The organism is Micromonospora peucetia, from assembly GCF_900091625.1.
GTDB lineage: Bacteria > Actinomycetota > Actinomycetes > Mycobacteriales > Micromonosporaceae > Micromonospora > Micromonospora peucetia.
Genome location: NZ_FMIC01000002.1, coordinates 56,001 through 284,437 on the forward strand (window position 1 = coordinate 56,001; position 228,437 = coordinate 284,437).

General features: G+C 72.6%; 204 protein-coding genes, 6 tRNA genes and 6 pseudogenes (2 of these 216 cut by a window edge). 94 read left to right on the forward strand and 122 right to left on the reverse strand.

The genetic code is table 11. From position 1 onward, the window contains the following. On the forward strand, positions 1-85 hold the final stretch of the coding sequence (locus tag GA0070608_RS00750; protein WP_091619847.1) for an ArsR/SmtB family transcription factor. The gene continues 257 nt to the left of window position 1, outside the view; only the last 85 of its 342 coding nucleotides appear in the window; its start codon lies beyond the left edge, outside the window; the stop codon is at positions 83-85. A 272-nt stretch (positions 86-357) separates the two neighbouring features. Here the strand turns inward: GA0070608_RS00750 and GA0070608_RS00755 are convergent, their stop codons facing one another. Next, positions 358-1,095 carry an alpha/beta hydrolase gene (locus GA0070608_RS00755; RefSeq protein ID WP_091619852.1) on the reverse strand — a complete coding sequence of 246 codons (738 nt, stop codon included), beginning with the start codon at positions 1,093-1,095 and terminating at the stop codon, positions 358-360. Between the two features lie 437 nt (positions 1,096-1,532). Beyond that, positions 1,533-2,012: an Lrp/AsnC family transcriptional regulator gene (locus tag GA0070608_RS00765; protein ID WP_091619856.1), complete on the reverse strand. Its 480-nt coding sequence runs from the start codon at positions 2,010-2,012 to the stop codon at positions 1,533-1,535. A gap of 68 nt (positions 2,013-2,080) precedes the next feature. On the opposite strand from GA0070608_RS00765, the gene GA0070608_RS00770 reads away from it, so the two are divergent. After that, complete coding sequence (locus tag GA0070608_RS00770; protein ID WP_091619859.1) at positions 2,081-2,731, forward strand: LysE family transporter; 651 nt, start codon at positions 2,081-2,083, stop codon at positions 2,729-2,731. Positions 2,732-3,121: 390 nt separating this feature from the next. Further along, complete coding sequence (locus GA0070608_RS00775; RefSeq protein WP_091619862.1) at positions 3,122-3,781, forward strand: acVLRF1 family peptidyl-tRNA hydrolase; 660 nt, start codon at positions 3,122-3,124, stop codon at positions 3,779-3,781. A 355-nt stretch (positions 3,782-4,136) separates the two neighbouring features. On the opposite strand, the gene GA0070608_RS00780 is transcribed toward GA0070608_RS00775, so the two are convergent. The 4 genes from GA0070608_RS00780 to GA0070608_RS00795 all read right to left on the reverse strand — a co-directional run bounded on the left by GA0070608_RS00780 (position 4,137) and on the right by GA0070608_RS00795 (position 8,487). Further along, positions 4,137-4,685, reverse strand: coding sequence for a carboxymuconolactone decarboxylase family protein (locus GA0070608_RS00780; RefSeq protein ID WP_091619866.1), 549 nt, complete (start codon positions 4,683-4,685; stop codon positions 4,137-4,139). A 52-nt stretch (positions 4,686-4,737) separates the two neighbouring features. Continuing rightward, the gene (locus tag GA0070608_RS00785) at positions 4,738-5,292 is read right to left on the reverse strand and encodes a carboxymuconolactone decarboxylase family protein (RefSeq protein ID WP_091619870.1); all 555 of its coding nucleotides are present in this window, start codon (positions 5,290-5,292) and stop codon (positions 4,738-4,740) included. A 69-nt stretch (positions 5,293-5,361) separates the two neighbouring features. Beyond that, positions 5,362-5,910 carry a carboxymuconolactone decarboxylase family protein gene (locus GA0070608_RS00790; protein ID WP_091634017.1) on the reverse strand — a complete coding sequence of 183 codons (549 nt, stop codon included), beginning with the start codon at positions 5,908-5,910 and terminating at the stop codon, positions 5,362-5,364. Between the two features lie 231 nt (positions 5,911-6,141). Further along, positions 6,142-8,487, reverse strand: a complete 2,346-nt coding sequence (locus GA0070608_RS00795; RefSeq protein WP_091619874.1) for a glycosyl hydrolase family 18 protein — start codon at positions 8,485-8,487, stop codon at positions 6,142-6,144. A 148-nt stretch (positions 8,488-8,635) separates the two neighbouring features. Here GA0070608_RS00795 and GA0070608_RS00800 point away from each other — a divergent pair, with 148 nt between their 5' ends. Both GA0070608_RS00800 and GA0070608_RS00805 read left to right on the forward strand, forming a co-directional pair. Then, positions 8,636-9,580, forward strand: a complete 945-nt coding sequence (locus GA0070608_RS00800; RefSeq protein WP_091619878.1) for an acyltransferase domain-containing protein — start codon at positions 8,636-8,638, stop codon at positions 9,578-9,580. Between the two features lie 171 nt (positions 9,581-9,751). Then, complete coding sequence (locus GA0070608_RS00805) at positions 9,752-10,252, forward strand: MerR family transcriptional regulator (RefSeq protein ID WP_091619880.1); 501 nt, start codon at positions 9,752-9,754, stop codon at positions 10,250-10,252. Positions 10,253-10,502: 250 nt separating this feature from the next. On the opposite strand, the gene GA0070608_RS00810 is transcribed toward GA0070608_RS00805, so the two are convergent. The 4 genes from GA0070608_RS00810 to GA0070608_RS00825 are packed head-to-tail and all read right to left on the reverse strand — an operon-like array spanning position 10,503 to position 17,029. After that, positions 10,503-11,399 (reverse strand): NAD(P)-dependent oxidoreductase, encoded by an 897-nt coding sequence (locus GA0070608_RS00810; protein ID WP_091619884.1) that lies wholly within the window; start codon positions 11,397-11,399, stop codon positions 10,503-10,505. Between the two features lie 39 nt (positions 11,400-11,438). Next, positions 11,439-13,031, reverse strand: a complete 1,593-nt coding sequence (locus GA0070608_RS00815; protein WP_091619890.1) for an MFS transporter — start codon at positions 13,029-13,031, stop codon at positions 11,439-11,441. A 33-nt stretch (positions 13,032-13,064) separates the two neighbouring features. Continuing rightward, positions 13,065-13,706, reverse strand: coding sequence for an NAD(P)H:quinone oxidoreductase (gene wrbA, locus GA0070608_RS00820; RefSeq protein ID WP_091619893.1), 642 nt, complete (start codon positions 13,704-13,706; stop codon positions 13,065-13,067). 50 nt (positions 13,707-13,756) lie between these two features. Continuing rightward, a complete protein-coding gene (locus GA0070608_RS00825; protein ID WP_245715651.1) occupies positions 13,757-17,029 on the reverse strand; it encodes an AfsR/SARP family transcriptional regulator in 3,273 nt (1,090 codons plus the stop codon). 226 nt (positions 17,030-17,255) lie between these two features. Between GA0070608_RS00825 and GA0070608_RS00830 the strand changes: the two genes are divergently transcribed. Next, positions 17,256-18,419, forward strand: a complete 1,164-nt coding sequence (locus GA0070608_RS00830) for an MFS transporter (RefSeq protein ID WP_245715652.1) — start codon at positions 17,256-17,258, stop codon at positions 18,417-18,419. A 691-nt stretch (positions 18,420-19,110) separates the two neighbouring features. Here GA0070608_RS00830 and GA0070608_RS00835 read toward each other — a convergent pair. After that, on the reverse strand, positions 19,111-19,671 hold the full coding sequence (locus GA0070608_RS00835; RefSeq protein ID WP_141719387.1) for a hypothetical protein: 561 nt from the start codon (positions 19,669-19,671) through the stop codon (positions 19,111-19,113). Between the two features lie 16 nt (positions 19,672-19,687). On the opposite strand from GA0070608_RS00835, the gene GA0070608_RS00840 reads away from it, so the two are divergent. The 3 genes from GA0070608_RS00840 to GA0070608_RS00850 all read left to right on the forward strand — a co-directional run bounded on the left by GA0070608_RS00840 (position 19,688) and on the right by GA0070608_RS00850 (position 21,996). Further along, a complete protein-coding gene (locus GA0070608_RS00840; RefSeq protein WP_141719388.1) occupies positions 19,688-20,632 on the forward strand; it encodes a NucA/NucB deoxyribonuclease domain-containing protein in 945 nt (314 codons plus the stop codon). 52 nt (positions 20,633-20,684) lie between these two features. Next, a complete protein-coding gene (locus tag GA0070608_RS00845) occupies positions 20,685-21,260 on the forward strand; it encodes a hypothetical protein (protein ID WP_091619914.1) in 576 nt (191 codons plus the stop codon). 289 nt (positions 21,261-21,549) lie between these two features. Then, positions 21,550-21,996, forward strand: a complete 447-nt coding sequence (locus GA0070608_RS00850; RefSeq protein WP_091619917.1) for a hypothetical protein — start codon at positions 21,550-21,552, stop codon at positions 21,994-21,996. 46 nt (positions 21,997-22,042) lie between these two features. Here the strand turns inward: GA0070608_RS00850 and GA0070608_RS00855 are convergent, their stop codons facing one another. The 4 genes from GA0070608_RS00855 to GA0070608_RS00870 all read right to left on the reverse strand — a co-directional run bounded on the left by GA0070608_RS00855 (position 22,043) and on the right by GA0070608_RS00870 (position 24,563). Further along, positions 22,043-22,414, reverse strand: a complete 372-nt coding sequence (locus tag GA0070608_RS00855) for an ArsR/SmtB family transcription factor (RefSeq protein WP_091619920.1) — start codon at positions 22,412-22,414, stop codon at positions 22,043-22,045. Between the two features lie 118 nt (positions 22,415-22,532). Further along, positions 22,533-22,940 (reverse strand): arsenate reductase ArsC, encoded by a 408-nt coding sequence (locus tag GA0070608_RS00860; protein ID WP_091619922.1) that lies wholly within the window; start codon positions 22,938-22,940, stop codon positions 22,533-22,535. A 17-nt stretch (positions 22,941-22,957) separates the two neighbouring features. Then, entirely contained in the window at positions 22,958-24,061 is a 1,104-nt protein-coding gene (gene arsB / locus GA0070608_RS00865; protein ID WP_091619926.1) for an ACR3 family arsenite efflux transporter, read from the reverse strand. A 124-nt stretch (positions 24,062-24,185) separates the two neighbouring features. Further along, a complete protein-coding gene (locus GA0070608_RS00870) occupies positions 24,186-24,563 on the reverse strand; it encodes an ArsR/SmtB family transcription factor (RefSeq protein ID WP_091619929.1) in 378 nt (125 codons plus the stop codon). A gap of 515 nt (positions 24,564-25,078) precedes the next feature. On the opposite strand from GA0070608_RS00870, the gene GA0070608_RS00880 reads away from it, so the two are divergent. The 5 genes from GA0070608_RS00880 (at position 25,079) to GA0070608_RS00900 (ending at position 29,921) form a co-directional block, all read left to right on the forward strand. Next, the gene (locus tag GA0070608_RS00880) at positions 25,079-26,335 is read left to right on the forward strand and encodes a M28 family metallopeptidase (protein ID WP_218107477.1); all 1,257 of its coding nucleotides are present in this window, start codon (positions 25,079-25,081) and stop codon (positions 26,333-26,335) included. Between the two features lie 12 nt (positions 26,336-26,347). Beyond that, positions 26,348-26,674 (forward strand): ArsR/SmtB family transcription factor, encoded by a 327-nt coding sequence (locus GA0070608_RS00885; protein WP_091619942.1) that lies wholly within the window; start codon positions 26,348-26,350, stop codon positions 26,672-26,674. Beyond that, complete coding sequence (locus GA0070608_RS00890; protein WP_091619945.1) at positions 26,674-27,171, forward strand: GNAT family N-acetyltransferase; 498 nt, start codon at positions 26,674-26,676, stop codon at positions 27,169-27,171. The genes GA0070608_RS00885 and GA0070608_RS00890 overlap by 1 nt, the downstream gene beginning before the upstream one ends. Positions 27,172-27,243: 72 nt before the next feature. Further along, entirely contained in the window at positions 27,244-28,662 is a 1,419-nt protein-coding gene (locus GA0070608_RS00895; protein ID WP_091619948.1) for an FAD-dependent oxidoreductase, read from the forward strand. Beyond that, complete coding sequence (locus GA0070608_RS00900; protein WP_091619951.1) at positions 28,662-29,921, forward strand: MFS transporter; 1,260 nt, start codon at positions 28,662-28,664, stop codon at positions 29,919-29,921. Before GA0070608_RS00895 ends, GA0070608_RS00900 begins: the two co-directional genes overlap by 1 nt. A gap of 118 nt (positions 29,922-30,039) precedes the next feature. Here the strand turns inward: GA0070608_RS00900 and GA0070608_RS00905 are convergent, their stop codons facing one another. From GA0070608_RS00905 to GA0070608_RS00930, 6 genes and pseudogenes are all read right to left on the reverse strand, one after another. Beyond that, positions 30,040-31,593, reverse strand: a complete 1,554-nt coding sequence (locus tag GA0070608_RS00905) for an aminotransferase class I/II-fold pyridoxal phosphate-dependent enzyme (RefSeq protein WP_245715653.1) — start codon at positions 31,591-31,593, stop codon at positions 30,040-30,042. A 23-nt stretch (positions 31,594-31,616) separates the two neighbouring features. Next, positions 31,617-32,945: an NAD(P)/FAD-dependent oxidoreductase gene (locus GA0070608_RS00910; RefSeq protein WP_091634020.1), complete on the reverse strand. Its 1,329-nt coding sequence runs from the start codon at positions 32,943-32,945 to the stop codon at positions 31,617-31,619. Between the two features lie 464 nt (positions 32,946-33,409). Beyond that, positions 33,410-33,562 (reverse strand): annotated as a pseudogene (locus tag GA0070608_RS00915) (IS1380 family transposase); the annotation flags it as partial. A gap of 62 nt (positions 33,563-33,624) precedes the next feature. Then, the gene (locus GA0070608_RS00920; RefSeq protein ID WP_218107478.1) at positions 33,625-34,371 is read right to left on the reverse strand and encodes a class I SAM-dependent DNA methyltransferase; all 747 of its coding nucleotides are present in this window, start codon (positions 34,369-34,371) and stop codon (positions 33,625-33,627) included. 533 nt (positions 34,372-34,904) lie between these two features. Next, a tRNA-Val gene (locus GA0070608_RS00925) sits at positions 34,905-34,976 on the reverse strand. Positions 34,977-35,059: 83 nt separating this feature from the next. After that, positions 35,060-35,605, reverse strand: a complete 546-nt coding sequence (locus tag GA0070608_RS00930; RefSeq protein ID WP_091634027.1) for a TIGR02611 family protein — start codon at positions 35,603-35,605, stop codon at positions 35,060-35,062. Between the two features lie 303 nt (positions 35,606-35,908). On the opposite strand from GA0070608_RS00930, the gene GA0070608_RS00935 reads away from it, so the two are divergent. Beyond that, positions 35,909-36,340 (forward strand): SsgA family sporulation/cell division regulator, encoded by a 432-nt coding sequence (locus GA0070608_RS00935; RefSeq protein WP_067311359.1) that lies wholly within the window; start codon positions 35,909-35,911, stop codon positions 36,338-36,340. Positions 36,341-36,443: 103 nt separating this feature from the next. Here the strand turns inward: GA0070608_RS00935 and GA0070608_RS00940 are convergent, their stop codons facing one another. After that, positions 36,444-37,220: a glucose 1-dehydrogenase gene (locus GA0070608_RS00940; RefSeq protein ID WP_091619962.1), complete on the reverse strand. Its 777-nt coding sequence runs from the start codon at positions 37,218-37,220 to the stop codon at positions 36,444-36,446. Positions 37,221-37,482: 262 nt separating this feature from the next. Between GA0070608_RS00940 and GA0070608_RS00945 the strand changes: the two genes are divergently transcribed. The 4 genes from GA0070608_RS00945 (at position 37,483) to GA0070608_RS00960 (ending at position 39,746) form a co-directional block, all read left to right on the forward strand. Beyond that, positions 37,483-38,385, forward strand: a complete 903-nt coding sequence (locus GA0070608_RS00945) for a helix-turn-helix transcriptional regulator (RefSeq protein ID WP_091619966.1) — start codon at positions 37,483-37,485, stop codon at positions 38,383-38,385. A 7-nt stretch (positions 38,386-38,392) separates the two neighbouring features. Further along, positions 38,393-38,848, forward strand: coding sequence for an RrF2 family transcriptional regulator (locus GA0070608_RS00950; protein WP_091619970.1), 456 nt, complete (start codon positions 38,393-38,395; stop codon positions 38,846-38,848). Continuing rightward, positions 38,848-39,360 carry a GNAT family N-acetyltransferase gene (locus GA0070608_RS00955; protein WP_091619973.1) on the forward strand — a complete coding sequence of 171 codons (513 nt, stop codon included), beginning with the start codon at positions 38,848-38,850 and terminating at the stop codon, positions 39,358-39,360. The genes GA0070608_RS00950 and GA0070608_RS00955 overlap by 1 nt, the downstream gene beginning before the upstream one ends. Before the next feature lie 206 nt (positions 39,361-39,566). Then, complete coding sequence (locus GA0070608_RS00960) at positions 39,567-39,746, forward strand: DUF4236 domain-containing protein (RefSeq protein ID WP_007075522.1); 180 nt, start codon at positions 39,567-39,569, stop codon at positions 39,744-39,746. A gap of 93 nt (positions 39,747-39,839) precedes the next feature. Here the strand turns inward: GA0070608_RS00960 and GA0070608_RS00965 are convergent, their stop codons facing one another. Both GA0070608_RS00965 and GA0070608_RS00970 read right to left on the reverse strand, forming a co-directional pair. Then, positions 39,840-40,730: a hypothetical protein gene (locus GA0070608_RS00965; protein ID WP_091619976.1), complete on the reverse strand. Its 891-nt coding sequence runs from the start codon at positions 40,728-40,730 to the stop codon at positions 39,840-39,842. Positions 40,731-40,882: 152 nt separating this feature from the next. After that, entirely contained in the window at positions 40,883-41,404 is a 522-nt protein-coding gene (locus GA0070608_RS00970; protein WP_091619979.1) for a VOC family protein, read from the reverse strand. A gap of 49 nt (positions 41,405-41,453) precedes the next feature. Here GA0070608_RS00970 and GA0070608_RS00975 point away from each other — a divergent pair, with 49 nt between their 5' ends. Both GA0070608_RS00975 and GA0070608_RS00980 read left to right on the forward strand, forming a co-directional pair. Next, positions 41,454-41,915 carry a MarR family winged helix-turn-helix transcriptional regulator gene (locus tag GA0070608_RS00975; RefSeq protein WP_091634032.1) on the forward strand — a complete coding sequence of 154 codons (462 nt, stop codon included), beginning with the start codon at positions 41,454-41,456 and terminating at the stop codon, positions 41,913-41,915. Between the two features lie 57 nt (positions 41,916-41,972). Further along, complete coding sequence (locus tag GA0070608_RS00980; protein ID WP_091619982.1) at positions 41,973-43,523, forward strand: tetratricopeptide repeat protein; 1,551 nt, start codon at positions 41,973-41,975, stop codon at positions 43,521-43,523. 24 nt (positions 43,524-43,547) lie between these two features. Here the strand turns inward: GA0070608_RS00980 and GA0070608_RS00985 are convergent, their stop codons facing one another. Beyond that, complete coding sequence (locus GA0070608_RS00985) at positions 43,548-44,933, reverse strand: sensor histidine kinase (RefSeq protein WP_091619985.1); 1,386 nt, start codon at positions 44,931-44,933, stop codon at positions 43,548-43,550. 98 nt (positions 44,934-45,031) lie between these two features. Continuing rightward, positions 45,032-45,688, reverse strand: coding sequence for a response regulator transcription factor (locus GA0070608_RS00990; RefSeq protein ID WP_091619988.1), 657 nt, complete (start codon positions 45,686-45,688; stop codon positions 45,032-45,034). 95 nt (positions 45,689-45,783) lie between these two features. Between GA0070608_RS00990 and GA0070608_RS00995 the strand changes: the two genes are divergently transcribed. Together GA0070608_RS00995 and GA0070608_RS01000 are read left to right on the forward strand one after the other, a co-directional pair. Continuing rightward, positions 45,784-46,890, forward strand: a complete 1,107-nt coding sequence (locus GA0070608_RS00995; protein WP_091619991.1) for a LolA family protein — start codon at positions 45,784-45,786, stop codon at positions 46,888-46,890. 284 nt (positions 46,891-47,174) lie between these two features. Further along, the gene (locus tag GA0070608_RS01000; protein ID WP_091634035.1) at positions 47,175-49,394 is read left to right on the forward strand and encodes a HelD family protein; all 2,220 of its coding nucleotides are present in this window, start codon (positions 47,175-47,177) and stop codon (positions 49,392-49,394) included. Between the two features lie 191 nt (positions 49,395-49,585). On the opposite strand, the gene GA0070608_RS01005 is transcribed toward GA0070608_RS01000, so the two are convergent. After that, positions 49,586-49,993 carry a hypothetical protein gene (locus GA0070608_RS01005; protein ID WP_091634039.1) on the reverse strand — a complete coding sequence of 136 codons (408 nt, stop codon included), beginning with the start codon at positions 49,991-49,993 and terminating at the stop codon, positions 49,586-49,588. Positions 49,994-50,411: 418 nt separating this feature from the next. Between GA0070608_RS01005 and GA0070608_RS01015 the strand changes: the two genes are divergently transcribed. Then, on the forward strand, positions 50,412-50,699 hold the full coding sequence (locus GA0070608_RS01015; RefSeq protein ID WP_176733914.1) for a hypothetical protein: 288 nt from the start codon (positions 50,412-50,414) through the stop codon (positions 50,697-50,699). Positions 50,700-50,810: 111 nt separating this feature from the next. Here the strand turns inward: GA0070608_RS01015 and GA0070608_RS01020 are convergent, their stop codons facing one another. Both GA0070608_RS01020 and GA0070608_RS01030 read right to left on the reverse strand, forming a co-directional pair. Further along, complete coding sequence (locus GA0070608_RS01020; RefSeq protein ID WP_091619998.1) at positions 50,811-51,788, reverse strand: sporulation protein; 978 nt, start codon at positions 51,786-51,788, stop codon at positions 50,811-50,813. A gap of 667 nt (positions 51,789-52,455) precedes the next feature. Next, positions 52,456-53,055, reverse strand: coding sequence for a TetR/AcrR family transcriptional regulator (locus GA0070608_RS01030; RefSeq protein ID WP_091620006.1), 600 nt, complete (start codon positions 53,053-53,055; stop codon positions 52,456-52,458). 100 nt (positions 53,056-53,155) lie between these two features. Between GA0070608_RS01030 and GA0070608_RS01035 the strand changes: the two genes are divergently transcribed. Then, a complete protein-coding gene (locus GA0070608_RS01035; RefSeq protein WP_091620009.1) occupies positions 53,156-54,310 on the forward strand; it encodes an FAD-dependent oxidoreductase in 1,155 nt (384 codons plus the stop codon). Between the two features lie 54 nt (positions 54,311-54,364). Here GA0070608_RS01035 and GA0070608_RS01040 read toward each other — a convergent pair whose 3' ends face one another. Further along, entirely contained in the window at positions 54,365-55,291 is a 927-nt protein-coding gene (locus tag GA0070608_RS01040) for a phosphotransferase (protein ID WP_091620011.1), read from the reverse strand. Between the two features lie 585 nt (positions 55,292-55,876). Continuing rightward, the gene (locus GA0070608_RS01045) at positions 55,877-57,265 is read right to left on the reverse strand and encodes a cellulase family glycosylhydrolase (RefSeq protein WP_091620014.1); all 1,389 of its coding nucleotides are present in this window, start codon (positions 57,263-57,265) and stop codon (positions 55,877-55,879) included. A 225-nt stretch (positions 57,266-57,490) separates the two neighbouring features. Here GA0070608_RS01045 and GA0070608_RS01050 point away from each other — a divergent pair, with 225 nt between their 5' ends. Continuing rightward, positions 57,491-58,453 (forward strand): TIGR03557 family F420-dependent LLM class oxidoreductase, encoded by a 963-nt coding sequence (locus GA0070608_RS01050; RefSeq protein WP_091620017.1) that lies wholly within the window; start codon positions 57,491-57,493, stop codon positions 58,451-58,453. Between the two features lie 368 nt (positions 58,454-58,821). Here the strand turns inward: GA0070608_RS01050 and GA0070608_RS01055 are convergent, their stop codons facing one another. The 7 genes from GA0070608_RS01055 to GA0070608_RS01085 form a co-directional block, all read right to left on the reverse strand. Further along, entirely contained in the window at positions 58,822-59,562 is a 741-nt protein-coding gene (locus tag GA0070608_RS01055) for a hypothetical protein (RefSeq protein WP_091620021.1), read from the reverse strand. Positions 59,563-59,757: 195 nt separating this feature from the next. Next, entirely contained in the window at positions 59,758-60,576 is an 819-nt protein-coding gene (locus GA0070608_RS01060) for an endonuclease/exonuclease/phosphatase family protein (protein WP_091620025.1), read from the reverse strand. Between the two features lie 8 nt (positions 60,577-60,584). Further along, positions 60,585-62,075 (reverse strand): phosphatase PAP2 family protein, encoded by a 1,491-nt coding sequence (locus tag GA0070608_RS01065; protein ID WP_091620028.1) that lies wholly within the window; start codon positions 62,073-62,075, stop codon positions 60,585-60,587. Positions 62,076-62,153: 78 nt separating this feature from the next. After that, positions 62,154-63,155: a YihY/virulence factor BrkB family protein gene (locus tag GA0070608_RS01070; protein ID WP_091620032.1), complete on the reverse strand. Its 1,002-nt coding sequence runs from the start codon at positions 63,153-63,155 to the stop codon at positions 62,154-62,156. Next, the gene (locus GA0070608_RS01075; RefSeq protein ID WP_091634043.1) at positions 63,148-64,152 is read right to left on the reverse strand and encodes a diacylglycerol/lipid kinase family protein; all 1,005 of its coding nucleotides are present in this window, start codon (positions 64,150-64,152) and stop codon (positions 63,148-63,150) included. Before GA0070608_RS01075 ends, GA0070608_RS01070 begins: the two co-directional genes overlap by 8 nt. 234 nt (positions 64,153-64,386) lie before the next feature. Continuing rightward, positions 64,387-64,965 (reverse strand): Clp protease N-terminal domain-containing protein, encoded by a 579-nt coding sequence (locus tag GA0070608_RS01080; protein WP_091620036.1) that lies wholly within the window; start codon positions 64,963-64,965, stop codon positions 64,387-64,389. Further along, positions 64,965-65,201, reverse strand: a complete 237-nt coding sequence (locus GA0070608_RS01085) for an HTH domain-containing protein (protein WP_089001290.1) — start codon at positions 65,199-65,201, stop codon at positions 64,965-64,967. The genes GA0070608_RS01080 and GA0070608_RS01085 overlap by 1 nt, the downstream gene beginning before the upstream one ends. A gap of 261 nt (positions 65,202-65,462) precedes the next feature. Between GA0070608_RS01085 and GA0070608_RS33205 the strand changes: the two are divergent. Then, positions 65,463-65,564 (forward strand): annotated as a pseudogene (locus tag GA0070608_RS33205) (IS5/IS1182 family transposase); the annotation flags it as partial. A 188-nt stretch (positions 65,565-65,752) separates the two neighbouring features. Here the strand turns inward: GA0070608_RS33205 and GA0070608_RS01090 are convergent. Beyond that, positions 65,753-66,292, reverse strand: a pseudogene (locus GA0070608_RS01090) (DinB family protein); the annotation flags it as partial. Between GA0070608_RS01090 and GA0070608_RS01095 the strand changes: the two are divergent. Then, complete coding sequence (locus tag GA0070608_RS01095; RefSeq protein WP_091620039.1) at positions 66,273-66,770, forward strand: YcxB family protein; 498 nt, start codon at positions 66,273-66,275, stop codon at positions 66,768-66,770. The pseudogene GA0070608_RS01090 and the gene GA0070608_RS01095 sit on opposite strands and share 20 nt — an antisense overlap. Before the next feature lie 108 nt (positions 66,771-66,878). Here the strand turns inward: GA0070608_RS01095 and GA0070608_RS01100 are convergent, their stop codons facing one another. Then, positions 66,879-67,475: a hypothetical protein gene (locus GA0070608_RS01100; protein ID WP_091620044.1), complete on the reverse strand. Its 597-nt coding sequence runs from the start codon at positions 67,473-67,475 to the stop codon at positions 66,879-66,881. 602 nt (positions 67,476-68,077) lie between these two features. Here GA0070608_RS01100 and GA0070608_RS01105 point away from each other — a divergent pair. The 3 genes and pseudogenes from GA0070608_RS01105 to GA0070608_RS01115 all read left to right on the forward strand — a co-directional run. Continuing rightward, a pseudogene (locus tag GA0070608_RS01105) lies at positions 68,078-68,875 on the forward strand (universal stress protein); the annotation flags it as partial. Between the two features lie 154 nt (positions 68,876-69,029). Then, positions 69,030-71,438 carry a phosphoketolase family protein gene (locus GA0070608_RS01110; protein ID WP_091620052.1) on the forward strand — a complete coding sequence of 803 codons (2,409 nt, stop codon included), beginning with the start codon at positions 69,030-69,032 and terminating at the stop codon, positions 71,436-71,438. A 52-nt stretch (positions 71,439-71,490) separates the two neighbouring features. After that, a complete protein-coding gene (locus GA0070608_RS01115) occupies positions 71,491-72,363 on the forward strand; it encodes a universal stress protein (RefSeq protein WP_091620056.1) in 873 nt (290 codons plus the stop codon). A 98-nt stretch (positions 72,364-72,461) separates the two neighbouring features. Here GA0070608_RS01115 and GA0070608_RS01120 read toward each other — a convergent pair whose 3' ends face one another. Further along, positions 72,462-74,804 (reverse strand): heavy metal translocating P-type ATPase, encoded by a 2,343-nt coding sequence (locus tag GA0070608_RS01120; protein WP_091620060.1) that lies wholly within the window; start codon positions 74,802-74,804, stop codon positions 72,462-72,464. A 190-nt stretch (positions 74,805-74,994) separates the two neighbouring features. Between GA0070608_RS01120 and GA0070608_RS01125 the strand changes: the two genes are divergently transcribed. Together GA0070608_RS01125 and GA0070608_RS01130 are read left to right on the forward strand one after the other, a co-directional pair. Then, positions 74,995-76,005, forward strand: a complete 1,011-nt coding sequence (locus GA0070608_RS01125) for an Acg family FMN-binding oxidoreductase (RefSeq protein ID WP_091634047.1) — start codon at positions 74,995-74,997, stop codon at positions 76,003-76,005. A 143-nt stretch (positions 76,006-76,148) separates the two neighbouring features. Then, positions 76,149-77,780, forward strand: coding sequence for a sensor histidine kinase (locus GA0070608_RS01130; protein WP_245716055.1), 1,632 nt, complete (start codon positions 76,149-76,151; stop codon positions 77,778-77,780). Positions 77,781-78,016: 236 nt separating this feature from the next. On the opposite strand, the gene GA0070608_RS01135 is transcribed toward GA0070608_RS01130, so the two are convergent. After that, on the reverse strand, positions 78,017-78,655 hold the full coding sequence (locus GA0070608_RS01135; protein ID WP_091620063.1) for a response regulator: 639 nt from the start codon (positions 78,653-78,655) through the stop codon (positions 78,017-78,019). A 232-nt stretch (positions 78,656-78,887) separates the two neighbouring features. Here GA0070608_RS01135 and GA0070608_RS01140 point away from each other — a divergent pair, with 232 nt between their 5' ends. Next, entirely contained in the window at positions 78,888-79,862 is a 975-nt protein-coding gene (locus GA0070608_RS01140) for an Acg family FMN-binding oxidoreductase (protein WP_091620067.1), read from the forward strand. A 65-nt stretch (positions 79,863-79,927) separates the two neighbouring features. Here the strand turns inward: GA0070608_RS01140 and GA0070608_RS01145 are convergent, their stop codons facing one another. From GA0070608_RS01145 to GA0070608_RS01155, 3 genes are all read right to left on the reverse strand, one after another. Next, complete coding sequence (locus tag GA0070608_RS01145; RefSeq protein WP_091620072.1) at positions 79,928-80,938, reverse strand: NAD-dependent epimerase/dehydratase family protein; 1,011 nt, start codon at positions 80,936-80,938, stop codon at positions 79,928-79,930. Between the two features lie 296 nt (positions 80,939-81,234). Continuing rightward, positions 81,235-81,309, reverse strand: a tRNA-Val gene (locus GA0070608_RS01150). Positions 81,310-81,358: 49 nt separating this feature from the next. Further along, positions 81,359-81,431: transfer RNA gene (locus GA0070608_RS01155), tRNA-Gly, on the reverse strand. A gap of 165 nt (positions 81,432-81,596) precedes the next feature. Here GA0070608_RS01155 and GA0070608_RS01160 point away from each other — a divergent pair. Beyond that, positions 81,597-81,836 (forward strand): DUF6458 family protein, encoded by a 240-nt coding sequence (locus tag GA0070608_RS01160; RefSeq protein WP_091620076.1) that lies wholly within the window; start codon positions 81,597-81,599, stop codon positions 81,834-81,836. A gap of 92 nt (positions 81,837-81,928) precedes the next feature. Here the strand turns inward: GA0070608_RS01160 and GA0070608_RS01165 are convergent. The 3 genes from GA0070608_RS01165 to GA0070608_RS01175 form a co-directional block, all read right to left on the reverse strand. Next, positions 81,929-82,003 (reverse strand) — tRNA-Val (locus tag GA0070608_RS01165). Between the two features lie 13 nt (positions 82,004-82,016). Beyond that, a tRNA-Cys gene (locus tag GA0070608_RS01170) sits at positions 82,017-82,087 on the reverse strand. Positions 82,088-82,121: 34 nt separating this feature from the next. Then, a tRNA-Gly gene (locus GA0070608_RS01175) sits at positions 82,122-82,194 on the reverse strand. A gap of 385 nt (positions 82,195-82,579) precedes the next feature. On the opposite strand from GA0070608_RS01175, the gene GA0070608_RS01180 reads away from it, so the two are divergent. The 7 genes from GA0070608_RS01180 (at position 82,580) to GA0070608_RS01210 (ending at position 91,230) form a co-directional block, all read left to right on the forward strand. Continuing rightward, positions 82,580-83,182, forward strand: coding sequence for a TetR/AcrR family transcriptional regulator (locus GA0070608_RS01180; RefSeq protein WP_091634055.1), 603 nt, complete (start codon positions 82,580-82,582; stop codon positions 83,180-83,182). Between the two features lie 92 nt (positions 83,183-83,274). After that, positions 83,275-83,850, forward strand: a complete 576-nt coding sequence (locus GA0070608_RS01185) for a TIGR03086 family metal-binding protein (RefSeq protein WP_091620079.1) — start codon at positions 83,275-83,277, stop codon at positions 83,848-83,850. A gap of 170 nt (positions 83,851-84,020) precedes the next feature. Then, a complete protein-coding gene (locus GA0070608_RS01190) occupies positions 84,021-86,951 on the forward strand; it encodes a M36 family metallopeptidase (RefSeq protein ID WP_091620082.1) in 2,931 nt (976 codons plus the stop codon). 144 nt (positions 86,952-87,095) lie between these two features. Next, positions 87,096-87,764, forward strand: a complete 669-nt coding sequence (locus tag GA0070608_RS01195) for a class I SAM-dependent methyltransferase (protein ID WP_091620084.1) — start codon at positions 87,096-87,098, stop codon at positions 87,762-87,764. 9 nt (positions 87,765-87,773) lie between these two features. Continuing rightward, positions 87,774-88,937, forward strand: coding sequence for a cytochrome P450 (locus tag GA0070608_RS01200; RefSeq protein WP_091620086.1), 1,164 nt, complete (start codon positions 87,774-87,776; stop codon positions 88,935-88,937). Between the two features lie 611 nt (positions 88,938-89,548). Beyond that, positions 89,549-90,481: an ATP-binding cassette domain-containing protein gene (locus tag GA0070608_RS01205; RefSeq protein WP_091620089.1), complete on the forward strand. Its 933-nt coding sequence runs from the start codon at positions 89,549-89,551 to the stop codon at positions 90,479-90,481. Next, entirely contained in the window at positions 90,478-91,230 is a 753-nt protein-coding gene (locus GA0070608_RS01210; RefSeq protein ID WP_141719391.1) for an ABC transporter permease subunit, read from the forward strand. The genes GA0070608_RS01205 and GA0070608_RS01210 overlap by 4 nt, the downstream gene beginning before the upstream one ends. 102 nt (positions 91,231-91,332) lie before the next feature. Here the strand turns inward: GA0070608_RS01210 and GA0070608_RS01215 are convergent, their stop codons facing one another. From GA0070608_RS01215 to GA0070608_RS01230, 4 genes are all read right to left on the reverse strand, one after another. Then, a complete protein-coding gene (locus GA0070608_RS01215; RefSeq protein WP_091620092.1) occupies positions 91,333-92,010 on the reverse strand; it encodes a response regulator in 678 nt (225 codons plus the stop codon). Beyond that, positions 92,007-93,608, reverse strand: coding sequence for a sensor histidine kinase (locus GA0070608_RS01220; RefSeq protein WP_245715654.1), 1,602 nt, complete (start codon positions 93,606-93,608; stop codon positions 92,007-92,009). Before GA0070608_RS01220 ends, GA0070608_RS01215 begins: the two co-directional genes overlap by 4 nt. A 54-nt stretch (positions 93,609-93,662) precedes the next feature. After that, positions 93,663-94,367, reverse strand: a complete 705-nt coding sequence (bioD, locus tag GA0070608_RS01225) for a dethiobiotin synthase (RefSeq protein ID WP_091634058.1) — start codon at positions 94,365-94,367, stop codon at positions 93,663-93,665. Positions 94,368-94,564: 197 nt separating this feature from the next. After that, entirely contained in the window at positions 94,565-95,701 is a 1,137-nt protein-coding gene (locus GA0070608_RS01230; protein ID WP_091634063.1) for an 8-amino-7-oxononanoate synthase, read from the reverse strand. A gap of 156 nt (positions 95,702-95,857) precedes the next feature. On the opposite strand from GA0070608_RS01230, the gene bioB reads away from it, so the two are divergent. From bioB to GA0070608_RS01245, 3 genes are read left to right on the forward strand one after another with little or no spacing between them, the layout of a single operon-like run. Further along, positions 95,858-96,853 (forward strand): biotin synthase BioB, encoded by a 996-nt coding sequence (gene bioB / locus GA0070608_RS01235; protein WP_091620098.1) that lies wholly within the window; start codon positions 95,858-95,860, stop codon positions 96,851-96,853. Positions 96,854-96,861: 8 nt separating this feature from the next. Continuing rightward, positions 96,862-97,086, forward strand: a complete 225-nt coding sequence (bsaP, locus tag GA0070608_RS01240; RefSeq protein WP_091634070.1) for a biotin synthase auxiliary protein BsaP — start codon at positions 96,862-96,864, stop codon at positions 97,084-97,086. A gap of 5 nt (positions 97,087-97,091) precedes the next feature. Further along, a complete protein-coding gene (locus GA0070608_RS01245) occupies positions 97,092-97,598 on the forward strand; it encodes a GNAT family N-acetyltransferase (protein WP_091620101.1) in 507 nt (168 codons plus the stop codon). Between the two features lie 78 nt (positions 97,599-97,676). Here GA0070608_RS01245 and GA0070608_RS01250 read toward each other — a convergent pair whose 3' ends face one another. Then, on the reverse strand, positions 97,677-98,228 hold the full coding sequence (locus GA0070608_RS01250; RefSeq protein ID WP_091620105.1) for a DUF488 domain-containing protein: 552 nt from the start codon (positions 98,226-98,228) through the stop codon (positions 97,677-97,679). A 126-nt stretch (positions 98,229-98,354) separates the two neighbouring features. On the opposite strand from GA0070608_RS01250, the gene GA0070608_RS01255 reads away from it, so the two are divergent. Next, on the forward strand, positions 98,355-99,314 hold the full coding sequence (locus GA0070608_RS01255) for an endonuclease domain-containing protein (protein ID WP_245715655.1): 960 nt from the start codon (positions 98,355-98,357) through the stop codon (positions 99,312-99,314). 140 nt (positions 99,315-99,454) lie between these two features. Here GA0070608_RS01255 and GA0070608_RS01260 read toward each other — a convergent pair whose 3' ends face one another. Next, positions 99,455-102,415 (reverse strand): glycoside hydrolase family 9 protein, encoded by a 2,961-nt coding sequence (locus GA0070608_RS01260; RefSeq protein ID WP_091620110.1) that lies wholly within the window; start codon positions 102,413-102,415, stop codon positions 99,455-99,457. A 442-nt stretch (positions 102,416-102,857) separates the two neighbouring features. Here GA0070608_RS01260 and GA0070608_RS01265 point away from each other — a divergent pair, with 442 nt between their 5' ends. Continuing rightward, complete coding sequence (locus GA0070608_RS01265) at positions 102,858-104,423, forward strand: aldehyde dehydrogenase family protein (protein WP_091620113.1); 1,566 nt, start codon at positions 102,858-102,860, stop codon at positions 104,421-104,423. Positions 104,424-104,499: 76 nt separating this feature from the next. Here the strand turns inward: GA0070608_RS01265 and GA0070608_RS01270 are convergent, their stop codons facing one another. Beyond that, positions 104,500-105,549 (reverse strand): GNAT family N-acetyltransferase, encoded by a 1,050-nt coding sequence (locus tag GA0070608_RS01270; protein WP_091620116.1) that lies wholly within the window; start codon positions 105,547-105,549, stop codon positions 104,500-104,502. Positions 105,550-105,672: 123 nt separating this feature from the next. Further along, a complete protein-coding gene (locus GA0070608_RS01275) occupies positions 105,673-106,374 on the reverse strand; it encodes an ACT domain-containing protein (protein ID WP_091620119.1) in 702 nt (233 codons plus the stop codon). 151 nt (positions 106,375-106,525) lie between these two features. On the opposite strand from GA0070608_RS01275, the gene GA0070608_RS01280 reads away from it, so the two are divergent. After that, entirely contained in the window at positions 106,526-107,614 is a 1,089-nt protein-coding gene (locus GA0070608_RS01280) for a phosphotransferase family protein (protein ID WP_091620122.1), read from the forward strand. Next, the gene (locus GA0070608_RS01285) at positions 107,614-108,837 is read left to right on the forward strand and encodes an acyl-CoA dehydrogenase family protein (protein ID WP_091620126.1); all 1,224 of its coding nucleotides are present in this window, start codon (positions 107,614-107,616) and stop codon (positions 108,835-108,837) included. The genes GA0070608_RS01280 and GA0070608_RS01285 overlap by 1 nt, the downstream gene beginning before the upstream one ends. Positions 108,838-109,093: 256 nt before the next feature. On the opposite strand, the pseudogene GA0070608_RS01290 reads toward GA0070608_RS01285, so the two are convergent. The 6 genes and pseudogenes from GA0070608_RS01290 to GA0070608_RS01315 all read right to left on the reverse strand — a co-directional run bounded on the left by GA0070608_RS01290 (position 109,094) and on the right by GA0070608_RS01315 (position 115,816). Continuing rightward, positions 109,094-110,139 (reverse strand): annotated as a pseudogene (locus tag GA0070608_RS01290) (LacI family DNA-binding transcriptional regulator). 85 nt (positions 110,140-110,224) lie between these two features. After that, a complete protein-coding gene (locus GA0070608_RS01295) occupies positions 110,225-111,658 on the reverse strand; it encodes a GH1 family beta-glucosidase (protein WP_091620130.1) in 1,434 nt (477 codons plus the stop codon). After that, complete coding sequence (locus GA0070608_RS01300; RefSeq protein WP_091620135.1) at positions 111,655-112,497, reverse strand: carbohydrate ABC transporter permease; 843 nt, start codon at positions 112,495-112,497, stop codon at positions 111,655-111,657. Before GA0070608_RS01300 ends, GA0070608_RS01295 begins: the two co-directional genes overlap by 4 nt. An 11-nt stretch (positions 112,498-112,508) precedes the next feature. Next, on the reverse strand, positions 112,509-113,480 hold the full coding sequence (locus tag GA0070608_RS01305) for a carbohydrate ABC transporter permease (protein WP_091620138.1): 972 nt from the start codon (positions 113,478-113,480) through the stop codon (positions 112,509-112,511). 236 nt (positions 113,481-113,716) lie between these two features. Continuing rightward, entirely contained in the window at positions 113,717-115,009 is a 1,293-nt protein-coding gene (locus GA0070608_RS01310) for an ABC transporter substrate-binding protein (RefSeq protein ID WP_091620142.1), read from the reverse strand. Positions 115,010-115,270: 261 nt separating this feature from the next. Next, entirely contained in the window at positions 115,271-115,816 is a 546-nt protein-coding gene (locus tag GA0070608_RS01315; protein ID WP_091620145.1) for a plasmid pRiA4b ORF-3 family protein, read from the reverse strand. 150 nt (positions 115,817-115,966) lie between these two features. Here GA0070608_RS01315 and GA0070608_RS01320 point away from each other — a divergent pair, with 150 nt between their 5' ends. From GA0070608_RS01320 to GA0070608_RS01350, 7 genes are all read left to right on the forward strand, one after another. Then, positions 115,967-116,713 carry a pyrimidine reductase family protein gene (locus GA0070608_RS01320; RefSeq protein ID WP_091620150.1) on the forward strand — a complete coding sequence of 249 codons (747 nt, stop codon included), beginning with the start codon at positions 115,967-115,969 and terminating at the stop codon, positions 116,711-116,713. Positions 116,714-116,857: 144 nt separating this feature from the next. Then, positions 116,858-118,612, forward strand: a complete 1,755-nt coding sequence (locus GA0070608_RS01325; protein ID WP_091620155.1) for an ATP-binding protein — start codon at positions 116,858-116,860, stop codon at positions 118,610-118,612. 43 nt (positions 118,613-118,655) lie between these two features. Further along, entirely contained in the window at positions 118,656-119,804 is a 1,149-nt protein-coding gene (locus tag GA0070608_RS01330; RefSeq protein WP_091620158.1) for an exonuclease SbcCD subunit D, read from the forward strand. Further along, the gene (locus GA0070608_RS01335; RefSeq protein WP_091620161.1) at positions 119,804-122,278 is read left to right on the forward strand and encodes an AAA family ATPase; all 2,475 of its coding nucleotides are present in this window, start codon (positions 119,804-119,806) and stop codon (positions 122,276-122,278) included. The genes GA0070608_RS01330 and GA0070608_RS01335 overlap by 1 nt, the downstream gene beginning before the upstream one ends. A gap of 49 nt (positions 122,279-122,327) precedes the next feature. After that, positions 122,328-123,287, forward strand: coding sequence for a hypothetical protein (locus GA0070608_RS01340; protein WP_245715656.1), 960 nt, complete (start codon positions 122,328-122,330; stop codon positions 123,285-123,287). Next, the gene (locus GA0070608_RS01345; RefSeq protein ID WP_091620167.1) at positions 123,287-124,144 is read left to right on the forward strand and encodes a spermidine synthase; all 858 of its coding nucleotides are present in this window, start codon (positions 123,287-123,289) and stop codon (positions 124,142-124,144) included. Before GA0070608_RS01340 ends, GA0070608_RS01345 begins: the two co-directional genes overlap by 1 nt. Positions 124,145-124,236: 92 nt before the next feature. After that, positions 124,237-125,157, forward strand: coding sequence for a DNA-3-methyladenine glycosylase family protein (locus GA0070608_RS01350; RefSeq protein ID WP_091634077.1), 921 nt, complete (start codon positions 124,237-124,239; stop codon positions 125,155-125,157). Between the two features lie 75 nt (positions 125,158-125,232). On the opposite strand, the gene GA0070608_RS01355 is transcribed toward GA0070608_RS01350, so the two are convergent. The 3 genes from GA0070608_RS01355 to GA0070608_RS01365 form a co-directional block, all read right to left on the reverse strand. Further along, positions 125,233-125,736, reverse strand: coding sequence for a DUF1990 domain-containing protein (locus GA0070608_RS01355; RefSeq protein WP_091620170.1), 504 nt, complete (start codon positions 125,734-125,736; stop codon positions 125,233-125,235). Positions 125,737-125,819: 83 nt separating this feature from the next. Then, a complete protein-coding gene (locus GA0070608_RS01360) occupies positions 125,820-126,245 on the reverse strand; it encodes an SRPBCC family protein (protein ID WP_091620174.1) in 426 nt (141 codons plus the stop codon). Between the two features lie 163 nt (positions 126,246-126,408). Next, a complete protein-coding gene (locus GA0070608_RS01365) occupies positions 126,409-126,621 on the reverse strand; it encodes a hypothetical protein (RefSeq protein ID WP_091620178.1) in 213 nt (70 codons plus the stop codon). A gap of 136 nt (positions 126,622-126,757) precedes the next feature. Here GA0070608_RS01365 and GA0070608_RS01370 point away from each other — a divergent pair, with 136 nt between their 5' ends. The 3 genes from GA0070608_RS01370 to GA0070608_RS01380 all read left to right on the forward strand — a co-directional run bounded on the left by GA0070608_RS01370 (position 126,758) and on the right by GA0070608_RS01380 (position 130,043). After that, a complete protein-coding gene (locus GA0070608_RS01370) occupies positions 126,758-127,870 on the forward strand; it encodes an ATP-dependent DNA ligase (RefSeq protein ID WP_091620181.1) in 1,113 nt (370 codons plus the stop codon). Positions 127,871-127,924: 54 nt separating this feature from the next. Next, positions 127,925-129,487 carry an alpha/beta hydrolase gene (locus tag GA0070608_RS01375; protein WP_245716056.1) on the forward strand — a complete coding sequence of 521 codons (1,563 nt, stop codon included), beginning with the start codon at positions 127,925-127,927 and terminating at the stop codon, positions 129,485-129,487. A gap of 103 nt (positions 129,488-129,590) precedes the next feature. Then, positions 129,591-130,043: a GNAT family N-acetyltransferase gene (locus GA0070608_RS01380; protein ID WP_091620191.1), complete on the forward strand. Its 453-nt coding sequence runs from the start codon at positions 129,591-129,593 to the stop codon at positions 130,041-130,043. A 314-nt stretch (positions 130,044-130,357) separates the two neighbouring features. On the opposite strand, the gene GA0070608_RS01385 is transcribed toward GA0070608_RS01380, so the two are convergent. The 5 genes from GA0070608_RS01385 to GA0070608_RS01400 form a co-directional block, all read right to left on the reverse strand. Next, the gene (locus GA0070608_RS01385; protein WP_245715657.1) at positions 130,358-131,185 is read right to left on the reverse strand and encodes an ABC transporter ATP-binding protein; all 828 of its coding nucleotides are present in this window, start codon (positions 131,183-131,185) and stop codon (positions 130,358-130,360) included. A gap of 121 nt (positions 131,186-131,306) precedes the next feature. Beyond that, positions 131,307-132,305 (reverse strand): ABC transporter ATP-binding protein, encoded by a 999-nt coding sequence (locus GA0070608_RS01390; protein WP_091620195.1) that lies wholly within the window; start codon positions 132,303-132,305, stop codon positions 131,307-131,309. A gap of 1 nt (position 132,306) precedes the next feature. After that, positions 132,307-135,054: an ABC transporter permease gene (locus tag GA0070608_RS01395; RefSeq protein WP_245715658.1), complete on the reverse strand. Its 2,748-nt coding sequence runs from the start codon at positions 135,052-135,054 to the stop codon at positions 132,307-132,309. Positions 135,055-135,058: 4 nt separating this feature from the next. Further along, the gene (locus tag GA0070608_RS34115) at positions 135,059-135,814 is read right to left on the reverse strand and encodes an FtsX-like permease family protein (protein WP_342672649.1); all 756 of its coding nucleotides are present in this window, start codon (positions 135,812-135,814) and stop codon (positions 135,059-135,061) included. Between the two features lie 107 nt (positions 135,815-135,921). Beyond that, a complete protein-coding gene (locus tag GA0070608_RS01400; RefSeq protein ID WP_245715659.1) occupies positions 135,922-138,249 on the reverse strand; it encodes an FtsX-like permease family protein in 2,328 nt (775 codons plus the stop codon). A 160-nt stretch (positions 138,250-138,409) separates the two neighbouring features. Between GA0070608_RS01400 and GA0070608_RS01405 the strand changes: the two genes are divergently transcribed. After that, positions 138,410-138,703 carry a hypothetical protein gene (locus tag GA0070608_RS01405; protein WP_091620199.1) on the forward strand — a complete coding sequence of 98 codons (294 nt, stop codon included), beginning with the start codon at positions 138,410-138,412 and terminating at the stop codon, positions 138,701-138,703. A gap of 37 nt (positions 138,704-138,740) precedes the next feature. Here the strand turns inward: GA0070608_RS01405 and ligD are convergent, their stop codons facing one another. Then, positions 138,741-139,766: a non-homologous end-joining DNA ligase gene (gene ligD / locus GA0070608_RS01410; protein WP_091620202.1), complete on the reverse strand. Its 1,026-nt coding sequence runs from the start codon at positions 139,764-139,766 to the stop codon at positions 138,741-138,743. 47 nt (positions 139,767-139,813) lie between these two features. Here ligD and msrB point away from each other — a divergent pair, with 47 nt between their 5' ends. Further along, positions 139,814-140,227: a peptide-methionine (R)-S-oxide reductase MsrB gene (gene msrB / locus GA0070608_RS01415; RefSeq protein WP_091620205.1), complete on the forward strand. Its 414-nt coding sequence runs from the start codon at positions 139,814-139,816 to the stop codon at positions 140,225-140,227. A 52-nt stretch (positions 140,228-140,279) separates the two neighbouring features. Here msrB and GA0070608_RS01420 read toward each other — a convergent pair whose 3' ends face one another. Both GA0070608_RS01420 and GA0070608_RS01425 read right to left on the reverse strand, forming a co-directional pair. Then, positions 140,280-140,861, reverse strand: coding sequence for a DUF305 domain-containing protein (locus GA0070608_RS01420; protein ID WP_091620210.1), 582 nt, complete (start codon positions 140,859-140,861; stop codon positions 140,280-140,282). Positions 140,862-140,929: 68 nt separating this feature from the next. Further along, complete coding sequence (locus tag GA0070608_RS01425) at positions 140,930-141,676, reverse strand: lytic polysaccharide monooxygenase (protein WP_091620214.1); 747 nt, start codon at positions 141,674-141,676, stop codon at positions 140,930-140,932. 321 nt (positions 141,677-141,997) lie between these two features. Here GA0070608_RS01425 and GA0070608_RS01430 point away from each other — a divergent pair, with 321 nt between their 5' ends. The 3 genes from GA0070608_RS01430 (at position 141,998) to GA0070608_RS01440 (ending at position 143,946) form a co-directional block, all read left to right on the forward strand. Beyond that, on the forward strand, positions 141,998-142,258 hold the full coding sequence (locus GA0070608_RS01430; protein WP_091620217.1) for a Prokaryotic metallothionein: 261 nt from the start codon (positions 141,998-142,000) through the stop codon (positions 142,256-142,258). A gap of 30 nt (positions 142,259-142,288) precedes the next feature. Further along, positions 142,289-142,747: a GNAT family N-acetyltransferase gene (locus GA0070608_RS01435; RefSeq protein ID WP_091620221.1), complete on the forward strand. Its 459-nt coding sequence runs from the start codon at positions 142,289-142,291 to the stop codon at positions 142,745-142,747. A gap of 110 nt (positions 142,748-142,857) precedes the next feature. Continuing rightward, positions 142,858-143,946: a lytic polysaccharide monooxygenase auxiliary activity family 9 protein gene (locus GA0070608_RS01440; protein ID WP_091620225.1), complete on the forward strand. Its 1,089-nt coding sequence runs from the start codon at positions 142,858-142,860 to the stop codon at positions 143,944-143,946. A 74-nt stretch (positions 143,947-144,020) separates the two neighbouring features. Here GA0070608_RS01440 and hemQ read toward each other — a convergent pair whose 3' ends face one another. Genes hemQ through hemE form a run of 3 tightly spaced genes read right to left on the reverse strand, consistent with a single transcriptional unit; the run spans position 144,021 to position 147,231 of the window. After that, positions 144,021-144,722 (reverse strand): hydrogen peroxide-dependent heme synthase, encoded by a 702-nt coding sequence (hemQ, locus tag GA0070608_RS01445; RefSeq protein ID WP_091620228.1) that lies wholly within the window; start codon positions 144,720-144,722, stop codon positions 144,021-144,023. After that, positions 144,719-146,128, reverse strand: coding sequence for a protoporphyrinogen oxidase (hemG, locus tag GA0070608_RS01450; RefSeq protein ID WP_091620232.1), 1,410 nt, complete (start codon positions 146,126-146,128; stop codon positions 144,719-144,721). The genes hemQ and hemG overlap by 4 nt, the downstream gene beginning before the upstream one ends. A 5-nt stretch (positions 146,129-146,133) precedes the next feature. Next, a complete protein-coding gene (hemE, locus tag GA0070608_RS01455; RefSeq protein ID WP_091620235.1) occupies positions 146,134-147,231 on the reverse strand; it encodes a uroporphyrinogen decarboxylase in 1,098 nt (365 codons plus the stop codon). Positions 147,232-147,401: 170 nt separating this feature from the next. Here hemE and GA0070608_RS01460 point away from each other — a divergent pair, with 170 nt between their 5' ends. Further along, complete coding sequence (locus GA0070608_RS01460) at positions 147,402-147,974, forward strand: DUF3000 domain-containing protein (protein ID WP_091620239.1); 573 nt, start codon at positions 147,402-147,404, stop codon at positions 147,972-147,974. A gap of 17 nt (positions 147,975-147,991) precedes the next feature. Here GA0070608_RS01460 and GA0070608_RS01465 read toward each other — a convergent pair whose 3' ends face one another. Next, complete coding sequence (locus GA0070608_RS01465; protein WP_091620242.1) at positions 147,992-148,897, reverse strand: hypothetical protein; 906 nt, start codon at positions 148,895-148,897, stop codon at positions 147,992-147,994. Between the two features lie 76 nt (positions 148,898-148,973). Continuing rightward, positions 148,974-150,218 (reverse strand): S1C family serine protease, encoded by a 1,245-nt coding sequence (locus GA0070608_RS01470; RefSeq protein WP_091620245.1) that lies wholly within the window; start codon positions 150,216-150,218, stop codon positions 148,974-148,976. A gap of 207 nt (positions 150,219-150,425) precedes the next feature. Here GA0070608_RS01470 and GA0070608_RS01475 point away from each other — a divergent pair, with 207 nt between their 5' ends. From GA0070608_RS01475 to GA0070608_RS01490, 4 genes are all read left to right on the forward strand, one after another. Next, positions 150,426-151,754, forward strand: a complete 1,329-nt coding sequence (locus GA0070608_RS01475) for a ribonuclease D (protein WP_091620249.1) — start codon at positions 150,426-150,428, stop codon at positions 151,752-151,754. A gap of 220 nt (positions 151,755-151,974) precedes the next feature. Further along, complete coding sequence (locus tag GA0070608_RS01480) at positions 151,975-153,171, forward strand: thiolase family protein (protein ID WP_091620253.1); 1,197 nt, start codon at positions 151,975-151,977, stop codon at positions 153,169-153,171. Further along, on the forward strand, positions 153,168-155,237 hold the full coding sequence (locus GA0070608_RS01485; RefSeq protein WP_091620257.1) for a 3-hydroxyacyl-CoA dehydrogenase NAD-binding domain-containing protein: 2,070 nt from the start codon (positions 153,168-153,170) through the stop codon (positions 155,235-155,237). Before GA0070608_RS01480 ends, GA0070608_RS01485 begins: the two co-directional genes overlap by 4 nt. Positions 155,238-155,396: 159 nt before the next feature. Then, positions 155,397-156,515, forward strand: a complete 1,119-nt coding sequence (locus GA0070608_RS01490) for a hypothetical protein (RefSeq protein ID WP_091620262.1) — start codon at positions 155,397-155,399, stop codon at positions 156,513-156,515. Between the two features lie 52 nt (positions 156,516-156,567). Here the strand turns inward: GA0070608_RS01490 and GA0070608_RS01495 are convergent, their stop codons facing one another. The 4 genes from GA0070608_RS01495 to GA0070608_RS01510 form a co-directional block, all read right to left on the reverse strand. Further along, positions 156,568-156,954 carry a VOC family protein gene (locus tag GA0070608_RS01495; protein ID WP_091620265.1) on the reverse strand — a complete coding sequence of 129 codons (387 nt, stop codon included), beginning with the start codon at positions 156,952-156,954 and terminating at the stop codon, positions 156,568-156,570. After that, positions 156,951-157,358: a VOC family protein gene (locus GA0070608_RS01500; protein ID WP_091620270.1), complete on the reverse strand. Its 408-nt coding sequence runs from the start codon at positions 157,356-157,358 to the stop codon at positions 156,951-156,953. The genes GA0070608_RS01495 and GA0070608_RS01500 overlap by 4 nt, the downstream gene beginning before the upstream one ends. A 167-nt stretch (positions 157,359-157,525) precedes the next feature. Then, positions 157,526-158,713 carry a sensor histidine kinase gene (locus GA0070608_RS01505; RefSeq protein WP_091620273.1) on the reverse strand — a complete coding sequence of 396 codons (1,188 nt, stop codon included), beginning with the start codon at positions 158,711-158,713 and terminating at the stop codon, positions 157,526-157,528. Between the two features lie 115 nt (positions 158,714-158,828). Next, positions 158,829-159,497, reverse strand: coding sequence for a response regulator transcription factor (locus GA0070608_RS01510; protein WP_091620276.1), 669 nt, complete (start codon positions 159,495-159,497; stop codon positions 158,829-158,831). Positions 159,498-159,646: 149 nt separating this feature from the next. Between GA0070608_RS01510 and GA0070608_RS01515 the strand changes: the two genes are divergently transcribed. Continuing rightward, positions 159,647-160,843, forward strand: coding sequence for a C39 family peptidase (locus GA0070608_RS01515; RefSeq protein ID WP_091620280.1), 1,197 nt, complete (start codon positions 159,647-159,649; stop codon positions 160,841-160,843). Positions 160,844-160,895: 52 nt separating this feature from the next. On the opposite strand, the gene GA0070608_RS01520 is transcribed toward GA0070608_RS01515, so the two are convergent. Both GA0070608_RS01520 and GA0070608_RS01525 read right to left on the reverse strand, forming a co-directional pair. Further along, positions 160,896-162,185 carry an outer membrane protein assembly factor BamB family protein gene (locus tag GA0070608_RS01520; protein WP_091620285.1) on the reverse strand — a complete coding sequence of 430 codons (1,290 nt, stop codon included), beginning with the start codon at positions 162,183-162,185 and terminating at the stop codon, positions 160,896-160,898. Between the two features lie 45 nt (positions 162,186-162,230). Next, the gene (locus GA0070608_RS01525; protein WP_091620288.1) at positions 162,231-163,517 is read right to left on the reverse strand and encodes a PQQ-binding-like beta-propeller repeat protein; all 1,287 of its coding nucleotides are present in this window, start codon (positions 163,515-163,517) and stop codon (positions 162,231-162,233) included. 106 nt (positions 163,518-163,623) lie between these two features. Between GA0070608_RS01525 and GA0070608_RS01530 the strand changes: the two genes are divergently transcribed. Then, positions 163,624-165,477, forward strand: a complete 1,854-nt coding sequence (locus GA0070608_RS01530) for a DUF6311 domain-containing protein (protein ID WP_091620291.1) — start codon at positions 163,624-163,626, stop codon at positions 165,475-165,477. 4 nt (positions 165,478-165,481) lie between these two features. Here the strand turns inward: GA0070608_RS01530 and GA0070608_RS01535 are convergent, their stop codons facing one another. Both GA0070608_RS01535 and GA0070608_RS01540 read right to left on the reverse strand, forming a co-directional pair. After that, positions 165,482-167,272: a DUF6311 domain-containing protein gene (locus GA0070608_RS01535; protein ID WP_091620295.1), complete on the reverse strand. Its 1,791-nt coding sequence runs from the start codon at positions 167,270-167,272 to the stop codon at positions 165,482-165,484. Next, positions 167,272-169,101 carry a DUF6311 domain-containing protein gene (locus GA0070608_RS01540; protein WP_411970801.1) on the reverse strand — a complete coding sequence of 610 codons (1,830 nt, stop codon included), beginning with the start codon at positions 169,099-169,101 and terminating at the stop codon, positions 167,272-167,274. The genes GA0070608_RS01535 and GA0070608_RS01540 overlap by 1 nt, the downstream gene beginning before the upstream one ends. Positions 169,102-169,557: 456 nt before the next feature. Here GA0070608_RS01540 and GA0070608_RS01545 point away from each other — a divergent pair, with 456 nt between their 5' ends. Further along, on the forward strand, positions 169,558-170,751 hold the full coding sequence (locus GA0070608_RS01545) for a hypothetical protein (RefSeq protein WP_091620299.1): 1,194 nt from the start codon (positions 169,558-169,560) through the stop codon (positions 170,749-170,751). Between the two features lie 293 nt (positions 170,752-171,044). On the opposite strand, the gene dxs is transcribed toward GA0070608_RS01545, so the two are convergent. The 4 genes from dxs to GA0070608_RS01565 all read right to left on the reverse strand — a co-directional run bounded on the left by dxs (position 171,045) and on the right by GA0070608_RS01565 (position 177,731). After that, a complete protein-coding gene (gene dxs, locus GA0070608_RS01550; RefSeq protein WP_091620303.1) occupies positions 171,045-172,997 on the reverse strand; it encodes a 1-deoxy-D-xylulose-5-phosphate synthase in 1,953 nt (650 codons plus the stop codon). Positions 172,998-173,191: 194 nt separating this feature from the next. Then, positions 173,192-174,361 (reverse strand): anhydro-N-acetylmuramic acid kinase, encoded by a 1,170-nt coding sequence (locus GA0070608_RS01555; RefSeq protein ID WP_091620306.1) that lies wholly within the window; start codon positions 174,359-174,361, stop codon positions 173,192-173,194. Further along, positions 174,358-175,656 (reverse strand): class I SAM-dependent RNA methyltransferase, encoded by a 1,299-nt coding sequence (locus GA0070608_RS01560; RefSeq protein WP_091620309.1) that lies wholly within the window; start codon positions 175,654-175,656, stop codon positions 174,358-174,360. The genes GA0070608_RS01555 and GA0070608_RS01560 overlap by 4 nt, the downstream gene beginning before the upstream one ends. Next, complete coding sequence (locus GA0070608_RS01565) at positions 175,653-177,731, reverse strand: APC family permease (protein WP_091634089.1); 2,079 nt, start codon at positions 177,729-177,731, stop codon at positions 175,653-175,655. The genes GA0070608_RS01560 and GA0070608_RS01565 overlap by 4 nt, the downstream gene beginning before the upstream one ends. Positions 177,732-177,893: 162 nt before the next feature. Here GA0070608_RS01565 and GA0070608_RS01570 point away from each other — a divergent pair, with 162 nt between their 5' ends. Both GA0070608_RS01570 and GA0070608_RS01575 read left to right on the forward strand, forming a co-directional pair. Further along, entirely contained in the window at positions 177,894-178,559 is a 666-nt protein-coding gene (locus tag GA0070608_RS01570; protein ID WP_091620312.1) for a potassium channel family protein, read from the forward strand. Between the two features lie 2 nt (positions 178,560-178,561). Then, positions 178,562-179,251: a potassium channel family protein gene (locus tag GA0070608_RS01575; protein ID WP_091620315.1), complete on the forward strand. Its 690-nt coding sequence runs from the start codon at positions 178,562-178,564 to the stop codon at positions 179,249-179,251. Between the two features lie 10 nt (positions 179,252-179,261). On the opposite strand, the gene GA0070608_RS01580 is transcribed toward GA0070608_RS01575, so the two are convergent. From GA0070608_RS01580 to dut, 4 genes and pseudogenes are all read right to left on the reverse strand, one after another. Next, entirely contained in the window at positions 179,262-179,957 is a 696-nt protein-coding gene (locus GA0070608_RS01580) for a DUF3159 domain-containing protein (protein ID WP_091620319.1), read from the reverse strand. A gap of 31 nt (positions 179,958-179,988) precedes the next feature. Continuing rightward, positions 179,989-180,369 (reverse strand): OB-fold nucleic acid binding domain-containing protein, encoded by a 381-nt coding sequence (locus GA0070608_RS01585; protein ID WP_091620323.1) that lies wholly within the window; start codon positions 180,367-180,369, stop codon positions 179,989-179,991. Positions 180,370-180,495: 126 nt separating this feature from the next. After that, positions 180,496-181,164: a DUF3710 domain-containing protein gene (locus tag GA0070608_RS01590; RefSeq protein WP_091620327.1), complete on the reverse strand. Its 669-nt coding sequence runs from the start codon at positions 181,162-181,164 to the stop codon at positions 180,496-180,498. Positions 181,165-181,279: 115 nt separating this feature from the next. Beyond that, positions 181,280-181,828, reverse strand: a pseudogene (gene dut, locus GA0070608_RS01595) (dUTP diphosphatase); the annotation flags it as partial. 49 nt (positions 181,829-181,877) lie between these two features. Between dut and GA0070608_RS01600 the strand changes: the two are divergent. Continuing rightward, positions 181,878-182,378: a DUF3093 domain-containing protein gene (locus tag GA0070608_RS01600; protein WP_091634092.1), complete on the forward strand. Its 501-nt coding sequence runs from the start codon at positions 181,878-181,880 to the stop codon at positions 182,376-182,378. 165 nt (positions 182,379-182,543) lie between these two features. Here GA0070608_RS01600 and GA0070608_RS01605 read toward each other — a convergent pair whose 3' ends face one another. Both GA0070608_RS01605 and GA0070608_RS01610 read right to left on the reverse strand, forming a co-directional pair. Then, on the reverse strand, positions 182,544-183,410 hold the full coding sequence (locus GA0070608_RS01605; protein WP_245715661.1) for a hypothetical protein: 867 nt from the start codon (positions 183,408-183,410) through the stop codon (positions 182,544-182,546). Between the two features lie 139 nt (positions 183,411-183,549). After that, the gene (locus GA0070608_RS01610; protein ID WP_007075406.1) at positions 183,550-183,846 is read right to left on the reverse strand and encodes a DUF4193 domain-containing protein; all 297 of its coding nucleotides are present in this window, start codon (positions 183,844-183,846) and stop codon (positions 183,550-183,552) included. Positions 183,847-184,278: 432 nt separating this feature from the next. Between GA0070608_RS01610 and GA0070608_RS01615 the strand changes: the two genes are divergently transcribed. After that, complete coding sequence (locus GA0070608_RS01615; RefSeq protein ID WP_176733916.1) at positions 184,279-184,794, forward strand: LytR C-terminal domain-containing protein; 516 nt, start codon at positions 184,279-184,281, stop codon at positions 184,792-184,794. Between the two features lie 113 nt (positions 184,795-184,907). Here GA0070608_RS01615 and GA0070608_RS01620 read toward each other — a convergent pair whose 3' ends face one another. Continuing rightward, positions 184,908-185,723, reverse strand: coding sequence for an inositol monophosphatase family protein (locus GA0070608_RS01620; RefSeq protein WP_091620334.1), 816 nt, complete (start codon positions 185,721-185,723; stop codon positions 184,908-184,910). Positions 185,724-186,012: 289 nt separating this feature from the next. On the opposite strand from GA0070608_RS01620, the gene GA0070608_RS01625 reads away from it, so the two are divergent. Together GA0070608_RS01625 and GA0070608_RS01630 are read left to right on the forward strand one after the other, a co-directional pair. Next, positions 186,013-187,623 (forward strand): RNA polymerase sigma factor, encoded by a 1,611-nt coding sequence (locus GA0070608_RS01625; RefSeq protein WP_091620337.1) that lies wholly within the window; start codon positions 186,013-186,015, stop codon positions 187,621-187,623. Positions 187,624-187,869: 246 nt separating this feature from the next. Further along, positions 187,870-188,103 (forward strand): DUF7455 domain-containing protein, encoded by a 234-nt coding sequence (locus GA0070608_RS01630; protein WP_074474066.1) that lies wholly within the window; start codon positions 187,870-187,872, stop codon positions 188,101-188,103. 267 nt (positions 188,104-188,370) lie between these two features. Here the strand turns inward: GA0070608_RS01630 and GA0070608_RS01635 are convergent, their stop codons facing one another. The 3 genes from GA0070608_RS01635 to GA0070608_RS01645 all read right to left on the reverse strand — a co-directional run bounded on the left by GA0070608_RS01635 (position 188,371) and on the right by GA0070608_RS01645 (position 191,180). Beyond that, entirely contained in the window at positions 188,371-190,101 is a 1,731-nt protein-coding gene (locus GA0070608_RS01635) for a DEAD/DEAH box helicase (RefSeq protein ID WP_091620340.1), read from the reverse strand. 168 nt (positions 190,102-190,269) lie between these two features. Continuing rightward, positions 190,270-190,923 (reverse strand): trimeric intracellular cation channel family protein, encoded by a 654-nt coding sequence (locus GA0070608_RS01640; protein ID WP_091620345.1) that lies wholly within the window; start codon positions 190,921-190,923, stop codon positions 190,270-190,272. 38 nt (positions 190,924-190,961) lie between these two features. Next, the gene (locus GA0070608_RS01645; RefSeq protein ID WP_091620348.1) at positions 190,962-191,180 is read right to left on the reverse strand and encodes a DUF3039 domain-containing protein; all 219 of its coding nucleotides are present in this window, start codon (positions 191,178-191,180) and stop codon (positions 190,962-190,964) included. Between the two features lie 87 nt (positions 191,181-191,267). Between GA0070608_RS01645 and GA0070608_RS01650 the strand changes: the two genes are divergently transcribed. Beyond that, the gene (locus GA0070608_RS01650; protein ID WP_091620353.1) at positions 191,268-192,197 is read left to right on the forward strand and encodes a pseudouridine-5'-phosphate glycosidase; all 930 of its coding nucleotides are present in this window, start codon (positions 191,268-191,270) and stop codon (positions 192,195-192,197) included. Further along, positions 192,194-193,090, forward strand: a complete 897-nt coding sequence (locus GA0070608_RS01655; protein ID WP_091620356.1) for a carbohydrate kinase family protein — start codon at positions 192,194-192,196, stop codon at positions 193,088-193,090. The genes GA0070608_RS01650 and GA0070608_RS01655 overlap by 4 nt, the downstream gene beginning before the upstream one ends. A gap of 221 nt (positions 193,091-193,311) precedes the next feature. On the opposite strand, the gene GA0070608_RS01660 is transcribed toward GA0070608_RS01655, so the two are convergent. Continuing rightward, positions 193,312-193,668, reverse strand: a complete 357-nt coding sequence (locus GA0070608_RS01660; protein WP_091634098.1) for a DUF3099 domain-containing protein — start codon at positions 193,666-193,668, stop codon at positions 193,312-193,314. A gap of 106 nt (positions 193,669-193,774) precedes the next feature. On the opposite strand from GA0070608_RS01660, the gene GA0070608_RS01665 reads away from it, so the two are divergent. Together GA0070608_RS01665 and GA0070608_RS01670 are read left to right on the forward strand one after the other, a co-directional pair. Further along, a complete protein-coding gene (locus tag GA0070608_RS01665) occupies positions 193,775-194,062 on the forward strand; it encodes a hypothetical protein (RefSeq protein ID WP_245715662.1) in 288 nt (95 codons plus the stop codon). Positions 194,063-194,075: 13 nt separating this feature from the next. Beyond that, positions 194,076-194,387 carry a hypothetical protein gene (locus GA0070608_RS01670; RefSeq protein WP_091634101.1) on the forward strand — a complete coding sequence of 104 codons (312 nt, stop codon included), beginning with the start codon at positions 194,076-194,078 and terminating at the stop codon, positions 194,385-194,387. A 153-nt stretch (positions 194,388-194,540) separates the two neighbouring features. On the opposite strand, the gene GA0070608_RS01675 is transcribed toward GA0070608_RS01670, so the two are convergent. Beyond that, entirely contained in the window at positions 194,541-195,122 is a 582-nt protein-coding gene (locus GA0070608_RS01675; RefSeq protein WP_176733607.1) for an HhH-GPD-type base excision DNA repair protein, read from the reverse strand. A gap of 145 nt (positions 195,123-195,267) precedes the next feature. On the opposite strand from GA0070608_RS01675, the gene GA0070608_RS01680 reads away from it, so the two are divergent. Continuing rightward, the gene (locus GA0070608_RS01680; protein ID WP_245715663.1) at positions 195,268-196,755 is read left to right on the forward strand and encodes a DUF7782 domain-containing protein; all 1,488 of its coding nucleotides are present in this window, start codon (positions 195,268-195,270) and stop codon (positions 196,753-196,755) included. Continuing rightward, a complete protein-coding gene (gene dtd, locus GA0070608_RS01685; protein WP_091620364.1) occupies positions 196,755-197,177 on the forward strand; it encodes a D-aminoacyl-tRNA deacylase in 423 nt (140 codons plus the stop codon). Before GA0070608_RS01680 ends, dtd begins: the two co-directional genes overlap by 1 nt. A gap of 113 nt (positions 197,178-197,290) precedes the next feature. On the opposite strand, the gene GA0070608_RS01690 is transcribed toward dtd, so the two are convergent. After that, positions 197,291-198,079, reverse strand: a complete 789-nt coding sequence (locus GA0070608_RS01690) for a sporulation protein (RefSeq protein WP_091620367.1) — start codon at positions 198,077-198,079, stop codon at positions 197,291-197,293. Positions 198,080-198,340: 261 nt separating this feature from the next. Between GA0070608_RS01690 and sigB the strand changes: the two genes are divergently transcribed. From sigB to GA0070608_RS01710, 4 genes are all read left to right on the forward strand, one after another. Then, on the forward strand, positions 198,341-199,357 hold the full coding sequence (gene sigB, locus GA0070608_RS01695) for an RNA polymerase sigma factor SigB (protein ID WP_411970759.1): 1,017 nt from the start codon (positions 198,341-198,343) through the stop codon (positions 199,355-199,357). Positions 199,358-199,468: 111 nt separating this feature from the next. Continuing rightward, positions 199,469-199,891 (forward strand): ArsR/SmtB family transcription factor, encoded by a 423-nt coding sequence (locus tag GA0070608_RS01700; RefSeq protein WP_411970802.1) that lies wholly within the window; start codon positions 199,469-199,471, stop codon positions 199,889-199,891. Further along, positions 199,888-200,394, forward strand: a complete 507-nt coding sequence (locus GA0070608_RS01705) for an SRPBCC family protein (RefSeq protein WP_091620375.1) — start codon at positions 199,888-199,890, stop codon at positions 200,392-200,394. The genes GA0070608_RS01700 and GA0070608_RS01705 overlap by 4 nt, the downstream gene beginning before the upstream one ends. Next, on the forward strand, positions 200,391-200,798 hold the full coding sequence (locus GA0070608_RS01710; protein ID WP_091620378.1) for a VOC family protein: 408 nt from the start codon (positions 200,391-200,393) through the stop codon (positions 200,796-200,798). Before GA0070608_RS01705 ends, GA0070608_RS01710 begins: the two co-directional genes overlap by 4 nt. Positions 200,799-200,923: 125 nt before the next feature. On the opposite strand, the gene GA0070608_RS01715 is transcribed toward GA0070608_RS01710, so the two are convergent. The 3 genes from GA0070608_RS01715 to GA0070608_RS01725 form a co-directional block, all read right to left on the reverse strand. After that, on the reverse strand, positions 200,924-203,479 hold the full coding sequence (locus tag GA0070608_RS01715; protein WP_091620382.1) for a bifunctional acetate--CoA ligase family protein/GNAT family N-acetyltransferase: 2,556 nt from the start codon (positions 203,477-203,479) through the stop codon (positions 200,924-200,926). 24 nt (positions 203,480-203,503) lie between these two features. After that, complete coding sequence (locus tag GA0070608_RS01720) at positions 203,504-204,685, reverse strand: acetoin utilization protein AcuC (RefSeq protein WP_091620386.1); 1,182 nt, start codon at positions 204,683-204,685, stop codon at positions 203,504-203,506. 116 nt (positions 204,686-204,801) lie between these two features. Beyond that, positions 204,802-205,656 (reverse strand): sulfurtransferase, encoded by an 855-nt coding sequence (locus tag GA0070608_RS01725; protein WP_091620389.1) that lies wholly within the window; start codon positions 205,654-205,656, stop codon positions 204,802-204,804. Positions 205,657-205,753: 97 nt separating this feature from the next. On the opposite strand from GA0070608_RS01725, the gene GA0070608_RS01730 reads away from it, so the two are divergent. Next, the gene (locus tag GA0070608_RS01730; protein WP_091620392.1) at positions 205,754-206,440 is read left to right on the forward strand and encodes an iron-dependent transcriptional repressor DtxR; all 687 of its coding nucleotides are present in this window, start codon (positions 205,754-205,756) and stop codon (positions 206,438-206,440) included. A gap of 198 nt (positions 206,441-206,638) precedes the next feature. Here GA0070608_RS01730 and GA0070608_RS01735 read toward each other — a convergent pair whose 3' ends face one another. From GA0070608_RS01735 to GA0070608_RS01765, 7 genes are all read right to left on the reverse strand, one after another. Continuing rightward, complete coding sequence (locus GA0070608_RS01735; RefSeq protein WP_091620397.1) at positions 206,639-207,187, reverse strand: hypothetical protein; 549 nt, start codon at positions 207,185-207,187, stop codon at positions 206,639-206,641. Between the two features lie 202 nt (positions 207,188-207,389). Beyond that, positions 207,390-208,871: an ABC transporter substrate-binding protein gene (locus tag GA0070608_RS01740; protein ID WP_091620401.1), complete on the reverse strand. Its 1,482-nt coding sequence runs from the start codon at positions 208,869-208,871 to the stop codon at positions 207,390-207,392. Between the two features lie 32 nt (positions 208,872-208,903). Continuing rightward, positions 208,904-209,803, reverse strand: coding sequence for an ATP-binding cassette domain-containing protein (locus GA0070608_RS01745; protein WP_091620406.1), 900 nt, complete (start codon positions 209,801-209,803; stop codon positions 208,904-208,906). After that, entirely contained in the window at positions 209,800-211,503 is a 1,704-nt protein-coding gene (locus tag GA0070608_RS01750) for a dipeptide/oligopeptide/nickel ABC transporter permease/ATP-binding protein (RefSeq protein WP_176733608.1), read from the reverse strand. The genes GA0070608_RS01745 and GA0070608_RS01750 overlap by 4 nt, the downstream gene beginning before the upstream one ends. Before the next feature lie 40 nt (positions 211,504-211,543). Beyond that, positions 211,544-212,530: an ABC transporter permease gene (locus GA0070608_RS01755; RefSeq protein ID WP_091620413.1), complete on the reverse strand. Its 987-nt coding sequence runs from the start codon at positions 212,528-212,530 to the stop codon at positions 211,544-211,546. A 51-nt stretch (positions 212,531-212,581) separates the two neighbouring features. Further along, positions 212,582-214,066 (reverse strand): ABC transporter substrate-binding protein, encoded by a 1,485-nt coding sequence (locus GA0070608_RS01760; protein ID WP_091620417.1) that lies wholly within the window; start codon positions 214,064-214,066, stop codon positions 212,582-212,584. A 27-nt stretch (positions 214,067-214,093) separates the two neighbouring features. After that, positions 214,094-215,770 (reverse strand): ABC transporter family substrate-binding protein, encoded by a 1,677-nt coding sequence (locus GA0070608_RS01765; protein ID WP_218107479.1) that lies wholly within the window; start codon positions 215,768-215,770, stop codon positions 214,094-214,096. Positions 215,771-215,897: 127 nt separating this feature from the next. On the opposite strand from GA0070608_RS01765, the gene GA0070608_RS01770 reads away from it, so the two are divergent. Continuing rightward, positions 215,898-217,538 (forward strand): aminotransferase class I/II-fold pyridoxal phosphate-dependent enzyme, encoded by a 1,641-nt coding sequence (locus GA0070608_RS01770; protein WP_176733610.1) that lies wholly within the window; start codon positions 215,898-215,900, stop codon positions 217,536-217,538. 91 nt (positions 217,539-217,629) lie between these two features. Here the strand turns inward: GA0070608_RS01770 and GA0070608_RS01775 are convergent, their stop codons facing one another. Both GA0070608_RS01775 and GA0070608_RS01780 read right to left on the reverse strand, forming a co-directional pair. Then, complete coding sequence (locus GA0070608_RS01775) at positions 217,630-217,872, reverse strand: DUF5522 domain-containing protein (RefSeq protein ID WP_091620425.1); 243 nt, start codon at positions 217,870-217,872, stop codon at positions 217,630-217,632. Between the two features lie 119 nt (positions 217,873-217,991). Then, positions 217,992-218,981: an asparaginase gene (locus GA0070608_RS01780; RefSeq protein ID WP_091620429.1), complete on the reverse strand. Its 990-nt coding sequence runs from the start codon at positions 218,979-218,981 to the stop codon at positions 217,992-217,994. 239 nt (positions 218,982-219,220) lie between these two features. Between GA0070608_RS01780 and GA0070608_RS01785 the strand changes: the two genes are divergently transcribed. After that, positions 219,221-220,492 carry an MFS transporter gene (locus GA0070608_RS01785; protein WP_091620432.1) on the forward strand — a complete coding sequence of 424 codons (1,272 nt, stop codon included), beginning with the start codon at positions 219,221-219,223 and terminating at the stop codon, positions 220,490-220,492. Between the two features lie 380 nt (positions 220,493-220,872). After that, the gene (locus GA0070608_RS01790) at positions 220,873-221,193 is read left to right on the forward strand and encodes a TraR/DksA family transcriptional regulator (RefSeq protein ID WP_091620436.1); all 321 of its coding nucleotides are present in this window, start codon (positions 220,873-220,875) and stop codon (positions 221,191-221,193) included. A gap of 48 nt (positions 221,194-221,241) precedes the next feature. Here GA0070608_RS01790 and GA0070608_RS01795 read toward each other — a convergent pair whose 3' ends face one another. Genes GA0070608_RS01795 through GA0070608_RS01810 form a run of 4 tightly spaced genes read right to left on the reverse strand, consistent with a single transcriptional unit; the run spans position 221,242 to position 222,783 of the window. Beyond that, a complete protein-coding gene (locus GA0070608_RS01795) occupies positions 221,242-222,177 on the reverse strand; it encodes a DUF2332 domain-containing protein (protein WP_091620440.1) in 936 nt (311 codons plus the stop codon). Positions 222,178-222,201: 24 nt separating this feature from the next. Then, positions 222,202-222,384, reverse strand: a complete 183-nt coding sequence (locus GA0070608_RS01800) for a hypothetical protein (RefSeq protein ID WP_091620444.1) — start codon at positions 222,382-222,384, stop codon at positions 222,202-222,204. Continuing rightward, complete coding sequence (locus GA0070608_RS01805; RefSeq protein WP_091620448.1) at positions 222,381-222,599, reverse strand: hypothetical protein; 219 nt, start codon at positions 222,597-222,599, stop codon at positions 222,381-222,383. Before GA0070608_RS01805 ends, GA0070608_RS01800 begins: the two co-directional genes overlap by 4 nt. Positions 222,600-222,630: 31 nt before the next feature. Beyond that, complete coding sequence (locus tag GA0070608_RS01810; RefSeq protein ID WP_245715664.1) at positions 222,631-222,783, reverse strand: hypothetical protein; 153 nt, start codon at positions 222,781-222,783, stop codon at positions 222,631-222,633. Between GA0070608_RS01810 and GA0070608_RS01815 the strand changes: the two genes are divergently transcribed. After that, positions 222,777-222,962 carry a hypothetical protein gene (locus GA0070608_RS01815; RefSeq protein WP_091620452.1) on the forward strand — a complete coding sequence of 62 codons (186 nt, stop codon included), beginning with the start codon at positions 222,777-222,779 and terminating at the stop codon, positions 222,960-222,962. The two genes, GA0070608_RS01810 and GA0070608_RS01815, sit on opposite strands and share 7 nt — an antisense overlap. Before the next feature lie 97 nt (positions 222,963-223,059). Here GA0070608_RS01815 and GA0070608_RS01820 read toward each other — a convergent pair whose 3' ends face one another. Then, positions 223,060-225,942, reverse strand: a complete 2,883-nt coding sequence (locus tag GA0070608_RS01820; protein ID WP_091620457.1) for a vitamin B12-dependent ribonucleotide reductase — start codon at positions 225,940-225,942, stop codon at positions 223,060-223,062. A gap of 67 nt (positions 225,943-226,009) precedes the next feature. Then, positions 226,010-226,510 (reverse strand): transcriptional regulator NrdR, encoded by a 501-nt coding sequence (nrdR, locus tag GA0070608_RS01825; RefSeq protein ID WP_091096517.1) that lies wholly within the window; start codon positions 226,508-226,510, stop codon positions 226,010-226,012. Positions 226,511-227,092: 582 nt separating this feature from the next. Here nrdR and lexA point away from each other — a divergent pair. Next, positions 227,093-227,875, forward strand: a complete 783-nt coding sequence (lexA, locus tag GA0070608_RS01830) for a transcriptional repressor LexA (protein WP_091620460.1) — start codon at positions 227,093-227,095, stop codon at positions 227,873-227,875. 145 nt (positions 227,876-228,020) lie between these two features. Here the strand turns inward: lexA and GA0070608_RS01835 are convergent, their stop codons facing one another. Continuing rightward, positions 228,021-228,437, reverse strand: partial view of an SMP-30/gluconolactonase/LRE family protein gene (locus tag GA0070608_RS01835; protein ID WP_176733611.1) — the end only. Its footprint extends 1,452 nt past the window's final position; 417 of the gene's 1,869 nt are visible here — the last part of the coding sequence; its start codon lies beyond the right edge, outside the window; it ends in the stop codon at positions 228,021-228,023.

A 228,437-nucleotide genomic window follows, 5' to 3' on the forward strand; every position in this document is an offset into this window, starting at 1 on the left:
CTACCGCCTGGTGCCGTCCGCGATCGCGGCGATCGCCGAACTGTTGACGCCACCCCGCAAACGGGCGACGAAGAGAGCCCGCTGAGCGGCACTGCCGAAGGTGTCCGCCGACGCGCGTCGGCGCGTCGGCGGGCTCACCCACCGGTCACCCGCAGCATCACGGCCTTTCTCAAGCCGGTCACCAAGAGCAGAACTCCGCCCCGACCGGTCGGTACCGCCGATGGCTGGTACCGCCGCGGTCGGGGCGGTTGTGCATCTGCTGGCCACCGCTCATCGAGGAAAACCAGGGCCTGTCCTCGATGAGCGGCATCCTGGCCGACAGCTCCTATCGTCTGCTGCCGGCCTGACGACCTGGCTTCACTTCAGGTGCCGGGCGAAGAACCGGTTCCCGTCGTCCCCCTCGAACTGCGGGACGCCGGTGTGCCCGCCCATGTTGGCGTGCAGCGTCTTCTCCTTGGAGCCGAAGGCGTCGAACAGGTCCAGGGCCATCTGCCGGTCGTTTCCCTTGTCGTCCCACTGCAGCAGGACCTGCAGCGGAATGGTGACCTGCCGGGCCTCCTCGAACATGGCGCGGGGCACGAAACTCCCGGCGAACAGAAGGGCGGCCGAGATGCGCGGCTCGACCACCGCCAGCCGAAGGCCGATGGCGATCACCCCTCCGGCGTACCCGACCGGGCCGCCGATCTCGGGCAGCGAAAGGAGGGCGTCCAGGGTGGCCCGCCATTCCGGGACCGCCTTTTCGACCAGCGGGAGGACGAGTCGGTCGACGATCTCGTCGCCGACCGGCTCACCGGCCTCCAGCGCCCGGAGCAGGTCGGCGCGGGCCTCCTCGGCGGCGGCGAAACGGGGCCGGTCACCGCCCCCGGGGAGCTCGATGGTGGCCGCGGCGAAGCCCTCCGCCGCGGAGTGCCGGGCCCGGGCCACCAGTCGGGGGTACATCTTGTGCAGTCCGCCGGGGTGGCCGACCAGGATCAGCGGCGCCGGTGCGGATGCTGATGCGGATGCGGGCGTCCACAGGATGCCGGGGACCTCGCCGAGGGTGAATTCGCGTTCGAGGACGCCGTCGTCGAGGCGCTGTTCAGAAGTGAATTGCATGGTCGTGCCTTTCGGGAGTGCTCTTGAACGGCGCTCCCGGACGACCTATCGCCCGACCGTGGCCCCAGAGGGGAGCACCCATGTCGATACGTTCACGGGTACCACCTCCTCGGTCTCTCGCACGGCCTCCAGGAAAGTAGCAGTGGTCGCCGCGGTCCGCAAACGGGTTTTTGCGGAGGCTCCGTGGCCGGATGCCACGACAGATCGCCGGATATGTCGTAGGGCTCCCCGAGGTCGTATGGTCTCCCGACCATGGCTAGCGACGAGAACCGCGGGTCACTGGCCCCGCGGGGCCAGGTTCGTTCAACGCGCCTACCTGAGGGTGGCTTTCGCGGAGGATGACGTTTGGCCGGACTTCGATCCGGCACACGTAACGCGGCTGGTTGGGCTCAACCCCACTCGGCGGCCGATCGGGGGCATGGGAGCGGGGCGTTCGCCTAGCGTTGTTGTGGGCGGGGCGCGACGGGCGGGCCGAATGTGGCAGTTTCAGCGAGTGCTGCGGTTCGCAGAACGAGCCGTGTCTGGGTTGCCTCGACGCCGGTCTCACGCTTGAGGACGCGGATCAGCTCATCGATGCGGGCGGCGTTGGGCACCCGTACCCGAAGCTGATAGTCCCAGGCGCCGGTGACATGGACCGCTTCGGTGATCCAGGGCAGGCGGGCCAGGGCTGCTTCGAACGTCTCAGGGTCGGTGTCCGGGCGTAGCCGGGCGTCGACGATCAGGTCGAGTCGCGTGTCGGAGGTAGCGGTCTCGTCGGTCAGGGTGACGAAGCCTCGGATGACTCCGGTGGCGATCAGCCGGCGGACGCGGTCCGCGGTGGCGTTGGCCGACAGGCCGACCCGGGCACCGAGGCTGCGGTAGCTCATCCGCGCATCCGTACGTAGTGCGTCGAGAATGTCGCGGTCCACGGCGTCCATGGCTGCGATTATCGCAGCATCGTCCGGTCGCTGACCGCGCATAGCACTGACCCTCCCACAGTTACACCATGATTCTGGATATTTCGTTGGCGTCGGACGTCTCCGGCGCGCTCGCTGCGTTCAGCGTTGGTGCGGTTGCTGGGCTCGGTGTGGCGGTCCCGCTGGGAGCCGTGGGCGTGTTGCTGCTGCACGAAGGCATGGCGCGGGGGTGGCGTCCGGCGCTGGCGGGTGCCACCGGTGTGGCCGTCGTCGACCTTGTCTACGCGGCGGTCGCGGTGATCGCTGGTGGAGCTGTGACCGCCGTCTTGTCGGAACATCAGGGCGCTGTACGGGTGGGGGGCGCTGTCGTGCTCGGCGTGTTGGCGTTGCGTGGGCTTGTGCGGGCTGTGCGCTCACGCTCGGCTGCGCACGTGCCCACCCCGGGCGGCGCCCCCGGCGGCGCCTTCTACAAGTTCGTGGCGCTGACCGCCCTGAACCCGCTGACTGCCGTCTATTTCACCGTCCTGGCCGCTGGACTCGGCGATCGGTTGCGTGGCTTGTGGACCGCGGCGGCGTTCGCGCTCGGTGTCTTCGCCGGCTCCTGGGCCTGGCAGGCGATCTTGGCCGTCATCGGGTCCATAGCCGGCGCCCGTTTGCCTGCCGGCGCCCGCGCCGTAACCTCCATAGCCGGCTACGGCGTCGTGCTCGTCCTGGCGATCACTCTTGCGGTCAGCGCCTGACCACGTCGCCTTGTCCGGATCTTGGTGCCTGCGAGGCGTCAGCCGGCGCGCAGCGCCGCCAAAGACGCCAACGACTGAACGTCACCAGCTGTCATCGCCGCCCGGTACACGGACTCCATCGCAGTGTGGTCCTCCCGGATACCCGGCCAGTTGACCAGCTTCACGGCGGCCCGGTGGTCTCCGGCTTCTGCCGCCTTGTGGCTGGTCGCAGTATCCACGGTTCTGCATCGCAGGTAGATCTGGGCTACCCCAGATGCGTCCAGCGACTCGGGTCCTAGACGCACGCGTCTCGGCTAGAACCGGGCATCAGCTGGGCTGTTCGATGGCGTGGCCCGCTTCATGTGAGCATGGTGGGTGCAGGCCGGCCGTTCCCGATAGGTGGTTGTTGACGTGGTGAAGGCGCGACCCGCCGCGGGTGGCGGGCGGTGGGTGGAGATCTCACCGGAGCGGATTCGTGGTTGGCTCGACGGCTTCTACAGCCGTCACGACGGCGCCACCGAGCAGGGCCTCGTGTTGACCGGCTTAAGCAACGGTGATACCGCCACGCTGTATCCGCCGCCAGGGCTCGCCGACGCGAGGGATGTCGACACGCTGCTGGCCCGCGTCATCCGACCGCCCCGGATCGCCGTGCTGCTGGCCCGTAAGGGCGCGGTTGCCGTCGGTGTCGCGGACGGTGCGACCATCACCGTTTCCAAGGTCGAACGCTTCTACGTGCAGGGTCGCACCGCGGCCGGCGGTTCCTCACAGCAGCGCTACGCACGTCGCCGCGCCAACCAGGCCAACGCTGCTACGCAGCGGGCGGCGGACATCGCCGCGCGGATCATGCTGCCCCATGCGCCCGGTGTTGTCGCCGACCCTCACGATGCAGTCAGTGCCCTGGTCTGTGGCGGCGACCGGTCGATGATCGACGCGGTGCTGACAGACCGGCGTCTGTCGCCACTGGCGCCACTGCGTCATCCGCACCTGCTCGAATCCGCCGAGCCCCGGCTGGCCGTCCTGGAGGATGCGGCGGTTACGGCCAGACGGATCCGCGTCCATCTGATGCCGTGACCACGATCAGGTCCAGCAGGTCGACGACGACGCGACCAGGATGATGTGCGACAGCCCAACAGTGCCGGACCTGTACGTGATGTCCCGTATCCCGCCCGCTCTGCGGCTGGAGAGGATGTCCGGGGGTGCGGGAGTCGCAGTGAACTTCGCCGCGGCGATGAAGGCGTCCCGCCCAGTACGGGGGCATGCGGAACTTCGCCGAAAGCAGGGTTTCCAGGCCGTTGCGGTAAGCGGCGGTAAGCAGCACGGTTCCGGGCGGAAGGGTCACGTGAGCGATGGCTTCCACCTGAGCCGCACTGGCGACCTGCGGCCCGGACTGCACCGGGAGTAGCGGCGCACGGTTTGAAGATCAAATTCAGACCGTGTTGCGGTAGCCGACGCTGATAACCCGCCGGGCCGTCTCGTCGTAATATTCCGGATCACTCGGGGCGAACGTGCCGAGGCCGTCGACGTACCGGTTGACCATGCAGAAGGCCGCCGCGATCAGCACCGTGTCGTGGATCTCCTCGTCGGTGGCACCCTCAGCCCGGGCCGCCCCGACCAGTTCGGGGGTGACGCTGCGTCCGCTGTGCTGCACAGCCCCGGCGATGTGCAGCAGGGCACGCAGCTTGGCGCTGACCGGAGCGTTGTCCAGGTCGGCGCGTACCTGCTCGACCAGGGTCATGCCCTCGTCTAGCAGGGCGGCGGCGAACGCCGAGTGCGCCGAGCAGCAGTAGGTGCACTCGTTGCGGCCGGAGACGTACGCGGCGATCAGCTCGCGGTCGGCCGTCGGCAGGCTGAGTGGCCCGCGCAGTAGGGTCTCGGCCAGTTCCAGCATCGGCTTGCCGGTCACCGGCCGGTACTTCAACGGGCCCCGGACCCCGGGAAACTCTTTCTCGTCCACACCCAGGTCGATGTGTGCCATGACGTCACGCCCCCATTCGGCTAGCGGATGGAACTTCGGTGACCGGTACGGGTCAGCGATCCAGCACCGGCAGGTAGCCCTGGGTGGCGACCCGCGCGGCCGGTCCCAGATACCACTCCTGGTCGTCGGGGACGAGCGTGCCGAGGCCGTCGACGTACCGGTTGAACATGCAGTACGCCGCCGCGATCAGGACCGTGTCGTGGATCTCCAGGTCGGTGGCGCCCTCGGCACGGGCGGTTGCGACCAGTTCGGGGGTGACCTCGCGTCCACTGACCTGGACGGCGGCGGCGATGTGCAGCAGGGCGCGCAGTTTCGCGGAGATCGGAGCGTTGTCCAGGTCGGCGTGAACCTGGTCGACCAGGGGCATGCCCTCGTCGAGCTGTACGGCGGCGAACGCCGAGTGCGCACCCTGGCAGAACCGGCACTCGTTGCGGCCGGAGACGTACGCGGCGATCAGTTCCCGTTCGCCGGGGGTGAGCGGGTGCGGTCCACGTAGCAGCGCCTCGTTCAGCGCCAGCAGAGGGCGGCCGGTCTCCGGCCGGTAACGGATCAGGCCGTGGATGCCCAGGTAGACTTGCTCGTCCTGGCCGAGGTCGATATGTGCCATGACCTGACGCTCCGGGTTCTCCGCGTGGGGCGGGCAGGGTTCGGTCCAGTGGCGCCGTCCGGATCGTCGTCAGACGACCTGCCGGTAGCCGGTGTTGACGATGCGCTCGGACGCCTGCGCGTACCACCCGGGGTCGGCCGCCGGTTGGGTGCCGAGGCCGTCGACGTACCGGTTGAACATGCAGAAGGCCGCCGCGATGAGCACCGTGTCGTGGATCTCCAGGTCGGTGGCGCCCTCGGCACGGGCGGTTGCGACCAGTTCGGGGGTGACCTCGCGTCCACTGACCTGGACGGCGGCGGCGATGTGCAGCAGGGCGCGCAGTTTCGCGGAGATCGGAGCGTTGTCCAGGTCGGCGCGCACCTGGTCGACCAGGGGCATGCCCTCGTCGAGCTGCGCCGCCGCGTACGCCGAGTGCGCCGAGCAGCAGTAGGTGCACTCGTTGCGGCCGGAGACGTACGCGGCGATCAGTTCCCGTTCCCCGGCGGTGAGCGGGTGCGGTCCGCGCAGCAGCACCTCGACCAGCTCGAGCAGCGGTCGGCCGGTCTCCGGCCGGAAGCGCAACGGCCCGCGGATGCCTGGGAACCCGGTCTCGTCCACCCCTAGATCGATGTGTGCGATGGGGTCACTCTCCTGAAATCGAAGCCGGCCCTGATCGTGACTGAGCATCGAACCTAGTGAATTCACTGCGGCATTTCAAGGGTCTGCCGTTCGCTGTCCGGTGGCGTCCGACGGGGTGCCACCGACCGAATCACCGCGCTGATCGCCCTGGCCTGGTCCAGCGGCGTCGACCTCGACGACTGACCGCGAGGCCGGGGGCGGCGCGGTAGCCCCGCCGCCCCCGGGTCGGTGTCAGCGCGGTGACGGCAGGCCGGTGTCCACCGCGGACATCAGCGTGCCGGCGGTGGTGTCGCCGGACATCTCCCAGATCATGCCGCCGAGCAGGTTCTGCTGCTTGGCCCAGGTGGTCTTCTGGCCGATCGCCCACGGGTCGTCGAAGGTCCACCACTGCCCGCCGTTGCCGGTGAAGCAGTACGACGAGACCGACTGGGTGTCGTGCTGGACGGTGCAGCCGGGCACCATCGCGAGCAGGTTGGCGTACCCGCGGGTGCCCGCCTCCTCGGCGAACTGGCCGGGTGCCGCCCCGGTGGCGGTCTGCCACTCCCCGTTGGCCGAACCGCCGCCCGGCAGGGTCCCGGCGGCGACCCCCTGCCAGCCTCGGCCGTAGAAGGCGAAGCCGACGGTGAGCTGGCGCGGGTTGACCCCGGCGTCGGTGTACGTCCGCACGGCGCGTTCGACGCTGAACTCGAACGGGTACGGGTCCTGCGCGTCGCGGTACAGGTTGCCCTGGTGTCCGGTGCGGTTCGGTTCCCACGAGTTGTCGCTGCCGGCGCCGTGGAAGTCGTACCCCTGCACGTTGGCGAAGTCGAGGTAGTCGAAGACGCTCGGCGTGCCGTCGGTGCGGCTGATGTCCCACCCCGCGTCGATCTTCGCCGGATCGGCAGGGGTGAACGCGGTCAGCAGGTACCGCTTGCCGGTGGTCGCGCCGAGTTCGTCCATCTGCCGGCGGAACTCGGCGAGCAGCGCCGTGTTGTTGGCCTTGTCCTGCGGCCCCCAGTGGTTGCCGGGGTGCCCTTCGGCGCCGGGCCACTCCCAGTCGAGGTCGATGCCGTCGAAGATGCCGGCCGCGGTGCCCGGCCCGCCGGCGTTGCCGGCTACCGGCAGGTTGCCGCGCAGGTAGATGTCCAGGCACGAGCGGACCAGCTTCTCCCGGCTCGCGGGGGTCGCCGCGGCGTCGGAGAAGTACTTGGAGTACGTCCATCCGCCGAGCGAGATCAGGATCTTCAGGTGCGGATGCTTGGCCTTGAGCTTCTTGAGCTGGTTGAAGTTGCCGCGCAGCTTCTCCCAGCCGGTGTCGGCCACGCCGTCCACCGACTGCGCCGCGCTGAACGGTCGGCCGTAGTCGGCGTCGGCGTCACCCGCGCCGGTGCCCTGGTCCGGGTCTTGCGGGTTCGGGGTGGTGCCCCGGGTGACGCCTTGCAGGCAGGTCAGGTTCACCGGGTCGAGGTTGGCAAAGGCGTAGTTGATGTGGGTCAGCTTCGCTGCGGCGCCGGACGTGTCCAGGTTCTTCACGAAGTACTGCCGGCCGTAGATTCCCCATTGGACGAAGTAGCCGACCTTGGCGTACCGGCCGGCGCCCATCACGTCGTCGGTGGTGACGGTGACCGACGCGCTGGCGGGCGAGACGTTGTCGTAGGTGTCACGGGCGCGGACGGTGAACGTGTACGCGGTCAGTGGGGTGAGTCCGCCGACGGTGATGCTGGTGCCCGTGCCGTTGACCGTGGCGGCGAGCTGGGTGCCGCGATAGACGTCGTACCCGGCGATGCCGCTGGCGTCGTTGACGGCGTTCCACGCGAGCGTGACGCTGGCGGCGGTCACGGCGGTGCTGCGCAGGCCACCGGGTGCCGGCGGGGCGACGGTGTCGTCGGCCGGGTTGAGCGTGGTGGCCGACACGGCGGCGCTCGCCGGCGAGACGTTGCCACGGGTGTCCTTGGCCACGACGGCGAAGGTGTACGAGGTGTTCGGCGTCAGCCCGCCGACGGTCGCCGCAGTGCCGGTGACCGACGCGACGACGGTCCCGCCGCGCAGCACGTCGTACCCCGCGATCGGGAAGTCGGTGGCGGTGGCGGCGGCCCAGGTCAGCGACAGGGTCTTGGTGGTCCGCCCGCTGACCGTGAGGCCGGTCGGCGTGCCCGGTGCCCGATCGGGGCTGCCGTCGCACTTGTTCCCGTTGACCCGACAGTTCGTCGGCGCGGCGGCCGTCCCGGTCGCGATGAACCAGAAGCTGTACGGCTCGGTGCTGCCACCGGCCGCGACGGTGCCGTTGTAGTGCGCGTTGACGACCGTGACGCGGTTGCCGACCCGGGTGACGGTGCCGTGGTAGGCGTTGCCCATGGTCACCCCGGCCGGTAGGTCGAACTCGAGGGTCCACCCGGAGATCGCGGTCGTCGTCGGGTTGCTGATGACGTACTTGTCCATCCGCCACGAGCCGTTGTCAGATGAGGAGAAGGTGGCGGTGAGACCGGCGGCGGCATGGGCTGCGGTCGACGGCGCGACGATGGCGCCGACCACGGCCAGCAGGACCGTGACGGCCAGCGGCAGGCGGGTGGATCTTCGCAGACCGGTACGACCACCCATGGCGTCCTCCTTTTAGGAAAGTTTCCTAAAAAATAAATCGGCAGCGATCGATAAGTCAAGGTCCCCGCCTGCCGGGGCCGCCGTGGCGGGATCTGCCCGAGCGGTACGGGCCGTGGAAAGATGCCGACCGGCCGGTAGGGTCGTCCGCGTGGATCTGGACGACACCGCCGCCCGGCTCGGGGTACCCGTCGAGGACGTCGACCGCCTGCACCGGCTCGCCAGCGACCGGCCGTCGGCTCCGCTGCCCGCCAAGGCCGACGCGCCCGCGATCCTCGACCGGCTCGCCGTGCGGCCGGACGACGCCGCCGAGATCATGGCGGGCTGGCCCGATCCCGACTCCTCACTGTGGACTCCGGAGCTGCGCTGGCTGCTCGACCGCTCGATCGCCCTGGTCCGCGCCGATCTCGGGGGCCACGGCTGGCTGCCGCCCGGTCCGGCGCTCCCGCGCGAACGGGGCCCCGCCTGGCGGCATCTCTACGTGTACGCGTACCTGGCCCTGGTCGACGTCGTCACGGGATACCACCGCGACCACGGCATCGCCGATACCGTGTCGTGGGCGACCCTCGCGGACCTGGGCCGCAACCTCGCGATCGACCGGCGGATGCACCGCGAGGGCTGGCCGGTCATGCAGAACTGGCTGACGCTGCACGCGCGTGGCGGCATCTACGAGCTGGGCCGGCTGCAGCACCAGCGCGGCGGCACCGCCATCGCCCTGCACATCCCCGAGTCGGGGCCGATGACCCCGGAGGCGGTCGCGGCGTCGCTCGACGAGGCCCGTACGTTCTTCCCGCGCCATTTTCCCGACGAGCGCTACGCGGCGTTCTCCTGCGGCTCGTGGCTGCTCGACCCGCAGTTGCTGGAGTACCTGCCCGGGGACTCCAACATCGTCCGGTTCCAGCGGAGATTCGAACTGGAGCCCTACCAGGAGCCGGAAGGGCTGGACGCCGACGTCGAGGTGCTGCGGTTCGTGTTCCGCACCCTGACCACGCCGCTCGACCAGCTGCCGCGCCGCACCGCGCTCCAGCGCGCGATCGTCGACCACCTGAAGGCCGGCCGCCACTGGCACGTCCGCCGCGGCCACATCCCGATCTAGTGCCGCGGCCTTGAACGTTGACCGGGGTTGTCCGCCACGGTGTGCGGCGGCGGAGGATCCACAAGCGGGACAGCGCCATACGACCACCTCCCCCACGGACCGGCTCGGCGGGCCACGGCACATGCATGTCGATTTGACCCTGCCCATGGGGCTGGCCTCAGACTCGCGGCCATGTCCCGGTTGTTGACCACGGGTGAGTTCGCAACGCAGTCGCGACTGAGCCTCAAGGCGTTGCGGCTGTACAACGAACGCGGTCTGTTGGATCCGGCGCACGTCGACGCTCGAACCGGCTATCGCTACTACGGCACGGCCGAACTCGACCGTGCCCGGCGGATCGCCCTCCTACGCGGGATCGGGGTGCCGCTGGTCGACATCGCCGACGTGCTCGCGCTTCCCGGCCCGCAAGCCGCCAGAGCCGTCGATTCGTACTGGCGCCGAGTCGAAGCAGACCACGCAGCACGTCGTCCAGTCGATCGGGGTACGCATCGAGCAGGCACACCGCGAGGCATACATCCTGCTCAGAAAGGCGCAGGCGGCGTACCCATCGATCCTGCAGGCCTACGACGCCGTTGGAGCATGGCTCGACGACCGGGGCCGGACGCTCAGCGCGTCCGCACGGGAGGTCTACTACCCCCACTGGGCCACAGCCGACGACGAAGACGAATGTGTTGACGTCGCGTTTCCCTTCGACCCCGCGCCCCTGGGCTGGCCTGGTCAGACGCAGCACCAAGGCCAGTGAACAACGTTCAGTAAGTGCCGCGAGGCCTCCGGTTCAGGCTTGTTCTCGCCGAACAACCCCTTACCGGAGACCTCGCCACATCCGGGCGCCGGTGTGGCCCCACCCGGGCCTCAAAATGCACGCCCTACAGGGAATTTGCGACGCTGCGGCCTGTGGCGTCCCCCGAGCGCTGAGCAACCGCCATCATGACTTCGCCAACAGCTCGAACAAGCTCGAGAATCCCTGAGCGCCGAAGCCGCCAGCGATCCGGCGATCCATCAGGTCCTTGACCTCTCGCATCCGCACGGCTTCCACGCCGATGGATTCCCGATGGCTGATCAGGTCGTCCATCAGCGCGGCCTGGACGTTGAGCGAACCAAGATCTGGTGGGTACTCGCCGCTCTTGACCGCCTTGCCGATCGAGCTCAACAGCGGTGGCAGCGCGGCCACGGAACTGGCGACACGCTCGGCGAACTCCGCCACGTCAGCTCCTTCCGCCTGGACCAGCCTCAGCGTGTGCAGGAACCCGATGAGAATCTCGTAGCCCATCGCAACCTGCGCCATGAACTCCACGGCGGCCGAGCCAGCTTCTTCCCCGTGATAGACGACAGTGCCCAACTCCCGCAGCAGTGGCTCGTGAGCATCGAACGCGCTGCGGGAACCGCTGAACAGGAACATGACGTTTGGCGTGCCCACGTACGGCGGATCTCCCATGATCTTGCCATCGAGGTACTCGGCGCCGCGCTCACTCGCCCAGCGCTCATTCGCCCGCGCCTGGCTGGGAGAGCCACTCGTCAGGTTCACCAGCACCTTGCCGGTGACCGCAGCATCGACGGAACCCAGCACCTCGTCAACCGCTGTGCTGTCGAGTAGACAGACCACGACGAGCGGGCTCGCAGCCACCGCCTCCGCAGCCGTCGTAGCCGCCGTGGCACCGGCGTCGACCAACGGCGCACTCTTGCTAGCGGTCCGGTTCCAGACCGTCGTACGGTATCCGCGGCTGATGAGCGTCTTGGCGATCGCCGATCCCATGTCACCGAGACCGAGCACGGTGACCTGGCTGGCCCGGTCATTCAGGCCGTCGGTTTTCGTTGTCGTCATGATGTTCCTTTCGTCATTCACTCAGGTGGTCCAGGTGCGTCAGGTGGCGGAGAGCGAGCCCTCAGTCGCCGCCGACGCCTTCCCCGCTGGTGTCGAAGCCTCGCCTGGCACTACGGCATCGCGATTCCTGCGCAGAATGGTGAACGCGATGGTCGCGCTGATCGCGGCGATGACAGCGCAGGCGAGGCCAATCACGTTGAGTCCGTTGGTGTAGGCCGTCCCGGCGGCGGACAGCAACTCCGCAGCGGCGTTGGCCGGCAGGTCCTGGGCGACCGTGACAGCACTTTCCATGCTTTCCTCAGCGGCCCTCGCGGCGGCCGTCGGCGTGCCGTCGGGCACTTCGACCGACCCCCGGTAGACCGCGGCGCCGAGGCTGCCGAGCATGGCGACACCGAGCGCAGTGCCCAGGTCACCGCCGATCGACGAGAGGGCCGCCGCCGACCCGCCCCGCTCTGGTGGGGCGGATCCGACGACCAGGTTCGTGCCGAGTGCACCGACCGTGCCGACGCTGATGAAGACGATCACGAAGCCGGCTATCAGCATCGGCCGCCCGCCCGGAGTAACCAGGGCGAGCACCAGGTAGCCGATCGTACCGATGAGCAGGCTCACCCCGATGACGCTGCCGGGCCGGTACCGCCTGGCGAAGATCGGAGCCAGCTGCGAGGCGATGATCGATGCGATGGCCGCCGGGAGCATCCACAGACCCGCCTCCAACGGCGAGAGCCGCTCCACCATCTGGAGAAACCCGGTGATGAAGAGGTAGCCGCCACCGGTGCCGATCATCGAGACCAACAGGATCAACAACGCAGCGGTGAATGTGCCGACCCTGAAGAGATCCAGGTCCAGAAGCGGATCGGCGAGCTTACGCTGCCGCCACACGAACACCGCGCCGACGGCCACGCCCACGACGAGCGTGGCGGCTGGCGTCGGCTCAACGCCGTGGCGTGCAAGCTCCTTCAGCCCATGGATGATCAGCAGGATCGATGCCAGCGACAACACGACGCTTGGCAGGTCGAGCGGGCCGGCGTTGCGGTCCTTGTACTCCGGCAGTACGACCGGCGCGACGATCAGCAGGGCCACCATGACGGGCACGCCGAGCAGGAATGCCGAGCCCCACCAGAAGAACTCCAGCAGCGTGCCGCCGATCACCGGACCAAGCGCGGTGCCTCCCATGAAGCAGCCTGCCCACGCAGCGATGGCACGGCCGCGCTGGTAAGGGTCGTGGAAGATGTTGTTGATCAGAGCGAGGGTGGACGGCATCAGCGTCGCGGCGGCGATGCCGAGCAACGCTCGGCTGACGATGAGCTGCTCGGCGCTGCCAGAGTAGGCCGCCAGCACCGAGGTGACGCCGACGGCCGCGGCACCGATCATCAGGAGCTTGCGCCGGCCGACCCGGTCCCCCAGCCTGCCCATGGCGACAAGGAAGCCGGCGATCATGAAGCCGTAGATGTCGATGATCCACAACAGCTCGGTGCCGGTGGGGTTCAGCTCCTCAGCGAGGTGCGGCAGGGCCAGATACAGCACGCTCTGGTCAAGGGCGATCAGCAGGGTGGGCAGGGCGAGCACGGCGAGCCCGAGCCATTCCCTGGCCCCGGCCTTCCGGGTGTCGGTCTCGAGGGCGTCCGATGACACAGGTCTTTCTCCTTGGTCCACGGCAGCGGGCTCTTAACCGAGCTGGCTGTCGGCGCGGACGGCGGCGACAGCGGCTGCCATGCGGGTGAGGCGTGCGCCCTGGAAGCAGGCCATCTCGAGGACAGCTTTGGCGTACTCGGGATCCCGGCTGGCGCGGCTCTCCACCAGGCTGACGCCGTACGGGTTTCCGCCAGCGGCGTGAGCGGTGTCGTAGTTCAGGTAGCCCGTGGGCAGGATGATCGCCCCCCAGTGGTGGAAGGTCTGGTAGAGGCTGAGCAGGGTCGCCTCCTGGCCGCCGTGTTCCTCATAGGTGGCGGTGAAGCCGGTCGCCGGCTTGTCGGCCAGTTCCTCCGCCTGCCACGGGGCAGTCGTGGTGTCGAGAAACTGGCGCAGCTGGGAGCAGACGTTTCCGAAACGGGTCGGCGTGCCGAAGGCGTACCCGTTGGCCCACCGAAGGTCGTCCAGGGTGGCGAGCGGGATATCGGCAGTGGCGTCGAGATGGGCTCGCCACTGCGGCTTGGCATCGACGACCTGCTCCGGTGCCAACTCTGCCACCCGGCGCAGGCGGACCTCCGCGCCGGCGTCGGCGGCTCCGTCGACAAATGCCTGCGCGAGCCGGTGCACGGTGCCGGTGGCGGAGTAATAGATGACGGCGATCCTGGCATCGGTCTGCACGGTTGCCTCCTGAGGTCGGCTCGGTTCTCGGTCAACCGTGCCGAGCAGGCTTACCGTTCGCTGACCATCCCCTTACCGACGTCGCTGAGCGCCTGTTCGTCGAGGTCAAGCTGTGCGCCGCGGCTCATCTCGGCAGCGAGTTCCTGGCTGCCGAGCGCCTCCCGGAGGCGGAAGGTGATGCGCTGGACGTCATGCTGCTCGCCGGGGGGCAGCGGCGCTCCGGCGGCCTCGCGCAACGTCCGGGCCGCGGCGAGCAGCCGCACGGCGAGGCGATGGCCACCGCCGAGGCTGGTGGCCCCGGCCAGTCCCTCGAGGGCCAGGGCGACTGCTCGGTGATCTCCGGTGGCACGCGCCGCGTCGAGCGACCCACGGTGCCGGCGCTCGGCGAGGACAGCATCACCGCGGTGCTCCGCGATGAACCCCAACTCGGCCAGCGCGAGCGCGCAGCCTGGCAGGTAGCCGGCGCGGCGGTTCCAGTCGAGCAGGTCACGCTGCTGGGTCTCGGCGGCGTCGAGGTCGCCCCGCCGTCGGGCGATCATTGCCAGGCCCGTGCCGGCGAAGGCGGCGGCGGAGCGGCTCGACTGTTCCTGCGCCACCTGTAGCGCGCGGTCGTGATTGACGGTGGCCTCGTCGAGGTCGCCGCTCAATATGGCGAGCCGGCCGATGCTTGCCAACTGCCGGGACACCGACGTCCACAGCCGCAGGTGTTCGGCGATGCGCAGCGCCTCCCGGTAGCGCGTGGCGGCTTGGTCGTAGTCGCCGTGGATCTCGGCCAGGGTCCCCAACAGGCTCGTCGGATGCACCTGTCCCCAGCGGTCGCCCAGTTGCCCGAACAGCGACCGACTGGTCTCGCAGTCACGCTGCGCAGCGGGCAGGTCGCTGCGGAGTACGAGCGCGAGGTCCGCTCGGGTGGCGCAGGCGGCAGCGATGCCCCACCGGTCCCCGTTGGCGCGGAACGCCGCCAGCGCCGCGTTGACCAGGACGGCGGCCTCGTCCGGATCTCCGGAGCCGAGCATCATGAAGGCGAACAACCACTGCGCGAACGCCTTCTCCGGCCCGTCGGCGTCCTGGTAGCGCTCCAGGATCCGCTGCCGGGGAGCGGTCGGGTCACCGTCGCGGGTGGCGAGGGCGGTCAGCCACATGTCCGCATTTCGCCGCAGGGCGTCCGGTGCGACGTCGTCCTCGCTCCTCGGGACGATGTCCAACGCCGTTCGCAGTGACCGGCTCAGCTCTCCGAACCGACCCCGGAGCAGCCGGTACCAGGACAACGAGGTGGCGAGCGCCAAGCCCACGCCGGCCTGACCGTCGGTGGCGGCGACGTCGAGCGCCGCCCGGAGGTTTGCGTTCTCGGCGTCGAGTTCGCGTAGCGCGCGACTCTGATCATGACCACGTAGCCGCCCGGCGGCCTGCTCGGCGAGACCGGCGAAGCACGTGGCGTAACGGCGACGAGTTGCGGGCAGTTCGCCGGCGCTGTCGAGCTGTTCGAGACCGTAGGCACCCACCGTCTCCGACAGCCGATAGCGTCGCGGACTCTCGTCGTGCCGCACCATGACCAGCGATCGGTCGATCAGGCGTGCCAGCACATCGAGGACCTCGTCTGATGCCACCGGCCCGCCCGGGCACACCTGCTCGGCGGCTGCCAGGGTGGCGCCGTCGGCGAAGACCGCCAGCCGGCGCAGCACCGCGCGTTCGGGAGGTGACAGCAACTCCCAACTCCAGTCGAGCATGGCGCGAAGCCCCTGCTGACGCGGGGGCGCGGTACGCCGGCCGGAGGACAGCAGTCGGAAGCGATCGTCGAGCCGCGCCGCAAGCTCGCTCGGGTCGAGAACGGACAGCCGGGACGCGGCCAGTTCCAGCGCCAGCGGTACGCCGTCGAGACGCCGGCAGATGGTGGAGATCGTGTCCTTGTTCCGCTGGTCGACGGTGAACCCTGGCTCGGTGGCGCGGGCACGGGCTACGAAAAGCCGAACCGCCGGGGCCCCGGCGATCTGTTCCGCGGTAGCTCCGGGCTCCGGCAGGGCCAGCGGCGGCACCGGAAGGACGACCTCGCCGGGGATTCCGAGCGGCTCGCGGCTCGTCGCCAGGATGCGCAGGTTGGCCGCGGCGCCGAGAAGTCTCTCGGTCAGTTGAGCGATCGGCGCCACCACGTGTTCGCAGTTGTCGAGCAGCAACAGCATTCGCCGATCTCGCAGCGCGGCGACCAGCCGGTCCATCGGCTCACGTGGTCGATCACCGGGCAGGCCGGGCGGGCTGTCGTCCCGGATCTCAAGAGTCGCCGCCACCGTGTCGACTACCTCGGTGCAGGTCGCCTGGTCGCCGCAGTGCGGCTGGCCAGCCAGCTCGACGAGCCACACTCCAGCGGGGAACGTGTCGGCCAGCACACGAGCGGCCTCGAGTGCCAGCCGGCTCTTTCCTACCCCGCCCAGACCGGTCAGGGTGACCAGCCGCTCGTTCGTCAGCCGCTCCCGTACCGCCTCGACGGCCGTGTCGCGCCCGATCAGTCCGCCGTACGGACCGGGTGACAGAGGTGCCGGCAGGTTGGTTCGGGCCGGAGTCGACGGCGGTGCCGGCGGTTGCAGGGCGGGATCCTGGCGCAGGATCGCCCGATGCAGCTCGGCCAACTCCTGGCCGGGATCGATGCCAAGTTCGTCGCGCACCTGCCGACGGAACTGCTCGTAGGTGGACAGGGCCTCGTGCTGGCGTCCCGAGCCGTACAGGGCGCGCAGGTGCGCGGCCCGTAGTCGCTCACGCCACGGGTGGCGGGCGACCAGGTCAGCCAGCTCACCGGCGAGCAGGTGGTGCTCACCAAGGTCGAGCCGGGCCTCGGCCAGCTCCTCCAGCGCGGCCAGGCGCTGGTCGTTGAGCCGCTCGGCCGCCTGGCGCACGAATCGCTCGTCACCGAAGTCGGCGTACGGGGAACCGCGCCACAGCGACAGGGCCTCCGTCAGCGCTGCCGCCCGACCGGCTGGCTCCCGCTGCGCACCCGAACGTGCCAACAGGGCGGCGAAGCGACCGGCGTCGACCGATTCCGACGACGTCCGCAGCCGGTAGCCGGCGTCACCGGACTCGACCAGCGCACGGCCACCCGCCTCACCCGCCCCCAGCGCGCGGCGCAACTGCGACACCTTGGTCTGGAGTGCCCCGAGCGCGTTGCCCGGCGCCTCGTCACCCCAGAGATCCTCGATCAGCCGGTCGGCGGTCACCGGGCGTCCCTCATGAACCAGCAGGTCAGCCAGGAGACCACGAACCTTCAGGCCGGGCACGGCGACAGGTTTGCCGTCCGACGTCCACACCGCGATCTCGCCCAGCACTCCGAACCTCACGGCTTCACACTAGCCAGACAGCTGCCCCGCCCCGCGTACGTCCGTCGACCGTCGGCCTGCTCACCGGGACGCGGCGCCGACGTCACCGACGCGTACGTCAGCCGGCCGTCAGCCGGCGGTAAGGAACCCCGGTCAGGCTGAACCGAGCCGACACCGGAGGAATGAGATGGATCGTCTACAGCCGCGCCGAGCTGCTCACGGCCACAGGCATTTCACATCAGGGCGGGTGGCCACACCCTGGCTCGCCCTGCTGGCCGGTCCGCTGTCGTACGGGATTGCCGCACCGGCCCTGCTCCTCGACGACCTGGCGCGCGCAACGGGTACCGGGGAAGAGTCCGCGGCCGCCGGGGTAACCGCCTTCGGCTGGGGGATCGCGTTGGGGACGCCGCTGTTGGCGGCGCTGCTGGCCCGTCGCGGCGTACGAGCGGTCCTGACCGTCGCGGCCGCGCTGGTGGCCGCGGGGACGCTCCTCCTCGTGCTGGTGCCGAGCATGCCGGCGCTGGTGGTCGGTGCGGCGGTGCAGGCACTGGGGTCTGCCGGCCTCACTGTGACGGCGATGAAACTGGCCGACTCGGCCCGGCAGATGGGGGTGGTCGCCGCATCGCTGGCGGTCGTCGGGGCTACCGGTCCGCTGACCGGCGCACTGGTTGCCGACATCTCCTCGTGGCAGGTGGCGCTGGCGTTGCCGCTGCTGGCGGTGCTCGCCGTGCCCGCGGCTCGCCGCGGCTCCACCTCGCCGGACGCGGCGCCGGCGTCGTTCGATCCCCTCGGCATGGCTCTCCTGGCCATGCTGGTCACCGCAGCCGTCCTCATTCCGCACCGACCGCTGGTGACCGGCCCGGCCACCGTAGCGCTGCTGCTTCTGCTGGTGACCTGGATCAAGGTCCGTCCGGACGGCTTCCTGTCTGCCGCGGTGGCACGCAACGGCCGGTTCCTCGCGGCGTGTGTGCTGGCCTTCGCGCTGGGAGTGGTGAACTTCGCCCTGCTCTACTCCGCGCCGGACCTGCTGCGACAGCACGCGGGGTGGGAGAGCACCCGGAGCGGGATCGTGCTACTGGCGCCGTACCTGCTCGGCGGCTTCTGCTCCGCGTTCCTGGTCGCGGCGTCCGGGCGGGTGCCACGCCGCGTCACGGCCGCCGCGTTGCTCGCCACCGGCGCCGCCGCGACGCTGCTGGCGGCGGCTACCACCGCCGTACCGCTGCTGCTCGCGGCGATGGCGCTCGGCTCCCTGGCCGCCGCGACCGGCCAAGGCGTCCTCGCCCTGCATGCGACCGGCGTCGTATCCGCCTCCCACCGGGCCGAGGCCCTGGGTCTGTTCAACCTCGCCTACCTGCTCAGCGTCGCGTTCGGACCGGCGATTGCCGTGGCGCTCTCGCACCCGACCGCCTGATCACCTGAGGTGCGGTTCAGCGTCGGGCCGCCTCATCGGTGACCTCGACGATCACTCCGGCGGTCAACCGTGATCCGTCGCCGGTCCTGACCCGTGGCCCAGAGCGTCCATCTCGGCATTGCGCGGCAATGGCTCACCCCGGATCGCCCGAACGCTCGGCCGACTCCTGCCAGTTGGCGTCCGTGGAGGCCCTGTCCCCCCTCGACCCATGCCCACACCTCGGGAGAAGATCCGGCGCGAACAGCCAAAAAGCGCAGTGCAGCATATCGATACGTATTCACTATCGTCAATCGCATGGCGAGGTCGCCTATCTGACACCTCGCGGGGTCGCCGTCGCATCGTATGCTGCGTGAACGCGATGTCCTTGGTCTGACACATGCGTTGACTCGCGCCACGAATCGTCGTTGACATTGAGTCGTTCGTACTCCGATCCGAGTACTGCGACCTACCGACGGGGGCCTGGTTCGGTGGAGAGTTGCTCTCCGTGCACCCATGACGGCACGTCGCCAGTGAGCGGGCGCCGCCTGCGGAGACGCGTGTCACGTGATCCTTGTTCCGATTCCGTCGCGATCATTCTGTATCGATGTCGCGTGCAGGTAAACGGCCGGCCGAAAGCAACGATCAGGGAGGTAACGTGTTTCACCGCCATCTTCGCCACCCACGTACAGGGGTGGCTGCCATCGCGGTTGCATTACTGACCGCCGCGGCACCGCTGTCCGTACCCGCACACGCTGCCCCGGAGGCGCACCGGCAGGTCGCTGACGATGCCAGCCTCACGGTCAAGACAACCATCGGCATCCGAGGGGACGACCTCGATCGGCTGCGCGCCCAGGGGCAGCAGTTCGGTGCGCCGACGCCGGCCCGGCCGACCGATCCCCAGCCCGCAGAGCGCGCCGATCGGTACGACCAGCGGCAGCGGGTGCCGGCGCTGTCGCTGCTCGACGCGCAGCAGGAGGCCAACCGGCAGATTGCGGCGCACCCGGAGCCCGCCAGGCCCGCGTCCGAGGCGTCGTCGCCGCGCACCATGGTCGCCGCGCCGATCGGCGAACAGCCCGCCGCCAGCCACGTCAAGGAATGTTTCGACGCCGGCGGCGCCGACCGCGGCATCGGTCGTGTCCACAACCGGTTCACCTACTGTGCCAAAATCAAAATGACGGCCGAGTACTGGGAGATCGACAAACAAGGGCATTCCCATCGAAAAGGAAGGCACCACGACGGCGAATTTGGAGGTCTTCACCCAGAGCGACGACAAGGAGCGCAGAGTACGGGTGTTCTCCAGGCTCGAGAGAGACTCGGTCGACTACGACTGGGGACCGATCGACAACATCTTCGTCGCACCCTACGTGCCCTTGAGCCTGATCTCCCATTGCAGCGAGGAATTCGAGATCTGCCACGCCTCCCGGGGCCCGGCGACGATGGCCTGGATAACGTGGGACAACAACACCCGCTGGTACTACTGGGACGTTTACAACCACGAGGTGGTGACCGCCGGCCGGGACAAGCTGTCATTCAATCGCTGGTACGTGTCGGCCTTCACGGACTCCAGGGAGTACCGCACGATCCGGCCAGGCAACAGCGCACCGCGGCTCGTGCGCTGCGACTCGGCCACATACTTCCAGAGGTTCGGCACGCGCTACCCGAAGGCATGCATATTCGCGGAGACCATCCCGCACCTGACCTACGATCTGGTGTCGGACTACACCGACGTGTCGCTGCACATCTGGAGAGCTCAGAACGACCCGAACGACACCTATCCGATGCTGGCGCCGGACGGCGTTCCATGGCCGCGTGACAAGAGCATTCCGGGCAAGTTCTTCCCCGGCAACAACACCGCGCCGGCGCTGCACAGAATTACGCAGGAACTACACCCGACGCTGGTGCAGGCGAACAGCGACCATAAGAACGGCGCCTGCTACGGCTTGCCGCCGTACGGGCACATGTACCAGCTGACCGGGCTGCCCGTGCCGCCCAAGACCCCTGAGGAGCAGTGCGACGAGTACCCGTTCGCCTCGACCCTGGAGGGCGCGGGACATCCCGACCCGGAGAATCCCGATTTCAACTTCTCGGTCGAGGCGGTCAAGCAACACGACAACAGCGTCGCTGGCGGCAAGCTGATCGCCTACTACGTCGACGATAGGATCCTGGCCTGGGACGCTGGCCTTGACCAGCCGTTCGAGGTCAACGACAAGTTCTACGTCAATATCCGAGGCTGACGAGCCCGGTGGGGCCTCGCGGCCACGAGGCTCCACCGCCCGGAGGTCACCCATGCCGGAACCGCTCAACCTCAACCAGGCGCTCGGCGAAGGGTGGTGCATCACCGTCACTCCTCTCCGTGCCGAGGAGACACTCCAGCGCATGGGTGTGGCTCAGCCCCGCGACATTCCCGACGCGGTGCAGCTGGTCGCCGATCGGCTCTCCGCGCGGCGGGCGGATGATCGGTCGGTGCTGCTACTGGCGAAACAGCTGACCCCGCAGTGGACGATCGCCCTTGAACTGGAGGCGACGACCGGCTGGGTCGGCCTGGACCAGGCCGTGCTCTCCCAACTCTCCGCCGCAGGCGGCGCCGCCTGCTCCGTCATGTCCGACCCGAACCAGGTCAACGCGACGTTCGCCGTGGACGGGCACGTGAACGCGACGATCGACCTGATCACCGGCAGAGTCTGGGGAACGCCACCCGAGCCCGTCGTCGCCACGTTCGGTGTCGGCGGACCTCGTTCCCGCACCGACCTGACCTTTTCGCAACGCGCCGCCGCGGTGCTGGAGACGATGACCGGCGTACCGGTCGACGCCTCCCTCTTCTTCGAAGGCCTCTGGAAGGGCGGGCTGACCGGCGGCTCGTGACTTTCACAGCGAAGCGCAGTCCCACCTGATGCCCGGCATGATTCTCAAGCGGCGTCGCGGAGGCCCTCACGGCCCGCGACGGGCCGCATCGGAGTAGGCCGGAACGCCCTGGAGAACAGGAAGCTCTCCAAGCCGATGGTGTGTGCCGACGGCCGGAATCGACCGGCCGCTCAGCGGAAGTGCCGCTCGCCGGTCAGGTTTCGACAACCCGCCCGCGGGCAGGGCCGCTGTCGTGCCCCTGCGCTGAACCTCTACACCCACCGATCCGACGGGCGGGACCAGCGCATCCGTGGGGCGTTCGCTGACGATCCGCTGTTTTCCAACGACGACTAGCGATGAGATCAGCAGAGGCATCCCGTTCTGGGCCTCGATCAGCCTGGGCTTCACCGATGAGCACTACCATCTCAGCTGCCCACACTGCGCGACCCGTCTAGCGATCGTCATCGGCGAATACGGCCACTACTCGGCGATCCGCGACCACAACAACGGCGACATCAGCCGCCTTCCGCTCGACCCCATCACCGCACAGGACCTGACGGGGATCGGTCGGTGGATGTACGACACCGCAGCCGCTGGCGGCGACACGGCTCTCGCCCACGGCCTCACATACCTGTTCGGCCGGGCCAGATGCGGTATGTGCGGCAGCAGGTTCAAACTCGCCGACTGGTTCGAAGCCGAGAACAGCCCCGCCCAGCCCATCGACCCGATCCTGCCACCAACCGACCGCTCGACCTGACACCTGCCGGGTCAGTTGGCATGGCGCCGGTCTTCGACGGTGCCAGTCAGCGGGTCTTCTTCGTCGCCCGTTTGCGGGGTGGCGTCAACAGTTCGGCGATCGCCGCGATCGCGGACGGCACCAGGCGGTAGTACGCCCAGACACCGCGCTTCTCGCGCTCGAGCAGGCCGGCCTCGGTGAGGATCCGAAGGTGATGACTCACGGTCGGCTGGGAGAGCCCAAGCGGCGCGGTGAGGTCACTCACGGACGCCTCGCCCTCCGGAGCGGACTGGATCAGACTGAGCAGTCGCAGCCGGGCCGGGTCGGCGAAGGCCTTCAAAACTCCCGCGAGCCGTTCGGCATCGGCGCGCTTGATCGGCTCGCCAGCAAGCGGCGAGATGGCAGGCATCGCAGTTTCCGCAGTTCCCACGTCTTGCATCGTTGCAGCAACACCACCGGTAGGCCGTGAAACGAGGGCTGGATCACGGTGAGTTCGCCGGTAGGGAGCCTTCTGCACCCGTCCGGTCGGCTCGGCGTGACGATCTGCTGATGAGGGCTCAGGTGATGGGGCGTAGCTCGGCGAGGAGCGTCTCCACCCGGGTACGGATCTCGTCGCGGATCGGCCGGACGGCTGCGACGCCCTTGCCGGCGGGGTCGTCGAGCTTCCAGTCCTCGTAGCGCTTGCCGGGGAAGACCGGGCAGGCGTCGCCGCAGCCCATGGTGACGATGACGTCGGACGACTCGGCGGTGGCGTACTCCAACAGTTTGGGGGTCTGGTCGGTGATGTCGATGCCGACCTCGCGCATGGCTTCGACGGCGGCGGGGTTGACCGCCTCGGCGGGGGCGGAGCCGGCAGAGCGGACCTCGACGGTGTCGCCGGCGAGGTGGCGCAGCCAGCCGGCGGCCATCTGGGAGCGGCCGGCGTTGTGGACGCAGACGAACAGGACGCTGGGCTTGTCGCTCATGGTGGTTTCCCTACCGGTCAGGCGTGGGCTGCATCGGATGAGGTGGAGGTGAAGAAGCGGCGGCGCGCCCAGAGGGAGACGTAGACCAGTCCGACGAGGACGGGTACCTCGATCAGTGGGCCGACGACTCCGGCGAGGGCTTGGCCGGAGGTGACGCCGAAGGTGCCGATGGCGACGGCGATGGCGAGTTCGAAGTTGTTGCCGGCGGCGGTGAAGGCCAGGGTGGTGGTGCGTTCGTAGCCGAGGCCGATGGCGCGGCCGAGCGCGTAGGAGCCGGCCCACATGAGGGCGAAGTACACCAGCAGGGGCAGGGCGATGCGGACCACGTCGAGGGGGTGGCTGGTGATGGCGTCGCCCTGCAGGGCGAACAGGATCACGATGGTGAACAGCAATCCGTAGAGGGCGGTCGGGCCGATCCTGGGCAGGAAGCGGGCCTCGTACCAGTCGCGGCCCTTGGCGCGTTCGCCGAGGCGGCGGGTGAGGTAGCCGGCGAGCAGTGGGATGCCGAGGAAGATGAGCACGTTGCGGGCGATGTCCCAGGCCGAGATGGTCAAGTCGGCGCCGGAGAGCCCCAGCCAGTCGGGAAGTACGGAGAGGTAGAACCAGCCGAGCAGGCCGAAGGCGAGGACCTGGAAGACGGAGTTGAGCGCGACCAGGACGGCTGCGGCTTCGCGGTCGCCGCAGGCGAGGTCGTTCCAGATGATGACCATGGCGATGCAGCGGGCCAGGCCGACGATGATCAGGCCGGTGCGGTACTCGGGCTGGTCGGCCAGGAAGATCCAGGCCAGGGCGAACATCACGGCGGGGCCGACGAGCCAGTTGATGACCAGTGAGGAGATCAGCAGTCGGCGGTCGCCGGTGACGGTGTCGAGCCGGTCATAGCGGACCTTCGCCAGCACCGGGTACATCATGATCAGCAGGCCGATCGCGATCGGTAGGGAGATCCCAGCCACCTTCACCGAGTCCAGCGCGCTGTTCAGGCCGGGAATGAGCCGGCCGAGGAGCAGTCCGGCGATCATGGCCAGCCCGATCCAGATCGGCAGGAACTGGTCGAGTCGGGACAGGCGGCCGACGACGGCACTTTCGCCCGGGTCGGTCTGGGAGGTGGTGCTGGTACTCACAAGCGCTTCCGTCCATTTCAGCGGTCGTTCTCGTCGAACACCCTGCGCGGCATCGGCCGCGACGCCACCCACGTCGTCACCGGCTTGGCCGAGGGCCTGCACGGCGCGGGGCGTCAGCCACGGCTTACGCGGCGGCGGCCGGTTCGACGGTGAGCAGTGCGGCGAGTTGGCGCAGGATGGCGGGCCGGGCCCGGTAGTACACCCAGGTGCCCCGCCGCTCGGCATCGACGAGGCCTGCCTCGCGCAGCGTCTTGAGGTGATGCGAGATGGTCGGCCCGGTCAGGTCGAATGCGGGGGTCAGGTCACAGACGCACGCCTCCCCGCCCTCGGCGGAAGCGATCATCGACATCAACTGCAACCGCACCGGGTCACCGAGTGCCTTGAACGCTGGCGCGAGAACGGCGGCGGTCTCGGCCGGCACCCGGCGCTGCGCCAGCGGCGGGCAGCACGGCGTGTCTGCGGTGAGGTCGATGACGGGAAGCGACGCCGCTTGCTTTGACATTCCTCTAGGTTGACAGATGTCTAAGCAGCGTGCAAATCTTTGCTTCGACGGACGTCAAGACAGGCGTCGCGGGAAGGGGATCCTCATGTTCGGCAGGGCTCGGCGGTCAGCGGCAGCCCGGGCGGGAGTGCGGTTCTGCGATTCCTGCGCCGAGGTGTCCACCGCGGCGCAGCGGATGCAGCGTCGCTACGACCGCGCCCGGACCAGCGTCTACACCCTGATGAGCCTTCGTTAACCCCCTGGTCGAAAGGACGTTTGATGAGCGAGAACACCCAGACCACCCCCGCGTTGACGGGCGGGTTCGCCGGAGATCCGGCCGCCGCCCTGGCCGTGACGGGCTCCGGTTCCTGCTGCGGGAGCCCGGCTGCGGCAGTCGGCTCGATCCTTCCGCCCGCTGGCCAGGCGGCAGCCGCGGGACCGTGCTGCGGCACTCAGCAGGCCTCCGAAGCGGCGGGCTCCTGCTGCGGCACCGAGGCGAGGGCCGAGGCCGTGAACGCGGGTCAGGGGTGCTGCGGATGACCTCGGCATCGGGATCATCCGCCCACCTGGAGGCGATCCTCGCGAGAGTGTCACCCGGGCGGATGCTCGCCACCGTCACCACTCTCTCCTCGGATGACTTCACCGGCCGTCGGGTCGGCACGGCAGGCGGGGCCGCCGCCCGCGCCTGGCTCACCGAGTGCCTCGCCGGCCTCGGCGCGACGGTCGCGACGGACGATTTCCCGGTCCGTGCCGTGCCCGACGTGTACGCGGCGCCCACGGTCATGTGGGGCGAGGGCGAGACCTCGACAGTGTTGGCCTTCGGCCGCGAGGTCGCGGTCCACTCGGCCTCGGCCGACACCGTCGAGGCCAGGCGCGGCCCGTTGGGCGTGGCCGGCAGCAGTGACCCGACCGGCCGGTGGCTGGTGGCGCCCACGGGCATGAATCTGTTCGACGCCTACCGTGACGCCCAGGGCGCCGCGGGCCTGCTGGTGAGCCGGGCTGTCGACGCAGACGGCTGGCAGTACACGGCCCTCGCCGGCCCGAACCCGGGACCCCTGCCCATCCTGACCCTCGACGCGGGCACCCACCGCGCTGCTCTCGCCGCCGCTGCCACCGATGCGGGGTGGTTGAGCGGAAACACCCCGCTGCGCCGTCGCGACGTCACCGGCGCCAACATTCATGCCGCCTTACAGGCGGCGTCGCCGGGCGGGGTCGAGGTGTTGCTGACCGCCCACTACGACGGTGTCGGCGATCATCCGGGCCTGCGCCAGCCCGGCGCGGCGGACAACGCCAGCGGCGTCGCGGTGATCCTGGAAGCCGCCCGGATCCTGTCCACCGCGCGGCCCCCGGGGGTGGGGCTGTCCGTCGCGCTGCTCGACGCCGAGGAGGTCGGCGCGCTGGGCTCCGCCCACCACAGCCAGCGGCTACGTACCACCGACGCCCGTCCGCTGATCATCAACGTCGACGGCGCCGGCCTCCTCGACCAGGCCGCCGCGGTCGAGGCTGGCGGGCCGGCCCACGCGCTACTCGCCCTGCTCGACCAGGCCGGCCGGCACACCGGCGTTCCCCTCGTCGCCGGACCGGTCGCCTCCGACAACCGCCGCTACGCAGCCGCCGGCCTCGCGGCAGTCGGCATCGGCGCCGGGATGGGCGGCTACCACAGCCCCGCCGACACCCCGGACCGCGTCGACCCGCACACCCTGGCGGCCGTCGCCCGACTGGTTGTCGCGGCCGTGTCTCTCGCCGCTTCCGCACCCGCTACACTTCCATCGCCAATCGGCGATAAACGATAGAAGGGGGCGGGTGTGGACGAGCTGCTCGACCGGGCGACCGCTCAGCGGTATGCGTCGTGGTTCCGGGCCCTCGCGGACCCGACTCGGGTGCAGATCGTCGAGTACCTCGCCCGCCATGCCAGGCCGATGAGTGTCGGGGAGATCGTCGCCGCCGTCGGCCTGGCCCAGTCCACCGTCTCCCAGCACCTGAAGATCCTCACCGAGGTGCGGTTCGTCCTCGTCGACCCGGTCGGCACGGCCCGGCACTACCGCATCAACGACGCCTGCGTCGGCTGCTTCCCCTCCGCCGCCGACGTCGTCATGGGCCGACCCGCTCCCCACCCGAACGGAGCCTGCTGATGGCCGACATCACCGTCCGTCCCATGGCGGCCGACGACGCCGCGCGGGTCCTCGCCATTTACCAGGCGGGCCTCGATGGCGGGCACGCCAGCTTCGAGACCAGCGCACCCACCTGGGCGGCGTTCGACGCCGCAAAGCTGCCCGCGCACCGCTTCGTGGCCGTCGACGGCGACGACCTCGTCCTCGGCTGGATCGCCGTCTCGCCCACTTCGACGCGCGCCGTCTACGCCGGCGTGGTGGAGCACTCCGTCTACATCGATCCCGCCGCCCACGGCCGAGGCGCCGGCCGGCTACTCCTCGACGCGGTGATCGCCTCCACCGAAGCCGCCGGCATCTGGACCCTCCAGTCCGGCGTCTTCCCCGAGAACACCGCCAGCCTGACCCTGCACCAGCGCGCCGGCTTCCGGATCATCGGCACCCGCGAACGCGTCGGGTGCCACGACGGCCGATGGCGCGACGTCGTCCTCCTCGAACGACGCAGCCCCGCCATCACCTGACCAACCCCAGCCCAGGCAGAGCGCCCGTCCACCTACCTGATCTGACAGTTTTCAATACAAAGGAGTTGTCTGATGAGCACCCTGACCGAACTGCCCGTCGTGGTGATCGGCGCCGGCCCGGTCGGTCTGGCCGCCGCCGCGCACCTGTACGAACGCGGCATCACTTTCACCGTCCTCGAAGCCGGCGACACCCCCGGCGCCGCGGTCCGGCAGTGGGGGCACGTGCGGGTCTTCTCCCCGTGGCGATACAACATCGACCCCGCCGCCCGCCGGCTCCTGGACGAGGCCGGCTGGGTCGCCCCCGACCTGGAAGCCCTACCCGCCGGCGCGGAACTCGTCACCGACTACCTTCAGCCCCTCGCGGAACTGCCGCAGCTCAAGCCCCACCTGCGCTACGGCACCCGCGTCGAGGCGATCAGCCGGCTCGGCCTGGACCGCCTGCGAACCGCCGGGCGCGAGACCACCCCGTTCCTCATCCGCCTCGCCGACGGCGAGGAGATCCTGGCCCGGGCGGTCATCGACGCCTCCGGCACCTGGGGCACCCCGAACGTCCTCGGCGCCTCCGGTCTCCCCGCCCGCGGTGAGCGGGACGTAGCCAGGCACCTGGAGCACGCGCTGCCGGACGTCCTCGGCGCCGACCGGGACCGGTTCGCCGGCCGGCACACCCTCGTCGTCGGCGCCGGCCACTCCGCTGCCAACACACTGCTCTCCCTCGCCGAACTGGCCGCCGACCAGCCAGGCACCGAGGTGACCTGGGCGATCCGGACCTCCTCGCCGGCACGCACCTACGGCGGCGGCGACGCCGACGCCCTACCAGCGCGCGGCGCACTCGGCTCGCGGCTGCGCGACCACGTCGACGCCGGCCGGATCCGGCTGCTCACCGGCTTCTCCGTGCACGCCCTCACCCCGACCGACGGCCGGGTCACCGTGGTCGTCCGGCACGCCGACGGCAGCGAGGAGCCCATCACCGTGGACCGCATCGTCGCGGCCACCGGCTTCCGCCCCGACCACACCATCGCCGCCGAACTGCGCCTGGACCTCGACCCGATCATGGGCGCCACGCGCGCCCTCGCCCCACTGATCGACCCCAACGAGCACTCCTGCGGCACCGTCCCCCCGCACGGCGTCGACGAGCTCACCCACCCCGAGGTCGGCTACTACGCCGTCGGCATGAAGAGCTACGGCCGCGCCCCCACCTTCCTCATGGCCACCGGCTACGAGCAGGTCCGCTCCGTCGTCGCCGCCCTCGCCGGCGACTGGCAGGCAGCCCGCGACGTCCAGCTCGACCTGCCCGAAACCGGCGTGTGCAACAGCAACCCGGACGACTCGGCGACCAGCGACAGCTGCTGCGGGCCGGCGCCGGCCGCCGAGCCGGCGGGACGAGGGCTGGCCACCGGCATCTCCGGTGGGCTGCTGGCCGCGCCGTTACAGCTGGTCACTCTCAACGCCGTACCCGCTGGCGCTCAGGCTGGCGGCTGCTGCGGCAGCTGATGCCCACCACCACGACAGTGCCCGCCGACCCCACGGTCGGCGGGCACCACGCCCACGGCTGGCGGATCGTCGCCGCCCTCGCCGTCACCTCGACCATCGGCTACGGCACGCTCTACTACGCCTACGCGGTCCTGCTGAACCCGATGGCCGCCACCCTCGGCGTCTCCACCACCGCCGTCACCGGCGCGCTCACCGCCTCCGTCCTCGCTGGCGCACTCTCGGCCATCCCCGTTGGCCGGTGGCTCGACCACCACGGCGGACGTGCCCTCATGACCACTGGTTCGCTCGCCGCCACCGCCCTGCTCGTGGCCTGGTCACAGGTCCACACCATCGGCCAGCTCTACGCCGTCATGATCGGCATCGGGATCACCGGCGCGATGGTCCTCTACGAACCCGCCTTCGCCGTCATCGTCTCCTGGTTCACCCCTGACCGACGCACCACCGCCCTGCTGGCGGTCACGGTCGTGGCCGGGTTCGCCAGCACCATCTTCATGCCCCTGACCGGCCTGCTCGACGCATATCTCGGCTGGCGCGACACGCTGCTCGTCCTCGCCGCCATCCACGGACTGGTCACCGTGCCCCTACACGCGCTCACCATCCGCCGCCCCCAGCCGACAACGACGACTGCACCCGCCCACACCACACGACCCGAGCACACCCACCGGCGCGCGGTCGTCACGGCCGCGATGCGCGACGCCCGGTTCTGGATCCTCGCCGGCAGCCTCGTCGCCCACGGCGCGGCCACCAGCACCATGACCGTGCACCTCATCGGCTACCTCGTCAGCCGTGGGCACCCCGCCACCTTCGCCGCCACCGCCGCCGGCCTGCTCGGCGTCCTGTCCGTCACCGGCAGGCTCGTCCTCACCGCCGCCCGCCGACACCTGCAGGTCACCACCATCGTCGCCGCCGTCTTCGCCACCCAGGCCGCCGCCGTCCTCGCGATGCCCCTGCTCGCCGACACCCGCACCGGCGCGATCGCGACCATCGTCGGCTTCGGACTCGGCTTCGGCATCACCAGCCTCGCCACTCCCGCCCTGCTCGCCGACCGGTACAGCACCGCCGCCTACGCCACCATCGCCGGGCGACTCGCCGCCCCCGTCACCATCGCCAAAGCCGCCGCACCCCTCGCCGCCGCCACGCTCCTGCACACCGCCGCGGGGTACGTGCCGCTGCTCACCGCCGTCGCTGGATGTTGCGCCCTCGCCGCCACCTGCATGCTCACCCGCGCCACCACCACACCACCCAACCCCGCCGGCTGAGACGGAAACCACCCGGCACCTGCGGGCCCGCACGAGCCGAACAGGTAGCGCCCCCTCTACCGATCTCCAGGCGAGGATTGACAAACCGACCCACCGCCCTGGCTGAACGGCATTGCCCTTAGTGGGGAGCGCTGCCGAAGGCGCTGGAGAGGTACGCCCGGGAGTCGGCGATGGCGCCCTCGATGATCCGGGCAGCCTCGCGGGCCTCCTCGGGATGGTGCCCGGCCTGCACCTGAAGCCGGAACCGGGACGAGCCGGTCGGGGTCACCGGGAACTCGACCATGAATGCCAACACCCCTCGGTCGAAGAGCAGGCGGTTCGCCGTCCGCGCCAGCTTCTCGTTGCCGATCAGTAGCGGCACGATCGGTGACGGCTCACCCATGCAGGTCAGGCCCCGGCCGGTCAGTTCGTCGCGCAGGGCGTGGATCGCGGTGAAGAGCCGGGCCCGCAGCACGTCCCCCTCGGCCGACCGGATGATCCTGGTGGCCTCCCGTACCACCGCGGTCTGCACCGGTGACAGCGCGTTGGAGAAGAAGTGCGAGCCGCCGAACATCTTGATGTACTGCTTCAACGCTGGCGAGTTGGAAGCCACGAAGCCACCGTTGGAGCAGAACGTCTTGGAAAAGGCGCCCATCACGATGTCGACGCTGCCGAGCAGGTCCTGCATCCCCAGCACGCCCGTGCCGCCGGGCCCCATCGAGCCCAGGTCGTGCGCCACATCGACCAGCAGCGTGGCGTCGTGTTCCCGGCAGACGCGTTGCAGGGTGACGAGGTCCGGCCAGTCCGCGTCCACCGAGAAGAGCCCGTCGGTGACCACCAGAATGCCGTTGCGGGTGTCCGTGGCCCGGATCTCGGTCAGGTGCCGGCGTACCGCCTCGACGTTGAGGTGCTCGTAGCGGACCACGTTCCGGGTGGCCGCCCGTGCCCCCTGCTGGAGGCAGGAGTGGGCCAGCCGGTCGATCACGATATGGTCGGACTGCCGGACCAGACCGACGACCGCGCCGAAGCCGGCCGCCCATCCGGTCGGAAAGAGCGTCACGTGGTCGAGCCCGACCAGGTCGCCGAGGGCCGCCTCCAGATCGTCGGAGATGCGGGTGTTGCCGAGCACCATCGGCGAGCCGGCGCTGTGCGGCCCGTAGTCGTGCATCGCCTTGGCCGCCGCCTCCCGGATTGCCGGGTGGGTGTTGAACGACAGGTAGTCCTGGGAGTTGAAGTTGATCCCTCGGGCCCGCCGGCCCAGGTCGTTGGTGATCTGGGCGACGCTGTCCGGTGCCGCCTCCAGCACCCGGGAGTACTGCCACGTCTCCGTGCGGCGACGGGCCTGCACCCAGCCGTAGAAGTCCTCGGTGCGGGTCAGCAGGTTGCAGCCGGCGGGTCGGTAGAAGTCGTACGCGTTCTTGTCCAGGGCGTACTCCTCGTCGGGGTCGACGGGGTTGCGCAGGTGGGCCGGCTCCCACATCTCGGTGAGGTCGGCGACCACCTGGGCCAGCTCGTCGTCGGCACCTTCGAGCGACGCGAGGTCGTCCCATGGAATGTGAGTGGCCCAGTTGCGGGTCATCTCGGAGACCTCGGTCGCGGTACGCGCCATGGTCTCGAAGTCCCGGCAGTTTGCCGCCTTGAGGATGATCCCGATCAGTTCGCCGTCTTCACGCTGGTCGAGCTCGGTGGTCACGGTGTCGTCTCCCTGGTGGATCATCAGGCGAAGAGGTTCTGCTGGTAGCTGCGGGAGGTCTCCGCGAAGTCCTCGAAGACCGCGTGGTCGGCGGAGGACTCCTTCGCGGCGTCGTTGAGCAGGAAGAGGTTGGAGGCCTGGAAGAACTCCGACACGGGCGCGACGTCGGCGTGTGTGGCGATGAACCGGTCGGTCTCCTGCTGGTTGCCCCGCAACGCGACGAACAGTTGCAGCTCGTCGTGCCGATACGGGCGCATCTCGGCAAGGGTGCAGACGTAGTCGTGGTAGGCGGCAGCGTTCTGGCTTCGGCGGCGGTCCCCGTAGGCGGTCATCGCCTCGTCGATCGACGCGTCACCGCGGAGCCACCGGTCGAGTGCGGCGCTGACCAGCTCGGCGTCACGGAAGGCATGGGTAATGCCGATCGCGGTGCACTGGTCCTTGGCCGACTCGGCGTCACCGACGAGCACCCACCCGGGCCCGTGCAGTGGCCGGAGGAAAGCTGACTGGTCCAGGGTGCCGTAGATGCGTTCCTCCCTGGTCCCCTTGGTCCGCACCACGTCGCCCAGCTCCGGACTGACGAAGTCCAACGCCTTCTGGTAGTTGCCCGGCACGTCACCGCGAAACTCCCGCGACCACTCACTCGGCCCCCAGACCAGGACCATGTTCTGGTTGAAGTTGGTCGGCGCCACCGCGCAGGCCAGCCGGCCGCGCCGGTGCAGTTGTGCCGGACCGAGGTCGAAGCCGGACCAGTAGCTCCAGTAGGCGAACGTGCAGCGGGGCCGCTCGTCGTACTTCGGCAGCGCGAGGGTGCGGGCGACGAACGAATTCCGGCCGTCGGCACCAACCACGATCCGGGCCCGCTCTTCGACCAGCTGTCCGTCGACCGCACGCCCCCGGATACCGATGACCTGCCCGTTCTCGACGATCAGCTCACGAACGGTGAAGTTGGTGCGCACCTCGGCACCGGCCTTGGCGGCCGCGCCGACCAGGATCTCGTCGAGCACCCGGCGCCGCACGGACGCATAGCTCTGCACCACGCCCGAGTCGTCGCCGTGCAGGTCCCGGAAGTACTCGTGCAGTAGCTCGGTCGGCACCGAGCCGGTCAGCGAGATACCGTCGTTGACCACCTCGACCGTGGTGTGCGCCGGAGTGACCGCCAGGACCTCATCCAGCAGTCCCCACCGGTTCAGGTAGGACATCCCGTGCGGCCAGAGGAAGTGCGTCGAGATGACGTCGCTGGGGAACGAGGAGCGGTCCACCACCAGCACCCGGTGTCCACGCCGGGCGAGCAACAGGGCGGTGGACGCACCCGAACAGCGGGCGCCGATGACGATCGCGTCGTACAACTGAATCGATCCTTCGTTGATGTGGCGGTGGCGGTGGCGGCGCAGGCAGCGGCGGCGGGAAGTCCGCCCAAGAGCGGCCCCGGGGTCCGCGGATCGCCGCAGGTCACCCGGGTTGCGTTCGGCGTCGGCCACCGTTGCCGGTGGCTGCCTCCGCCGCACGCACCGGTCGAGTCGGCAGGCCCGGCGGAGAGCGTAGCCTACGTCCACAATGGATTGAAACCGCTCGGTGGCGCCCCAAGCAGCCGCTCTGAGCGGCTCCCGGAGTGACGGTCCTTCTCACCACTCAGCAGCTGGGCATGTTGCCGCCCGCTGGTGGATGTTCGCCGCGGATGCTGCCGCCGGGCCGTCGGGTGACCGGGGCAAGGCCGGCGTAGGCGGGCGCCCCAACAACTGCCTCCAGCCTGCGAGGAGACCACTGAACTTCACGTTTCGAGCGCGAGGCAACCGGTACGCCATCCGCCCGCCGCACCAAGCATCCGCTCGTTCAACTGCGACAACAGCCGCCACGCGGTCGGGTCGGAGGCGACCGGCCCGAACAGGGCGCACTGGTCACGCAGCACCGCCAGGTCGGCGATCGCCTCACCACCGTCGGCGAGCATCACCGCCAGATCCACGGCGATGCGATCAGAAGGCACTTCTTTGCTATCTGACCGCCCCTTGGACAGCCCTCAACGAAGGGCCGAGGCTAGTGCCGCAGCGCGCGGAAGGTCCAGTTGTCGCTACTGGGGCCGGGTGCGGCGTCGCCGTAGTCGGCGGTCACGGTGACATCGGTGAAGCCGGCATCGACCAGCAGCTGTCTGAACTCCGCGATACTCCAGAGCTGCAGCCGGAACAGCTGTAGTTCGCTGCCGACCAGGGCGCCGTCGTGCCACTTGTCATACCGCAGCCATTCGGTCCTCTGGTTGGTCGCCCGGTCGTACTCGACTCGCAGCGTCTGGAGCGTCCAGACGTAGTCATCCCTGCGCCAGTAGCGCATCGGCGCGGCGTCCGTGGCCATGTCGGGAGCCGGTACGTCGATCAGCAAGCAGCCGCCAGGCTCAAGGTTCTGATGAAAATTCGCCAGTGCGCGGGCGGTGGCCTCCCTTCCGTCCAGGAGCACGATGGAGCCCGCCGGAATGATCACAGCCGAATATGCTCCGGGGCGGAGGAAGTCGGCCATGTCGGCGTGATGCAGGACCGGGGCAAGATCCCGGCTCGCGCACTCGGCACGGCACAGAGCGAGCATGTCAGCGGAGGTATCACACCCTTCGACCCGTAGACCAGACTCCAGCAGCGGAACCAGCACCCGGCCGGTGCCGACCGCGGGCTCCAACACGGATCCCTCGATGCCGCCGAGCTGGCGTCGGTAGTACTCGACGTCGCCGAACGAGTGCCCGATCGGTTTGTCGAGGTTGTAGACCTCGGTGGACAGCGGGCCGTAGTTCCACCCCAACGCGTGCATCTCCTGACTGATCGTGACCGGAGTGCCGCCGCCCGCCGTACGGGCGGCGGCACTCCGACCGGCCGGTCGCATCCTAATTGCCCGCCCGACGGATCAGCCGCGTTGACCGTCGCCGAGATCCGCCGACTCCTCAACGCCTTCGTCCTCGCCCTGCCACCAACCACCAGCGCACACCCTGCGCTGGTCCACCTGGCGATGAACATCCGGGTTGGTGACAGGCCGGGCGGCGTCCGTTTCAGACCAGGTGGGGCGGTTGGGAGCGGGCCGCCCCGGTTCTGAACCTGCCCGGCGGGGCCGAGCCGGCTTCGGACGGCTCGGCCACGCTTTCGGTTTGTCAGGGGGTCACTCGGGTGGCAGGGCTGTCGCCCGGCAGGCCCGACATGTTGGCCTCGACCAACGGCAACGCGAGAAGCGCTCAAGCGCCTCGGTGACTCCCTCAGCCGCTGACGCCACTGCTGTACTTCACTGCTGCACGACAGCAGAAAGGCCACCTCCCAAGACTGGGAAGTGGCCTTTGACCTGCGTGGGCGATGCTGGTATCGAACCAGCGACCTCTTCGGTGTGAACGAAGCGCTCTCCCACTGAGCTAATCGCCCTCAGCGCCGCTGACTCTACCCGATCGAGGGACCGGACCGGAAATCCGGGGCCCGCGCGCCACGGAGCGGCCCAGACGCCGGGGTCAGTGCGTCGCCAGGTAGTGCAGCGCCTCAGCGACCACGTCGATGCCGAAGCTGTACTTCAGTGACAGCCAGACCACCGAGCCGACGAAGACCAGGCCGACGGAGCCGAGCAGGCAGCGTACGGCCAGTGAACGGTCCTTCACCCACTGCGTCCAGCTGTGCACGTGCCGGCGGGTGAAGCCGAGCAGCCGGCGGGCCCAGTGGAACTCGACGGCCCAGATGCCGAGGCCGGCGATCACGAGCAGCCAGCCCGGCCCGGGCAGCGGGATGAGGGCGATACCGATGGTGACGACGAGGGCGCCGGCGATGGCGACGAAAATCTTGAGGGTGACGCGTCCGGTCGGGTTGGCCCGGATCAGGGCGAGGGTGGTGCTGAGCCGCTGCCGCCAGCGCGGTCGCTGCCGCCGTTCGGCCAGCGCCGTACCGCCGGCGCCACCCCGCTCGGACGCCGGCCGACCAGGCCGGTCGTGCTGTTCCGTCGGCACCCCGTACCCCCGCCTTTCGGCCGTCCGGGCCGCGACATTCGGCGGGCCCGGCGCTGCCATCGGATCCACTGAGGATCGTTTCGTGGTCATTTCCTCCCCCAGTGTGGCTCTCGCCCGTCACTGGAATGGACGACTGGACGTTACCGGAGTAAGTCGACGACTGAACCACCCGATGCCGGGCGGGATCACGCACTGGGCAGAACCGGAAATCCTACATGAATCTTCACATTCACGCGGCTTTTCCGACCCCCTTCCCACCACTGGGTGAAGTCAGCGTATGGCGGAGCGTAGCCAGGAGTAGCACCTGAGTATGGGAAAAGCGGGACACGCGCGTTCCGCAGCGGTGCCGGGGGGAGATCGTCCATGAGTGTCATCCGACCGACGACCGTAGAGGTCGAGACGTCGCTAAGGCTCGTCGCACCTGACGCCACCGCCTTGCCGGTGCGTGCCAGTCTGCGTTACGACCCTGCTGATCCGTATGCGGTCCATGTCCTGTTCCACGCCGAATCCGCCGGCGGCGAGGCGGTCAGCTGGTCGTTCGCCCGGGAACTGCTGGTCACCGGCCTCGACGAGCCGGCCGGCATCGGCGACGTGCGGGTCTGGCCCTGGGCCACCCCGCGCGGGGACTTCGTCGCACTGGCGCTGTCGTCGCCCGACGGCAACGCCCTCTTCGAGGTGCCGCGCAGCGTACTGGTGCGCTTCCTGCGGCGCACCTACGTCGTCGTCCCACGAGGCCGCGAGGCCGAGCACCTGGACGTCGACACCGCGGTGAGCCGGCTGCTCGCCGGTCGCTGAACCACCGGCCACAACGGTCGCCCGAGGCCGCGCGGATCTGCCGAGTCCGCGCGGCTCCGGCCCACCAGGGGGTACGCGCACCGCCTCCCGCCCCACGCCGGGCTCAGCCATGGGTGGTGATGCCGCCGTCGACCGGGATCACCGCACCGGTGAGGTACGCCCCGGCGCGCGACGACAGGTAGATCGCGGTGCCGGCCATGTCCTCCGGCCGGCCGATCCGACCCAGCGGCACCTGCCCCTCGATGGCGGCCCGGGACGCGGGGTCGTCCAGCGCGAACGCCATCATCTTGCTCTCGAACGGCCCCGGCGCGATCGCGTTGACGGTGATCTGCTCGCCGGCGAGCTGGTGGGCCAGGCTGCGGGTGAGCATGTGCACGGCGGCCTTGGTCGCCGAGTACGCGTACACCTCCATCGTTGGCACCCGGATGCCGTCGATGGAGCCGATGTTGATCACGCGGGCCGGGTCGTCGGCGCTGGCGGACGCGCGCAGCGCGGGCAGCAGCGCGGTGGTGAGCCGGAAGACGGCCTTGACGTTGACCGCCCAGAGCTTGTCGAACGCGCTCTCCGGGTACGACTCCAGCGGTGCTCCCCAGGTCGCGCCCGCGTTGTTGACCAGCACGTCGAGGCGGTCGACGCGCTCCCGGACGGCGGCGGCCAGGCCCTCGGCGCCGGCGTCGTCCCCGAGGTCGGCGGGGATGGCCTCGCAACGCCCCTCGGCGGAGAGTTCCTTGGCCACGGCCTCGCAGACGTCCGCCTTGCGGGACGAGATGATCACGTTTGCGCCGGCCCGGACGAAGCCCTGGGCGATCATCAGGCCGATCCCCCGCGAGCCGCCGGTGACCAGGACCGTCTTGCCTTCGACCGAGAACAGATCCGTCATGTCCCATCCCATCGCGAGTCGGCCGGGGCTGCCGGGGCGCGGGCGACCCGACCGGCGCGGACCGGTGCCGGCCGACGCCGCGACCGGACGGCGCTACCGTTCGGTAACGTAGCCCGCCCCCAACGACCTCGACAACCCCTTCCGGGTCGGCCCGCCCAGGCCGCGCGGTGCCGCCCGAGGACCACCGCCAGCCCCCGGCTCGGGCGACCCCGCGCCGCGTCCGGGATGCGTTGATCGTCGCGCCGGGCTACCGTCGCAGGCAATGGTCTCTTCCGGTCAGCTCTCCCCCGCTCCGCTTGGCACCGCGGCGACCGCCCCCGCCGAGATCGACACGGTCGCCCTCGGTGACCTCGCCTCCGACCCGCGCTGGCGACGTCCGGTGCTGCTGGGCAAGGACCTGCTCGTGCTGACCACGGGCGGACACGGCACCGCCGAGCTGGACTTCCGCGCGCTGCCCTGCCGGCCCGGCACGCTGCTGCGGGTGCGTGCCGGCCAGGTGCTGCGCTGTGCCGGCCCGCAACTCGACGCGACGGTGGTGCGCTGGGAGGCGGCGGCGCTGCGCGGGGTCGACGTCGACCCGGACGCGATCCCGGCCCGGATCCAGCTCGCCGGCGAGGACGAGGACGCGGTCATCACCGAGGTGAGCCAACTGGTGGTGGACTGCCAGCGGCACCAGGGGGTGGCCGCCGCCCGCGGCCTGCTACGTCACCAGCTCGCCGTGCTGCTGCTGCGGCTGTCGCTGCTGCCCGGATGCGACCACCGGGCGACCCGGGCGGAGGCGGCCACCTTCCACCGGCTCTGCCGGGAGGTCGAACGCGGCTACCAGCACACCCGCCGCGTCGAGGACTACGCCGCCCGGCTGGACTGCTCGGTGCGTACGCTCACCCGGGCCTGCCTGGCGGTGACCGGGCGCAGCGCCAAGCAGGTGGTCGACGAGCGGGTGGCCCTCCAGGCGAGCCGGCTGCTGGCTGCCACCGACGAGCCGATCGCCCGGATCGGCCGGCGGTTGGGCTTCTCCGAGCCGACGAACTTCGGCCGGTTCTTCACCCGCGAGGTCGGGGTGAGCCCGGGCGTGTTCCGCGCGGCCCGTGAGCAGCCGGTACCCGGGCCGGTCGTCCGGCCCCGGCCGCCCGCCGACGCCACCGGCCGCCCACGCGGGGCATGATGGCGGGGTGCAGATCTCCGCGCGCGGCGACTACGCGGTACGGGCGACCCTGAGCCTCGCCACCGCGTACCCCCGCCTGATGTCCACCCAGGCCATCGCCGCGGAGCAGGACATGCCGCGCAAGTTCCTGGAGGCCGTCCTGGCCGACCTGCGACGGGCCGGCATCGTCCGGGCGCAGCGCGGCGCCGAGGGCGGCTACACGCTTGCCCGGCCGCCGCGCGAGGTGACCGTCGGCGCGGTGCTGCGCGCGGTGGAGGGTCCGCTGGCCGGGGTCCGCGGGCTGCGCCCGGAGGAGACCCGTTACGAGGGCGCGGCGGAGAACCTGCCCGGGCTCTGGGTCGCGGTACGGGCCGCCGTGCGGCGGGTGGTCGACGAGGTGAGCCTCGCGGAGATTGTCAGCGGCCGGCTGCCCGCCCACGTCCGCAGGTTGACGGCTCTGCCCGACGCCTGGGAGCCGCGCTGATGCCCACTCCCACCCTGCACACCGACCGCCTGCTGCTGGAGCCCTACCGGCCGGACGACGCCAAGGACTTCATAGCCCTGCTCACCGACCCGGAGGTGGGCCGGTTCATGGGCGACGGCCCGCTGACCGCCGACGAGGCCGGCGCCCTCTTCGGACGGGTGTTCACCAAGGTCTACGCGGACGACCTCTTCGACGTGTGGGCGGTGCGCCGGGATGGTCACTACGTCGGGCACGCCGAGCTCAAGCGCACGGACCAGGTCGACGGCCACGAGATCATCTACGCGCTGGCGAAGCCGGCCTGGGGCGCCGGTCTCGGCACCGAACTGGCCCGGGCCCTGGTCCGCCACGGCTTCGACACCCTCGGCCTGCCCCGGGTGTACGCGACGGTCGCCGAGGCCAACCACGCCTCGCTGGCGCTGCTGGGCAGGCTCGGCTTCGTCCACGAGCGCGACATCGCCGAGGCCGACGGCACGGTCACCCGCGTCTTGGTCGTCAACCGCGCCCCCGCCTGACGCCGCCCACTCCGGATCGGCGCCGGCCGACATCGAGGTGAACCCCTGTCCCGGCGGGCGGGGCCACGGGGCGCGGGCCGGGTTCTGCGGGGTTGCCCCGGTCCTTGGCACCGTCCATGCCGGACGGGACAGGGGTTTCGCGATTCGGCGATCCGGGCATGTTCGGGTTCGACAGGGCAGGGAAGGGACTCGAAGGGAGCACGACGATGGGTCTGATGTTTCGCAAGCGCAAGAAGTACGGCCCGATCATCCTGAACTTCACCGAGAACGGCTTCTCGTCCTGGAGCATCAAGATCGGTCGCTGGTCCTGGAACTCCCGAGCCAAGGCGCACCGGGTCGACCTGCCGGGTCCGCTGTCCTGGAAGCAGGACAAGTCCCGGGCGTGAGGTCCCGAGGTCTAGCGGGGTGCCGGTGCTTCACCGGCACCCCGCTCGGCGTCTGCGTCAGAAGCCGACTCTCCATCGTGAGGCGCGGATGCGTCAGGAGGCCGGCCCGGTGTCCCGTGCGGAGATGACCACGTCGCCGCCGAGCCGGCCGTGTTCCGGGTCGCGGGCCGCCTCCCCCGCGTCGAGCAGCCCGGTCAACGCCCGGACGGCGTCGGACGACCGGTAGACGGTCTCGGTGAGGGCGTGCCGGCGAAGCTCGGTGACCGTACGCGGGCCGGAGCGCGCCAGCTCGGCCAGCAACTCGCGGTGCAGCGGGCCGGGCTCGGGGCCCCCGACGACGTCGTGCAGCCGTCCGGCCGGGTCGCGGTAGCGCACGCCGGCGGCCCCGTCGACCGCCCAGAGCGCCTCCTTGAACGCCTCCAGGCTCTTGCCCGACCCGGTCGCGAAGGCGAACAGCCGCCCGGGGGCGCCGTCGGCGGGCACCACCTCCACCTCGGTCGTCAGCGGGAACCCGGCGTCGGCGAGGGCGACGCGCGCGGCCGTTCCGGGGGCGGTGGCGAGCAGCATGTCCGCCGGCTTACCGGCCGCCGCGGCGGTCAGCACCGCGGGGTCGGCGGCATCGTCGTCCACGACGGACAGCAGGGGCGCGCCGGCCGCACCGGCCGCCTTCACCGCCACCGGTAACCGGGCCGGGCCGCCGGGCACGAGGTGCACGGCGACGCCTGCCGGCAGTTCCGCCTCCACGGCGCCGAGCCGGGCCGGCAGTTCCTCGGTGCCGTCGGCGAGCACCAGCACGGTGAGCTGGCGACCCCGCAGCCGGTCGGCGTGTCCGGCGACCACCCGCAGCGCGGCCTCCGCGGAGCCGGCGTCGCCACCGGCGTACGCCAGGGCGAGGGTGGCCCGGCGGGCGCGGTGCAGCGCGCCCGGTAGCCAGGTATCCAGGTGTCGGACGAGCAGCTCGCGCAGGACGGCGTCGGTCGGCATGCTGCCGTTCTACCGCACGCCCGCCCCGGCCGGGTCAGCTCCCCCGCCCAGACGGGGCGTCGCGGTGCCCCGGTCGGGGCGTCGCGGCACCTGGTGGGGGCGTCGCGGTGCCCCGGGTCGGGTCCGGACGGGGCTGGCGGTGCCCGGTCGGGTCACGCCGGGACGGAGATGCCCACCCCGCCGCGGGTCTGGCCGCCGTAGCGCCGCCGCTCGGCGTCCAGGTCGAGCCGGCCGATCCGCTTGCGCGCGGCCAGGGCGGCGTCGTCGAGCCGGTCGGCGGGCACCAGCCAGACGATCTCGAACTCCAGCCCGTCCGGGTCCTGGCCGTAGAGGCTCTTGGTGGTGCCGTGGTCGGAGGCACCGACCAGGGCTCCGGCGGCGGTGAGCCGCTGCGCGGTGACCTCCAACTCGTCGAGGGTGTCGACCTCCCAGGCCAGGTGGTAGAGCCCGACGGTGCCGCGACCGGCGGTGGAGCGGCCGGTGCCCGCGCCCATCTCGAACAGGCCCAGGTCGTGGTCGTTGGTGGAGCCGGGCGCCTGGAGGAAGGCGGCGCCCCGGAAGCCGTCCGGAGTCATCGGGATCGGCCGGAAGCCCAGCACGTCGCGGTAGAAGGCGACGCTGCGGGCGAGCTCACTGACGTAGAGCACGGCGTGGTTGAGGCGGTGGATTCCCATGCCCCGACGCTAGCGTGATTTCGTTGAGCATTCAACTATATGACGTATGATGGACGTCATGACCCGCTGGCTGGATCCCGACGAGCAACGCACCTGGCGCGCCTACCTGACCTCCTCCCGCGCCCTGATGGAGACGCTGGACCGGGAGCTGCAACGCGAAGCCGGGATGCCGCACGCCTACTACGAGATCCTGGTCCGGCTCTCCGAGGCGCCGCAGCGGCGGTTGCGGATGAGCGACCTGGCCGAGGCGAGCGGCTCCTCGCGCAGCCGGCTCTCGCACGCCGTGGCCCGGCTGGAGGCGGCCGGCTGGGTCCGCCGCGAGGAGTGCCCCACCGACCGGCGCGGGCAGATCGCGGTCCTGACCGACGACGGATTCGCCACCCTCGCCGCCGCCGCGCCCGGCCACGTCGAGGGGGTACGCCGGCATCTGTTCGACGCGTTGAGCCCGGCCCAGGTGGACCAGTTGCGCCGGATCAGCGAGACGCTCGCCGCACACCTGACCGGTTCCTGACCAATCCACCCCTGTCCGGGTCTTGTACTTACCGTCGTCGGATGAGCACGATGGGGCGTGCCTTCCGGCTTCGGTGAACTGACTGACCAGGCGCACCACCTGGTTTCCGCCGGCGACCTCGCCGGCGCCCAACGGCTGCTCGCCGACGCGCTGACCGACGCCGACCCGCGTCCGGCCAACGCCACGCCCGAGCTGGCCGAGGCCGCCAGCCTCCAGGCCCGCGTGCTGGTCGCCCTCGGCGAGCCGCACTCCGCGCGGGGCTGGGCCGCGTTCGCGTACGCGGCCACAACCCGGTTGTACGGGCGCTGCGACCAGCGCACCGTGGCCGCCGCGGCCACCCTCGCGGCAGTGCTGCACCGGGTCGGCAGCTGGTCCCGCGCCGCCCGGCTCTACCAGGAAGTGATCATCGAGCTGACCGCGCTGGACGGTCCCGAGTCACTGCGGGTGCTCGCCGCCCACGCAGACCTGGCCACCGTGGAGTACGCGCGCGGCCAGTGCCCGGTGGCCCGCGACCGGTTGCAGGACGCCTGGGAGCTGCACCGCGAGGTCTACGGTGACGGGCACCCCAGCGGGATCAAGATGCTGGCCCGGCTCGGGGCGATGCAGCGCGACTGCGGGCAGTTCGTCGAGGCGCACGACAACCTGGCGCTCGCCAGGGAGCTGTGCCGGCAGCACCTGCCGGCCGACGATCCGCTGGCGGCGCAGGTGGCGGTGCTGGCCCGGGCGGCGGCCAACCCGGACCACGTCTGCGCCGACACCGCCCCCGTCGGCCGGGACGACCCGATCGTGCCGTCCGCGCGTACCCCGCCCCCGGGCGACGGGCCGTCGACGGCGTACCACCCCTCGCAGCCGGGTTACCGCCCGACGGAGCCGGACCCGTACGCCGGGCCGCCGTACGTGGTGCCGACACCCCGACAACCGGCGGAGGACCCGCCACCCGGCTGGTGGCCCCCCGAGGCCGCCGCCGAGGACGCGCCGGCCGACAGCGCCGTGCCGCCGGCTGTCGTCCCCCTGGCCGGCGGCGCCAACGAGGAGGCCGACGGGGTACACCGGGTCCGCCAGCACGGCGCACCCGAGGAGCCCTACCAGCCGTCGCGGCTGCTGCCGGTGCCGGTGCACCGCGCCCCGCCCCGGCGCGGCAACCGGCTGCTGCCGCTCGTCGTCGGTGGCGTCGCGGTGGTGCTGCTGGGCACGGCGGCGGTGATCGCCGGAGTGGCCGGGGTGGACGGTGACTCCGACCCGGCGCCCCCGGTGGCGACCGGCGGACCGGCCTCCGCAGCGGCCGGCACGGTCACCCCGCCCGCCGCCGGCCCGACAACCGGTGCCGTGGCCTCCCCCGGCAGCCCGCCGAGCTCGGTGACGCTGCGCGACAACCGTGACAACGTGGCGCTGCGCTGGGCTTACCCGGCCGGCGGGGAGGGCCCGGTGGTCATCTCGGGCGGCCGGGTCGGCCAGGCGCAGACGGCCTTCGCCAACCTGCCCGCCGGCACCACCGCCTTCGTCGTCTACGGCCTGAACCGCAGCACCGACTACTGCTTCACGGTCGCGGTCGTCTGGTCGACCGACACGATCGCCCGGGCACCGGAGGTCTGCACCCGCCGCAGCTGACGAGCCGGCGTCGGCCCCTTCCAGTCAGGGGCGCTCCGGGTCGGGCAGGGCCGGCAGCAGCAGCCGCACCCGCAGCCCCGGACCGCCGGCCCGGCCGGGATGCGCGTCGGCCAGGTCGATGCCGCCGCCGGCCCGGCGGACCAGCTCGCGCACGATGGCCAGGCCGAGGCCGGCACCGCCGTCGTCCCGGGCCCGGGCGTCGTCCAGCCGGGTGAACCGGCCGAAGACCCGCTCCCGGTCCGCAACCGGGACACCCGGCCCGTCGTCGGTCACCGTCACCAGGTGGTACGCCGTCGCGCCGACACCACTGCCGTCGCTCTTTCCCCGGCCGGTGGGCGGCCCGACGGCCAGCACCACCTCGCCGTGGGCGTGCCGGACCGCGTTGTCGACCAGGTTGGTCAGGATCCGTCGCAGCTCGTCGGAGTCGCCTTCGGTCCACAACGGCACCGTTGGCGCGTCGAGGCGCACCGGCGGCGACGGGTACCGGGCCGCCACCGCCGCCAGCAGGGCACCCAGCTCGACCGGCCCGGTGGCCCGCGCCGGTGGCCCCTCGTCGAGCCGGGCCAGCAGCAGCAGGTCGTCGACGAGCCGGCCGAGCCGCTCGGTGTCGGCGAGCAGGTTCGCCGACACCGCCGTCCAGTCCGTCCGGTCGGCCAGCCGCCGGGCCACCTCCAGCTCGGTACGGATGTTCGTCAGCGGGCTGCGCAGCTCGTGCGCCGCGTCGGCGACGAACGCCCGTTGCCGGTCCCGGGCGGACTCCAGCCGGCCCAGCATCCCGTTGAGCGTGACCGCCAGCCGGTGGATCTCGTCCTGTGAAGCCGGTACGGGCAGCCGCCCGCCGCCGTCCCGCCCGGTGATCTCCTCGGCGCCCCGGCGCAACCCCTCCACCGGGCGCAGGGTCGCCCCCACCACCCGCCAGGCCACGGCGGCGAGCACCGCCACCAGCAGCGGGAAGCTCACCAGCAGGATGGTCCGGACGACATGCGCGCTGTGCCGTACGTCCGCCAGTGACCGGGCCACCAGGACGGTGCGCGGATCGGCGGCGGTGCCCGCCGGTACGGCCACCACCCGGACCGGCCCGGCCAGGCCGACCCGCTCCCCCGACACCGTCAGCCGCTGCCGGGCGCCGGCGTCGATCCGTTTCGGCGACACCATCGGCACCAACCGGTCGGCGTCGATCGAGGCGGCCCGCACCCTCCCCGCGGCGTCGATCACCTGCACCCGGACCTGTCCCCCGGCCACCGGCAGCGGGTCGGGCAGGACCTCCTCGGCGGCGAGCAGCGCGACCGCGTCGGCGGTCCGGAACGCCTCGGTGTCCACGGCGCGTTGCAGGGCCCAGCCCAGCACCGCGAGCAGGACGAGCCCGCCGACGGCCAGTCCCCCCGAGACGCCGAGCACCCCGACCGCCATCAGGCGCCCGCGCAACCCGAGCGCGCCCCGCAGCCGCCGCGACAGGAAGGGCCTCTTCCTGTCGCCTGGGCGACCGGAAGGGGCCCTTCCCTCGCCTGTCACGGGGCGAGCCGGTAGCCGGCGCCCCGGACCGTCTCCAGGCGCTCCCGGCCGATCTTGCGCCGCAGGTATCCGACATAGACCTCGACCGCGTTGGGCGCCGTCTCGACGCTGGCGTCCCAGACGTGGTCCAGCAGCTCGGTCTTGGAGACCACCTCGCCGCAACGCCGCATCAGGTAGTCCAGCAGCGCGAACTCACGGCTGGTCAACGCGACCTCGACGTCGGCCCGGGTCACCCGCCGCCGGGCCGGGTCGAGCCGCAGGTCGCCGACCGCGAGCACCGTGGGGCGCTCGGGGGCACCACGGCGCAGCAGGGCCCGCAGCCGGGCCAGCAGCACGACGTACGAGAAGGGCTTGGTCAGGTAGTCGTCGGCTCCGCAGTCCAGTCCGTCGGCCTGGTCGTACTCGCCGTCCTTGGCCGAGAGCATGAGCACCGGGAGCCAGTGCTCCTCGGCGCGCAGCCGGCGAACCAGTTCGTAGCCGGAGAGGCCGGGCAGCATCACGTCGAGGATCATCGCGTCGTACCCGCCGTGCCGGGCCGCGTCGAGCCCCTCCGGGCCGGTAGCCGCCACGTCCACCGCGAAGCCCTCGGCCTGCAGGCCCCGTTGCAGCGCGGACGCCAGCCGCGACTCGTCCTCCACCACCAACAACCGCACGGGTCAAGGGTGCCACCCCCGGACGAGGGGTCGTACCGTCGTCCTCAGCACCCTCACAGCGTCGAGGGGGCAGGATGTCCGGCAGGAGGTGTCACATGTCCGTCCTGAAGAGCCGTCCCGTCCTACGCTGGCTGGTCCCGGTGACCGCCGTCGTGACCGTCATTGGCGGCGGCGCCGCGCTCGGCACGTTCGCCGCCCAGGCCGAGCCGAGCCTGCCGCCGCGTACCGCCGCCCAACTCCTGGTCGACCTGCAGACCTCCCGGCTGGAGGGGCTCTCCGGCACGGTCGTGCAGCGCGCCGACCTGGGTCTGCCGCCGCTGGCCGGCCTGGTCGGCGGCGACGGCCTGACCGGCCTGCTGACCGGCACCCACACGCTGCGGGTCTGGCATTCCGGGCCCGACCGGCAGCGCGTCGCCCTGATGGACACGCTCGGCGAGCGGGACGTCATCCGCAACGGCCGGGACGTGTGGATCTGGAACAGCCGGTCCAACACCGCCACCCACCGCACCCTGCCCGAGCACACCGCCGGGGCGGACGCCCCGGAACTGCCGGCCACCCCCGGGGAGGCGGCCGACCGGGCCCTGGCAGCGATCGACCCGAGCACCGAGGTGAGCGTCGGACGGTCCGCCACGGTCGCCGGCCGGGACGCGTACGAGCTGGTGCTCGCGCCACGCGACGCCGCCTCGCTGGTGCACCAGGTGCGCATCGCCATCGACGCGCGCGAGCACGTGCCGCTGCGCTTCGAGGTCTTCGCCGACGGCAGCGACAAGCCGGCCTTCGAGCTGGCCTTCACCCAGGTGTCGTACGCCCGGCCGGACGCCGACCAGTTCAACTTCAACCCGCCGCCCGGGGTGAAGGTGACCGAGGAGACCGCCGGGAAGCGGCCCGCCGCCGCGCCCGGGAAGCAGCCCACCGAGCGGCCGGACGTGCGTACCGTCGGCGAGAGCTGGACCACGGTGGTGGTCGCGCGCCTCGACGGCGCCGGAGCGCCCGACCGGGCCGGGGCCGCGCCCGAGCGGGCCGGAAAGGAAGCGACCGGCGACCCGGCGGCGCTGCTCGGCGCGCTGCCTGCGGTCAGCGGCGACTGGGGCAGCGGCCGGCTGCTGACCGGAAAACTGTTCAGCGCGCTGCTCACCGACGACGGTCGGCTGATCGCTGGAGCGGTGACGCCGGAGCGGCTCTACGAGGTGGCCAGGGGCTGACCCGCCGACGGTCCGGGGGCTCGCCACGGCGGGCCCCCGCTGTCTGCGCGGGGACGGCCTGTGGCTCTGCGCGGGGACGGCCTGTGGCGTGGCCCGGCGCGCTTGGTGAGGACGGCCGGGGCGCGGTATCTTTCTCAGTTCAGGGCAACAAAAAAGAACGGCTGTCGAAAGCCGTTCTTGAGAAGGATACTAACCAATTGGGAGACGGCTTGTCAAGGCATTCCGCCGATTCCGCTGAATTGCAGCCCGATGACGAGATCGGCGGCGAACAGGAATACGTCTCGATGCTCTACCGCCGGCTGGACGAGCTGCGTGAACAGGCCGCCGACCGGTTGACCGACGAGCTGCGGGCGACCGGCGGCACCCTCCAGGCCCGCTCCCAGCGCGACAGCGCGGTGCGGATGCACGCCGACCAGGTCGAGCAGTTCTCCGCCGTGGAGAGCGGCCTCTGCTTCGGTCGGCTCGACACCGACGGCGGCGACCCCCACTACATCGGCCGGATCGGGATCTTCGACACCAGTGGCGACTACGACCCGCTGTTGATGGACTGGCGCGCCCCGGCGGCCCGTGCCTTCTACCTCGCCACCGCGGCCAACCCCCAGGGGGTCCGTCGCCGCCGGCACCTGCGCACCCGGGAACGAAAGGTGGTCGCGCTCAACGACGAGGTGCTGGACCTGGCCACCGCCTCCCCCACCGCACACGAGGAGCTGACCGGCGAGGCGTCGCTGCTCGCCGCGCTCAACGCCGGCCGCACCGGCCGGATGCGCGACATCGTCGAGACCATCCAGGTCGAGCAGGACCGGATCATCCGCGCCGACCTGCCGGGCGTGCTGGTGGTGCAGGGTGGCCCGGGCACCGGCAAAACCGCGGTCGCGCTGCACCGCGCGGCGTACCTGCTCTACACCCACCGGGATCAGCTCTCCACCCGGGGCGTACTCATGGTCGGTCCGAACGCCACGTTCCTGCGCTACATCTCCCAGGTGCTCCCGGCGCTGGCGGAGACGGGCGTGTTACTGCGCACCCCGGGCGACCTCTTCCCCGGGGTCAGCGCCCGCCGCAGCGAGCCCGCCGCGACGGCCGCGCTGAAGGGCCGCGCGGTGATGGTCGACGTGCTGGCCGCCGCCGTCCGGGACCGGCAGTGGGTGCCCGACGAGCCGCTGGAGATCGAGCTGCCGCAGCAGGAGGTGCTACGGCTCGACCCGGAGACCGTCCGCGCCGCCCGGGACCGGGCCCGTCGGTCCGACCGGCCGCACAACCTGGCCCGGGCGCTCTTCGACGTCGAGATCGTCCACGCCCTCGCGGCCCAGGTGGCCGAGCGGATCGGTGCCGACCCGCTGGGCGGGGAGAACCTGCTCGACGAGGCCGACGTGGCGGAGATCCGCCGCGAGCTGCGCGAGGAGCCCGAGGTGCAGGCCGTGCTGGACCGGCTCTGGCCGGTGCTCACCCCGCAGCGCCTGCTCGCCGACCTGTACGCCGCCACCGACCGGCTCGCCGTCGCCGCGCCCATGCTCACCGACGCCGAGCGGGCCATGCTGCACCGCGAGCCGGGCGGCTGGACGCCGGCCGACGCACCCCTGCTGGACGAGGCGGCCGAGCTGCTCGGCGAGGACGAGCGGGCCGCCACCGCCCGTCGGGAGCGGATCCGGGCCATGCAACGGGAGTACGCCGAGGGCGTGCTGGAGATCGCCCGGGGCTCCCGCTCCATCGACGTCGAGGACGAGGCCGAAGGCGGTGAGATCCTCGGCGTGACCGACCTGATCGACGCCGACCGACTGCTGGAACGACAGGAGGAGGCGGACCGGCTGACCACCGCGCAGCGGGCCGCCGCCGACCGGGGCTGGGCGTTCGGGCACGTGATCGTCGACGAGGCGCAGGAGCTGTCGCCGATGGCATGGCGGCTACTGATGCGCCGCTGCCCGAGCCGTTCGATGACGATCGTCGGGGACGTGGCGCAGACCGGCGCCCTGGCCGGCACCCCGTCCTGGGCGGACGCGCTGGAGCCGTACGTGGCGCAGCGGTGGCGGCTGGAGGAGCTGACCGTCAGCTACCGCACCCCGGCCGAGATCATGGCTGTCGCCGCCGAGGTGCTGGCCGAGATCGACCCAGCGCTGCGCCCACCCCGCTCCGTACGCTCCAGCGGGTTGCCGCCGTGGGATCGCGCGGTGCCGCCGCAGCGGCTGACGGCGGAGCTGGTGGCCGCCGCGACCCGGGAGGCGGCCGGCCTGGACGACGGCCGGCTCGGGGTGATCGTGCCGGCCGGCCGGGTCGACGAGTTGGGCGCCGCGCTCACCGCCGCCCTGCCCGAGGCGGCCGTCGGCGAGGACCCGGAGCTGGAGAGCCGGGCGGTGGTGCTGACCGTCGACCAGGCCAAGGGCCTCGAATTCGACTCGGTCCTCCTGGTCGACCCCGACCGCATCGTGGCGGAGTCACCGCGGGGCCGCAGCGACCTCTACGTCGCCCTCACCCGCGCCACCCAACGCCTGGGCATCCTCCGCCCCACCTGACTCACCCACCCTCCCCCAGCTCGGCCTCGGCCCCCGGCCCCGGCCCCCCGCACCCGGCCCCCGGCCCCCGCGCCCGGCGATCATGAGGTTGGCGGCGATGTGGATCTCCGCGACTGCCGCCAACCTCATGATCGACTCGGAAGGGCCAGGGCCGGAGGGCCCAGCGGGGCGGGGAAGGTGGGTTCAGTGGGTCAGTCCGGGGTGAAGTCGCCGATCTGGCTGGCGCTACTGGACTGGTCGCTGGTGGAGCCGCCCGCCGGGGTACTCAGGCCGCCGGTGGTGGCGTCGCCCGTGGTGGTCGGCGCCACCTTGCCTGGGTGCCGCTCCGGTTGCCGCGCCAACCGGCGCACGCTGGCCGGGCCGGCGGTGCCGCCGGTCGTGGTGACCGCGCCCTGCCCTCGGGTCGGTCCCCCGTCCCGCAGCACCTCCGGGTCGATCGGGACGTGGGCCGGGTCGTCCGGGTCCTCGTCCTGAATGACCCGCTGCACATCGGTACGGGGCACGGTCACCTCGTCCAGGGCGCCCTCGCCGTACACGCCACCGGCGATCCGGTCCTCGGCCCGCCGGGCGGCATCCTGTCGCATGTCGTCCTCACGCACGTCCATCACCTCGCAGAAGTGTCGGTCCGGATGCGTGCCCGGCGGCCGGGCCGGCAAACCCGCCCCGGCGGTGAGCCGACTGCGGGTCGTCAGGACGGCGTACCCCGTGCGGGCCACGCCCCGCCCCGGGCCGGCCGCACCACACCCGGTGGCAGGACCGGGGGCCGGGTGGGGCCGTATTTTTCCGATCGCCGTGGGTGTTACTGCCTCCGCCGGCTCGGGTAGACGGCGGGTGCCCCCGCCATGAACGCGAACCGTGCCGTGGCCGACACGCGGTAGCGGGGCGAGGGAACGCAGGTACGACTCATCGCATCCTGAGGAGGACAAGATGAGCACGCAGGCTGCTTCCACCAGGCCGATGAACCGACCGACGCAGGACGCGCAGAACCGCGCGATGCAGGAGGCGCCCACCCGTCCCATGCCGACGATGGGTGACGGGCACCGGGAGCAGATGCCGTCGCCGGGGACGGAGACCAAGCAGTCGTTCCTGACGACGGAGTTCTGGATCTACGCCGCCGCGGTCGCGGTCGTGGTGATCGCCGCGTTCTGGCGCGGTCCCGCCACCAACGGGCTGAACATCAACAACCCGAACCAGGCCTGGTGGTACCTGACCATCCTGACCGTCGGTTACCTGGGCAGCCGGGGCCTGGCCAAGGCCGGTAGCGCCCGACGGTCCGGCGCCGAGCGAAGCATGCGCCGGCGCTGACCATCCGGCAACGTGACGGTGGCCTCCGGGATACGTCCCGGAGGCCACCGTTGCATGCTGTCGAACAGAACCGTCTGCGACATCACCGCCGACGGACCATTCGCGGTTGCCCTACTCCTCGAAACCGCCGAAGTCCTCACCGGAGTCGCCCTCGAAGGCATCGCCGATCATGTCACCGACGATCATGCCCCCTACGGCTCCCAACGCGGCACCGGCGACGACGCCGCCCATGCCGACGCCCCGGCCGTGCCCGTGCCCATGCCCGCCGAACTTGTGGCCCTGACCGCCGAAGCCGTGGCCGCCGCGCAGGCTGCCGTAGCGGGACGTGGTCTCCCGCAGCCAGCCGTCGACCACCTGCGCCCAGTCCGTCCGGCCGGCCTCGTCGTGCGAGACCCGGTAGTGGCCGAAGGCATCGTGCCCAGGGGCCAGGAACCCGCCGCGCTTGTCGCACTCGAGGATGACCTCGAGCCCGTGCGGGCTGGTGACGAAGGTCAGCTCGACCTCCTTGATGGTGCTCGCGTACTGCGGCGAGGCGAAGAACTCGATCTCCTGGTAGAACGGCAGCGTCTGCTGCGTGCCGCGGATGTGGCCGCGCTCCAGGTCGGCGTGCTTGAACCGGAAGCCGAGCTGCTGGAACGCCTCCAGGATCCGCTCGTGCACCGGCAACGGGTGCACGTTGACCTGGTCCAGGTCACCCTTGTCCACCGCGCGGGCGATGGCCAGCTCGGTGCGCAGCCCCATCGTCATGCCGCGCAGCCGCTGCCCGTAGACGTCGGTGATCGGGGTCTCCCACGGCACCGGAAGCTGGAAGGGGATGGCGAGCTGCTGCTTCGGGGCGAGCTGGAGCGGGCCGCTGACCTGCATCCGGTGGAACTCCATGACGCCGGCGTACTCCGCGTCGTGGCCCTCGATCTCGACCCGGGTGACCAGGCCGAGGACGACCTGCTCGATCTTGGCCGGCGCGTCGCCGCCGAGCAGGTTCACCTGCCCCTCAAGGGTCAGGCCGGGTCGGGTGTTCGGGTTGGCCAGGACGGTGTCGACGCTTGGGCCGCCCACGCCGAATGCGCTCAACATCTTCTTGAAGACCATCGGAACTCCCGCGCAAAGACACCGCGCTCCACCCTGGAGCCGGTAGCTGACTACCCGGGACCTTATCGAGGACCGCTGTGAAGTGTCTGTGAGGGCACGCCGTGGCGAGAGGAACACCGCAGGTGGGCCGGCGTATCCCGCCGTTTCGCGCGGCGGCTCGCTGCTGCCGTCCCCGTTGGCGCGGGGCAGCGCCGCCCCGGTTGGCAGGCAGCGCCGCCCCGGTTGGCAGGCAGCGCCGCCCCGGTTGGCGCAGGCGGTGCCGGCCCGCTTGGCGCAGGCGGTGCCGGCCCGCTTGGCGCAGGCGGTGCCGCCGTTGGCACAGGCGGTGCCGGGCGCGGCGACAGGGGCAGCTTGACCTCAAGCGCGGTTCAGCTCGAAGACTGTCGCAGGTCGAGAAGATCGGAGCCGACCGACTGATCACGCCCTCAAACGGTGATCAGGACACCATGGACCCTAAGACAGCCGGGTAACGTCCATGACGTCCTGATCACCTGCGCCCGCGCGTCTCCGCCCGGCGCCCGCGCGTCTCCGCCCGGCGCTCGCGGGAGGCGGCGCTAGGCGGTTGGCGTCACACAGTGCCGCCAGGCTGCTGTCACTACTTTTCGTGACTTGCGTCCGGCGGGCATCGGGAGTGGGGCTGGCCGCCCGTACGCCCGCAGTGCATTGCTCAGGAGGCGGTGATGGCGGGGAAGCCGTCGAAGAGTGCGCCCATCGCCCGCCGGATCCGGGTCTCTGCCGCCGAGTCGGTTCCGTCGGTGACTGCGACGTGGTGCAGCACGCCGACCACCGCCAGGGCCAGGGCCTCCGTGTCGGCGCCTGCGGCCACCCGTCCGAGTTGCTGCTCGGCGGCCAGGTAGCCGGCGACTGCATGCTCGACCGCTTGCAAGCCGGCGGTCCCGCCGCCCAGTACGGTCTCGACCTTTGCCACCAGGTCAGGCCGGATGGCCATCAGCCGGGTCAACGCCAGCAGTGTGTCCAGCGGCGTTGCCAGGATGGCCTGGTTCAGGTTTCCGGCAACCGTGCCGGACCCCGCGCGCTCCGAGAGGCCGGCCACCTCGCCGGAGATGTGAAAGGTCCGGTCGATGGCATATCCGACCAGGAAGTCGTCGAAGTTCGCGAAGTGTGCGTAGAGCAGCCCGGTGGCGACGCCAGCCTCGCGCGTCACGGCCCGGCCGGTGAGCCGGCTCGGCCCGTCTCCCGCGATCAACCGCTCGACGGCAGCGAAGAGTTGCTGCCGAACTTGTGGGATGGCTACTCCGCGCGGCATGCCTGAAGTCTAGGCGGTGCCGCCGGTCCTCGTTGCGTCAGAATGAACAGTCGCTCATACTAGTTTGAGCGAACGCTCATTCTTACCGTGGGAGTGCTGGATGAAACGTGCAGTGATCGTGGGAGCGGGCATCGCAGGGCTGGCCACCGCACTGCGACTCGGACAAGACGGGTGGCAGACGGTCGTGGTGGAACGCGCCCCGGCCCGACGCAGCAGCGGCTACCTGGTCAACCTGCTCGGACCGGGCTACGACGCCGCCGAGCGCCTCGGCCTGCTCACCGCGCTGTCCGCCCACGACCTCGGTCTGTTCACCACCGTGCTGGTCCGCGCCGACGGACGACCCAAGTTCACCGTGCCGTCCGCCATCGCCGAGGCCGCCCTCGGCAAACGGGTCATGTCGGTGTTCCGCGGCGACCTGGAGTCCACGCTGTACGACGCGGTGCGTGATCGCACCGAGATCCGCTTCGGCACCACCGTCACCTCCATGGACCAGGACACCGGCCGGGTACGGGTGGCGTTGAGCGACGGCACCACGGAAGACGCCGACCTGCTGGTCGGCGCCGACGGAGTGCACTCCGCCACCCGGACGGCCGTGTTCGGCTCCAGCTTCCGGGTCGACCTGCCGTACGTTGTGGGCGCCTTTCCCCTGCCCCATCCGGTGGCAGACGTGCCGGGGTCGTCCGGCACCACGTTCATCGGTCCGGGGCGCACAGCGGCGATCGTCAACCTGGGCCCGCAACGGTCATCGGCGTTCTTCACGTACCGATGCGAGGACCCGGCCGCCGAGCTGGGGCGCGGACCGGTGGACGCGCTCGGCGTGGCGTTCGGGGATCTGGGCGGGGGCGTTCCCGATGCGATTCGCCACCTCGAGAAAGACCCGGCCGGCGCCTACTTCGACACGGTCAGCCAGGTGGTCATGCCGCGCTGGAGCACCGGTCGGGTCGCGCTGCTCGGGGACGCAGCCTGGTGCGTCACGCTCTTCGCCGGACACGGGGCGGCTCTCGCGCTCGCCGGAGCAGACCAACTCGGTGCCGCCCTGCAGCGGCACGACGACGTCCCGACGGCACTGACCGAGTGGGAAACAGGACTGCGCCCGGAAGCCACCAAACGGCAGGCACTCGCCCGCCGCGGAATGCTCCAGTACGCGCCACCCAGCCGGTTCCATGTGTGGATGAGCGACCTGACTGTCCGGGCGATCACGCTCCCAGGTGTTCGCGGTCTCGTCCGGCGCGGCATCGACCGCGCAAACCGCTGACAGGGCGCACGGTCAGCGGCACGAACGGGCGCACGTCGCGCACCGCAACCGACATCACCGGGCTTGGCGCCACCAGAGGCGTTCGACGATGAGTTCCTCGAGATCACGGATATTGTCGGCAACCAGCTGTGCGGGAGCGCCGGGACGTTGGAGCGCGATGCGGAGGTCGGCGGCGAGATAGCTCGCCTCGCGAACCTCGCACTGCGCCCGGAGGGTGCTCAGGGGCGTCGTTGTCGCGTGGGCGATGACGTCGAGAACGGTCTCCAGGTGCGGGCCACTGAACCGGGCCAGGAAGAACCAGTCATCGACCGGTTCGCCGAAGCGAGCCCACTCGAAATCCAGCAGCGCGGTCACACTTCGATCACAGGCGAGCCAGTTGCCCCAGTGACAGTCCGCGTGGACCGGGACGACCACCCGGGCGTGCGCCGGCGCGCGCTCCGCTATCGCCGTCAGACCATCGAGCAGGCGGCGAGGGACGATTCCGTCCCGGTCCAGGGCGGCGAGGCTTTCCACCTCGGCGAAGAGCGCCGCCTGGCTGACGAACCCGCCGTGGTCGAGAGCTTCTCCCAACGTCTGCTCGGCGTCAGCCGTGGGCGTCCAGCTGTGCAGTCCGTGCAGCCGCTGGACTGCCTCCTCGGCCAACAGGCGCGCGGTCACCCCGTCCACACCAGGCATGCCCATGCCGGGAGTCGCCCCCGGCATACGGGCGTAGCAGGCGTAACGGACCTCGCGCGTCTCCAGTTGGTGGCGCCCGCTGTCGAGCAGGGGAGCCGTGACACCGGTGGGCAGGTGGGGCGCGAGGGCGATCTCCCGGCTCAGCCGCGAGTGGCCGGCGGCGTCGATGATCTTCACGACGACGTTCGAACTGACGTAGACGTGGTGGGAGCTGCTGTCGACGGTGGTCATCGGGCCGGGGTCGCGACCCAGGGCCGCCAACGCGATGGCGTGGGCTGCGTCGCGGGCTTGCCGCAGGTCGGTCATCAGCGGTCGCAGGACGGCGGGGCCGACGTCATGGAGGGGTTCATTTGAGTATCCGCACATGAGCGCATGTCGCGAACACTCTATCTCTCCATCCGGTGTTCGGTGGGTCGCGTGGCGCCCGCGAGATTCTCCGGAATTCCTTCGGCGCGGATGTCGAGACCGAAGTGCTGGGCCCTGACCACGAGCCTGCCCGAGCAGCGGTACCTGCTGATGCGCGCCGCCCGGTTGGCCACCGGACCGACCGAGCGCTGACGGGGCACGACACGGCGTAGGCACGTGCGGACGCTGTCGAGCTGCCCGCACGGATGGGGCAGGGAGTTCCGGATCCGTGGCGACTGGCGGTCTCATGGACGGGGCAGGGAGTTCCGGGGCCCTGGCGACTGGCGGTCTCATGGACGGGGCAGTTCGACAGCGTGCACGGGAAGCGCCCGCGGGCCGGTCGCCTCGCCCTGCGGCGGCCGGTCACCCCGCACCGGCGAAACCCGCCGTCCCTCCGCCGCCCGTTCGGAACCGCCGCTATCCGTGGACGCCACGAGGGAGGTGGCCGGGCCCGTGCGGACCCGGCCACCGGTGGTACGACGGACCTCAGCTCGCGGTGCAGGTCACCGCCGGCGTGGCGTTGGTGCCGTTCCAGCTGGCGATGAAGCCGAAGCTGGTGCTGGCCCCGGCGCCGAGCCGGCCGTTCCAGTCCGCGTTGCGGGCGGTGACAATCGACCCGCTGCTGCTCAGAGCGGTGCTCCAGGACTGGCTGACCGACTGGCCGTTGGCAAACGTCCACCTCGTCGTCCAGCCGGTGATCGCCGCCGAGCCGGCGGTCACCTTGACCTCACCCTGGAAGCCACCCTGCCACTGGTTGACCACCGTGTACGTCGCGGTGCAGCCGGCGCCCGGCGGCGGAGTGGTCGGCGGGGGTGTCGTGGGCGGCGGAGTGGTCGGTGGCGGAGTGCTGGGCGGCGGCGTGCTGGGCGGCGGCGTGGTCGGCGGGGTACTGGCGTAGACCGTCGCCTCCCTCGCGGTGGCCTTGATCCCGTTCGCCCCGTTGAAGAGGCGCTGGCCCCACGTGGTCAGGGCGGCGGGGTTGAAGTTGGTGACCATGTCGAGGTACTCGACGCCACCGCCGTTGCCGCTCCACGACCAGCCCAGGTAGCCGATCCCGTTGGCCTGGCTGTAGGACAGGATGGTGTCCTCGTCCGGGTTGCCGTCGGAGTGGTCGAAGCCGAACTCACCCACCACGATCGGCAGCTTGGCGGCGCGGAACCGGCCGAGGTAGTCACTGATCTCGGCGGCGGTGTCGAAGACGCCGTACATGTGGATGGAGAAGACCGTGTTCTTCTGTGGGTCGGCAGCGAAGACCGACGCCGCGTTGTCGCGCATGGTGAACGACCAGTCCTGGCCCCAGTTCGGGGCGTCGACCATGATGGTGTGCGTCAGGCCGCCCGCGCGCAGCCGCTTGATCGCGTTGGCGGAGTCGGTCGCCCAGGTGCCGTAGCCCTGGTTGCCGTACGGCTCGTTGCCGATGTTGACGATGACGTACTTCTCCTGGCCGGCGAGGGCGCTGGAGACGCTGAGCCAGTAGTCGACCGCCTGGTCCAGGGTGGCCGCCCCGCTCTGCTCGCCGTACCCGGTGGTGTCGTGCACCTCCAGCACGCAGATCAGCCGGTTGGCCTTGCACAGCGAGATGACGTTGGCGACGTCGGCGGTGTCGTTCTTCGCCCACCGTTGGCCGCTGGCCAGCACCACCCGGACCGTGTTCGCCCCGAGCGCCTTGATGTTGGCGAAGGAGCTGGTCTGCTGCTGGTACCAGGTGTGCGCGTGGTTGACCCCGCGCATGATGAACTCGCTGCCGTTGGCGTCGTAGAGCTTGCCGTCGGCGACGGAGAAGCCGGTCGCGGCCCGTGCGGGCTGACCGAACGCCAGCACGGCGACCAGCAACGCGAGCAGGGCCGCACCGGCGGCGGAGAGTCTCTTCTTCATGGCCTTCCTCAAGGGAGGACCCCCGCTGCCCAGGTGGGGGTGGGACGTCACAGGGGATGGCGGCTGTAGCCCGACAGCCGCCGCCCGGCTCCCGGCGGCGCAGGGATCAGCGTAGGCCGGTCGCGCCGACCATGCAATGAACCGGTTAAGCAGTGGGCGCCCGAGGGTTGACCGGATCACCCCCGGGTATCCGGGGGTGATCCGCCCGGGTCGGAAGGAGACACCATGGTCAAGGTCGGCTACACCCTGATGTGCGAGCAGGCCGGTCCCAAGCAACTGGTCGACTACGCGGTACGGGCGGAGGCGGCCGGCTTCGACCAGCTCGTCATCTCCGACCACTACTACCCGTGGCTGGAGTCCCAGGGCCACTCCCCGTACGCCTGGTCGGTGCTCGGCGCGGTCGCGCACGCCACCTCGCGGGCGGAGCTGATGTCCTTCGTCACCTGCCCGATCCGCCGCTACCACCCGGCGGTCGTGGCACAGAAGGCCAGCACCGTCGGGGTGCTCTCGGACGGTCGGTTCACCCTCGGGCTGGGTGCCGGTGAGAACCTCAACGAGCACGTGGTCGGCGGCTGGCCGCACGTGCAGCAGCGGCACGAGATGTTCGAGGAGGCGCTCCAGATCATCCGGCCGCTGCTCGACGGGGAGACGCTGACCTTCTCTGGCAACCACTACGACGTGCCCGACGCCCACGTGTGGGACCGGCCCGCCCAGCCCGTGCCGATGGCTGTCGCCGCCTCCGGCCGCCAGTCGGTCACCCTCGCCGCCGAGTACGCCAACGGCCTCGTCTCCACCGAGCCGGACCCGCACATCATCGAGATGTACGACGAGGCCGGCGGCGCCGGGCAGCCCCGCTACGGTCAGGTGGCCATCTGCTACGGGCCGGACGAGGCCGAGTGCCGCAAGATCGTGCACGACCAGTTCCGCTGGTTCGGGATGGGCTGGAAGGTCAACGCGGACCTGCCCGGGCCGGAGTCGTTCGCCGCCGCCACCCAGTTCGTCCGCGAGGAGGACGTGGCCGAGGGGATCTCCTGCGGGCCCGACGTGGACCGGCACGTCGAGGCGTTCCGGAAGTTCGTCGAGGCCGGCTTCACCCACGTGGCGCTCGTGCAGGTGGGCGGCGACACGCAGCCGATGTTCCTGGACTGGGCGCAGGAACAGCTCCTGCCGAGGCTGCGCGAGCTGTGAGGGTGGTCCCGGTCCGGCAGCCCTACCGTGCTGGTGCACGGATTGACGGTCCCGCACCGCCAACCAATCCCGCCCGCACCCGCCCCGGCCCGGCTCTTGCTGCGGCCCGGCAGGCTGCGGCCCGGCTCGCCGTGGCCCAGACCTCGACGAACAGGTGATCGCATGCGCATCGGCAACACGGAGATCCGGCCGGCCGGCGGCGGCGTGGGCTGCCTGCTGATGATCCTCTTCTCGATCGTCGCCTCGATCGTCCTGACCGTCCTCCTCAACCTGCTCCTATAGCCGCCCCGCCCCGCGGAGATCTTGGTACGAAACGGCCCCTGGAGGGGCCGTTTCGTACCAAGATCTCACCGCTCGCCACACCCAATTCAGCGACGCAGGCCGAGGGCCGTCAGCGCCTCGCGAGTTGCCTGACGGACCGGATCCGCCACAGCCCGGCGCACCCAGCGGACCGCTGGCGACACCGTCGCCCGCCACGCGGCGGCGATCGCCCGCCCCGCCGGACGCACCGCGTGCCGCCACAGCCAGCCCGCCCCGAGCACGAACGGCCGCAGCGTGAACACGTAGCACCACCACAGCAGGCGGCCGGCCGCCCACCACGCCCACCCGAGCACGTGCAGCAGCACCCGGCCCACCGCCGCCAGCCACCGGCCGACCACCGCGAGCCCCGCCACGAGCAGGCGTCCCAGCGGGGCGAGCAGCCGGGCCAGCCAGCGCACCGGCAGCCAGATCAGGTGGTACGCCAGCCAGGCCAGCGGCACCCACACCACCGTCCGGGCCAGCCAGGCGAGGCCCCGACACAACCACACCAGCGGCACCCACACCAGCATCCGGCTCAGCCAGCCCAGCCCTCGGCCGAGCCACACCAGCGGCACCCACAGCAGGTGCCGCAGCAGCCAGCCCAGCGGGCGCAGCAGCCAGCGGGCGAGGAACCTGCCGGTCGGCGCGAGCAACCAGCGGTGCAGCCAGCGGCCGACGGCGGCGGCCAACTCCCAGGCCAGCCGCAGGGGCACCACCACGATCAGCGCGATGCCCCGGGCGACGACGACGAGCAGCGGGGCGGGCGGGGGCCCGGCGGTCTGCGGGGCCGGGGGCGGCGGGTCGAGCACCGGCTCACGGTAGTCGGCGTCGCCAATCGAGCGCCGTTCCGGTGGCCGGCCAGCTCACCGACTCCCGCACCCCCGACGGCGCGGGCTGGCCCGGCAGCGCACCGGTCCACCCCCGACGGGCCCTCCGGCCAAGGCCACGAACCCGGGCCCGCAGCCGGCCGGCACGGCGGGAGGGGAGGCCGGTCGTGGCCGGGCTCAGGCGGGGTGCAGGTCCAGATCCGCGACGACCGGGTAGTGGTCGGAGGCGTACTCGCTCTCGCCGCCCCGGAGCACCCGGCAGTCCCGCAGCCGGCCGGCGAGCGCCGCCGTGCCGAGCAGGTAGTCCAGCCGCATCCCGGAGAACTCCGCCCCGCCACCGTGCCGGGTGGGCGCGGTCAGCCCGGCATCCGCCGTGCCGCCGTTCGGCAGGTGGGCCGCCGCGTACAGGTCGACCAGGCCGGCGGCGAGCAGCCGGGCCACCGCCCGGGTCTCCACCGTCCGCCCGTCCCGGCGCAGGTGACGACGGCGGTACGCGGCCGGCAGCCGGGCGATCCGTTCGGAGTGGTCGGCCAGCGGGTCGAGGGTGTTGAGGTCCCCGGCCAGCAGCCCCAGCTTCCCCGGTGCGCGGCGCAGTGCGGCGGCGGCCCAGCCCGCCTCGACGCGCCGCCGCAGCCCCGAGTACGGGTCGAGGTGCACGCTCAGCACGGTCAGCGGGCCGGCGCTGGTCGCCACGGTGACCCGCTGCGCGGCGTGGTGGAACGGCCGGCGTACCCGGGTCGCGGCGAGAGCCCGCAGCGGCGGCCGGAGCAGCACCGCCACCGGCTGGCCGAAGCAGGACCGGGCCAGGTGGGGACGCATCCCCACCTGGCGCGCGAAGTCGACGAGCACGGCACCGGAGTCGAAACCCCGCAGCTCCTGAAGGGCCAGCAGGTCCGGTCGTTCGGCGGCGACGACCCGGACCAGCAGGTCGCGGCGGTCGGCGCCGCCCCGGTCCCGTCCTCCGGTCCTGATGTTCCAGGTCATCGCCCGCAGCATCGGCGGCGTCAGTCCGACCGACTGGCCTTGGCCAGCTCGTCGTCGAGGGTGTGCACGTCCTCGGACTCGATGCTCGGCTGGTTGCCCTCACGCACGTCCTCGTTGGGGCGGATCACCCAGTAGAGCAGCCCGATCCAGAGGGCGGTGAGGATGATCGCTCCCATGAAGTCGGTGGGGTGGTGCATCCCCCGGTACATCCGGCTGACCGCCACGCCGGTCGGCATCACCACCGCCGCCGCCACGAAGAGCCACCGCCACCACCGGTCGGTACGTGGGAAGACGATGACCGCGATCGCCACCCAGACGCAGAGCGTGGCGGCGATGTGGCCGGACGGGAAGGAGGAGGTCGGCATCGGCCCGTCGAGGTTGCCCACCGGCGGTCGCGGCCGGTCGACCGCGGCGGCGGAGGCGAGGAAGAGGCTCAGCTCGCCGAACATGGTAAGCGCCACGAAGAGCACCGGCCGCCAGCGCCGCCACACGGCGAGCACGATCGGGCAGAAGACCAGCGTGATGAGCAGGATGGCGTGGGTGTCGCCGACCTTGCTCCACCAGTGGCTGAAGTCGTCCCGGCCGGGGGTGCGGTGCTCGGCGAACCACCTCGGCACGTCCGTGTCCAGGGTGGCGAAGAAGGTGCCGCCGGCGTGGTAGCTGACGAACATGCCGAAGCCGTAGAGCGCGCCGAGGATCAGCACCCAGCCGACGATCAGTTCGAACACGGCGGCCCGGGGGTGCGGCAGCAGATGCGCCTCGTCGGGGGCGGGCGCCACGTCGTGCGCGGCCTCCGGCTCCAGCCCCTCGCTCAATGCCGGGACCGGACGGCCGCGCTCCAACCGCCAGAGCTGAAAGGCGTACGCGGTGACGCCGAGCCAGGCGGCGCCGAGCAGCCAGGCCCCGAGCACGTCCGAGACGAAGTGCACGCCCAGCGCGATGCGGGTCAGGCCGATGAGGAACACGACGACGGCGACCAGGCCGATCGCGGGCTTGCGCCAGCGGCGCGACATGGCCGGCAGGAAGACCAGCAGCAGCGCCCCGTACGCGACCATCGAGCCGAGCGCGTGCCCGCTGGGGAAGCTGTCCCCGGCGTAGGTGCCGATGGGCACCTCCACCTCGGGGCGCAGCCGGTCGACCAGCGTCTTGAGCGCCGGGTCGAGGACGAGCGCGCCGACGCCGGTGACGATCAGGAAGACCGCGAGCCGGCCCTGCCGGCGGATCAGCAGGCCGATCACGGCGACCGACACCAGCCAGACGATGACTGCCCGTCCACCGAGGTCGGTGAGCGCGTTGAGCACGGTCACCAGCGGCCCGTGCGGGGCGACCAGCTCGTTGAGCCAGGCGGCCACGCCGTGGTCGACGTCGTAGAGCGGGGACCACCGCGTCCGGACCAGCACGAGGAGCACCCCGAAACCGGCCCCGGCACCGAGCACGATCGCCAGGCCGGCGAGCGTACGCTCGGTGAAGTGACCCAAGGGTCGTCGCAACGCCTCTTTGACCGCGCCCACGGCAGCCTCCCTCTCGCTTCTGGCGTGCCGCAGTACCCGATCCGGGCCCCGCGTACACCGAGAAGTGTCTGATGTGGGCTACAGCGAGGTCATCTCGCCCGTGTCGTGGATCTCCTCGCGCTCGGCCTCGGGCTCCCAGAGGTCGGGCTGCGCGGGCTCCCGCACCCCGATCCGCAGCGCCTCCAACTGGGCGGCGAAGGACAGGCCGCCGAAGAGCGCCATGCCGGTCAGGTTGGCCCAGAGCAGCAGCGCCATCATCCCGGTCAGCGCCCCGTACGTCTGACCGAACCCGCCGCTGAACCGCACGTACGCCGCGAGCAGCAGGCTGGCCACCCACCACAGCACGGTGGCGATGCCGGCGCCGAAGAAGAGCCAGGACAGGCCGGGCTGTTTGCGGCGGGGGGCGTGCCGGAAGATCACCGCGACGGCGAGGACGGTCAGGCCCAGGCTGAGCGGCCAGCGCACCACGTCCCAGACGCTGTTGGCGATCTCGCCCCAGGCGTAGTGCCGCTGCACCGAGTCGCCCATCGGGCCGCCACCGACGAGGATCAGGAACCCGGTGAGCGCCGGTACGCCGGCGATCAGGGCGAGGACGGTGGCGCGGACGTACTTCCACAGCGCGGGCCGGTCCCGTTCCACGCCGTAGATCCGGTTGGCGCCGCGCTCGATCTGGGCCATGGTGCTGGTCAGCGCGACCAGGCCGGTGAACAGGCCGAGGCCGAGCGCCAACTCTCCGGCGCGTTCGGTGCGGTCGCCCTCGCCGAGCAGCTCGGCCACCATCGGCTCGCTGGCCCCGGGGGTGAGCGCGAGCACCGTGTCGGCGACGACCCGGCCGCCCTCCGCCACGCCGAGCTCGCTGATCAGGCCGGTCAGCGCGATCAGGAACGGCACCACGGCCAGGCAGAGTTGCAGCGCGAAGGCGCGGGAGTGGCTGAACCCGTCGCCGTAGCGGAACCGGATGAACGCATCCCGCAGCAGGTGCCAGCCGCCCTGCCGGCGCAGTGTGTGCCAGGCGTCGTCGGCGTTGAGTTCCTCGTCCGACATCAGCCGGGTCTCCGGCACGATCCGGGTGCTACTCACGGCGCGCTTCCTCGACGAGCTGCTCACCGCGCTCGGAGGCCGCCTGCGCGTCCTCGGCCAGGTCGGGATCCTGCGCCGGCTGCGGCACACAGAGCCACAGCGCCCGACGCCGGATCTCGGCCTTCAGGGTGCGGCCCGGCTCGATGAGATCGCCGTCGAGCTCCCGGGGCTGCGCCCGGTTGCTGGTGATCTCCACCCGCCTGGCCCGGAAGACCTCCATCCGGGGCACCCGGTCCTGCCGGCGTACGACCGCCCAGCCGAGCGCGAGCCAGTGCCGCAACGTACGCGGGGTGAGCACCGCCACGTCGAGGTAGCCGTCGTCCGGTTCGGCGTCGTTGAGCAGGCGCACCCCGCCCTGGAGGCGGCCGACGTTGGCGACGAGGACGGAGCGGGCCCGGCGGCGGATCGGCTGCTGGTCGTCGATCCGGATGGAGACCTTCATCGGCCGGTCGCGCAGGTGCCGGGCGGCTCCCACGACGTACGCCGGCCAGCCGATCCGCCTCTTGGTGGTCTCCGAGGTGTCGGCGAGCATCTGGGCGTCGAAGCCCATGCCGGCCATCACCGTGAAGTAGTGGTCCTCGACCGCGCCGACGTCGAGCAGCCGGCGGCCACGCTCGACGGCGATCTCCAGCCCGGCGGCCAGGTCACCCGACAGGCCCAGGTTGGCCGCGAGCAGGTTGCCGGTGCCCTGGGGCAGCACGGCGAGTGCCACATCGGTGCCGACCAGGGCGCTGACGCAGGCCATCACGGTACCGTCGCCGCCGCAGGCGAAGACGACCTCCACGCCGGCCTCGACCGCCTCCGCCGTCTGGCCGCGGCCCGGGTCCTCGGCGGTGGTCTCGAACCACAGCGGCTCGGGCCAGCCGGCCGCGCCCAGGGCGTCGTGGACCGTACGACGCAGCTCGTCGAGGTCGGCCACCTTCACCGGGTTGACCACCACGGCGGAGCGCAGACCGCCGTGGTGCCCCGCGTGTCGCTTGTCCTGTCGAGCATCCACGGCGCCAGTGTGCAGCAGATCCGGCACGGCAGCGACCCGGCGGCGCGGTGACGTTACGCGCAGCGAAAACAGGTTTGCGAACACCACCCACCGCCCCCACACCCCCCGCCCCAACCCCACCGCCACCAGCGCGGGAGCCGGGTTCCTCGTTGATCATGAGGTTGGCCCGGGTTTCAGAGATCAATCTCGCCGCCAACCTCATGATCGACGGCAGGGGTGGGGGTGGGGGTGGGATCAGGCCGGCGTGCGGAGGGCCGTGGTCACCCGGTTGCGTAGGTCGTCGAGGTCGGCTCCGGCCTCGGTGAGCACCAGTGCGCCCAGCCCCTGCCCCTCGCGGAGCACGCCGAGCAGGATGTGCTCGGTGCCGATGTGGCGGTGGCGCAGCCGCAGCGCCTCCCGCAGCGCCAACTCCAGCACCTTCTTGGCGCGGGGCGAGAAGGTGCCGCCCGCGTACCGCCGGCGACCCCAGCGGCGGCGCGGCGCCGGCGCGGCCTCGCGCAGCGCGTCCGGGCCGAAGGACTCCTCGATCCGGGTCACGATGGCGGCCAGGTCGATGCCGATCTCGCGCAGGGCGGCGGCGTCGGCGTCGGCGAGGCCGGTGGCTCCCCGCTCGGTGTGCCGACGGACGCGGGCCCGCAGGTCGTCGGCGCGGAGGCCGGCCTCGGCGAGCACCCGGGCGGCGAGGCTGTCGCCGTCGGCGAGCAGGGCGAGCAGCAGGTGCTCGGTGCCGATGGGCCGTTGGCCCTCGGACCGGGCCTCGTCCCGGGCATCCCGCACGACCGTGCGGGCCCGGTCGGTGAACCGTTCGAACATCACGCCTCCCAGGAGGATCCGACCGCCGGACGCCCGGCGTGCTTCTTGTGGACCGCCTGCCGGCTGACCTCGAGCTCGTCGGCGATCTCCTGCCAGGACCAGCCCTGTCGACGGGCGTTGTCCACCTGGACCACCTCGAGCCGTTCGAGCAACCGGCGCAGCGCGCGGACGGCGCGCAGCCCGACCCGGGGGTCGGTGCTGCCGGCTGCCGCCGCGAGTTCCGTTGCCTGACTCATGCCGTCAACTTACGTTGACATCACGGCATTGTCAACCCACATTGACACCCGCACACCCGCCTGTGGGTTCTCAGCGAAGTTGATCTGTTCTCGCTGTCGGCGCCTGCCGCCACGTCCGGATTCGTGGTCGGGTACGTCGGCCCGGACGGGCGGGAGCGCCGGGACGACATGGGCGCGGCGGTCGGGGTGGCATTCGAACTGACGCTGACGTGCATCACGTCGATCTGCGGGTGAGCAAGGGCTTCTACAGGTCGGCAACCGCGACATCAGCAGTGGCGAGACCTGGCTACCCGCTACGCCAAACTCGCATCCCTCTACCGGGCCAGCCTCGTCCTCATCGCCGCCATCATCCGGCTTCCATGATCAACAGGAAACCTGGTTGCTGCGTTTGCTGGCGTCGAGGGCAGCCTGCTCCACTCGCTGGCGGTGGTCCAGCCACCATGACTCGTCGGCGGGGGCAGGTTGTCGTTCCTGGGCAGCAGCCCGGCCGCGCCGTCGATGAGTTCGCGCACGATGTCAGCGTGGCCGGCGTGCCGTTGTGTCTCCGCGATGACGTGGACCAGAACGTGGTGCAACGTGACCGCTGCATCGCCCCACCACGGCACGCGGCCGACCTCATCCAGCGCAAGGGTTTCAATGGTGGTGTCGGCGTGGGCGATCGCGCGACGGTACAGTCCGACGATTTCCTCGCGGGTCTCATCCGCGGTCGCCCACATGTCGGCATTGGTCTCCGCTGCGTCGCCGACGTACGGCAACTCCTGCTCGAAGGGTCGGCCGAACACGACGCCGAAGTAGAGGATCTCCATGGCCGTCGAGTGCTTCACCAGACCGAGCAAGTTGGTTGCGGTCCGGGTCAACGGACGCCGAACATCGTATTCGCTGAGCCCGTCGAGTTTCCACAGCAGCGCGTCACGGCCGCCCTTCAAGTAACTGTGCAGGTCTGCCTTCATCACGGCACTATGGCATCCGGTCGGGTGCCGGCGCTGCCCGGACGATCCACGGAGCTCATGATCGGCAGTACACCTGGTCAGGCGCTGCCCGGGGGCGGGCGGGGGCACTATCGTTCTGGCCGTGCACATCCGTTTTGACATCCCAGCCGATCCCGCCTACCCAGGGCGCGTGGCCGCTGCGCTCAGCAGTGTTCGGTTGCGCAAGTTCAGTTATGTCGGCGCGGTGCTGGCGGCGGTCGGGGCGATCGGTTTCGCCGTCTCGCGGGGGTTCGCGTGGGGCGACCAGATCTCGTCGTTGTGCATGGCGATGGTCGTGGGTGGCCTGCTGTCGATGCTGTACTCGCCGTGGGTGCGGTGGCGCGCCCGGCGCCGCTCCAGTCGCTACGCCGTCGAGGGCGCCTACGACATCACCGACGACAACATCATGATGCGCAGCGGCTCGGAGTCCGGCGGCATCGCCTGGGACGGGGTCACCCAGGTAAGGGACACCGCTGAGTTCTGGATCGTGTACGTCGGTCGGATGCCGGCAACCGTGATCCCACGCCGCTTGATGTCCGCCGAGGACGCCGAGACCCTGCGAGCCCACATGGCCGAACGTGGGCTGCTCCAGCTTCGGTGAACTCATCTGCCGCGAGGCCGGGCGGGCAGCCCGGCCCGACGGGCAGACGCCGCTGGCCGGCACCCCGGGTAGGGGTGCCGGCCAGCGGCGTCTGCTCACTTGTGTGGGTCAGCTGTTCCAGTGCTTGGCGACCAGGTCGGCGGCCAGCTGCTCCCACTGGGCGTAGTGGTCGGGGTACGCCGACACCTGCACGGTCTGGGCGGCCTTGGTCAGCGGCATGTCCTGCCAGCCGTCGACCTGCTTCAGACCCTTCAGGAACGCCGTCGTCGAGTACTCCGGGTCGGTGATCTGCTCGACCGTGCCCCAACCACTCGACGGGCGCTGCTGGAACAGACCCTGCGAGTCGTGGTCGTTACGGTCACCCAGATGACCCAGGTTCTCCAACTTCGACTCCTGCAACGCCGTCGCGATCGACACCACGGCGGCCCGCTCGTCCATACCGGCCTTCTTCGTCGCCGCGATGATCGCCTTGGTGTTGGCGACCTGCTCGTCCGACAGGTCGATCCGGGACTGCGCGCCCTGCACACCATGCGGGATCAGCTTGCCGGTGTCGACGGCCGGCTTGTCGGCCTGCACCGCCACGGCAGCGACGGGCGTGGTGTCCACGGTCGGGGTGTGGGTGTCGGTCAGCGGGCCGGCAGCCACACCACCAGCGAACGCGAGACCGGCGATACCAAGAACGCTGTTACGGATGATCGAGTTCATGAGGATGCTCCATTCGGGGGTTGGCACCCGCACACCCGAGGGGGACCGGGTACACGCGGATGCAAGCACCGTCCGGCGCTCAACAAACTGGGGGAACTCCGGCACACTCGCCGAAGGAAAGATCAGGCCGACCCGGGTGGGCCGGAAAGCCAGGCTCTTGGCGGGGGATGCCCGCACGTCGGCCGGGACCATGTGTAACGACCGGCGGCCCGCCACCATTCCGGGGCCCGTACACCGCCTGTCGGCGTGGCCTTGCTCGGTCGTACGCATGGTGTAACGACTCCGGGCCGGCCACGATTCCGCCCCCACGATGCCCCCGGTCACACCCCGAAACCGGACACCCGTCGCTCATCGAAGCCCAACCGACGAACCGAACCCGACAGACATCATATTTTGGTGCATTTCATCCAGACGACGTGCCGGCACGCAACCGAGATCTTGGTGCCAAACGGCCCCTGAAGGGGGCATCTTTTACCAAGATCTCAAGGCAGGGTGAGGCCGGGGACGGCGCATGACCGTCGGCGCGATCCCGCCCCACCGTGGTACCGGCGGGACTAGCCTCGACAGCAGGGCCCGGCGCGACGCCTGCGGAGGTGATTCGGATGGCCGCAGCCAGCGACGCGGCGATTTTGGTCGGGCTCGGCGCGGAGCGCAACCTGCCGGTGGTCAGGCTGGCGGCGCAGGAGGCCGCCGCGCACGGTCGTCCGCTGTGCCTGCTGCACGCGTTCAACTGGACGGCCGCGCTGGAGGCCCCGTCGATCGCGGGGCCGCGCGCCGACGCCGAGGAGCTGATCGCCCGGGCCGCGGAGATCGCCAACGAGGTTGAGCCGGGGCTGCCGGTCAGCGGTGAGATTGTCGAGGGTGCCCCGGTCGCCACCCTGGTCCGCCGGTCGGAGTCGGCGTTCCTGCTCGCCGTCGGGGACGGCGGCATGGCGGCCTGCGACGACTGCGTACCGGCTGAGGCGCCGGCGGTGCAGCTCGCCGCCCGGGCCGGTTGCCCGGTCCTGGTGGTCCGCCGGGAACCGCCGCCACAGGGTCCGGTGCTGGTCGGCGTGGACGGTTCCGACAGCTCGCGGGCCGCGCTGGAGTTCGCGTTCGACTGCGCGGCCCGGCGGGAAGTACGGCTGCTCGCGGTCCGGGTCGTCGAGCCGGAGGATGGCGCCGAGGATCCCGAACTGCTGGTCGGGATGGTGGCAAGGGCTTCGCGCCGCTTCCCGTCGGTGGCCACGGAGTGTCACACGTTGCACGGCGATCCCGGCACCGTTCTGGTGGAGCAGTCCCGCTCGGCGCAGCTGGCGCTGGTCGCCGCCCGGGGCGACGAGCCGTGGCGGGGCATGCTCGGCGCGGTGAGCCAGGCGCTGCTCTACCACTCCCCCGCGCCGCTGATCGTGGTGCGCGGGGGACGGGGGTGCCGGTGGACGGGCGCAATGCCCACGGCGCGGGGGACCAACGGCCCTGATCCACACCGGCGCCGACCGGGGAAACTGAGACCGGCCCGGACGAATCCGCGCTCCGAGGATGCAGGATTCCCCTATCCGCGAGAGGCTCATGCAGATGGACACCGCTCTCGACCTGCACAGCCCCCTGACCGAAGACGAGCTGCGCCGGCTTGACGCCTACTGGCGGGCGGCGAACTACCTGACCGTCGGGCAGATCTACCTGCTGGACAATCCGCTGCTCCGCGAGCCGCTGACAGCCGAGCACGTCAAGCCGCGCCTGCTCGGGCACTGGGGCACCAGTCCCGGCCTGAACCTGCTCTACGCCCATCTCAACCGGGTCATCGTCGCCCGTGACCTGTCCGCCATGTTCGTCACCGGCCCTGGCCACGGCGGCCCGGCGATCGTCGCCAACACCTGGCTGGAGGGCACCTGGAGCGAGGTGTACCACCACATCGGCCGCGACGAGGCCGGCATGGCCCGGCTGTTCCGCCAGTTCTCCTTCCCCGGCGGCATCCCCAGCCACGTGGCGGCGGAGGTGCCGGGTTCGATCCACGAGGGCGGCGAGCTGGGGTACGCGCTCAGCCACGCCTACGGCGCGGCGTTCGACAATCCTGACCTGCTGGTGGCCTGCGTCATCGGCGACGGGGAGGCGGAGACCGGCCCGCTGGCCGGGAGCTGGCTCTCCGACGTCTTCCTCAACCCGGCCCGCGACGGCGCGGTGCTGCCCATCCTGCACCTCAACGGCTACAAGATCGCCAATCCGACGGTGCTGGACCGGATCCCCGAGGACGATCTGCTCGCCATGATGCGCGGCTTCGGCTACCAGCCGTACGTGGTCGCCGGCGACGACCCGGCGACGGTGCACCAGGCCCTCGCCGGCACACTGGACCGGGCGTTGGACGAGATCGCCGCCATCCAGCGGCGGGCCCGCTCGGGCGGCGCCGTCGAACGCCCCCGCTGGCCGATGATCGTCCTGCGTACGCCGAAGGGCTGGACCGGGCCGCGGGACGTCGACGGCAAGCGGGTCGAGGGCACCTACCGCGCGCACCAGGTGCCGCTGTCCGAGGTACGCAAGAACCCGGAGCACCTGGCCGAGCTGGAACGCTGGCTGCGCGGCTACCGGCCGGAGGAACTCTTCGACGCCACCGGCGCACCGGTCGCCGAGTTGGCGGCGCTGCCGCCGAGGGGCGAGCGGCGGATGAGCGCCAACCCGGTCACCAACGGCGGGATGGTGCTGCGGGACCTGGCGCTGCCGGACTTCCGCGACTACGCCGTCGACGTGCAACAGCCCGGCGAGACCGTGGCCGGCGCGACGGGCGCCCTCGGCCCGTGGGTACGCGACGTGATCAGCGCCAACCCGCAGACGTTCCGCCTCTTCGGCCCGGACGAGGTCGCCTCGAACCGGCTCGGCGCGGCGTTCGAGGTCACCGACCGGGCCTGGATGGCCGGCACGGTGCCTGGCGACGAAAACCTCTCCCCCGACGGACGGGTGATGGAGGTCCTCTCCGAGCACCTCTGCCAGGGCTGGCTGGAGGGCTACCTGCTGACCGGCCGGCACGGCATCTTCACCAGCTACGAGGCGTTCATCCACATCGTCGACTCGATGGTCAACCAGCACGCCAAGTGGCTGAAGGTGACCCGGGACATCCCGTGGCGGGCCCCGCTGCCGTCGTTGAACTACCTGCTCTCCAGCCACGTGTGGCGGCAGGACCACAACGGCTTCTCCCACCAGGACCCGGGCTTCATCGACCACGTGATGAACAAGAAGGCCGAGGTCGTACGGGTCTACCTGCCGCCGGACGCCAACACGCTGCTCTCCACGATGGATCACTGCCTGCGCAGCCGGCACTACATCAACGTGGTGGTGGCCGGCAAGCAGCCCGCACCGAACTGGCTGTCGATGGACGAGGCGGTCCAGCACTGCCGACGCGGCCTCGGAATCTGGGACTGGGCCAGCACGGACGCCGGCAGCGAGCCGGACGTCGTGCTCGCCTGTGCCGGCGACGTGCCGACGCTGGAGACGCTGGCCGCCGCGGACCTGCTGCACCGGCACCTGCCGGAGCTGAGGGTGCGGGTGGTCAATGTGGTCGACCTGATGCGCCTGCAACCGCCGACGGAGCATCCGCACGGGCTGTCGGACAAGGAGTTCGACACGATCTTCACGCAGGACAAGCCGGTCATCTTCGCGTACCACGGATATCCGTGGCTTATCCACCGGCTCACCTACCGCCGGACCAACCACGACAACCTGCACGTGCGCGGCTACAAGGAGGAGGGCACCACCACCACGCCGTTCGACATGGTGATGCTCAACGACCTGGACCGCTTCCACCTGGTCATCGACGTGATCGACCGGGTGCCGGGACTGGCCGCGCGGGCCGCCCACCTGCGGCAGGAGATGGTCGACGCGCGCCAGTCCTGCCGTGACCACACCCGCCGCCACGGCGAGGACGACCCCCGGGTCGCGGAGTGGCGCTGGGTCCGCGAGACGGACCCCGAACTGAAAGGCGGTGCCGCCCAGTGAGCGCGAGGAGTGAGCTTGCGAGCCCCGCAGTCGCGAACGAAAGGTGGACCCGATGAGCGGCAACGAGATCCTGGTCGGCTACGACGGCTCCGCCGACGCCTCCGCCGCGCTGGACTGGGCACTGGAGGAGGCCGGCCGCAGCGGGCGGCCGGTGCGGCTGGCGTACATCTTCGAGTGGCTCACCGTGGGCGGCTGGATCGGCCCCGGCGTAGCTCCCGGCATCTGGCCGGACGAGACGGCCCGCCGGCAGGTCGAGGAGCTGGTACACAAGGCCGCGGCCGACGCGGGCGCCGCGCACCCGGAGCTGACCGTCACCGGTGAGGTGTTCGACGGGCCGCCCGCGCTGGTGCTCCAGGAGCGCTCGGCGCAGGCCGACCTGCTGGTGCTGGGCACCCGGGGGCATGGCGGCTTCGGCGGGTTGCTCGTCGGCTCGACCGCGGTCACGGTCACCTCCCACGCGCACTGTCCGGTCGTGGTCGTCCGTGGCGAGGCTGCCGCAGGCGGGCGCACCGGGCACGTGGCGGTCGGCGTGGACGGGTCCGAGTGTTCGCTGCTGGCGCTGGGCTTCGCGTTCGAGCAGGCCGCGGCGCGGCGGGTACCCCTGCACGTGGTGCGGGCCTGGCACCCGCCCACCGGCCAGCGCCCGCCGTCCGGCCCCGACGCGCGGGAGGCCACGGCGGCCGACCGGGCCGAGCTGGACGAGCTGCTGGCCCGGTGGGGCGCGACGTTCCCCGACGTGCCGGTCACCGTCGAGGTGGCGCAGGGCAGCGCCGCGTCCCTGCTGGTCGACGCCAGCCGAAACGCATGCCTGGTGGTGGTCGGCACCCGGGGCCGGGGCGGCCTGAAGGGAATGCTGCTCGGCTCGGTCAGCCAGCAACTCATCCAGCACGCGCACTGCCCGGTGGCGGTCGTCCGGGAACGGTGAGGTGTCAGGAAGTGCCCCCCGCTATCGCATTCTGATGTGCGGGGGGCACTTCCCCACACCTACCGGCCGTCGGCACGCTCGGACGCCGTCGGCACGGCTCACCGGCCGTCGGCCGGGTCCGGCGGGCTGAGCGAGAAGTAGTCCTCCTCCTCCTGGGTGAGGTGCAGCCGCAGCACCGCCGCCAGGCCGTAGAGAGCGGCGAGCAGGTCGGTGAGCTGGTCCCGGCGTAACGGACCGTCGCCGGCCTGCGCCAGGTGCGCGCCGATCCGGTCCGACAGCCGCCGGATCTCCACGTGCGCACGGCTCATCGTCGAGGTCGCCTCGGCGCTGCCCAGCGGGTCGGCCAGCGCCGGGTAGAGCTGACGTTCCTCGGCCTCCTCGTGCGGCAGCACCTCCCCGGTCAGCCGGCGGTGCGTCTCGCGCAGCGCCGGCAGGCACTCGGGCGCGTCGGGTCTGGTGGCGACCAGGTCGGCGGTGTCCCGCAGCGCGGCGAGCACGTCACGGATCCCGCCGTGTTCGTCGGCGTACCGGTCGAGCAGCTCACGGGTACGCGGCGGCACCTCACGGCCGCGCAGCCCACCCCCGAGGGCGCGCAGCGCGTTGAGGATCACCAGCACGTCGATGCCCTCCTGGAGGAACGCCCCGGCGACCGGGGGCAGCCGGCCGGCGGCGGCGGCGAACATCGCCAGTACCGCGAGGCCCATCCCCACGGTGGCGCTCTGCACCGCGATCCGGCGGGCGTACCGGGCGATCTCCACGGCGTCGGCGAGCCGGTCCAGCCGGTCGACGGTGAGCACCGCGTCGGCGACGTCGGCCGAGGCGGTCGCCCCGGTGGCCCCCATGGCCACACCGACGTGCGCCTCGGCCAGTGCCGGGGCGTCGTTCACCCCGTCGCCGACCATCACGGTGACCGCCCGGTGCGCCTCCTCGCGTACCCGGGTCGCCTTCTCCCCCGGCGAGCACCGGGCCACCACGTCGTCCACGCCCACCGCCCGGGCGACCTGGGTGGCGATGTCGGGCCGGTCCCCGGTGACCATCACGATGCGCCGCAGCCCCGCCTCGCGCAGCCGGCGCACGGTGCGGCGGGCGTCGGGGCGTACCGGGTCCTCCAGCAGGATCGCGCCGAACGGGCCCCGCTCGTCGCTGACCCAGACGACCGAGTGGCCGGCCAGCTCGGCCCGGGACCGGGTGCGCGCCGCCCAGTCGGGCAGGTCTCCGTCGAGCTGCCCGACCCGCACCTGCCGCCCGTCGACCGTCCCGCGTACGCCCCGGCCCGGTTCCTCGGTCACCCCCGCCGGTTCGGCCAGCGGCAGGCCCCGCTCGCGCGCCTGCGCCACCAGCGCTCGGGCCAGCACATGCGGGGAGAGCTGCTCGACCGACGCGGCGAGGCGCAGCACGTCGTCGCGGTCACCGTCGGGGGCGGCCACGACCTCGGCGGCCCGGGGACGGCCGGCGGTCAGCGTGCCGGTCTTGTCAACCAGCAGGGTACGGGCGCGGCCGAGCAGCTCCAGCGAACCGCCGTCGCGGACCAACACCCCGCGCCGGGCGGTCCGGGACAGCCCGGACACGATCGCGATCGGGGTGGCCAGCAGCAGCGGGCACGGGGTGGCGACCACCAGCACGGCCACCGCCCGCACGAACTCGCCGGAGAAGAGCCAGCCCAGCCCCGCCAGGATCAGGGTGAACGGCACGAACGCGGCGGCGTACCGGTCGGCGAGGCGGACCATCGGCGCCCGGTGGGCGGTCGCCTCCTCGGCCAGCCGGACGATCCCCGCGTACGTGCTGCGCGCCGCGTCGCGCGTCGCGCGCATCCCGAAGCCGGCACCGGCGTTGACCACACCGCTGGCGACCTGCTCGCCGGCCGCGCGCCGCGCCAGCCGGGACTCGCCGGTCACCACCGACTCGTCGAGGGTCACCGGCTCGTCGACCTGCCCGTCGACCGGCACCACGTCGCCCGGGCCGACCAGCAGCCGGTCCCCCGCCGCCACCCGGTCCAGCGGCACCACCTCGATGTTGCCGTCCGCCCCCCGCCGCCGGGCGGAGCGGGGCGCGCGGGCGAGCAGCTCGCGCAGATCGCGGGTCGCCCGCCCCTGGGCGTACGCCTCCAACGCCCGCCCGGTGGCCAGCATCACCGCGATCACCGCCCCGGCCAGGTACTCCCGCACGACCAGCGCGCCGACCAGGGCCAGCACGGCGATCACGTCCACCCCGAACTGCCGGCGCCACAGCTGCCGCAGCACCGACCAGGCGGCGGGAACCAGGGCGGCCACGGTGGCGGACGCCCACACCAGGTCGGCCGCGTCCCGACGGCCGGTGAGCCGCAACGCCGCCCCGGCCAGCACCAGCACCGTCACCCCGGCCAGCGGCGCCCACAGCAGCCGACGCGACCGGTCCCGCCCTACGGGCTGCTCCGGCACGCACTCCTGCGGCTGCGTTCCCACCTGCGGATCGTCTCAGCGCCCACCGTGTCCCCGGAGGGCATCCGGGCGAACCGGCGGGGCGAAGTGCCCGGCCGCGCCGGGACCTGCGTACCGTGCGTCAGCACGGGGGATGGCGCAGGATGGAGCGGCAACCCCGCCCGGGGCCCCGCCGGGCTGGGGCACGATGGGGAGAAACGGAAAGGTCGTGACGATGAGCCACGAGACGCCGGCGACGGGCCGTCCGCTGACCACCGCACTCGCGGAGGCCGCCGCGACGGCCGGGCACGCCCCGTCGGTGCACAACAGTCAACCGTGGCGGTGGCGGGTGCTGCCGGACGCGCTGGAGCTGCGGGTGGTCCGCGATCCCCGGCTGACGGCGACGGACCCGGAGGGCCGGCTGGTGGCGTACAGCTGCGGGGCGGCGCTGCACCACGCGCGGGTCGCGCTGACCGCGGAGGGCTGGACGGCCGAGGTGCAGCGGATGCCCGACCCGAACGAGGAGGACCTGCTGGCCCGGCTGACCGGGCTGGTCCGCACGGGGGCCGACCCGGAGGCCATGCGCCTGGTGCAGTGCATGCAGGTGCGGCACACCGACCGGCGCCCGGTCAGCGACGAACCGGTGCCGACCGCCGCTCTCGCGGAGATCGCCGCGGCGGTCGCCGCCGAGGGCTGCCAGCTCCAGTTCCTCGACCGCGACAACGTCCTGGAGTTGGCCGCCGTCGCCAGCCATGCCGCGTCGGTCGAGTCGGAGGACTCGCAGCTGCGCGAGGAGTTGGAATACTGGACCAGCCGGAGCGGCACCGGCACCGGCCTGCCGCCGGAGGTGCTGCCCGCCGAGTCGCCGCGGACCACCGTGCCGGGCCGTGACTTCGGCCGCCCCGGCACCCTGCCGGTCGGCCCCGGGCACGACCGGGCCGCCGTGTACGGGGTGCTCTACGGCAACGAGGACGAACCGGACATCTGGCTGCGGGCCGGCGAGGCGCTCTCGGCCGGCTGGCTGACCGCGACCCGGCTCGGGGTCTCCGTGGTGCCGCTGAGCGGAGTGGTGGAGGTCGCGGGCACCCGGCAGACGCTGCGCGGGCTGCTGGCCGGCCTCGGCTACCCGTACCTCGTGATCCGGTTGGGGCTCGCGGACCCGGCGCACGCCGGCCCACCGCACACCCCGCGCCGCGACGTCGCGCAGGTGGTCGACACCTCGGCGGTGCGCTCCACCGACGCGTAGCGCCCCTCGGGCCACGGCCACCGGGCGGATACCATCGCCCGGTGGCCGCCAGCACACCGAACTCCCGCCCCGAATCCCACCTGACCCCCTCACTGGGGCTCAGCCCGCTGTCCCGGGTACGACTCGACGAGCTGCTCCAGGAGATGCTGGACCGGGTCGGCGAGGTGGTGACCAGCCGGGAGCGGCTGCGGGCCCTGCTCGACGCGGTGGTCGGCATCGGCACCGACCTGGACCTGCGCAGCACCCTGCAACGGATCGTGCAGTCGGCCTGCGAGCTGGCCGGCGCCCGCTACGGCGCACTCGGCGTGATCGGCCACGACCGCCTGCTGCACGACTTCATCACCTACGGCATCGACGCGGAACTGCACGCCAGGATCGGTGACCTGCCCCACGGGCGGGGCGTGCTCGGCCTGCTCATCGACGACCCGCGCCCGCTGCGGATGCCCGACATCACCCAGCACCCGAAGTCCTACGGGTTCCCGGAGCACCACCCGCCGATGCACAGCTTCCTCGGTGTGCCCGTGCGTATCCGCGACCAGGTGTTCGGCAACCTCTACCTGGCCGAGAAGCAGGGCGGCGCGGAGTTCACCGAGGACGACGAGGAGATCGTCGTCGCGCTCGCCGCGGCGGCCGGCGTGGCCATCGAGAACGCCCGCCTCTACGCGCTGGCCCACCGCCGGGAACGCTGGCTCGCGGCGACCGCCGAGATCACCGGCGTGCTGCTGGGCGAGGTGCGCCGCACCGACGCCCTGGCGTTGGTGGCGCGGCGCGCCCGCGAGGTCGCCGAGGCGGAGGTGGCGCTGGTGCTGCTCTACGACCCCGACGCCGACGAGTTCACTGTCGAGGTGGTGGACGGGGCCGACGAGCAGGCCGGCGACCTGGTCGGCACCGCGCTGCCAGCAGCCGAGACGAGCTTCGCCACCGCCGTCGCCGAGGGCCGGCACGACCAGGTGGCGGACCTCGCCCACGCCGCGCCCTGGCCGGCGCTGCTGAGCACCGGGCCGGCGGTGATCTCCCCGCTGGCCACCGCCGACGTCCTGCACGGCGTGCTGGTGATCGCGCACCGCCCCGACCGGCTGCCCGCCGCCAGCGACGACGACATGGCTCTGCTGGGCAGCTTCGCCGGGCAGGCCGCGCTGGCCATGGAGCGGGCCCGGGGGCAGGAGGAACGGGAACTGCTGGTGGTCCTGGAGGACCGCGAACGCATCGCCCGGGACCTGCACGACGTGGTCATCCAACGGCTCTTCGCCACCGGCCTGCAGTTGCAGAGCGCCGCCCCGATGACGACGAAACCGGAGGTCGCCCGGCGGATCAACGCCGCGGTCGACGATCTCGACGCCACGATCAAGGACATCCGCCGCACCATCTTCGAGCTGCGTACCCCGATGAGCGCGGCGCTGCGCACCGAGATCCGCGAGGCGATCGAGGTGGCCACCGAGTCGCTCGGCTACCGGCCCGGCCTGGAACTGACCGGACCGATCGACAGCGCCGTCCCCGACGCGGTCCGCCCCGACCTCACCGCCGTGCTACGCGAGGCGCTCTCCAACGCCGTACGGCACGCCGAGGCCGACCGCGTGACGGTGGCGGTGCGGGTCGACGCCGGCCGGGTGACCCTGACCGTCACCGACGACGGGGTGGGCTGCGACCCGGCCGCCGCCCGGGGCGGGCTGGTCAACCTGCGCGAGCGCGCCGAGCGCCACGGCGGCGAGTTCGAGGTACGCCGCGCCGAACCCCGCGGCACCGAACTGCACTGGTCCGTCCCCCTCCGCGACTAACCCCACCCCACCCCACCCCACGCCCCGCCCACGCCCCGCCCCCGCCCCGCCCCCGCGATCTTGCACTTTTGGCCCGGGCAAAGGGTGCATATGCCTCAATCCCGGGGCCCAAAGTGCAAGATCGGCGAGGAAGTCGGCGCGCCGCGCGTGCAGGGGTGGCGGAGGAGTCCGCGCGTGAGGGCGGGGTGGGGCGGGCAGCGTGAGGAGTGAGGCGGGGTGGGGTGGGGTGGGGTGGGTTAGTGGGACTTGCCGAGGAGGCGGGTGGCCAGGACGGCGGCCTGGGTGCGGCGCTCCAGGCCGAGCTTGGCCAGCACGCTGGAGACGTAGTTCTTCACCGTCTTCTCGGCCAGGAACATCTTCCCGGCGATCTCCCGGTTGGTGAGGCCCTCGGCCACGTACTCCAGGATCCGCCGCTCCTGCTCGGTGAGCGACTTCAGCTCGCGCGGCTGCTCGACGCCGCTGCGGATGCGCTCCAGCACCCGGGTGGTGATCGCCGGGTCGAGCAGCGACTGCCCCGCCGCCACCCGGCGCACCGCGTCGACCAGGTCGGTGCCGCGGATCTGCTTGAGCACGTAGCCGGCCGCGCCGGCCATGATCGCCGCGAAGAGCGCCTCGTCGTCCTCGTACGAGGTGAGGATCAGGCCCTTGATCGAGGAGTCCACGGCCCGGACGTCCCGGCACACGTCGATGCCGTTGCCGTCGGGCAGCCGCGCGTCGAGGATCGCCACGTCCGGCCGCAGGGCCGGGATGCGCCGGGCCGCCTCCTGGGCCAGGCCGGACTCGCCGACCACCTCGATGTCACCGCTGCTCTGCAGCAGGTCGGCCAGGCCACGACGGACGACTTCGTGGTCGTCGAGCAGGAACACGCGGATCATCCCTCGTTTCTACCCCCTGCACACCCGTTTCCGCACGGGTCGAAGGTCCCGAACAGGCCACACCCGCGCCGCCGGCCCCACTCCCGTCAGCGGCCAGAGGTCCCTGACCGGTGACCGGGCCGGTCGGGCCCGGTGGGACGGGACGTCCGGCCCTGCCCGGCCCACGGTCCGGTGACGCACCGTGGGTGTGTACCGCCCGACGGCGCACGACCTGCCCGGAAGGAGCACGACCATGGACACCGGCTTCACCGTCGAGCAGCTGCGGGCCGCCGCCACCGACGCCGTACGCGCGCCGTCGCTGCACAACACCCAGCCGTGGCGGTTCCGACTGCGTGACGGCGGCATCGAGGTGCGGGTCGACCCGGACCGGCGGCTGCCGGCCACCGACCCGAACGGCTGGGGGGTCCGGATCGCCTGCGGGGCGGCGCTGTTCAACCTGCGGCTCGCCCTGGCCGTGGCCGGCACCCCGGCAACGGTCCGGCTGCGCCCCTATCCGGCCGAGCCGGACGTGGTGGCCCGGCTGGTCCCGGACGTGCCGCGCCGCCCCACCCCCGCCGAGCAGGCCCTGCACGCCGCCATCCCCCGTCGGTTCAGCAACCGCGCGCCGTTCTGGCCCGACCCGGTGCCCGCCGACGCCCGCTGGCGCCTCGCCGAGGCGGCCCGCGCCGAGCAGTGCTGGCTGGAGATGCTGGTCGGTGTCAGCGCCGTGAACGCGTTCGCCGAAATCGCCCACAGCGCGCACCGGGTGTTGGAGCGGAGCCCGGCATACCGGGCTGAGCGCCAGGAGTGGGTACGCTCCACGCCCGCCCCGGACGGGATCCCGGCCGGGTCCGGCGGCCCACAGGGCGAGGCGCAGGACCTGCTGCCGTCGCGGGGCTTCGGCGGCCTGGACCGGGCCCCGGGGCGGGACTTCGAACCGGAGCCGCTGGTCGCGGTGCTCGGCTCGCCCGGCAACACGGCCGTCGACCAGGTCGTCGCCGGGCAGGCGTTGCAGCGGGTGCTGCTGGCCGCGACGGACTCGGGGCTGGCGGTGTCGATGCTCTCCCAGCCGATCGAGGTGCCGTCGGCGCGCGAGCAGCTGCGGCTGTCGCTGGGGCGGTTCGGCACGCCGCAGATGGTGATGCGCATCGGGTACGGCCAGCCGGGCTGGCCGACCCCGCGCCGCGAGGTGGACGAGGTGCTCGACCTGCCGGTCACCCAGTCCTGACCGGGGCCCTGGTCGACACCACATTGTCGGCCCGGGCCCGGTCAGGGCATCCGCCGCCGATCCGGTCAGGCGCGCGCCGGGTCCGCCGCCGACAGCAGCGCCGCCTCCCGGTCCGGGTCCAGCCCGACCGGGGCGCGCTGCGGGCGTCCCGCCCGTGGTGGGACCGTGCCGACCTGCCGCAGCCACGCCCAGGTGTCCGCGACCGTCTCGGCCACCGGACGGCAGGTGAGCCCGGCCGCGTACGCCCGCTCGACGCTGAGCTCCTGCAACCAGCGGTACTCGTGCCCGGCTGGGATCCAGACAGGCAGGTCGTTCCACGGCGTCACCCCGGCGGCCAGGATCGGCTCCGGGTCGGTCCAGCGCAGCCGGGCGTCAACGTCGGTGGCCGCGACACAGGCGTCGAGCAGCTCACCCATGGTGGCGTGCCCGGTGCGGCTCACCATGTTGAACGTCCCGCCCTGCCGCTGTGCGCCCCGGTCCAGCATCCAGCCCGCCAGGTCCCGCACGTCGACGTACTGCAACGGCAGGTCGGCCGGGCCGGGCGCCAGCACGTCCCCGCCCCGGGCGATCCGAGTCAGCCACCAGGGCAGCCGGCCGATGTCCTCCCCCGGCCCGAGGATCAGGCCGGCCCGCGCGATCACCGCCCGCTCGCCGAACACCTCCCGCACGGCTCGCTCGCCACCGGCCTTGTTGGGCGCGTAGTCACCGTCGTCGGCGTCCGGTTCCGCATCGACCACGGGGGCTTCCTCGCCCACACCGGGGGCGCCGGGTAGCGCGTAGACCGAGCAGCTGGAGACGTAGACGTAGCTGCCGAGGCGGTCGGCCAGTGCGCGGGCGGTGTTGCGCGCCGCCCGTGGCGCGCCGTCCCAGGTGTCGACCGCCAGGTCCCACTCGCCGTCCGCGAGCGCCGCCAGGCCGTCGGGCGCGGTCCGGTCACCCCGCAACCGGTGTACGCCCTCCGGCGTGCTGCCGTGCAGCCCTCGGTTGAAGACGGTCACCGTCCAGCCCCGACGCACCCCTTCGGCGACCGTCGCGCCGCCCACGAACCCCGTTCCGCCCAGCACCAACAGTCTCATGCGTTCCACTGTGCGGGCTCCGGGCGGCGATCCGGCCCCATGTTCACGGTCAGCGGATCTGCCCACAGCAGAAGCCCGCCGGCACGTCACCCGGTTCCCGCTGCCGGTCCAGGGGCCAACCCGGATCGACCTGGCGGCACCGGGGCGTGGTCTGCTGGCCGGAGTGATTCGTGCTCGTGGTTCGGGCGCTGATCGCCGCCCTGGGACCGGTGCCGTTCGCGCTGGCGGTTGCCGCTGGGTCAGCAGTCCGAAAGGGCCACTCCCGCTCGATGTGCGGGAGGGAGGTGCCGAGTACCTGGTGGGCGATACTGGGTTTGAACCAGTGACCTCTTCCGTGTCAAGGAAGCGCGCTCCCACTGCGCCAATCGCCCCGGGGTGACCGCCCGGTCCGGCAGGCCGGACCACGAGGGGCGAATCGCGAGCGGACGACGGGATTCGAACCCGCGACCCTCACCTTGGCAAGGTGATGCGCTACCAGCTGCGCTACGTCCGCGTGCCGCCGGTGTTCGTCGGCGACGGGGGGAACTCTACCCGACGGCAAGATCGCCTGGCACGCCGCCCCGCCGGCAGCCCGACCAGGCGATGGTTGCGCTGGTCAACCACGGGGTAGTGAGACCCATCGACAGCACACCACATCCCCTTGACCAAGGAGGCTGTCGTGGGTATCGGCACCAGCATCTTCCTGATCGCGCTCGGCGCGATCCTCACCTTCGCGCTCGATGCGAGCCTCGGCGGCATCAACCTCGACGTCGTCGGCTGGATCCTGATGGCAGCCGGCGTGCTCGGGCTGATCATGACCACGCTCATCTGGGGCCGCCGCCGCCAGGTGGTCAGCACGACCGAGCCGGTCGAGTACCGACGGGTCGAGGAGCGCCGGGACGTCGCCCCGCCGCTCTGACGCCGGTTGTCCACGGTGGCGACCGTGGACGGGCTCGGCTGTGTCCCAGGAACGACGAAGGCCCGTCACCGGGTGGTGACGGGCCTTCGTGCTGGTGGGCGATACTGGGTTTGAACCAGTGACCTCTTCCGTGTCAAGGAAGCGCGCTCCCACTGCGCCAATCGCCCGCGTTTGTTACCGAGGTGGGGACGGGATTTGAACCCGCGTACACGGCTTTGCAGGCCGTTGCCTCGCCTCTCGGCCACCCCACCGAGGTTGCCCCCGTCATGCGTGGCGGCAGCTCCGAGCGGACGACGGGATTCGAACCCGCGACCCTCACCTTGGCAAGGTGATGCGCTACCAGCTGCGCTACGTCCGCTTGTCTCCGGCGTTAACCGGTGACGGGTGAGAACTTTAGCCGAGCTGATGAGCGGTTGCCAAATCGGGGTGGGCTCCAGGCGCGTCGGACGAGGCCCGCCCCTGCCAGGCGGGAGACCTGCCGCCTCCGGCAGGGGTTCCGTACTGCCACCGCCGGCTGGGTGGCGAGTGACGGCGCACCCTACGGCTGAGCTTCCTAGGAGGATGGGTCGAATCTTCCCCAGCGGGGTTGCCGGACCTGGCGCAGGCGGTCGCTCACCATGCGGCGGTTCGCGCGCGGACGACCGCCAGCGCGTCCGGAAACTGTCCGGCTTCCGACTCTCGCGGGGCGAACGGGGCGTGATCCGTAACTGCCCGTGTTCGGTTGGATGGGCTACGGTAACGGCGTGACGAGACGTGCGGCCGAAATCCGCCTGGATGCCCTGCTGCGCACGGCCTGTGACGTGATTTCGGAACGCGGTCTGGCCAACACCCGCACGGCCGACGTGGCACAGGCCGCCGGGGTGAGCCAGGCTCTGGTCTTCTACCACTTCGCCACCAAGGACCGGCTGCTCGCGCAGGCGTTCGCGTACGCGGTGGAGCAGGACCTGGCCCGGCTGGACGCGGTGATGCGGTCCAGCGCCCCGCCGCTGACCAAGCTCCGCCGGATCGTGCGGCTCTACACGCCGACGGGCCGGGCGACGTCCTGGGCCATGTGGATCGACGGCTGGGCGGAGTCGCTGCGCACCCCGGAGTTGGAGAAGGTCTCCCGTCGGCTCGACCTGCGCTGGCGGGAGGACCTGGCGACGGTGATCTCGGACGGGGTCCGCGAGGGCACCTTCGAGTGCGCTGACCCGGCCGGGGCGGCGTGGCGGATCAGCGCGGTGGTGGATGGGCTGGCGGTGCAGCTCGCGGTGCACGACCGGGTGATCTCCCGTCGGCAGTTCGCCGAGTGGGTCCGCCTGCTCACCGCCCGCGAGCTGGGACTGGACCCGACACAGCTCGACTGAGCCCGGCACGGCCGAGCGCCCCGACGACCGGCCGGCCCGGGAAGCCCGGCAAAACGGCTCGGCTCCCCGGGGCAGCCGGAACAATCGTCGGCATGGACCTGCTGGAGACGTACCGCCGCAGCCTGGCCGAGTTCACCGACCGGGTGGAGCAGGTCGGACCCGGCCAGTGGTCGGACCCCACCCCCTGTCCCGACTGGAACGTCCGGACGCTGGTCAACCACGTGGTGGGCGAGGACCGGTGGAGCGTCGCACTGCTCGCGGGGCGGACGATCGAGGAGGTCGGCGACCGCTACGACGGCGACCTGCTCGGCGCGGACCCGGCCGGTGCGGCCCGGGACGCGGCGGCGCAGGCGGAGCTGGCCTTCGTCCACCCCGGGGCGCTGGACCGCACCGTCGCGCTCTCCGCCGGCGAGACCCCCGCCGACGAGTACCTGCACCAGCTGATCGCGGAGCACCTGATCCACGGCTGGGACCTGGCCGTGGCGATCGGTGCGGACCCCCGGATGGACGCCGACGCGGTAGCCGCCTGCGCCCGATGGTTCGATCGGCGGATCGGCGACTACCAGCGGGGCCAGCTGATCCGGCCGGAGGTGGACGTGCCGGCGCGGGCCGACGAACAGGACCGCCTCGTCGCCGCCTTCGGCCGCGACCCCGACTGGACGCCGTGACGTCGACCTCGACGAGCGTCCGCGACGGCTGCCGCATCGCGCCGGGCGTCCCTTGAGTAGGCGCGGCCCTTGTCCCCGTCGGAGCGGCCTGATATCCACAGATGCGCATGCGTACCCGCGCTGTGTGGGCCGGCGGAGAGCCGGCCTCCCCGCTCCCCCGAGGAGGTCCCGTGGCACTACCGGAGTGGACACCCTGGATGAGCCGGCGTCGACGCCGGCTCATCCCCGTTCTGGCGGCGACCGCGGTGGCGGCCGCGCTGCTGCCCACCGGCCCCACCGCCGCCGCCCCCACCGGCGGCGCCTCCACCGAACGACGCTCCGGCCCGTTCGCCGAGGGGCAGCACCAGCACGCCGACGTCGACAACCGCCCCGGCACCGCCGCCCCCGACGCCCGGCAGCGGGGACTGGCCCGCAAGGCCGACCCGGACGCCCGCTGGAACCGGCTCGGCACCCCGCACGCGCTCGGCCCCGGCAGCGCGCCCCTCGCCACCGGCCTGCCCACCGAGCCGGAGGCGACCGCCCGCGCGTACCTCACCGGCCAGCACGACCTCTTCGGGCTGGACGCCGCCGCGGTCGACGCCATGGACCGGGTGCTGGTCCGCCCGATCGGCACCGGCGCGGTCGTCACCCTCCGGCAGCGCTTCGGCGACCTGCCGGCCGGGCACGACGGCCTGGTCACCGTCGCGGTCGCCGGCGGCAAGGTCCTCGCGGTCAGCTCCTCACTGTCCCGGGACACCACGGCGCCGACGCCGGCCACCCTCACCGACGAGCAGGCGTACGCCGCGGCACGCGCCGACGCCGGCCTGACCGCGGACGCGGTACGCAGCCACAGCGTCCGCGCCGTCGCCGTACCCACCCCGCTCGACGGGCCCCGGGCCGCCTACGAGGTGACCCTGATCGGCGCCGACACGGACGACCCGGCGGCGTTCACCACCTACGTCGACGGGATCACCGGGCAGGTGCTGGTCCGCGAGGACCTCGTCGACTTCGACTCCGACAACCCGAGCTGGGCCGTCTTCCCGGCCACCCCGCCGCGCGACCTCGACCCCGGGCAGGACCCCCGGGTGCGCTGGTGCGGCGATCCCGCGCCGGGCTGCCGGGCGGCCTTCCGTGACCCGGCCACCGGCCAGCCGTGGGACGTCGACGCGGCCACCGGCACGCCGACCGGCACCGCCCGGGGCAACTCCGCCAACACCGTGCTCTCCTGGGGCGGTGGCACCCCGGCCGTGCCGGCCACGCCCAGCCCGGAGCGCCGCTACGAGTACCCGTTCACCGACCAGTGGCACCAGTCCCGCTGCAACCCCGAGGTGTTCACCTCGGCGCAGCGCAACGACGGCGACGCCGCGATCGGCAACCTGTTCGCCATGCACAACCGGATGCACGACTGGGCCTGGCACCTCGGCTTCACCGAGGCGACCTGGAACCTCCAGGCGGTGAACCTGACCCCGCAGGGCCTGGGCGGCGACGCCGAGCAGGGCCGCGCCCAGCAGGGCGCGCTCAGCGGCAACCGGAACAACGCCAACCAGGGCACGCCGCGCGACGGCCTGCCGCCGACCACCAACATGTACCTGTGGCAGCCGCAGGCCGGCGGGCCGTACCCGCCCTGCGTCGACGGCGACTACGACATGACGGTGATCGGGCACGAGTACACGCACGCCATCACCAACCGTATGATCGCCGGCCCGGACAGCGGCATCGGCGGGCACCAGGGCGGCTCGATGGGCGAGTCGTGGAGTGACCTGCTCGCCGCCGAGTACCTCTTCCAGCACGGCCTGCGCGCCCCCGGCAAGACGCCGTACGTCACCGGCGGTTACGTCACCGGCAACCTGGTCAGCGGCATCCGTAACCACGACTTCAGCCGCAGCCCGCTGAACTACTCCGACGTCGGCTACAACACCGGCGGTCCCGCCGTGCACGCCGACGGCGAGATCTGGAGCGCCACCAACTACCGGGTGCGTGCCGCGCTGATGAAGCGGTACGGCGCCGGCACCCCGCAGCGGCAGCTCGACTGCGCGCAGGGCAAGGTGGCGGTGGACCGGTGCCCGGGCAACCGGCGCTGGTCGCAGCTGGTCTTCGACTCGTTCCTGCTCCAGGCCGCCAGCCAGGTGAGCATGCTCGACATGCGGGACAACATGCTCACCGCCGACCTGCTCCGCTTCGGCGGCGCCAACCAGGAGCTGATCTGGGCCGAGTTCGCCCGCTCCGGGATGGGCCGGGACGCCACCTCCAACGGCGCCGCCGACACCGACCCGACGCCCAGCTTCGCCGCTCCCGACGCCGACAACGCGGTGCTCACCCTCCGCCCGAAGGGCGACAGCGCCGACGCGCCGATCCGGGTGTACGTCGGGGCGTACGAGGCGCGGGCGGTGCCGGTGGCCGACACCGACCCGGCGACGCCGCTGCCGGACCGGATCGAGCTGGTGCCCGGCAGGTACCAGTTGCTCGCCGTCGCGCCCGGCTTCGGCCACCAGCGGCTCGACGTGGTCGCCAAGGCCGGCAGGAAGGGGCACGTCGACCTGCGGATGAGCCGCAACCTGGCGTCCACGGCGTCCGGCGCGACGGTCACCGGCGACGGGGTCAACCTGGACCGGATCGCCGACGACACCGAGGCCACCAACTGGGCCTCCCTCGACGGGGTGGCCGGCCGGCAGGTCACCGTGGCGTTGCCCGGGAACGCGCCGCAGGTGGTCAAGCGGGTGAACGTCAGCGCGATGCTGCGCCCGGCGATCACCGGCGACGCCGACCCGGGCAGCCAGAACGCGCTCAGCGCGCTGCGCTCGTTCGCGGTGTCGGCCTGCAACGCGAAGAGGGCCGACTGCACGGATCCGGCGAACTGGCGGCGGATCCACACCAGCACGCCCGACGCGTTCCCCGGCGGGGCGTACCGGGCGTACGTGCCGGACATCAACCTGCGCGAGTTCCGGGTGCCGACCACGCTCGCCACCCACCTGCGGTTGGAGGTGCTGGCCAGCCAGTGCACCGGCGGCCCGGCCTACGCCGGTGAGCAGGACGACGACCCGGCGACCACGACCGACTGCGCGACGGCCAGCGCGGCGCGTACCCAGGTGCGGATCGCCGAGTTCCAGGCGTTCTCGAAGTGACCGCCCGTCGGGGCCGGTCGGCGCGCCGGCCGGCCCCGACGGTTTCGCCGCCCCGGGGGATGACCGGTGGCCGCAGCCCCGCCGCCCGCCGCTGCCGGGGTGGCGCCGGTCGCCGGGCGCGGGCGGCGGGGGACAATCTCCGGCGTGTCCGAACTCTCCGCCGCCTTCGTCCGGCTGCACGCCAGCCTCGCCCCGGTCGCCTTCGTCCCCGAGGTGCGGCTGCACCAGGCGGACGACGCCGTCGGGCTGTGGGAGTTGACGGAAGGTGAGTTCCGCAGCGCGCAGCCGCCGCCGTTCTGGGCCTTCGCCTGGGCCGGCGGGCAGGCGTTGGCCCGGTACGTAACCGATCACCCGGAGCTGGTCGCCGGCCGCCGGGTGCTCGACCTCGCCGCCGGCTCCGGTCTGGTCGCCATCGCCGCCGCGCGGGCCGGCGCCGCCGCCGTGCGCGCGGTGGAGATCGACGAGCTGGCCGTCGCGGCCGTCACAATCAACGCCGAGGCCAACGGGGTACGCGTCGACGCGGAGCTCGGCGACATCCTCGACGGTGACGCCGCGGGGGCCGAGGTGGTGCTGGCCGGGGACGTGTTCTACAGCCAGGCGATGGCCAACCGGGTGCTGCGATTCCTGCTCCGGGCCGCCCGCGCCGGGGCCCGGGTGCTCGTCGGCGACCCCGGCCGGGCCTTCCTGCCGCACGACCGCTTCGACGAGCTGGCCGGGTACGACGTGCCGGTGCCCGAGACGCTGGAGAGCGTACGGGTGAAGCGCACCACGGTGTGGCAGTTGCGGGCCGGACTGCCGGGGGCGGGCCGCTAGCGTGTCGGCGTGCTGTTCCGGAGCTGGGCGCAGACCGCCGACGCGCGCTGGCCGGATGTGGCCCGGGTGCCCGACCACGTGGGTGTCGCGCACCTGGTCGTGACCCGGCACGCCCTGGTCCGCCGGGTGCTCGCCGATCCGGCGACGTACCGGCCGGACAACGCGCTGGACGCGGTGACCCCGATCCCGGTGTCCGCGCTGCGGGTGCTGGCCGGGCACCGGTTCCGGTTGCCGCCGACCCTGGCGAACAACGGTGGCGCCAGCCATCCGGCGATCCGGGCGATCGTCGCCGACGCCCTGCACCCGACGCGGGTCGCCGCGCAGCGGCCCTGGCTGACCGGGCTGGTCCAGGAACGCGTCGGCCGGATCGACGCCACCCTGGACGCCGGCGGACCGGTGGACCTGCACGCCGAGCTCGCCGCCGACCTGCCGCTGCTGGTGCTGGCCCGGCTGGTCGAGCTGCCGGACGCGCCGGTCGGCGCGGTGAAGGAGTTCGCCCGCGCCGCGCTGGAGCTGTTCTGGGCGCCGCTGGACGTGGGACGGCAGCAGGCTCTCGCCGCCGAGGTGGGCCGTTTCCACCGGGTGCTGCGCGAGTTCGCCGCGACCGGGGGTGGACTGGCCGGGTCGTTGCGGGCCGCCGGGCACCCGCCCGACGTGCTGGTCGGCGCGCTGTTCTTCCTGCTGGTGGCCGGTCAGGAGACCACCTCGCAGTTCCTCACCCTGCTGCTGCACCGGCTGGCCGGCGAACCGGCCGTGCTGGCCGGGCTGCGCGCCGGCACCGTCACGGTCGCCGACGTGGTCGAGGAGGGACTGCGGTTGGAGCCGCCGATCGTCACCTGGCGGCGGGTGGCGGCGGTGGACACCACGCTGGGCGGGACGGCGGTGCCGGCGGGCACCAGCATCGTGCTCTGGCTGGCCCGCGCCGGCCGGGACCCGGCCATCGTGGACGCCCCGGACGAGTTCCGGCCCGGCCAGCGCGGCTCCCGCCGGCACCTGGCCTTCGGGGCGGGCACGCACCGCTGCGTCGGCGACCAGCTCGCCCGCATGGAGGCGGCGGTGGTGGTCGCCGAGACCGCTCCGCTGCTGGACCGGGTCACCGTGCTCCGCGAGCCGTGGTGCCCGGACAACCTCACCTTCCGGATGCCCGACGCCTTCGTCGTCCGCCGCCGCTGAACCGGCACGCCCGGTTTCGCGCGCCTGGGCGCGCCTCACCCCACCACCCTGCGCCGTGCGCACCACCAGCCCGGCACCGGCCGGCACGAACCGGACAGCCCCGCCCGCCGAAGCCGGCTGCGCAGACGGGATGGGCGCGGCCCCACGAAAAGCCCCACTGCCTGCGGTGGTGACGCGCTAGCACCCCTTGTGATCAGGACGCCATGGACGTTACCCGGCAGCTTTTAGGTCCATGGCGTCCTGATCACAAAGGATTGGGCCGAGTGTTTCCTGGCTGCCCCCGGCGGTCGGCGGACAATTCGGGCGGGGATGGGCCCAACGTGTCAGGGCGGCTGCCCGTCCGCCGAAACACCCCGCGGCCCGACGGTGTCGCAATGCGTCAGGGTGTCGCAACTCGTCGGGGGGCGTCGCAGCACGTCGGCGTCGCAGCGCGTCGGCGTCGCAGCGCGTCGGCGTCGCAGCGCGTCGGCGTCGCAGCGCGTCGGGGGTGACGCAGTGCGTCGTCCTTGCGCCTTGCCGTGTCGGCGGCGGGGAGGACTCGACGAAAGTCAGTGCCGGGTGGTGCCGTTCGGGCGCGGCGGTGGGGCAGGTACCGGACCTAGCGTCGGCGCATGATCACATTGCGTGGGTTGACCAAGCGGTTCGGGGGCACGACTGCTGTCGACGCCCTGACCGTCGACATCGGGCCCGGCCGGGTCACCGGGTTCCTCGGCCCGAACGGCGCGGGCAAGTCCACCACGATGCGGATGGTTCTGGGGCTGGACCGGCCCAGCGCCGGACAGGCGCTCGTGCGCGGACGGTCGTACCGGGAGCTGCGGCGACCGTTGCACGAGGTCGGCGCGCTGCTCGACGCCCGGGCCGTCCACCCCGCCCGGTCGGGTCGGGCACACCTGCTCGCGATGGCCCGCAGCAACGGGATACCCGACCGCCGGGTGGACGAGGTGCTCGCCGTCGTGGGGCTGGACGCCCGCGCGGCGGCGAAGCCGGGTCGTACCCTCTCCCTCGGCATGGGCCAGCGGCTCGGGATCGCCGGCGCGCTGCTCGGCGACCCGCCGGTGCTGATGTTCGACGAGCCGGTCAACGGCCTCGACCCGGACGGAGTGCGCTGGGTCCGACAGCTGATGCGGTCCCTGGCAGACGAGGGCCGGACGGTCTTCGTCTCCAGCCACCTGATGACCGAGATGCAGCTCACCGCCGACCGGCTGGTGGTGATCGGCCGGGGGCGTCTGCTCGCCGACGCGCCGATCGACGAGGTGATCGCCGGCAGCGCGGTGGCCGTACGGGTGCGCAGCCCGCAGCCGGCCGGCCTCGCCGCACTCACCGAGCGGCTCACCGCCGCCGGGGCCGGCGTCGAACCGGCCGGCCCGGACGAGCTGACCGTCACCGGCGCCACCGTCGAGCGGATCGGCGACGTGGCGTACGAGCTGGGTGTGCGGTTGCACGAGCTGAGCCCGCACGGGGCGTCCCTGGAACATGCCTTCATGGAACTGACCGCCGACAGCGTCGAGTACGCCGGCACCCCGACCCGGAACGAGGCACGATGAACACGATCTCCGCCGAGTGGACCAAGGTGTGGTCCGTTCGTTCCACCTGGTGGTCGTTGCTGGCCGGGGTGCTGCTGATGGCCGCGACCGCCGGTCAACTGGCCATCTACGCCGCCAACGCGAACACCAACGACAACCCGGCCGACGACGCCGGGATCGTCACCGTCGGCAGCATCGTGATCGGCTCGGTCGGGCTGACCCAGTACGCCGTACTGGCGCTGGGCCTGCTCGTGATCACCAGCGAGTTCACCAGCGGCACGATCCGTACCACCCTCCAGTGCACGCCGTCGCGCGGTCGCGTACTGCTGGCCAAGGCCGCCGTGACGGGGACGGTGACGTTCGTGCTCGGGCTGCTCCTCGGCGTGGTCGGCGCGGCGGTCGCCGGGCCGGTGCTCGGCCGGTGGGGCACCGCGCCCACCGGCGGCACCATCGGCGACGTCCTCGCGGTGGCGGCCTACCTGGCATTGGTCAGCGTGCTGGCCCTCGGGCTCGGCGCGGCCCTGCGCAGCGCGGTGCTCGCCCTGACCGTGCTCGTCGCCACGCTGATGATCGTCCCGCTGTCGTTGCAGGAGCCGGACATCGCCGTGCTGAACCGGATCGCCGACGCCTTCCCGGGGGTCGCCGGGGGGCACTTCCTGGCCGGGGACACCGACCCGTACCCGGCGCCCGTCGGGTTGCTGCTGCTCGCCGGGTGGGCCGGCGCGGCGCTACTGCTGGGCCGCGCCGCGTTGCGCCGCCGGAACGCGTGAGGCGCGGGAACGCGTGAGGCGCGGGAACGCGTGAGGCGCGGGAACGCGTGAGGCGCGGGAACGCGTGAGGCGCGGGAACGCGTGAGGCGCGGGTGGGGCTGGTCAGCCGGTCGGCTCGACCAGCCCCGCCTCGTACGCGAGGATCGCCGCCTGCACCCGGTTGCGCACCTCCAGCCGGGTGAAGACGCTCGTCAGGTAGCTCTTCACGGTCCCCTCGACCAGATGCAGCCGGCGGGCGATCTCGGCGTTGGACAGCCCGGCCCCGACCAGCGCGAGGACCTCCCGCTCCCGCTCGGTCAGCCCGGCCAGCCGGTCCCTGGCCATCGGCCGGCGGGCCATCCGGTCACCGCCCAGCTCGATCACCCGGCGGGCCACCCGCGGCGACAGGTACGCGCCGCCGTCGGCCACGGCATGCACCCCGGCGATCAGCTCGCGCGGGTCGCCGGCCTTGAGCAGGAAACCGCTCGCCCCGTGCCCGAGCGCCCGGACGACATGGTCGTCCTCGCCGAACGTGGTCAGCATGACCGTCGCCGTCTCCGGCACGAGCCGGCGGATCTCGGCGGCGGCGCTGAGCCCGTCCAGCTTGGGCATCCGGATGTCCAGCAGCGCCACCCGGGGCCGGTGTGCCCGGACGAGTTCCACCGCGGTCCGGCCGTCACCGGCCTCGGCCACCACCTCGATCCCCGGGTCGGTGGCCAGGATGGCCCGGACGCCGGCCCGGATCATCGCCTCGTCGTCGACGAGGACGACCCGCACCGGGCCGGCCGTTTCGGTGTTCATCCGTCGATCCGCTCCTTGCTGACCAGTCGGCCCTCGACGAAGCAGAGCCGCCACGTCGGCTGGGCCAGGGGGAAGTTACCGTCGGTGTAGTGCTCGCAGCCGGGGCGTGCCGTCCCGGCCGGCGGGTCGAGCTGCCGCCGGGGCAGCCCGGTCAGCTCGGCACGGGCCGCGCCGACGGGCATCCGCGCGAAGGCCCCGTCGTCGAGGACCGTCCCGGCGGTGGCGACCGGGTAGTAGACCAGCGCGAGGACCAGCGCGAGCCCCACCGGGGCACCGAGCGCCGTCAGCAGGCTGCGCCGGACCCGCCGGTGGGCGTCGCGCAGCCGCCGCTCGGCGTCGCCCGGCCCCTCCCCCGGCTGGCCACCGGCCGCAGGCCACCGGTCCGGCGCCTGGAGCAGGTCGCCCTCGGGCGGCGGGAGGACGTCGGCTTCCGGCCGGCCGGTCACCGGCAGCCGGGCGCGCACGGCGAAGCCGCCGCCGTCCCGGTGACCGGCCGCCAGGGCGCCACCGGCGAGTCGTACCCGCTCGGTGAGGGCGAGCAGGCCGGACCCGGTTGACGGCGGGCCGGGCAGCGGGCCGGCCGGCGGTGGCGCGTTGACGACGGCCACCTCTACCTGGTCGCCGTCCCGGGTCAGCACGACGGTGACCGCCGCGCCGGGGGCGTATCGGGCGGCGTTGGTCAGCGCCTCCCGGACCAACCGGTGTGCGGCGTGCGCGGCCATCGGTGACAGCTGCGCCAGGGCGTCCGCGCCGTCCAGGCGCACCGCCACGCCCGCCTCCCGGGCCCCGTCGACCAGCTCGGCGACACTCTCGTCGGCCGGCCGGGTGCTCGCCGCGCCGTCCGGCTCCCGGAGCACCCCGATGATCCCGTGCAGCCGTTCGGTGGCGGCGGCGACGCTGGCCCGCAACTCCCCGGCGGCGACCCGGTGCCGGGGGGCGAGGTCGCCGGCGACCTCCAGGGCGGCGGCGCGCAGGGCGATCAGGCTCAGGTCGTGCCCGAGCGAGTCGTGCATCTCCTGGGCGATGCGGGCCCGCTCCCGCAGCCGGATCCGCTCGGCGGTGCCCCGCCGCTCCCGGTCCCGCGCCTCGGCGTGCCGGCGGCCGGCGTCGGCCAGGACGGCCTGCTGCCGCCGGTACCGCCCGACGAGCCACGGGAACACCCCGGCGAAGAGCAGCACCGAGGCGAGCAGGAACCAGGTGGCCGCGCCGGTGCCGAACAGGCCCAGGTTGAGCACTGTGCCACCGGCCGCGAGCACGCCGAAGGCGACGGCGGCCGGGACGGCGGTGGCGCTGCGGCGACCGGTCAGATAGCTGAACACCGGGATCGCGAAGAGGAAGTTGCCGTCGAGCAGCGACCCGAGCACCACCACGACCAGGGCGGCCACCGGCCATCGCCGGCTGACCGCCACCGCCACGGCGAGCAGCAGCAGTGCGCCGACCGTCAGGGCCGTGGCATGCCCCGAGTGTGGCGGGGTGACGCCGGCGTACCCGATCGGGGCGGCGGTCGTCACCCACAGGAGCAGGTCCGCGGTCCACCGCCGGACGGCCGGCCGGGACCACCGACCGCCGCCGACGCGAGCGGACCACCAGCTTTCCACGGCGGCCAGGCTACCCACGCCCGACCTGCGGCGACACCAACGAAAGTCAGGTGCTCAGCTGATCTCCTCGGCCCACGCACGCCAGTCGTCGAGCACCCCGTACAGCTCCGGGGTGAGCCAGCCGGGCGCGGACCGGCGGAACACCCCCGGATCCATCGCCCCGGCACCGGCCGGCAGGGCGCCCAGCAGGTTCGGCACCAGGTCGGGCAGGTTGGCCCAGTGCACCAGCTCGGGCGTGGCCGGCCAGGCGCCGACCACCACGCCGGCCGGCACCGCCCGGCGGTCCAACGCCTCCAGCGTCAGCGCGGTGTGGTTCAGGGTGCCCAGTCCTGCCCGGGCCACCACCACGGCCGGGCAGCCCAGCGCCACCGCCAGGTCGGCCACCGTCCAGGCCTCCCCCGAGGGCCGCAGCCCCATCGGTACGAGCAGGCCGCCCGCGCCCTCGACGAGCACCAGGTCGTGCTTGTCGGCCTCCTCGCGGACCGCGTCGACAACGGTGTACAGCTCCAGCGGCTCCAGCTCGGCGACCCGGGCCGCGGCCAGCGGGGCGAGCGGGTCAGGGAAGCTGGCCAGGGTCCGGCCGGTCAGCGGGGCGGCCAGCCGGTTGACCGCGTCGACGTCACCGGGCTCGCCGCTGGCCGTACCCGTCTGGGCGGGTTTGACCACCGAGACCCGCAGCCCGGCCGCCTGCGCGGCGGCCGTGATCGCCGCGGTGACCACCGTCTTGCCCACGTCGGTGTCGGTGCCGGTCACCAGCACCGGCCCGCGCCACGGCCCGCTCACGGTGCCACCGCTGTTCGCGACTGCGGGGCTCGCAAACCCGGCTCACTCCTCGCGCTCACGGCGCAACCCTTGTTCGCGACTGCGAGGCTCGCAAACCCGGCTCACTCCTCGCGCTCACGGTGCCACCTCGGCTCGCGACTGCGGGGCTCGCAAACCCGGCTCACTCCTCGCGCTCACGGTGCACACTCCACGATGACCTCCAGGGCCCGCTCGAAGTCCGCCCGGGGGATGCCGGCGCCGATGGTCAGCCTCAGCCGGGACCGGCTGTCCGGTGTGGACGGGGGCCGGAAGCATCCGACGGCCACCCCCCGGTCGCGGCAGTCGGCCGCCCAGGCGGTCGCCGCCTCCGGGCCGGGGGCGGTGACCGAGACGACCGCGCCGTCGGGGACGGAGACCGCCAGTCCGGCGGTGTTCAGCCGGCGCGCGGCCAGGGCGGCCCGGTCGGCCAGTTCCGCGCGCAGGTCGTCGCCGGCGCGGGCCAGCCCGACGGCGGCGTGCACGCCGGCAGCCACGGCCGGGGGCAGCGCGGTGTCGAAGATGAAGGTCCGGCCGGTCTCGATCACGTGCCGGACGAACGCCGCCGGCCCGGCGACCACCCCACCCGCGCCGCCGAGGGCCTTGGAGAGGGTGGCGGTGACGACCACGTCGGGCTGACCGGCGAGGCCGGCTGCGGCGACGCCCCCGGCGCCCGCCGGGCCGGTCACGCCGAGGGCGTGCGCGTCGTCGACGAGCAGCAGCGCGCCGTGCTCCCGGGCGACGGCGTGCAGCCGGGCCAGCGGGGCGAGGTCGCCGTCGACGGAGAAGACCGACTCGGTGACGACCACGGCCGGCCGGCCGGGCGCGGCGGCGAGCGCGGCGGCGACCGCCGCGACGTCGGCGTGCGGGGTCACCACGGTCTCCGCGCCGGAGATCCGGCAGCCGTCGATCAGGGACGCGTGGTTGTGGGCGTCGGAGACGAGCAGCGTACGGGGCCGCACCAGCGCCCGGACCGCGCCGAGATTGGCCAGGTAGCCGGAGGAGAAGACGAGCGCCCGCTCGGCGCCGAGCCAGTCGGCGAGGGCGTCCTCGAGCGCGTGGTGGGCATCGGTGGAGCCGCGCACCAGCCGCGAACCGGTGGCCCCCAGTCCGTACGCCGACAGGGCCCGCGCCGCCGCGGCGGTGACCTCGGGGTGGGTGGCCAGGCCGAGGTAGTCGTTGCCGGCCAGGTCGACCACGGCGTCGTCGGCGGCCCGGGGTCGCAGCCGGCGGGTCAGCCCCGCCTTGGCGCGCAGTTCGGCGCGGCGGTCGAGCGCCGCCAGCCAGTCCGCCACCGTCACCCCCACGCCGCCTGCGCCGACCGTCGTCGGCCGCTTCCGCCGGGCGAAATTACCACCTGTCGGCCCGGGCCCGGCGTGTCCACCCCCGGCGTCGGCGGCCCGGCACGCGGGCCGTTTCTCCCGGCCAGGCGGCCTTGTATGGTACGAGCCATGCCAGAGATCCTCGACCAGGCCCGAACCCAGGTGCTGGAGAACGGCGTCGGTCTCGACGAGGCCGGCGTCCTCGCCGTGCTGAACCTGCCCGACGAGCACCTGCCCGCCGCCCTCCAGCTCGCCCACGAGGTGCGGATGCGCTGGTGCGGCCCGGAGGTGGAGGTCGAGGGGATCGTCTCGCTGAAGACGGGCGGCTGCCCGGAGGACTGCCACTTCTGCTCGCAGTCCGGCCTGTTCACCTCCCCGGTACGGGCCGTCTGGCTGGACATCCCCTCCCTGGTCGAGGCGGCCCGGCAGACGGCGGCGACCGGGGCGACGGAGTTCTGCATCGTGGCCGCCGTGCGCGGCCCGGACGCCCGGCTGATGAAGCAGCTGCGCGAGGGCGTCGCCGCGATCAAGGCCGAGGTCGACATCCAGGTGGCCGCGTCGCTGGGCATGCTCAGCCAGGAGCAGGTCGACGACATGGTCGACATGGGCGTGCACCGCTACAACCACAATCTGGAGACCTGCCGCTCCTACTTCCCGAACGTGGTCACCACGCACTCCTGGGAGGAGCGCTGGGAGACCCTGCGGATGGTCCGCGAGTCCGGCATGGAGGTCTGCTGCGGCGGCATCCTGGGCCTCGGCGAGACGGTGGAGCAGCGGGCCGAGTTCGCCGCGCAGCTCGCCGAGCTGGACCCGCACGAGGTTCCGCTGAACTTCCTCAACCCGCGCCCCGGCACCCCGCTGAGCGACCGGCCGGTGGTGGAGGGCAAGGACGCGTTGCGCGCCATCGCCGCCTTCCGGCTGGCCATGCCGCGCACCATCCTGCGGTACGCGGGCGGCCGGGAGCTCACCCTCGGTGACCTCGGCACCCGCGAGGGCCTGCTCGGCGGCATCAACGCGGTAATCGTCGGCAACTACCTGACCACCCTGGGCCGGCCGGCGACAGCCGACCTGGACCTGCTCGACGACCTGAAGATGCCGGTCAAGGCGCTCTCCGCGACGCTGTGAGCAATCCGGTGACGACGAGTGACGCGGCGACAGCAGCCGGCAGTGCGGCGCCGGCCGCCTGGTGTGACCGTTGCGGCGAGGCCGTGGCGGTCGGGTCGCACGACGGCTGCGCGGCGGCCCGGGTGCTGGAGCCGCCGCGCTTCTGCGCGTACTGCCGCCGCCGGATGAAGGTGCAGGTGCTGCCGGTCGGTTGGGCGGCGGTCTGCGTCGAGCACGGCGAGATCAGGGGCTGAGGCGGATGCTGCGGGGCCGGACAGTGACCCTGCGGCCGGCGACGGCCGGGGACGTGCCGACGCTAGCCGCGATCCGGGCCACCCCGGAGGTCCGACGCTGGTGGCGCGGCGGCGACGACCTGCCCGCCGCCGTCCGGGCCGACCTCGCCGACGAGGCCCTGTCGGTGTACGCCGTCGAACACGACGGCCGGGTGGTCGGCGCGATCCAGTGGCACGCCGAGGAGGACCCGGACTACCGGCACGCCAGCATGGACATCTTCCTCGACCCGGCGGTACGCGGCGCCGGGCTGGGCGGGGACGCGATCCGCACCCTGGCCCGGCACCTGATCGACGAGCACGGCCACCACCGGTTCACCATCGACCCGGCGGCGGCGAACACGGCGGCCATCCGGGCGTACGCGAAGATCGGCTTCCGGCCCGTCGGGTTGCTGCGCCGCTACGAACGCGGCGAGGACGGGCGGTGGCACGACGGGCTGCTGATGGATTTGCTCGCCGAGGACCTGGCCGACTGAACCGACCGTCGACTGAACCGACCGTCGACTGAACCGCGAGCCGGACGTGCCGCCCCGACGCGCGGCTCCGCATGTCGGTCACCCGTCCCAGACGAGGTCGCCGTCGGCCAGCCTGCCGTCGCCGTCGGCCAGCCTGCGGGCGCCGTCGGCGGGGCGGTGCGGGGTGAGCCGGCCGTCGGGCATCAGGTGGGCCACCGGCACGCCGTGCCCCAGCACGGCGACGTCGGCGATCAGCCGCCGGTGGCAACGCCACCAGAGGCTCTCGCTGCACATCACCGCCGTGGTCCGGGCCGCCGCGTCGGCCAGCACCGCGTCCAGCGCCGACCGGAATCCGGCGGTACGGGTGTACGCCGCGTACGCCCGGAAGGCGGCGACGGTCCACCAGCTGTCCGGCTCGTCGGCGCCGGCCGGGGTGTGCCGCCGGCCGCCGAGGCGCTGCTCCCAGCGGTAGTCCACGCCAACCGCCGGCAGCCAGCGGGCCAGCTCCTCCCGGCGTACGTCGGGGTTGGTCCGGCTGGCCGGGAACCGCCGCACATCCACGACGAGCGCGACCCCGGCGCCGGTCAGCAGCCCGCCCAGCCGCTCCCGGTCCGCCGCCCCGTGCCCCACCGTCAGCAACGCCTCTCCCATGGTGTGCGGATGCCCCGAATCTTGGACAGTTACCGTCCCCGTGGAACGGAAACTGTCCAAGATCCGTGAGCGGGGCGGTCGGAGATCCGGCGGTGAAGGGCGGGACAGGCGGCGAGGGTGGGTGGGGTGCACCCCACCCTTCCGGCCGACGAGGCCGACGTGCTCGACTGGCTGGCGTTCGAACAGGCCGGCGTCGTCACCACCGCCCAGTTGACCCGGTCGCTGACCGAGGGCACCGTACGCGGACGGGTTCGCTCCGGGCGTTGGCGCTCGATCTGCCGGGGCGTCGTGCTGATGGGCAACGGCCGGCTCACCCGCGACCAGCAGTTGTGGGTGGCAGTGCTCGCCGCAGGTCCCGGGGCCGTACTGGCCGGCCCGACGGCTGCCGCCGAGGCGGGCGTACGAGGGCTGCGGCGCGAGCCGCTGCACGTGCTCGTGCCGGCGCACCGGCGGGCGGGCCGCACCGTACTGGGCCGGCTGCCGATCGACATGCCGGCGGTCGTCGTGCACCGCGCGTCGGTGCTGCCGTCGACGCATCTACAGCGCGCCCGTCCGCCGCGCACCACCACCGCCCGGGCACTGGTGGACGCGGCCGGCTGGGCTCGTACCGTGGACCAGGCGCAGGTGACGCTGGCGGCCGGCTGTCAGCAGCGACGGGTCACGCCGGAGGAGTTGTCGGCGGTGTTGGACGTGCTGCCCCGGGCTCCTCGGCGGGCGTTGATCCGGCAGACCGCGGCCGACATCGCCGGCGGCGCGGAGGCGCTCTCGGAGATCGACTTCGTCCGGCTGTGCCGCCGCCATGGCCTGCCCGCGCCCCACCTCCAGCAGCGGCGCGCCGACGCCTCCGGGCGGACCCGGTGGCTCGACGCGTACTGGCGGGAGTGGGGATTGCACGTCGAGATCGACGGGGCGCACCACATGGACGTCCGGCACTGGGCGGCCGACATGAGGCGCCAGAACGACGTCTGGACCTCCGGGGACCGCATCCTCCGCTTCCCGGCGTGGCTGGTCCGCGCCCGCCCCGACGAGGTCGCCGACTCCGTCCGCCGCGCCCTGACCGCAGCCGGCTGGCGGCCCGAAAAGTAGATCTTGGACAGTTGCCGTCCTCGGAGAACGGCAACTGTCCAAGATCTCAGGCGGCGGTCCGCGTTCATCATGTCGCGGGTCTGCGCGTCCAGGGCGCCGGCGGTTTGGCGTCATCGCCTGCGCCACCTGTCGCCGCCGGGTCAGGAGACGGTGCAGGGGGTGCCGTTGAGGGTGAACGCGGCGGGCTTCGGGTTCGATCCGGTGTGGGTGCCGTTGAAGCCGAAGCTCGTCGACGCCCCCGGCGCGAGCCTGCCGTTGTAGGAGATGTTGGTGGCGGTGACCGCGGTGCCGGTCTGGGTGTAGGTCGCCGACCAGCCCTGGCCGACCCGCTGACCGGCGTTGGGGAAGCTGAAGGCGAGCGTCCAGCCGTCGATGGTGGTCGTGCCGGTGTTGGTGACGGTGACGTTCGCGGTGAAGCCGGTGTCCCAGGTGCTGGCCGTCCAGCTCACCGAACAACCGCCGGACGCGGGCAGCTCAGGTGTGGTGACGGCGACCGGTGCGGACGCCGCCGAGGCGTTGCCGGCGGCGTCCACGGCGACCACGTAGAACTGGTACGCGGTGGCGGCGGTCAGCCCGGTCACCGCCAGCGTGGTGCCGGTGGGCGAGCCGACCAGCGCGTCGGTCGCGCCGGCCTCGCGGTAGACCCGGTACCCGGCGACCCCGACGTTGTCGGTCGACGCGGCCCAGCTCAGGGTGAGCCCGGTGGCGGTGACCGCCGAGGCGGTCGGGGTACCGGGGCGGGTCGGCGCGACCGTGTCGGGGGCCGGCGCGGCGGGCGTGGTCACCTCGGCCACGGGCGAGGCGGCCGACCGGTTGCCGGCACCGTCGCGGGCCCGGACCGAGAAGCGGTACGTCCGCTCGGGCAGCAGCCCCGTCACCGCCAGCGAGTTGGTGGCCGAGTTGAGCAGGACGAGCGCGTCGCTGCCGACCTGTGCCTGGGTGACCTCGTAGCCGGCCAGCCCGCTGCCGCCAGTGTCGGTGGACGCGGGCCAGGTGAGGGTCAGCCCGGTCGCGGTGACGGCCGAGGCGACGGGGGCGCCGGGAACGCTCGGCGCGGTGCTGTCCGGGGTGCCCGGCGCGGGCTCGTCACCCCAGACCCGGGTGGCGCCGGAGTAGAGCGTGACCTTCCGGTTCGGTCCCGCCGCCGCCTGGTACGACGGGTCGTTCGTCGGGTCCCAGGTGCCGCCCTCGGGCACCCCGATCTTGAACTGCACCTCCATCCGGTGCTGCGACTGCCCGGCGGGCGCGATGGTGTGCCCGGTGCAGTCCACCTCGACGTACCAGATGTCGCCGCTGTGCTGGCGGGCCGTGGACGGCGACGGGCAGCCCTGGGTGTAGCCGGGGGTGACCGTGACCGGGCCGGTGCCGTCGGGGCGGAAGTAGTAGCGGAACTTCCCGGCGGTCAGGGCGCGGGCCGGGAACGCCGACCTGTTGTAGACGATGGCCTTGAGGCCGGTGGCGCGCGGCTCGGCCTGCATCACCGTGGTCTCCACGGTCAGCTCGTCGATGTCCGGCGTCTCGGCCTGCGGGAATCCGGCCAGCGGGGTGCCGCCGTACTCCTGGGAGAGCCGGGCCAGCGCGGAGGTGAAGCCGGCGTTGTAGTCGGTGGCGACCTCGTTCATCACGTAGTCCGACCGGCTGTCGGTGTACGCGTCGTTGGCCGCCGACGGACCGCCGACCAGCGCGCCGTGGAGGGTGTGCCGGGTCTCGGCGGGCACGGTCTGGCTGTCCCACCAGGAGCCGTGCGCGGTGCGGTGGTGCGGGTTCTTCGGGAAGTTGGCCCCGAAGCCGATGACGTAGCTGGAGGCGCGCGGGTTGTCGCCGAGCGCGTAGTTGATCTGCCGGACGGCGAAGTCGTGGTAGCGGGCCTTGCGGGTGGCGTCGGTGGTCCTGTCGCTGTAGACGAGGGCGGCGAAGGAGGTGTTCGCGGCGTAGCGCAGCGCCCCCCACGAGTCGAGCACGGCCATCCCGCCGGGCGAGTACGGCACCCGCTGCCCGTTGACGCCGACGGTCCAGTAGTCCAGCCAGCGGTTGGCGTCGTCGACGTACTTCTGCCTGCCGGTCAGGTTGGCCAGCAGCACGTACGCCCCGAACTGCTTGTTGTCCCAGGCGATGGTCCACTTGTAGGAGCGGGTGGTGCTCTGGTTCTCGGTGCCGAGCCTGTCGTACTCGCTCTCGGCCTTGGCGAGATAGGCCGGGTCGCCGGTGGCCCGGTGCAGCCAGATGGCGGCCCAGACCAGCTCGTCCTGCCAGCCGCTCCAGGAGCGGTAGAAGCTGGTCGCGTCGGTGATGCACTCGTGGTAGCTCTTCCGCACGGTGTCGGCGAAGGTGTAGAGCTGCCTGGCGTGCCCCAGCAGCCGGTCGGCGTAGGTCGCGTCGGTGGGCCGGAAGACCATCGACGACGCGGCCATCGCCGCCGCCGTCTCCCCGGCCAGGTCCGCGCCGCCGCAGCTCGCATCGATCTTGTACGCGGGCCGCGCCATCGGCAGCACCTCAGCCGGGCCCCACCACCGGTGGTCGTCGTCGCCCCTGCCGACCTGCCCGTAGAGGACGTTGGGCGCCGGGTGTGCCCGGATGAAGTAGTCGTTGACGAACCGCAGGTTGTTCAGCAGGTGCGGCAGCTGGCCGGAGGCGACGTAACCATTGCGGTATTCGACGGCGCCCCAGGCGAGCATGGTGGCGCTGGACGCCATCGGGAAGCCGAACTTGACGTGGTCGCCGGCGTCGTACCAGCCGCCGGTGAGGTCGAGCCCGACGTCGGCGCCGTCGGTGAGCGCGGAGTCGCCGCGCCAGGAGACCCGGTTCCAGGCCGGCAGCGGGCCGGACTGCTGCGCCTCGTAGAAGTAGAGCGACTTCTGTAGCGCCTCGGCGTAGTTGAAGACGGGGGTGGCATTCGCGGTCCGCGGTGGGCTGGCGGAGGCGGGAGTGGCGTTCACGGTCCGCGCCGGGCCAGCGGAGGCAGAGTCGGAGGCAGGGGCGGCGGAGGCGGGCACGGGGGTGACCGCGAGGGCGAGGCCGGCGGCGAGGGCCGTGCCGGCGGCCAGCAGGCGGCGGGCCCAGGGCTGGTCGGCCGGCCGACACGGGCGTCTCGGGTGGCGCATGACGGTGCTCCTGTCGGTGGCGTCGCCGGCAGCACCGGGACGGCGCGCGGACCTACGGGCGGGACGTGCCGGCGAGGGTGAAGGGGTGCGACCACGGGCCCGGGAGCGCTCCCATGGATAATCGACAATATAAAGCGGCGGCCGCCGATTTGGGAAGGGCGCCCGGGACGGGCCACCCGCTCACAGGCGCCGACGGGAAAGCCCTTACCCGCGCACCGGAGATTCGTCACATCATCGATACGCGTTGATGCCGATTCCTCGTACATGCAGGTCCTGGCCCTGGAAGGCGACCGGAAACGCGCGTCCCGGCCGGGACGGCGCGGGCCTGGCGTTCCGGCATACGAACGTACTGTTGCCGGCCCCTTCCCGGCGCGCGACAGTACGCCACATCAGCGGTGCCATCGACGTTGCCGCTCCCCCGGCCAACCCTGAGGAGATCGCGATGGCTCTACGACTCGCCGACGGCACCGCCTGGTCCGACACCCTCGCCCGCGCGGTGGCCGCCGCGCCGGAGGCGTTCGGGCCCCCGGTCGACGGTGTCACCACCCTGCACAACCTCGTTCGCGGCGACTGGCACCCGGTGGGCTCACCCAGCCCGGTCCGTACGCCGGTCGACAACACCGTGCTGGTCAACCTGGCCCGCCTCGACGCCGGGTCCGCCCGCGCCGCGGTCGCGCACGCCGCCGCGGCGCACCGGGTCTGGGCCGACACCCCGCTCGCCGAACGCAAGGCCCGGGTCACCGACGCCCTGGAGGCGCTCACCGCCCACCGCGACCTGCTCGCCCTGCTGCTGGTCTGGGAGATCGGCAAGCCGTGGCGGCTGGCCTGCGCCGACGTGGACCGGGCGCTGGACGGCGTCCGCTGGTACGTCGACGAGATCGACCGGATGCTCGCCGACGGCCGGGAGCCGCTGCCGGGACCGGTCAGCAACATCGCGTCGTGGAACTACCCGATGAGTGTGCTCGTGCACGCCGAGCTGGTGCAGCTGCTCGCCGGCAACGCGGTCATCGCGAAGACCCCGACACAGGGCGGGGCGGTCTGCCTCACCGTCGCGCACGCGCTGATGCGCCGGGCCGGGCTGCCCGCCACCCTGGTATCCGGCGGCGGCGAGGAGCTGTCCGAGGTGCTGGTCCGGGCACCGGAGATCGGCGCGGTGGCGTTCGTCGGCGGGCGCTCCAACGGTGGCAAGGTCGCCGCCGCGCTGCTCGACTCCGACAAGCGGCACTTCATCGAGCAGGAGGGCCTGAACGCCTGGGGCATCTGGAACTTCTCCCAGTGGGACCTGCTCGCCGGGCACCTCAAGAAGGGCTTCGAGTACGGCAAGCAGCGCTGCACCGCGTACCCGAGGTTCGTGGTCCAGCGGGACCTCGTCGACGAGTTCCTCGACATGTACCTGCCAGTGGTGCGTTCCGTCCGGTTCGGACACCCGCTCGCGGTGGACGAGACCTGGCGGGCCGGCGACCCGCTGCCCGAGCTGGACTTCGGCCCGCTGATCAGCGCCGCCAAGGCCGCCGAGCTGCGCCGCAAGGTCGACGAGGCGGTACGCGGCGGCGCGGTGCCGCTGCACCGGGGCAAGCTGCGCGGTGCGCCGTTCCTCGACGGGCAGGACAGCTCGGCGTACGTCGCCCCGTCGGTGCTGCTGGCCCCGCCCGGCCGGTCCCGGCTGATGCACGCCGAGCCGTTCGGCCCGGTCGACACCATCGTCGTGGTGGACACCACCGACGAACTGCTGGCCGCGATGAACGCCTCGAACGGCGCGCTGGTCGCCTCGCTGGCCTGCGACGACGAGGAACTGGCCGGCAAGCTCGCGGTCGACCTCCAGGCGTTCAAGGTGGGCATCAACAAGCCACGCTCCCGGGGCGACCGGGACGAGCCGTTCGGTGGCCGGGGCGCGTCCTGGAAGGGCGCCTTCGTCGGTGGCGACCTGCTGGTGCAGGCGGTCACCCAGGGCGGCGCCGACCGCCTCTACGGCAACTTCCCCGACTACAACAGCTACCCGACCACCTGAGCTGCACGGAGGGGCACCCTGTTGACGCGTTCCGCTGGCAGGGTGCCCCTCCTGACGCCCGACGACAGGTCACAGCTCAGCCGTGCCGCGCGGACGCGCCCGCTACGAGCGGAACGGTCAGGGTCACCAGGGAGCCGTCCCGCTCGGTCGGGGTGGGCCGGCCGAGCCGCCGCACGGTACGCAGCATCGGGGCGTTCCCGGCGTGGACGTGCAGCACCAGGGCCGCGTAGCCGGCCTGCTCGGCGTGCCGGACCAGCCGGCGCAGCAGGGCCGAGCCGAGGCCCCGCCGCTGCCAGTCGTCGCGGACCAGCAGCGCCACCTCGGCCTCGTCGCCCTCGGCGAGCAGGTTCGCCATCGCCACCACCGACTCCGTCGCCCCGGCGTCGGCGGTCGTGGCGAGCAGGGTCACGCCCCGGGCCGGCTCCAGCAGCCGGCGCAGCCGGGCCGGCGAGGGCACCGCCGCCCCGCCCAGGTAGCGGCGGTGCCGGCTGCACGCCGAGCATCCCTCGTGCAGTTCGACCACGCCAGGCAGGTCGCCCGCGGTCGCCGGTCGTACGGCCGCCTCGGCGCCGTCGGGCAACACCAGGGTGACCCGCTCCGCGGCCCGGCGCACGATGGCGTCCGACAGCTCGACCAGGGCCTGGGCCCGGGCGTACTCGGCCGGGGTGAAGCCCGGCACGGCGCGGCGCAACGCAAACGACCCGCCGGCCGGGTCGTCCAGCAGCATGGTGGTGTCGGCGAGCCCGCAGCCGGAGCCGGCCGACGCGGGTCGCCAGGTGACCGCGTCCGCGCCGAGCAGGGTGCGCAGCGCCTCCCCGATCGCGTCCGGATCGCGCACCAGGCGGGTGGCCAGGCCGAGCGACCGGGTGGGCTGGTCGACGAGCCCGCGCGCCTCGCTGCGCGCGACCCAGCAGTCCCGGCCCCGCCCCCGTTCCACGGCGGCGACGAGGTCGGCCTCGTCGAGCGTGTCCGGCGCGTCGACCAGGAAGTCGTCGACGGCGCCCCACTCGGTGGTGTGCACCTGCACGGCGAGGATGTTGACTCCTCGCAACGCCAGGCTCGCCGTCAGCACCGACAGGTAGCCCGGCCGGTCGTCCACGGTCGCCCGGATCCGCCACAGCGTCATGGTTCACTCCCTTCCCCGGTACGACCCTCGCCGGTGGCTGTTGCGGGCCGGTTGCCCGGGGGTGACGGCTCCGGTTCGGCCGCGCGACCTGCGCCACACCGACCGCCGTCCGGACGGCCAGGCTCAGGGGTTCGCGGCCACCGGCGGCGCACCGACCAGGTCGAGCCGGTCGCCGAGGATCACCGCGGCGGCCCGGACGAGCTGCGCCAGCCGGTCCACCTCCGTGGCGTGGAAGGCTGCCGCGGCCGGCGTTCCGGCACGCTCCCGGGCCACCACCAGCACCAGGCCGGCGCGACCGAACGGCGCCACCGCGAAGTGTCCGCCGGGCGCACTGATCGCCCGGGCGCGCAGCGGGGTCACCTCCGGCAGCGGCGGCGGTACGGGCGCGCGCCAGCTCGCGTACCCGACGGTTGCCTCCCCGGCGGCGCCGGTCCGGGCGGCCCAGTCCACCGGCACCACGGCGGCGACCGCCCAGTCCGCCGCGAGCAGCCCGGGGACGGCGTCGACCAGGATGGCGACGCCCTCGACCGGGTTGGCCGCGACCTGAGCCAGCAGTTCGGCGTCCTGCCCGGAGGTGGTGGGTGCCCCGATCGCCCGCCACACCCCGTCCACCCGGACGCCGGGGATCGCCGCCAGCCCGGCCAGCAGCCGCTCGACCCGTGCCGCTCCCGGCCAGACCACGGTGAAGTCGTCCACCGCCCGCCCGCCGAGGCGCTCCAGGACGATCACCTGGACAATGTCGGCACCGCAGACGCCCATGGTGCGGGCCACCTGACCGAGCGTGCCCGGACGGTCCGGCAGGGTGACCCGAACTCGCAGCAACATGTCTTGACCCTCCGCTGGGCGGGCCGGCGCGGCTGGCCGGCAGGCTGGGCCCCAGCCTGGCCGGTGGCCGTTTCGCCCCTGTTGCCGCAGCATGTCCCGAGGGTCAACTCCTGACCTTGACAACATGGCGGAGCTGCCATCAACTATTCGGATGACCGAGCCGGCCGTCGACGCGTACGGGCCGGGCAGTGTCCCTGCTCCCGCCGCGTCCCCCCGAGGGCTGGATCTCGACCGGCTCGCCGATTACCTGGCCCGACACCGGCCCGAGCTGGCCGAGGGTCCGCTGCGGGCCCGGCTGATCGCCGGCGGCAAGTCCAACCTGACCTACCTGTTGGGTGTCGGCGAGCGGGAGGTGGTGCTGCGCCGCCCGCCGCTCGGGCATGTGCTGGCCACCGCGCACGACATGGCCCGGGAGTACCGGGTGATCTCCGCGCTGGCGCCGACCGAGGTGCCGGTGCCCGGTGCGCTGCTGCTCTGCGAGGACGCCGAGGTGATCGGGGCACCCTTCTACCTGATGGAGCGGGTACGCGGCGAGGTGTTCCGCACCCGCGCCCAGACCGATCCGCTCACCGCCGACCAGCGGCGGGAGCTGGCGCTGGCGATGATGGACACCCTCGCCGCGCTGCACGCGGTCGAGCCCGCCTCGATCGGGCTGGCCGACTTCGGCCGGCCGGAGGGTTATCTCGCGAGGCAGGTCCGCCGGTGGGCCGGCCAGCTGGACCGGTCCCGCAGCCGGCCGCTGCCCGGCATCGAGGAGCTGCGCGACCTGCTCGCCGGCACCGTGCCGGAGGGCGCGAACGCCGGCCGGATCGTGCACGGCGACTACCGGCTGGACAACCTCCTCGCCACCGTCGACCCGGTGGCGGTGCGGGCCGTGCTCGACTGGGAGATGGCCACCCTCGGCGACCCGCTGGCCGACCTGGGGCTGCTGCTCACCTACTGGGAGGTGCTCGGCGGCAGCGACTCGGCCGTCGACAACCCGGTCGCCGACGGGCTCGGCCCGCGCGCCGGGTTCCCCACCGGGTCGGAGCTGATCGAGCGGTACGCCGGGCGCGGCGACATCGACGTCGGGCCCTTGCACTGGCACGTCGCACTCGGCTGTTTCAAGCTCGCGGTGATCTGCGAGGGCATCCACTACCGGCACACGCTCGGGCAGACGCTGGGCGAGGGCTTCGACCGGATCGGCGAGATGGTGGCACCGCTGGTCGAACACGGGCTGACCGCCGCCAGGGAGCGTTGATGGACTTCGCCTACGACACCCGCACCGAGCAGTTGCGGGCCGCGCTGACCGCGTTCCTGGACGAGCACGTCTACCCGGCGGAGGCGGTGCACGCCGCGCAGGTGGCAGCCGCCGGCGACCCGTGGGCCCGCTCCCCGGTGATGACCGAGTTGAAGGCCGAGGCGCGCGAGCGCGGCCTGTGGAATCTCTTCCTGCCCGACCCGCGCCACGGTGCCGGGCTGACCAACCTCCAGTACGCTCCGCTGGCCGAGCTGACCGGGCGCAGCCCGCACCTGGCCCCGGAGGCGCTCAACTGCGCCGCGCCGGACACCGGCAACATGGAGCTGCTCGCCGAGTTCGGCTCGCCGGAGCAGCAGGAGCGCTGGCTGCGTCCGCTGCTGGCGGGCGAGATCCGCTCGGCGTTCTGCATGACCGAGCCGGAGGTGGCGTCCTCGGACGCGACAAACATCGCCACCCGGATCACCCGCGACGGCGACCACTACGTGATCAACGGACGCAAGTGGTGGTCGTCGGGGGCGATGGACCCGCGCTGCGAGATCTTCATCGTGATGGGCAAGACCGACCCGGCGGCCGACCGACACCGCCAGCAGAGCATGATCCTGGTGCCGCGGGACGCTCCCGGCGTCACAGTGCGCCGGGGCATGACGGTGTTCGGCTACAGCGACGCCTCACACGGCGGCCACGCCGAGATCGACTTCACCGACGTCCGCGTACCGGCGGCGAACCTGGTCGGGGCGGAGGGCACCGGTTTCGCAATCGCCCAGGCCCGGCTCGGCCCCGGCCGGATCCACCACTGCATGCGGCTGGTCGGCATGGCGGAGCGGGCTCTGGAGCTGCTCTGCCGGCGGGCGATCGAGCGGGTCGCGTTCGGCCGGCCGCTCGCCGAACAGGGCGTGGTACGCGAGTGGATCGCCGAGTCGCGGGTGCGCATCGAGCAGGCCCGCCTGCTGGTGCTCAAGACCGCCTGGCTGATGGACACGGTCGGCAACAAGGGCGCGCACACCGAGATCCAGGCCATCAAGATCGCCACTCCCGCCATGGCCGAGTGGGTGATCGACAAGGCCATCCAGGCGTACGGCGGGGCCGGCGTCAGCCAGGACACCCCACTGGCCGCCCTCTGGGCCCAGTCCCGCACCCTGCGCCTCGCCGACGGCCCCGACGAAGTGCACCGTTCCTCGCTGGCCAAGCGCGAACTACGCCGCTGGACCCCGTCCCCCGCCTAACCCACTCCCCGCCCCCGCCCCTCCCCACCGTCACGCCGTTCGCACCCTCACGCCGTCGCACCCTCACGTCGTCGATCTTGCACTTTGTGCCCCCGCGTCGTCGATCTTGCACTTTGTGTCCCCGTCATGCGAATAATGTCCAAAATGCCCGGGCCGTAAATGCAAGATCGACGGCGCGGGGCGGTCACCGCGCGGGGCGGTCACCGCGCGGAGAGGGGACCGCACGGAGAGGGGACCGCGCGGGGAGGGGGTGGGGTTAGGCGGAGGCACGTTCGACGAGTTGGGTGTCGAGCAGGATGTGGGGGACGGGAGTTCGTCGCCACGGATGCGGGAGACCAGCAGGCGGGCCATCTGCCGGCCCATCTCCTCCACCGGCTGGTGGACGGTGGTCAGCGGTGGCTCGGACTGCCGGGCGATGGCGGCGTCGTCGAAGCCGATCACCGCCACGTCCTCCGGCACCCGGCGACCCGCCTCGCGCAGCGCGCGCAGCGCCCCGAACGCCATCAGGTCGGAGGCGACGAAGACGGCGTCGAGATCGGGGCAGACCTCCAGCAGCCGGCGCATCCCGGCCGCCCCGCTGCCCTCGCTGAAGTCGCCGTACGTGATCAGGTCGGGGTTGACCCCGCCCCCGGCGGCCCTGACCGCCTCCTTGTAGCCGGTCAGCCGGCCCAGGCCGGCGCCCATGTCCTGGGGGCCGGCGATGGTGGCGATGCGCCGCCGTCCTCGGCCGGCCAGGTGTTCCACCGCCCGCCGGGCGCCGCCGACGTTGTCCACGTCGACGTAGTACGCCGGCTGCGCGCCGGGTTGCAGCATCCGGGCCGGCCGGCCGCCGAGCACGGTGGGCAGGCCGCGCTCCTCCAGCAGGGTGGGCAGCGGGTCGGAGTCGTGCAGCGACAGCAGCAGGACCCCGTCGACGTGCTGGTTGGTCAGGTGGTGCTCGACCCGTTCCCGCTCGATCGGCGACTGCACCATGGCGAGCCAGAGTTGCAACGGGGTCTCCAGCAGCCCCGAGCTGACTCCCCGGACGATGCCGGCGAAGAACGGCTCGGTGAAGACCCGGTCGCCGGATTCCGAGACCACCAGGGCGATGGAGTCGGTGCGCTGGGTGACCAGGGCGCGGGCGGCCCGGTTCGGCACGTACCCCAACTCGGCGATGGCCTGCTGCACCGCGGCGCGCGCCTCGGGGCTCACCTGGGGTGAGCCGTTGACCACCCGGGAGACCGTCCCGCGACCGACGCCGGCGCGGGCGGCGACGGCGTCGAGGGTCGGGCGCCCGAGCGACCGGGTGCGCTGCGTTGTCATTGTCTGCTCCTCCGACGGCGGACCGGCCCCGGCGCCACCCCGCGCGGGGTGACGTCGGGGCCGCCCGTTGATGGCTGGCCCCGGCCTATTGTGCGGCCAGACCGTTGCGTCGGATCACCTCGGCGTACCACCTGGCGCTGGACTTGGGGATACGGACCTGACTGTCGTAGTCGACGTGGACCATCCCGAACCGCTTGGTGTAGCCCCAGGCCCACTCGAAATTATCCATCAGCGACCAGGCGAAGTATCCGCGCAGGGGCACCCCGGCCTCGATCGCCTGGTGCGCGGCGCGCAGGTGGGCGTCGAAGTATGCCAGCCGGTCGACGTCGTCGACCTGCCCGTCGACCACCTCGTCGACGAAGGCGGAGCCGTTCTCGGTGACGTAGAGGGGCAGGTCGGTGTACTCCTCGTGCACCCGGCGCAGCGTCTCCACCAGACCGGGGGCGTCGATCTCCCAGTTCATGTCGGTGACCGGGACGCCCCGGGTGACGAATCGGACGTCCTCGCTGCCCGGCCAGCACGACGGCGCCCGCCAGTACGGCTCCGGCTCGGCGCCGGGGACCGCTGCGGCGACGACGTGGCGGCTGTAGTAGTTGACGCCGACCACGTCCAGCGGGGTGGAGATGGTCGCCAGGTCGCCGTCGCGCACGTGCCCGAAGTCGGTGATCCCGGCGAGGTCGGCCGTCAGGTCCGCCGGGTAGGACCCGCGCAGCAGCGGGTCCAGGAAGAACCGGTTGGCCAGCCCGTCGATGCGCCGTGCGGCGTCGATGTCGGCGGGCGCGTCGCTGGCCGGGGTGACCGGGTAGAGGTTGACCGTCACCCCGACCTCGGCGGTCGGCCGGGCCGCCCGCAGCGCCCGCACGGCGAGGCCGTGGCCGAGCATCAGGTGATGTCCGGCCCGGACGGCGTCGGCGCCGTCCGAGCGGCCCGGCGCGTGCACGCCGGAGCCGTAGCCGAGGAACGCCGAGCACCACGGCTCGTTGAGCGTGGTCCAGTAGCGCACCCGGTCGCCGAGCGCGTCGGCGACCAGGGTGGTGTAGTCGGCGAACCGCGCGGCGGTGTCCCGGGCCGGCCAGCCGCCGGCGTCCTCCAGCGGCTGCGGCAGGTCCCAGTGGTAGAGGGTGAGCCACGGCTCGATCCCGTGCGCCAGCAACTCGTCGACGAGCCGGCGGTAGAAGTCGAGCCCTTCGGCGTTGGCCGGGCCGCTGCCGCCGGGCTGCACCCGGGGCCAGGAGACCGAGAAGCGGTACGACCTCAGCCCCAGCTCGGCCATCAGCGCGACGTCGGCGCCGAGCCGGTGGTAGTGGTCGCAGGCCACGTCGCCGGTGTGTCCCTCGACTGTTCGGCCGGGGGTGTGGCTGAAGGTGTCCCAGATCGACGGGGTCCGGCCGCCCTCGGCCGCCGCGCCCTCGATCTGGTACGCGGCGGTGGCCGCGCCCCAGATGAAGCCGGGCGGGAAGGTCAGCGGCGGACGGTCGTCGAGGACGCCGACGGCGGGCGGGCTGGCGGGGTTGCTCACGACTTGACGGCGCCTTCCATGATGCCGCCGACGATCTGGCGGCCGAACACGATGAACACGATCACCAACGGTAGGGTGCCGACCGCCGTGGCGGCGAACACCTGTGAGTAGTCGGTGTAGTAGGCGTACGACAGGAAGGCCAGCGAGACCTGGAGGGTCGGGTTCTCGGAGGTGAGCACCGCGTACGGCCACAGGAACGAGTTCCAGGTCTCCATGAAGGTCAGCAGGCCGAGCACGGCGGCGGCCGGACGCAGCGCCGGCAGCACGATGCTCCAGTAGATCCGGAAGGTGCTCGCCCCGTCGACCCGGCCCGCCTCGATCAGCTCGTCGGAGATGGCCTGGGTGGCGTACTGCCGCATCATGAACACGCCGAACGCGCTGACCAGGAACGGCACGGTCACCGCGTAGAGGGTGTCGAACCAGTTCAGGTCCTGGATCATGCCCCAGAGCGGGATGAGCCCGAGCTGTGTCGGGATCATCATGGTGACGATGATCGTCAGCAGCAGGGCGTTGCGGCCCCGGAAGCGCAGCTTGGCGAAGGCGAAGCCGGCCAGCGAGCCGGTGATCACCACGGAGACCGTCACGACGCCGGAGACGATCACCGAGTTGAGCAGGCCGGTGAGGAAGTTCGCCGCGTCGTTGTCGAGCACCCGGCCGAAGTTGCCGCCGAACGACCCGGCCGGCGTGACCGGCGGCGGGACGTCGTTGATCGAGTCTAGGCTGCGGGTGGCGATGACCACCATGTAGTAGAACGGGTAGATCGAGAACAGCGTCGCCAGGACGAGCGCGACGTAGGTCAGTGGGCTGGTGCGCCACAGGCGCCGGGATGCCGAGTTCATCTCCGCGTTCCTCACTTCACCGTGCGGCGGACGAGCAGGAAGTTGATCCCCGAGACGAGGGCGATCATCAGGAACATCGCCCAGGCGACCGCGGCGCCGTAGCCGGCGGTGTTGAGGTTCTCGATGCCCAGCTCGTACATGTACATGGCCAGGGTCTGGAACTCGCGCTGGTCGCCGCCGATGATGTTGCCGTTGGCGAAGACGAGCGGCTCGGTGAAGAGCTGGAGCCCGCCGATGGTGGAGAGGATCACCACGAAGACGAAGGTCGGCGTGAGCATCGGCAGGGTGATCCGCCAGAACTGCTTCCACTGGCTGGCGCCGTCGAGCGACGCCGCCTCGTACAGGTCACGCGGGATGGCCTGCATGCCCGCGAGCAGGATCAGGGTGTTGTAGCCGGTCCACCGCCAGTTGACCATGGAGGCGATGGCGGTCCAGGAGCTCCACCGTTCGGCGTCCCAGTCGACGGCGTCGATCCCGACGAAGCTGAGCAGCCAGTTGATCACGCCGAAGTCGCGCTGGAAGAGCATGCCGAAGACGATCGCCACGGCGGTCACCGAGACCACGTTCGGCATGAAGATCGCCATCCGGAACAGGGTGCGTGCGCGCAGGAAGGTGCGGTTGAGCAGGTTCGCCAGGAACAGGGCGAGCAGCAGCTGCGGGATGGTCGACAGCAGGAAGATGCCGAACGTGTTTAGCGTGGCGTTCCAGAAGTACTCGTCCTTGACCAGGGCGACGTAGTTGTCGAACCCGACGAAGCTGTGGTCGCCGATCAGGTTCCAGTCGTGCAGGGACATCCAGGCGGTCCGCAGCATCGGGTAGAGCCCGAAGATGCCGAAGACCACGAAGAACGGCGCGATGTACAGGTACGGCGAGTACTTCAGGTCCAGCCGGGTCAGCGAGTGCGACCGGGACCGGCGCCGCGCGGGCGGGCGGGGTGGCGGTGCGGCGGGCGACGGCGGCGCCGTCGTGGCCGAGAGGCTCATGCGGGGTCCTTTCCCGGCGTCGGCGCGGGCGCGCGCCGACGCCCAGGCGCTGTTACGCGGTACAGAACGGCTCCGGTGGCGTCCCATGGCGCTGTTACGCGGTACGGAACGGTCCGGTCGCGTCCCATGGCGCTGTTACGCGGTACGGGACGGCTCCGGTCGCGTCCGGGGGCGGTGCGGGACGGCGCGGGTGGCGCCCGGGGGTGGACCCGGACGCCACCTGGCGACGAGGTGGGTCAGAAGGCGCCCTGCGTCTTGGCGTCCTTGGCGAACTGCTCCCAGGCCTTGTCCTTCTTGGCCTGCCCGTTCTCGTACGAGCGCAGCGCCGGCTCGAACGCGTTCTCCTTCACCGCCTGGTGCTTCGGCCCGAGGTGCAGCGGCTGGATCTTGGCGACGCTCTCACCGAAGATCTTGCCGGTCGGCGCGTTGTTGAAGTACTCGTTGCTGTAGGCGAGGAACTCCTGGTTCTTCAACGCCTCCAGGTTGGTCGGCAGCGGGCCCTTGAGCTTGAACGCCGCCACCTGGCTCTGCGCGTTGGTGAGGTACTCGGCGAGCTTCGCCGCCTCCTTCTGGTGCTTGCTCTGGGTCGGCACGCCGAGCCAGGAGCCACCCCAGTTGCCGGCGCCGCCGGGCACCGGGGCGACGTCCCACTTGCCCTTGTTCTCGGGGCCGGAGTTGTCCGCGACGATGCCGAGCATCCAGGACGGGCAGAAGGTCGCCGCGAAGGTGCCCTGCTTGAAGCCGGCCGACCACTCCGGCGACCAGGTGGCCGTCTCGGCGGTGATGTTGGCGTCGGCCATCGCGACCGCGGTGTCCCAGGAGGTCTTCACCGCCGCGCTCTTCTCGGCGACGACGTTGTCGTCCTTGTCGTAGAACAGGTCGCCGCCCTGCTGGAACATCACGGCGCTGGCGGCGGTGGTGACCGAGTCGAGCAGGCCCTTGCCGGTGGCGGTGCGGTACTTCTTGCCGGTCTCGATGAAGCCGTTCCAGTCCGGCCAGAGCGCCGCGACCTGATCCCGCTCGACCGGCAGCTTGGCCGCCTCGAAGAGGTCCCGGCGGTAGCAGACGGCGAGGCTGCCGACGTCGGTCGGCAGGCCGATCAGCCGGCCGTCGGGCGCCTTGCCCAGCTCCCACTTCCAGGGCAGGTAGTCCTTGCTGTGGTCGGCTACCAGCGGAGCGAGGTCGGCCCAGTTGGCCGGGTTGGCCTTGAACTCGTTGAGGATGCCCTCTTCGAGGGCGACCACGTCGGCCGCGCCCTTGCCGGTGGCGAGCGCCCGGACGATCTTCGGCCGGTACTCGTTGAGCTGTGCGGTCTTGCGCAGCTCGACCTTGATGCCGGTGTCCTTCTCGTACTGCTTGATGATCTCGTCGTAACCGAACTCGCCGAACGTGTCGACGACCAGCTTGGCGGGCTTCTCGCCGGCCGCCGGCGTGTCGTCGTCCTTGCCGCAGGCCGCGAGACCGCCGATGGCGGTGAGCGCGGCCAGGGCGGCAGCCGCCATGCGGGTACGCCGCGTGGTGAGGCTCATCGGAGACCCCTCTTTCGGTGGTGAGGCTGACTCGGGTGTGGTGGGGGGTGCGCGCCGTCGGCGCCGGACGGGCTGGCGGTCGACGACCGGAGCGGGGCACGGGTGATTCGTGCCACGTTCACGGGAGCGCTCCCATGAGATTGCCGGCGGGTGTCAGAGGTGTCAATAGACCTATGGGAGCGTTCCCAGATCGTTACCGCGAGTGTGCTCGACCCGATCGCCGGGTGTCCTGGGCCCGTCCGGCCGGCGTCGGCCGGGCGATCAGCAGAAGCGGCGCAACAGGGTGCCGGCCCGGTCGGCGTCGAAGGCGGCCGGGTCGAACCGGTCGCCCACCCGGTCCCGCGTCTCCGCGTGCTCGGGGTGGCCCGGGTCCGCCAGCACGGCCAACAGCGCCCGGTAGCCGACCGCGCCCCCGACGCCCTCCGGCGGGCACGCCCGCTCGCCGTCCAGGCAGGACGGGTACCGCTCGTCCGGTTCGGCGGTGAAGGCGTCCTCCACCAGCAGGTCGTGCTCCCACCAGTCGCCGAAGTCGTACGTGTAGTGGAAGCGGCTGCCCTTACCGACCAGCGCGTCGAGCCGGGCGTCCAACTCGTCGTGCAGGGCCAGCTCGCCGTCGGGGTCCGGCTCGCCGTACTGGCGGCCCTCGATCTCGAACGAGTGCAGGTGGCAGTCCCGCCAGCCCATGCCGTGCTGCACCACCCGGTGCAGCCGGTCCAGGGTGTAGCCGCCCGGGACGAGCACCCGGCGCCAGACGGCCGGTCGGACCCCGGCCAGGGAAATCTTCAGCTGGAAGATCTGACGCGACATGCTGTCCCATCCTTGCTCGGCATAGGCTGCGGGCATGATCTGCCGAGCGTGCCGGGCCAGGCGGCACGACGACTGTCCGGGGCGGAACTGGTGCGACTGCCAGCACCGTACCCCCCGGCCCACCCCTCCGGTCACCGGTCCGGCCGGCGAATGAGCGTCGGAATCCCGATCTCGGCGCTCTGGCCGGAGCCGTCCGCGCGGCCGTTGGACGACGCCGCGCTCACCGCGCGCTACGGTCGGGCCGACCGCCCCCACCTGCGGATGAACTTCGTGACCAGCGTCGACGGCGGAGTAGCCGTCGACGGCTACTCCGCCGGGCTCTCCGGCGAGCCGGACAAGCGCGTCTTCGGCCTGCTGCGGATGCTCTGCGACGCCCTGGTCGTGGCCGCCGGCACGCTGCGGCACGAGGGCTACCGGGCGGTCCGCCTCAACGAGCGACGCCGGACGTGGCGCCGCGAGCAGGGCCTGTCCGAGTACCCGACGCTGGTCGTCGTCTCCGGCTCGCTCGACCTCGACCCGGCACAGGCCGCGTTCGCCGACGCGCCGGTGCGACCCGTGGTGCTCACCCGGGCCGACGCGCCGGCGCCGCCCGGGCTCGCCGAGGTCGCCGACGTGGTGCGCTGCGGCGACGACCGGGTCGACCTCGCGGCGGGCCTGGCCGAGCTGCGCCGCCGCGGCCTCGACCAGGTGCTCTGCGAGGGTGGGCCGCACCTGTTCGGCGCGCTCACCGCCGCCGACCTGGTGGACGAGGTCTGCCTCACCGTCGCCCCGCTGCTCGCCGGGGCGGGCCCGGGACGGATCACCGCCGGCGACCCGAGCCAGGTACGCCACCTGCTGCTGCGACACGTGCTCGCCGCCGCCGACGGGGTGCTCATGCTCCGCTACGCCCGCGACTGACCGTGGCCGGTCGGGCACGCTGCGGCTGACGCCCGGCGCCGGTGACGTGGCGTCCGCCGCGTCGCGTGGCAACCTGTCGTACTCCTCGGGCAGGATGCAGGGCGTGTGCCCCGACCGCGACGACCAGCCGACCGGAGTTGCCCGATGACTGACGACGGGTTCGACGGCCCGGGCGAGATGGTCGGCCGGGTGCTGGGCACAGCCGACGCCACCCCCCTGCAGTTCTGGACCGCGGTCGCCCCCGACAGCTACCTCCAGCTCGACGACGTCGTGGTGACCCGGCGGGAGCTGCCCGACCGGGAGCCGGTGACGATCGCCGGGGTGGTCACGCAGGTGCGCGCCCGGCACGAGGGCGCCCAGTTCGACTCCGACGTCTTCGCCATCGCCGACGGCACACTGCCCGCCCAGGTGCAGGAGGCCGCCGAGATCACCACCACCCGCGTCGACCCGGAGCTCTACGTGCCGCCGTCGCCCGGTGCGGTGGTGTACCGCGCCGAGGGCGACGCCCGGGACCGGGCGCTGCACTTCGACCGGATGGAGCGGCGCATCCCGATGGGCATGGGCCGCGACGGGGTGCCGGTCTACCTCAACGCCGACTTCCTCGACGGCAGCCGGGGCGCGCACGTGTCGATCTCCGGCATCTCCGGGGTCGCCACGAAGACGAGTTTCGCCACCTTCCTGCTCTACTCGGTCTTCCGCTCCGGCGTGCTGGGCGGCGACGCGGTCAACGCCAAGGCGCTCATCTTCAACGTCAAGGGCGAGGATCTGCTCTTCCTCGACCACCCCAACACCCGGCTGGACGACGCCACCCGCGCCTCGTACGCGAAGCTCGGCCTGGTCGCCGGCGCCTTCCCGGACGTGCGGGTCTACGCCCCGCCCAGGGTCGGCGACTCCTCCGGCACGCCGGACGTGAGCAGCCGGCTCACCGGGGTCGACAGCTTCTACTGGACGCTGAGCGAGTTCTGCGCGGACCGCCTGCTGCCCTACGTGTTCGCCGACGCAGACGACGAACGCCAGCAGTACACGATGGTCGTGCACTCGGTCGCCGCGCACCTGGCCCGGCACGCCCAGCCCGCCGACGGCGGGGTGAGCCTCGACGGGGTGCGGCTCGGCTCGTACGCCGATCTGGTCGACCACATCGTCGACCAGCTCAACGACGACGAGACCCGCTCCGACTGGGCCGGCAGCGCGGTCGGGCTGGGCACGGTCAACGCCTTCGCCCGCCGGTTGATCGGCAGCAAGAAGGACCTCTCCCGGCTGATCCGGGGTGACCTGGCCACCCGCCGCCCGCACTCGATCAACACCGCCGAGAGCGCCCAGGTCACCGTGGTCGACCTGCACAACCTGCCGGACCGCGCGCAGCGCTTCGTGGTCGGCGTGACGCTCAAGAGCGAGTTCGAGCGCAAGGAGAAGTCCGGCACGGCCAAGCCGCTGCTCTTCGTGGTGCTCGACGAGCTCAACAAGTACGCCCCCCGCGAGGGGTCCTCCCCCATCAAGGAGGTGCTGCTCGACATCGCCGAGCGGGGCCGCTCGCTCGGGGTGATCCTGGTCGGCGCCCAGCAGACGGCGAGCGAGGTGGAGCGGCGGATCGTCACCAACTCGGCGGTCCGGGTGGTCGGCCGGCTCGACCCGGCCGAGGCGTCCCGCCCGGAGTACGGCTTCCTGCCGCCCGCCCAGCGGCAGCGCGCGCTGTTGGCCAAGCCGGGCACGATGTTCGTCAACCAGCCCGACATCCCGGTGCCGCTCTGCCTGGAGTTCCCGTTCCCGGCCTGGGCCACCCGGGTCTCCGAGGCCGGCCGCGCCCCGTCCGAGACGCTCCGGTCGATCACCCAGTCCGCCGATCCGTTCGCGGTCGTCGGCTCGGGTGGCGCCACCTCCGACGACGACATCCCGTTCTAGGGGACCCGGTGAACCCCACAGTCGCGAACGAAGGGCGGGCACCGTGAAGATCCTGCACACCTCCGACTGGCATGTCGGCAAGGTCCTCAAGGGGCAGTCGCGGGCCGAGGAACACAAGCGGGTCCTGGCCGGCGTGATCGACGTCGCCCGCGCCGAGGCGCCCGACCTGGTCATCGTCGCCGGCGACCTCTACGACACCGCCGCCCCGACGCCCGAGGCCACCCGGCTGGTCACCCGGGCCCTGACCGCACTGCGCCGCACCGGCGCCGACGTGGTCGCCATCGGCGGCAACCACGACAACGGCCAGGCCCTCGACGCACTGCGGCCCTGGGCGGAGGCCGCCGGCATCACCTTGCGCGGCGGGGTCCGGGAGAACCCGGACGAGCACGTCATCGACGGCACCACCGCCGGCGGGGAGCGCTGGCGGCTGGCGGCGCTGCCGTTCCTCTCCCAGCGCTACGCCATCCGCGCGGTGGAGATGTACGAGCTGACCGCCGCCGAGACCAGCCAGACGTACGCCGACCACCTGGGCCGGGTGCTGGGCCGGCTGACCGAGAGCTTCACCGAGCCGGACCGGGTGCACCTGGTCACCGCCCACCTGACCGTGGTCGGCGCGACCACCGGCGGCGGGGAGCGCGACGCGCACACCGTGCTGGGCTACGCGGTGCCGGCGACCGTCTTCCCGGGGACGGCGCACTACGTGGCGCTGGGTCACCTGCACCGTTCGCAGCGGGTGCACGGCCCCTGCCCGATCCGCTACAGCGGCAGCCCGCTCGCGGTCGACTTCGGCGAGCAGGAGAACGTGCCGGCGGTGACCGTCGTCGAGGTCACCGCGACCACGGCGGCGCAGATCCGCGAGGTGCCGGTGACCGCCGCCTCCGCGCTGCGCACGGTCCGGGGCACCCTGGCCCAGCTCGCCGATCTGGAGGTGCCGGACGCCTGGCTGCGGGTGTTCGTCCGGGAACAGCCACGCGCCGGGCTGCGCGAGGAGGTCCAGGAGCTGCTTCCCCAGGCGCTGGAGATCCGGATCGACCCGGAGCTGGTGCCCACCCCGGGCAGCGGCACCCGGGTGGCGCAGCGGGCGGGCCGCTCGCCCCGGCAGCTCTTCGCCGACTACCTGGACGGTCGGGGGCACGCCGACGACGGGGTACGGGAGCTCTTCGACGAGCTCTTCGAGGAGGTCGAGCACTGATGCGGCCGATGCGGCTGGACCTGGCGGGCTTCACCGTCTTCCGGGACGAGACCACCATCGACTTCACCGACGCCGACTTCTTCGCCCTGGTGGGACCGACCGGCTCCGGCAAGTCGACGGTGCTGGACGCCATCTGCTTCGCCCTCTACGGCACGGTGCCCCGCTGGGGCGGGGCGCGGGGCCTGGCCAACGCCCTGGCGCCGTCGGCCACCGAGGGCCGGGTCCGGCTGGTCTTCGAGTCCGCCGGTAACCGCTACGTGGCGACCCGGGTGGTCCGCCGGGACGGCCGGGGAAACGTCAAGACGGCCAACGCCGGGTTGCAGCTGATGCCGGCCGGTTTCGACGTGACCAAGCTCGACACCGGGCTGAGCCCGGACGACCTCGGCGAGGTGGTGGCCGGCACCCCCGCCGAGATGGAGCAGGCGGTGCTGGAGGCGGTCGGGCTGCCGTACGAGCAGTTCACCAGCTGCGTGGTGCTGCCGCAGGGGCAGTTCGCGGACTTCCTGCACGCCAAGCCGGCCACCCGGCAGCAGATCCTGGTCAACCTGCTCGGCCTCGGGGTCTACGAGGAGGTGCAGAAGAAGGCGACCGCGCGGGCCACGCAGGCCGAGGCGAAGCTGGAGGCGGTCGACCAGGCACTCGCCGGGCTCACCGACGTCGACGACGCCGCGCTGGCGGCGGCCACCGGGCAGGTCGACCGGATGCGGGAGCTGGCCGGGGCGGTGGGTGCCGCCGTACCGGAGCTGGAGGCGGCCCGGGCGACGGCGCGGGAGGCGGGCGCGGCCCTGGCCGCCCTCGACGCCGAGCTGGCGGTGCTGGCCACCGTGCGGGCGCCGGACGGGGTGGCGGAGGTGGCCCGGGCGGTCGCGTCGGCGCGGGCCGGGGCGGACGAGGCGGCGACGGCGGTGTCGCTGGCCGAGGAGCGGGAGGAGAAGCTCCGCGGCGAGCTGGCCGCCGCCGGCGACGAGAGCGCGCTGCGGCTGCTGCTGCGGGCGTACACCGACCGGGAGAAGCTGGCCGGCGAGGCGGAGGCGGTCCGTTCGGCGGTGACCGGGGCGCGGGCCGAGCACGGCGCGGCGGTGGCGGCGCTGGCCGAGGCGCGCGCGGCGGCCGAGCGGGCCGAGACGGAGCTGGAGGCGGCCTTCCGCGCCCACGAGGAGGCGAAGGCGACCGACCAGGCGGTGGCGTTACGCGGGCAGCTGCGCGACGGGGCGACCTGCCCGGTCTGCGAGCAGACCGTGGCGGCGGTGCCTGCGGTGCCGGCCGACTCGGCGGTGGCCGCCGCCACGGCGGCGGGACGGGCGGCGCGGGCCGCCAGCAAGGCCGCCCAGTCGGTGGTGCAGGAGCGCGACGGCGCGGCCCGGGAGCTGGAGCGGACGCTGCTGCGCGCGCGGGCCCGGCAGGACCAGGTGCAGGACCGGCTGGCCGAGCTGGACGGCCAGTTGGCCGGGGCGGCCGGGCCGGCGGTGCTGCGCCGCGAGCTGGACGACCATGCGCGGCTGCGCCGGGCGCTGGAGGAGTCGGCGGCGGCGGTGCGGGCCGGCCGGGACGCCGCCCGGCGGGCCCGGGCGGCGGTGGACGCCGCCGAGGAGCGGCTGCGGGCGACCTGGCGGGCGTTCGACGCCGCCCGCGACGGGCTGGGCCGGTTCGGGCCGCCGACGGCGGACCGGGAGGACCTCGGTGCCGCGTGGGCCGCCCTCACCGGGTGGGCCGGCGGGGAGACGCAGCGCCGCCGCGCGCAGCGGGCCGGGCGGGCCGGGGCGGTGGCGGAGGCCGAGGCGGTGGCCGCCGGTGTCGGCGAGCGCATCGCGGGCATCCTCGCCGCCGCCGGGCTGCCGGCCGCCGAGGATCCGGTCCGCGCCACCGACCGCGCCCTGGAGCGGGCCGAGGCCGACCTGCGCGAGCTGGAGCGGCGCCGCGAGCAGGCCGGCGGGCTGCGCGAGCAACGGTCCGGGTACGAACGCGGCGCGCAGGTGGCCCGGGCCCTCGCGGGGCACCTGCGGGCCAACAACTTCGAGCGGTGGCTGCTGGCCGAGGCGTTGGACCTGCTGGTCGACGGCGCCTCGGGCATCCTGCGCGAGCTTTCCGCCGGGCAGTACGACCTGGTGCACGACAAGGGCGAGTTCTTCGTGGTCGACCACCACGACGCGGGGCTGCGCCGGGGCGTACGCACGCTGTCCGGCGGCGAGACCTTCCAGGCGTCGCTGGCGCTGGCGCTGGCGCTGTCGGAGCAGCTCGCCGGGATGTCCACCACGGCGGCGAGCCTGGAGTCGATCGTGCTGGACGAGGGTTTCGGCACGCTCGACGTGGCCGCCCTCGACACGGTGGCCGCCACGCTGGAGAATCTGGCCGCCCGGGGCGACCGGATGGTCGGGGTGGTCACCCACGTGCCGGCCCTGGCCGAACGCATCCCGGTCCGCTTCGAGGTCAGCAAGGACGCCCGGTCGGCCCGCGTCGAGCGGACCGGCCGGTGAACGGGGCCCGCCGCGGCGCCCCGGCATGCGTGACGGAAGGATCGCTGCGGTGACCGACCCCCGGTTCTTCGTCGACGCGTGGGATCCGGCGTACGGCGCCTCGTTCGAGGCGTCCGGCGACGGTCCCGCCGCGCAGAGCAGCGCCCAGGTCGACCCGGACGCCGAGTTGCCGGCGGTGGACTGGCGGGCGATCGGGCCGCGGGCGGGCGTCCGCGCCCCCGACGTGGTGCTGCTCGTCGACGGGGTACGCCGGATCGACGCGAGCGTGTGGACGGCGGAGGAGGATGGCGCGTCCTTCCCCGGCCTGGCCGCGTCGTACGCCGCCGGGGTGGTCCGGTGCGACCTGGAGCGCGGCGCGGCGCAACTGGCCGGCACGCGGGTCGGTCGAGGGCTGTTCACCGCCAGTCCCTCGGCGGCGGACGTGGTGGCCGGCAGCGTCCGCTACCCGGTGCACCGGGTCAGCGGCACGGGCGAGCTGAACAAGCTTCCGGCTGCCGTGCAGGGGCCGCTGACCGCGCTGGAGGTGGAGGTCTCCGGGGCGGCCCGTACGGACGGCGACCTGCTGGTGGTCGACGGACCGCTGCGCAACCGGCGGCAGCTGCCGCGCACCCTCGGCTACATCAAGACGCAGCATCGCCATTACCTGGACGCCCGGCTGACCGCCGTGGTCACTCAGCTGGCTGCCGGCGAGCGCTCCCCGGTGTTCAAGCTCGGCACCGCCTGGGGCGGCTGGTCCTGGTATCTGCGGCTGCCGGTGGCCCACGGCGCGCCGTGGGCGGGCATCGTCCGGATGGAGTGCTCCGCCGAGTTGAGCGTTGACGAGGCGGTGGGCCTGGCCGACCTCTCGCTGGTCACGCTGCCCCGGTTCGCCTCCACCCCCTACAAGGACCCGCGGGCGCCGCAGAACCTGATCCCGATCGCCGGGCTGGAGCGCCGGTTGCGGGCGCTGCTCGGCGACGCGCGGCTGCTGCACCGGGTGCTCACCGCCGCCGCCCGGGCCCGGCGCTGATGGGCCGCAAGCGGGCCGCCGACACGGTGGCCGCGCGGGTGGACACCGGCCAGGCCGAGCTGGTGCCGGATCCGGACCGGCCGGGGTCGTGGACGCTGCTGCTCGACGGCGCCCCGCAGTCGCACGTGGACCTGGCCGATCCCACCCACCTGGAGTTCGAGTACGTCCGGCGCCTCGCCGCCGCGATCGATCTGGTGGCCCCGGCCGGCACGCCGCTGCGGGTGCTGCACCTCGGCGGCGGCGCGCTGACCCTGCCCCGCTACGTGTCGGCCACCCGGCCCGGCTCCACCCAGCGGGTGGTCGAGGTGGACGGCGCGCTGGTGGAGCTGGTCCGCAGCGCCCTGCCGTGGCCGCCGGACCCCCGGCTCAAGGTGCGGGTGGCCGACGCCCGCGAGGTGCTCGCCGCCGGCCGGGACGCCAGCTACGACGTGGTGGTCGCCGACGTATTCGCCGGCGCCCGCACCCCGGCGCACCTCACCTCGGCCGAGTTCGCCGCCGAGGTGGCCCGGGTGCTGCGTCCCACCGGTTTCCACCTGGCGAACGTCGCCGACGGCCCGCCGCTGCGGCACGCGCGGGGGCAGGTCGTCACGGTCCGGTCGGTGCTGCCCCGGGCCTGCCTGGTCGGCGACGCGGCGGTGCTGCGGGGGCGGCGCTACGGCAATCTGGTGCTGGTGGCCGGCCGGGTCGAGCCGCCGGTGCCGGAGCTGACCCGACGCGCCGCCGGCGACTGGTTCCCCGGCCGGGTGCTGGCCGGCGACGAGCTGGACCGCTTCGCTGGGGGCGCCCCGGTGATCCGCGACGCCGACGCCACCGACTCGACCCCGCCGCCGCCCGGGATCTTCTCCGTGCGCCGTTGAGCCGGGTCGGGCCGGCGTTGTCGGCGACACCGCCGGCCCCCGCGGGCGACGGCGTCGCCGGTCACGGGCTGCGGGCGTGACAGCATGTGCGGGTGACCGGGACCGAACCCACCGCGCGTCGGGAGCTGCGCCCGCCCGCCGGGTACCGGCTGGCCGCGTCGGTCCGGGCGCTGACCTTCAGCCCGTACGACCCCTGCGCGCGCGTCGCGGCCGGCACCTTCTGGTGGGCCACCCGCACTCCGGACGGGCCGGCCACCCTCGCCCTGCGGCCGGTCGGCGGCGACCTGCTCGCCGAGGGCTACGGCCCGGGCGCCGGCTGGGTGGTGGAGCGGGCGGACGCGGTCGCCGGGCTCCGGGACGACGTCACCGGGTTCGCGGCGCTCGCCGCCGCCCACCCCGTGGTGGCGCGGCTCGCCGCCCAGCACCGGGGGTTGCGGATGCCGGCCACCGGTCAGGTCTTCCCCCGGCTGCTGCGGGCGGTCTTCGAGCAGAAGGTGACCGGCAAGGAGGCGTACCGGGCGTACGCGGCGACGGTGCGGCACTTCGCCGAGGCGGCGCCCGGGCCGATGCAGCCGCTGCTGCTGCCGCCGGAGCCGGCTGCGGTGGCCGCCACCCCGTACTGGGTGTTCCACCCGTTCGGCGTGGAGCAGCGCCGGGCCGAGACGCTGCGCCGCGTGGCGGCCGTCGCCGACCGGCTGGAGCGCTGCGCGGACTCCGCCGAGGCCACCCGCCGGCTCACCGCCATCGCCGGCATCGGAGCGTGGACCGCGGCCGAGGTGGTGCGGATCGCGTACGGGGACCCGGACGCGGTCAGCGTCGGCGACTTCCACGTGCCGAACACGGTGGCCTGGGCCCTGGCGGGCGAGCCGCGCGGCGACGACGCCCGGATGCTGGCTCTGCTGGAGCCGTTCCGGGGGCACCGGGGGCGGGTCTGCGTGCTGTTGGCGGCCGCCGGCGTCCAGGCCCCGAAGTACGGCCCCCGGATGCCGATCCGCTCCTTCGCCCGGTTCTGACCGGCCACTCCCGCCCGTCGGGTGCCGTTGACGCTGGCGACGATTGACGCGTCACGTCGACGCGGGGCGGGCGGGTCAGGGGCGGGCGCAGAGCCGGCGCAGGGTGCGGCCGAGCCACCAGGCGTACGCGTGCTGGAAGGCCCGGCCCGCAGGCCCCGCCGTGTGCATCACCCAGCCGTCGGGCCGGCTGAACGCGAGCACCTCGAACCAGACTCGGCCGGCGGCGTCGCGGCTGACCACGAACGCCTCCTCGCCACGCGCCGGGTGCCCGGGCAGCGTGCCGTACCCGAAGCCGGCCCGCCGCCCGTCGTCGACGGCCCAGACCACTTCGCAGGGCGCGGCCAGCCGCAGCGGGCCGACCCCCAGGCCGGAGACCACCCGGACCCCGGGTGCGGCCCGGTCGGCGCCGGCGTCCATCCGGATGCCGGCTGCCCGGTGCAGGCGCCAGTCGAGCACCGCCGACCCGGCCGCCGCGAAGCAGGAGTCGGGCAGCCGGACCCGGTGTCGCACGTGCCGCCAGCCGGGCGGCAGGTCGCCGGACTCGGTGGCGCCGACGTGCGGATAGGTCAGTGCCAGCACGGCGCACCTCCACGGTTCGGCGGAACTCCGCCAGCGTACGGGCGGCTGCGGGCGGGTGGGCGGCCCGCCCTGCTGGAGAGGACTCAGGTCAGTTGCTCGCAGCGACGCCTGAGCCCGTCGGCCTCCATCCGCAGATAGCGGCGCAGCAGGTCGCCGTAGAGCCAACCGACAGGCCCGGCCAGCGGCCCGGACTGTGTGACGGCCAACTCGACCCGGCTGCGCCCGTCGGGCAGCGACAGCACCCGGTGCTCACCGAGCGAGCGGACCCCGGGGCTGCGCGACTCCCAGGAGAACGACCGCCCCTCGGTCAGCTCGGTGACCCGCCACACCGCCGGTCGCAGCTTCGGCTGCTCCAGCCGGGCGGTGGCGCCCACCGCGAGCGGCCCCGGCTCCCGCCGTGCCGCCCGGCGTACCGAGGGCGTCCACTCCGACCACCGTTCGACGTCGACCAGCACCGCCCAGACCTGTCCGGCCTCGGCAGCCACCTCCGTACCGGCCTCGAACCGCATCGCGCCTCCTCCCGAGGCGGCGCCCGGACGGCGCCGCTGCCCGTTGCGACGATGCTGCCCCACGGATCGTGACCATGACATCCGCCGGCCGTTCGTCACCACCGCCGGCAGGTCCGTCGCCGTCGGTACACCCTGGCCGCCGCCGAGGCCTGCCGCCGCCGGGTCAGACGGCCTCGCGCAGGTCGGCCAGCCCAAGGGGGGTACGCCGACGCAGCAGCTCCTCCAGCTCCGCCACCGAGCCGACCTCACCGAGCACGTCCTTGCCCCCGCCGAACTGGCGGGGATAGCGGCGCACCAGCCGGTACCGGTGGCGGCCCCGGATCAGCTCGACACTCACCCGCCACCGACCGCAGCACCCGCAGACCCACTCCGACACCCCGCGAAAGTAGCTCTGACCTGTGGTTTCCTGATTCGCCCGGTGCGGCACGAGCGGCGCGCGGCCGGACACGCCGCCCGCCTACCGACGGTGATCTGTCTCACGACTGTCGGTGCGGTCTGGTTGACTGGTCGCCGTGAAGCTGCCGATCAGTCCGCCGGTCGAGCCGATGCTGGCCAAGAGCGTCCCGCGGGTCCCCACCGCGTCCGGGATGACCTACGAGCCGAAGTGGGACGGCTTCCGGTGCATCGTGTTCCGCGACGGCGACGAGGTGGAGCTGTCCAGCCGGGGCGGCAAGTCGATGACCCGCTACTTCCCCGAGGTGGTCGAGCAGGCCCGCCGCCAGCTGCCCGAACGGTGCGCGGTCGACGGCGAGCTGATCGTGATCCGGCGCGACGGCCCGGACGGGCAGCCCCGGCTCGACTTCGAGCTGCTGGCCCAACGGGTCCACCCGGCGGCGTCCCGGGTGAAACTGCTGGCCGAGACCACGCCGGCCGACTTCGTCGCCTTCGACCTGCTCGCCCTCGACGACGAGACGCTGCTCGACGAGCCCTATCCCAGGCGTCGCGCCCGGCTGGAGTCGGCGCTGGCCGGGGTGCGCCCGCCGGTGCACGTCACCCAGGTCACCACCGACGTCGACACCGCGCGTCGCTGGTTCGACGTCTTCGAGGGCGCCGGCCTGGACGGCCTGATCGCCAAGCCGGCCGACCTACCCTACGAGCCGGGCAAGCGGCTCATGTTCAAGGTCAAGCACGCCCGCACCGCCGACGTGGTGGTGGCCGGCTTCCGGTGGCACAAGTCCGGCCCGGTGGTCGGCTCACTCCTGCTCGGCCTTTACGACGACGACGGAGTGCTGCACCACGTCGGGGTGAGCGCGTCGTTCACCATGGCCCGCCGCGCGGAGCTGCTGGAGGAGCTGGAGCCCTACCGCGACGTCGGCGCCGACCACCCGTGGGTGCACGGCGACCACGAGCGCGGCCAGCGCCTCCCCGGCGGGGTGAGCCGCTGGACGGGCACCCGCAACCTCGAGTGGGAGCCACTGCGCCCCGAGCTGGTGGTCGAGGTCGGCTACGACGCCATGGAGGGCGAACGGTTCCGGCACACCGCCCGGTTCGTCCGTTGGCGGCCCGACCGCGATCCCCGCTCCTGCCGCTACGACCAGCTCGACCGGCCCGTACGGTTCGATGTGGACCAGGTGCTGCGCGGCGATCCGACGGTGACCGTCAAGTCCGCCGACGGCCCGGCGTAGCCTGGCCGTCGACTCGATCACGGAGGCTCGCCAGTGACCCGCACTTCCGACCGGATCCGCCGGTTCCGGCTCACCCTCGCCGGGCTTGCCACCGCCGTGCTGGTCGCCGCCGGCTGCACCCTTCCGGCGATCGCGCCCGGGACGGACACCGGCGGAGAGGCCGCCGCCCCCGGCACGGCGCCCACCTGGCGGGCCTGCCCGGAGGTGGCCGAGGACCTGGTCGGTCGCGGCGCGTCGGACATCCGCTACGAGTGCGCGCGGATCAAGGTGCCGCGCAACTGGGGCACGGGCAGCGGGGCCGCCACCGGCCCGGGCGCCGGGCAGACCTTCGAGATCGCGCTGCTGCGAGCCCGGTCGACCAAGCAGCGCGACCGGATCGGCTCGCTGGTCGTCAATCCGGGCGGGCCCGGTGGCTCTGGCGTGGACACGGCCGTCTACCTCTCCTTCGGTCCGGCGTTCGGCGGCCTGCCCGCCTCGATCACCGACCGGTTCGACATCGTCGGCTTCGACCCGCGCGGGGTGTCCCGCTCCAGCCCGGTCAAGTGCATCCCCGACGCCGACCTGGACGCCAGCTTCGGCTACGACCCCGATCCGGAGAGCCAGCAGTCGTTCGACGGGTTCGCCGAGCTCAGCCGGAAGATCGGGCGCGGCTGTGGCGACCGCTACGGCGACCAGCTGCCGCTCTACGGCACCGAACAGGCCGCCCGGGACATGGACGCGGTCCGCGCCGCCGTCGGCGACGACAAACTGACCTACCTCGGCTACTCCTACGGCACCCTGCTCGGCGCCACCTATGCACAGCTCTACCCGCAGCGGGTGCGGGCGCTGGTGCTTGACGGCGCGGTCGACCCGAGGCAGGGCCTGGTCGCCGGCTCGGAGAGCCAGGCCAAGGGCTTCGAGCGGGCCTTCAGCAACTTCACCACGTGGTGCGCGGCGAACGCCGGGCGCTGCCCGATCGCCCCGGACGCCCGGGCCGCGGTCACCTCGGCGATCGACAAGGCCCGGGTGTCCCCGGTGCGCGGGGACGACGGCCGGGAGGCCACCGCGGGCTGGGTCTTCTACGCGATCATCTCGTCGCTCTACACCGAGTCGGGGTGGCAGGAGTTGGCCGGCGCCATCGACAAGCTGGAGGGCGGCGACCCGGAGGACGTGTTCCGCCTCGCCGACGCGTACGCCGACCGGGACTCCGACGGGCACTACTCGAACATGTTCGACGCCAACCTGGCGGTCAACTGCGCCGACGAGGAAGAGAAGCCGAGCGTGCAGCGGATCCGCCAGCTCCAGTCGCAGTGGCGGGCGAAGTACCCGCTGTTCGGGCCGGCCCTGGCCGCCGGTCTGCTCTCCTGCACCGAGTGGCCCGGCGGCCGTGACCCGTACCCGACGGGCCGGGCCGACGGGGCACCGCCGATCCTGGTGGTGGGCACCACCGGCGACCCGGCGACGCCGTACGAGCAGACCGGCGAACTGGCCACGATGCTGGGCGTGGGCCGGGTGCTCACCTGGGAGGGCGAGGGGCATACCGCGTACCCGCAGACCTCCTGCATCACCGAGGCGGTCGACGCCTACCTGATCGACCTGACCGTGCCCAGGGAGGGACTGCGCTGCCCGGCCCGCTGACCGACCGTTCCGACGGCAGGCCGGGCAGGTCCACGCCCTACCGGGCGCCGCTGGCGAGCGTCAGCCGGCCATCGGCCCGAGTCGCTGTGCCACGCTGGGCGGCATGAGTGACGTGATCTTCCGTGTGGCCGTCCGGAGCGACCTGCCCGCCGTGCTCACCCTGCTCACCGACGACCCACTCGGCCGGACCCGCGACTTCACGGACATCGACGCCGCCTACGAGAAGGCGTTCGCCGACATCGACGCCGACCCGCGCAACCAGCTGATCGTGGCCGACGCGGACGGTGAGCTGCTCGGCTGCATGCAGCTCACCTACATTCCCGGCCTGAGCCGGCACGGCGCCGAGCGGCAGCTGATCGAGGCGGTCCGGGTCCGCTCCGACCTGCGCGGCCAGGGCCTCGGCCGACAGATGATCACCTGGGCGGTCGACCAGGCGAAGCAGCGTGGCTGCGCCCTGGTCCAACTCACCACCGACAAGACCCGCCACGACGCCCACCGCTTCTACCTGAACCTGGGCTTCCTCCCCACCCACGAGGGCATGAAACTCCCCCTCTGATCCACCCCACCCCCTCCCTCGCCCCTCGCCTCGTCGATCTTGCAGTTTGTGCCCTCAATATGGGCGCTACGCCCTATTCGCCGGGGCAGGAAGTGCAAGATCGACGGCGTGGGGGCGGGCCCCAGACCGCCAGGGCCGGCAGGCCCCCGCCCCGCGACCCGCCCGTCTTGGACGCGAGGGCAGGGACGCGAGGGCAGGGACGCGAGGGCAGGGGCGCGAGGGCAGGGGCGCGAGGGCAGGGGCGCGAGGGCAGGGCGAGGGTGGGATGGGCGGGGCGAGGGTGGGGTGGGGTGGGGTGGGGTGGGGGGAAGGAGTCAGGGGAGGAGGTGGCCGTCGCGGAGGATCAGGACACGGTCGGCGAGGTCGATCAGGGCCGGGTCGTGGGTGGCGACCAACGCGGTCATGCCACGGGCGTGCACGACCGCCCGGAGCAGGTCCATGATGGACCGGCCGGTCTCGGAGTCGAGTTGGCCGGTGGGCTCGTCGGCGATCAGCAGGTCCGGCTCGTTGGCCAGTGCCCGCGCCACCGCCACCCGCTGCTGCTGCCCACCCGAGAGCTCGTACGGCCGCTGGCCCGCGTGCCCGCCGAGACCGACCAGCTCCAGCAGCACCGCCACCCGCTCCTCCCGCTCGGCAGCCGGTACCCGCGCCAACCGCAGCGGTACGCCGACGTTCTCGGCGGCGGACAGGATCGGCACCAGCCCGAAGGTCTGGAACACGAAGCCGACCGTGCCGCGACGAAGTTCCAGCAGCTCCCGCTCACCGGCGCCGGTGACGTCGCGCCCGGCGACCGTCACCCGGCCCGAGTCGGGCCGGTCCAGCCCGCCCACCAGGTTCAGCAGGGTCGTCTTGCCCGCCCCGGAGCGTCCGCGCACGGCGACCAGCTCGCCCCTCCCGGCCGAGAACGAGACGTCCCGCACGGCGTGCACGGCGCGCTCGCCGCGGCCGAAGGTGCGGTTGATCCCCTCCACCCGAACCACCTCGTCAATGACCGTGGCACCCGCCGCCGCCCCGCCGGCAACAGTGGCACCCACCACCGCCCCGCCGGTGGTCGGCACGGCCGCCGTCGCCTTGGTGGTGTCGGTGGCGCCCGTCGACCCGCCAGCCGGCCGACCGTCCCGTGTCGCGTCAAGCCCGCTCATGATCCCGCCCTGTTGTGCTCGGCGCGGCCGACCGGTTCGACCGCGCGGTACCGACTGATTCCCCGTGACGCTGGACGGCCCGACGCCGCCGGCGCGACCGTCCGCGCCGCGTACCGCCCGCTCACTGCGTCGCCTCCGGCTCATCCTGCGTCCGGCCGCCCGGCCGCACCTCCACGTGGTCCGGCTCCAGGTTCAGCCGGACCCGGTCGCGCAGCGACAACGCGTCCACGAACGGCGCCGGCAGCTGCATCCGGCCGCCGCGGTCGAGCACGGCGTACTCCTCGCTGACCAGTTCGGTGCTGCCGTCCGCGCCGATCCGCGCGGTCCGGCGTACCTCGGAGGCGGTCCGGCCGTCGCGGATCGCGACGGTCCGGCGGACCTGGGTGGCCACGGCCTGGTCGTGGGTGACCACCACGATGGTGACGCCGAGCTCGGCGTTGATGGTGCGCAGCGCCCCGAAGACGTCGGCTCCGGTCGCCTCGTCCAGTTCACCGGTCGGCTCGTCGGCGAAGAGGATCTCGGGATCGTTGGCCACCGCCACCGCGACCGCGCAGCGCTGCTGTTCGCCGCCGCTGAGCTGCCCGGGCCGCCGGTCGGCGCAGTAGCCCACCCCGACCATGTCGAGCAGTTCCCGGGCCCGCTCGCGGTGCGCCCGTCGACCGCCCCGCCGTCCGGCGAGCCGCATCGGCAGCTCGACGTTCTCCAGCGCGGTCAGGTACGGCAGCAGGTTGCGGCCGGTCTGCTGCCAGACGAACCCGACCATCTTCCGCCGGTAGCTCAGTCGCCGCCGCGCGGAAAGGTTGAGCAGGTCGTACTCTCCCACCCGGGCGATGCCGGCGGTGGGCGTGTCCAGCCCGGAGAGGATGTTCAGCAGCGTCGACTTCCCGGAACCGGAGGCACCTACGATCGCCACCAGCTCGCCCCGGTCGATGACCAGCTCGAGTCCCTGCAACGCGACGACCTCCACCCCCTCGGTCTTGAAGATCCGGACCAGCCCGTCACAGACGATGTGTCCGCGCAACCGGTCCCGGCCGCCGGCCCGCTCCGCCGCGCGCTGGGCGGCCCGCTGTTGCAGGGCGGCCAGGTCCGGCACGGCGGTGGACTCCGCGGTAGCGGTCATGTCAGCTCTCCTCTCCGAGCCGGAGCACCTCACCGAGGCGCATCCGGCGGTTGTTCAGGGCCTCGACGGCGACCGCGAAGCCGAGGGCGACCGCCCCCAACGCGACGACCCCCGCCGCCAGGCCGGGCTCGAACGCCACCCGGACCTCCACCCCGTCGGTGAAGGCGGACAGGCCCAGCACCGGGGTGAGCAACAGCGGCAACGCCGTGCCGACCAGCGCACCGGTCACCACCGAAACGCCCACCAGGGGGGCCAGTTCCACCACCAGCAGCCCGCGCCACTGCCGCCGGGACAGGCCGAGGGTGCGCAGCCGGGACAGCACCTGGCCGCGTTCCCGGGCGCCGGCGAGCACCGTGAAGGCGATCGCCAGCAGGCCGAGTGCCGTCCCGCCGGCCGCGCCGGCGACGAAGCCGAAGGCGAGTACCCCGTTCGCACCGCCCTCGCCCAACTGACGGCGGGTGTCCGCGAAGGTCAGCACCTCCACACCACGGGGGCGCTCCCGGGCGACGACCGTCCCACCCGTCTGGAAGCGGGACTGCCCCGCGTCGCCGACTCCGCGCAGCGCCTCGGCGTCCAGTTTGTCGCCGACGACCAGGAAGCCGGTCGGCACGGCGGCGTAGTCGCGGCGGGGCAACGACTGCCAGGGCAGGATGACGAACCGGCTGCTGTCCGCGCGCAGCAGCGGGAAGTTCTCCACCCGCTCAGCGACCCGGAACTCGTACCGCTGGCCCTGGACGGGGACGAAGGCGGAGCCGTCCAGGCCGGCGTCGGCCAGCTCGGCGGCGACCGCCGGGGAAACCACGGCGGGCAGCGGCCCGGCATCCCCGACGGGGGTACGCAGTGCCGCGGGCACCGCCACGTCGACGTCGGCCTCCCGGACCATCCGGGCCAGGGCCGGGCCGTCGACCAGGAGCACGGTGACCCCGCCGAGCCGGGTGTCGGTGCCGATGGCGTCCTTCGCCAGGCGCTGGCCCGCCTCGTACAGCACGGGGGTCGCGGCGCGGACCCCCGGCAGCCGCTCCAGCTCGGCGCCGGTGTCCGCGGCGATCCGATCCCCCTGGATCAGCGCGTCACCGGGGACCACCCGGCTGGCGGCCCGGTCCCGGCTCGCCTCGATCCCGGCGGCCGTCACCGCGCAGAACGCCGCGGTCGCGATGGCCAGCACGACGACCACCAGCGGTACGGCGACGACCGACCGGCCGGCCCGGGCGGTGCCCAGGAAGGCGACGCTGCCCCGGGCCCGGGCCGCGAGCCGACTGACCAGCCGCAGCGGCCACGGGTACACCCGCATCGCGACCACCGCCGCGGCGACGGCCAGCAGCACCGGGACCGAGACGAGCAACGGATCGACCTCGCCGGGGGTGAGGCCACGGCGGCGCAGCAGCACGACCGCGAGACCGGCGAGGAGCAGCAGTCCCGCCTCCACCGTGAGCCGACGCGCGGAGGGGCGCACCCGGACCAGGTCGCGCCGCCCGGCAGCACCGGTGGACGCGGCGAGGGTGGCCACCGGCAGCACCGACACCACCAGGACGGTCGCGGCGACGGCGAACCACCCGGTCTGCCCGGACACCCCGGGGGCGAGGTTGCCGATCAGCCAGCCGAGCGCGGCGGCGGGCGGCACCACCAGCAGCGCCTCGGCCAGGCTGCGGCCCGCGCTCGCGGTCGCCGCCCCGCCCCGGGCGCGTAGCAGGGTGAACTCCGCCCGGCGTCGGCGCGCCAACAATCCGGCGGCCAGCACGACGAGCCCGGTCAGGGTGGCCAGTACGCCCGCGGCGATCACCCCGAGCACCGTCCGGGCGCTGGCCACCTCGGCGGAGAACGCCCGCAGCGGGATGTCCAGCCCCTGGACGACGTTGCGGCCGGCCGTCTCCCGGGTCATCTGCTGGAGGCCGTCGATCACCTGATCCAGTTCGCGGACGTCGATGCCGTCGGCGCCCAGCCGGTAGCGCCAGCTGAAGGTCAGCGGCCAGCCGGCGACGGCCTGACGGTTCAGCGCGGTGCCGTCGACGACCCCGACGGCGATGAAGGGTTCGCCGTCCCCCTCCGGCTCGCCGATCCGCAGCAGCGGCGGCAGGCCGTCCCAGAACCCGTCGGCACCGTCGCGGGGCTGGAAGAGGCCGACCACGGTGACCTGGACGGGGAGCGGGGCGTCGGGGGTGGCTGGTCCCGGTGGGGTGAGGGTCAGCCGACTGCCGACCCGCAGGTTCAGCTTGCCGGCGACGTCGGCGGCGAGTGTCACCTGCACCGGCTGGCCCTTCGGCGCGTCGGCCGGCCAACGCCCCTCGACCAGGGTGCCGGCCTCCTCGATCCCGGTCACGGACCGCAGGCCAAGGTCGACCAGGAGGTTCTTCGCCGCCAGGTCCGGGCCCCGCACCCGGCCGACCGCGGTCTCCCCGGAGAACCACCGCTGTTCGACCATCCGCCGTACGACCGGCGGCATTCCGGCCTCCAGCGTCACCAGTTCGTTCTGGTGCGCGGCCAGCAGGGAGGTGCCGTTGTCCGTCGCGGCGAGCGACCCGGACGAGTACGTGACGTCCCGCTGCTGCGGCGCCACGGTGGCCAGGTGGGCCTCCAAGCCCTGCTGGGCGTGCCCGTTGACGAGCCTGGGCACCCCGCTGATCACCAGCGTGGCGACCAGCGTCAGCGCCGCGAGGAGCAGGAACTGCCCGCCGTAGGCCCGTACCCGCCGGGCAGCCGCCCCGATGCTCACCACGTTCTGTCTCCGTTCCTGGTCGTCCCTGCGCTCCACCCGGTCACTGGTCTCCCCCGATCCGCAGCTGCGCCGCTGCCACCCGCTGCCGGATGCCGAGGGCGATGAACGCGCTGAAGGCGAGTGCCGCCAGCAGCAGGCCGAGCGCGGTGAGGCCGATGGGCAGCCAGGGCAGTACGAAGGCCGCCTCCGGCACCGGCCGGCCGGCGGACGGCGTGAGAATGACCAGCGGGGCCATGGTCGCGCCGACCACGGCGCCCAGCAGCAGCCCGACGCCGACGCCGATCCCGGCCAGGAAGGTCTGCTCGGCCAGCAGCGCCCGGGCCAGCAGCCGGGGGCTGGCGCCGAGCGTGTGCAGCACGGCGAACTCCCCCAGCCGGTGCCGGGCGGTCGCCCAGACGTCGACGATCAGGCCGACCAGGGCCAGCAGCACCGAGCCGAGCGCGGCGGCGAGCAGCCCGGTGCGGGCCCCCTGCCAGTACGGGTCACCGGCGGCCCGCTCAGCCACCTCCCGCCGGTCGAGCAGCGTGGTGCCGGGCAGTTCGGCCGCCGCGCGGGCCGCCTCGGCGTGGCCACCGTCGGTGCTCAGCCACCACTCCGCGACCGGACGGACGGCGCCCCGGTCCCGGATCAGCCAGTCCGTCGCCGCCGGCAGGTCCAGCAGCATGCCCTCGCCGGCCGTGGACGGCACCTCGTCGAGCTCGCCGACCAGCACGACCGGCACCGTCGCGCCGGACAGCACGAGGTTGACCGTCTCACCGATCCCCAGGCTCAACGCGTCACGCACGGCCGGGGTCATCAGTACGGGTACCGGCCGGTTCTCGCCGGCCGGCACCACGACGAAACGGCTCGCCGGTTGGAACGCGAACCGGCCGCCCGCCCGGTAGTCGACCTCCCACTCGGCGCTCAGGCCGGCGCCCGTGGCCGGCGCGCCGACCGGCTTTGCCTGGCCGTCGACGGCCACCCACTCGCCGTCCAACGACGCCGGTCGGGCCGCGCCGTCGGAGCCGACCAGCCGCAGGTCCGACACCTCCACGCGGTACGCCTGCCCACGCGCGCTCCCGCCGTCGACCTCGAAACCCGACAGTCGTACGGGGCCCTCCCCGGGGGAACAGCGACGGTGAACGGCGCCGGGCGGCCGTCGCTGCCGCTGCTGCCCGCCGGAAGGCGGAAGGCCAGCCCGTCCGCCCGGGTCAGCAGCACCCAGAGGCCGATCCGGTGCGGCGTGACGGCGTCGCGTACGGGCGTGCGCACCGTACCGGTGAGCGACCGGGTGCCGGCGGGCAGTTCCACGCCGACCGGCGCGCCGCGCGCCCGGGTCAGCCGGTCCAACAGCGCCGGCAGCGGCTCGTCGGTCAACCGCTCGTTGAGCCGCATCACGTCCGGCGCGCCCACGGCGTCGAGGCTCACCACCGTGGTCGGCAGGTCGGCGCGGCCGACACGGATCTCGTCCCGCCAGGCCGGCAACGCCCCGTCGACGCCGGGCAGCGCGTCGAGCTGACCGGACCGGCCGTCGGGTGCCACGCCCGTCCGCTCGACCACCCGCAGGTCGGCGCCGACGGTGTGGTCGGCCTGGTCGGCCTGCGACCGCTCGCCCGTGGTGACCAGCGACCAGGCGAGGGTGCTGCCGCCGACGGCCAGGGCGAGCAGCAGCACCGGGCCGGCGTGTGGGCGCCGGCCGGCCTGCCACATGCCGAACATGGTGGCGGTCCATGGCTTGCGGTCGACGAACCGCTCGGCGAACCGGGTGGCGGGCGGCAGCAGCCGCAGCGCCACGACCGCGCCGGCCAGCACGCCCAGCGTCGGCGCGGCGACCAGCAGCGGGTCGACCCCGAGCCGGCCGGCCGCACCGGTGACCGCCGACGAGTACTGGCGCAGCTGGGTCCAGGCCAGCACCGCGAAGCCGACCAGCACCAGGTCGAGGCTGGCCCGCTGGACGCTCGCGGCACGGGTGGGACGGGACCGGGCCGCCAGGTCCGCGACGTACGTGCCCGCACCCCGCAGCGTCGGGGCGACCATCGCGACCAGGCAGCCGGCGGCGGTGGCGGCGGCGACCGCCCAGACCAGCGTGGTGTTACCGGAGGAGAGCGTCAGCGGGGCCGCGCCCCCGATGCCCACGTGCCGCAGCGCCTCGCCGGCGATCAGCGGCCCCAGCACGGCGGCGGGCAGGACGACCAGGGTCGCCTCCCGGGCCGCCAGACCGGCCAACTGCCGACGCGCGGCGCCCCGGGCCCGGAGCAGGGCGGTCTGGCTCCGCCGGTCCTCGTGCAGCAGGGCGGCGACCAGCACCAACGCGTACCCGCCGAGCACCATGATCAGCAGCAGCGGGGTGGCCAGTGAGGAGCGACCCACCAGGTCGGCCCGGGTGACGCGGTCGAGGAGCCGGTCGACCGCCGTGACGGTCTGGCCGGAGGAGCCCAGCCCGGCCGCCTCGGGCACCTCGGCGACGGCGACGGTGAGCGCCTTCCGCACCTCGGGCAGCCGGCCCGCGCCGGCCGCCGCCGCGAGGTCCGGTTCGACCACCCAGGACGCCGACACCGAGCCCGGGTAGGCGGCGACGAAGTCCGCCGGGTCCAGCCCGAACGGCCCGTACGAGGTCCCGGAGTCGGCGACGCTGCCGGCCCCGACGCCGGGGGCCAGTCGCCAGTACGGGTCGGCCGGGTCGAGGGGCCGCCAGGTCCCGACGAGCACCATCGTGCTGGCCTCGTCGGACCGGCGGTCCAGCATCGGCACCTGGTCGCCGGCGGTCATCCCGAGCGCGCCGGCGACCTTTTCCGGCAACGTGACCTGCACCGGGGAGGCTCCCGGGGTGGGCCAGGCGCCACTGGTCAGTTCGGCGTGGCGGGTCAGGTCGTCGAGGGTCGCCAGACTGGCGAAGACCGGGTCGTCGCCGTCACGGACCACGGGGCCGAGGTCACCGGTCAGCTCGCGGCCACCGCCGTACCGGGCTGCGTCGACGGTGACCGGCGTACCGGCGAGGCCGGCGGCGAACCCGTCGCGGACCGCCCGGTCCCGGGTGGCGAACTCGGCCGCGTCCAGGCCGGCCGTGCCGCTCACCAGGAGGCTGCGCTCCTCGAACGTCGCCCCGGCCAGCAGGGCGCGCTGGCCCGCCTCGACGGCCCGGCGGTTGTAGTCGGACAGTCCGGTGACCAACGCGACCGCCACCAGGGCCGCGACCACCGCGGCGAGCAGCAGCCCACGCGCCTCGCGGGCCCGCCTCCACACCAGCTTCATCCGATGCCCTCCCCTGGCCCGGAGTCGGGCCGACGATCAGGGAGAGCGGTGACAGTCCGGGAAAGGTTCGCGCCCGTTACTTGATCGTTATCCGACAGCGCCGGCGGGGCCGGGCGAGGGTGGCGGGTCGCGGGTGACGCAGATGTGCTTCGATCGCCGGATGGATATCGCCCTCACCGTCCTGATGGTGGCTGTCGTCGCGCTGCTCACTGCCCAGTTGCCGGGCAGGACCGAGCAGGCGCGGACCGCGTACCGGCTCGCCGAGATCGAGCGCCGGCTCCAGCTGGTGATGGACCATCTGGGCGTGGTGGACGCCTCGCCCGTGCCGCCGGAGGTGCGGCAGCACCTGCTCCAGGGCGACAAGATCAAGGCGATCGCCGCGTACCGGAGGGCGACCGGCGCCGACCTGCGCTCGGCCAAGGAGTCCGTGGAGGCGTACGGCGACCAGCGGTGACGGCGTAGCCGCGCCCCGCCGGCGTCGGGCGGGCCGTTCAGCGGGGGCGGTCGCGGTCCTTGGAGGGCTGCACGCGCTTCGGCTCGCCGGGCATCTTCGGGTGGTCCGGCGGGTAGGGCAGGTCGCCCTGGCCGGCGGTGTCGTTCCGGTCGGCCCACTTCAGCAGCGGGGTGATGTCCCACTCGGTGTCGTCGATGCCGGCGTGCGGGTCGCCGCGTTCGGCCAACCGGGCCGGGACCGTACGCAGGTCGAAGTCGTCCGGGTCGACCTCGGGCAGCTCGTCCCAGGTGACCGGGGTGGACACCGTGGCCCGGGCGTTGGCCCGCAGCGAGTAAGCGCAGGCGATCGTGCGGTCGCGGGCCATCTGGTTGTAGTCGACGAAGACGCGGGCGCCCCGCTGTTCCTTCCACCAGGCGGTGGTCACCAGCTCCGGCCGCCGCCGCTCCAGCTCTCGGGCCAACGCGATGGTGGCCCGGCGCACCTCGGTGAACGTCCAGCGCGGCGCGATCCGCAGGTAGACGTGCACGCCACGACCGCCGGAGGTCTTCGGCCAACCGGTGACGCCCAGCTCGTCGAGGATTCCGCGCAGCTCGCCGGCGGCGGTGGCCGCGTCGGCGAAGTCGGTGCCGGGCTGTGGGTCGAGGTCGATGCGCAGCTCGTCGGGGCGGTCGACGTCGGCGGCGCGTACCGGCCACGGGTGGAACACGATGGTGCCCATCTGGGCGGCCCACGCCACGTGGGCCAGGTCGGCCGGGCAGAGCTCCGCCGCGCTGCGCCCGCTCGGAAAGCTGATGGTGGCGGTCTGCACCCACGGCGGCACGCCCCGCGCGGGCACCCGCTTCTGGAAGAACGCCTCTCCCTCGATGCCCTCGGGGAAGCGCTGCAACGTGGTGGGACGCTCGCGCAGGGCGCGCATGATGCCGTCGCCCACGGCGAGGTAGTAGTGGAAGACGTCGGCCTTGGTGAAGCCGCGCTGCGGGAAGATCACCCGGTCCGGGCTGGTCAGCCGGACGTCGTGCCCGGCCACCTCGATCTGTTCGGCCGCGGCCTTCGTGGCACCCATTGCGCGACCATATGCCACACCCCCGACGTCCGGCGTACCGTTGGCGGGTGAGTCTTGACGAGAGTGAACTGCCCCAGACCGAGGAAGAGTGGCGGGTCCGGCTCAGCCCGGAGGAGTTCCGGGTGCTGCGGGAGGCCGGCACCGAGCGCCCGTGGACCGGCGAGTACGTCGACACGAAGACGCCGGGGACCTACCGCTGCCGGGCCTGCGGCGCGGAACTCTATCCCAGCGACACGAAGTTCGACTCGCACTGCGGGTGGCCCAGCTTCGACGACGCCATCCCGGGCGCGGTCAAGGAGATCGAGGACCGCAGCCTCGGCATGGCCCGCACCGAGATCCGCTGCGCCCGGTGCGACAGCCATCTCGGTCACGTCTTCCGGGGCGAGGGCTTCACCCCGAAGGACACCCGGCACTGCGTCAACTCCGTCTCCGTCCGGCTGGAGCCGCGCGCCGACGCCTGAGGTGTACGCCCGGCCGTGGCGGCGCGCCGGGCCGGGCCACCGCCGGCCGGGATCACCGCCGGGCCGACGCCAGCTCGGCCATCAGCGAGACCTGGGCCGTACGGGAGCGCTCGACACGCGCGGCGAGGTCGCGTACCCGCGGATCGGTGCCGACCGTCTGGTGCGCCCGGGCCAGGTCGGCCGCCGCGTCCTGGTGCGGGGCGAGCAGCTCGAGCAGGACGCCGTCGACCTCTCCGTCCGGGGCGGTCCGCAGGCGTGCCATGTCCTCGGCGGCGGTCCCGTGCTGTCCGTGGTCGTGCCGGCGGGCGGCCTCGGCGGCGGCCGGCCCGGCGTCCCGCAGCCAGCCGCGCATCGTGGCGAGTTCGTCGGTCTCGGTGACCTCGATGGCGGCGACGAGAGTACGAAACTTCCGGTCGGTCACCCGGTCGCGGCTGAGCCGCACCATCTCCAGCGTCTGCTCGATGTGTGCCGCCGACATGGCCAGGAAGACCACGTCCAGGCCGCTCATCTCGGCCCCGGTGGTCGCCGCCCGCCCCGGCGGCGCAGGCTCGGGCGACGCCGGGGCGGTCTGCGCGGTGCAGGCGGGGACCAGCAGCAGGACGGTGAGCAGGACGACCGTGCGCAGCGGGCGCATGGTGTACTCCGATCCGGAGAGGGGTGACGGGTGCGGCGGACGCCGGGAGGCGGGCCGCACCCGTACGGTCAGACCTGGGTCCAGAGCGCCGGCACGTTGGGCGGCTCCCAGCCGGGGATGGCGGTGTGCGCCTGCCGGCAGCGGTACGTCAGCCCGCCGTAGGTGGCCTGGTCACCGGCCTGGTAGGCCCGGCCCGCCGTCCAACTGCCGCCGGGCGCGGGCGGGTTCGTCGGCGAGGCGGTGGGGGTCGGGGTGGGCGACGGGGCCGGCGGCGTCGGGCTCGGGGTGGGCGACGGACCGCCGCCCCCGCCGACCTGGAGGTCGACGCAGGAATAGAACGCATTGGCCGTGTCCGCGATGTTCCACACGGCGAGGACCTTCTGCCGGCCCGAGTAGCTGCCCAGGTTGACGTTGTGCGTGACGGTGGCCCCGGGCTGTCGGCCGCCCCCGTCGACGACCGCCACCCGGGTGCCGCCGATGAAGTACTCCCAGTTGCTGGTGGCGTGCCGGGCGGTGTTGGTCCAGGTGAAGGTGACCGAGCTGCCGACCGAGGTGGCGGGCCAGCCCCGGCTGTCGTCGTTCAGGACGGCGAACTGGGCGATCCCCGCGTGGCAGCTGCGCAGCCCCTTCGGCCCCTCGACGCTCTGCGGCTCGTACTTGATCTGCCCGCAGTCGGGGACCCGCCCCTGGGCGCAGAGCGCCTGGCGGCTCAGGGGGCCGGACACGTAGCCGTGGGCCTGGACGGGCGCCGCGACGGCCAGTGCGGAGACGACGGCACCCGTCGCCACAAGCGGGATCGTAATTCTTCGGCGCATGATGGCAGCTCCTTCGGACTTCGGCCTGGTGAGGTGCCCTCCAACATAAATTAAACCTTGTTAACAGTAAAGACTCTTGTCGATAAAAACATCGACCGCCCTGAACACGCAGGGTGACCGGCCAGAGCAGCAGCAGAGCGCCCCGCTCGCCCACCCGGCGCACCGCGAAATCACCAGGCACAGCGCGGTCACCGGACACCACGCCTGACACGCCGGGATCGACACGCCGCCGCACCGCGGCAACCTGGGCCGTTCGCCCACCCGTCGGGAGCCGGTGCCGCAGGCTTGGGAGAAAGGTGTCCTGATTCGGGGGGTTCTGTCGTGGCGAGTTGCGAGGTCTGCGGTAACGACTACTGGATGGCGTTCGAGGTGCGAACCGTCAGCGGCGACGTGCACACCTTCGACTGTTTCGAGTGCGCCGCACACAGACTGGCGCCGATCTGCGAGCACTGCCAGGTCAAGATCGTCGGGCACGGGGTGGAGGTGTCCGGTCGGTTCTTCTGCTGCGCGCACTGCGCCCGCGCGCAGGAGGGCGCCCAGGGCGCCGAGATCCGCGACACGGTCGGCGCCCGCCCCGCCTGACAGCCCGCCGGGCCGGCCTACCATCGCGGGGTGCCGCATCGCCCCGTGCCGAGGACCGCCTCGTTCGCCGACCTCGACGCCCGCACCTTCCACGACCTGCTCCGGCTCCGGATCGACGTGTTCGTGGTGGAGCAGGCGTGCCCGTACCCGGAAATCGACGGGCGCGACGTCGAGCCGGGCACCCGGCACCTGTGGCTCGACGACGGCGGCACGCCATTGGCGTACCTGCGGATCCTCGCCGACCCGGACGGCGTCGCGCGGATCGGGCGGGTGGTGGTGGCGCCGCGGGCGCGTGGCGGCGGACACGCGGGCCGGCTGATGGCTGCGGCGCTGGAGCTGGTCGGCGACCACCCGTGCGTGCTGGAGGCCCAGTCCCACCTGGTCAACTTCTACGCCCGGCACGGCTTCGCCGTCAGCGGCCCCGGTTACGTCGAGGACGGCATCCCACACACCCCGATGCGCCGGAAGGGCATTGACCGAAGCCGATAAATATGGCAGCCTCCGGGCAGAGCCGTCGCGGAAGCCACGCAGCGGGCACGGGAGGGGCAACTCCCGGGCCGTCCGGGCGTCGTCGTCCGACCTCTCCCCCGGGGGCTCCAATGTCCACTCATCTTCGATCATCCCGCCTGGCGTGGCTGCTCGCCGTCGTGGCGACCGCCGTACTGCTGCTGACCACGACGCTTGCCAATCCCGTGTCGGCGCACGGCTCCGTGGTGGACCCGGCGTCACGCAACTACGGCTGCTGGCAGCGCTGGGGCAGCGACTTCCAGAATCCCCGGATGGCCACCGAGGACCCGATGTGCTGGCAGGCCTGGCAGGCCAACCCGAACGCCATGTGGAACTGGAACGGCCTGTTCCGCGAGGGCGTCGCCGGCAACCACCAGGCCGCCATCCCGAACGGGCAGCTCTGCTCCGGCGGCCGGACCGAGGGCGGTCGCTACAACGCCCTCGACACGGTCGGCGCCTGGAAGACCTCCCAGGTCTCCAGCAACTTCCGGGTCCGCCTGTTCGACGGAGCCAGTCACGGTGCCGACTACATCCGGGTGTACGCGACAAAGCAGGGCTTCGACGCGCTCACCGAGCCGCTGGGCTGGGACGACCTGGAACTGGTCGGCCAGATCGGCAACACCCCGGCGTCCGGGTGGAAGCCGGAGCCCAACGGCGTGTCCATCGAGATCCCGGCGAACGCGCCGGGGCGGACCGGGCGGCACGTCGTCTACACCATCTGGCAGGCCAGCCACCTGGACCAGTCGTACTACCTGTGCAGCGACGTCGACTTCTCCGGCGGGCCGACCACCCCGCCGCCGACCACCCCACCGCCCACGACTCCCCCGCCCACGACTCCGCCGCCCACCACTCCGCCGCCGACGACTCCCCCGCCGGCCGGGGCCTGCACGGCGACGTACCGGGTGACCGGGCAGTGGAACGGCGGGTTCCAGGGCGAGGTGCAGGTGAGCGCCGGCGGCGGGGCGATCAGGGGCTGGTCCGTGACCTGGACCTACGCCGACGGCCAGCAGATCACCTCGGCGTGGAACGCGACCGTCACCACCAGCGGCACGCGGGTCACCGCGGGCAACGCCGCCTACAACGGGTCACTCGGCGCCGGGGCGAGCACCACGTTCGGCTTCGTCGGCTCGTTCAGCGGCAACAACACCGTGCCGGTGCCCACCTGCACCGCAATCGTCTGATCCACTCCGAACCCCGGCCGGGGTCGCGTCCCACTCCCTCCGGAACGCGGCCCCGGCCGGCCGGGGCCGGCGCGTCAGACCAGGCAGTTGACGATGTCGGCGACCGAACGGCGGCGTCCGGTGTAGAACGGGACTTCCTCCCGGACGTGCCGGCGGGCGCCGGAACCCCGCAGGTCACGCATCAGGTCGACGATTCGGTGCAGTTCGTCGGCCTCGAACGCGAGCATCCACTCGTAGTCGCCGAGCGCGAACGAGGCGACCGTGTTGGCCCGCACGTCCGGGTAGCCGCGGGCCATCTTGCCGTGCTCGGTGAGCAGCTCGCGCCGCTCGGCGTCCGGCAGCAGGTACCACTCGTACGAGCGGACGAACGGATAGACGCAGAGGTACGGGCGCGCCTCCTCGCCGGCGAGGAACGCCGGGATGTGGCTCTTGTTGAACTCCGCCGGCCGGTGCAGGGCCATCTGCGACCAGACCGGGGTGAGCGCCCGACCCAGGGTGGTACGACGGAACCGCAGGTACGCGTCCTGGAGGTCGTCGCTGGAGGCGGCGTGCCACCAGATCATCAGGTCTGCGTCGGCGCGCAGCCCCGAGACGTCGTACGTGCCGCGGACGACCACGTCCTTACCGGCCAACTCGGCGAAGAGCGCCTCGACCTCGCCGGTGACGTTCTCCCGCAGCGACGGGAGCGGGCTGGTGGCCCGGTACACCGACCACATCGTGTAGCGGATGCTGTCGTTGAGTTCCCGCATCCGGGCCGCGTTGGTCTGCTCGGTCATGTCCCCGATCCTCCCAGTGCTGTGATGATCTCCTCGGCCGCCGTCTCGCCGGAGCGGACGCAGACCGGGATGCCGACCCCGTCGTAACCGGCGCCGGCCAGGACCAGCGTCGGGTGGCTCGCCCGCAGGGCCGCCCGCGCGGCGGCCACCCGGTCGGCGTGACCCGGGGTGTACTGCGGCAGTGACCCGCCCCAGCGCTGCACGTGGCCGGCGACCGGTGCGGGCAGCGGAACGCCGAGCACCGCCGACACTTCCCGGTGCACGGTGGCCGCCAGGTCCTCGTCGGTGCGCTGCACCTGCCGTTCCTCGCCATAACGGCCCACGGAGGCGCGGACCAGCGCCAGCCCGTCGCTCCGGCGCAGGTGCCCCCACTTGGTGGTGAAGAAGGTCGACGCCTTGATCAGCAGGCCCTCGGTGCTCGGCACCAGGAAACCGGACAGCTCCGGCAGCTCCGGCTCGGGCAGCGCCAGGGTGACCAGCGCGACGCTGGCGTAGTCCAACCCGCCGACGCCCTCAGCCACCTGCGGGGCCGGGCCGCCGAGCAGCCGGGCCGCCGGACGGGCCGGCACGGCCAGCACCACGGCGTCGACGTCGACGGCCTCCGGGTCGCGGGTGGGGCCGACGGTCAGCCGCCACCCGGTCGCGGTGGGAGTCAGCTCGCGTACCGCCGCGTCCCGCCGGAGGGTCGCCCCACTGGCCGCCGCCGCGGCCTCGACCAGGGTGCTGAGCCCGCCGGCCAGGGTGCCGAAGACCGGCGCCCCCGGCGCGCGGGGAGCCGCGGCCTGCGCGGCGCGGACCGCGCCCACCAGGGTGTGCTCCACCCGGGCGGCCCGGGCCAGCGCGGGCATGGTGGTCGTCAGGGAGAGGTCGTCGGCCCGGCCCGCGTAGACGCCGCCGAGCATCGGGTCGACCAGCCGGTCGACCACCTCGTCGCCGAACCGGGCCCGGACCAGCGCGCCGACGGAGACGTCGTCGCCCGCACCGAGCAGCGGACGGCCGGCGTCGACGTCGGCGTCCGCCGCCGGGCGCGCGACCGTGGCCACCCGCTCCAGATCCCCGGGTACGCCGACCAGCGTGCCGCCCGGGATCGGGCGCAGCCCGCCGTCGACGACGAGCGCGGCCTGCCCGACGGTGGGGTGCACGATCCGCTCGCCCAGGCCGAGCCGGCGGACCAGGGTCACGGCGGCGGACTCGCCCCCGGCCGGGTCGCGCATCAGGAACGACTCGGCGCCGAACTCCACCGCCGAGCCGGCCAGCTCACCGGTGCGCAGCTTGCCGCCGAGCACGCCGGACTGCTCGTACACGGTGATCTCGGTGCCGGCGGGGGCCCGGTCGCGCAACCGGACCGCAGCGGCCAGCCCAGCGATCCCGCCGCCGACCACCGCCACCCGCCACGGCTTCCCCATGCCGCTCAGCCCCGGTCGGCCGGCTGGGCGGACAGCTCGTGCACCAGGGCGACCACCCGGGTCAGCACGTCGGGGTCGGTCTCCGGCAGCACACCGTGCCCCAGGTTGAACACGTGCCCGGGCGCGGCCCGGCCCTGCTCCAGGATCCGCCGCACCTCGCTCTCGACCACCGGCCACGGCGCGAACAGCACGCACGGGTCGAGGTTGCCCTGCACCGCCCGGTCCGGCCCGATCCGCCGGGTCGCCACGTCCAGCGGCGTACGCCAGTCGACGCCGACCACGTCCGCGCCGGCCTCGCCCATCGCGCCGAGCAGCTCGCCGGTGCCCACCCCGAAATGGATCCGGGGCACACCCGCGTCGGCCAGCCCGGCCAGCACGCCCGCCGAGTGCGGCATCACGAAGCGGCGGTAGTCGGCCTCCGACAGCGCGCCGGCCCACGAGTCGAAGAGCTGCACCGCGGAGACCCCGGCGGCCACCTGGACGCGCAGGAACGCAAGCGTCACCTCGGCCAGCCGGGCGCAGAGCGCGTGCCACAGCTCCGGCTGGCCGTACATCAGGGCCTTGGTCTTCGCGTGGGTACGCGACGGCCCGCCCTCGACCAGGTAGCTGGCCAGGGTGAACGGCGCCCCGGCGAAGCCGATCAGCGGGGTGTCGCCCAGTTCGGCGACGAGCATCCGGACCGCCTCGTCCACGTACCAGACGTCGTCGCGGATGATCGGCCGGATCCGCTCCACGTCGGACAGGGTGCGCACGGGCTCGGCGACCACCGGGCCCGTGCCGGGCACGATGTCCAGATCCACCCCGGCGGCGGCGACCGGTACCACGATGTCGCTGAACAGGATCGCGGCGTCCACCCCGTGCCGGCGTACCGGCTGGAGGGTGATCTCGGTGACCAGGTCGGGACGGCGGCAGGACTCCAGCATCGCCACCTTGGCCCTGATCTCGCGGTACTCCGGCAGCGAGCGGCCGGCCTGACGCATGAACCAGACGGGGGTGTGCGGGCCGGGCTGACGCCGGCAGGCCCGGACGAAGGGCGAGCCGGCCGGTCCGCCGGGGCGGGGGTCTTCGTCTCGGGCGTCTGCGCCCGTCGTGGTGGTGGTCATCGCGGCCATCGTGCCACGCGGGACGCGGGCGCCAGCACGCAGCGCCACCTTTTGTGACCCCCGTCAGCCCGGCGGGAGGGGACGTATCCGGGGCGGCGGCACCGCCGTGGCGTGGGCGGTGTCGGCGCGCCTCTCGGGCGGGCGGCCGGCCGGCGGCATAGGCTGCCGGCATGGCCCCCCCGATCGCGCTCCCGGAGACCTTCGCCCGCGCGGTCGCCGGGCTGCGGTCCGCGGCACCCCGGTCGGAGATCGTGCTGGAGGAGGTCGGCGCACCGCAGCGACTCGCCCCGTACGCCTTCGCACTCTTCGCCACCGTCCTGCGCGACGACGACGAGGTGGCCTCGGGGCGGCTGATCCTGCTGCACGATCCGGCCGGCCACGAGGCGTGGCAGGGCACCCTGCGGCTGGTCACCTACGTGACCGCGGAGCTGGAGGTCGACCTGGCCGCCGACCCGCTGCTGCCGGGGGTGGGCTGGACGTGGCTGACTGACGCGCTGGACGTGCAGGAGGCGGGCCACCGGGCGATCGGCGGCACGATCACCCAGACCATGTCGACCCGCTTCGGTGACCTGGCCGGGCCACCCGCGGCCGGCGACATCGAGATCCGCGCCTCCTGGACACCGACGGATGACGACCTCGGCCCGCACCTGCTGGCCTGGTGCGCGCTGCTGGCCTCGACCGCCGGGCTTCCCCCGCCCGGGGTGACCGCGCTGGCGGAGCGTCGCCCCGCCGGCGCGGCCTGACCCCGCGACGGGTCACCTCACAGATACTTCTCGGCCTCGTTGCAGACCTTGTCCATGCCCTGGATGGCCTTGTCGTAGGCCGCCTTGTTGTTGTTCGCCGCCGCGGCGAGCGCGGTGGTGAGCTTGTCGAGGCAGTTGGCGATGACCTTCTTCTGCCGGGCCTGCTCATCCCGGTCGTTGCGGGTGCCGGTGAGGTCCTGCTCGGTGTCGCCGAGCTTGTCCCGGACACCCTGGAGGTCGGCCTTGAGCTTCTCGATCTCCTTGCCGTTCGCCGTGATGGTGCCGTCCCGCTGGCTGACCTCGTTGGCCATCTTCTTCTCGGTCCGGCCCAGCTCGCTGTTGGTCGTCACATACAGGCCGGTCATCACCCCGCCCAGCACGAAGAGCAGCCCGGCCACCAGGGCCAGGACCAGCACCTTGTGGCTCTTGCCGGCGCCGCCCGACACCGGGGCGCCGAAGGGTGGGGCGGAGCCGGGCGGGGCGGACATCGGCTGCCCGTACGCCGGCCCGGAAGCCGGGGGCACGGACATCGGCTGCCCGAAGGCCGGCCCGCCGGGGACCTGCCCGGCGTGCGGCGCGGCGGCGGGCGACGCGCTGCCCGGGGTGTAGCCAGGCGACGCCGGCGGGGCGGACTGCGGGTAACCGGAGGGCCCGGACGGCGGGGCGGACTGCGGGTAACCGGCAGGACCGGACGGCGGCGCGGACTGCGGGTAACCGGCGGACGGGGCCGGGTTGTACTGCTGCGGCGCCGGCGGGGCCGGGGCGTACTGCTGGCCGGCGTCCGGCTGTTCGGGCGAGTACTGGCGGGGGCTGCCGTAGGTGGTGCCGGGCGGGGCGCCGCCTGACGGCTGCTGGCCGGGCCCGGCCGGCGGGTACGGCGGGTACGGCGGGTAGCCCTCCGGCCCGGTCGGTGGCTGGGACATTCGTTCTTCCTCCACGTGTGCTGGTCCGGGCGGCATGGTCCGCCGGGCCGAGGGGGTGAGCTGGGCGCTGACCGGGTCAGCAGATCTTGAAACCGTCGCAGGCGACCTTGATCGGTACGGCGAGACCGATCCCCTCGGCGTCACGGGCCTTGGCGGTCGCGATGCCGACGACCTGCTTGCTGCCGTTGATCACCGGGCCGCCCGAGTTGCCGGGGTTGATCGGGGCGTCGAACTGGATGACGGGGCCCTCGCCGCCGCCGGCCTCGCGGAAGGCACTCACCACGCCGGTGGTGACGCTGTCCTCCAGACCGAGCGGCGCGCCCACGACAACGATCTGCTGCCCGGACTTCACCGCGGCGGGTGCGGCGACCAGGCCGGTGAACTTGCCGTTGGTGCGCAGGTGGGCGACGTCGTTCGCCTCGTCGACCCGGACGATGGTCGCCGGGAAGCGCTGGTCGGTGCGCTCCAGGAAGACCTCCCGCTCACCGGTCTGCCAGAGCGCGTCCACCACGTGGAAGTTGGTGAACAGGTTGGTGCCCCCGCCGGCGGCCGGCTTGCCGATCGCGAACGCGGTGCCGGTGGAGTTGCCGGCCCGGACCCGGAACACGCTGGGCAGCACGGCGCTGGCGACGGCCTCCGGGTTGAACGCGGCTCCGGCCTGCTTCTCCAGCGTCCCCGCCCGGGACTCCAGACCCTCCAGTCGGGTGCCATCCGCCGCCTGCGCCGCCGCCAACCTGCTGTCGGTGTCGCCCAGCCGGTCCGAGAGCCGGTGGATCTGGAACGCCTGCACGCCCGTCACCACGGCCAGCAGGCCGGCGAGCACGAGCGCGGTGACGGTGAGCCCTCGCCCCTTCGCCGCCGGCACGGCACCCACCTGGGCTGCCCCGGAGGGGTACGGCTGCCCCGGTCCGGGGACCGGGGGGTGGTTGTGGGCGGGCGGCTGACCGGCGGCACCCAGTGGCGCGGACGCGGCGGGCCAGCCGGGACCCGGGGCGGCCCGGGGCGGCGTCGCCGTGCCCGGGGCGACGGACGGCGTGCCGCCGTGCCCCCAGCCGCTGGCGGCGGGCGCGGCGGTCGGGGCTGGTGGGGCGGTCGGACTGGCCGGGGCGGTGCCCCACTGGCCCGGCTGTGCCGGCGGTGACCAGGCGGGCCGGGGAGACGGGGCAGCTGAGGGCGGCCGGGGGGCGCCTGGCGGCAGGTAGGCGGGAGCGGTCGGCTCGATCCGGGGCGGCAGTGGCCCGGGACGAGCCGTCCCCGGCGGAAACCCGCCGTCGCCCGGTCCCGCCGGGCCCGTGTCCGCCGACCCGTAGCCAGCAGTCATGATCGCCTTGCCTCCCCGTGTACGCCCCGCCTCGTTCCGGGACCTGATGATGCCGTACCCGCGCAACGGCCCGATGGACCGTACCTGCGCCGACGGGCTTTGTCTTCCCCGATGTCCGGCTCCCGGGAGGGCGTCCGGCGGTCGTCCGGCCGACACACACCCGACCGGCTTCACCCACCGCGTCGCGTCGCGCACTAGGGTTGTCAGGTGACCGACGAACCACCCCTGCGCCGTCGGGCCGCCGAAAGCCGTACGGGAAACGATGCGCACCACCCGCCGTCGGCCCGTCCGGAGTCGGAGGCCGCGGGGATCGAACCGACCGCCGACGGGCCCGTACCGCTGACCGCACCGCGCGACGGCACGCCCCAGCCGGCGGCCTCGCCGGGCGAGCTGGACGAGGTCGTGGCCCGCTTCGCCACCGGCACCGGCCCCGTCGCCCTGGACGCCGAACGCGCCTCCGGCTACCGCTACAGCCAGCGCGCCTACCTCGTGCAGCTACGCCGGGCCGGTTCCGGCACCGCGCTGATCGACCCGCTGCCGCTGCCCGACCTGAGCACCCTCGACACGGTGATCGGCGAGGCCGAGTGGGTCCTGCACGCCGCCAGCCAGGACCTGCCCTGCCTGGCCGAGCTGGGCCTGCGCCCGCGCCGGCTGTTCGACACCGAACTGGCCGCCCGGCTGGCCGGATTCGAGCGGGTCGGCCTGGCCGCGCTGACCGAGCAGCTACTCGGCTACAGCCTGGAGAAGCACCACTCGGCGGCCGACTGGTCGAGCCGCCCGCTGCCGGAGTCCTGGCTGACCTACGCCGCGCTCGACGTGGAGATGCTGGTCGACCTGCGCGACGCGCTCGACGCGGAACTGGCCCGACAGGGCAAGTCCGCATGGGCGGCGGAGGAGTTCGCCGCGCTGGTACGCACCGGCGCCCGGCCACCGCGGGTTCGGGCCGAGCCCTGGCGCCGCACGTCCGGCATCCACCGGGTGCGCGGGGCGCGGGCCCAGGCCCGCGTGCGTTCCCTCTGGTACGCCCGGGACCAGATCGCGGCCCGGCGGGACGCCGCCCCGGGGCGGGTGCTGCCGGACTCGGCCATCGTGGCGGCGGCGGAGCTGGATCCGAAGGACGAGAAGACCCTGCTCACCCTGCCGGGCTTCGGTGGCCGTTCGGTGCGACGGCTGGCCCGCACCTGGCTCACCGCGTTGGACGACGCGCGGCAACTGCCCGACGACGCGCTGCCGCTCGCCCCGACGGTCGAGGGTCCTCCGCCGCCGCACCGATGGGCCGAGCGGGACCCGGTGGCGGCGGCCAGGCTGGCCCGGTGCCGGGAGGTGGTGGTCCGGATCGCTGGCGCACACCACCTGCCGCCGGAGAACCTGGTCACCCCCGACTCGATCCGCCGGCTGGCCTGGGTGCCCCCGGAGGAGGTCACCGAGGCGGCCGTCGCGGAGACCCTGCGGGGCTTCAACGCCCGAGAGTGGCAGATCGCCCTCCTCCTGCCCGCCCTCACGGAAGCCCTCCAGGACCCACCCCCCACCCCCTGATCCCCCACACCCCCGCTCACCCCGCCCCGGCCCGCGCCGTTGATCAAGAGGTTGTTGTCGCCGGAGACGGCGTGTCGCGACAACAACCTCTTGATCGATGCGGCGGGCCCCCGGAGGAGTGGGTGGGGTGTGGGGTTGGTTACATCCGGGGTGGGCGTCGGTGATGGTTACTGGCGAGTAGCATTCGGGAGAACATGCCCGTGCCGGCAAGGAGGCTCAAGTGCCCCGTGAAGTCCGGGATGTCGTCTTCGTTGACGGCGTCCGTACCCCGTTCGGCAAGGCGGGTGGCATGTACGCCAACACCCGCGCCGACGACCTGGTGATCCGCTGCATCCGCGAACTGCTGCGCCGTAACCCGCAGTTGCCGCCGGAGCGGGTCGAGGAGGTCGCCATCGCCGCCACCACCCAGATCGGCGACCAGGGCCTGACCATCGGCCGGACCGCCGCCCTGCTGGCGGGCCTGCCCAAGACCGTCCCCGGCTTCTCCATCGACCGGATGTGCGCCGGTGCCATGACCGCGGTGACCACCGTCGCCAGCGGCATCGCCATGGGCGCCTACGACGTCGCCATCGCTGGCGGCGTCGAGCACATGGGTCGCCACCCGATGGGCGAGGGCGTCGACCCGAACCCGCGGATCATCGCCGAGAAGCTGGTCGACCCGTCCGCGCTGGTCATGGGCGCGACCGCGGAGAACCTGCACGACCGAGTCCCGCACATCACCAAGGAGCGCACCGACGCGTTCGCGCTCGCCTCACAGCAGAAGACCGCCAAGGCGTACGCCAACGGCAAGCTCCAGGACGACCTGGTGTCGGTGGCGGTCCGCGACGAGGAGAACGCCTGGGGCGTGGCCACGGTCGACGAGGCCCCCCGGGACACCTCCCTGGAGAAGCTCGCCACCCTGAAGACCCCGTTCCGCCCGCACGGCAAGGTCACCGCGGGCAACGCGGCCGGCCTGAACGACGGCGCCACCGCAAGCCTGCTCGCCTCCGAGGAGGCCGCCCGCGAGCTGGGCCTGCCGGTCGCCATGCGGCTGGTCTCGTTCGGCTTCGTCGGCGTCGAGCCCGAGGTGATGGGTGTCGGTCCGATCCCGTCGACCGAGAAGGCGCTGCGCCTCGCCGGCCTGACCATCGACGACATCGGCCTGTTCGAGCTGAACGAGGCGTTCGCCGTGCAGGTGCTCGCCTTCCTCGACCACTTCGGCATCGCCGACGACGACCCGCGGGTCAACGCGTGGGGCGGCGCGATCGCCATCGGTCACCCGCTCGCCTCCTCGGGCGTCCGGCTGATGACCCAACTGGCCCGGCAGTTCGCCGAGCACCCCGAGGTTCGCTACGGCGTCACCGCGATGTGCATCGGCATCGGCATGGGCGGCACGGTCATCTGGGAGAACCCGCACTGGGAGGGTGGAGACAAGTGAGCGCGCTCGCCGCACCGAACGAGGTCGTCACCAGGGCGCTGCTGCGCCAGGTGAACGTACCGGGGCTGGACCGGCCGGCCGCCCTGATCACCCTGGACAACGGCTTCGACCACACCAAGCCGAACAGCTTCGGCCCGGGCGGCCTGACCAGCCTGGACGAGGCGATCACCGCCGCGCTGGCGGCGGACCCGGCGTTCGTCGCGGTCACCGGCAAGCCGTACGTCTTCTGCGTGGGCGCGGACCTCACCAGCCTCCCGCAGCTCGCCGACCGCGAGCAGGCTCTGGAGATCGGGCGGCTCGGCCACCGGGTCTTCGCCCGGCTCAAGGACAGCGCGGTCCCGACCTTCGCCTTCGTCAACGGCGCGGCGATGGGCGGCGGTCTGGAGCTGGCGCTGCACTGCCACTACCGGACGCTCTCCGGCGGCGCGACGGCGCTGGCCCTGCCCGAGGTCTTCCTCGGCCTGGTCCCCGGCTGGGGCGGCACCCAGCTGCTGCCGAACCTGATCGGCATCCCGGCGGCGACCCAGGTGATCATCCAGAACCCGCTCATGCAGAACCGGATGCTCAAGCCGAAGCAGGCCGCCGAGATGGGCATCGCGGACGTGCTGCTGGAGCCGGCGGACTTCCTGGAGCGGTCCCTGGAGTGGGCGGCCGGCGTCGTCCGGGGCGAGGTCACCGTGACCCGGCCCGAGGTCGACAAGGACATGTGGGCGGGCGTGCTCTACTTCGCCCGGCAGACCCTCGACCAGCGGCTGCACGGTGCGGTCCCGTCCGCGTACCGGGCGCTGGACCTGCTGGAGACGGCGAAGGACGCCGACTTCGCCACCGGCACCGCCGCCGAGGACGAGGCCCTCGCCGACCTGGTCTTCTCCGAGGAACTGCGCAGCGGCCTCTACGCGTTCGACCTGGTGCAGCGGCGGGCCAAGCGGCCGGCCGGAGCGCCGGACAAGGGCCTGGCCCGTCCGGTCACGAAGGTGGGCATCGTCGGCGCCGGCCTGATGGCCAGCCAGCTCGCCCTGCTCTTCGCCCGCCGCCTCCAGGTGCCGGTCGTGCTGACCGACCTGGACCAGGCCCGGGTGGACAAGGGTGTGGGCTACGTGCACACCCAGATCGAGAAGGCCGTCAGCAAGGGCCGGATGGACAAGGGCACGGCAGCCAAGCTGTACGGCCTGGTCAGCGGCTCGGTAGACAAGGCCGCCTTCGCCGACGCCGACTTCGTCATCGAGGCCGTCTTCGAGGATCTGGCCGTCAAGAAGCAGGTCTGGGCCGAGCTGGAGAAGATCGTCAAGCCGGAGGCGGTGCTGGCCACCAACACCTCCTCCCTGTCGATCACCGCGATGGCCGAGGAGTTGGAGCACCCCGAGCGGGTGGTGGGCTTCCACTTCTTCAACCCGGTCGCGGTGCTGCCGCTGCTGGAGATCGTCCGGGGCGAGCGGACGGACGACGCCACGCTCGCCACCGCGTTCGCCGTCGGCAAGCAGCTGAAGAAGTCCTCCGTGCTGGTCTCCGACGCCCCGGCGTTCGTGGTCAACCGGCTGCTCACCCGCTTCCTCGGCACCGTCTTCGCCGCCGTGGACGCGGGCACCCCGCTGGACGTGGCGAACAGCGCGCTGGATCCGCTGGGCCTGCCGATGCGCCCGCTCGCCCTGCTCCAGCTCGTCGGGCCGGCCGTCGCCTACCACGTGGGTGGCACCCTGCACGCCGCGTTCCCGGACCGCTTCGCCGTCAGCGAGAACCTCAAGCGGATCGCCGACTCCGGTCAGCCGATCGTCGTCGACGACCAGATCAACGACGAGGTGGCGAAGCTGCTCGTGGTCGGCGACCAGCCGCTCACCGCCGAGCAGGTACGCCAGAACGCGCTCGACGCGCTGGCGCAGGAGATCCGGCTGATGCTCGACGAGGGCGTCGTCGCCGAGGCGCAGGACATCGACCTGTGCATGGTTCTCGGCGCGGGCTGGCCGTTCCACCTGGGCGGCATCACGCCGTACCTGGACCGGACCGGCACCTCCGAGCGGGTCACCGGCCGGCGGTTCCTGCCACACGGGGCGGCGAGCCTGCCCGCCTGATCCACACCGCCCCCCCGCGTTCGCGGTGGTCGCCCCGTCCAGCTTGGATGGTGGTGGCCACCGCGATCGTCGTCACGGCCGGTCCGGTCGGGATCGGACAGCGGTACCGTGCGGTGGCTGGCTACGATCACCCGTTCGCCACCTCGCCTGGAGCTGATCATGTCCTCACCGCCGGTCGATCCCTGGTCCGGGCAGCCGGAGCACGACCCCCACTACGACTTCCACCCGCCGCGACCGGACGGCTATCCGGAACCGCCCGCCGCCGGTTGGTCGCCCCCGCCGGCCGGGCAGCCGCCGTACGACGGCCGCTGGCCCGCGCCGCCCCCCGGTCCCCCGCCGGCGGCCCAGCCGTATCCCACCCCGCCGCACTCCACCCCGCCGCACTCCACCGTGCCGTACTCCGCCCCGCCACACTCCACCCCGCCGCACTCCACCCCGCCGTACTCCGCCCCGCCGCACTCCACCCCGCCGTACTCCGCCCCACCGCACTCCGCCCCACCGCACTCCGCCCCGCCACACGGCGGATATCCCAGCACGCCACAGGCCGGCTTTCCGGCCGGTCAGTACGCCGGCTACCCGCCGCCCCCTCCCGTCAGCGGCGGACAGGGGAATTCACGCCAGCTGATCCTGGCCCTGGGCATCGTCGGGCTGCTGGTGCTCTGCCTCGGCGGGGGCGGCGTCGCCTACCTCGCCTACGAAGGCGATCGGAGCCCCGACCCGAAGCCCACCCTGACCGTGGCCCCTACCGGGGCGTCGAGCGCCACGCCGAGCGCCGCGCCGTCGCCGGAGTCCACCCCGTCGCCGGAGTCCAGTCCCGCCTCCCGGATCCGGGTCGTCACGCCGGAGACCCTCGCGGGTCGGGCGCGGAGCACCGAGCCGACGCTGAAGAAGGCGGCGGACGACATGGTCCAGGAGCTGAAGTCCTCGGTGCGCGGCGAGGCCGCTGTCGCCGGCGCCTTCTACGGCAGCGCCGACGAGCGGAACATGGTCATGGTGATCGCCGCCTCCACGTTCGTGCTCAACCCCACGAAGGAGCTCGACGACGCGGTGAAGGGGATGTCCAAGGGCCTGTCCGTGACGGGGATGACCACCATCGCCCCGGGCCCGCAGGGCGGGGTGGCCAAGTGCGGCAACGGCACGTCCGCAGGGGTGTCGCTGGGCGTCTGCGCCTGGGCCGACCACGGCAGCGTCGGAATCATCGTGATGTTCTTCTCCTCCGCGGCCGCCTCGGCGGCGGAGTTCGTCACCATCCGGGGGCAGGTCGAGCAGAAGTCCTGACCCGCACGGCAACGCCCGGGGCCCGTCCACGTCGTGGACGGGCCCCTTCGCGTCAGCCCGCCGTGGCGGCCCGCTCGACGGCGCTGCGCAGCACGCAGAACTCGTTGCCCTCCGGGTCGGCGAGCACCACCCAGCCCGAGCCGTCGGCGCGGCGTTGGTCGGAGACCTCGGTGGCACCGATGCCCACCAGCCGCGCGACCTCCTCGTCCCGGGTCCGGTCCGCGGGCTCCAGGTCGAGGTGCAGGCGGTTCTTCACCTCCTTGCCCTCCGGCACGGCCAGGAAGAGCACCTCCGGGCCACCCGGGGGCAGCAGCATGGCCTCCGAGTCACCGGGGAAGTCGTCCGGCTGGCGGGGGCAGTCGAAGACCTGCGCCCAGAAGCCGGCCAACGCGTACGTGTCGCGGCAGTCGATGCCGATGTTGTGGATCCGTGCGCTCACGGGTGTTCCTCCTCGATGGTCGTATCCGCCCGCTCCGCCGCGCCGCGCAGGACGCAGAACTCGTTGCCCTCCGGGTCGGCGAGCACCACCCAGCCCGTACCGTCGGCGCGTCGCCGGTCGCTCACCAGGACCGCGCCGAGGCCGAGCACCCGCTCGACCTCCTGCTCCCGGGCCCGGCCGGCCGGTTCGAGGCAGACGTGCACCCGGTTCTTGACCGTCTTGGCCTCGGGTACCCGTTGGAAGAAGACGTTCGGGGTGGCACCGCCCGGCGGCAGCAGCGCCGCCTCCGGGTCACCGGGGGCGGCGTCGGCGTGCCGGGCGTACCCGAGCACCGCCGACCAGAAGCCGGCAAGGGCATAGGTGTCGTGACAGTCGAAACTGATGTTGTGGATCCGTGGATACACGGGTTCCTCCGCTGGGGATGAAGGCGCCCCGCGTGCGAGAGGGTCAGCCGGCGAGACGGGGCGCGGAGATCATGATGGTGGACATCGACGCACCCCCCTCCGGTCCTCGGGCTGACCCAGTGATCCTTTCACCCGGCCAGCTTTCCCCGCAACCCAGGGTGACCCCGTCAGCGCCGGCCGGCCGGTTGCCCGGCGGTGACCGCGGGGGCGGCCTCCGCCGCTGGCAGGGTCACCGTGACCTCCAGCCCGCCGCCGGGCTGGGCGATCACCTTCACGGTGCCGCCGTGCGCGTCGCAGACCGCCCGGACGATGGAGAGCCCGAGGCCCGAGCCGCGCGCGCCGGTACGCTCCCGGCCGCCGCGCCGGAACGGCTCGAACAGGCCGGGCACGTCGGCCTGGTCCACCTCGAAGCCGGTGTTGCCCACCACCAGCCAGGACCGGCATCCGTCCGAACCGGTGCGCACCCAGAGCCGACCGTGCAGGTGGTTGTAGCGGACCGCATTCTCGATCAGGTTGCCGGCCAGCCGGTCGAGCAGCCCGGGATCGCCGACCACCGGCGCAGACTCCAGCGAGGTCTGCACGTGCAGCTTTATCCGCTCCACCTCCCGGCGTACCGCCGACAGGGCGTTGGCGGTGCCGGCGGCGAGGTCACACTCGGTGCGGCGGCCGAGCCGGCGACCCGCCTGTGCCTCGCTGCGGGCGAGCACCAGCAGGGCGTCGACCAGCCCGTTGGCCCGCTCGGAGGCGTCCCGGACCACGGTGGCCATCCGGCGATACTCGGCGGCGTCCGCCTCGTCGTCGCTGAGCGTCACGTCGATTTCGGTACGCATCACCGCCAGGGGAGTCCGCAGCTCGTGCGAGGCGTTGGCCACGAACCGCTTCTGCGCCTCGAACGCGGCGGCGATCCGGTCCAGCATCTCGTCGAAGGTCTCCGCCAGCTCGGCCACCTCGTCGTCGGCGCCCGAGTAGCCGATCCGCTGGTCCAGGGTGGTCTCGCCGAGCCGGCGGGCGGTGGCGGTGACCTGGTGCAGCGGGCGCAACGCCCGGCCGGCGACGGCGTACGCGCCGGCCACCCCGACGATGCTGATCGCCAGCAGCGCCACCAGGCCCTTGACCAGCAACTCCCCACTGGCGGCGTCGACCAGTTGGTGCTGCCACTGCGCGGCGTCCAGCGACCGGCCGTCGGCCAGCACCACCGTGGTGCCGGGAAGCAGCTCGTCGGTCGGACGCAGCGCGTCGCGGACCAGCAGCCAGGCCAGCAGCACCAGGATCGCGCCCGCGCCGACCAGCAGCACACCGTTGAGCAGGGTGAGCCGCAGCCGCAGGGTGGGTCGCAGCCGGGATCGCCGGGCCACGGCGTCGGCCTTCGTTCGCGACTGCGGGGCTCGCAAACCCGGCTCACTCCTCGCGCTCACAGCGCCACCTCGGTTCGCGACTGCGGGGCTCGCAAACCCGGCTCACTCCTCGCACTCACAGCGCCACCTCCGCCGTGCGGTAGCCCGCACCGACCACCGTCTCGATCAGCGGCGGGTCGCCGAGCTTCTTGCGCAACGTCATCACGGTGACCCGGACGATCGTGGTGAACGGATCGGTGTTGGCGTCCCAGACCCGTTCCAGCAGTTCCTCGCTGGACACCACCGCGCCGCGCGCCTTGAGCAGCTCGCAGAGCACGCCGAACTCCTTGTTGGTCAGGTCGACCGGCTGGCCTGCCCGGGTGGCCACCCGGCGGGCCGGGTCGAGAACCAGGTCGGCGAGTTCGAGCACCGGCGGCGCGGCCGGGGTGGCCCGGCGGCCGAGCGCCTGCACCCGGGCGACCAGCTCGTCGAAGGCGAACGGCTTCGGCAGGTAGTCGTCCGCGCCGAGCTGCAACCCCTCCACCCGGTCGGCGACGGTGCCGCTGGCGGTCAGCATCAGCACCCGGGTGAGTGTGCCGGAGGCGGCCAGCTCGGCGCAGATCTGGTCACCGTGCACGCCGGGCAGGTCCCGGTCCAGGACCACCACGTCGTACCGGGTGACGAACGCCATCTCGTGGCCGCTGTCGCCGTCGTAGGCGACGTCCACCGCCATCCCCCGCTTGCGCAGCCCGCGCGCGATCGCGTCGGCGAGGTTGCGCTCGTCCTCGACCACCAGTACCCGCATCCCGGCCTCCTCGTGCCCCTGACCACCCACAACCTAGTGCCGGCAGCCAAACCGGGCCGCACCCGCCGTCCCCGGTCGACCCCGTTGCAGAAAACCTTCGTCGTACGCGATGCTTTCGGCATCAACCTTCGCGACAGACGGGGAGACGCATGACCGACGCGGCGCCGAAGATCCGGTGGGACGTCGCCTACCGGGGCTTCCGCCTTCCCGACGACGCCGGGCTGGGGAGCCTGTCCGGGCTGCGCGCGGGCGGGCAGGGTCTCGTACTGGCCGAGCCGGCTGACCGGCTCGCCCACACCGGCGCCGACGGCCGCACCCGCCGGTACGCGGCCGGCAGCTGGACGTCCCCGCCCGTACCGGTCGGCTTCGGCGTGCGCGACGTGGTGCCTTCGTGGACCGGGGACACCCCCGGCGGCTGCTGGCTGCGGGTGGAGCTGCGGGGCTGGCACGACGACGCCCCGGCCACCGGGTGGTACGTCATCGCCGACTGGGCGGCCGACGACCACACGTTCCGCCGGACGTCCCTGCCCGGGCAGCGCGACGCCGACGCCCGGGTGGACACGGACACCCTGGTGGTGATGGATGCGACGGTCACCGGCTGGCAGGTCCGGATGACGCTGCTCCGGCCGGAGGACGCCGACGCGACCCCGGTGCTGCGCGCGGTCGGGGCGGTCGCCGCCGGCCCACGCCCGACGGCGGCGGTGACCGGGGTGACCGCGAGGACCCCCGCCGGCTGGGGCATCGTGCTGGACGTGCCGCGCTACTCGCAGCGGCTGCACGCCGACGCCCACCCGCAGTGGGGCGGCGGCGGGGACTCCTGGTGCAGCCCCACCTGCACCTCGATGGTGCTGGCCTTCTGGGATGCCGCCCCGGCCCCGACCCGGTACGCCTGGGTGGCCCCGGCCGGCCCCCGCCCGGTGGTGGTGCACGCCGCGCGGCACTGCTACGACCACGCCTACGCCGGGGCCGGGAACTGGCCGTTCAACACCGCGTACGCCGGCCTGCACGGCGTGGAGGCCTTCGTCACCCGGCTGCGCTCGCTGGCCGAGGCGGAGGCGTTCGTGACCGCCGGCATCCCGCTGATCGTCTCCGCCGCCTTCCGGGCCGGCGAGGTGCCGGGGCTCGACTACGACACCGCCGGACACCTGATGGTGCTGGTCGGCTTCACCGATGCCGGTGCGCCGGTGCTCAACGACCCGTACGCCCCGGACGACGACGCGGTGCGCCGGACCGTCGACCGGGACCGGTTCGAGGCCGCCTGGCAGGGCGGCAGCGGCGGGGTGACGTACGTGCTCCGGCCGCCCGGCGTGCCGCTGCCCCCGGCGCCGGAGCAGCCCAACTGGTGACCCCGGCGGCACGGCCCCGGCACCGGTCGCGCCACCCGGCGACACGCCGGGCTCAACCGCCGTACCGCCAGGCTCCGAACTCGCCGGTGCGCAGCCGGCACGACACCGTGTCCGCGTCACCCCGGCAGTCCCCGGAGGCGTCCCGGAGCACGTCCAGCACCCGGGCCCGGCCGGCGGCCACGTCCAGGTGGGCGACCACCAACCCGCCGCCGGCGGCGGCCGGTCGCACGGCGAGGAGCCGGTCGTCGGCGAACCACGGCATCAGCTGCCACGTGCCCAGGTCGGCGACCTGCCGACCAGTCGCCGCGTCGAGCACGCCGAACCGGTCGCCGACGGGCCCGGGCGCGACCGCCAGCAGCCGGCCGCCCTGTGCGGACAGCACCCCGAACCACCGCTGCCCGATCCACCGGACCGCGCCGGTGGCCGGGTCGACCGCGCTGAACCCGCCATTCCCCCGGTGCGCGCACAACAGCTCGCCGCAGTCCTGCACGTGCTCCACCAACGGCAGTCGCGCCTCCCACCGCAGCCGGAGCCCGTCCAACCCGTAGGCGGTCACCACGCCCGCTCGCGGCCGGACGACCAGCAACAGGTCGTGCGTCACCATCGTGTGCCCGGCCGGCTCGTCCAGGCGCAGGTCCGCCGCGTGCTGCAGGGTGCCCGAGCGGAGTTCGCGTACCTCGATCCGCCCGCCCGGGAAGGCCAGCACGATCGGCCCGCCCAACCCACTGCGGACGCTGTACGTCGCGCCCTCGCGCGGCGTCGGCACCGACCAGAGCGCCTGTCCCGAGGCCGGATCCACCGACCGTACGACGCCACCCTCCGCCCCGCCGGTCTGGATCAGCAGGACTCCGGTCGGGTCCCACCAGGGGTAGCCCGGCTGCCGCCAGCGTTCGTGGCCGGTCCCGGCGTCGAGGGCGACCGTCTGCCCGTCGTCCCGATCCCCGGTGACCGAGAACAGCACCACCCCCGGCCCGGTCTGGACCTGCCAGAACCGGCCCGCCGCCGGGACCCGGCTACGCCACACCGGGGCCGGCGGGGCGTCGTCGGCCGGCGCCCGCTCGGGCAGCGCGTACGCGCGCACCTCGACGGTCCCCTCGGGCTCCCCCTCGGCCGGTTCGACGACGTACAGCCGGTCATCGTCGAGGAACGCCTCCGCCCCGAGGCGGGCCGGCACGACGACCGACACCCGTTCGGACACCGGCGCGGCTCCCGCCACGGTGGCCACGAGAAACACGAGCGCCAGCGCGACCCGCAGCGGCCGGCCGACGGCGCGGGGCGGGCGGGGCGACGGCACCTCGCGATCCGGCTCGTCGCGCAGCTCGCCGAGGTCGATCAGCGTCATGCCCGCCCCTTCGCGTTCGCCGGCAGGGCGAAGGAGCGCGGCCGGTCAACGGGCATCCGGCAGCTCCCAGACGCCGAACGCGCCGCCGTCGCGCCGGCAGACAACCACCGAGCCGAGGGCTCCGCACTCCCCCACCACGCCGCGCAGCGCCGCCAGCACCCGGACGCCCTCCCCGCGCTCGTCGATCCGGCCGACCAGCAACCGCCCGTCCCGCTGCCGGCGGCGTACGGTCGTCTCGTCGGCCGAGCGCATCCCGCCGTCGACCTGCCAGCGGCCCAGCTCCCGCACCGGCCGGCCGGTCGCCGCATCGAGCAGCACGTGTTCCGCCACGCCGCCGAAGTTCCGCCGGACGGCCAGCATCCGGCTGCCGACGGAACCCAGCAACGCCACGTCCTCGGTCTGCCACCGCATGGTGCCGGTGGCCGGATCGAGCAGTCGAATGCCGGACGACCCGTCCTCGACGCAGATCAGGAGGCCGCAGTCGAAGGCGTCCGGCTTGTCGGCCGGGCCGCGGGGCATGCTCCACCGCTGGCGCAGGGTGGCGGTCTCGTAGCCGGTGAGCGCGCCGAGCCCGTCGGAGAGCAGCACCAGCTCCTCCGTGACCGTCAGCACCCTGGGCCGGCCGGTCGTGGCGGGCACGGCCGTCGCGCGCAGCACCGCGCCCGTGTCCGGGTCGCGCAGCTCCAGCCGCCCGCCGGCGAGCACCGCCAACAGGGACACCCGGGGGGCCCGCCGCGGCTGGTGCACGTCCTCCACGGCGAGCCGCTGCGTCCACCGGACGGCGCCGCCGACGACATCGACCGACCGCAGCACGGACGTGCCCGACGCATCACGGCCCCACACCAGCAGGTGCCCGGCCGGGGTCACCCCGTCCAGCCACCCCTCGCCGCGCCAGCGCACCCCGCCGTCGCCGACGGAGAGCCCGACGACCTCGCTGAGAGTCTGCGCCCTGACCGTCTCGATCACCATGAGGTCACCGACCCGCACAGCCTGGGACAGATCCCCCGTGCCCGGCATCGGCACCCGCCACAGCGGACGGCCCGAGGGCAGCCGGTGCGCCGCCAGCCGGGGCACCGGGTCGGCGTCGGGCACCGCGCCGGGCCCGCTCCGGTCGACCACCAGAAGCAGGCCACCGACGGCCAGGACGTACGCGTCCGGGCTGGCCGGGATCGTGGCGCCGGTCGGCTGTGTGGGCCACGGTGCGGCGGCGGCCGGCGCCACCAGGCAGAGCAGGGCCACCAGGGCCGGAGCCCAGCGGCGGAGGGATCGGCCCGGTCCCGGGTCGGCTGGCGCCGGGGTGTCCCGCCGCTCGCCGAGGTCGATGACCGTCACGTGCCGTCCTCCCCGTCACACCGTGGCATCCGGCGGACCGGCAAATCGACCGTGGGGGCACCGGCCCGGCAAAAGCGACGCCGGAACGCCTGTACGATGGCCCGTCGTGGCTGTGCCGGTGGTAGACCCCTCGCTGAACTCCGTCTCCGAGCCCGTCGCGGCCGAGCCGACCTGCCGGCCCCGGCGCAGGCCGTCCCGCGCCGACGTACTGGCCATCGGAGCCTATGTCCTGCTCGGCGTTTTCGTGTGCCTGAACTACTGGGTGGACGTGCAGAACCGGGTGTCGTCGCACCTGCCCACCGACCACAGCTGGTTCGAGTGGCTCTTCTCGCACGGCGCGTACTCGGTGCGGCACCTGGAGAACCCGCTGTTCACCGAGCGGCAGAACGCCCCGGACGGGGTGAACATGATGGCGAACACCTCGCTGCTCGGGGTGACGCTGCCGCTGGCGCCGCTGACCATGCTGCTCGGCCCGCAGGTCATGTACGCGCTCTACCTGGGCGGCGCGCTGGCCGCGACCGCCGGCACGTCGTACTGGATGCTGTCGCGGCACCTGGTGCGCTCCCGCGCGGCGGCCTTCGTCGGCGGCGCGTTCCTCGGTTTCGCGCCGGGCATCGTGCACCACGCCAACGGCCAGCCCAACTTCGTGTCGAACTTCCTGCTGCCGCTGATCGTGGTGCGGGTGTTCCGGCTCGGCGAGCCCGGCCGGTGGCGGCGCAACGGGATCGTGCTGGGCCTGCTGGTGGCGTACCAGATCTTCATCAACGAGGAGATGCTGCTGCTCACCGCGCTGGGCTGCCTGGTCGTCGTGATCGCGTACGCGATCTTGCGGCCGGCACGGACGCGGGCGGTGGCCGGCACCTTCGCCGCCGCGCTCGGCGTGGGCGGCGGGTTGGCGCTGCTGCTGACGGCCTACCCGATCTGGTTCCAGTTCAACGGCCCGCAGTCCTACCGGGGGTTGCAGGGCGGGGTGTTCCACAGCTGGGGCGAGGACCTGGCCGCCTTCGTCACCTTCGCCCGGGACACCGTGGCCGGCGACGAGGCGGTGGAGAAGACCATCGGGCTGACCGAGCAGAACAGCTGGTTCGGCTGGCCGCTGGTGCTGCTGTCGCTGGTGGCGCTGGTGCTGCTGGTCCGCCGCTCGTTCATCGCCCGCATCCTCGCGGTGCTGGTGGTGGTCTTCACGGTGGCCTCGATCGGTCCGAAGGTGCGGATCAACGGGGTGGTGACGGAGACCGACGGCCCGTGGGCCTACATCTCCGAGGACCTGCCGCTGGTCGAGATGATGATGCCGACCCGGATGGCCCTGGTGGTGACGGCGGCGCTCGGCGTGCTGCTCGCCCTGGCCTGGGACGCGGTCGCCGGCAACGGCCGCCCGCCGGTCCCGGCCCCCCGTTCCGGCGACGACACCGCCGACACCGCCGGGCCGCGCCGCCGCTGGCTGCGGCCGGTCGGGTACGCGGCCGTCGCGCTCGCCGTGCTGCCACTCTTCCCGCGCCCGCTGCCGGCGCAACCCGTCGACCCGCCGCCGCACTTCATCACCGCCGGCGGCTGGCGTCCGTACGTGCCGCAGGGCCGGACCCTGGTGCCGGTGCCGATCCCGAGCAACGTGCACGGCCTGCCCACGCTGCGCTGGAGCGCGCTGACGCAGCACGCGTTCCCCGTCCCCGGCGGCTACTTCATCGGCCCGAACGAGCTGGGCGAGGGTGTCTTCGGCGCGCCGAACCGGCCGACCAGCACCCTGGTCTACGCCACGATGGACAAGGGCGCGGTGCCCGCGCTCACCGACGAGAACCGCCGCCAGGCGGTCGAGGACCTGCGCTTCTGGCGGGCGTCCGTGGTGGTGCTCGGCGCGCATCCCCGCGAGGCGGTGCTGCGCGAGCTGATGACCGCGCTGATCGGCCCGCCGCAGCGCGTCGACGACGTGTGGCTGTGGGACGTCCGTCCGCTGGTCGGCTGACGGCTCAACCGACGAGGGGGCGGACGTCCCAGACGCGGGCGCCGGCCACCTCCCGGCCGGGGCCGAGAAGCGCGTCGACCGTACGGCGGACGGGGTCGCCGTGGCGCAGTCCGCCCTGGACCACCACGGCGGCGCGCCAGTGGCGCAGGTCCTCGACCGCCTGCCGGCGGTTCTCGTCGGTGACCACCGGCACCTCGCCGGTCTCGGCCACCCGGCGCAGCAGTACGGCGGTGGGGCGGTCCGGCGCCCCCCACCGGGCGGCCGGGTCGTCGGCGGCGCGGGGGCCGATGAAGTAGCCGCCCGGTGCGGGGAAGGCCAACCCGGTGCGGGCCGACCAGAACATCGCCGGGCTGACCCCGGCGCCGGTCACCGGCGGCACCGCGACCAGGGTCCGGCCCGGCGGGATCTGGGCCCGCCAGCCACCCTCAGTCACGAACGCCGGCACCGGCCAGGCCGGCACGGTCCGGATCGGAGTGGGGATCAGCGGCAGCAGCGCGGCGGCCACCGCCCCGCCCCAGAGCAGCCGCACCGGCACGCCACCCGCCCGTGGCCCCGCCGCGGAATCGGGGCGCAGCCGGTCCAGGGAGAGGGCGAGCAGGATACCCAGCACCGGAATGCAGACCAGCGGGAAGCGCGCCGGCACCGCGTGGTCGAGCAGTGGCAGTTCGGCAACCAGCCGGTACGGCCCGGGGATGCCGGTGGGCGTGCCGTCCAGGCGGACCTGCCCGCCGAGGGAGAGCATCGCGAAGAACAGCCCGCAGACGGCCAGCGCGCGGACCAGCGGCCGGCGCCACATCCAGATCACGATCACCACGGCGAGCACCAGCAGCCCCGGGCCGAAGAAGGAGTTCTCCTCGGTGGGGTTCGGGGCGAGCAGGCCGGGCAGGTGGTCGTCGCCGAGCACCGTCTGCCGGGCCGAGGCGGGGAACGACGCGGCGTCGAGCTGGTAGCCGTACGCGTGGAAGGGCATTCCCCGGTAGTGGCCCGGACCGAAGAACTGGAACCACAGCGGGTACGCCAGCAGCGGCAGCGAGACCGCCATCCCGACCCCGAGCCGGCCGAGCAGGGCGGGCGCCAGCCGGCGGGCCGCCACCCGGTCGGCCGCCGCGTACGCCAGCGCGAACGTCCCGGCGGCGAGGACCAGGAAGACCAGCACCTCCTCACCGAGGAAGACCTGGTACGCCACCAGCAGCCCGAGCAGCGTCCCGTGCCGCCACACCCGGCGCGGGTTCGGGTGGAACACCAGCGCCAGGATCGCCGGCACCAGGAACTGCGCCGCCATGTGCAGGTGCGCCCCGGCCTGCGCGATCATGCCGGGGGCGAAGCCGCAGAACAGCCCGCCGACAGCCGCCGCCACCCGGGAGTCGACCAGCCGGCGGCGCAGCAGCACGTACCAGGCGGTCGCGGTGCCGGCGAGGCAGCAGACCACGGCCACCAGGAACGCGACCTGCGAGCCGAACAGCAGGGTGACCGGCGTCAGCGGCACGCCCAGGCCCAGCACCGAGGTGTTGGCCATCAGGTTCACCCCGTCCGGGGCATTCAGTTCCGCGCTGTACAGCGGGTTCTCCAGGCCTGACACCGCCCACGCCGTGCGGGCCAGCATCCACTCGAAGAGGATCTGGTCCCCCGCCTGGTGGAACAGCCGCCCTGGGCGCCCCCACTGACCGACGGTCAGCAGCACCGCCAGGACGAGGTAGCCGGCGACGACCAGCGCGTCCGCGGCGCGTACCGGCAGCCGGCGGAACCGTCGGACGGGTGCCGCCTCGGTGGTACCGGTCGCCGCCGGGGCGGCCATCAGGCCGGCTGGTCGGTCAGTGTCCGGACGTCCCAGATCCAGACGTCGAGTTCCCGGCGGCCGGGGCCGACCAGTTGCTCGACGGTGCGGCGCAGCTGCTCGGAGTGGTGCTGGCCGACCGGGAGCACCAGGATGGCCGCCCGCCAGTGCCGCAGCTCGTCCAGCGACCGTCGGCGCTGCCGGTCGTCCAGCTTCGGGATGCGGCCGGTCGAGGCGACTTCCTCCAGCAACTGCCCGACCCCGCTGGGCCGGCCGCCGAAGCGACCGGGATCGCCGGTGTTTCCGTTGCGCGGTGCCAGGAAGTAGCCGCCGGGGATCTTGAAGTCGAGGTTGGTGGAGGCGGCCCAGCGCATCCCGTGGGTGTGGCCCATGTTCGGCACCGGGATCGGCACCAGGGTCTGGTCCGGCCCGACGTAGCCGCGCCACCGGTCGGCGGTGATGAAGTCCGGCACCGGCGGGCGGGAGGTCACCTTCAGCGGCATCGGCGCGATCGGCAGCAGCGCGAGGACGAGCCCGGCCACGGTGAGCGTACGCAGCGTCCGCGGCTCGACCGGCAGCGACCGGGAACGCTCGACAGCGAGCGCCAGCAGGATGCCGATCACCACACTGGTGATCAGGCCGAACCGGGTGGGCACCACCGCGTCGAGCAGCGGCAGCCGGACCAGCCACTCCCAGGGCCCGGTGATCAGCTCGCGGTCCCACCAGGACACCCGCTCGCCGAGGGAGAGCACGGCGAAGAACACCCCGGTCGCGGCGAGCGCCCGCACGAGCAGCTCCCGCCGCAGCCAGGCCACGATGCCGACGGCGATCAGGGAGAGGCTCCAGCCGAAGAAGGCGTTCTCCTCCGAGTAGTTCGGGGCGAGGTTGACGTTCGCGCGTTCGGCGCCGCCGATCGTGGGCGAGCCGGGCGCGAAGAAGGCCGCGATGTCGTTGCCGTAGTCGCGGACCGCGTCGCTCAGGCCGTGGTACGCCATCGGCCCGGCGAACTGGATGTAGAGCGGGTACGCCAGCAGCGCCCCGGCGAGCACGGCGCAGGTCGCGAGGGCCTTGGCCAGCGGTCGCCAGGCCGCCGACCAGAACGCGGGCCGCTGGGCGAGCACGGCGAGCAGGAACACCCCGCAGGCGAGCGCGGTGAAGAGCAGAATCTCCTCGTTGATGAACGCCTGGGCGGTGACCATCAGGGCGAGCAGCACGCCGTCGCGCCACGGCCGCCGGGACCGGGTGATGACCAGCACCCGCCAGACGATGAACGGCAGCAGGAACTGCGAGATGATGTTGGGATGCCAGTTGGCGTGCGACAGCATCGCCGGCGAGAACCCGCAGAACCAGCCGCCGACGGCCGCCGCCAGCGGGCTGCGCACGACGTGCCGGGAGAGCACGAAGTACCAGGCCGAGGCGGTGCCGGCGAGCGCGAGCGTGACCAGCACCACGAAGGTCACGGCCGGGCCGAAGAGCAGCGTCACCGGCACCATCGGGATGCCCAGCGCGAGGATGGCCGTGTTGGCCATCAGGTTGACCCCGTCGGGATAGTTGAACTGTTCGGTGAAGAACGGGAACTCACCGTGCAGCACCACGCGTACCGAGTGGGCGAGGAAGAACTGCACCTGGGCCGGGTCGCTGCTGTAGAGCGAGGCCACCCGGCCGGCCGGGTCCACCCAGATCTGGCTGGTCACCCACACCGCGGCGAGCAGGAACAGGCCGAAGACGGTGAGATCCTGCCGCCGCCGGCCCCACCGCCGCGGCCGGGCCGCGCGGTCCACCCCACCGGCCTCCCCGGAGTTGGCGCCGGCCGGCACGGTGGCCGCCCGGGAGGTGGCGTCGGCCGGCACGGTGGCCGCCCGGGAGGGGGCCGCAGCGTCGGAGGGGGCGCCAGCTTTCCCGGAGGGGGCGGCTGCCCGCGCGGTGGAGACGGTCACGCCGGGAGCGTCGGCCCCGTCATCGACGGTCACGCCGGGGGCGTCGGGCCCGTCGGCGGAGACGCCCCCGTCCGGCGTACGGTCACCGGCGCCCACGGGCGGCGCCACGGGTTCGGACGCGGGGGCCGCGGTGGCGTCGGATTCCGACCAGGATTCGGCGCGGGTCTCGGCAGGCGTCACAGTCGGCGGAGTCTACCCGAGCGGGACAATCACCCTGAAACCGCGGCAGTGTCCTCTGTGGTCGACTTCGGTCAGGGCCCGCGACCTGCGCATGGACGGCGGGCGAGGTGGCGCGTCCCGGTGATCCGACATCTCGTACTATGGCGCTTTCCGTTGAACGACGGCTGAGGCGATCGAGGGGGCGTACAGGTGGCTCCAGTCCGCCGGCGCGGCATCACGGCCACCGCACTGCTGACCCTGCTGCTCACCGCGACCGCCTGCGGTCCGGTGGCCGACCGGCAACCGGGCGAGCTGCGGGTCGGGTACGACAGCCTGGACGGTGACCTGACGGTCTGGCCGCCTCGCGGCACCCTGGCGGGCGACGCCGCCGTCAGGTCGGCCGTGACCGGGGCGGTACGCGACTGGCGGTCGCCGGCCGACGACCGGGTGCACCTGCCCACGTCCGGGATCCTCTGGTCCGGCGAGGTCGACGGCGCGCCGCTGACCGTGGTCGCCGCGGACGTACCCGGCGAGAGCGCCTCCTGGCTGCTCCAGGTCACCGCCGAGGGCGGCCGGTACGCGGTCACCCGCGCCGCCGAGTACACCGACCCCGGCTACCTGGTCTACTCCGACGTGCTCCCCGTGCACGGCTCCGACGGGCGGCGCTACCTCACGTCGGGCCGGGTGCAGCGGCTGCTCGGGCCAACCGGCCGCGCCCTGCGGAACACCGACGGCCTCACCGAGCCGGTGAACGTGCCGGCCTGCCGGGCGGTGCCGGTGACCGTCACGCTCAAGGCCACCGAAGCGCTGCCCCGAGGCCGGGCCGCCGACCGGCTGCTGGACCTCGGCACCGGTACCACCGACCCGCACTACCCCCTCGTACGCGACGAGAGCGGCTCCGGCAAGCGGGCCCTCACCGGCCTGGACACCTGCGTGCTCGCCGGCGAGGAGGGCCCGTTCGGCAGCGTCCCCCGACGGATCGGCGACCGGGACGCGCCACGCTCGGTGCCGTCGTCCTGGCCGATGGCCAAGCTGACCGTACGCACCCTGGGCGAGGTCGCCCTCGGCGGCGGCGAGCCGGCGGAGCTGCAGCAGTTGAGCTGGGAGACGGCCGACGGCACCATGACCGCCGTGGTGTACCGCCCCGCCGACGGGGGCACACCGGTGGTCTCCCCGGCCGACCGCTCCAACCCGTTGCAGGCGTACACGCTGCCGGTGCCGGGGCAGCCGCTGGCCGTGCTGAGTTGGCGGGCGACCGCCGACAGCTCGCTGTCGACGCCGCCCGACACACCCCGACTGGTGGACCGCCCAGGGCTGGCCGTGGTCCCGATGCCGACCCGCTCGGAGACGTTCAGCCTCGCCGAGGCAGAAAAAACCCACTACCGATCCCTCACCCCCCGCTGACCCCTCCCCCCTGCCCTGCCCCCCTGCCCTGCCCTCCCCCTGCCCTGCCCCGGCCCGCCCGGCCCCGGCCGCGTCGATCTTGCAGTTCCTGCCCGGGCATACGTGGCAGAAACGACAAAACAAGGGCCGAAACTGCAAGATCGACGTGGCCGAGGCGGCGGCGGGCGCGGCGCGGGGGCGTGACGCGGGGGTGCGGGGGCGGGGGTGGCGGTGGGGCGGGAGCAAAGGGGTGGGGAGGTGGTGACGGCGGGTGTCCCGGGCTTCCGGGGCACCCGCCGTCGGCGGTCAGGCTCTCAGTTGTGCGCGGTGGCGTCGTCGGCGGCGATGACCGGCTCGACCGGTTCCACCTCCAGCCGGGAGATCCAGCCGGTGACGTCGCGGGCCACGTCCTGCGCGGTCAGGCCGAGGTCTGCGAGGATCTGCGCGCGGGTGCCGTGCGGGTGCCAGTCGGCCGGTACGCCCAGGTCCTTCAGCGGCACCCGGACGTCGGCGTCCCGCATCGCCTGGGCGAGGGCGTCACCGACGCCGCCGACCCGGACGCCGTCCTCGACGCTGACCACGAGCCGGTGTCCGGCGGCCAGCTCGACCAGCTCGGCCGGGACCGGGCGGACCCAGCGCGGGTCGACCACGGTGACCCCGTAGCCCTGCTCGGCGACCCGGGTGGCCACCTCCATCCCCAGCTGGCCGAAGGAGCCGACCGCGACCACCAGCACGTCCTTGCGCACCGACTCGGCCAGCACGTCGACCGTCCCGACCCGGCGTACGGCCGGCAGGTCGGCGGCGACGGTGCCGGTGGGGAAGCGGACGATGGTCGGGCCGTCGTCGACGCCGACCGCCTCGCGCAGTTCCTCGCGCAGGGTCGCGGCGTCGCGGGGCGCGGCGATCCGCAGGCCCGGCACGACCCCGAAGACCGACATGTCCCACATGCCGTAGTGGCTGGGCCCGTCGGGGCCGGTGATCCCGGCCCGGTCCAGCACGAAGGTCACCGGCAGCCGGTGCATCGCCACGTCCAGCAGGACCTGGTCGAAGGCGCGGTTTAGGAAGGTCGCGTAGACCGCCACCACCGGGTGCAGCCCGCCGAGAGCCAGGCCGGCGGCCGAGGTGGCCGCGTGCTGCTCGGCGATGCCCACGTCGTAGACGCGGTTCGGGTACTTGCGGGCGAGCTTGGCGATGCCGGTCGGCTCGGCCATCGCGGCGGTGATGCCCACCACGTCGGGCCGCTCGTCGGCGATCGCGACCAGCTCGTCGGCGAAGACGTGGGTCCACTTCACCGACGGGGCGGCGACCAGCTTGCCGGTCTCGATGTCGAAGGCGCTGCCCGGGCCGTGCAGGCAGTCGGCCTCGTCCTCCTCGGCCGGTCGGTAGCCGTAGCCCTTGCGGGTGACCGCGTGCACGATCACCGGGCCGCCGAAGTTCTTCGCCGCCCGCAGCGCCGACTCGACCGCCTCGCGGTCGTGGCCGTCGACCGGGCCGACGTACTTGATGCCGAGGTCCTCGAACATGGCCTGCGGGGCGACCGCGTCCTTGATGCCCCGCTTGACCGCGTGCAGCACCTCGTACATGGGCCGGCCGACCAGCGGCGTCGAGCCGAGCGCCTCCTTGACGGTGTCGAGCACCTTCTCGTAGCCGGGGCTGAGCCGCAGCGAGGAGAGGTGGTCGGCGAGCCCGCCGATGGTCGGCGCGTAGGACCGGCCGTTGTCGTTGACCACGATCACCAGCGGGTTGCCTGCCGTGGCGATGTTGTTCAGCGCCTCCCAGCACATGCCGCCGGTGAGCGCGCCGTCGCCGACCACGGCGACCACGCTGCGCTGCTCGCCCCGCAGCGCGTACGCCTTGGCCAGGCCGTCGGCGTAGGACAGGGCGGTGGAGGCGTGCGAGTTCTCGACCAGGTCGTGCTCGCTCTCGGCCTGGCTCGGGTAGCCGGAGAGCCCGCCGCGCTGGCGCAGCCGGTCGAAGCCGGCCTGCCGCCCGGTGAGGATCTTGTGCACGTACGCCTGGTGGCCGGTGTCGAACAGGAGGCGGTCGCGCGGGGAGTCGAAGACCCGGTGCATGGCCAGTGTCAGCTCCACCACACCCAGGTTGGGGCCGACGTGCCCGCCGGTACGCGAGACCTTGGCGATCAGGAAGTCACGGATCTCGGCGGCGAGGACGTCCAACTCCTCGGCGGACATCCGCTTGACGTCCTGCGGACCCCGGACTGTGGCCAGCAGCCCGGTGTGGTGGACCGTGCCCTCTTCAACGCTCATGAGGCATGAGTCTATCGGCCGCGCGGTACTCCGCAGCCTGGCCCGGACGCCTGCCCACCCGCCAGGGCCGCTGATCGCCTGGTCAGGCCCGGATCCACGGCCGGCCGACGCACGGCGGCGGACCGCGTTCCCGAGGAGTCGGTCCGCGATCCACGGCCGGCCGACGCGCGGCGGCCGACCACGTCCCGGGGGAGTCAGTCCGCGATCCGCAGCCGCCGGGGCGCCACGACGGCCGCGGCGCCCCGGTACGCCGGCCCGGACGGGGTCCAGGAACCCAGCACGGCGGCCCGGGCGGCGCCGGTCACCGAGGGCAGCGCGCCGGGCAGCCCGTGCCAGGAGAGCCAGCCGAGCAGCGCGAAGGCGTACGCCTCCTTGGCCTGCGCGGGGACGCCCAGCTCGTCGGTGGTGCGCAGCCGCCAGCGTCCCGCCCCGAGGGCGGCCAGCCGGGCGGTCAGGGTGGGATTGCGCACCCCGCCGCCGGCCGCGACCACCTCCACCACGCCGTGCCGGTCGCACTCGGCGGCCACCACCCGGGCGGTCAGCTCGGTCAGGGTGGCGAGCACGTCGTCGGCCGGCACCGACTCGCCGAGGGCGGCCAGCCGCGCGTCCAGGTAGCCGGCGTGGAACAGCTCCTTGCCGGTCGACTTGGGCGGCGGTGCCGCGTAGTACGGCTCGGCGAGCAGCACGTCGAGCAGGCCGGGGTGCACCCGACCCGTCGCCGCGTGGGCGCCGTCGAGGTCGCAGGGCCGGCCCAGCAGGCGGCGGGCCGCGGCGTCGAGCAGCGCGTTGGCGGGCCCGACGTCGTACCCGAGCACCGGCGCGCCCGGCGCGAGGACCGTGAGGTTGGCGATGCCGCCCAGGTTGAGCGCGGCGCGCGGGGCCGCGCCGTCCGCCGCGTCGAGCAGCAGTGCGTCGAACGCCGGGACCAGGGGCGCGCCCTGCCCGCCGGCGGCGACGTCCGCCGAGCGCAGGTCACTCAGCACGGGTACGCCGACCCGGGCGGCCACCCGGGCCACCGCGCCCAGTTGCAGGGTGCCCCGGGCACGCCCGTCGGCGATCCAGTGGAACACCGTCTGCCCGGGCGAAACCACCGCGTCGACCGCGCCGCCGGCCAGCTCGACGCCGACCGCCGCCGCCTCGGCGAAGACCTCACCGAGCCGGTTGTCCAGCCGGCAGACCGCCTCGATCGTGGTGCTCCCGGGCGGCAGCAGCGCGCCGATCGCGGCGCGCAGCTCGTCGTCGTAGTCGAGGCCGCGGTGCCCCAGCGGGCGCAGCCGGAGGGTGTCCCCGTCGAGGGTGAACTCGGCGGCGGCCACGTCCACCCCGTCGTACGACGTCCCCGACATCAACCCCACGACCTTCATGTAAGGAAGGGCCCCTTCTTGTCGGATTCGGTAGCGGACGGGTCCCCTGCTGACACGTCGGCCGGGAGGAGCAGGCCGACCAGCTCGACGTGCTGGGTCATCGGGAAGAGGTCGAAGCCGCGCAGCACGGCCAGCCGCCAGCCCAGCCCTGCGAAGGTGCGTACGTCGCGGGCGAAGGCGGCCGGGTCGCAGGCCACGTACGCCACCACGCGTGGACCGGCGGCGACCACGTCCCGTACCACCTGGGCGCCGGCGCCGGAACGCGGCGGGTCGAGCACCACCACGTCGACCGGGCCGGTGATCCGGCGGCGGGCCAGCGCGGTCTCCACCCGGGCCGACACGATCTCGACCCGGGGCAGGTCGCGCAGGTTCTCCCGGGCGGCGGCGACGCCCGGCGCGGCCGACTCGACCAGGGTCACCCGGCCCGTGTCGCCGACCCGGCCGGCCAGCCCGGCGGCGAAGAGCCCCGCCCCGCCGTAGAGGTCCCAGGCCCGATCCCCCGGCCGCGGGTCGGTCAGCTCCAGCACGGCGTCGACCAGGGTGTCGGCGGCGGCCGGGTGCACCTGCCAGAACGACGACGCCGGCAGCGTCCACTTCCGGCCGGCCGCCACCTCGCGGACCCGGTCCGGGCCGCTCACCGTCCGGGGCACCCCGTCGGCGACGGCGGTCACCGCCACGTCCCCGCCGGTGGAGGCGACCGTCTCGACCGTGTCGGCGTCCGGCCAGCGCGCCCCGGTCGGGGCCAGCACGGGCAGCTCCCGGATCGACGGGTGGGCGATCAGGCAGCGGTCGATCGGGACGACCTCGTGTGAGCGGTGCTTGAGCAGGCCGGCCCGGCCCGCCCCGTCGACGGCGTAGCGGACCCGGGAACGCCAGCCGAGCGGTCCGCCGGGCAGCGCCTCGACCCGGACGCCGAGGGCGTCCAGTTCGGTGTCGGTGAGCCCACCCAGCCGGGTGAGCTGCTCACGCACCACCGCCGCCTTCCAGTCGAGCTGGGCGGCCGGGGCGACGTGTTGCAGGTCGCATCCGCCGCACCGGCCCGGCTTCGCGTACGGGCAGGGCTGCTCGACCCGGTCCGGCGCGGCCTCGAGCACCGTCACCGCGTCGGCCCGGACGAACCCCTTGTGCACCTCGGTCACCTCGGCGACCACCCGCTCACCGGGCAGCGCGTGCCGGACGAAGACCACCTGGCCATCCACCCGGGCGACGCAGTGCCCGCCCGGCGCGACCGCCCCGACGGTCAGCTCGACCCGCTCGGCCTCCTCCAGCCCGCTGCCGTCCCCGTGCGCTGTCATCGCTCATCTCCGTCACTTCTTGGGCCGCTCTCGCCGGGCGGCGCGGACACGATGGGCGGGACGCTCGGCGGCAGGGTGCCGCGCGGTGCGACCCGGGGGCCGCGTGCCGGGCCCCGGGTCAGTGTGGCGTCCAGCCGGTCCAGGTCCTTGCCGGCGGTCGAGGCTAGCTGCCACGGCACGCTGGTCACCATCACCCCCGGTTCGAAGAGCAGCCGGGTCTTCAGCCGCAACGCGCTCTGGTTGTGCAGCAGGTGTTCCCACCAGCGCCCCACCACGTACTCCGGGATGAAGACCGTGACCACGTCGCGCGGCGACGCCCGACGGACGCCGGCCACGTAGTTCAGGATCGGGCGGGTGATCTCCCGGTACGGCGAGTCGACCACGGTCAGCGCGACGGGCAGGTCCCGCCGCTCCCACTCCTGCTGCAACTCCCGGGTGTCCTTCTCGTCGACGTTGACGGTCACCGCGGTCAGCGTGTCCGGCCGGGTGGCCCGGGCGTACGCGATGGCCCGCAGCGTCGGCTTGTGCAGCTTGCTGACCAGCACGACGGCGTGGTTGCGGGCGGGCAGCACGGCGCGGCCCTCGTCCGGCGGGGTCAGTTCCGCGGCGACCCGGTCGTAGTGCCGGCGGATGGCCAGCATCAGCATGTACATCATCGCCATCGCCACGATGGCGATCCACGCGCCGAGCAGGAACTTCGTGACGAGCACGATGATCAGCACCGTGCCGGTCATCGCCATGCCGAAGGCGTTTATCGCCCGGGACCGGAGCATCCGCCGGCGTTCCTGCGGGTCCCGCGTGGTCTTCAGGTGCCGGTTCCAGTGCCGGATCATGCCGGCCTGGGAGAGGGTGAAGGAGACGAACACGCCGACGATGTAGAGCTGGATGAGCCGGGTCACCTCGGCCTGGAAGCCGACGATCAGCACGATCGCGGCGACGGCCAGGAAGACAATGCCGTTGGAGAAGGCCAGCCGGTCGCCGCGGGTGTGCAGCTGCCGGGGCAGGTAGCGGTCCTGGGCGAGGATCGAGCCGAGCACCGGGAAGCCGTTGAACGCGGTGTTCGCGGCCAGGAAGAGGATCAGCGCGGTGATCCCGGCGACCACGTAGAGCAGCATCGAGCCGGAGCCGAAGATCGTCTCCCCGAGCTGGGTGGTGACGGTCTTCTGCACGTACCCCTCGGGGCCGGAGACGATCTGCAACCCCGGGTTCTCGACGAACTGGAGGCCGGTGAGCCGGGACAGCCAGATGATGCCGACCAGCATGGCCACCGAGATGGTGCCGAGCAGCAGCAGCGTGGTGGCCGCGTTGCGGCTCTTCGGGGCCTTGAACGCCGGCACCCCGTTGGAGATCGCCTCCACGCCGGTCAGCGCCGCGCACCCCGAGGAGAAGGTGCGCAGCAGCAGGAAGACCAGGGCGAAGCCGGTGACGCTGTGTTCGGCCTGGATCTCCAGGCCGGCGCTGGGCGCCCGCAGGTCGTGGCCGAGCACGAAGACCCGGATCAGCCCGGTGAGCAGCATCCCGACCATCACGATGATGAAGCCGTAGGTGGGGATCGCGAAGGCCGTCCCGGACTCCCGCAGGCCGCGCAGGTTCACGGCGGTGAGCAGCGCCACCGCGCAGACCGCGATCAGCACCTTGTGGGTGGCCACGAACGGCACCACCGAGCCCAGGTTGGCCACCCCGGAGGAGACCGAGACCGCGACCGTGAGCACGTAGTCGACCAGCAGCGCGCTGGCCACCGCGACCCCCGCCCGGGGACCGAGGTTGACCGTGGCCACCTCGTAGTCGCCGCCGCCGGAGGGGTAGGCGTGCACGTTCTGCCGGTAGCTGGCCACGACGGTGAGCATCACCACCACGACGGCCAGGGCGATCCACGGCGAGAAGAAGTACGCCGAGGCGCCCGCGATGGAGAGGGTCAGCAGGATCTCGTCGGGTGCGTACGCGACGCTGGAGAGGGCGTCGGACGCGAACACGGGCAGCGCGATGCGCTTGGGCAGAAGCGTGTGCTTGAGCCGGTCGGACCGGAACGGTCGACCGAGTAGCAGCCGCTTCAGCAGCGAGGTGGGTCTGGCCACAACCGCCAAGCGTACGACCAGCCGGGCGCGCCTCGCGGGGTGGCCGAGCACGGCGGGGTGCAGCCGCGGAGTACCGTCGGTCCGCGTCCACGCCGGGAACGTGGCAGGCTCGCAGACGACACGCTCACCGGCGGGGCGTTGCGCACCTTGAGGAGGGACGCGGTGCATGTCGTGATCATGGGTTGTGGCCGGGTCGGCTCGACCCTCGCCTACAGCCTGGAGTCCCGGGGGCACTCGGTCGCGGTCATCGACCACGACGCCGACGCCTTCCGCCGGCTCGGCCCCGACTTCGCCGGGATCACGGTCACCGGTGAGGGCTTCGACGGAGAGGTGCTCCGGCAGGCCGGCATCGAGCGGGCGGACGCCTTCGCGGCGGTCTCCAGCGGCGACAACTCCAACATCATCTCCGCCCGGTTGGCCCGCGAGACGTTCGGCGTGTCCCGGGTGGCGGCGCGGATCTACGACCAGCGCCGGGCGCAGGTCTACGAGCGGCTCGGCATCCCCACCGTGGCCACCGTCCGGTGGACCGCCGACCGGATGCTGCGGCACCTGGTGCCGGAGGGGAACGTGGAGATCTTCCGGGACTCGACGAGCACGGTGTCGATCGTCGAGGTGCCGGTGCACAAGGACTGGATCGGCCGGCCGGTGCGCGCCCTCGAGGCGGCGACCGGGGCCCGGGTGGCGTACCTGATCCGCTTCGGCATCGGCACGCTGCCGACCCCGTCCAGCGTCGTGCAGGAGGGTGACCAGCTCTTCATGCTGGTCACCGACGACCTGGCGGGGACGGTCACGTCGGTGGCGGCGACGCCGCCGGAAGGAGGGCTGTGAGGATGCGCATCGCCATCGCCGGGGCGGGCAACGTGGGCCGCTCGATCGCCCAGGAGCTGATCGACAACGGCCACCAGGTGATGCTCATCGAGCGCCAGCCCCGGATGCTCCGGCCCGATCGGGTGCCGGCCGCCGACTGGGTGCTGGCCGACGCCTGTGAGCTGGCCAGCCTGGAGGAGGCCGACCTCGCCGGCTGCGACGTGGTGGTCGCGGCCACCGGGGACGACAAGGTCAACCTGGTGGTCTCGCTGCTGGCCAAGACCGAGTTCGCGGTGCCCCGGGTGGTGGCGCGGGTCAACCGGGCCGAGAACGAGTGGCTCTTCACCGAGCAGTGGGGGGTCGACGTCGCGGTGAGCAAGCCGCGGGTGATGGCCGCCCTGGTCGAGGAGGCCGTCACCGTCGGCGACCTGGTCCGGCTGATGACCTTCCGGCAGGGCGAGGCGAACCTGGTGGAGATCACGCTGCCGCCTACCGCGCCGTACGTCGGCGAACCGCTGCGCGCGATCCCGCTGCCCCGCGACTCCGCGCTGGTGGCGATCCTGCGCGGCAAGCGGGTGCTGGTGCCCACCCCGGACGACCCGATCGAGGCCGGCGACGAGTTGATCTTCGTGTGCACCGCGGAGGTCGAGGACGCGGTCCGCACGGTGGTGCTCGGGGCGGACAGCGTGGAACGCACCCGCGGGCAGCGCTGAGGCCGGCTGCTCAGCTGCCGGGCAGCGCCTCCGGCTGCGGCTCCCGGGTCACCCGCCGGACCGTCCAGACCGTGATCAGCAGCAGCAGCACGTACGGCGGGTAGCCCAGCGCCAGCCGCGCCACGCCGAGCGCCGTGTCCTGGTGGGCGAGGTAGAGCCCGGCCTGCACGCCGACCTTCGCCAGCCACACCACGCCCCAGAGCACGGTGAGCCCGGTGAAGGTCCGCACCAGGCGCGGGTCGTCACGCCACTCCGAGCGGCCCTTGGCCACCAGCACCGACCAGATCCACCCCACCAGGGGTTGCCGGATGGCGGCCGAGACCAGCAGGGCCACCCCGTAGCCGATGCCGTAGAGGATGCCGGGGAGGTAGAAGTCACGTTCGTCGCCGGTGCGCCAGGCGATCGCGGCGCCGACGGCGACGCCGAAGAGCCCGTTGACCGCGTGGCGGATCGGGCGGCGCTGCGCCAGCCGGAGGCCGGCGATCATGAGCGCCACCGCCACCGAGGCGATCACGGCGGGCCGCAGCTCGCCGAGGATGTTGGCCAGCACGAAGACGACCACCGGGATGCTGGACTCGACCAGGCCCCGCCAGCCGCCGAGCTGGTCGGCCATCTGCTCGGCGAGGTTGGGCAGCCGTTCCTCGTCCTGCGCGCCGTCCTGCGGACCGCCCGCCGGCTGTGCCGCCCGGTGCTGTCCCGTCGTCATCGCATGCCTTCCGTCCGCCGCGGCCACCGGGTCACTTCGGCGGTTCCAGCTCGTAGTACGGGTTGTAGATCACCTTGCGGTCGTCCCGCACGGCCACCCGACCGCGCGCGGTCAGGTGCCGGCCGGGCTCGATCCCGGCGATGTGCCGCCGGCCCAGCCAGACCAGGGTGATCACGTCGCTGCCGTCGTAGAGGTCCGCCTCCAACGTGGGCAGGTTGGTCCGCGGGGTGTAGACCACCGTGCGGAGCCGACCGGCCACCGAGACCACCTGGCCCCGCGTGCACTGCCCGGCCGGGACACCGCCGTGCTCGGCGCTCTCCCGGCGCAGCTCCTGCGCCTCGATCTCCGCCTCGCTCGCGGTGAGCCGGCGAAGCATGCGGCGTAGCGAACCCCGGCCCTCGTCGGTCGACATGACCTCCGCGTCACCCTCTCCACGCTGGCCGACGCGACGCCGGCACCCGGGCCGGCCCCGGCGACGCCGGAACCGTCCCGCCAGCGTACGCCGACGGGGCCGGTCCCGGCGCGTCGTGACGGACGGTCAGGCCTCGCGGGGCGCGGGCGCGGTGTCGCCGTCGGCCGACACCCCGTCGCCCACCTGGTCGGCCGCTTCACGGGGCAACCGTAGCGGCAGCGGCTCGCGCACCGGCTTGGCCTCCTGGCCCCGGTCGACCACCAGGCCGTCGAGGCACTCGGCGAGCGGGCCGGCGGCGGCCGGGTCGGTGGCCGCCTCGCCCTGGTAGACGCCGCGGACCATCCAGCGCGGCCCGTCGATGCCGACGAACCGCAGGGCGGTCAGCCCGTCCTCGGTACGCACCCGGGCGTGCAACTCGGTGCCGTACTCGCCCTGGACCTCCTGGGCCGCCGCGCCGTCGTTGAACAACGACTGGCGGATCTCCTCGCGCACCTCGTCCCAGATGCCGTCGGAGCGCGGCGCGGCGAAGACGCCGAGCTGGAGCGCGTTGGGGCCGTGTACGAGGACGACCTGCTGGATCACGCCCTCCGGATCGGCCTGCACCCGCACCTCGACGTCGCGCACCGCCGGGATGTGCAGGCTGCCCAGGTCGAGCCGCTGCACCCCCTCGGGAGCCTCCGAGATGTCGTAGGGGCCGCGGGCCGGGGCCGACTCCTCGGGGGAGTCGAGGACCTCGGTCGTCCGCTCGTCACGGGCGTGCCGCCCGGCATCGTCCCGCTTACGGGAGAAGATCACTGCGCCAACCCTCCGCTGTTCGTGCTCACCCTGCCACCTCTTCCGTCCGTCCGCCTGCCCGGTCCCGCTCTTCCCGCCGCGCGTCCGGCGTGTCCGGCACCCGCCGTCCGTCCGGTGCCGCCGGGGACACGCCCCGCCCACCGCCCGCCGAAGGGGACGGCACCAGGCCGGCGTGGCCGCCCGTGGAGCCGTGCCCGCCGGTCCCGCGTCGGGACGCGGGCAGCTCGGGCGTCGGCCGGAAGTCCGCCCGCGCCACCCGCTGCACGACGAGCTGCGCGATCCGGTCGCCACGGGAGATCTTCGCCGGTGTGTCCCGATCATGGTTGATCAGGTTGACCAGGATCTCACCCCGGTAGCCGGCGTCGACCGTACCGGGCGCGTTGAGCACCGTCACGCCGAGTCTGGCCGCGAGCCCCGAACGGGGGTGGACGAGGCCCACGTACCCCTCGGGCAACGCGATCGCCACGCCGGTCGGGACCAGGGCCCGGCCGCCGGGTGGCAGCTCGACGTCAGCCGCCGCCACCAGGTCTGCCCCGGCATCGCCGGGATGGGCGTACGCCGGCAGCGGCAGCTCGGAGTCGAGCTGCCGTACGGGCACGGGCACGGGTACGACGTCGGTCACGGTTCCCCTCTTCCGTCCGTTTTCCTGGGGTGACCCTGCCATCCTGCCGGTTCCGTCGACCGTCGTGCGCCGTACCCTCACAGGAGTGAGCCTGTCACCATCGTCGCCGTCCCCGGCACCGCCCGCCGCGGCGCCCCCGCAGCACACCGAGCGGCTCGGCCTGCCCTGGTGGCTGTGGCTGGGCAGCCTGGCCGTGGCCGCGCTGCTCGCCGTGGAGATCTGGATGGGTGCGCCCGGCGTCCGCGCCTGGCTGCCGTTCGCGGTGTTGCTGCCGGCGACCGTCGCCGGCCTGGCCTGGCTCGGCCGGATCCGGATCGCGGTACGCGACTGCGAGCTGCGGGTGGACGACGCCCGGCTGCCGGTCCGGTTCGTCGCCGACGTCGTCCCGCTGGACGCCGCCGGCCGGCGTGAGGTGCTCGGGGTCGGCGCCGACCCGCTGGCGTTCGTGGTGCAGCGGCCGTGGGTCCCCGGCGCCGTCCAGGTGGTCCTCGACGACCCCGCCGACCCCACCCCGTTCTGGGTGGTCAGCACCCGCCGCCCGGTCGAACTGGCCGAGGCTCTCCTCGCCGCCCGCGACGCCGCCCGCCCCTGACCGCCCCCGCACCCCGCACCCCGCGCCGCACCCCTCGCCCGCGCCCTCTCGCGATCTTGCACTTCTGGCCCCGACAAAGGGTGCATATGCCCCAAGGTAGGGGCCGAAAGTACAAGATCGGCGCGGAAGACGGTGGGGCGTGAGGGCGTGCCGGTTCGGGCCGGCTCAGCTGGCGCCGGGTAGGGCCGGCGGGATGCCGGGCAGGGCCGTGGTCCGACGGCGCAGGTCACCGCGGAGCTGGTCCGCCATCGTTCGGGTGGCCCGGCGGTTGAGATAGCTGGCCACCGCCGCCCCGGTGAGGAAGGGGCCGAGGGTGGTCAGGTTGCGGCCGAAGCGCTTGAGCAACGTGTCCCGCAACTCCTTGCGCGCGGCGGTTCCCAGCACGGCACTCACCCCGACACCGGGCATCATCGGGTTGATCCCCCGCTGGCCGGCCCAGGACTGCACCAGCGCGACCGCCCGTGGGGTGCCGCCGGTCGGCAGTGGGACCCCGTAGACCTCGTGCAGCTCGCCGATCAGCTTCAGCTCGACAGCCACCACGGCGACCGTCTCGGCAGCCAGCAGGACCGGCGCGGAGAGCAGGGTCGGGGCGACCACCCACTCGACCGCCGCCACTCCCCCGCCCGCGGCGCCGATCCCGGCCGTCGTCCGCGCGGCGTTGCGCACCAGCCGTTCGGCCAACGCCTCGCCGTCCAGGCCGTCGAAGTGCCGGCGCAGAGTGGCCAGGTCGCGTACGGGCACGTGCGGGGCGATCTCGGCGACCGTGTCGACCATCCAGCGCACCGCGCTCTTCGGCTTGAACAGGTCGGTCAGCCCGCGCGCCCGCGCCTGCCCGACGAGCCGGCCGAGCAGTTGCCGCCGGCGGGCCGGCTCGATGTCGTCGGCGGTCAGCGCCGCGACGGTGACGCCCAGCTCATCGTCCGCGCCTCGGGCGGGCACGGTGCCGGCGTCCTGCGGGCCGGTCTCACCCACGCCGTCGGCCCGGGTCGGGTCCGTGCCACGCGTGCCGCCGGACTCGCTCCGCTCGCTCATGGTCCGCCCTCCCGAATGGACCGACGTCGACATGACGGTCGCCCGTCAACGAGTCAAGCAGGTCCCCCGGAGTACCGCACGACGACTCGATCAGCGGCGGCCCCGACAGGGGAGCCGCCGCTGGCGTGGACGCGCGGTGTCAGACGCACTCACGGCAGATGAGCTCGCCGTTGCGCTCGACCGCCAACTGGCTGCGGTGGTGCACCAGGAAACAGCGGGCGCACCGGAACTCGTCCTGCTGCATCGGCAGCACCTTGACCGTGAGTTCCTCGTCGGCCAGGTCGGCACCGGGCAGCTCGAAGCTCTCGGCGACCTCGGCCTCGTCGACGTCCACGGCGCCCGATTGTGAGTCGACGCGTCGGGCCTTGAGTTCTTCCAGGCTGTCCTCGCCGAGGTCGACCTCGTCGCGACGCGGGGCGTCGTAGTCGGTGGCCATCGGTTTCACTCTCCCATATCGATGTTGTCGCTTCCGGTTGTAACGCCGGACGACGCTGTTTCGGTTCCGCTGGCCGGCCACCACTTGTGTCGGTCACCCGACCCGAAGACAGCACGGGCGGAGGCATCCCAAAGGAACACCTGGCGAGCGCGGAACATACCCCCCCTTTGGGCGAGGCATGTATACCGCCCTCGTGGCTGAGATGTACGCCCCTGCACGCGAAGTTGTTCCCAATGTGACTCAGGCGACACGAAGATAGGGGTAGTACTACCCGGTTCCCGGTTGGCGCGCCGGCATGTCCGGCTGTTTCCACGCGACGGCCGGACAACCGTTAACCTCAGCGGCGTACTCGACGGCCGGCGGGGCGGCCCAACCACCGGCGGCCGCCACCACCCACCACTGTCCGGGAGCACCCTGATGAGCTTTGCACGAGTGCGAGCACTCGTTGTCGTCGGCCTGCTGTCGGTGCTGGCCCTCGTCTTCGTGGTCGTCGCACTGGTCCGCGACACCCAGAGCAGCGCCGGCCTCGCCGGAGACTGCCCCGAGGGCTGGCCGCTGGCCGACGTGACCCTGCGGGAGACCAAGGACGTCAAGATCAACGTGCTGAACGGCACGGACCGGATCGGCCTGGCCACCTCCATCGCCGACGACTTCCGCAACCGGAAGTTCCAGGTGAAGAAGGCTGGCGACGAGAAGAAGCAGATCGACGACATCGCGGTGCTGCGCTACGGCCCGAAGGGCGTCGGGTCGGCACACCTGCTGCGGGCGTACTTCCTCGACAACGCCGAGTACGAGTACGACGCCAAGCGCACCGACGACGTCGTCGACGTGGTCCTCGGCAGCGGCTTCCAGCAGCTCGCCACCACCACCGAGGTCAACCAGTCGCTGGGCGACCTCGGCGCGCCGGTCGCGCCGGCGGGGTCCTGCCCGATGCCCCAGGACGACTGACCACGCGCCGTGCCCCCGGTCCTGCCGGGGGCACGGCGCTGGCCTGTCAGGTGCGCGGAGCCGGCCGATCGGGGGGACGTGGTGGGCCGACCACGGGACGCGGTACCGGCCGGTCAGGGGCCGCCCGAGGCGTCCAGGTCGGCGAGGCGGTCGTGCAGCGGCTCGAACAGCGCCGCCGGTGCGGCGATCACCAGGTCCGGCCCGGCCGGCAGCCCGCCCAGTCCGGCGACCAGCAGTCCGGCCTCGGTGGCCACCAGGGCACCGGCAGCCTGGTCCCAGGCGGCGAGCCCCTTCTCGTAGTAGGCGTCCACCCGCCCCTCCGCCGCCAGGCAGAGGTCCAGCGCGGCGGCGCCGAACCGGCGGATGTCCCGGATGTGCGAAATCAGTTCGGCTACGACCCGGGCCTGGTGCGCCCGGCGACCCGGGTCGTAGCCGAATCCCGTGGCGACCAGCGCCTGACCCAGGTCGGTCTCCGTGGAGCAGCGCAGCCGCTCGCCGTCGCGCCAGGCGCCCCCGCCGGCGGTGGCCGTCCACTCCTCGCCGGTGCTGATGTTGCGCACCACCCCGGCGACCACCTCGCCGTTGACCTCGGCGGCCAGCGACACGGCGCAGTGCGGAATCCCGTAGAGGTAGTTGACTGTGCCGTCGATCGGGTCCACGATCCAACGGACACCGCCGGGCGCGACCGGGCCGGTCTCCCCCGCGCCGTACTCCTCGCCGAGGACGGCGTCGCCCGGACGCAGCCGGCGCAGAGCGTCGATCACCTGCCGCTCGACCGCCCGGTCGGCGGCGGTCACCACGTCGGTGACGGTGCTCTTGGTGGCGGCCACCGAGACGCCCTCGACCCGCATCCGGTACGCGGTCGCGGCCGCTTCCCGGGCCACCTCGACCGCGATCTCCAGCAGTTCCGACGGTGCTGAGCGATCCATCGTTCGTCCCCTTCCCGCACGGCCGGGGTGTTCCGGGTCACGCGCGGTACCATCCTTACCAAAGTCCACATCTGCGTCGAATCGGCGGTCACCGCCGCCGGTCCGCCGTGCGGCGACAGATGATCGCCGCAGACGGCGTTACAATTCACCCCTGCCCACGCTGCGACGGACCGCCAACGACCGGCCGGACCGGGACACGGGGGTGCCTCAACCACATCGCCCGGCAAGGTGCCCCGCTCTGCGTCGGACTACCCGGCCGTGCTCGCTCTTCGCCTCCGGAAGGTCATTCGTGACAGAACCCCGCCAGACCGGCGCCGACGTTCGCTCGCTCACCGACACTCTGATCGCCCACGCGCAGAGCGCCGGTGGCCAGCTCACGTCGGCTCAGCTCGCGCGCACCGTCGAGTCCGCCGAGGTGACGCCGGCCCAGGCCAAGAAGATCCTGCGGGCGCTCTCCGAGGCGGGAGTGACCGTAGTGGTGGACGGCTCGGCGAGCACCCGCCGCCGCGTCGCCGCCGCACGATCGGCCACCCCGGCGTCCCGGGCCACCACCGCCAAGACCACCAAGAAGGCCGTCGCGCCGGCCCCGAAGCAGGCGCCCGCCGCGGACGACGCCACGGCGCCCGCCCCGCGCAAGGCCGCCCCCCGCAAGGCTGCCGGCAGCACCGCCGAGATCGCCGCCAGGGCCGCCGCGCCCACGAAGGCGACCAAGGCGACCCGGGCCACCAAGGCGACTGTCGCGGCGGCCGGCGCCAAGCCGGGCAAGGCCGCCGGCAAGGCCAAGGGCGAGGGCGCCGAGGGCGACATCGACCCGGAGGCACTCGCCGCCGAGATCGAGGACGTGGTCGTCGAGGAGCCTGCGGAGCTGACCCGGGCCGCCGAGACCGACGCCGCCAACTCGGCCAGCGACAACGACTTCGAGTGGGACGACGAGGAGTCCGAGGCGCTCAAGCAGGCGCGTCGCGACGCGGAGCTGACCGCCTCCGCCGACTCGGTACGGGCCTACCTGAAGCAGATCGGCAAGGTCCCGCTGCTCAACGCCGAGCAGGAGGTGGAGCTGGCCAAGCGGATCGAGGCCGGGCTCTACGCCGCGGAGCGGCTGCGCGCGGCCGAGGAGGGCGAGGAGAAGCTCACCCGCGACATGCAGCGGGACCTGGGCTGGATCTCGCGGGACGGCGAGCGCGCCAAGAACCACCTGCTGGAGGCCAACCTCCGGCTGGTCGTCTCGCTGGCCAAGCGCTACACCGGCCGCGGCATGGCCTTCCTCGACCTGATCCAGGAAGGCAACCTCGGCCTGATCCGCGCGGTCGAGAAGTTCGACTACACCAAGGGCTACAAGTTCTCCACGTACGCCACCTGGTGGATCCGGCAGGCCATCACCAGGGCGATGGCCGACCAGGCCCGCACCATCCGCATCCCGGTGCACATGGTCGAGGTCATCAACAAGCTCGGCCGCATCCAGCGCGAACTGCTCCAGGACCTGGGCCGCGAGCCCACCCCGGAGGAGCTCGCCAAGGAGATGGACATCACACCGGAAAAGGTGCTGGAGATCCAGCAGTACGCCCGGGAGCCCATCTCGCTGGACCAGACCATCGGCGACGAGGGCGACAGCCAGCTCGGTGACTTCATCGAGGACTCCGAGGCGGTCGTCGCGGTCGACGCGGTCTCGTTCTCGCTGCTACAGGACCAGCTCCAGCAGGTGCTGCAGACGTTGTCCGAGCGTGAGGCGGGTGTGGTACGCCTGCGGTTCGGCCTGACCGACGGCCAGCCGCGCACGCTGGACGAGATCGGCCAGGTCTACGGGGTGACCCGGGAGCGTATCCGGCAGATCGAGTCCAAGACGATGTCCAAGCTGCGCCACCCGTCGCGTTCGCAGGTGCTCCGGGATTACCTGGACTGATCGCGACCGTCAACCGAACGTGTCGTTTTGACCACCTGGCGTGCAACGTCGGAAGGTGATCGTTTGGTTGCACGATTGTGATCGTTGACGTGGCACCCTTGGTGCACGGCACACTGTCCCATGCCATGTGTGACCTCGGTCCCCCGCGGGCACACAGGGAAGGCAGCGCCGGGACAGGGTGTTGCACGATAGGTGAGCAAAGACCGAAGAGAGTTGTTCATCGGTGACGACCAGAGGAGGAAGGCGATGACCCCGACCCTCACGCCGCCGCCCGAGACGGTGGCTCCCCCAGCCGCCGATGAACGGTGCGACCGCTGCAATGCTGCCGGCAAGCTCCGGATCACTCTGGCGGGTGGGAGCGAACTGGTGTTCTGTGGGCACCACGCGAACAAGTACGCGGAAGATCTCGTGAAGATCACCGTACGGTTCGCAACGGACCCGGAGTTCAGCTGGCGTGGCGCCGATCTGATGGCGAACTGAGATCCGCAGACCCACGACATAGCCGGCCGGAGGCCCCCTCAGGGGCCTCCGGCCGGCTTTTGCGTACTTCACCCGCCCCTCACGACGACGCGCCCCGGCCACCCCGAGCGGGCACGGATCGCGCGGTCCCCGCCACGGGCGGCCGCACCTCCGATCCGGAACGGATCGCGCTGTCGGGCCGCGGTCGGCCACACCCGCACCGGACGTGCCGGGAGGGCCAACCGTGATCGTGGCCGGCCACGACGGGCGTCGGAACCGGTCCAGCCGTCAGAGGGTCTGGACGGTGGCGATACGTTCCTCGAGCTGCTCGATGGTGGCCTGGGCGCTCGGCGGGCCACCGCAGAGGCGGCGCAGCTCCGCGTGGATCTTTCCATGCGGCTGCCCCGTACGGTGGTGCCGGGCGGCCACGAGGGCGTTCAGCTGGCGGCGTAGGGCGACCCGGCGCTGGGCGGCACTCATCGGCACCGGCGGCGCCGTGGACGGCTCAGCGGCCGTCTCAGCCGGCCTGGCGGCCCGACGACGCTGGGCCGCGAGCTGCTCCTGCTGCCGCTTGGTCAGCAGCAGAGCCACCTGGTCGGCGGTGAGCAGCCCGGGCAGGCCCAGGTACTCCTCCTCCTCGGGGGTGCCGGCCTGGGCGGCGGTGCCGAACGAGGCGCCGTCGAAGATCACCTGGTCCAGCTCGGCCGTCGCCGAGAGTGCGGCGAACCGCTTCTCCAGCTCGCCACTGGCCTGGTCGTCGCGCTGGGCGCGCTCCAGCAGGTCGTCGTCGAAGCCCTCGCGGTCCTTGGGCTTGCCCAGCACGTGGTCCCGCTCGGCCTCCATCTCGCTGGCCAGCCCGAGCAGGTGCGGCACACTGGGCAGGAAGACCGAGGCGGTCTCGCCGGGGCGGCGGGCCCGGACGAACCGGCCGATCGCCTGCGCGAAGTAGAGCGGGGTGCTGGCGCTGGTCGCGTACACCCCGACCGCCAGCCGGGGGATGTCGACGCCCTCGGAGACCATCCGGACCGCCACCATCCAGCGGTGTTCGGACGCCGCGAACGTCGCGATCCGCGCCGAGGCGCCCACATCGTCGGAGAGCACCACCGTCGCCCGCTCGCCGGTCACCTGCTCGATGAGCTTCGCGTACGAGCGGGCGGTCTGCTGGTCGCTGGCGATGATCAGCCCGCCGGCGTCGGGCATCCCCGCCTTGCGCAGCACGGTCAGCCGGGCGTCGGCGGCGCGCAGCACCTGCGGCATCCAGTCGCCCGCCGGATCCAGCGCGGTACGCCACGCCTGCGCGACCAGGTCCTGGGTCATCGGCTCGCCGAGTCGCGCCGCCAGTTCCTCCCCCGCGTTGGTGCGCCACCGGGTCTCCCCCGAGTACGCCAGGAAGAGCACCGGCCGCACGACGCTGTCGCGCAGCGCGTCGGCGTAGCCGTAGACCGAGTCGGCGCGGGATCGCAGCAGTCCGTCGCCGCCCCGCTCGTAGTCGACGAACGGAATCGGGTTGTCGTCGGAGCGGAACGGGGTCCCGGTGAGCATCAACCGGCGCTCGGCGCCCTCGAAGGACGCCTTCACCCCGTCGCCCCAGGAGCGGCTGTCCCCCGCGTGGTGGATCTCGTCGAGCACGACCAGGGTGCGCCGGGTGAGGGTGCGCCGCTTGTGCACGTGCGGCGCCATCCCCACCTGCGCGTACGTCACGACGGCGCCGTGGAAGTCGGCGGAGGAGTGCAGGTCGGCGTTGCGGAACGCGGCGTCGAGCTGGATGCCGACCCGGGCCGCCGCCTGCGACCACTGGCTCTTCAGGTGCTCGGTCGGGGCCACCACGGTGACCGCCTCGACGGTGCCGTCGGCGAGCAGCTCGGCGGCGATCCGCAGGGCGAAGGTGGTCTTTCCGGCGCCCGGGGTGGCGACCGCCGTGAAATCGGGGTCCCGCCGTCGCAGGTACTCCACGAGTGCCTTGCGCTGCCACGCGCGCAGTGCCGGAAACGTCTCGATCGCCGGCAACCGGGCCGCCACGGGAAGCTCCTCTCCGACCGCCTGACGGCGGACCCCGGGCGAGGGCCACGGGTACCGCCGCCCATGAAAACGCCTCCGCGCAGATGGTCCCGCGAAGGCCGACTCAGCATAACCAGCGCGGGCCGTCCGACCCAGCCGACGCCACGCTGGTCACATCCGCCACCCGGGTCAGGGGTGGGTGCCGCGGGTTCCGGTGCGCGGAGGACGCAGGGTGGCCACCGGCGCCGACCAGCGCCGCCGCAGCGCCACCAGGCGGAGCAGGAAGACCACCGCGGCCGCCGCGGTCAGCCAGCCGGCGTTGGCGTGCCCGAGGGTGTCCAGCAGCGCCACGAGGATCGAGCCGACCAGCGCGGCGACGGCGTAGATCTCCCGCCGCAGCACCACCGGGATCTCGGCGGTGAGCAGGTCCCGCCCGAGGCCACCGCCGATCGCGGTGAGCATGCCGATCACGCAGGCACCCACCGCCGGCACCTGGGCGTCGAGGGCCTTTACCGTGCCGGTGACGGTGAAAAGCCCCAGCCCGGCCGCGTCCAGCACCAGCACGGTGGTGCGCAGCCGGGCGAACTGTGGATGCAGCCAGAAGACTGCGGCGGCGGTGACGGCGGCCGTTGCGGCGTACCGCCAGTCGCCGAAGGCCAGGGGCGGCGCCTCGTCGATCGCCAGGTCCCGGAAGATTCCGCCGCCCAGCGCCGCCACGAAACCTACGAAGACGACACCGAAGAGGTCGAGCCGTTTGGCCACCGCCGCGGAGGCCCCGGACGCGGCGAAGACCGCCACCCCGGTGAGGTCGGCGAAGAGCAACGCGGTGGAGGTGGTGGTCACCGGCGAAGGTTACGTGCGGCCGGGAGGGCCGCCCCGGTTCACTCGCGCCAGGAGTCGTAGATCTCCTTGCACTTCGGGCAGACCGGCGAGCCGGGCTTGGCGGCCTTGGTGACCGGAAAGGTCTCCCCACACAGCGCGATGACGAAGGTGCCCATGACGGCACTCTCCGCGATCTTCTCTTTGCGCACGTAGTGGAACATCTCGGGACCGGTGTCAGCGTCCTTCAGCTCCGGACGCTCGAGAACCTCTGTACTCACATCTGCACCTCCGACCCTCAAGTCTGGCAGGTCGCCCCCGGTCCGGTCCACTGCAGGTCCCCCGGCCGAGGGCCGTACGGTGGTGACGTGACTGACTTTCACATCCGCTACGGCAGCGAGGTTGCCGACGCCCTGCGCGACAAGCTTCCTGTCGTCGCCCTGGAGAGCACCATCGTCTCGCACGGCCTGCCCCGGCCGGACAACCTCCGGGTGGCCCGACAGATCGAGCAGGCCGTCCGCGACGCGGGCGCCGTCCCGGCGACCATCGGCATGGTCGGCGGCCGGCTCGTGGTGGGCCTGGACGACGCGGAGCTGACCCGGCTCGCCACCGTCGACGGGGTCGCCAAACTCTCCGTACGCGATCTCGCCCTCGCTGCCGCGACCGGCGCGGACGGCGCCACGACCGTGGCCGCGACCAGCGCGGTCGCCGCCGCCGCCGGGATCGGGGTGTTCGCCACCGGCGGCCTCGGCGGGGTGCACCGGGAGGCCGCGCAGACCTTCGACGAGTCGGCCGACATTGTCACCCTGGCCCGGACGCCGATCGCGGTGGTCTGCGCCGGCGTCAAGTCGATCCTCGACGTGGGCGCCACCCTGGAGCGGCTGGAGACCCTCGGTGTCGGCGTGGTCGGCTTCCGGACCCGACGTTTCCCCGGCTTCTTCATCACCGACGGCGGCTTCGACCTGGACTGGTCGCTGGACTCCCCGGAGCAGGTAGCGGACGTGCTGGCGGCCCGGGATCAGCACCGCGTGCACCACGGCGGCCTGATCGTGGCCAACCCGCTGCCGACCGATGAGCAGCTCGCCCCGGAGCTGCACGACCGGACCCTCGCCGACGGGCTGGCGCTGCTGGAGCGCGACGGGGTGACCGGCAAGGCCGTGACGCCCTACCTGCTCGCACACTTCCACTCGGCGACCGATGGGGCGAGCCTGGCGGTGAACGTCCGGATCATCCTGCGCAACGCCGACCTCGCCGCCCGGATCGCCGTCGCCGCGGCCGCCCGCCGCGCCGGGGCATGAGCGCAGGCCGCGTCCTCGTCGTCGGTGACCTGATCACCGACGTGGTGGCGGTGCTGGCCGGGCCGATGGCCACCGGGTCGGACACCCCGGCGGCGATCCGGTTCAGCGGCGGCGGGCAGGCCGCCAACACCGCCGCCTGGCTCGCCGCCCAGGGCGTACCGGTCACGCTGGTCGGCGCCGTCGGCGACGACGCCGCCGGGCGGGACCGGGTGGCCGAGCTGGAGCGCGCCGGGGTCGGCTGCGCGACGACCGTGTACCCCGACCGCCCCACCGGCACGGTCATCGTGCTGGCCACGGCCGGGGAGCGGACGATGATCACCGAACGGGGGGCCAACCTGCTGCTGGCCCCGCAGGACGTCGACGCGGCGCTGGCCGCGACGCCGGACGCGCGGCACCTGCACCTGTCCGGGTACACCCTGCTGGATGCCGAGTCCCGACCGGCGGGGCTGCGGGCGCTGGCCGCCGCCCGCGAGCGCGGGCTCACCACCAGCGTCGACGCAGCCTCTGCGGCCCCGCTGCGGCGGGTCGGCGCGGCGGCCTTCCTGTCCTGGGTACGCGGCGTCGACCTGCTCCTGGTCAACGCCGACGAGGCGACCGTGCTGGCCGGCGGGCTGGACCCGGCGGCGCAGGGGCGGGCGTTGTCGGCCTCCGCCCGGCGAAGCGTCGTCAAGCAGGGCGCGGCCGGGGCGGTCTGGGTGGACCGGGACACCTCGGCCACCGTGGCGCCGGCCCGCCGGGTGGCGGTGGTCGACGTCACCGGGGCCGGAGACGCGTTCGCGGCCGCGCTGCTGGCCGCCTGGCTCGACGGCGCGGAGCCGACGGTGGCGCTGCGCCGGGCCGGCGACCTAGGCGCCCTCGCGGTCTCCCAGATAGGCGCCCGCCCCACCCCCTGATCCCCCACTCTCACCCCCACCCCCGCCCCCGTTCCCGTTCCCGTTCCCCGGCGATCTTGCAGTTGATGCCCCACTCTTGTCCCTTTGACGGCTTTCGTCCGGGCGAAAACTGCAAGATCGCGGGACGCGGGAGCGAGGAGTGCGGGACGCGGAGCGCGCGGGACGCGGAGCGGGAGCGTAGGCGACGGGTGGGGTGGGGTGGAGTGGGGAGACGGGCGGGATCAGGGTTCGGCGTCGATGATTTTGTGGGGGCGTTCCTCGGCCGTGAGGCTCATCGGCGGGGTCTCGTCCCGGTGGCGCGGCCGGAAACGGTTGGCCAGCCGGTGCTGCTCCTTGGGCGGCCGGTCGTTTGCCAGCAGGACCGCCAGCCACGGGATGATCACCGTGCCCAGGGCCACCATCGGCAGCCAGAGCCAGAGCAGCGGGGCCTGCACGCCGACCAGGACGGCACCGACGATCACGCAGGCCACCCGGATGCCCATCATCAGCACATAGCGCTTCTGGCGACTGGTGAGCTGGTCGTCCTGACTGCGCGAGGCGTCGGTGATCAGAATCGGCTGGTACGCCTGACGCTTCACCACGGACCTCCTCAAGGGGGTTACGCCTCATCCTGTCACCTGCCGCGCGTGATCAGCGAAATTCGCTCCACCCGGCCTCGTGTTACCTGCGTGGTACGCTCGCGCCGTGGGCAGCAGGTTCAGCTTCACCGACGAGGCGTTGGCCAACCTGAGGGTCTACGACGTCACGCCCGGGGAAGTCTGGGAGGCGCTGCACAGCACCCGCCGGGTAATCCGGCACCTCGGCGACGACGTGATGGTCGTCTACGCCGCCGCCCGCCGGGGGCGCCGACTGGCCGTGCTGCTCGCCGAGGCCGACGGCACCGACAACGACTGGGACATTCTCTCCGCCCGTGAGCTGAGCGACGTCGAGGCGAAGCGCTACGACGACGCCGTGCGGAGACCTCGCCGATGAGGAGGCGGTGACGATGAACCGAAACGACGCGACCAAGCAGTTCCACAGCGGCGGCGACCGGCTCGCGGAGCTGATCGACGGGAGCCAACCGGTGGAGCTGCCCACCCCCGACACCGACACCCCCATGGTCAGCCGCTCGGTGCGCCTGCCGCTGGAGACGTACGAGCAGGTCCGCGCCGCCGCCGACGCGCGCGGCATCGGGGTCACCACGCTCATGCGGCAGTGGATCGAGGCCGGCCTGGCCGACCTGGACGACTCGGCCACGGTCTCCCTCGCCGACGTACGGCGCGCACTGGCCGCGCTCTCCCGGCCGACCGCCGCCTGACCCGCGCCCGCTCACGGGCCGGTAGAGGTCCCTCCCGGCATCACCTGCGCCCGAGCAGTGAGGTGCGATCTCCGGCCGCAACAAGCGCCCGCCGCGTCCGTCTGTCACCGGTCGCCTGCGTGGCTACGACGACCGCACGACGGTGCGGTCACGTCAGGCTCCGGCAGTCTTCGCCTTCGCCGCCGCCTTCATCTGCTGCTTGTACTCGCGCACCTGGCGCAGCGAGTCCGCGTCGGTGACGTCGGCCACCGACCGGTGGGCGTCCGGGTCGCCGTACCCGCCGGCCGCCTCCCGCCAGCCCTCCGGCGTGACCCCGAACCGCTTGCCGAGCAGCGCGAGGAAGATCTGCGACTTCTGCTTGCCGAAGCCGGGCAGGTCACCGATGCGGCGCAGCAACTCCCGGCCGTCGGCGGCGTCGGACCAGAGCCGGGTGGCCTCGCCGTCGTACCGGTCGACGAGGACCCGGCACACCTCCTGTACCCGGGCCGCCATCGCCTTCGGGAACCGGTGCAACGCCGGCGGCTGGGCGAAGAGGGCGAGAAGTGTCTCCGGGTCGTGGTCTGCCAACTCCCGGGCGTCCAGGTCGCGCCCGAGGCGCTGCGCCAGCACGTACGGCGAGGAGAACGCCTTCTCCATCGGCACCTGCTGGTCGAGCACCATCCCCAGCAGCAGGGCCAGCGGGCTGCGCTCCAGCAGCCGGTTGGCCTCGGGATCGATGGGCAGTGCGAGCGTCATGGCGACAATGCTGTCACCACCCGGCCCCACCGGTGCCCGGACACGCGCGTCACGTACCGCACATCGGTCCGGGCGGGCGACGACCGCGCCCGGGGATCGCCCGGGTCGCCGCATGCGGGCGTCGGGCACCAGGCAGGATGGCGATGTGGACGGACACGACATGTTGCTCTCCCCCGCCGGGGTCGAGGCGCTGCGGACCGCGCTGACCCGGGCCGGGTTCACCTCGAACGGCATCGCCAACCGGCTCGGCCCGCAGGCCACCGGTGGGGTGGCCCGCAACGACTTCCGGGCCGCGCTGCGCGCCACCGAGGACCGCGACCCGCTCGGCACCCTGATCCGGGTGTTCGTCTGCGAGCAGACCGAACCGGAGGCCGCCGTGGCCGCCGCGCTGGCGCCGCTGGCGCTGGACGAGGCGCTCGCCGGGGGCCTGGTCGAGCGGAACGGCGACGGGCTGCGGATGGGCGTGGACCTGGAGCCGTACGGGGACGACTGGTGGGTGCTCGCCGACGTGCCCGGCAGCGCCCGTCCGGGCCGCCCGCTGCACGCCGAGCACGTCCTCGGCATCGGCGGTGCGACGCAGACGCTGATCGGCGCGACCGTCCGCCGGCCTGTCGAGGCCGCGCTGGACCTGGGCACCGGCTCCGGCGTGCAGGCCCTGCACCTGGCCACCCACGCGCGGCGGGTCATCGCCACCGATGTCTCGGCGCGGGCGCTGCGCTTCGCCGCCACCACCGCCGCGCTCAACGGCCAGGACTGGGAACTGCTCCGTGGCGACCTGGTCGCCCCCGTCGCCGGGCGGCGGTTCGACCTGGTGGTGAGCAACCCGCCGTTCGTGGTCGGCCCGGGTACCACCACGCACGTCTACCGCGACTCGGGGCGGGTCGGCGACGCGATCGGCGCGGAACTCGCCGCCGCCGCGCCCGGCCTGCTCACCGAGGGCGGCACCATGCAGTACCTGGCCAACTGGGTGCACGTCGCCGGGGAGGACTGGGCCGAGCGGGTGGCCGGCTGGTTCGCCGGCACCGGGCTGGACGCCTGGGTCATCCAGCGTGAGGTGGCCGACCCGATGGCGTACGTCAACCTGTGGCTCACCGACGTCGGCGAGACGGCCGACCCGCGGCGGATGGCGGACTGGCTGGACTGGTTCGACGCGTACAAGGTGGAGGCGGTCGGCTTCGGCATCGTCTCGCTGCGCCGCTCCGGCCACGACGACCCGGCCGTCCGGGTGGAGGAGCTGCGCCAGCGGGTGGAGACGCCGCTCGGCGACCGGGTCGACGCGTGGTTCGACCGTCAGGACTGGCTCCGCGCCCGCGACACCGACGGGCTGCTCGCCGCCCACTACCGGGCCGCCGACGGCCTCCAGCTGCGGCAGGAGGCCACCATGGGGGGCGACGAGGGCTGGGTGGTGGATCGGCAGGTGCTGGCCATGCCGAACGGCCTGCGCTGGACCGAGGAGATCGACCCGCTCGTCCTGGCCCTGGTCGGCGGGGCCGACGGGCGGCTGGCGTTGCGAGACCAGCTCGCCCTGCTCGCCGCCGCGCACGACGTCGCACCCGGGGAGCTGGCCGAGGCGGCCGGACCGATCGTCGCGCACCTCATCGAGCGCGGCTTCATCGAGCCGGTCGCCGACTGATGCGGGCCGTGGTGCAGACCGTCGGCCGGGCCGGCGTGACAGTCGACGGCGAGGTGGTCGGCGCGATCGACGACGGGCTGCTGGTGCTGCTCGGGGTGACCCACAGCGACACCGTCGAGACCGCCCGCACGATGGCCCGCAAGGTGCACGAGCTGCGGATCCTCGACGAGGAGCGGTCCGCTGCGGACACCGGCGCGCCGATCCTGGTGGTCAGCCAGTTCACCCTCTACGGCGACGCCCGCAAGGGCCGCCGTCCGAGCTGGACGGCAGCCGCTCCGGCGGAGATCGCGGAACCCCTGGTGACGGCGGTGGTGGAGGCGCTGCGCGCCCGGGGCGCGAAGGTGGAGACCGGCCGCTTCCGCGCCCACATGCTGGTCGAGAGCGTCAACGTCGGCCCCCGCACGGTGCTGCTCGACCTCTGACGCGCCGTCCCTCCCCGTCCTCTTTCTGTCGATCACGGGTCGACGGCGGCGCTGGAGAGCACGCGTCGCCGTCGACCTCGTGCCCGACGGCGGAGAGGCTGGGAGAAGGGGAGTCAGCCGAAGAGGCCGCGGCGCTGGAGCGACTGGCGGATCCAGCCGTCGAGCTGGGCGGTGAAGTCGGTGCGCTCGGCGGTGGCGTGGTCGACGGAGAAGCGGCCGAAGGCGTCCCGGCCCTCGGTGAACAGGCCGCCGCGCTTGTCGAGCTCCAGCACCACCTGGATCTGCTGGGCGTCGGTGACGAACGTGACCTCCAACTGGTTGATCGCCCGGGCGTACTGCGGCGCCGGGTAGAACTCCATCTCCTGGTAGAAGGGCAGGCTCTGCCGTACGCCGTAGATGTGGCCCCGCTCCACGTCGGCCCGGGCGAACCGGAAGCCCAGCCGCAGCAACGCCTCCAGGATCTTCTGCTGGGACGGCAGCGGGTGCACCGCCACCGCGTCCAGGTCGCCCTTGTCGACCGCGCGGGCCACCTCCAGCTCCGTACGCAGCCCCATCGTCATCCCGGGCAGGTGCTGCCCGTACAGCTCGGTGAGCGGCGTCTCCCACGGCACGGCGAAACGGAACGGGATGTCGTGACGCTGCCCGGGGTCGAGCCGGAACGCGCCCGTCGCGGCCTGCCGGTGGAACTCCTGCGTGGTCTCGTAGTCGTTGTCGCCGCTCTCCACCTCGACCCGGGTGACCAGCCCCAGGGCGACGTACGACACGTCGACGGGGTGGTCGCCGCCGGCCACGTGGATGACGCCCTCCAGTTGGCCGCCGGGGCGGCAGTTCGGATTCGCCAGCACGGTTTCCACCGACGGGCCACCCACACCCATCGCCTGCATGAGCCGCTTGAAGACCACAACACCCTCCACAACCTGTTCCGGCGCGCCGACATCGCCGGCGGGAGCCGGCCATGCTGGCCGACCGCTGGCACCGTAACCACCTCCGGCAAGAAGCGCTCGGCGACGAGCCGCCCACGCTGAGCAGGTAGTCGACCGAATTCGTGTCGGGTCCCCGATCGCCTCACTCCCGTTTCACGCCCCGCCCGCCAAGCTGTGTGTCACACCGGCACCACTGGGCCGGATCCAACGGCACAGACGTGGACACGGGGAGAAACTGAGATGGCCCTGCAGATGATGGAGCACCGGACGCGCTCGGCCGGCACCACCGAGGCCGCGAGCGCCACCGACACCCTGACCGACCTCGACGCCACCGACGAGCGCGGCGTCTCGACGGACCTGGTCCGGGCATACCTGAACGGAATCGGGCGGACGAAGCTGCTGACCGCCGCCCAGGAGGTCGACTTGGCCAAGCGGATCGAGGCCGGGTTGTTCGCCGACGAGAAGCTGGCGACCTGCACCCCGGTCTCCGCCGAACTGCGGGCCGACCTGAAGCTGATCGTCGTACAGGGCCGGGCGGCGAAGAACCACCTGCTGGAGGCGAATCTGCGCCTGGTGGTCAGCATCGCCAAGCGCTACACCGGTCGCGGCATGGCCTTCCTCGACCTGATCCAGGAAGGCAATCTCGGCCTGATCCGCGCGGTCGAGAAGTTCGACTACGCCAAGGGCTACAAGTTCTCCACGTACGCCACCTGGTGGATCCGGCAGGCCATCACCAGGGCGATGGCCGACCAGGCCCGCACCATCCGCATCCCGGTACACATGGTCGAGCAGGTCAACCGCATGGTCCGGGCTCGCCGCGAGCTTTCCGTCTCGCTGGGTCGCGAGCCCACCGTCGCCGAGGTCGCCCGGGCCATGGACATCCCGGAGTTCCAGGTCATCGAGCTGATCTCGTACGACCGGGAGCCGGTGAGCCTCGACCAGGCGGTCGGTGAGGACGGCGAGAGCGCGCTCGGCGACTTCGTCGCTTCCGTCGACCCGAGCGCCGAGCCGGGCGACGCCGCCGCGCAGGGCGAGCTGCGCAACGAGGTGAGCATCGTGTTGTCCACCCTCTCGCAGCGGGAGCAGGCCGTGATCCGGCTCCGCTTCGGCCTCGACGACGGCCGGCAGCGCACCCTCGACGAGGTCGGCCGGGAGTTCGGCCTGTCCCGGGAGCGGATCAGGCAGATCGAGAAGGTGACCCTGCTGAAGCTGCGTGCCCCGGAGCGGGCCCAGCGCCTGGAGGCGTACGCCTGCTGAGGTTTTCTGGACCACGCGAGGCCCCGGCGGTTCGCCGGGGCCTCGCGTTCGTTCCGACACGCCGGGCGGTGCTTGCCCCGGCAGCCTTGGCTGGATATAAACCAAGCGGTTATTAAACCGGGAGGTTATCGAATGGCGGACGGCGATCTGCTGGGTGCGACCTTCGCGGCGCTGGCCGACCCGACGCGGCGGGCCATCCTCGCCCGGCTGGCGGCCGGCGAGGCCACGGTGACCGAACTGGCGGCGCCCTTCGCGATGAGCCAACCGGCCATCTCCAAGCACCTGAAGGTGCTGGAACGCGCCGGCCTGGTCAGCCGGGGCCGCTCCGGCCAGCGCCGGCCCTGCCGCCTGGAAGCCGACCCCTTGCGGGCGGCCACCGCCTGGCTGGCCGGTTATCGGGACTACTGGGCGGAGAGCTACCAGCGTCTCGACGCCCTTCTCGACGAACTCCAGGCCGCCGACCGGGAGGGCGTCGGCCCCGACGGCACCGCCCGGGATGCCGGGCGGGACGAGACTTCGGATGCCGGACGGTGACCAGCAACGACAACCCGCTGGTGGTCCACGCACCGGGCGACCGCGAGATCGTGCTGAGCCGGCTGTTCGACGCGCCCGCACCCCTGGTCTTCGCCGCCTTCACCCGCCCGGAGCTGCTCGTGCGCTGGTACGGCGCACACGGCTGGCGGCTGGTCGAGTGCGAGGTCGACCTGCGGGTCGACGGACGGTGGCGGTACGTCTCGGAGGGTCCGGGCGGGGAGCGGATGGGCCAGAGCGGGGTGTACCGGCAGATCGACGCACCCCGGCTGCTGGTCTGCACCGAGCTCTTCGACGACCAGTCCTATCCGGGCGAGACCCTGATCACCCACGAGTTCGCCGAGATCGTGGGGCGGACCACGGTGACCAGCACGCTGCGCTACGCCACCGCCCAGGGCCGCGACACCGTGCTGCGTTACCCGATGGCCCGAGGCGTCGGGGAGAGCTTCACCCGCCTCGCCGACCTGCTGGGCACACCATCGACGACAGGAGGAGAGAGACCATGAACTGGACCCTGGAAGTGGTGATCGTGCCGGTCTCCGACGTGGACCGGGCAAAGTCGTTCTACGCCGGCCAGCTCGGCTTCGTCGTCGACTTCGACATGGTGATCAGCGACGACGCGCGGATCGTGCAGCTGACGCCGCCCGGCTCCGGCTGCTCGATCGTGATCGGCAAGGGCGCGATACCCCACATGCCGCCGGGCTCGCTCAAGGGGCTCCAGCTGGTCGTGCCCGACCTGCGCCGGGCGCGGGCCGAGCTGGTCGAGCGAGGCGTCGAGGTCAGCGAGATCCAGGTGATCGGCGAGAATCCCCGCCCGGTGCCGGACCCGCTGGACAACGTCGGCTTCGTCCACTTCGCCGACCCCGACGGCAACGCCTGGTCCGTGCAGCAGATCTCCGACCGGGCCTGACCGCCCACCGCCCACATGATGTTCCGCCGCCGCCCACAGGCTGTCAGGCAAGGGCCCCTTCCGCTACCGCAGGCGTCAGGAAGGTGCCCTTGCCTGACAGACGGTGGCGGGGGCCGGTGTCGGGCTTACAGACGGCGGGGGCCGGTGTCGGGGCGGGGGACGGCGGAGCCGATGCGGACGGTGGCGTGCAGCACCGAGATGCCGTCCGGACGGGCGAGTACCGGATTGAGGGTCAGCGCGCGGACCCGGGGCTGCTCGTCGGCGAGCCGGCCCACCCGCAGCAGCAGGTCTGCCAGGGCCGCCCGGTCCACCGGCGCCGCGCCCCGGTGCCCGCGCAGCAGCGGCGCCGCCCGGGGCTCGTCGACCAGCTCGGCGGCGTCCAGGTCGGTCAGCGGCACCGCCCGCCAGGCCTGGTCGCCGAGCAGCTCGGTGGCGACACCACCGAGCCCGAAACCGACCACCGGGCCGAACGCCGGGTCCTCCACCAGCTCGACCACGCAGGCCACCCCGGGCGGGACCATCGGCTGCACCAGGACGGCCGCGCCGAAGACCGCCGCCATCTCCGCGTACGTGCGGTGGACCGTGGCGGCATCGGGCAGGTCGAGCCGGACCGCGCCGAGGTCGAGCCGGTGCCGCAGACCGGGGGCGGCAGCCTTGAGGGCCACCGGGAAACCCAGCCGGGCCGCCGCGTCGACGGCCTCCACGGCGGAACGCGCCGGCACCGACTCGACCACGTCGATGCCGTACGCGGCCAGCAGCCCCACCGGATCGAGGGCCTCGGGGCGCAGGGCGGCGTGCGCCGCCTCCCGGTCGACCCGGGGCAGCTCCGGCGGCAACCCGGCGGGCCGGCGCAGCCAGTCGGCGTACACGGCGACCCGGGCGAGGGCGCGGACGGCCTCCTCCACGCTCGGGTACGCGGGCACCCCGGCGGGCGCCCGCCCGACCAGTAACGTCGCCACGGCCGGCTTGCCGGCGGCGAACGCGCTGGGCAGCGCGGTGGTGAAGTCCGCCTCGGTGTCGGTGAGCTGGCCGGGCAGCGGCGGGGCGAACACCACCACCAGCGCGTCCACCTCGTCGTCGGCGCCCGTCTCGGCGAGCGCGGCGGCGAACTCGGCCGCGCCGGCACGTGGGCCCACGTCACGTGGGTAGCCGCGGGCGACGGTGAGCCCCTGGGCGGCACAGGCGGTGGCCGCCAGCCCGGTCAGCGCCGAGGAGTTGCCGACCACGCCGACCCGCGACCCGGCCGGCAGCGGCTGGTGGGCCAGCAGCACCCCGACGTCGAGCAGCTCGGCGACGGTGTCCACCCGGATCACGCCGGAGTGGGCGAACAGCGCGCCCACCGCCACCTCGTCCGGCCCGGCGGCATCGCCCACCCCCGGCGGGCGGGCCGGCGAGGCCAGCGCCACGACGGGCTTGTCCCGGCCGATCCGGCGGGCCAGCCTGGCGAACTTGCGCGGGTTGCCGAAGGTCTCCAGGTACAACATGATCACGTCGGTGCCGGGGTCGTCCTGCCAGTACTGGAGCAGGTCGTTGCCGGAGACGTCGGCCCGGTTGCCAGCCGAGACGAAGCTGGACAGGCCCAGCCCACGCCGGTCCGCCTCGGCCAGCAGCGCCACCCCGAACGCGCCGGACTGACTGAAGATGCCCACCCGGCCCGGCACCGGCAGCCGTGGGGCGAGGGTGGCGTTGAGGCGTACCGCCGGATCGGTGTTGGCCACCCCAAGGCAGTTCGGGCCGACCACGCGCATGCCCGCCGCGTGCGCCGCGCGGACCAGCGCGCGCTGCATGGCGGCGCCCTCACCGCCGGCCTCGGCGAAGCCCGCCGAGATGACCACCAGGCCGTGCGCGCCGGCGGCGGCCGCGTCGGCCACCACCTCCCGGGCCGTCTCCGGCGGCACCGCCACCACGGCCAGGTCGACCGGCACGCCGGCATCGGACGCCGAGGAGTACGCCGGCAGCCCGGCGACCGTCGCCGCGCTCGGGTGCACCGGGATCACCGTCCCGGGGTAGCCGCCGTCGCGCAGGTGCCCGAGCACCGCCGCGCCGACGCCCTGCCCGGTGGCGCTGGCCCCGTAGACGGCGACGCCGCGTGGGGCGAGCAGCCGGGCGATGGAGCGGGCCTCGGTGCGGTGCTCCCGGCCGCGCTGCACCTCCAGCGTGGCGTCGGTGGGGGCGATCGGGAAGGTCAGGTGCACCACGCCGTCGGCGAACTGCCGCTGCACCTGGTAGCCGAAGTCGGAGAAGACCCGCAGCATCGCGCCGTTGGCCGGCAGCACCTCCGCCACGAAGTTGGCGATGTCGTTGCGGCCGGCCGTGTCGGCGAGATGCTCCAACAGCACCGAGCCGATGCCCCGCCCCTGGTAGGCGTCCTCGACGACGAACGCCACCTCGGCCTCGGGCGCCTGCGGGCCGAGCCGCTCGTAGCGGCCGACTGCGACGATCCGGTCGCCGACCAGCACCACGAACGCCTCCCGGTCGCGGTGGTCGACGTTGACGAAGCGTTGCAGGTCACGATCGGGAATGCGCGGGTACGGCGAGAAGTACCGCAGGTAGCGGGTGCGCTCGGAGAACCGCGAGTGCATCGCCACGATGCCCGGCCCGTCAGCCGGGCAGATCGGTCGCAGTTGCACGGTGGTGCCGTCGCTGAGCAGCACGTCCACCGGTTGTTCCACCGTCGTCACCTGTCCCGGCCCTCCCCGGTCGGCTCAGTCGCGTGGGTCGTGCGGATCGAGGCCGAACAACGGGAACGCGGTCTTGCGGGCCGCCGCGATCGCCCGGTCCACCGCGTTCGGCTCGCCCGTCGGCTGCCACGGCTCGTACGACGGGTCGATGTCGTCGGTCATCCGCAGCGGGATCTGCCGGCCCGGCCGGCGGGCGGCGGCCAACTCCCGCCAGGCGGGCGGGGTCAGCGTCGCCGGGTCGAGCGGCTCCCCCGTGGCCACCGCGAGCAGGTGCGTCCAGGCCCGGGGCACCACCTCGACCAGCGCGTACCCGCCGCCGCCGGTGGCCACCCAGCGGCCCTCGCAGAGCTCGTCGGCGAGCGCCCGCAGGGCCAGGTAGGTGGCGCGCTGCCCGTCGACCGAGAGGTTCAGGTCGGCCAGCGGGTCGAGCCGGTGCGAGTCGGCGCCGCACTGGGTGACCAGCACCTGCGGCCGGAACGCGCGCAGCACCGACGGCACCACCGCGTGGAAGGCGCGCTGCCAGCCGGCGTCGTCCACGCCCGGCGGCAGCGGGACGTTGACGGCGCTGCCCTGTGCCTGCGGGCCGCCGGTCTCGTCGGGGAAGCCGGTGCCCGGGAAGAGCGCCAGCGGTGTCTCGTGCACGCTGACCGTCAGCACCCGCGGGTCGTTCCAGAAGACCTGCTGCACACCGTCGCCGTGGTGCACGTCCACGTCCACGTACGCGACCCGCTCGGCGCCCAGGTCCAGCAGGCGGGCGATGGCCACCGCCGGGTCGTTGTAGACGCAGAACCCGGCGGCCCGGGCCGGCATGGCGTGGTGCAGACCACCGGCCACGTTGACCGCCCGCCGGGCCTCGCCCCGCCAGACCGCCTCGGCCGCCGCCACCGTGGCCCCGGCGACCAGCGCACTGGACTCGTGCATCCCCTCGAAGACCGGATTGTCCGAGGTACCCAGCCCGAACCCGGCGAAGAGCGGGTCGCGGGGGGCCACCCGCACCGCGGCGAGGTAGCGCGGGTCGTGCACCCGGCTCAGCAGCGCGTCGTCGGCCGGTTCCGGCTTGACCAGCCGCACCCCGGGACGCGCCAGGACGCCCAACTCGCGGGCGAGCGCGACGGTCAACTCCACCCGTACCGGGTCGAGGGGATGATCCCCCATGTCGTAGGCGAGCAGGGACTCGTCCCACACCACCACCGTGTCCTCGGACATGGTGTCATCGTCGCACGAGTGCCCGGACGCACCCACGCACGCGCTGCTCAGCCGGCCGGTGTCGCCCGGGACACGTTCCGCTCAGCCTGGCGGTGTCGCCCCGGTGCACGGGCTGCTCAGCCTGGATTCGCCCCGGTGGCCACCGGGCGGGCCGGGTCGGCGACCCAGTTGCTCCACGATCCGACGTAGAGCGCCGCGTCCGGCCGGCCGGCCAGGTGCAGCGCGAACACGGCCTGCGCGGCGGTCACCCCGGACCCGCAGTACGCCCCGACCGGCCGGTCGTCGCCCACCCCGGCGGCGGCGAACCGTTCGCGCAGGACGTCGACAGCCGGGAACCGGCCCTCGGCGACGTACCCGGGGGCGGGCAGGTTCACCGCACCGGGGACGTGACCGGCGACCGGGTCGATCGGCTCGGTCTCGCCCCGGTAGCGGGGTGCGGCGCGCACGTCGAGCAGGACGCTCTCGCCGGCCGTGGCCAGCCGGGCCGCCTCCCCCGTGTCGAGCACCGGCAGCGCGCCGGGGCGCACCTCGACGTCGCCCGGTGCCGGGGTCGGCACCGCCGTGCCGGTGGGCAGCCCGGCGGCCAGCCACGCCGGGAAGCCGCCGTGCAGTAGCCGTACCGGCCGGTGGCCCGCCCAACGCAGGGTCCACCAGGCGCGGGCGGCGGCCATGCCGTCGCCGCCGTCGTACACCACCACGGGATGACCGGCGCGGACGCCGGCGGCCCGCAGCGCGGCCTGGAGCGCGACGGGGTCGGGCAGCGGGTGGCGGCCGGCGGGGCCGGGCGGCCCGCAGAGCGCGGTGTCCAGGTCGACGAAGACCGCGCCGGGCAGGTGACCGGCGGCGTAGTCGTCCCGACCGGGCGGGCCGACGAGCCGCCAGCGGACGTCGAGCAGCGTGGGCGGATCGACGTGGCCGAGTTCGACCGCGAGCCGGTCGGCCTCCACCAACAGATCCTCGGTTGCGGACATGGCGTCCAGTCAACACCATCCCGGCACCGACCTGGCGGTTCGCCGTGGGTCGTTCGGTGAACGCCGAGGTAGCATCGTTGGCCGGAGGTCCGCTGACGTGAAGCATGATCTGGTCGACACGACCGAGATGTACCTCAAGACCATCCTCGAGCTGGAGGAGGAGGGGGTGCCGCCCCTGCGTGCCCGCATCGCCGAGCGGCTGGGGCAGAGCGGGCCAACCGTCAGCCAGACCGTCGCCCGGATGGAGCGGGACGGCCTGTTGACCGTCGAGGGTGACCGCCACCTGGCGCTCACCGCGCACGGCCGCAGCAACGCGGTGTCCGTGATGCGCAAGCACCGGCTCGCCGAGCTGCTGCTGGTCAACGTGATCGGAATGCCCTACGAGGAGGCCCACGAGGAGGCCTGCCGGTGGGAGCACGTGATGAGCGACGCCGTCGAGAAGCGGGTCTACGACCTGCTCAACCGGCCGACCCGGTCGCCCTACGGCAACCCGATCCCGGGGCTGGAGGAGCTGGGAAGGCCGGAGCAGCCGACCGCCGCCGCAGTCGAGGGTGAGCGCAACCTGGCGTTCCCCGGCCTGTCCGGGTCGGTCGTGGTCCGGCGGATCTGCGAGAGCGTGCAGACCGACGCGGACGTGCTCCGGCAGCTGCACGCCGCCGGCGTAGACCCGGGCGCCACGGTGACCGTGGCGCAGGAACGCGACGGCGTCTCCATCGACCGCTCCGGCGAGCGGATCAGACTGCCCCGCGAGATCGCCTCCCGCGTCTTCGTAGCCGCCCACTAACCCACCCCACCCCTCGCCCCTGCGCGCGGCTCGCCGCTGCCCGCTCGGCTCGGCGATCTTGCACTTTGTGCCCGGGCATATCCGGCATGAAGGTCAGATCGAGGGCCGAAAGTGCAAGATCCGCGGCACCGAGGCGACCCGCCGCCACGTGCACCACGTTCGCGGCTGGTGCGGCGCTGGGAGCGGGTGTCCGCAGGGTCACCCGGTGCGGGTGTCGAGTTGCTTTGCCAGGGCGATGAGGGCTGTCGTGAGGTTCTCGGCGTCGGTGTTGTCGGTGGCGCGGGGAGTGGCGTAGCGCAGGGTGGCCAGGCGGCCCTCGGTCGCCAGCCAGCCCACCTCCGCGACCGGGCCGAGGGCACCCTTGGCCGAGGTGGTCCGCCGGTACGCCTGCTGACCGAGCCCGGAGACCTTGGCCGCCTTCTCCGGCACCACGTCGGCGGTGAAGGTCGCCGCGTCGATCGAGGTCTCGGTGACGGACAGCGTCAGCTCCGGCAGGGCGGCCCGCCCGGCGCGTACCACGCAGGTGTGGCTGTCGCCCGTCCTGCTGGCTGCCGCGACGTCGAAGCGGAAGCCCGCGTGCTGCTCGATCACGCCGAAGTCCAGCAGCCGGCACGCCCCGCCGGACGAGGCCGCCGCCACGTCGACCATGACCGGCGCCGGCGGTGGCACGGCCACCGGTTCGGCCTCCGCGCCGCAGCCCGCAGCCAGCAGTGCGGCCACCCCGGCGCCCACGATCCGCCCGCGCACGATGACTCCCCCGCTGTCTCACCCCGATGTGCCCGCCGGACACCGTACGGCCCGGCAGAGCTACTTGTGAAGACCGAGAGACCATTGCCCGCAGCGGCTACCGGGTCACGCACCATCTGTGCGAACCCACTGGTGTCCACGAACGGGCACGGTCCCGGCTCTCGGCAGTCGTGACTGCCGGGAGCCGGGACCGCGTAAGGGCTCAGGCGACCGGGCGCATCCGGCCCCAGTGCCACCAGGGAATGGAGAAGCCGAGCTGGTCGGCCCAACCGAAGAACTTCTCGCTACGCGGGTAGTACGTGCCGTACCAGAACAACGGCACCCATTCGGTGTCCCGCGCCCACACATTCTGGAGCTCCCGGTAGTGCTCACGGCGCTCGGCGCGGGTCCCGGCGTTGCGTGCGGCCAGGTAGGCGGCGTCCACGTCGGCGTTGCGGTGCATACACATGTTGTTCTGCCCGCCACTGGAGTACTTCGTCGCCGTGATCTCCGGGTCCGGTGCCATCGAGCCGCCGACGATGATCAGGTCGAAGTCGTGCTGGTCGCGGACCTGCCGCGACCAGTCCACCGAGGACAGACCGGCGAAGGTCGTCTCGAACCCGACCGCGCCCAACTGGCGGCTGATCATCTCAGCGATCGGCTTGTGACCGTGGAACGTGTCCATGTAGAACATGGACAGCCGGCCTCGGACACCCGAGGAGTCCGCGGTGACACCCGCCTCGTCCAGCAGTGTGCGGGCGCGCTCCGGGTCGAAACGGGGTGCCTTGGCGTCGGCGTTGAACGCCCATGAGGAGCCGATCAGGTAGTGGTCCCAGGCCTGGGACACCCCGGGGTCGCCCAGCTCGGCGATCTCGTCCCGGTTCACCGCGTGCGCGACGGCTTCCCGTACCCGCTGGTCCTGCCACAGCTCGCGGCCGTGGTTGAAGTCCAGCAACGCCATGCCGGGACCCCGCCGCTTGAGGACCTCGACCCCGGGCACGCCCTCCACCAGGCCCAGCCGGTCCCGGGTGACGGTGTCCTGCGGCGCGAAGTGGGCCTCGCCCCGGGCGATCATCCGGGCGCACTCGTCGCGGTCCGCGACGATCTTCAGAATGATCCGGTCGATCTCCGGTTGCGGACCCCAGTGGTTCTTCACCGCCTCCAGGATGATGTGCTCACCCGGAATCCACTCGGCCAGCCGGAACGGCCCCGAACCCACCGGGTTCAGGTTGTGCGGGTTCGTCGCCCAGTCCGTTCCCTCGTACAGGTGCCGGGGCAGGATGTGCGCGAAGATGAAATTCCCCAGGAGTACGAGGAATCCCGCGTTCGGGGTGTGCAGGTGGTAGTCGACGGTGTGGTCGTCGACCGCGACGATCGTCTCCACGTCCCGCAGGAACATCCCACCCTGGTAGCCCATCTTCTTGGCGTGCAGATGGGTGTAGACGATGTCGTGCGCGGTCAGCGGGGTGCCGTCCTGCCAGCGGGCGGCCTTGTTGAGGTGGAAGCGCCAGCGACGCGACCCGTCCAGCTGCTCCCAGTGGGTCGCCAGATCCGGGAACGGGTTCACCTCGTACCACTCGTTCAGCACGACGCGGTTGTAGATGTTGTTGCAAGCCAGATAGCCGGCGCTGCCTGTCACGTTCCGGTATACGTCATTGAACTCCACCGCGTCGTGCGGAGTAGCCACCACGAAATCTACGGACATGCGTGCCTCTCTGTTCTGTTGTTCGGTGACGGCTACAGGGCGTCGCCGTGCGGGCACGGCGGCAGGCCGTCGGTTTCCGTCGGCCACCGGCGTTGCAGCATTCGCGGCTTGGCCCGCTCGATTCGCGGGTCCGGCACCGGCACCGCCGCCAGGAGTTCCCTGGTGTACGGGTGTGCCGGCTCGCCGATCACCTGTTTGGTCGGGCCGAGTTCGACGAGCTGACCGCCGTACATCACACCCACCCGGTGGGAGATGTCGGCGACCACGGCAAGATCGTGGGCCACGAACAGGTAGGAGACCTGCCGTTCCCGCTGCAACTCCTTGAGCAGGGTCAGCACCTCGGCCTGGACCGACACGTCCAGCGCCGACACCGGCTCGTCGAGCACGATCAGCTTCGGGTTCAGGGCCAGTGCCCGAGCGATGGCGATGCGCTGGCGCTGACCGCCGGAGAACTCGTGCGGGAACTTCCGCAGGCTGGTGGCGGGCAGGCGCACCTGGTCGAGGAGCGTCCGGGCCCGCGCGCCGTCCACCGGCAGCCGATGGATGCGCATCGGCTCCGCGAGCAGGTCCGCCACCGTCATCCGAGGGTCCAACGAGGTGTACGGGTCCTGGAACACCACCGAGATCTCCTGCTGCAACGCTCGGGCGGTGGCACCCTTGCGCTGGGAGACATCCTGGCCCAGGAACAGCACCTGACCCGAGGTCGGCTGCTGCAACCCGAGGATGGTCCGCAGCAGTGTGGTCTTACCCGACCCCGATTCGCCGACGATGCCGAGCGTCTCCGCCGGGCCGACCGAGAACGAGGCGGAGCAGAGGGCGTGCACGATGGCCTGCCCACGTCGTCGGGCCGCCCGGGGAGACCGGAAGTGCTTCACCAGGTCCGTGACCCGCAACAGTTCGGCGGACCCGCCGATGGGCGTCTGTGCGCTCATTGCCCTTCCACCGCCTGACTGGTGATCCGGGGTGCCAACGACAGCAACTTCCTGGTGTAGTCCGACTCCGGGTTGTCGAAGATGGCGAAGACGTCCCGATGCTCGACGATCTCGCCCTGGTACATCACGGCGACGCGGTCCGCGATGCCGGCGACGAGGGCCAGGTCGTGGGTGATGAAGAGCATCGCCGCGCCGGTACGCTCCCGGGCCAGCGCCAGCGTCGCCATCACCTGGGCCTGCACGGTGACGTCCAGGGCCGTGGTCGGCTCGTCGGCGATGATGAGATCGGGATCGTGCACCATGGCCAGCGCGATCGCGATCCGTTGGCGCATGCCGCCGGAAAGCTGGTGCGGATACTGGTCGAGCCGAGCCTCCGCGTCCTTGATCGCCACGCTCTCCATGAGCTCGATCGCGCGTCGTCGTGCCTCGGCCCGTTTGACCGTGCGTGCCAGTGCCATCGAGTCCGCGAACTGGGCACCGATGGTGAGCACCGGGTTGAGGGTGGTCGACGGGTCCTGGAGGATCATCGCGATCCGCCGGCCCCGGTATTCGCGCCACTGGGCGAAGCTCAGGCCACTGAGCTCGGCGCCGTCGAAGTTGATCGACCCGCTGCCCACCGCGTTGCTGGGCAGCAGCCCCACCAGGGACAGCGCGGTGAGGGACTTTCCGGACCCGGACTCACCGACGAGGGCCACCACCTCGCCCGGCTTGACCTCCAGGTTGACGGCGTCCACCGCGATGTGTTCACCGAACCGTACGGAGAGGTCCGACACCTTGAGCAGCGGCTTCTGCCCTGGTGCCGGATCGCCGGACACCGGATGCGGCTTGCGCCGGCGCAGCCGGCGAGGTGTCGCCAGCGGGTTGGTGGGCGAGGACTTCGGGTTGAAGGCGTCCCGCAACCCCTCGCCGACGTAGTTGACCGACAGCACGATCGTGATGATCAGCAGACCCGGGAAGTAGAACAGCCACGGGCGGGTCAGCACCGCCGACTGTGCGTTGGCGACGAGCAGACCCAGGGAGGTGTCCGGGGGCTGCACACCGAACCCGAGGAAGGACAGGCTGCTCTCGGCGAGGATGGCCACGCCGAACATGAGCGTGCCCGACACCACGATGTGGTCTGACGCGTTGGGCACCAGGTGCCGGAACATGATGCGGATCGGACTCGCCCCCATCACCCGGGCCGCGTCGACGAAGGCCAACTCGCGCATTCCCAGCACGACCCCTCGGACGAGGCGGGCGACCGACGTCCACATCAGCGCGCCCAGGACCATGGCCAGGCCGAGCCAGGAGACTCCCTTACCCGCGACGAGCGAGCCCAGGAACGCGGCGAGCGCGATGGTGGGCAGGGTGAGGACGAGGTCGACCGTGCGCATCACGGCGGCGTCTACGAACCGTCCGAAGTAGCCGGCCGCGACACCCATGACGACGCCGATGACACAGGCGATGATCGTGACCGAGCCCGCGATGAGCAGCGACTGCTGCATGCCGCGCAGCACCAGCGCGAACAGGTCACGGCCCAGGGTGTCCGTGCCCATCGGGTGTTGCAGGGACGGGGACTGCGACAGTTCGGGGGTGATGTCGGTGTAGTCGTAGGGCCACAGCGGCGGCACGATGATCGCCACGAGGATGACGATGAGCAGGACGGCGAGTGCGCCCATGCCCACCTTGTGCCGGACGAACCGTCGGAAGGTGACGGACATCTTCGATGTCCCGGCCGTTGGCGCGAGATCGTTGGTCAGCTCAGGACTTTGCATAGCGCACCCGAGGATCCACAAGGCCGTACAGGATGTCGGCGATCAGGTTGAATACGACCACGGCGGTGGCGGCGATGAGCAACCACGCGAGTACGGCGTTGGTGTCGCGGATCGCGATCGACTCCAGCAGGAAGCCGCCCATTCCGCGCCACTGGAAGACCGTCTCGGTGATCACCGCGCCGGAGAAGACGACCGGAAGGTCCAACGCGACGATGGTCACGATCGGGATGAGCGCCGGACGGACCACGTACGACCTGACGATCCGGCCTCGGCTGAGGCCCTTGAGCACGGCGAACCGGACGTGGTCACCGGCCAGTCCCTCGGCGACCGCCGCACGTTGGTAGCGGCTCCAGGTCGCGAAGTGGACCAGGGCCAGCACCAGCGTCGGTAGGATCAGGTGCCCGGCGATGTCCGCGATCCGGGCACCTATCGCCTCCGGTTGTGGCACGGAGACCGCACCCACCGTGTAGAAGAGCTGATAGCCGCTCGCGTCGTTCAGCCCGATCGCCCACTGCTTGAACAACACGGCCAGCCAGAACGAGGGCAGCGCGAGAAGCACGAACGCGGTGGGGGTCAGGACCAGGTCCGGCCAACGGCGTTGGTGCAGTGCCGAGACCGTGCCGGCGATCAGGGAGAGGACGAGTGCGAGCACGATGGCCAGCACCACGAGCCGCAGCGTGACGCCGACCCGGGTGCCCAGCTCCGCCCCGATGTCCCGGGTCGCGATGGTCGACGGGCCGAAGTCACCGGTGACCACCCCGCCGAGCCAGTTCAGGTAGCGCACGGGGAGGGGGTTGTTCAACCCCAGACGCTCTTCCTCAGCGGTGATCACCGACTCCGGGACCGGCGGCTGCCGGTCCCGGAGCTCGGCCAACGGATCTCCCGAGACCGAGATCACAGTGAAGATCACGACGGAGGCGAGCAGCAATACCAGGACGGCACTGGCGAGCCGTCTAAGGATCAGCCGAAGCATGACTTCGCTCCTCCTTCCCTCGGGAAGATCTGCATGTTGGGTACCGGGTCCCTAGACGGCGCGGATTCTGCCCCAGTGCCACCACGGCACCGAGTAGCCGACCTGGTCGGACCAGCCGAAGAAGTCCCGGCTCCGGGCGAAGTAGGTGCCGTACCAGAACAGCGGCACCCACTCGGTGTCCCGGGCCCAGATCTCCTGGAGCCGGCGGTAGTGCTCACCGCGCTCGGCGAGCGTGCCCGCGGTGCGCGCGGCCAGGTAGGCGGCGTCCACGTCGGGGTTACGGTGCTGGGCCATGTTGTTCTCGCCCCCGGTGGAGTACTTCGGGGCGGTGATCTCCGGGTCCGGTGCCATCGAGCCACCGACGATGATCAGGTCGAAGTCATGCTCGCGGCCGATCCGGCGAGCCCAGTCCACCGACGACAGGCCCTCGAAGTTCACCTCGAAGCCGATGGCGCCCAACTGGCTCTTGATCAGCTCGGCCAACGGCTTGTGGCCGTGGAAGCTGTCCATGTAGAACAGTGACAACCGAGCCCGTACGCCGGAGGCGTCGGCCTTCATGCCCGCCTCGTCCAGCAGTGCCCGCGCGCGTTCCGCGTCGTGGGCCGGCGCCTTGGCGTCCGGGTTGAACGACCACTCCACCGAACCGAGCAGGTAGTGGTCCCATGCCTGGGACACCCCGGGGTCGCCGAGTTCGGCGATCTCCGCCCGGTTCACCGCGTGGGCGACCGCTTCCCGTACCCGCTTGTCCTGCCAGATCTCGCGGCCGTGGTTGAAGTCCAGCAGCGCCATTCCCGGCCCCGGGTCCTTCAGCAGCTCGATGTTGGCCGTGGCCCCGTCGAGCAGGTGCAGCCGGTCCTTGGTCAGGGTGTCCTGCGGGAAGTAGTGCGCCTCACCCCGGGCGACCATCCGGACGCACTCGTCGCGGTCCTTGACGATCTTCAGGATCAGCCGGTCGATCTCCGGCTGCGGACCCCAGTGGTTCTTGACCGCTTCCATGATGACGTGCTCGCCCGGAATCCACTCCGCCAGCCGGAACGGACCGGAGCCCACCGGCTTGAGGTTGTGCGGGTTCGTGGCCCAGTCGGTTCCCTCGTACAGGTGCCGGGGCAGGATGTGGGTGAAGATGAAGTTGCCCAGCAGGACGAGGAATCCGGCGTTGGCGGTGTGCAGGTGGTAGTCGACGGTGTGGTCGTTGACCGCCACGATCGTCTCGACGTCCTTCATGAACCGCCCGCCGGTGTAGCCCATCTCCTTGGCGTGGAGGTGGGTGTACACGACGTCGTGCGCGGTTAGCGGCGTGCCGTCCTGCCACCGGGCCGCCTTGTTGAGGTGGAAGCGCCACCGGCGCGACCCGTCCAACTGCTCCCAGTGGGTCGCCAGATCGGGGAACGGGTTGATGTCATACCACTCGTTCAGCACGACCCGGTTGTAGATGTTGTTGCAGGCGATGTAGCCGGCACTTGCGGTGGTGTTGCGGTAGACGTCGTTGAATTCAATCGCGTCGTGTGGGGTCGCCACCACAAAGTCGATCGTCATCCGGTTCCTCTCTCGCGGAGCGGAGAACTACTTACGTAGTCCCCACTGCTCGACATTCATCGTGGTTCCGTACTTGCTGGGATTGATGAAGATGTTGCCGAACTTGCTGGGGTACGCGGCCATCTGCGGGTTGGCGAACAGCGGCAGCACCACACCGTCGGACAGGAGCGTCCGGTCGATCTCATTCATCAGATCGATCTGCTTCTGCGGGTCCAGCTCCGTCGCGGCTGCCGCGAAGAGTCGATCCGCCTCCGGCGACGAGTAGCCGAACGAGCGGGCGGCCTTGGTGCCGTACCACTGCTGGAGGGAGAGCGAGCCCAGGTCGAGGGCGGTGCCGGTGGCCATGATGTCGAAGCTGCCCGCCCGCAACGCGGGAGAGTAGCGGGCGCCGTCGGCGGCGTCGATGGTCACGGTGATGCCCAGCGGCTTGAGCTGCGACTGGGTGATCTGCGCGAGTTCCATGCGAAGGACATCGGTGGACAGGGTCAGCATCTTCAGGTCACGCAGCGGCTTCCCGTTCGGGAGGATCAACTTGCCGTCGGTGACCTTGTAACCGGCCTTCTCGAGGATGTCGAGAGCAGCCTTGGTGTCGCCCTTGCCGATGTTGAGCTCATCGGTGTTGTCGCGGTAGGCGGGAATGCCACCCACCTTCTGCCCGGGCACGTACACGCTGCTCTTCGAGCTCGGCTGATCCGGGGCGAACTGGCCCACGGTGCGCTTGCGCATGTCCTCCAGGTTGAGCCCGGTGGAGATGGCCTTGCGCAGCGCCGGGTCGCTCATCACGTCGCCGGTGGTCTTCATGCCGAGGTGGAAGTAGGTGAGCGTCGAACCGAGCAGGACGGTCGTGTTGCTCATGGCCTTCACCTGGTTGACGGTGTCGACCGTGGGGTTCTGGTACGCGAGGTCGATCTCACCGTTCTGCAGGGCGGTGATCTGTGCGCCCTGACCGGCGATGTAGCGGGTGTTGATGGTGTCCAGGTGCGCCGGGTCGCCGTACCACTTGGGGTTCTTGACCATCGTCATCGAGACGCCGTCCTGGTATTCCTTCACCAGGTACGGGCCGCCCGAGAACTTCGGCACGTTCTTGCCGAAACCGTCGTTGAACGAGGTCGCCAGGTTCCCGTACGACGCGGCCACGTGCGCCGGCAGGATGTAGTTGAACAGCGCCTGCCACTGGGCGAACGGCTGCGAGTAGGTCATCGTCACCGTCTTGCCGTCCGCGCTGGTGTCGACGGACGTGATCAGCGAGTAGCCCTCGGTGAAGGCGGCCTTGCACTCGGCGCACTTCTTCGGGTCCTGCACGGCCTGCGTGTACTCGAAGTCCTTGCCGGTGATGGGTGTGTCATCGGACCAGACGGCCTTCGGTTGGATCTTGTATTCGACCTTCATCGGGTCGGTGCTGACCACCTCGGCCGATTCCAGGAGTGCCTTGTTGAGCACCACGCTGGTGTCCGGGTTGGTCAGGAACGGGTGCGGATAGAACGGCCACTGCTGCTGGCGCTGGCCGGTGGTGTCACCGGCGGCGGACAGCGGGTTCCAGTCCACGGGAGCGCTGGCGGCGGCGATGGTCAGCGTCCCACCGTCCGTCACCTCGGTTGACGAGGTCGGAGCGTTCGGCTTGTCATCGGCGATCTTCGTGCAGCCGGCCATCCCGGCGAGCGCGGCAAGCGCGACAACGGCCACGAGGCGTCGAGAGGTTTTCACTGGCACACGTCCTCTGAGCTGAATGAGTGGTATGCGGCTTTCGCTGAGTGCGGCGGTGCAACTCAGGCGGCGGCTGCCAGGGTGGCTGGACTCCGCACTAGAACCCCGAAGTGCGAGGTCAACGCACATGAAGCTAAGTTCGAGTTATGTTCTGGTCAACAGAGAAATGTCCATGGACATATTAGCCGGTGGGTTGTTTGACCAGCCACGACGTGCTCCTCGGCTGGCTCCGACCCACCCCTGCCGCCGGAAGGGCCCCACAGCGGGCGAGCGCTCCGCCCCGGTTCGACCCCCACTTGAGGCACTACAGTCAGCACCGGCATGCCTTTTCGCCCGAATCACTTTTGGCGCATACCACCACCAGAGGACACAAACCGTGACACCACCGGCGCCGCTGGACAGCGAGGAATGCCTGCGGCTCATTCAGTCGCAGCTCACGCTGCGTACGACCAACGCGTTGGCTCGCGCGATCATCGACATGATCGCCTCGGGCGAGCTGCCGGCGCAGTCCCAGCTGCCCACAGTGCGGGATCTGGCGGCCCAGTTGGGGATGAGCCGATCGGCGGTGGCGCAGGCATGGAAGACACTCAGCCTGCGGTATGTGATCGAGACCCGGCGTCGGGGTGGCACCTTTGTCCTGGGGCCACCGCAACCCCCGCGGGCCCGACGGTTCGACAGCATGGTCCGCACCTCGTCAACGATGCCGATCGACCTGGGAAACCTGCGCAGCGACGACCTGACGCCGCCGGATCTGGCTCCGGCTCTTGAGTACGCACTCGGTAGCCGCACCCTGCACAACACCTTTGCCGATCCCATCACGCCCGAGCTGGCGGCATCCGTCCGGCCGTACTGGCCGTCCGAGACCAATCACTTCCTTGCCACTCACGGCCTCGTTGACGCCCTCGAGTTGGCGCTCACCTCGGTGGCTCGCCCCGGCGACCGGGTGATCATCGAGTCGCCCAGCCAGGCGCGGGTGCTCGACATCCTGGAGTCGATCGGCGCCACCGCCGTCCCTGTCCAGTACCGGCCGGACGGCCCCGACCTGGACCAGTTGCGGGTGGCGCTGATCAGCAAGCCGGTCGCGATGATCTACCAGCCGAATGGGAGCGCCCCGTCGGGCCGGACCGTGGACGACAACTGGATCGAGGCCGCTGCGGCGTTGCTCCGCGACGAGTCGTTTCCGATCTTCGAGCTGTCACTGACTCCGCTGATGCGGTCCCGACAGCGATCCCTGGCGAACCATCTGCCGAGCCGGGTCGTCCACATGCAGAGTTACAACTTCTTCTTCGGCGCCGACCTGCGCGTCGCCGTGGTCGGCGGCGGCCCGGAATACATCGAAATGATGTGGATGCGGCTCACCTACTCATCCCGGTGGGTCAGTCGAATCCTCCAGCTCGCGTTGGCATTCCAATTGACCGACGCCAGAGCAAAACACCACACGAGTGAATTCGTCATCGAGTGCAGACGGCGACATGCCGCATTCAGCCAGGCCCTCGCCAGCCACGGGTTCGACCTCGAAAAGACTGACGGACCGCACATCTGGCTGCCCGTTCCCGACGAGCACTCGGTCTGTACACGACTCAGCCGGCACGGAATCGTCGTACACCCCGGCAGCTTCTTCGAAGCGCAACCGGCTCAGCAGCAGCACGTGCACGTCAACGGCGCCGCGCTGGGCCATGGCATGGACACCACGGCCCGATCGATCGCCGAGGCGTGTCAGATACCCGCGAAGGTCGGCGAGATCTCCTCAGTCTCGATCCACCGGTGAATGCCGGGTCGGCGGTAGATCAACCAAGGGTGCCAAAAGCCCGTAGGTAGCGTTCTCGGTAACCCCGAACCGGGCTTGCCGTTCTGCCGTGTCAGTCGTCGACGTACGGGCAGTGCCGGCAGCCGCGACCGCAGCAGGTGCCACGCCGGGCCAGGAAACCCGCACTGAGCACGAAGAGGCCACTGGCCGGGTCAAGGTAGCCGGCCTCACCTGCGGTCAGGGCTGCGGCATGCGCGGCCAGGGTCCGCTCCCGGTCCGGGTGCTCCGGCGGCAGCCGGGACGGGTGCGGCTCGGTCAGCGGCCGGTCCGCCAACGGTCGTCGCTCTCCAGTCACCGGCGCAGTCTAGAGACGCGTTCGTCGTTTCTGTTTCAGGCCGGTCAACGCGTCGGCACGGACCGGCACGGGGGCCGGGACACGGCGGCGCGGCGGCGCGGCGGCGCGGCGGATCAGCGTCAGCCGTGCCGGACGAAGGCTGCGGCGATCTCGTCGCGGCCCGCGCCGGCCGCGAGCAGCAGCCGCAGCAGCACCTTCGCCTTGTACGGGTCGAGTAGCCCGCCGTTCAGCAGGCCCCGGCGTTGCAGGTCCGTCTCCGAGCCGACCGCCCCGTACGTGTGCCGCAGTACCGCGCCCGCCCCGGTGCGGGAGGTGAGCACCACCGGAATCCGCCCGGCCAGCGCGCCGAGCGCCGGCACCAGCACGGCCGGAACATGCCCGACGCCGAAGCCGGCCACCACCAGCCCGTGGTGCGTGGCCGCCACGCCGTCGAGCAGTCCGCCGTCGTCGTCGAGTGTCACGGTGTGCAGCGCCACCCGGACGGTGTCGAGCCGGGCCAGGTCGACGGGAGGCAGCGGCTCCCGCCGCTCCGGGCGGGCCAGCACGCGTACCTGTCCTTCAAGCACCTGCCCGACCGGCCCGGCGTTGGGCGAGGCGAAGGTGGCGGTGCTGGTGCTGTGCGTCTTGCGTACCCAGCGCGCGGCGTGGATCTCGTCGGCGAAGGCGACCAGCACGCCCAGGTCGCGGGCGGCGGGCGCGGCGGCCACCCGGGCGGCGGCGAGCAGGTTCGCCGGGCCGTCGGGACCGGCCAGGGTCGGGTTGCGCATCGCGCCGGTGAACACCAGCGGCGCGACGTGCGGCCAGACCAGGTCGGCGAGGAACGCCGATTCCTCCAGCGTGTCGGTGCCCTGGGTGACCACCACGCCGGTGGCGCCGGCCGTCACCGCCCGCGAGGCGGCGTCAACCACGTCGAGCAGTTGGCGGTACGTCAGGTGCGCGCTCGGCACCGCCTGGGTGTCGCGCACGTCCAGCGGCAGGCCGAGCGCGTCCAGGCCGGGCACGGCGGCGGTGAGGTCGGCTCCGGTCAGCCGGGTGACGACCCCGGCCCGGCCAGGATCCGTCCCGCCCATCGCGATGGTGCCGCCGAGCGTGAACAGGGCGATGGACACGCCGCGCCTCCCCTCTGCCGCAACCGGCGCCGAACCGGCCGTACGCCGCGCGCCGTTGGCAGGATCGGCGGCCCGCAGACCGTACCGCCCGGGTCGGATAACCGGTGGCGTCGGTCCGGGCGGGGCCAGCAGGCTGACCCGATGGACCATCGCCGGGCCGGGCGCCCGCAACGCGCGTCAGCCTCTGGGGCGTCGCCGACGTCAGCACGGCGTTCGTCGACGCGGGCCGGGGAGCCGACGTGACGCAGCAGGCGGCCAGGCCCACCGAGGGTGCCGCACCGGAGCGGCGATCGCTGCTGCGCAGCCGGAACTTCGGGCTGCTCCTGGCCGGGCAGACGGTCAGCGAGCTGGGCACCCGGGTCTCCGGTGTGGCGGTGCCGCTGCTCGCCGTCGGCACGCTCGACGCCAGCGTCTTCCAGGTGGCGCTGCTGACCGCGCTCGCCTGGCTGCCGTACCTGATCTTCTCCCTGCCCGCCGGGATCCTCGCCGACCGGGTCGACCAGCGGCGGCTGATGGTCGCCTGCGACCTGGGCCGGGCGGCGCTGCTGCTGTCCGTGCCGGTGGTCGCCCTGGCCGGTCGGCTCACCCTCGGTTTCCTGTACGCGGTGGTCGGGCTCTGCGGCGTGCTCACCGTCCTGTTCACCGTGGCCCACAAGAGCATGCTGCCGAGGCTGGTGCCAGCGGACCGGCTCGTGGACGCCAACGCGAAGCTCACCGTCAGCCAGGACTCCGCCGAACTCGTCGGCCCGACGGTCGGCGGGGTGCTGGTCGGGCTCGTCGGTGCCGCGCGGACGTTCGTCGTCACCGGCCTCACGTTCGCCGTCAGCGGGCTGACCCTGCTGCTGATCCGGGACGCGCCGGCCGCGCCCACGCCGCATCGCGACCGGGTGCCGCTGCGGGTGGAGATGACCGAAGGGCTGGGCTTCATCCGGCGCCAGCCGATCCTGCGCAGCATCCTCGCCTGCACCACCACCTCGAACTTCTTCGCGATGGCGTCCAGCTCCATCGAGGTGGTCTTCCTGCTCCAGGAGTTGCACGCCACGCCGGCGCTGGTCGGGCTGGTCTTCTCGGTGAGCGCCGTGGGCGGCCTGGTGGTCGGCGTACTCGCCGACCGGTTGACCACGTGGCTCGGCTCGGCCCGGGTGATCTGGGTGGCGATGGCCGTCCCGGGCCCGCTCTACCTGCTCATGCCCCTGGCGCAGCCCGGCTGGGGGATGCTGCTCTACGGCATCGGGTTGGCCGCGTTCTCCGCCAACGCGGTGCTCTACAACGTGGCCACCCTGACGTACCGGCAGCGGATCACGCCACCCGAGCTGCTGGGCCGGGTGAACGCGGCGTTCCTCTGGGTCTGCTTCGGCGTGATCCCGCTCGGCGCGCTGGTCGGCGGCACCCTGGGCAGCCAGCTCGGGCTGCGGCCGGCGCTCTGGATCTGCGTGCTCGGCACGTGGAGCGCCGCGCTCTTCGTCGTCGTCTCCCCGCTGCGCCGGATGCGGGACATGCCGGCGGCCTGACCGGCGGTGCTACAGGTCTCATGCCCCGGCCGGGTGACCCCGGGCACGGGCCCGGCCCCCCTGCGCACGGAAGCACGTTGGCTTTCCGATCCGGCCGGCCTATGGTGGCTGCATGTGTTCGACCGGTCAGCAGAACAGCACCGCCGTCATGATGACGGCGGCGCCCGCTGCTGCCTGCCGGTGTGCCCTGCGGGTGACCGTGGCAACCCGGGTGGTGCGATCCGCGGTCGCACCGTCGCACGCCGGCTCGGTCGCCTCCCGACTGCCGAGCCCCGCCGGACGTAGCCCTCCGTGAGCCGATTGCAACTCTTGCGAACGGCCACCAGGGCGAAGCTACCCAGCTTCGGCCTTTTTTCTTTTTCCTTCGAAGGAGCTACGAAATGACCACCACGCCCATCAAGTCGAACGAGCAGAAGTGGCTCGATGACCTGCGTACGACACTGACCAACGACTTCGAGGCGCAGACCGTCCGGCTCACGCAGCTGACCGCCGACACCGGCGACCCGGGCGAGGCGCACACCCAGAGCGCACTGATCGCCGCCACCCGGCGAAGCATCGAACAGATCAGCGGTGCGCTGCGGCGCCTCGCCGAGGGCCGCTACGGCGTCTGCGAGAAGTGCAGCGCCCCGATCCCCCGGGAGCGCCTGGAGGTGCTGCCGCACGCCCGCTTCTGCGTGCCCTGCCAGCAGAAGCAACACTGACGTACGGGCGGGCTGCCGTGCCGGCGTACGGCACGGCAGCCCGTCAGGTCATCCGAACCAGGTCATCGCCTGGCCGTGCGAGCGGGTCCAGGCCAGGGGCCGTCCGTCCAGCGCGAGCACGTTGTACAGCGCCTCGTCCGGTGGCTCCGGCAACACGTCGTGGGGCAGCACGTCTTGGGACTCGTTGGAGATCCAGTGGCCGGGCAGGCGGCGTACCACGTCGGCGAACGCCTCCCGGCGCGGTACCGGCACCTGGTAGAGCACGGAGGTGTGGAACACTACCAGCGTCGCGCCGGCCGGCGCCCGCGCGGCCAGCGCGGGCAGGTCGTCCACCAGGTCGCCGCGCACGAGCAGCGGCGGGTCGGACGCGGCGACGGACGCGGCGGCCCGCAGTCGGGCGCGGCGGTGCGTGTGCTCCGGCCAGATGAGGGCGTCGAGCCAGGCGACGTCCGCCGGGTCGGTCACTCGCAGCGGTTTCAGATCCAGGCCGGCCCGCCACACCACCTCCGGTAGCCGGTCCGGCGGGGCCACTGCGGTGGTGGCACAGTCGAGGACCGGTTCGCCCGCGCCGAACAGGTGATCGTTGTAGCGGTAGGCGTACCGGTCGGGATAGAGGCAGAGCCCGGCGGACGCGCCCACCTCCAGCAGCGCCAGCGGCTGTGGCAACGCGGCGAGCACCGGCAGCAGTACGGCACACCGCCCGGGCTCGTTCGTCTGGGTCGCGCGGGTGCGCAGCTCCGCCTCGATCGCCGGCCAGTTCGCCAGCGTGAAGTCGCGGAACGCCGCCGGATCGTCGACCGGCCCGCCGAGCAGCCGTACGACGCCGAACAGCAGGTTCGGCTGCCGCCTGGTCGGCGGGAGCGCAGCGAGCAGGGTCAACAGTTCGTCGTCGCGGGAGACGGCGAGGGACAGGCGCTCGTACGTCGGCGACACGCCGCGCGCCTCCCGGGTGGCGAACTCGGCGTACGTCTCGGCGGTCGTCATCTCCCGATGATGGCGGCTGATGCCTCACGACGTCTCTCTCCCGTGCCTCGGCTTCCGGCGCGCCGAGATCTCCTCCAGGTGCTGGAGCTGGTGCTGCCGCACCATCGCGTCCCAGGCTTCCTGGTCGTAGTCCGGGTCGGGCGGGATCCATTTGTGGGAGCCGTCGCTGTAGTGGAAGCGCTCGTCGCCGCGCCGGATGATGCTCACCGGACCCAGCCCAGGAAGCGCCGGTGCAGCAGCCCGGCGGGCACCCAGGTCAGATCCTCGGCCGCCCAGACCAGGTAGGACCCCATGTAGATGGACAACGGCACCGGGGCGTCCTCGAACTCGGCGTGCAGTTCCCTGCGCCGTGTCCCGCACGGCCAGGGGGCGTCGCGGCCGCCGCAGGCCCACAGCGGAGGGACGGGTCCGTGGGTGGTCACGACTGTTCCTCCCCCGGCCAGTGGCCTCGACCTATCGGGTGCGGTGGCGGGCCCGACAGGGCAGCTCCGACCCGCACCGGCAGACCCGACGCCAGAGTCGCCAGGACCAGACCGGGCGGTGCCGACGGGCCAGGGTGAGTGCCACGGCGAGCAGGTAGCCGTCGTACGACACGCGCCTTGGCATTGTTGGCCGCCCTGTTCGGCGTTTCGCGTCAACGGGTTCTGCAGATCACCCGCAGGCCCGGCTTCCCCGAGCCCCTCGCCCGCCTGATCGGGACGACCGTCTGGGACGCGGACGAGGTGGACGAGTGGGCCCGGCACAATCGCCCGCCCCGCCCGACCGACGGCGACGAGGACCGCTGACGAGACACCGGGCGGACACGACGACGTCCAGGCCTCCCCACCAACGAGCGAGGTGGGCCGGCAGAGGACTGCCGACCCACCCCGTGCTACTCGTACGTCAGCTGCAACCGCTGGTGGAGCCGCAGCCCTCGCAGACGTAGCAGCTACCGGCCGGGCGCATCTTCGTACCGCAGGTGAAGCAGAGCGGCGCGTCCGCGGCCTTGCCGATCACGGCCTCCAGCAGTTCGGTGCTGGAACCCACGGACGGCGCCGGCTTGGCGGCGGCCACGTCGGCCATCTCCAGCGCCGGCTGGGCGACCGGGCCGCTCTTCGGCTGCTCTGGCTTCGTCTCGACCGGGGCGGAGGCGGCCATGGCGGTGAGGTCCGCACCGCTCGCCTCCGCCTCCGCCTCGGCCCGGAGCTGGGCGGCCCGCTCGCTGGCGGTGAAGATGCCCAGTTCCGCGCGGCGCTCGTACGGCAGGAAGTCCAGCGCCAGGCGTCGGAAGATGTAGTCCATCACCGAGGCGGCCATCCGCACGTCCGGGTCGTCGGTCATGCCGGCCGGCTCGAAGCGCATGTTGGTGAACTTGCTGACGTACGTCTCCAGCGGGACGCCGTACTGGAGACCGATGGAGATGGCCACCGAGAAGGCGTCCATCACGCCGGCCAGGGTCGAGCCCTGCTTCGACATCTTGAGGAAGACCTCGCCGAGACCGTCGTCCGGGTAGGAGGACGCGGTGAGGTAGCCCTCGGCGCCGCCGACGGAGAAGCTGACCGTCTCAGACGGGCGCTTCTTCGGCAGCCGCTTGCGCACCGGGCGGTACTCGACGACCTTCTCGACGACCTTCGCCACCTCGGCCGGAGCCTGCGTGGTCGCGGCGGTCCTGTTCGGCTTGGCGACCGACAGCGGCTGGCCGACCTTGCAGTTGTCGCGGTAGATCGCCAGCGCCTTGAGGCCGAGCTTCCAGCCCTCGAAGTAGATCTTCTCGACGTCCTCGACGGTGGCCTGCTCCGGCATGTTGACCGTCTTGGAGATGGCGCCGGAGATGAACGGCTGGACGGCCGCCATCATCCGCACGTGGCCCATCGGGGCGATGGAGCGCTCGCCCATCGCGCAGTCGAAGACCGGGTAGTGCTCCGGCTTCAGACCTGGGGCGTCCACCACGTGGCCGTGGTCGGCGATGTGCTCCACGATCGCCTCGACCTGCTCCTCGGGGTAGCCGAGGCTGCGCAGGGCGCGGGGCACGGTCTGGTTGACGATCTGCATCGAGCCGCCGCCGACCAGCTTCTTGAACTTGACCAGCGCCAGGTCCGGCTCGACGCCGGTGGTGTCGCAGTCCATCATCAGGCCGATGGTGCCGGTCGGGGCGAGCACGCTGGCCTGCGAGTTGCGCCAGCCGAACCTGTCACCGATCTTGTTGCCCTGGATCCACTGCTTCGTGGCCTCGCGGACGATCGCCGTGGCCACGGGGCTGGTCGGCTTGATCTCGTCGTTGGCGGCGGCGTGCTTGCGCATGACCCGCTTGTGCGGCTCGGCGTTGCGGGCGTAGCCGTCGTACGGGCCGACGACGCCGGCCAGCTCGGCCGAGCGGCGGTACGCCGTTCCGTTCATCAGCGAGGTGATGGCGGCGGCGACCGAGCGGCCCTGCTCCGAGTCGTAGGGCAGGCCGGAGGCCATCAGCAGGGCGCCCAGGTTGGCGTAGCCGATGCCGAGCTGCCGGTAGGCGCGGGTGGTCTCGCCGATCTTCTCGGTCGGGAAGTCGGCGAAGCAGATCGAGATGTCCATCGCGGTGATGATGAACTCGACGGACCGGACGAACTTCTCCACCTCGAAGCCGCCGTCGGCGCGGAGAAACTTCATCAGGTTGAGCGAGGCCAGGTTGCACGAGGAGTTGTCCAGGTGCAGGTACTCCGAGCACGGGTTCGACGCGGTGATCCGCCCGGTCTCCGGGCAGGTGTGCCAGTCGTTGATGGTGTCGTCGTACTGGAGGCCGGGGTCGGCGCACTCCCAGGCGGCCTGGGAGATGGTGCGGAACAGGTTCTTGGCGTCGATGGTCTCGATCACCGCGCCGTCGAGCCGGCCGCGCAGGTCGAAGCCACCGCCGTTCTGCACGGCGGTCATGAACTCGTCGGAGACCCGGACCGAGTTGTTGGCGTTCTGGTACTGCACGCTGACGATGTCGGCGCCGCCGAGGTCCATGTCGAACCCGGCATCCCGCAGCGCGCGGATCTTGTCCTCCTCGCGCGCCTTGGTGACCACGAACTCCTGGATGTCCGGGTGGTCCACGTCGAGGATGACCATCTTGGCCGCGCGCCGGGTGGCGCCGCCGGACTTGATGGTGCCGGCGGAGGCGTCGGCGCCCCGCATGAAGCTGACCGGGCCGGAGGCGTTGCCGCCGGAGGAGAGCAGCTCGCGGGAGGAGCGGATCCGGGACAGGTTGACGCCGGAGCCGGAGCCGCCCTTGAAGATCAGCCCCTCCTCCTTGTACCAGTCGAGGATGGAGTCCATCGAGTCGTCGACGGCCAGGATGAAACACGCTGAGACCTGCTGGGGCGACGGCGTGCCGACGTTGAACCAGACCGGCGAGTTGAAGCTGAACACCTGGTGCAGCAGCATCCAGGTCAGCTCGTGGGCGAAGACCTCGGCGTCGGCGGGGCCGGCGAAGTAGCCGTACTCCTCACCGGCGGTGCGGTAGGTGGTGACCACCCGGTCGATCAGCTGCCGCAGCGACCACTCCCGCTCCGGGGTGCCCACGGCGCCCCGGAAGTACTTGGTGGTCACGATGTTCGCCGCGTTGACGCTCCAGGACTCCGGGAACTCGACCCCGCGCTGCTCGAAGTTGATCGAGCCGTCCCGCCAGTTCGTCATCACGACGTCACGGCGCTCCCAGGTGACCTCGTCGTAGGGGTGCACCCCCTCGGTGGTCCACACCCGCTCGACCTTGATCCCCGCGCCGGCCTTGTTCCGTGCCCTGCTGGTCGTCACACCATCCCCCGACATCTCATCCGCCCCCTCGCCCGCACGACCACCCGCCGCGCGATCGACTGTCAAAAACTGCAAAAGAACTTCAACTGGTACGGCCGGCGGCCTCGACCGCGTCGGCCCCGGCGCCCTCCCGGGCGCGTGCGGCGGCCCGCAGCGTCTCGATCTCCCGCTCGAAGTCGGCGAGCGAGTCGAACGACCGGTAGACGCTGGCGAACCGCATGTAGGCGACCTCGTCCAGGTCCCGCAGCGGGCCCAGGATGGCCAGCCCCACCTCGTGGCTGGGAATCTCGGCGGCCCCCTTGGCCCGAACGGTCTCCTCGACCTTCTGCGCGAGCAGCGCGATCGAGTCGTCGTCCACGGGCCGGCCCTGGCACGCCTTGCGCACCCCGCCGATGATCTTCGTACGGCTGAACGGCTCGGTGACCCCGCTGCGCTTGACGACCGCGAGGACCGCCTCCTCCACCGTGGTGAACCGTTTGCCGCACTCCGGGCAGGAGCGCCGCCGGCGGATCAACTGGCCGTCGTCGGCCTCCCGCGAGTCGACCACCCGGGAGTCGGCGTGTCGGCAGTACGGACACCGCATCGGCCGGACCTCCTTCATCGATCGCGGGCCCGCCGAACCGCTCCCCGGACACGCGTCAACGCGACGGAGCCATCTGCCGATGGACTTCGCCGTGTCGACTGTGCCGGAGTGCGGTCGGTAGTCGAACCCAACCTGTAGGCGACTTACGCCCATGTGACTACTACATCTAGGGGTTGACCGTAGGCCGCTGCGGATCGGAGGTCAAGTTGGCCGGCGTGTCCGGCGCGTCACCGGAATCTGCGGGCGAACGGCACACCGCCCGCCGGAGAACCAACGCCCGGCGCCCTCGCGGGTTACCGGTCCGACCACGGCGATTCGGCCGACGACCGCACAGAAGTCGAACACCCGTTCGACCCGACGTACCATTTATCAGAACACGAGTACGACCGGGCCGGTTTTTCGCCCCGACACGCCGAGCGAGGTCGTACAGATGTTTGAAAATGGCCGATCTCACCTATACGGTCTTGAACAACCGGGTGCGCGGAATCCTCCGTTCATCGGTCACCTCGCACCACCGCACAGGCACCACCGCACGCACCACGAGCCGCCAAGGCACCCCAGCGCCGACCAGGGAGGACGGACGTGACCGAGGATCGGGCCAGCCGGCCGAAGAGCCCGCAACAGATCACCGAGGCGGGTCCGCCGGCCACCCGACGCCGGGGCGCCGCGCGCAGCCGGACCGGGCAGCCCGCCGTGCGCCCGGTCACCCCGGTGGTCAGCGCCTTCCCCGACCCCGCAACGGTGGATCTCACCGCCCGGCAGCGCCGGATCCTGGAGTTCATCCGCACCTGGGTGGAGCGGCACGGCTACCCGCCGAGCGTGCGCGAGATCGGCGAGGCCGTCGGTCTGGTCTCACCGTCCAGCGTCGCCTACCAGCTCAAGGAGCTGGAGAAGAAGGGCTTCCTGCGGCGCGACCCCAACCGGCCGCGCGCCGTGGACGTCCGGGCGCCTGCCGACATCGACGACGAGCTGGCCCGCTCGCAGCGCCCCACCCCGGCCTACGTGCCGATGCTGGGCCGGATCGCGGCCGGCGGGCCGATCCTGGCCGAGCAGGCCGTGGAGGACATCTTCCCCCTCCCCCGCGAGCTGGTGGGTGAGGGCGAGGTCTTCATGCTCCAGGTCAAGGGCGACTCGATGCTCGACGCGGCGATCTGCGACGGCGACTGGGTCGTCGTCCGGCAGCAGCCGACCGCCGAGGCCGGCGACATCGTCGCCGCCATGCTCGACGGCGAGGCGACCGTGAAGACCTACCGTCGCCGCGACGGGCACGTCTGGCTCATGCCGCAGAACCCGGCCTTCGACCCGATCCCCGGCGACGACGCCACCATCATGGGCCGGGTCGTCGCGGTGCTGCGCCGCATCTGATCCGCCGCCACACCGGGTGGCCGCCGTCGGCGGTCACCCGGACACGTTCCGCTCGGCCGACGGCCGCACCGGGCCTGTTCGCCTGGCCCTTCGCGTGGTCGTCGTGGGTCGCCCTGACACACCGCGTCGGCCGGGCGGGCGAGAGTCAGTAGCGGTCGCCCCGGTAGCCCCGGCCGCCATCGGGCACGTGACCATGGCCGCGACCGTCCTCGGGGCCATATCGGCGACCACCTTCCGGGCCGTAGCCGCGGCCACCCTCCGGGCCGTAGCCGCGACCACCCTCGGGGCCGTCGTCGCGACGGCGGACCGGCCGCTGGCCCCGGGGATCCGGCTCGCCGCCCCGACGCGGCGGCTCTGCCCGGCCACCGCCGTAGCCGCCGCCGTCCGACTGGCCCTCACCGCCGTAGGCACCGCCGGGATACCCGCCACCATGACGGCCGCCACCGCCGCCATCGTGACGGCCACCCACACCGCCACCCTGGCGACCGCCGCCACCGCCGCCGTGACGGCCACCCACACCGCCGCCCTGACGGCCGCCGGCACCCTGACGGCCACCACCGCC

Coding starts and splice junctions, on each gene's coding strand:
- GA0070608_RS01520 (WP_091620285.1), bottom strand. CDS start 162,185: ATGACGCTGATCGACCTCGGCGAGCTGCGCGACGAGCCGGATCGCGAG.
- GA0070608_RS01605 (WP_245715661.1), bottom strand. CDS start 183,410: ATGAGCGAGCGGAGCGAGTCCGGCGGCACGCGTGGCACGGACCCGACC.
- GA0070608_RS01260 (WP_091620110.1), bottom strand. CDS start 102,415: ATGCGCCACCCGAGACGCCCGTGTCGGCCGGCCGACCAGCCCTGGGCC.
- GA0070608_RS00755 (WP_091619852.1), bottom strand. CDS start 1,095: ATGCAATTCACTTCTGAACAGCGCCTCGACGACGGCGTCCTCGAACGC.
- GA0070608_RS01750 (WP_176733608.1), bottom strand. CDS start 211,503: ATGTCCGTCACCTTCCGACGGTTCGTCCGGCACAAGGTGGGCATGGGC.
- GA0070608_RS01795 (WP_091620440.1), bottom strand. CDS start 222,177: ATGACGACCGCCGAGACGTACGCCGAGTTCGCCACCCGGGAGGCGCGC.
- GA0070608_RS01390 (WP_091620195.1), bottom strand. CDS start 132,305: ATGACCGCTACCGCGGAGTCCACCGCCGTGCCGGACCTGGCCGCCCTG.
- GA0070608_RS01315 (WP_091620145.1), bottom strand. CDS start 115,816: ATGTCGCGTCAGATCTTCCAGCTGAAGATTTCCCTGGCCGGGGTCCGA.
- GA0070608_RS01610 (WP_007075406.1), bottom strand. CDS start 183,846: ATGGCCACCGACTACGACGCCCCGCGTCGCGACGAGGTCGACCTCGGC.
- GA0070608_RS01490 (WP_091620262.1), top strand. CDS start 155,397: ATGTCCTCACCGCCGGTCGATCCCTGGTCCGGGCAGCCGGAGCACGAC.
- GA0070608_RS01725 (WP_091620389.1), bottom strand. CDS start 205,656: ATGTCCGCAACCGAGGATCTGTTGGTGGAGGCCGACCGGCTCGCGGTC.
- bioB (WP_091620098.1), top strand. CDS start 95,858: ATGCCAGAGATCCTCGACCAGGCCCGAACCCAGGTGCTGGAGAACGGC.
- GA0070608_RS01335 (WP_091620161.1), top strand. CDS start 119,804: ATGCGGCCGATGCGGCTGGACCTGGCGGGCTTCACCGTCTTCCGGGAC.
- GA0070608_RS01630 (WP_074474066.1), top strand. CDS start 187,870: ATGACCCCGACCCTCACGCCGCCGCCCGAGACGGTGGCTCCCCCAGCC.
- GA0070608_RS00855 (WP_091619920.1), bottom strand. CDS start 22,414: ATGCAAGACGTGGGAACTGCGGAAACTGCGATGCCTGCCATCTCGCCG.
- GA0070608_RS01325 (WP_091620155.1), top strand. CDS start 116,858: ATGACTGACGACGGGTTCGACGGCCCGGGCGAGATGGTCGGCCGGGTG.
- GA0070608_RS00770 (WP_091619859.1), top strand. CDS start 2,081: ATGATTCTGGATATTTCGTTGGCGTCGGACGTCTCCGGCGCGCTCGCT.
- GA0070608_RS01380 (WP_091620191.1), top strand. CDS start 129,591: ATGAGTGACGTGATCTTCCGTGTGGCCGTCCGGAGCGACCTGCCCGCC.
- GA0070608_RS01440 (WP_091620225.1), top strand. CDS start 142,858: ATGTCCACTCATCTTCGATCATCCCGCCTGGCGTGGCTGCTCGCCGTC.
- GA0070608_RS00890 (WP_091619945.1), top strand. CDS start 26,674: ATGGCCGACATCACCGTCCGTCCCATGGCGGCCGACGACGCCGCGCGG.
- GA0070608_RS01425 (WP_091620214.1), bottom strand. CDS start 141,676: ATGCGCCGAAGAATTACGATCCCGCTTGTGGCGACGGGTGCCGTCGTC.
- GA0070608_RS01185 (WP_091620079.1), top strand. CDS start 83,275: ATGGACCTGCTGGAGACGTACCGCCGCAGCCTGGCCGAGTTCACCGAC.
- GA0070608_RS01790 (WP_091620436.1), top strand. CDS start 220,873: ATGACCACCACGCCCATCAAGTCGAACGAGCAGAAGTGGCTCGATGAC.
- GA0070608_RS01250 (WP_091620105.1), bottom strand. CDS start 98,228: ATGGGAGAGGCGTTGCTGACGGTGGGGCACGGGGCGGCGGACCGGGAG.
- GA0070608_RS01575 (WP_091620315.1), top strand. CDS start 178,562: ATGCGCATCGCCATCGCCGGGGCGGGCAACGTGGGCCGCTCGATCGCC.
- GA0070608_RS00940 (WP_091619962.1), bottom strand. CDS start 37,220: ATGACGGATCTGTTCTCGGTCGAAGGCAAGACGGTCCTGGTCACCGGC.
- GA0070608_RS00975 (WP_091634032.1), top strand. CDS start 41,454: ATGGACGTCATGACCCGCTGGCTGGATCCCGACGAGCAACGCACCTGG.
- GA0070608_RS01385 (WP_245715657.1), bottom strand. CDS start 131,185: ATGAGCGGGCTTGACGCGACACGGGACGGTCGGCCGGCTGGCGGGTCG.
- GA0070608_RS00930 (WP_091634027.1), bottom strand. CDS start 35,605: ATGGCAGCGCCGGGCCCGCCGAATGTCGCGGCCCGGACGGCCGAAAGG.
- ligD (WP_091620202.1), bottom strand. CDS start 139,766: ATGGGTGCCACGAAGGCCGCGGCCGAACAGATCGAGGTGGCCGGGCAC.
- GA0070608_RS01405 (WP_091620199.1), top strand. CDS start 138,410: ATGGATATCGCCCTCACCGTCCTGATGGTGGCTGTCGTCGCGCTGCTC.
- GA0070608_RS01535 (WP_091620295.1), bottom strand. CDS start 167,272: ATGGCCGCCCCGGCGGCGACCGGTACCACCGAGGCGGCACCCGTCCGA.
- GA0070608_RS01755 (WP_091620413.1), bottom strand. CDS start 212,530: ATGCTTCGGCTGATCCTTAGACGGCTCGCCAGTGCCGTCCTGGTATTG.
- GA0070608_RS00870 (WP_091619929.1), bottom strand. CDS start 24,563: ATGTCAAAGCAAGCGGCGTCGCTTCCCGTCATCGACCTCACCGCAGAC.
- GA0070608_RS00880 (WP_218107477.1), top strand. CDS start 25,079: ATGACCTCGGCATCGGGATCATCCGCCCACCTGGAGGCGATCCTCGCG.
- GA0070608_RS01740 (WP_091620401.1), bottom strand. CDS start 208,871: ATGTCCGTAGATTTCGTGGTGGCTACTCCGCACGACGCGGTGGAGTTC.
- GA0070608_RS01710 (WP_091620378.1), top strand. CDS start 200,391: ATGAACTGGACCCTGGAAGTGGTGATCGTGCCGGTCTCCGACGTGGAC.
- GA0070608_RS00795 (WP_091619874.1), bottom strand. CDS start 8,487: ATGGGTGGTCGTACCGGTCTGCGAAGATCCACCCGCCTGCCGCTGGCC.
- GA0070608_RS01760 (WP_091620417.1), bottom strand. CDS start 214,066: ATGACGATCGACTTTGTGGTGGCGACCCCACACGACGCGATTGAATTC.
- GA0070608_RS01015 (WP_176733914.1), top strand. CDS start 50,412: ATGCCGACGATGGGTGACGGGCACCGGGAGCAGATGCCGTCGCCGGGG.
- hemG (WP_091620232.1), bottom strand. CDS start 146,128: ATGGGGAAGCCGTGGCGGGTGGCGGTGGTCGGCGGCGGGATCGCTGGG.
- GA0070608_RS01140 (WP_091620067.1), top strand. CDS start 78,888: ATGGACACCGGCTTCACCGTCGAGCAGCTGCGGGCCGCCGCCACCGAC.
- GA0070608_RS00845 (WP_091619914.1), top strand. CDS start 20,685: ATGCCGGAACCGCTCAACCTCAACCAGGCGCTCGGCGAAGGGTGGTGC.
- GA0070608_RS01300 (WP_091620135.1), bottom strand. CDS start 112,497: ATGAACTCGGCATCCCGGCGCCTGTGGCGCACCAGCCCACTGACCTAC.
- GA0070608_RS01205 (WP_091620089.1), top strand. CDS start 89,549: ATGATCACATTGCGTGGGTTGACCAAGCGGTTCGGGGGCACGACTGCT.
- GA0070608_RS01115 (WP_091620056.1), top strand. CDS start 71,491: ATGAGCGGCAACGAGATCCTGGTCGGCTACGACGGCTCCGCCGACGCC.
- GA0070608_RS01085 (WP_089001290.1), bottom strand. CDS start 65,201: ATGAGTCAGGCAACGGAACTCGCGGCGGCAGCCGGCAGCACCGACCCC.
- GA0070608_RS01305 (WP_091620138.1), bottom strand. CDS start 113,480: ATGAGCCTCTCGGCCACGACGGCGCCGCCGTCGCCCGCCGCACCGCCA.
- GA0070608_RS01470 (WP_091620245.1), bottom strand. CDS start 150,218: ATGACTGCTGGCTACGGGTCGGCGGACACGGGCCCGGCGGGACCGGGC.
- GA0070608_RS01510 (WP_091620276.1), bottom strand. CDS start 159,497: ATGCGGGTACTGGTGGTCGAGGACGAGCGCAACCTCGCCGACGCGATC.
- GA0070608_RS01020 (WP_091619998.1), bottom strand. CDS start 51,788: ATGGTCTTCAAGAAGATGTTGAGCGCATTCGGCGTGGGCGGCCCAAGC.
- GA0070608_RS01100 (WP_091620044.1), bottom strand. CDS start 67,475: ATGAACTCGATCATCCGTAACAGCGTTCTTGGTATCGCCGGTCTCGCG.
- GA0070608_RS01555 (WP_091620306.1), bottom strand. CDS start 174,361: ATGAAGGTCGTGGGGTTGATGTCGGGGACGTCGTACGACGGGGTGGAC.
- GA0070608_RS01280 (WP_091620122.1), top strand. CDS start 106,526: ATGACCGAGCCGGCCGTCGACGCGTACGGGCCGGGCAGTGTCCCTGCT.
- GA0070608_RS01275 (WP_091620119.1), bottom strand. CDS start 106,374: ATGTTGCTGCGAGTTCGGGTCACCCTGCCGGACCGTCCGGGCACGCTC.
- GA0070608_RS01810 (WP_245715664.1), bottom strand. CDS start 222,783: ATGCCAAGGCGCGTGTCGTACGACGGCTACCTGCTCGCCGTGGCACTC.
- GA0070608_RS01310 (WP_091620142.1), bottom strand. CDS start 115,009: ATGAGCCTCACCACGCGGCGTACCCGCATGGCGGCTGCCGCCCTGGCC.
- GA0070608_RS01515 (WP_091620280.1), top strand. CDS start 159,647: ATGACCGACGCGGCGCCGAAGATCCGGTGGGACGTCGCCTACCGGGGC.
- GA0070608_RS00785 (WP_091619870.1), bottom strand. CDS start 5,292: ATGGCACATATCGACCTCGGCCAGGACGAGCAAGTCTACCTGGGCATC.
- dtd (WP_091620364.1), top strand. CDS start 196,755: ATGCGGGCCGTGGTGCAGACCGTCGGCCGGGCCGGCGTGACAGTCGAC.
- GA0070608_RS01745 (WP_091620406.1), bottom strand. CDS start 209,803: ATGAGCGCACAGACGCCCATCGGCGGGTCCGCCGAACTGTTGCGGGTC.
- GA0070608_RS01420 (WP_091620210.1), bottom strand. CDS start 140,861: ATGCGCCCGCTGCGCACGGTCGTCCTGCTCACCGTCCTGCTGCTGGTC.
- sigB (WP_411970759.1), top strand. CDS start 198,341: ATGGCCCTGCAGATGATGGAGCACCGGACGCGCTCGGCCGGCACCACC.
- GA0070608_RS01655 (WP_091620356.1), top strand. CDS start 192,194: ATGAGCGCAGGCCGCGTCCTCGTCGTCGGTGACCTGATCACCGACGTG.
- GA0070608_RS00995 (WP_091619991.1), top strand. CDS start 45,784: ATGTCCGTCCTGAAGAGCCGTCCCGTCCTACGCTGGCTGGTCCCGGTG.
- GA0070608_RS00985 (WP_091619985.1), bottom strand. CDS start 44,933: ATGGCGGTCGGGGTGCTCGGCGTCTCGGGGGGACTGGCCGTCGGCGGG.
- GA0070608_RS01125 (WP_091634047.1), top strand. CDS start 74,995: ATGAGCCACGAGACGCCGGCGACGGGCCGTCCGCTGACCACCGCACTC.
- GA0070608_RS00810 (WP_091619884.1), bottom strand. CDS start 11,399: ATGACGACAACGAAAACCGACGGCCTGAATGACCGGGCCAGCCAGGTC.
- GA0070608_RS01060 (WP_091620025.1), bottom strand. CDS start 60,576: ATGCTGCGGGCGATGACCTGGAACATCAGGACCGGAGGACGGGACCGG.
- GA0070608_RS00780 (WP_091619866.1), bottom strand. CDS start 4,685: ATGGCACACATCGACCTGGGTGTGGACGAGAAAGAGTTTCCCGGGGTC.
- GA0070608_RS01820 (WP_091620457.1), bottom strand. CDS start 225,942: ATGTCGGGGGATGGTGTGACGACCAGCAGGGCACGGAACAAGGCCGGC.
- GA0070608_RS00900 (WP_091619951.1), top strand. CDS start 28,662: ATGCCCACCACCACGACAGTGCCCGCCGACCCCACGGTCGGCGGGCAC.
- GA0070608_RS01035 (WP_091620009.1), top strand. CDS start 53,156: ATGAAACGTGCAGTGATCGTGGGAGCGGGCATCGCAGGGCTGGCCACC.
- GA0070608_RS01110 (WP_091620052.1), top strand. CDS start 69,030: ATGGACACCGCTCTCGACCTGCACAGCCCCCTGACCGAAGACGAGCTG.
- GA0070608_RS01675 (WP_176733607.1), bottom strand. CDS start 195,122: ATGACGCTCGCACTGCCCATCGATCCCGAGGCCAACCGGCTGCTGGAG.
- GA0070608_RS01000 (WP_091634035.1), top strand. CDS start 47,175: ATGCTCTACCGCCGGCTGGACGAGCTGCGTGAACAGGCCGCCGACCGG.
- GA0070608_RS00955 (WP_091619973.1), top strand. CDS start 38,848: ATGCCCACTCCCACCCTGCACACCGACCGCCTGCTGCTGGAGCCCTAC.
- dxs (WP_091620303.1), bottom strand. CDS start 172,997: ATGAGCGTTGAAGAGGGCACGGTCCACCACACCGGGCTGCTGGCCACA.
- GA0070608_RS01210 (WP_141719391.1), top strand. CDS start 90,478: ATGAACACGATCTCCGCCGAGTGGACCAAGGTGTGGTCCGTTCGTTCC.
- GA0070608_RS01580 (WP_091620319.1), bottom strand. CDS start 179,957: ATGACGACGGGACAGCACCGGGCGGCACAGCCGGCGGGCGGTCCGCAG.
- GA0070608_RS01265 (WP_091620113.1), top strand. CDS start 102,858: ATGGCTCTACGACTCGCCGACGGCACCGCCTGGTCCGACACCCTCGCC.
- GA0070608_RS00965 (WP_091619976.1), bottom strand. CDS start 40,730: ATGCCGACCGACGCCGTCCTGCGCGAGCTGCTCGTCCGACACCTGGAT.
- GA0070608_RS01145 (WP_091620072.1), bottom strand. CDS start 80,938: ATGAGACTGTTGGTGCTGGGCGGAACGGGGTTCGTGGGCGGCGCGACG.
- GA0070608_RS01215 (WP_091620092.1), bottom strand. CDS start 92,010: ATGAACACCGAAACGGCCGGCCCGGTGCGGGTCGTCCTCGTCGACGAC.
- GA0070608_RS01030 (WP_091620006.1), bottom strand. CDS start 53,055: ATGCCGCGCGGAGTAGCCATCCCACAAGTTCGGCAGCAACTCTTCGCT.
- GA0070608_RS00970 (WP_091619979.1), bottom strand. CDS start 41,404: ATGGGAATCCACCGCCTCAACCACGCCGTGCTCTACGTCAGTGAGCTC.
- GA0070608_RS01360 (WP_091620174.1), bottom strand. CDS start 126,245: ATGCGGTTCGAGGCCGGTACGGAGGTGGCTGCCGAGGCCGGACAGGTC.
- GA0070608_RS01560 (WP_091620309.1), bottom strand. CDS start 175,656: ATGACAGCGCACGGGGACGGCAGCGGGCTGGAGGAGGCCGAGCGGGTC.
- hemQ (WP_091620228.1), bottom strand. CDS start 144,722: ATGACCGAGCAGACCAACGCGGCCCGGATGCGGGAACTCAACGACAGC.
- GA0070608_RS00805 (WP_091619880.1), top strand. CDS start 9,752: ATGTCCCGGTTGTTGACCACGGGTGAGTTCGCAACGCAGTCGCGACTG.
- GA0070608_RS00765 (WP_091619856.1), bottom strand. CDS start 2,012: ATGGACGCCGTGGACCGCGACATTCTCGACGCACTACGTACGGATGCG.
- GA0070608_RS01670 (WP_091634101.1), top strand. CDS start 194,076: ATGAACCGAAACGACGCGACCAAGCAGTTCCACAGCGGCGGCGACCGG.
- hemE (WP_091620235.1), bottom strand. CDS start 147,231: ATGACCACCACCACGACGGGCGCAGACGCCCGAGACGAAGACCCCCGC.
- GA0070608_RS01080 (WP_091620036.1), bottom strand. CDS start 64,965: ATGTTCGAACGGTTCACCGACCGGGCCCGCACGGTCGTGCGGGATGCC.
- GA0070608_RS01135 (WP_091620063.1), bottom strand. CDS start 78,655: ATGATCCGCGTGTTCCTGCTCGACGACCACGAAGTCGTCCGTCGTGGC.
- GA0070608_RS01460 (WP_091620239.1), top strand. CDS start 147,402: ATGGCCCCCCCGATCGCGCTCCCGGAGACCTTCGCCCGCGCGGTCGCC.
- GA0070608_RS01045 (WP_091620014.1), bottom strand. CDS start 57,265: ATGAAGAAGAGACTCTCCGCCGCCGGTGCGGCCCTGCTCGCGTTGCTG.
- GA0070608_RS01345 (WP_091620167.1), top strand. CDS start 123,287: ATGGGCCGCAAGCGGGCCGCCGACACGGTGGCCGCGCGGGTGGACACC.
- GA0070608_RS01050 (WP_091620017.1), top strand. CDS start 57,491: ATGGTCAAGGTCGGCTACACCCTGATGTGCGAGCAGGCCGGTCCCAAG.
- GA0070608_RS01620 (WP_091620334.1), bottom strand. CDS start 185,723: ATGGATCGCTCAGCACCGTCGGAACTGCTGGAGATCGCGGTCGAGGTG.
- GA0070608_RS01720 (WP_091620386.1), bottom strand. CDS start 204,685: ATGTCCGAGGACACGGTGGTGGTGTGGGACGAGTCCCTGCTCGCCTAC.
- GA0070608_RS01285 (WP_091620126.1), top strand. CDS start 107,614: ATGGACTTCGCCTACGACACCCGCACCGAGCAGTTGCGGGCCGCGCTG.
- GA0070608_RS00935 (WP_067311359.1), top strand. CDS start 35,909: ATGAGTGTCATCCGACCGACGACCGTAGAGGTCGAGACGTCGCTAAGG.
- nrdR (WP_091096517.1), bottom strand. CDS start 226,510: ATGCGGTGTCCGTACTGCCGACACGCCGACTCCCGGGTGGTCGACTCG.
- GA0070608_RS01585 (WP_091620323.1), bottom strand. CDS start 180,369: ATGTCGACCGACGAGGGCCGGGGTTCGCTACGCCGCATGCTTCGCCGG.
- GA0070608_RS00945 (WP_091619966.1), top strand. CDS start 37,483: ATGGTCTCTTCCGGTCAGCTCTCCCCCGCTCCGCTTGGCACCGCGGCG.
- GA0070608_RS00960 (WP_007075522.1), top strand. CDS start 39,567: ATGGGTCTGATGTTTCGCAAGCGCAAGAAGTACGGCCCGATCATCCTG.
- GA0070608_RS34115 (WP_342672649.1), bottom strand. CDS start 135,814: ATGACCCCGGCCGTGCGTGACGCGTTGAGCCTGGGGATCGGTGAGACG.
- GA0070608_RS01270 (WP_091620116.1), bottom strand. CDS start 105,549: ATGACGCTGTGGCGGATCCGGGCGACCGTGGACGACCGGCCGGGCTAC.
- GA0070608_RS01040 (WP_091620011.1), bottom strand. CDS start 55,291: ATGACCGACCTGCGGCAAGCCCGCGACGCAGCCCACGCCATCGCGTTG.
- GA0070608_RS01465 (WP_091620242.1), bottom strand. CDS start 148,897: ATGTCCCAGCCACCGACCGGGCCGGAGGGCTACCCGCCGTACCCGCCG.
- GA0070608_RS01770 (WP_176733610.1), top strand. CDS start 215,898: ATGAAGCTAAGTTCGAGTTATGTTCTGGTCAACAGAGAAATGTCCATG.
- GA0070608_RS01130 (WP_245716055.1), top strand. CDS start 76,149: ATGCTGGACCGGGTCGGCGAGGTGGTGACCAGCCGGGAGCGGCTGCGG.
- GA0070608_RS01320 (WP_091620150.1), top strand. CDS start 115,967: ATGAGCGTCGGAATCCCGATCTCGGCGCTCTGGCCGGAGCCGTCCGCG.
- GA0070608_RS00895 (WP_091619948.1), top strand. CDS start 27,244: ATGAGCACCCTGACCGAACTGCCCGTCGTGGTGATCGGCGCCGGCCCG.
- GA0070608_RS01400 (WP_245715659.1), bottom strand. CDS start 138,249: ATGAAGCTGGTGTGGAGGCGGGCCCGCGAGGCGCGTGGGCTGCTGCTC.
- GA0070608_RS00860 (WP_091619922.1), bottom strand. CDS start 22,940: ATGAGCGACAAGCCCAGCGTCCTGTTCGTCTGCGTCCACAACGCCGGC.
- GA0070608_RS01245 (WP_091620101.1), top strand. CDS start 97,092: ATGCTGCGGGGCCGGACAGTGACCCTGCGGCCGGCGACGGCCGGGGAC.